We start from the raw sequence: 187837 nt of genomic DNA, 5'->3' as shown, positions 1-187837 counted from the left end.
CGAACCGCCGGATTATTGAGATTGAGGAGAATTTGACATTTGAGCAATTTTGGGAGCGTTACGCTCATAAACAATTATCTAACAAGAAGCGTACACAGGTCAAATGGAATAAAATGACTGAAGCTGAGCGTTTGAAGGCATTTTTATTCATACCAAAATATGAACACTTAGTAATGAAGCAGGGTATCCAGAAAAAGCATGCCGAAACCTATCTTAACGCTGAGCTTTGGAATAACTAAAACTTAACTATCACTTATGAAATACGTAATTTTTAAAAGAAAAGAATTGATAGTGCCAGTTATTACAAGTGAAATGGCTACGCATTCTGATTTGAAACTTGAAGGTTTTGAGCCTGTCTCAGCAGGTTTTATCTATATGCCAAAAGGTCTCATTATTATTGATAATAGAGGTAGTGAAAGTCTTGGATTAAAGCCAAATAAGGAGCTTGATGAGAAATATATTACAAAAATGGTTTTGGATTTGCCTGCAAGTACGTTTTTAGACTTCAATAACGAATATTCTAACACTGATGCAAAATGACTAAACGACAACAACAAGTAGCTGCCAGTATGGTCATATATAATCTTATCACGCAGTGGGAAGATTTAGAGACACAAAACGATGAGCAAGCAGAGGTAACCACTGAAGTTATTGCCAAAGTAGAAAAGATGGTGATTAATTACAGTATGATACCTGTAGGTAATTTGGGTGATATAATTGAACATGTTAAACAGAACTATTAATATGAGTGAAATCAAAATACTTGTTGCTTGTGAGTATTCGGGTGTAGTCAGGGATTCGTTTAATAAAGCTGGTTTCTTTGCGATGAGTTGTGATCTATTACCTACTGAATCCCCCGGAAATCACTATCAAGGCTCTGTTTTTGATATTCTTAATGATGGATGGGATATGCTAATTGGACACCCTCCATGTACATACTTGTCAAGTGCTGGGCTTCACTTTTGTAATATTGAAAATCATGGAAAAAAGGCAATAGAAAGGATTATAAAACGAAATCAGGCTATTGAATTTTTCCTAAAAATGTATGATGCACCCATTAAGCATATATGTTTGGAAAACCCTATAGGGTATATATCAGCTAATATTTTGAAACCTACGCAAATAATACATCCTTATTATTTTGGCGAAAAAGAAATGAAACGTACAGCTCTTTGGCTTAAAAATTTACCACCCCTTCAGTTTAGATTACAAGATGATCTGTTTGGTCTTAAAACGGCAAGTGATACCCCAGAACCTTATCAGATTACAATACGTAAGAAGACAGGTCAGGTTAAAAAAAGATATTGGACTGACTGTATTAGTGAAGGTAAGCTTAAGTCTGGCCATCAGAAAAGCAAAACATTTCAAAGTATTGCTGACAACATGGTTGTTCAATGGGGGGGGTATCTTTTGGATGCAAAAAATAGGACGGAAGCATTGTAGGTTAATTTCATTGTAAAAAAAAGAACCAAATAAATGAGAGAAGAATTTGAAAGGTTGGTTATGGTTAGATTACCTGGATTAGCTGCTGAGAGGAATAGACAATATGTAATGAACACATATGATGCCATGACCTCATTAAATCCGTATTTTTCAAAAGAGGATTTAGATAAGAAGTATAGTTACTGTATTTCTATTTGTACTATAGCAAACCAAACAGCAGCTCATTGTTTACAGGAAATTCAAGTTATAACCAGAATGTTTAATAAATTTCCATATTCTATTAAAGTTCCAAGAAATGGCATACAACAATAGAAATCACTTAAAAAAGGTTGATTTTATCCGGATGAAGTATCTGGAATGGAAGAACCGAAACGAGGATATTCCGGACACTTATTTTGTCCGGAAGATTCTTAAGGAATTGGGTCACAGTATGAGTTATTCAGCGTTTATGAAAGGTTATAAGCATAAGAATACGCATAAAGAAAAATCAGTTAAAAATCAGTTAAAATTATTCTAATTATGTGGAAGAAATTTAATGTTAAAGAAGTTGAAGAATGTGTTGATATTATTGCCTACAGCCCTTCTTTTATTGATGAAGAATATAATCCACGTGGTATCAGGATTGGATATTTACAGCTTGGAGTATTCCACTCAGCAAGATTTAAGGAATCTTATCGAGATAGTTTGATAGATTTTTTTGAAGATGAGCCTAATACTGATGCTCTTCCTGAGGAGTACATGGAAATCCCAAAACGTGAGTCTGAAAGCTTGTTATAGTGTCTGAATACGATAATCGCTAATTATAGTATCTGAATACGATAATCAGAATTTTAAATAAAAAAGCCCGGCAATGTATTTGCCGGGCTTTTTTTATGCTGCTGATTTGTCAAGAATGACCGTCTGAAAGACCATGTTCACAATTTTTATTCCGTCAGCGTCCTGCTCCCTCTGGCTAATCCTATCATATCGCCTATTATCCTGGTTAAGCTTGCCTTGTAGTTTCAAATAAACCTCCTGTACAGTATCAAGGTACTGCATTGATTCATTTCTGATCTGTTGTGGAGCTTGCAGGGACGTACTGCCTATGAATACAAATACAAGTCTTAATGTTACTTGTAATGTAAGTAACTGCACATTCGCCCCCTGGCTATCAGCTCTGATAATTTCTGTTTTGATAAGACAGGCAGGGAAAGCAATTTCCGGACGTGTAGAGGAAGAAAGCTGGCCTTTATCAAGGTCTATCCATCGTAAAGGTATTCCAGATAGATGCTGCAAAATATTTAAATAAGTCTCTTTCATTTTTCCTTTAATAAAGATTGAATACGTTGAACAATGATATTGTTTAATTTTTGCGTGTGACCCATAAATTGCCGCTTAGGCATATTGAAACGAGATTCTTTGAGTGTAAACCCTTGCCCAGAAACCGTTCCTTTTTTAAACCGTCCTTTCTTATTTCTATTCCGGATGAAGGTTTCACTACGGGGTGGTAGAATTACTTCCCCGCCTTCGTTATGAACTTTTGCATATGGAACTTTAGTAGAGCCTGCTGAAATAGTTACCTTTGAGGCACTTACCAAAGAGGGTCTGATAGAACCCATTAAAGCCCCTGTTCTTACCATTAAAGAACCCCTTTTTTCGTTTCGTTTAGCAGGTGTCCAGGCTTTGCCATCAAAGCTTTTTGTAACAAAGCTTTCTTTGAAATACTCAGTAGCCGTTTCGGATATAATTGCCGGAACATCCTTTAACATTTTGGAGTCTAACGACTGAAAAAAAATGTCAATTTTCTGGTAATTAGTCATTAATCATTTATATTTGAACATCATATATACTTATTGTTACACGTAATGTAAGCTTCAATGAGGGTAAGGGCTGATCAGGGAGCATGAAATACTGCTGTGTAACAATAAGTACCCCTCATTACTTAATCAAAAGCCCCCATCTGATTGCCAGGTTAGCAACTTCAAACCAGGTCTTCAGTTTAAAGACTCCCTTTTTTGACATTTCAGCGACAATAGCCACTGGCATATCTTCGAAGTATTTAATATACATGTATTGATTAAACATTTGCCCTTTTCGCTCAGCTTTAAACCATACTTCGTCTGGGTTGTTGAGAATGCGAGAAAGGTCAAGTAAAAATTCTTTTCTACTTTCTTTTCCCTCGGTGCTATGTGCAAGAAAGTCACGTTTGGCAATATTTAACTTCCGATTGTTATAGTCAGTGAAAGTTAAAATATTGTCTTTGGCTTTTTCATCAAAGAATGCAACTGCATCACCCTTGAATATGTCTCTTACAGGTTTATTAGTCACCTCCTTCATTTTGAAATCAGCAGGGCTTAACTCAGACAAAAGTTTATTGGCTTCAGTAATATTTGTAATGTACTGCTGATTGGCAGTAAAGACCTCTTGTGTTTCGGCTCTGTTTATTCCCCATCCGGACTTTTCAGCCTTTTTAAATTCATCCGAATTTGTAAAAGCTTCAGCGGTAGCAGAATTTTGACTTAAATCGTTTGATCCTTTTTCTGTCTTCAGACGTGGCACTACATAACATCTACAATTCCAGCCATTCGGCGGGTAAATTTTCCGCCAAATCGGGTCTTCAGCTCTAAGTAGCAAACCATCAAGTAATCTATGCTCCGGACGTACTTTGTTGTCATCTACAGTCTTGTACTCCCAAAAAGGGAATAGCTCTGTTTGCTGTTTTAGTCTGTAATATGTAGCAGATGTTTCACCTACTGACAGGGCTGTATTATACTCAGTCCTTAACCAATCTTTATTATGAATTTTAGTGATTAAAGAAGCTCTAATACTAAAATCCTGAAAGCTCTTAGAGTCTCTGAAGGCTTTGTTTAAAAGCTGAGATTCGGCAAGCGTTTTGACACCACCAAACCTGAACAGATTCATCTCATAGGCTGTGAGAGCAGCCGGGTCATCAGCTCCGTACTCAATGCCATATGAAAGATTTTCTTTTGATTTTTTCCAGCCTTTACTAAATGCTTCAGCTAAATTGTCTACTGTATAAGTAAATAGCTCCTGATCAAATAGCTTGTTACCCTCACCATCCCAATAGCGTTTGATCAAATCATTATCATCAATTGTTGATAACAACTTAATCTCTGATGTGTGGGCTTGTCCACAACAGGTCTCTTCCGTCATTGCCCCGTTTTTCGGGGCTTTGAGAAAAAAACTGAGAGCAGATAAAGAATTTTGTTGCTGATTAGATTTTTTTGATTCGACAATATTAAGACCAAATTTGTTATTGAGCCATTCAATATCAAAATCATAAAAACTCATTGCATCTTTCGTAAAAGTCCAAAGCTGAGTAATGTCTTCAGCTTTTTCAAATTCTAATGTTAGTCCATCCGGAATAATGCCATGTTTTGCAAGTGCAGGCAGGTTTATTAAGTTCCATTGCAACTCTGACAGTTTCATATCATCCTGTACAAGATACCACTGAAGGTCTTGTGATGCTTTTTCTTTGGCATTAGAACCGTTCTTTGTGTCTTGTCCTACGATTGCACCAGAAATAAGCATACTCATTTCATCATTGCATAATTGAATGAGATTTTGATAAACTTCACCCTTTGTAGTTACATTGTCTGCAAACTCAAATGACTCATCCTCATCAATTATAAACCAGGCTGCTGAACCCATATCCTGCATCATTTGTTCAGCTCTTTTAAGCATTCCATCATCAGACGTGTTAGTTTTCATTACACGGGGTGGAATACCGTATATTTCGCATAGCTCAGACCAGCAGGCCATTGCGAAACGCTTAAATAGAACATGAGAAACAGCCTTGTTGATTAGGCCGATTTCTTTACTGTTATATTCAAGAATCCAAGTTCCAAACTCGGTCATTTCCCTGTATTTTATACCGTCCTGATCATTCCAATCTTTCAAAAAAATGCCTTTCTGGGCAATAATATTAGTGCGTGGTAGGTCTTCAGCGGTCAGGTTTCCATCTTGGTCAAAAAGCAATTCAATAAGGCTATAACCCCGATAAATTGAATCTAATCCGGATTTGGTAAGGCTGCGAAAAAGTGGATGTTTGCTGAGCGTTTTAGTTGCTTCTTCATCAACTTCCCCGCCTTTATTTTTAAGTACAAAAGTCGCAGATAAAACTTGTTGTATTCGGTTATTTATTTGAGATGCTAGCCTGGCATCTTTCAATACTTCATCAAAAAGGATTTGAATTAAGAAGTTTTGCGGATATTCTGCGTTGTTATACGCTGCTTCAGCTCTTTTCCAGCTATTAATATCTTGACGGGTTTGGAAAACGCTTTTAGAGTTCCAGGGAAGCTTTCTGCCTTTACTGGAAAATTGAGGTTGATCAGATAAGTTTTTGACTGCACTAAGCAATGTTTTAAAAAAACCTTTATCTGGTTTTGAATATAAGTTTGAAGCCATTTAAATGCTGTTTAAACTGGTTAAAAGTGATTGAATTTTCTGCCTGACCCGCTCCGGAAAGGCTTTGGGTCTTGATTGTTCTGAGCAAGCGGCCAGCCTTGAACGATAGAGGATTTTTGAATACGTTCAAGTTCTTTGATTGCAAATTGATAGCGTTTTTCAGCTAATTCCAGATCGACGGATACATTACACACGGCAATAAAATGCCATTTTGATATGTCCTTTGTATACGTAATTAATTCCTGGTACTTGTCTCTGTCTGTTCCGGTAGTGGCAAATATTGATTGGGTATCATATGCAGTCAGATACCTGGCTAAAACTTGTAAACCCATGCTAATAGCCTGGTCAATTTTTGCGTTATCCCCCCGTGAGATTACGTATTGAGCTTCCTCATACACATGTGTCGAAAACTCCTCTCTTGTGATAAATGACATATAAATAAGTAGGTTAAAATTTGAAAGAAGTACGTTTGCCGAAAGCCGATTTGGTTTGTTTTTTGTAAGTCCTTTTGTTGAGGTATGATATTGCTCCCTGCAAAGCATCAGGAGCATCATCATGTGCATTACTGCCTTTCTCAAAAGCAAGTATTTGATCAACAAGAACGGTCTGGTCAGGGCTTTTGTCTTTCTTTGAAAGAAATACCAGGTGTTTTTCAAAAAAGCCGCTCATTCCTTCAATCCGGTCATATTTATCTGTTTTGCCTCTTTTGTCGGCTCTCACGGGAATAGTATAGCCCCTTATCAAGCCTTCCATATCAAAATCATTTACAAATTCATCCATTGCAAAAAGCCCTTCTATTAAATACCGAATGTTTAATAAATAAAGCTTCTTATCTTCATAAAGATCATATAGCCATTTTGCTACATCAGCACGGCTTTTTTGCCTTACATAAGTATGAAGTATATGAAATTCCCTTCCGATTTTTCCAACTAAAATCAGGGCTTTGAAGTCAGCATTTGCCTTGTATGATAGGTCACCATAAAAGCAAAGTGCCTCATATTTTTTTAATGGTAAAGGGTCGCAGAATAGAATATCTTCATGCTTAAATACCGCTCCGTCCTGTACGTGTACGTGCATGTATTCACGCATAAATGAACGATACGGAATATCTTCAAACTTTTCTTTCCAGTACTCTGAGCTGGTTTTTTCAGGCCATTCCGGCTGAAAGGTTTGAAGGCTTTTTACAGCACAAACTTTTAATATTTCGTATCTGGTAGATTTCTTTTTTGAACTTTTACGAATGACTTCTTCGAAATATTCATGAAGTCTGTTTGTAATACTGTTCTTATGAAAGTTGTTATTAGCAAAAATGAAACGCTCAGTACTGGTGTCATCTGAGTCAAATGTTCCCCAGATGTCTTCTACAACAGTATCAACTGCTTCACGCATGATTCTGTCATTGTTGATGCTTTTCTTTGAGTCCACATCATCGCAAACGATATAATCCGGTCTGTTTCCTTCTTCTCGAACACCCCTAGGATCCTGGTCAAAACCAAGTGACATAAATCTGACTCCGTCGGTGGTTAAGAAATCTCCTTCAGTCCAACTACCTGCCTGAAATTTGTCTCCATAATCGTTTTTTAGACGGTTGTTGTATTGCAATTGTGCCTGAAGTCCGGATAGCAGCTTTTTTGCTTTAGTCTCTGTCTTACCAATCAGAAGCATAAATTTCAAATCATTCTTAACCAGGTATAAGTACAAAGGAATACCCATACAGACGTGAACGGACTTTCCGGCTGATCTGTAGAGTTCAAGCAGCAGACGTAAACGCTTATGCTTAATTGCTATTTCTGCTAACTTAATGTGAAACCAGGCACACTTTTGTTTTGCGAAACTTGGAAAATAGAACTCAAACCATTCTGCATAAGAGTTCTCTTTAGCTTTAATACGCTTTAATTTACTATCAGCTGTTTCATGTATGTCTATACTTGTAGCCTGCTGAATCCTTACGCAAAACTTATCGAAGTCTTTGAGAACTTTTGCGTATTTGGTATTGTCTTGTTCTGCTATCATTCGATATTTATTCTATGTTGCAAAAATTTCTTCATCCAATCTGTCATCTTTGCTGCAAATTGGGGGTCATTCTCAGATACGAAATTTGCAAGGTCTTTAAGAACCCTAGAGACTACGATAGGGTCAGCTTTCTTATCACATTTGTCAAGTGCAGACATTAATTTGCTTATGCTGTCAGCATTTAGCGTTCCAGGTGTTCCGGAAGCAACTTTAAGCAACTCTTGCTGTAATAGCTGCTTGATCTTAATCGGTGAAGCGTGCAGATTGATACGTTTTTCGTTCCAGTCATACCTTGTACACCAAGACGAAACTGTTTTTTGTGTAACATTGAATAGTTCTGCTACTTGTTGCTGTGTAGCTTCAATGTTGTCCAAATAGTACTCTTCCGCTTGTTCTCTTACTTTGTCTTTTTTTACTCCCATATCTTCTTTTTTTTACCAAAATTGCCCGTTTTTAAAGCCGATTTAAAAAATCTGTATAACCCTTACATGCTTATTTTCAAGTAGTTGTGTAAGGTTTCATATTTGCATCAACAAAACGCAAATAATAAGAAATGGCAAAGAAGAAGTTTGTATTTAATGACGAAACAGTAACAAACTCTTACAATTTTAAGATAAAGACATCCGGAATTATCCTCAATAGATTCTCAGCTAATCCAGTAATGTTGGCAGATCATTGGAATAGCCTGGACAGCGTAATTGGTAAATGGGATAATATATCAGTTGAAGGGGTAATCCTAAGTGGTGAACCTTTATTTGACTCTGAAGACGCTTATGCTAAAACAATTGAAGGGAAGGTAGAAAGAGGATTTGTAATAGGCTGCTCTATGGGTATTAGCTTCAGCAGGGATGATATGGAACAACAGCCGGACGGGTCATGGCTATTGTTAAGGTGTGAACTTTTTGAAGTGAGTATTTGTGCTGTTCCTTCAAATGCAAATTCATTAAGACTTTACGATGCTTCTACTAAGAAGCTGTTAACGGGAGACGAAGTAAAGCTTCAGCTTTCTTTTTTAGACGAAAACAAACAAAACGAAAATACGGAAATAAAAATGGAAAAAATCACTTTGTCGGTTGCTTCTTTAATGACATTAGGGCTGAATGAACAACCTAAAACAGCCGCTGAGCTGGACACTCACATTGCTACTTTATTACAGAAGTTTACCACTGAGCAAGCGGAACATCAACAAACTAAACAGAAGCTTTCCAGTATTGCCGAAACGCAATCTAAAGCACTTATTAACGAAGCAAAGCTAGCCGGAAAGATCACTGAATCTGAAGTAGCAGAATGGGAAAAGATGGCTAAAGATAATTATTCACTTGCTTTCGCTGCTCTTTCAAAAATTCCAGCTAAAACACAATTATCAGGCGGTGTAACTATTCCTGGAAGCGATTCAGGAAATCCGAAAAATGTTGACGAGTTTGAAAAGTTGAGCGATAAGGCCAAGCTAGCCTTCAAAAAAGAACATCCTGACGAGTACAAGGCTCTTTTTAAATAGTACTCATAAAAAAAATCTTATCACCTTAAATTTAAAAAATACATGCCTGCAAATTATCCTGAAATGTGGCAAGCAAGAGTTGAGCGAAATATCAACGATGCCGCAAATGCACCCTGGTTAGATGGTATCCCTGAGCTTGACACAACCGTAATTGAGGTAGGTTCTGGAACTGCCACTGAAGCAAATATTATCCATATTTCTAATACGGATTTTTCGCCAGACGTACTGGTGAATAATACTACATATCCGCTGGCATTACAAGCTTATACGGATTCTGAGACAACAATTTCACTTGATAAATTCTCATCTTTGCCTACGACAATTACAGACGATCAGGCAATGGGAGCTTCATACAACAGAATTGACTCTGCGACAAATTCTCACACTGAAGCGATTTTGGTAAAGAAATTCATAAAAGCAGCTCACGCAATTGCACCTGCTGCAAATACTGCTGCTACACCTGTTATTTTAGTGACTGGCGTTGGAACTGAAGCTTCCGGGGAACGCTTAAAGGCTTCGTATGAAGCATTGGTAAATTTAAAGGCAGCATGTGACTCGGCTAATCCGAAAATGCCAGCTGAGGGAAGGCGATTGATTTTGTGTGATGATCATTGGAATGACCTGCTATTGGACAGGAAGAATTTTGGTGATCAACTGGTAAACTATACGGAAGGTAAGCCAGCACCTCGCATTCTTGGCTTTGAGATTTTCCGTTATGCTCAGAATCCATATTTTAATAGCAGTACAAAAACTAAACTTGCGTTTGGGGCTTCCCCTTCAGCTGGACAATACCAGGCATCGTTTGTTTTCGTAGTTAAAAATATTGGCAAGAAAACAGGGAAAACAAAACAGTATTATACGCCTTCTGAGTTGGATGCAAAAAATCAAGTGAATACGCTTGCTTACAGGCACTATTTTCTTGCAGTCAACATGCGTGTGCAACATTGTGCTGCAATTCTCAGCATCAACAAAGCATAATGTAAACCATAAAAAAGCATACTGAGACGAAGTCTAACCGGGAGTGTTTGATGCTTAATCACTCCCATTTTAATCAAATTTATCATGTCGGTCAAAGCAAAATTTCAATGTAATTCAATCGTAGAGATTGGTCATTTTAAAGATTCGCTTGCTGTTTCCTTTAGCGTAGTATATGGAACGGATGGTGAAAATGCAGACTATTCAAAATCTACTCCGGCGGGTCACCTTACACTAAATGTATGTAAGGGAACTAAAGGCGCCGAGTTCTTTAAAAGAGGTGATTACTACTATCTTAATTTTGAAAAAGCATCTCAGTAAAAACAATCATTTAACAGTGGAGCGATTGGCAACGCTCCACTTAAACAAACCCTTATGAAGCGTTTATTGTTATTTCTAATTGTATTTATATGTAATACCTCTAAAGCAGCCGATTTTGAAAAGTATTTCCCTCATTTGTTAAAAGCTGAAGGTATCTTATTTACAATTGTGCAATATGATCGTGGTGGCGCAACAAAGTTCGGAGTAACATTTCAAACTTACCGGATTGCCTGTAATAAATCAATTGCCCTTGTATGTGATAAAAACCGGGATGGCAAATTAACAAGTGTTGATCTTTCAATGACAACACAAAAAGACATTAAGCCGATATATAAATTTATGTATTGGAAGCAGGCTAAAGCTCATGAAATTAAAAATCAGGCAGTTGCTGAAGTAATTACAGACATTCTTGTGAATTGTGGACCAGGACGAGGGAATATACATTTAAAAGCAATTCAGGGATTAGTAGGAGCAAAAAGAGATGGTGTATTAGGCTCTGAAACAGTAAAAAAAATCAATCAGGCAAATAGCAAAAAGTTATATACAAAAATTTACAATTACAGAGCTTCTTATTACAAAAAAATTGGCGTAGGCAGTCAAAGAAAGTTCCTACGTGGCTGGATTAATCGAATCGTTAACCTCAAAAAAATTCATCTCCATGAAAAATATGTTTAAAGAATTTGCATTCATTTTTGCTTTGTTATTTGTGATAGGCTGTTTGTCAACTCCCGAGGTAAAGGAAAAGACTCAGGTTGTAAAAAAGCATCCTTCAGCTGTAAAAACTACTGATATTGCTCAGCATGTTAAAAAGGTACTGCAAATCAAAAAGCTACGTGAAGAAATTGAACAGGTAAATCAAAATTCGTTTGGTGTCTGTGATACATGTGTAACCGGATATAAGGCGGTATTGATTGAAAACAGGCTGCTTGCAAATCAGCTTTCTGAACAGAATCGGAAAATGAAAATTGCAATTGATTCTAATGAAGCTGAGATAAGGAAAATACAGAATCTCTACAGTAGGAATAAAAAGTTACGCTTAGAGTATGAAGCAAGATACTCATATGCCAGCCAATGAGACTACAAATTTTCGCTTTTACTACCTGTTTGCTATTGTTGATAAGCTTGTATTTCAACTACAAACAATTTAGTAACAGTTACAGACAACAGAAACGAATTGAAACGATAGCTTCCGTAAATGGTAATGCAATTCAGACCAGGTACAAGATAAAAGTCGATTCAGTAGAGCATGTCGTATATAAAGAAGTGTTAGTAAAAACTGACGCTGAAAAACAGATTGCAAGTCAGGGTTTTGCAGATACATTAGTCAATAAACTAAAGCTGAAAATTTCACAGCTGGAAGAATTGACAAGGGTTAGGGCGGTAGTTTCAGATACTGTCAAAGTAGCCATTCGGGATTCAGTTAACTATGTGTATGAAAACAAATGGTTAACTGCAAGGCTAAATACCAATACCAGAACACTTCAGTATTCTTACAATGTAGAGTTGATTGATGTGAAATATACAAAAGGCAATTGGCTGACCGGAAAACGAACCTTCCGGGATATTTCAATTGCTGACCCGAATGCACACATTTACTCAGTTCAGAGATTCAGCCTTGAACCTGAAAGGAAAAAACGGCTCGGAGTAGGTCTATTTGCCGGGTATCGTTATGATCCAGTACAAAAGTTCACTCCTACCATCGGTGTAGGCTTATCATATCAAATCATTCAATTTTAATCAATTTCAAATCTTATTTAAAACACGTTTAAAATGTCGGAAAGAAAAGAAGTATTGAATATTATTTTCAATCAATATCCTAAGGAATCAGGTTTTTTTGTAACCTCAGATAATCAGGCTTTCACAAAATCAAATGAAAATGATGCCAAAAATCACGCAAAAACTTTAGAAGACAAGGAGGTTCTTTGGGTTGAAAGAACCCCCAGCACAAAAGCTTCGAAACCTGTTAAAAAAGGTGGCAAGTCCGGTTTAGTGGATGTACCTGATCAGGAGCAAGAAAGCGAAAATGACACTGAAGGTAACAGCTAATTGATAAAGTCTCTGCAAACCTTATAGTTAAACAATTTTAAAAAATAAATTATGGAAATTTACAGCGTAGGTTGTGCAAAAGTAGAGATTGGAGACTTTAGTACGACTGATGGAACAACAACTAATTATTCACAGATCGCAGTATTGAAAGATACTGTTTATCTGAACGAGTCGGCACCGACAAAAAACAAGTTTTTTAAGGTTGGCAGCCCTTCTCCTGTAAAAATTGGTATCACGCCTGGTCAAGACATTATTACGTTTAGCGTAATAGACGTTTCAGTCGAAATGATGGCAAAATTGTTAGGCGGAACGGTGACGACTGTGAACGGTGTTAAAACCTTTAACAAGGCGAAAACTTTACCTACTGAAAAGATTTTTGCCCTAAGGGTTACTACCTTAGACAACCTGATATTCGAAGTGCCACGTGGTAGTTGGACGGTTGCGAAAAATTTCCAGATGGCCGATAACCAAATTATGCACTTGGCTTGTGAAGTAGAGGTAACAGATACGGGATTTGTAAGTGTTCCTGATTATAAATGGACTCAACCAGCAACGACATAATGAACGTAGAAGTAAAAGCTGCTAAGACGTTATTAAGAGAAGGGGTAGCTTTAAATATTAAGCCGCCCCTTTTTCTTTGGCTTTGGAAGCCAAAAATTTATCAACCTTCTTGTTCTCAACTTGTGTTAATGTCAAAATATCTGTCTGAAACTGGAATTTCTGACAATGAACTAGAAAATCCTACAATCGCAGAATCTACAGGACTTTTAGCAAAACACTTAGAAACATTTTGTAGAATGCTTGCTATCTGTATGTTTAGAAATTTCTACTTATCAAAAGCATTGCATAAAATAATCGCAAAATGGTTAATGAGAAATAGATCTGCTGAACAAGTTTTAGGGATGGTCGAAATGTTAATAGTGTTCGGTGGTTCATCGGATTTTATGAATATTACCAGATTCATGAGGAGTTTCAGGATTCTGGGTCAAGCAAAGAACAGGAGTTAATATCAGTAGGAATGAATAGCCTGTTCGGGGTTTTATATCATATTATGGAAAAAACGGGGATGTCCTGGAATGAGATTTTTTATAAAAGGAGTTGGGTAGCAATTACAATGTTGTTGGCAGATTCTCCACGTACAGTTAAAAAATCAAGTGTTAAAGTAAATGTAAGTGGCAAACAACTATTTGAAAGGTTGAAAAACAGATGAATGATTTAGACTTAGATATAAACTTTTTTATTAATTCTGCTGAAGTGAAAACTGCTACAGCACAAGTTAAGAATGAAATAAAAGGTGTATCCGATACCGCTGAGTTAGCGGGTAAGCGTATTTCTGACAATCTTTCAAATGCTTTTAATCCTCAGCAAACAGAAGGACTTGTAGAAGGTCTAAAACGAAAGCTGTCTGAAGCTCAAAAGATAGCTCAGACAGCTACAAATGAAACGACAATAGAGCTTGCAAATGCTAAAATTCAAGAATATGAAAAACAATTGGCCAGGTTAGCAGTAATCGGAAAACAGGGTTTTGATGATTTAGGTAATAAAATTGCCAATGAAGTTGAAAAGCCAATTGGTAAACTGCAAAAATTACAAAAGGTAGCAGAGCTGTATGCAAATATGTCTCTCACCTCCAATAATCCGGAAATTATATCAAAGTATAATTTAAAGCTTCAGCAGACACAAGCAGAAATTCAACGGGTAAATAATGTTGGAAAAGTAGGTTTTGATGCACTTGGAAATGCAATTGAAAAAAATCAAAATGTAGTTGGTAAGCTTTGGAGCGGGTTATATAAGGTAGCTAATATTTTGCCGGGTATTGGGGTTGCTGGACTACTTGCGTTTGGGTTAGAACCATTAATCAATTTTATATCAAAACTTGACATTCTCAAAGAAAAATTATCTGAAACTGAAAAGTTTAATAAAGCTCTTTCAGATTCTCTTTCTGAAGGTTCTGAATATTCACAGGCTGTTAAGAATGTCAGTTCACTACGTATTAATCTTGAATTGGCAAAGACAGGGCTATACGATAAAAAAGCCGTCGTAGAAGAATATAATAAAAGTATTGGTGCAGTAGCTGGACAGGTTAAAAATCTGGCTGAAGTAGAGAAAGGACTTGCAAATAATGCAGACGAATATATTAAAATGACTCTGTATAAAGCTGCTGCAAACAAAGCATTGGAGGAAGCGGCAACAAAAGCTCTACTGGCTGAAAAAGAGAATCTAAAAAAACCAGAAGAAACAGTAGGGATAGGCAATAAAATTCTCAATGCCTTGACGGCTGGGGATTACAAAAATCAGGAATTGTATAAAAAAGCCTATGAAGAAACTGCTAAGAAAAATAGGGAAAATGCAGTAGAGGCACTTGAAAAAGAAAGGAAAAATCTTGAACAAGTAGCAAAAAGCTTGCAAGACAAAGCAGCTGCTGAAGCGGCAAAAATGGGCGGTGTGCTTGGGAAAAATTTAACAAAAGAAACTAAAAATGATTCATATGTCAAAGCTGCTGAAAGTCTTCAACGTCAAGTTTATGAAATTGAACAAGAATACAGCCGCAAACGACTAAGTAAAGATGATGAACAGTTACAGGCTCTCAGAGATCGTTTCCAAAAAATTAGTACTGAGGTTGAAAAATTCAACAAAAATCCTCAGAACAAAATTAAAGTCGATGGCTCCGGATTGGATGCTACAAAAGAATCTGCCATATCTGATTTGAAATACCGTCAGGATACTGAAAAGCTAAAGATTAGCTTAGAACAGCAGAAAAATATTTACTCAAATTATGAAACTTTTAAAAAGGATTTTGGTGATCAGGCTGCAAATGAAAGATTCTCCAAAGAACTAAATATTAATAAGTCATATCTGCAAATTGTACAGCAGGAATATGAAAAGCTTTCAGGTAAGCAAGCTGAGACGCTAACCGGGGGTGAAAAAGAAAGACTTGAATATCTAACTAAAACGCTTCAGACTGCAACTAATGAAAAGCAGAAAGCAGATGATGATATATACAAAAATGCTATAGAGTCTGCAAAGACTTACGCAGATAGATTAATACAAATTGATAGAGAATATCAGCAGAAAAGGAAGTCTCTATCTGACAAAGGTGCTTTAACTTCTGAACGCTTAGAAGTTCTTAATGAAGAAAAGCAGAAAGCTATTGAATCGGCAAAAGACGAAGCTTTGCAAAAAACTGCCATTTATAAGAAACTTGCTATTGATACCGTAGAGTTAACCAGGATACAGGCGAAAGCTCAGATTGAAGTTATCAGAGAATTGCTAAAGCAAGGTTCTGGACTTCCAACTGAGTTAGCTAAAAAACTAGAAGCTGAATTATCCGGCTTAGAAGTTAAGTTAAAAGTTGGTGTTGAACAATCAAACTTAGATGAGCTTAAAAGCCGTTACAGAGACTTAATACTTGAGATCGGGCAAACTGATCAGTTTGGTCAAAGTATCGTTTCTGAGAGTGAGAGAAAACGGATTGTTAAAGCACTTCTTGAAATAAAAACAAGGATAAAAGAGATTGACACTAATGGTGATGGTAAAGTAACCTGGTCTGATAAGATTGCTAAAAATTTCGAGTATCTAAAAGGTACTACGGAAGAAATTGCTAAAGGTTTAGCCAGTGACCTGGGTAGTTTATCTGGTGCATTTTCAGGACTATCAAATGAAGTAGGACAATTTAATCAGGAGCTTGGTAAGTCATTATCTGATTTGTCTCGTTTGGTGGGTATTGGTGCTGCTGCTGCTCAGTCTATTGCAGGTTTTGCATCAGGAAATATAATAGGCGGAATAACAGGAGCATTAAGCGCAATTGGTGGAATCGTAGGTTTATTTGGAGAAGCTAATGCACAATATCAAAAGTTCTATCAGGGTATTTTAGAGGGTGAAAGGAAGTACCAGGAGGCATTGTATGCAAGGCAGGTACTGGAAGCTAAATCTAACACAACAAAATACAGGAGTGTAATTGCAGAATATAAAGTATTGTCAGAGCAGACGCAGGCATATCAGAAAGAGTATGATGAACTGTATAAAAAGATTCAAGGTGGTTTGTATATTTCACAAGTGCTGAAGGATAATTTTTTGTGGTTTGAAACTGGAACAAGAAATGTCTATGCTTCACTGTTTGGTAAAAACTTTGAAGACTTAAAGAAGCTCCTTTTAGAAGGTAAATTGATTGGCTGGGAAAAGGATACAGTTGAAAGGCTTGTAGAACTTGAACAAAAAGGATATGATGCACAAAAGCAACTTGAAGATTTACGGAAACAATTAGCTGAGCTATTCACAGGAACTACCAGCGATAATCTAACAGACAGTTTGTTAGAAATGTTTAAACAAGGCAAAACAGGAGTTCAAGACCTTGCCGACTTTTTTGAAAAAACAATGCAGGATGCAGCCTTATCCATATTCAAAAATAAGGTACTTGCTGAAGCAATGGACAAGTTCTATACTGAGTTCACGAAGGCAACAGCAGAAGGTAACTTGGATGCTTCGAAAATTGCAAATTTGAAGGTGTTATTCAATGCTCTTGTAAGTGGTGCAAATGATCAATTTGCTGCTTTACAACAGATCACAGGCTTAAACCTTGTTACGAGTCCTTCTACAAGTCCTACAGGTGGTTCAGGTTCTTCCGGATTGTCAGGACAAATACAAAGAAGTATTACTGAAGCGACTGGAAACGAGTTAGCGGGTTTGTTTAGAAGTCAGTACGATATAACAAAGAAAATATTCGGAGTTGGAACAGATAGTTTAGTGGTAATTCGTCAGCAGGCTACTTACCTGCTTGACATACAGCAAAATACTGCTAATACAGTAAATGAGGTTAAGAAAGTTGTCACTGAGTTACAATCAATAAATTCTAATACAAAGCAGTCTAACTCTGCATACAATAACGGTTGGTGATATGATTTTAGGAGGTATAGACTTAAGCACCTATGGAATAATTCCAATCCAAAATGGAAATGGTAACATAGCATTGCAAGGGTGTTTTGATATGCCTGCGAGGATTGGGAAGACTTATCATGAATGGCAAGATGAAAACGGAATTGAGCCATACGTCCGCTCGGACGAAATAAGGTTTGGGGGGCGTGATATTAAATTGACCGCCCTCATGGCTCATGAATTTGAAAACGATTTATTAAGGAGATTATATCAGTTTTATGATGCTATACAATTTAATTCACTGATTACGCTTGAAACGGATTATGGTAATTATGATGTCTATCTGAAAGATGAAATAAAAGCAGAATACTACAATCGTGGTTTGGCTAAAATAGAGATTTTATTTCGTCAGCCTTCAGTTTCAATTGTTGGAAATATTCCTGCTTCAGATGGTACACTATATGGCATAGATGGTATCAGTTTTCAAACGCTTGGATTAAATATTTTGGAAATTGACGGAAGGTATAATTTACCTGCTACAAAATCACAACAGTTTACAGCGTATAGCAGTGAAGGGTATCAGATTACAAAAAGAACTTTTAGAGAAATAACCCTAAAATGTTTGATTGTTGAAAGTGATTTAAATGCCTTTCAAACACGGATTAATTCACTTTCAAAACTATTTGCAAAAGAAGGATTACGAACCATCACATACAGACATGATGCTCTTAGGACATTTTTTGTAAAAGACGGTTTCCAGGTAACAGATGTTTATATAACACCATCTGAAGTATTTGGCTTATTAACAGTTAGGTGCGTTCAGGTCGGAAGTAACCTTGATTGGAATTTCCTTCAAAATCATGCTGGTGTCAATATTCTTACCAATACAGGTCAACCAATTACGATTGATCAGGAAAACGGATACAGAGATTATAATTATTTGTACACAAATGCAAACCAGTTACTAACAAATAGTAACGGAATGAAAATTAAAATTAACGAGCTTTAATATAATATGAAATTTTGGCAGGATTTAGAGAAAATCACTGGAATTGGATTGTCTGAAAAAATGCTTATCGGACGAAACAATGATGGTACTACCATGTACACCGATGCACAGGAGCTATATAGTTTAATTGCACAAACTAACTTTGCAGAAGTTAAGCCAGAATTAATAAATTCTGGTTTTCAGCTTGGTACTCCAAATAAACTAGCTGTTTATTATGCTAATCGTGGTGTTTATTATAATGGTGCAACTCAAATTACAATAGATGCTGATCTGGCAATATTCCTTTGGAACAAAAGTACTTGGACATACTTTACGCTTTTAGATGGGTATCTAAGGAAAAATGAGTTTACTGATGCCTTGCAGTCGGAAATAAACAGAAGTCCGATAACGACTAAAGAATTTGGTACAAAATTAAACGGAGGTGGAAGTTTTGATAATATTGTCTTTGGTCAATGGAGATTCAATGAAATAGGTGTATCGGATAAAACAGGAACGCTGAAAGAGGTTTACGTTTGGGTTGATTCGGCCGGGTCAATCCCATTGCTGCTTATTACGTCAAATGGCACTACTGCTACTTTTGTTCGAGGTTTAGGAAATTTCACTGTAACGGCCGGATTTAATACTATTACGCTGAATGAAGCAATTTTAGCAGGTCAAATTGTTGCAGTTGGCAATGGTACGACTTCCGTAAAGCTTGGATTTAAAACTTCAGGTTTAACAGGTAATAGATTTGTACAATGGACTGGTTCAGCTTTAGCATACGGTTCAGCAGGAAGTTATTATTGCATTGGTTTTTTAGTTGAGTCTACAAATGCAAAGCCACTTGACCCATATGCGACAAAGCAGTTTGTATCTGATTTGTATTCAACTAAAGATAATGTTACAGCGTCATTAATAACTAATAATAAACTTTATGAAGTAAGACAGCAAGTAACTGCAATTTTAACGGGTGAAGCTTTGGGGGGTGCAACAGTTACGGATACAAGTATTTCAGTTACGAGCGGAAGCACCGGGCATAATGCCTATCTTTTGTATTCTGCTAATACTATTAAATCGAATTTTAACACTTACTTTAATTTACAACAAATCCGGTTTGAATATATTATTAGAATACAAGGCACTTTACAGGGTCAGTTAGTTACATTTTCAAACGGAATTAGTACCAGTTCTAATTTTGAGCAAATATCAGGTGAATATTACAGACTCTATACTGATATTAATGTTTTAATTGCTTCTCCTGAGATCAAGCCTGCAATACAGCTAAGAAATACTACAGGTGCTTATAATTTACCAATTACCATAACGATCATTTCAAAGAGTTACAGAATTATTTCAAGTAGTGCGACATATCAAACGCAAACTACTTTTCAAGATAGTTTGTATGAATATTTTTCAACAATGTTACTGCCTTTTTTAAAGACAGCTGATTTGTCCGGTCTTGTATATTTGAAAGCTGATGCAGATGCAAGATTTGTTCAACCAGGTTTGAGTTTTGCAGATGCCTTGCAGTCTGAAATAAATAGAACCCCGGTTGTACAAAAAAACTTTGGTACAAAATTAAACGGAGGTGGAAGTTTTGATAGTATAACAGGGCAATGGAAGTTTAATGAATTAGGCGTTTCAGATAAAAATGGAACGCTTAAAGAGGTTTATTTTTGGGGTGATATAGCGGGTACAATTCCATTGTTGCTTATTACGTCAAATGGCACTACTGCTACTTTTGTTCGAGGTTTAGGAAATTTTACTGTAACAGCTGGATTTAATACTATTACGCTAAATGAAGCAATTTTAGCAGGGCAAATTGTTGCAGTTGGTGGTAGTGCTTCTTCTGTTAAAATGGCTTTTAAAGGAACTGGATTGACTGGAAACAGATTTGCACAAGCTAATCCTGCCATTTCCTACGGTGGAAGTAGTAGTTACTATGCACTTGGGTTCATGGTTGAATACTCAGGTGCAAAACCATTGGATATATACTCTACTTTGCAATACGTAGATAATAGATTCACTGCGATTACTTCTCAAAAGATTCAAAAAGTTGTGAGGCGGAATGGTACACCGGGAACTGACTGTGATTTTGCAGGTAACAGAGCTATTCAGGATTGTATTGAAAGTATTACAGATGCTTCACAATACAAGCAATATGAAATATTAGTGTATGAAGGAATCTATGAAGCGACTCAAACAACTGATTATAATTCAGCCGGAATAACTACAGGAATGGTTAGTTTTTTGCGTGGTAAAAGTTTTGTTTCCGTAAGAGGTGTTTCAAGAGATCGGGTAATTATCAGAGGTTCATTGCCCTCTAATCTTAGTTCTTCAGTTTATCAGTATTATCAAACTGCATATTGGCACGCAGATTTTGGAAACTTAGAAGAAGTAAGTATAGAAAATACTAATGGGAGGTATCCTTTACATATTGATGGAGGGCAAACAGGTTGTGCATTTTTTACATCTAATATTATCAATGTGCGATTGGTGCACAATGGAAATACTGGAAATGCGACTGCATGGAGTTCCTGGCATCCTCTTGGGTTAGGTACAAGCAATGGTCAAATTATCGTAGCTAAGAATGCTATTTTTATTTCAAAAAAATGGCCTCAATATGTTCACAACAACAGCAATTTTACTAAACCAAGTTCAGTAACTTATAATAGTTGCAGGTTTGAAACGCTTGACCCGGCTGGTGATAAAATTGCATCTAAAATTCAGTCGCTTGGTTCATCTAAGAAAGATTTAGTAGAATTTAATAACTGTAGATTTGAAGGGTGTTTTATTATGTCTCATGATGATATACCTTTTATACCTTCAGTTCTTGCAGACCAGTATGTTAATCATGCTGACTTCAGGATTTTAGGTTCTGGTAATTCACCATTGTTGTATGAACCGAACTTTAAAGGTTTGGCTTTGAGAATTACAAGCAAGTCAACAGGTACTACTTCAACTGTACGCTTTGATACAAATTCAACCGCATTTACAACTGTAATTAAAGATAATAAATATAATGGTGACTGGCTAAATGACTTTGGAGTTAATAACGTATCTGGATATGCCTATAAGGATGGTTATACAGGCGTATCGGGTTATGCAATAGGTCGATTGGATTGTGGAGATGATAAGGTAGGTATAGCATCTGATTTGTATATAAAGAGTCTTGGAAAGCGTCTTGGAGACTGTAGTGTTACGAATAAAACTTTAACGGTTATTATTGATGGAACAAGTTTCAATATTGTTTTTAATAAAAACTATGTTGGCTCAGGAACTGCCAATACTGTACCGTCAGATTATTCAAACCAACAAGTACTTGATGAAATTAATGCAGTCATTTCAAGTGTAGCTACAGCAGATATGTACGGAGTTGCAAATGATTATTATCCTGAGTTCAGCGATGTTCTTTCAAGAAATCGCACTTCTGAAGTGATTTTAAAAGGTATGGCAGTCGCATTAGATGGAGGTTTTGTAAGAAAAGCATTGTCTACAGATAATAAAATATTTGGTGTTGCAATTGATGATGCTAATGTAGGTTCATTAGTTCGTGTAATTGTAAAGGGCTATTTAAGAACGTTTGAAGGAAACAGATTTTCAACTTTACAAGAAACTTACTCAACAATTGTCAAAGGTGATCAATTAGGGATTTCAGCCACACCGGGGAAAATCTCAAAAACAGCTTCTATTAAACACTTCACCTGTTTTCAGGATGGCATAGTATCATTTAATATCTAGGAATATGATTATTTACCGTAATGGCTCATCTGTCTACAATTTTGAGATAGATGAGCAAACTTTGTTTACACAAACACTTATGGGTGAGGAAAAGGTAGTGGCTAACTTCATTTCCAGCACATCAATAAATCTTAAAATAGGAGATTATGTACTACTGAACTCGAAAAAATATAGTATCGTTGGTGAAACATTCAAACAGCAGATTTCAGCAACTACATATAAGTATGAATTGGAGTTTTTAGGAGAAGTTTATCAGTTATATAATAGTATTATAAAGCATTTAGGTCGTACAAAATTCAGCTATTTTGGTACGCCTTCAGAGCTGTTAGGTTTATTGGTTTCTTCAATGGGTTCTGGCTGGTATGTAGGAGCTGCACCAAACTTAGAACCCCAATTGTTTGAATTTAAAGACGTTTCTTGTAGAGTAGTACTAAGTGATATAGCCTCAAAATTCCAGTTAGAATACTATGTAGATAATCAAAATATTTATCTTGTTGAAAAGGTGGGTTCTGCAAAAGGCGTTTCGCTTGGATACGGAAGAAACCAGGGAGCATATGACATTACCAGACAATCTACAAGTTCATCTTATGCCACCGTTTGGTATGCTTTCGGTGGGTCAACGAATCTGACAGCAGGATATAGAGATGGACAAGACAGGCTTACGCTTAATAATCCAATTGAATACAATGTTTCAGAGTTTGGGAGGAAAGAAGGCGTTCTAGAATTTGATTACATTTATCCACGTCGAACAGCTACTATTACTTCAGTTACCAGTCCTACATCTATAATAGACAATACACTTGATTTTGATCTCAACGAGCAAAATATCACTGATGCTCATGCTAAAATCATCTTTAAGTCAGGTGAGTTAAACGGACAGGAGTTTTTTATTACAAAGTATAATGCCAGTACTAAAGAAATTACGTTTCAAGTCAACAAGGATGACACTGGTTACGAAACCCCAAATTCTACATTTGCCGTTGCTGTAGGAGACAGATACACCCTTGCAGGCATTACTATGCCAAGTAGTTACATTTCGGCCGCTGAAACGGAATTATACAATGCTGCAAATAAATACGCAAGTCAAAACAGCCGTCCTCAGTTTGCTATTTTGGTTAACGTTGATGAAAAATACATCAGAGAAGCAGGTTTTGCGTATCAGATTTATGCAGGGGATGTGATCAATATTAATGCTCCAAACTTGAATTATACAGGAGGCATAAGGATACAAAGTATTTCTTATCCGCTTGTTAATGCTAATAAAATTACTCTTTCACTTTCTAATACAGTCAACTATTCTGTTTCGGAAATGCTTGTTAAAGAGCAAAAAGAGCAAAAAAATGTAATTGTTAATTTAGGTAAAGGCTATAATGCTTTAAAGGCAAAATTAGGTTGGAAAACAACACAGGAGTTATTAAACTTAACATTTGACCCGGACGGTTATTTTAATACTGGAAACATCCGTCCTTTGAGCATAGAAACAAGTATGCTTGTTGTAGGTGTCAAATCACAGCAGTTTATTTTACAAATTATTATTGAGCCAAACTACAATGGAGATGCAAATGTAGTCAAGGTAAATTCGGGCATACTTGTTCATTATCTTATTGAAGAAACAATTAGAACCTGGCAAGTATCCGGACAAACTGTTACTATTCCGGATAATAACGCCCGCTATATTTACGCACGTTGTAATAAAGTTGATTACAATGATGCTCAGATAATATTCTCGACACAGCAAATAAAGACAAATGACAGTACTTTGTATTATCACTTTTTGGTCGGTGTTCTGCATTCAGTAATGGAGGGTGTTAGATGGATAAGCCTGACTTACGGAGCAACTTCGATAAATGGCAGGTTCATCAAAACGGGTCGTATTCAAAGCTTTGATGGAAGTACCTATTTTGATTTGGATTTGGCAGAAATTGGCGGAAAGATCACTTTTACCAATAACGACGGACAAAAGGAGCTTGTAAGCGATCTTGCAACTAAATCAACACGTCACTTTACTACTACTCCAATAACTCCGTATAAAATAGGCGATCTATGGACGGATGGAAGCTTTTTATATCGTTGTAAAACCGCACGTTCTTCAGGTTCATTTAGTTCATCAGATTGGGAAGATGCAACAAAATATGATAATACAAAGACGGTGATTGATGGCGGATTAGTTACGTCTGGAACTTTACAGGTAGCCGGGGATAACTCAAATATAAAGGCGGGAGTGACCGGGGCGGGTAGTTCCGATTCAGACGTGAGATTTTGGGCAGGTGAAACTTTTTTAAACCGTGCTTCAGCACCTTTTAAAGTATTGCAGAATGGTGCAATGTACGCCGTTGGAGCTGTCATACAAGGCTTTATTAATGCCACATCGGGTAATTTTGGAGTTCTGAGTATATTCAATAATAGCATCGTTAATAATTTCGTATCTGAAGCGATGATTATTTTGCGAAATGACCCGGCTGGTCAGTTTGCAGGATTTGGAACAAATGTTAAGCCTGCTACTTCATCAGACAAAGCATCTATTGTTATAGAGCAAAAAGGCTCTAATTTTGGTTGGAACATTGCAGCAGAGCTGAGAGCTGCTAATAGTTCATCCAGGAATGTAGCTCTTTGGTGTCCGGAAGGTGAAGCTATTTTGAGTAATGCAGTAATCAACGGTAGAAGGACGTATGAGACTACTTTGAATAATCAGAACCTTAATTTGGATGTATCGGACTGGGATATGGTTTGTATTAATCCGCAAGGCTCAGGAGACTCAGGCGTTACATTTACGGGGCTTGCTAATCCAGGAAAAGAGGTTGCTGTTATTAACTTGAATATGGGAAAGGCTATGTTTATCTATAACTCTATCAGGGGTTATTCGTCAGTTACAATTCCGGATGGTGGAGCTGTGACATGCAAGTTCACTGGTACTTATTGGTATGTATGTGGTCAGAATTTTTAAACTGTATTTAAACCGTGTTTTAACCGTTATGAAAAAGGATAAACAATTTGAACAGCTTGTGTTTGACTATTACGGACAGGATAAAAACTTTGATAAACTAAAGTATCACCTCCTTAGAATCCGACAAATGATGAGTAAGCATAGTTACTTTAAGAAGATGCCAGCTAAAGAACAATTTAATCAGTGTGGTACAATTGCTTGTATTGCTTACCATACTTCAAGAGCAGATTTAGCAGAAGTATCTATAAGAACGGACAAAGAGAAGCATTTTGAGTATGCAGTTGGAGAAGGATATATACCGCCTAGTATTGTAGATATTTCTAAAAAACATTCTGAAATGAGACTATTAAGTAAAAGCAGGGTTTAACTACCTTGCTTTTACTTTTGCGGGAAATTGACACATTTCGTTTCTATATTTGTGTACAAATCGTTTTGCGGTTTATAAATGATCCCTAAAACAAAATTTCTGTCACCTCAAAATGCTAAGCATTTGAAGTGACAGACTGGCTGTAATAATTACGGTATATTTTACTTCTTTTTAAAAAGCATAACCCAACGTCAGGTTAAATCTTCTTCCGTTTCCACGGGTATAATTTTCATTGGTTCCGTAAAATTGGGCAATTGTTGGGTAATATTCAGTATTTAACAGGTTTTCAATACCTAAATTTAATTTTAACTGCGAATTAATTTTATATCCTGCTGCCAGATTCCAGAGGTTGTAGGAACGGATTGGCGCTTCTCCAATCGCGTAGGTTCCATTTGCTCTTGGCTTAAAACGGTCACGATCACCAACATACATCCAGTTCAGATCAACACTCAGGTTTTTAATTCCGAAATACCGCAGATAAGCGGTAGCTTTCGGTGGTGTAATTCTGGTAGAATTCAGATAAACATCTGCACTCCCGTCAAAATTACCATCATTATCGGCATCTCCTTTTCCTTCAACAAAGGCATAATTTCCACCGATAATCAAATGTTTAATTGGCTGATAATCCAGCTGAATCTCATATCCCCATACTCTTTCAGGCAAACGCTGCGGAACATAAGTTCCGTTTACTTCCAGCAGATTTGATCCTAATTTCGAAGTACTCAGGTAATAGGCCGCGCTAAGTGTAAATTTCCCTAATTCACTGCTGAAACCACCTTCATAATTATTGACAATAATCGGTTCTGTTTCAAGTTTTGAAATGGTATTTTCTTTGGCAGCACGCAAAACTCTTCCTAAGTCAAACACTGAAAATGATTGTGAATAACTAATAAAAGGATTAAAGAAACGATGTTTGGAATATCTTACTCCTGCATTAAAAACCAGGGCGTTGTAATTAAGATCCCCCCCTTTTACCGCAATACTTCCGGCATTATTGGGTCCTGTTGCCAGGGTGTTATAATCCTTGATGTTAATATTAATATTCTCAAGCCTCATCCCGGCTTTTACCGTCAGGTGTTTGTACAAATTGGTTGATAACTGGAAATATGGAGCCAGGTTTCTCATGTCAATTTTCGGAACCCATACTCTTCCGTCTACCAGGTTCTGAGCCGTCACATCATTCAGCAAGTCAAAACCGTAAGTTACATCTCCCGTAAAGTTATTATTCACTACAAAAGGGCTGTTCAAATTGGCTCTTAATCCTTTTTTAGTCGAAACAATCTCAGATTGCCCACTTTCGTAAAAAGACAGCGAGTTAGAATATGTTGTCCAGAAATCCTGTAAATAAACGCTGGCAGTCAGACTAGTATTACCGATTATTCCTTTGTTGCTATATTGTAAATAGGCATTATGGTTATAACGGTTTCCTTCATCTACTCCCTTTCTTTCTCCGAGAATCCCGATGGCAGCCTGTTTTCCCCAGATACCATTTTTCAATACAAATGCCGAATGCTGATTCGAACTGAAATAGTTGTACATCAATTCAAGTCGCTGTTTTTCAGAAAGATTATACCCCAGTTTCGCAAAACCATTATAAGTTTTAGTTTCTCCCAAACCATAGTCCGGAGAAATCACCTGACCTTCAGAATCTCTGTAAACGCCTGTTTTTTCATACATCCCGCTTACCACATAATCCAGTTTACCACTGCGGCCAAATACCTGCTGTGAGAATCTGTAACCAATTGTACTGTCACCTTTAAAATTTCCTGTAAGGCCAGCCTGAGTATATCCTCCGAAAGTAGCCCCTGGTTTGGGTGTTTTAGTGATATAGTTAATCAAACCTCCGTCAGCTCCGTTTCCGTAAATAGCTGTTGCACCTTTAATTACTTCAACTCTTTCTATTACCGTAGGGTCAATTGTTCTGATATCTCTGCTTCCCGCTCTCAATGGAGTAGACTGCGGAATGCCATCAATTAAAACCAATACATTTCTTCCGCGTAATGTTTGTCCGAAATTTCCGGTCTGGTTGGTAGAAGCCCCCAAACCCGGAACAGCATACGCAATAATATTAGCAATATTCGGACTGATTGCCGACTGGGCTTCAATTTCTTTTGAACCGATTACTGTTACAGAAGAAGGCGTTTCTGCCAAAGATTCTGTTCTGCGACTTGCAGAAACAATTACCTCATTTAATTGCGAATTGCTCTCTTCAAGGATAAAATCAACGGTAACCGTTTCATTAGCTCTTACAATTACCGTCTTTTCCTGAAAAGAATAACCTACAAATGAGGCTTTGACAATCTGCTCTCCTGCCGGAATACCCGTAAATTTAAAACTACCGTTTCCATCAGCGGTAGTACCAATACTTCTGCCTTTCAACTGAACTACGGCATATGGTACCGTTTGATTATTTGCATCTTTTACAATGCCCTTAATACTTCCTTTATTTGTCTGTGCATTTAATTGTCCTGCCAATAATATACCCAAGGACATCATTAAACTTCGTAAAAGCTTAAAATTCATATTTTGTCTGAGATTGTATTTCCTGTATTAATACCAGGCTGTATCGATGATTGATTGAGAAGCCAAAAGTACTTTTTATTTAGACTTATTACAAATTACAAAAACATTATTTGTATCATTTCTAAATAATCTCTCAGAATCCCAAGTTTTTCTTCAGATAATCACATTAACAGACTTAAATAATTTTCCTCGAAATATTATATCTGCTTAGATACAGTTTCGGAGCAGAAACTGTGTATGGCACACATATTGCTAAAAAGGAGATTTTACATTGTATTAACACCAGACAATCAAAGACATAGCAGGTTCGTCAATAGTCACTTTATTTCTTCGGAACAGATCATTGCTTGCATAAATATTTTCTAATATTATATTTGTGTAAATAATTTTCACACCATTAAAGAATATCTTCTGCTTTTGGCAAACTTTTTGTTAAATATGTGTACAACCACACCAGTACGAGTATAAAAGCAAAAGTAGTTTAAAGGCATTTTGCATAAGAATTAGCCTATGAAAGTTTTAATTGCAGAGGATGAAACATTACTTCTGAAACTCCTGACTGATAAATTTCAGAAGGAAGATTTTGAGGTAATTGCTTGCCCGGATGGTTTCAGTGCTATTGAAATGTATGATAAAGAATTTCCGGATATTGTAATTACGGATTTACAAATGCCATTTTCCAATGGCTTTGAATTGATCTTTCATATCAGGAATACCCGGGAGTCCTCAACGCCCATAATCGTTTTATCCAATACAAATATTGAAAGTAAAATAATTACCTCACTTGAATTGGGAGCCAGTGATTTTATCGAGAAACCTTTCCGGTTAAATGAGTTGATTATGAGAGTGAGAAGACTAATCAACGTTAGCCTTGTCAGACACTAAACAGATTACATTGCCCTTTCTCTTGCTATAATAATTTAACATTACAAAACTATATTCCTATGAATCGGACGAATATTAAATAATTTTACCAGCTAAATGTTTGAAAAAAGTCAATTACCGCCAGAAAGATTTTTACTCGATAACAAAACATTAGATTTAATATATTACGTCTCTTTTATCGTTTTAGTTGTAAATGCCCTTATCATTTCTTACGTCCTCCTCAAAAAACTTTCTGATAAATTTCAAAGGATAAGAAGGGATGAAGTAAAAGAAAATGTTCAGGAGTTTCTGAGTGACTGGATTATTCGTTTTGAAGGAAGTAAAGAACCCAAAACATTAAACGCCTTACAGGAATTCCCCATCTGCAATTCCCTCAAAAAGAAGATTTATCAGGAAGTACTGTATGAAGAAATATTCCAGTTCAACCAGGTTCTTTTAGGATTTGAAAAACAAACGCTGAAAGATTTATACCTGCTTTTAAGTTTTGACAGATTATTGACCAAAAAACTTAAAAGCAGGAAATGGTATGTACTGGTAAGTTCTGTCAATCAATTAATTTCTATTGAAGATCATAACACTTCTGATATTTCAGGACTTATTAACCATCCGAATCAACAGGTCAGACTTTCTGCTCTCAAGGCTAAGATTGCTTTCAGTGAAAACCCTTTTCCTTTTTTAGCCAGACTGAAATATCCGCTCTCGGAGTGGGAAATTTTTGAGGTTATCAAAACCATTAAATTAAAAGACCTGAAGAACTTTGATGACATTCACCTTTTAATTAATCATGATGAACCCTCACTGCAAGTCCTTGGAATTAACCTTGCCAGAATCTTTCAGTTGCTCTACCTTAAAATTGATGTGAAAAAATTACTGGATCATGCTGACCTTAAAGTGAGAAGATCTATGATTGAGTTTATTACCGAATGTGGTAACGGAGATCATGTAGTTTATCTTAAAAAAATATTTGAAGAACAGTTGGAGCCTCAGCAAAAGGTTATTTTGAATTACATTCAGGAATATGGTTGTGATGAAGATATCCCTTTTCTTGAATATGTCATTAAAAATTACAATCCGGCACTTAAAATCTGGGCCATAAAAGTGTTATACCATATGAACCAGAACAGCAAAATACATTTTAATTATTTATTGTCGAGCGACAGTAAGGACAGAAGAAAAATCACCCAACATCTGATCGACAATCAATGGTAAGTTCTTTATTACATTCTTTGGTATATTTTCTGCAGTACGGCGTTTTGCCTTATTGCATTTTCACGTTGACGGGGTACGCTTTAATGACCATCCGATCAGTAAAAGTGTTGAAGAAACACAAAGAGGCCAACATCAATATAGATTATAAAACACTTAATCAAAGTCCTTTTCTCCCCTCTATTTCAATAATCGCCCCGGCTTATAACGAAGGGGTTACAATCGTTGAAAACATCCGCTCCTTACTTTCATTAGGATATAACAACCTGAAAATCATAGTAGTAAATGACGGAAGCAAAGATGACACACTTGAAAAAGCCATTAAATTCTATAACCTTGAAGTAGCGGAATATTATTTTAAGTACCGCTTGCCGTGTAACAATATCCGTGCGGTTTATAAATCCAGGAATAAGGCCTTTAAAAACCTGATTGTTGTTGACAAAGCCAATGGCGGAAAAGCCGATGCCCTTAATGCCGGACTTAATATCTCTTATTCTGATTATTTCGCCTGTGTGGATGTAGATTGCCTTATTGAACCGAATGCTTTTGAAAACATGATTCTTCCTGTACTGAATAATCCGAAAGAAGTAGTAGCAGTTGGCGGGATTGTATGGTTGAATAATGATTCGGTTATCAAACACGGCCATATGATTAAACTGCAGGTTCCCGGCAGCTTTTTGCCTACAGTTCAGCTGCTTGAATATTTTCGGGCATTTTTACTTGGACGCACAGCCTGGGGATCGATCAATGGTCTGATGCTGATTTCAGGAGCTTTCGGAATTTTCCATCGTGAATATGTTATTAAGGTCGGCGGTTATAATAAAAAAACGGTGGGAGAAGATATGGAACTGGTTATGCGTTTACATAAATACATGCTCAGTAATAAAATTCCTTATCAGGTTGCCTATGTACCACATCCTTTTTGCTGGACAGAAGCACCGGAATCCTTAAAAATTCTCTCAAGGCAGCGAAATCGCTGGGCGAGAGGTACTGCGGAATGTCTGCTATTACACAAAGACATGCTTTTTAACCCTAAATACGGGGTAATCGGTATGATAAGTTACCCTTACTGGCTGATTGCGGAATGGATGGGACCATTTATCGAAGGACTAGGGTTACTGTTTACCCTGATTATGATTGTAATGGGAATGATTAACTGGCACGTTTTCGCCATTATGTCCTTCTTTATATTTTCTATTTCAGTATTTTTCTCTATTTCGGCGATTCTGGTTCAGGAGATTTATATCGGAAAATACTCCAATCCAAAGGATTTGATGAAGATGTTTCTAACCGCTATTGCAGAACCTTTTATCTATCATCCCATGACGGTATATTGGGCGATAAAAGGAAACTATGACCTGTTTTTTAAGAAAACACATTCATGGGGAGAAATGACACGAACCGGATTTAATAAGTCTGTTGTTAAATAATATACAGGCATTATGCGGTTCCTTTCAATTTTATTTCAGGCATTGAATATTTTCAATTACATTTAATAGTCGATTTTCTGCAATAACATCCTTAAATTCTACCATTTCAATCAGAAAACCTGTTCATTGTGGAAAATTTAGCATGGTTTTTGAATAATTTATACCAGATTTAATCAAGAATATATTTATCCGTTAATTTCAGATTTCTCAGCCTGGTACGATTATTCTATAGTTTTGAATTTGAGTTTCTCTGCCTTTAAAAACGTTTCTATTCCGTTGAATGTTAAGAATAACTACTAATTTGACTGCTTTCAGGGCATTCGAATGGATATATTAAAAGGAATCATCTGATGAACCTAGAGAATAAACAATTTATTATCAGAAGAAATAATATTAAGGCGCTGATCAAAGATGAAAGTCTACCCTTTTTGATTTTTGCCCACGGTTTCGGCACAAGCCAAACCGCCTGGGATTATATTTTTCCTGATTTTACAGACAGATACAACATTATTCTTTTCGATCATATTGGCAGTGGGGAAAGCGATATGAGTCTCTACACTCCAACTAAATATAATTCTATTTTCCCTTTTGCAAATGACCTCATAGAAATTTGCTACTGTTATGGTATCAAAGATGCTATTTATGTCGGACACTCAGTCGGAGCAATGATCGGCTTACTGGCAAATCATATGGAAACGGGGCTATTCAAAAAATTTGTTTTTCTGGGAGCATCCCCTTGTTATACGAATAACGAAAATTACTTCGGAGGATTTACTAATCAGTCGCTCAATGAGTTATACGACATCATGACGCTTGAATTTCACTCCTGGGTAAGTGGTTTTTCCAGAGACATTATTGGTGAAAGGCCCAGAAAACGTTCTATTTTATTCAAGGAGACCTTAAATCAAATGCGTCCTGATATTGCTTTGAATTATGTAAAAATGATCTTCAAATCAGACTTAAGAGTGTATATCCCTACCTGTTTTGTCCAAACATTATTAATTCAATCTGAAAATGATGCAGCAGTACCGGATTCTGTAGCGCAGTATCTTCATGAAAATATGCCTGTAAATGAGCTTATCAGAATCCCTGTTCAGGGGCATACCCCTCATTTAACAGCACCGGAAACAATTATAGCTCTGATTAATCAGTTTTTAGACAGGTAATATCATGATATTGGACCAAAAATTATGGCTGGATAAAACAACGCAGTTCTACAGACAAACGACTGGTAAAACCTACTTTGACTTAAGGGAGCAGCTTGAAGATATTTTGCAGATCATTTTAAAAATTGATGTTGCCGAAAAAGCATATTTTGTAAGATGTTTTGAAGATTTCACCGCTGTAATTGTAAGCAGCTCTGACCTGAATATCCTCAATCGCCGTATTCCTATGGAATATCTTAATGATCTGAGGGAAATTAACTATAAAGTTATTGATGATGTCTGGGGAACGTTTAGTTTTGAGAAAAATCCGAAAAGGGTAATTTTACAATATTTTGATACTCATGAAATCAAAGGTTTTCTTGTAAAATGCTATGGCAATGAGGCCGTTCTCAATCAATCTTTTAAATATTACAGCCTACTTTGCAAATTCAGGATTGAGGAAGTGCTGCAAACGCATCAGAATGAACACGATTTAAATGAATTAAAAATCAGATTCGAAAGCATTCTGAGGGCAAGCCCGATGCCTATCATTTTTGTTGATGATCTGACAAAGGGAACCTTTATCAACGATAAGGGTTACGATTTGCTTGAAATTGACAGAAATGCCCCCATAACTCCCGAAATCATTTCCAGTTCTTTTGCCAGACTTATCAAACAGCTGAAAAACAAAGCCGAAGTTGAACAGCAGGCCAAAGATTATCTCATTTTCAACCAGGACAAAGCATGGCCCTGGCGACTCGGTTCTCCGCATAACAGAACTTATAATGTCATTACACAACATACCAACCTTAAGAGTTATAAGGGGAGGTTATGGATTTTCGAGGATATTTCAATTGAGGAAACCACGAAGGAACAATTACAGAATATCAACCAGCAATTGTTTCAGGTCGCTAAAAAAGAACGGCACGAAAATACACTGAAATCTGCTTTTTTGTCAAACATGAGCCATGAAATCAGGACTCCTTTGAATGGTGTAATCGGCGCTATCAGTATTCTTGAAGAAACACCGCTCACAAAAGAGCAGTATGAATTGGTCAATATCATCAAGAAAAGCGGGGAAGGACTGATTTCTCTGATCAACGACATTCTTGATTATTCTAAAATTGAAGCCGGAGAATTAAAACTTCAGAAGGAGTCATTCTCCATCATCGAACTGGTTGACGATTGTGTAGATATTTTCTATGTAAAAGGGCTTGAACGCAACATTGAAATCAGGGTAATATTTGACAAAAGAACCCCCGTTTTCATTTATGGTGATAAAAACAGAATCAAGCAGATTATTCTGAATCTTCTGTCAAATGCCGTCAAATTTTCAAGAGCCAACGGAATCATTACGATAGAAGTAGAAACCGCTGTGAATGAAAAAGGCGAAAATATTCTGGTTTGCAAGATTATTGATTGTGGGGATGGTATTCCGGAGGAGATGCAAAGCGTTATTTTTGAACGCTTTACACAAATTAATCAAAACCAGTTGGGAGGTACAGGGCTCGGCCTGGCGATCTGTAAAAGACTGACAGAAATGATGGGCGGACAAATCGGACTGGAAAGTGTATTCGACTTTGGTTCAACCTTCTTTTTTTCATTACCTCTTTCGTTTGAAGGCAATCCTCCTTTATATCTGGAAGAACTGCTGAGCAAATATTCTCAGGTAAAATCCTGTTTATGGGCCGTCGAATCTGAAGATGGCATTGAGCCTTTTGCCCGTTATGTGGAAAATTCGAATTTAAAGCTGATTGCATCCGCTGATCCGGAGGAACTGGTAAATGGAAATTTTCCCAAACCGAATATTATTTTAATTGATACTTATATCCTTCAGGACAAACTGGCCTCCGCAATCAGGTTGTTTAAAAACCACCCTGTTACCGGCAAGGTTCCGATTGTACTGGTTAGTTATCCAAATAATATTTACCTCAAAGAACTTGATAGCAGCAGCTATGATGAGCAGCTGATGAAACCGCTGAAATTAAAAAGTCTGGTTCAGATTCTTGATAAAATTATTCTGGGAACAGGAAACGTTCCCAAGCCTGAAACAGAGCAGCAAGACAGCACACAGACTTATTTTGGCAACCGGAATATTCTGGTTGTTGAAGACAATCTTTTCAACCAAAAAATCATAAAACACATCCTTGATTCTCAACTGGATCACTTTGACATGGTGGAATCAGGAGAAGAAGCAGTCTCTATGGTTTCTCAAAAACTTTATGACCTGATTTTTATGGATATCCAGTTACCGGGCATGGATGGAGTAGCTACCACAAAAATCATCAGAGAAATTTATGCTATGGTAGATCAGCCGACAATTATTGCCCTGACCGCTGATATTTTCATGAAAGAATCTTCTTCACTGGAAGAAGCCGGATTCGATGATTATATTCCAAAACCTTACCGGAAAAAGGAAATAATTACCAAACTCGAAGAATATTTAGTCAAAAAGTAGTCATTCATCGCAGAAAAGACCTTGTTTTTCATAGGCAAGTCTTCTGTTTTATTTAACATACCAAATATACCACTGTGAAATATCTCTGTTTATTTATAGTTTTCCTGTCCATTACCACTTTACATTTTAACGCAGATGCTCAGTCTGATCTTGATTCCGATGAGCTTTTTAAATTAGCCCGAACAGCTGCTTTTGACCAGAAAGATTATCCTAAAGCCATTAATTTGTGTAATGAGGCACTTGCGAAAAGTCCTGGTTATGAAGATATTCGTGTTTTTCTCGGCAGGATTTATACATGGAACGACCTGCCGGATAAAGCACGGGAGCAACTGGGTTTAGTACTGCAAAAAAATCCTAAAAGCAAAGATGCCCTGCTCGCTTCATTAGACCTTGAATTCTGGAATAATAACTCTGAAAAAGCCCTGGAATATTGTAATGCCGCACTGACATACTATCCTAATGATGAAGAGTTTCTGCTCAAAAAAGCCAGAATTCTGAATGATTTGAAAAGATATACCGAGACGTTTTCTGTATTAGGTAATTTACTCGACAGATATCCGCAAAATAGTGATGCCCGTTCATTAATGGACCGGGTGAAGGAAAATTCCAGTCAGAATAAAATTACCCTGAGTTATGACTATCTGTATTTTGATCAGAATTATAATTCAGCTTTACACAACTCTCCCTGGAACATTGCCAGTCTTTCATATTCTACACGTACAGGCATAGGTTCGGTAATCGGTCGTGTTTCATATGCGAATCGTTTCAGTTCAAATGGTTTACAGGCAGAAATAGATGCCTATCCGCGCATCAGTAATGTCTTTTACAGTTATCTGAATGTTGGCTATTCCGACGATTTACCCGTTTTTCCGAAATTCAGGGCAGGAATGTCTCTTTATGCCAACCTGCCTAAAAGTTTTGAAGGAGAAGTGGGTTTCAGGTATCTGAAATTCTCGAGTGAAACCTGGATTTATACTGCCTCTCTGGGAAAATACATAGGTAATTACTGGTTTAATCTCAGAACCTTCCTGGTTCCGGGCAATACCAACCTCTCTCAAAGTTATACACTCACTACCCGATATTATTACGGAGAAGCCGACGATTACATTTCAGTAGGAATTGGTACAGGTATTTCACCGGATGAAAGCCGTAGTGTACTGATAGAAAGACAATTGAAACTTAATTCCAAAAAAGTAAACCTGGGGCTCAGCAAGATTTTCAACAAAAGAAATGTTTTTATTATAACAGCTTCCTGGTTTAATGAAGAACAGCACAACAGCCCGAATGGCAATCAGTTTGACGTGGGTTTAAGTTATCAAAGAAGATTTTAACAGTGATTTCATGTACAAAAAAATCAGGTTTAAAAGAGTTCTCTTTCTGGCAATTATTCTAATTCCATTCTGGCTTTGGCTGGCATGGTTTCTTACCCCGAAACGCAAATTTGTTGCTGCTATTATCGACAAAACCGTTCTGACTTCCGACGGTCAGGAACACATTTCCCTTACCTGGGTTTTAAAACACCAGCGTTTTACAAAAACATTAAGCAAGCTTTATCAGATTGATGATTATTTTGGTTTTTTCCCTCTTGATGAACAGCAATATAAACTCAAAGGGCTTGAGCGTTTCAATGAATCTCAGCTTGAGCAACTAAGCCAGGATTCTGATCTTACTTTTTACACAGACACCTACGGCATTTACCGGGAAGAATGGTTTAGCGGAAAAAGCCAGACAGAGAGATCAGGCATTTTATATGGAGGAATGGCCAATCAGGACGTTTCTTTCCTGAAAAAGATGAAAAGCAAGCATAAACTGATTATGATGGAGTTTAATGACATCAACTCCCCTACCAGTCTGGCTGTCAGAAAAAATTACGAGACAGAATTCGGAATTCACTGGACAGGCTGGATCGGCCGATATTTCAGCTCACTCGATACGACAATCAATGAAGAACTTCCCCATTGGCTGGTAAGAAATTACCGGAAAAAACACCACGGAGAATGGCCTTTTACCAAGTCAGGAATCGCTTTTGTAAATGAAAAAGATGAAGTTGTAGTTCTTGAAAAAGACACACATCTCCGGACTGAAGTGCCTTTTATGTCTTCTACTAAATTTGGACAGGAATACTTTAAATTACCTCAATATACCAAGTTTCCATATTGGTTCGATATTCTGGAAAATAATCCGAAAGTCAACAGAATTGTATCGTATCACAACATTGACGCCAATATTCAGGGGAAAAAAATCCTGGCCCGATATCATATTCCGACTCAATTTCCGGGTATTGTGATGCACAAAGCGGCCGACTATGAATTTTATTATTTCTCGGGAGATTTCAGTGATAATCCTATCGGCCTGACTTCCGCCTATTTCAAAGGAATAGAATATGTTGCCCCCTATATGTTTACGGATGCTGATCTTTCAGACAGAAATGAGTTTTTCTGGGAGATTTACCAACCTATGACAACCAGAATCCTTGAAGATTACTATCAGAAAATCAACAAAAAGCCTAATGATTAAATTTCGTCAAAACTGAATCAGGGATTAATTTACTTCCACCTAACATTCTGTTATTTCTTTGCTTAAATTGCTCAAAAGCCCCTTTAAGCTGATTTTGCATAGGTTTTTCATCAACCAGTTCTAATCCCATACCATCCGAAATCCGGTATAAATCATTGTTATTCAAAAGATATCCCCCACGGATATAATCCACAAGCTCAGCTTTTGTCATCATAATCGGGTAAGAATGGATGTTTCTGAATTGCCGTGTAGTGTCAATTCCTGTGCCTAACCAATCAGCTACAGCCGGCCTTCCCACGCCATAATTTTTGTTCAGAAAAGCTAAAATTGATGGTGTTACATCAAAATGGGTTGAGATCGACTTAAATACTGCCGTTCTTTTCAAAAGCGGAGAATAGACAATCAAAGGCACATGATAACGGTCAATTTTGGTTGACATTGGTATTTCCGGCATCCGGTGGTCGCCGGTAATGAAGAAAATCGTATTGGCAAATTCCGGTCTTTTCCTGTAATTTTCTATAAAATAGCGGACAGCGTCATCCATATACAGCACCGAGGCAAGCATATTCTTATTCTGCCTTGACTGTACCTTTTCTTCTTCATTAAATTTGAGGAAATCCAGTCGTTTTTCGAATCGGTCCAGGTATTTTTCCTGTTCATTTATCAGAAAAGGATTATGCGTCGAAACAGTTAACACCACATCAAGTCTTGGCTGATTTAAAGGTTTTTCATTAACTGTAAAAAACCGCCTGAACAGCTCCTTGTCGCCATATCCCCAGCTAAATCCACTCGGACTGGTTGGCATTTTTACATATCCGGCTCCATAAGTGCCTTCATCATTCACACGATCTATTCCGCTCTTTTTCAAAAACATACTCATATTATCAAAACCAGCATCTCCTCCATAATAAAATGAAGTATAATATCCCTGTTTTCTGAGAATACTTACCAGTGATACATGATCCGGCATTTTAGGGCCTAATTCATTAAATCCGGCTTTGGCAAATGGCAATGAGCCTAATAATGAGGGCAATACCGCAAAGGTACGACCACCTTCACTCAGGAAATTCTCCCAGTACAGACTCTTTGCAGATAAGGAATCAATGTATGGGGTATAGCTGCCTAAATAAGCATTTTCTCCGCTAAAAGCCCTGCCTAATCCCTCAACAATCAGCACAACGATATTTGGTTTCTTCTCAGATTTACTCAAAAAAGGGCCTAATACATCAGGGGTGTTATCCTGATGCAAAAACGGGAATGCAGATTCAGCGAGATATGATACATTTTCGATATTCTTATCACTTCCCACAATAAGGTTCTCAAGACCTAAATAGTTATCTGCATAAATATCAATGCCGTCATCTTTGTCAAAAAAGTACTTATACGAAGCATTTGTGAAATATTCAGACTTATTGATCGTCAGGTTATTAGTATATTCATTCCCAAACTGAGCAGCTTTGATAAAGGTATTTATTCCGAAAAAAAACGCCGCAAAGGATAGTAACGGAATCATCAGGCTAAAAACCGGCTTAAAGGAAAGTTTTGCTGTCAGGAGACGAAAGGCAAAATAAACCAGCACCTCTATGACAATAATAGCAATAACCCCTCCTATTGGTACCCCTCCTGAGGCTCCTACAGTCTGCTGAATATCCTTCAGGGAATAGTTAAAAATATCAGAACTCAGCGGCACAAGCGAGGTGAAAAAATACTGCATCAGACTTAGCTGTAATAAGGTAAGAATGAGACAAATTATAAGGTAAATATTCTTTGCCAACCGAATGGAAAAAACAGAAAATATGCAATGCATTACAAAAAGCACACAGCTGCTCTGGAAGAAAAAATACAGGTCGTTCAGTAATGACAAACCTAAAACCTTAAAAAACGGTTTAGCCAATTCGTGCAGAAAAGCGCTATATGTCATCTCCACGATTCGGAGAAAGAAAATAATAAAACACCAGACTAATGAAAGGCCGCCAAACTGGCGAATTGATAAAGCAAAAGAATCAGGAAGTTTGAAGGAGGAATGCGAGTCTTTCATTAAAGGATCTCAGTAAATATGATTTTATCAGTTAAACAGCTGGTATTTAGAGAAATAATATTTGATATTAAAAACTCAGGAGTCCCATGCAAGCAATTTTTCCTGTTCAGCCCTCACTATGGCAATAGTTTGCTCTATTTTTAAAATGACTGGCGGAAGCTCTGTGATCAAATCACAGGAATTTTCGTGTACTCTCTTCTCTATACTTTTTAGTTCATAACACAAATCTGTCTGCCCTATAAACCCAAAAGCAGAACTGATTGAGTGCACTTTTTTTGTCAGTTTATGTCGATCTTCCAGAGCGATCAAAGATTTCAGTTCAGCGGCTTCATTTCTGCTCATTTCCAGAAAACTATTAAATACTTCCAGTAAATACTCATGGTCATTATCACAAATATCAAGCAGGAAATCTTTATCAAAACTCTGGTGAAATGAATAGTTATCTAATGGCATTGTGTCGCTTTTTTGAAATCTCCTGTGCTAAAATACTACAAAGAATCTAAGGAACGATGTACAAAAATCATTCCTTTCTACAAAAAATCACAGAAATCAGGGTTTTGAACGCAATTTAAGCTCTTTTAAACACTTACTCAGAGCTTTTGGGAAGGATATTCTCTTTTGAAAAGGAAATCGGTGATATATTTATTTCCTTGCCTTCATCAGCATTAAAAAGACATGTTTTCAGTTCTTTTTCAATCAGGGCCCATAACTGGGGCTTTGAGGAAATAAATTCCGCTCTGCTGTCTTTCCGATAAGCAATCGGGCATTCAGAAAGAGATTCGGTACCTGTTTTGTTCACAAAAATCCATTGGGATTTACTGACCCTAAATGCGCCTTTTATTCTTTCAAAATCTTTAAACCGGTCTATTACCGCCAATAATTTATTTTTACTGAAAATCTCATCCGGGGAAAAGACCCAGCCGCATCCTATATTTCCAAAGCCCTTACTTTCTTTTCTCAAAGGTTTTCCGGGAGGAGGAATGCCAAAATCAACTTCCTTTTCCTCCGGGGTTTCTGTATTTTGATGAGCATCAGGATAAAGCGCCCTTCTGTTTGGATAAGGCTCAACATCCAGCCAACTCAAATCAATATCTCCTTTCTCAACAGCTCCGATTATAATTTTCGGAGGAAAAAGCGATTTTGCCCATTCCAGAAACTTATGGGTAAGCTGTTCTCCGGCCAGATCAATCTTATTGGCAAGTAGTACATCTGCTAAAGTAATCTGATCCTGATAAGTATCATCATCAAAGTATTTTTCCTGAATAAGCTGTGCAGGATTTACCAGACAGATTGTTGCTCTGAGGTCTATTACTTTGGCTAAAAACTCATTTTGCAGGATGTCAATCAGCGCTTCCGGATGAGCTATTCCTGTTGGTTCTATCAGAATCCTGTGAGGTTTAATCTGACGAATAGCGTTTGTCAGCGTAACCTGCAAAGGCATATTAGCCGTACAGCAAATACAGCCTCCTGCCACATATTTCACTGCTAATTGCTCCTGATTAGTACCTTCAAAGGCAATATGATCTATAGAAACCTCCCCAAATTCATTCACAATAACCAGCCATCTTTCATCAGCAGGTTTATGTTTCAGAATATTAAGAATAGTGGTCGTTTTCCCTACACCAAGAAATCCGGTAATAATATTTGTGGGAATTTTATTTAATATCTTCTGTTGACTCATGTTTTGCTACCCTTAAGAATTTTTCTCTTTATCGTTTACAGGACATAAACGATGGCGTCAGACGCCAATTTCATTCTTCCTACTCCTCATTTTTACTGATACAACGCTGGATTTTTTCCTGAATTTCTGCCCAATTCTGGGCTTCATCAGCAATCAGTTCCAGTCTGCTGTCTCTCCGATAGGCAATATAATGTGTAGATGGGAGGCCATCTGCGAAATTATACAAGTACCAATCTGAGCTGATTCTGAAGATACCTTTTGCCCGATGTACCTTGTTTTCAAAAAACAACCGCATAATGAGCTTATTAAGTTCTCCTAAATCAAATATTTCTTCAGCCGAAAAAATCCAGCCGCAACTATAATTTCCTAAAGAATATCCGGGTTTCATAAGCGGTTTCCCGGGCTTTGGAAATCTCTTCAAAAAAGTTTTGGCAGGCATTTGCTCCTGCATAACATGGCTATCTGGAAATAAAGCAATTCTGCTTTCTCCCGGAATAATATTGAGCCACTCCGCTTTCAGAAAAGCATGTTCAATCCGGTCAACAATTATTTTGGGTGGATATAATTCATCCGTAAATTCCCAAAAGTGCTCCATTTCTTCTTCTGAAGCCAGATCTGTTTTATTCGCTACCAAAACATCCGCCAAGGTAATCTGATCGAGATAAGTACCATTGGTTTTATACTTTTCCTGAAATAGCTGCACAGGATTAACCATACAGATCGTGGCATGTACTTCCAGCTGATCTGCAAATGGTTTAGCCCTTAACATATCCAGAATACTTGCAGGATGGCCTAATCCGGTTGGTTCAATCAGAATTCTCTGAGGTTTTACCTGTTTCAGAATTGTTTGCAGTGTCGAAAACATATTCTGCTGAGCAGAACAGCAGATACAACCTCCTTCCACTTCCATTACACTTAGCTGGCCCGCTTCAACTGACAGCATCATGGCATGATCAATTGAAACCTCTCCAAATTCATTCACTAAAACAGCCCATTTTTCATTTTCAGGCTTGTTTTTCAACAAATTAATAACTGCCGTTGTTTTCCCGACTCCTAAAAATCCGGTAATCAGATTTACCGGAATCTTTTTGTATTCATTCATAAATAAAAGTTCTCTGCTTCAAAATAAAGGAATTTTTCCGGAAATCATGAAACATCAAATTTGCCATTGGCTGTTTAAAGCAAAACTTCCCGGATTTAAATTTCCGGGAAGTTGCAGGATACTAATATGTTTACCAGACCCTTAATTCTTCTTTATCTCAAAGGGAACAATTAATTTTATACTTAAATTCCTCCCCATGTTAAAAACGCCCTGTCTGCCCGTTACCGGATTTACGTCGAGGTATTTTAAGCGGCTTTGATGACTCTGATAGGCCACATCAAAAAGATTATTCGCTGCCAGGTAAACAGAAAAAATGGCTTTTTTCTGACGATTTGTAATGGTGGCACCCATCCCTACATTTACGAGTGTATAAGCAGGCGTAAATGTTTCGGTATTATAAGCCAGCAAAACCTGATCCTGCTTTTGGTTATGTTCAAGTTCAACAGAGAAATAAGCATTTCTTAACGTTTTTCCAATATTAGCTTTGGTAAGTTTTACATTAGTCAGCCATCTTGGCGAGGGCATAAAAGGCAGGTATTTTGCCGAATCATTTTTAGCTGAAAGGTTGACACCGTTTACCATCGAATAGCTTTGAGTGATACTAAACCATCTGAGCGATTCCGGATTAAAAGTAATTGTTCCTTCCAGACCCATTAAGCGGGCATTTCCTTGTCTGTAATGGAAAACCGGAACACCATTAATGATTGAATCTTTCCCCGAAACACCCTGAACTCTTTCTGAAAAAGTATAATTATCAATCTGATTTCTGAAAAGGTTCAGGTCAAAATACCATGATTTATTTTCAAAAGTAATACCAAGGTCATTCTGAAGGGATACTTCAGACAATTGGTTAATATTCCCGATCTCGTATCTGAAAGTGCCTGCATGTTCACCGTTTGAAGATATTTCAGGTACACTTGGTGCTCTGAATCCTCTGGCAATATTGGTTCTCACAGACCAGTGTTCACTGATTTTATAGACTGCTCCCAAACTTCCGGTCGTATTCTTAAAAGTATTTGAAAAACCTTTAAATCTTTCTTCCACCGCACCAACCGGATTGGTCTGAAATTTACCTTCAGCATCAATATACAGTTTATTGATAGATAAATCCCTGATGTCAAATCTCAATCCTCCGCTTAATGTGAGTTTGTTGATTTTCTTTTTTGTGAAAACAAAAACCCCGTTGTCAAATAAATTAAAGTCAGGATATAAGGTTTCATTTCCCTTATTTTCCATTTTCTGGTACATTCCGTTGGTTCCAATGGTTGTTTCGAAGCCATTTTTTTCTGCGAAATTGTATCTCAGATCATAGTAATAGGTTCTGAGGTAAAAATACAGATCCGGTTCATTGGGCTTAAACACATTCCCAAACTCTCTGCGGTTATTTATAGAATAGGCGAGGTTAAGACTTAAACTTCCTTTTCCGAGGTTGAAATAATTATTCAGAGAGATCTTATAATTAGATAAATCCTGAGAATTTGAAGGATTTATCGTGCTATTTTGCAATTCATCATCTGTTACCCTCACTTTAACCTGCTTACCTTCCAGCACGGTATTTTTCATAAAATATCCCTGCGCATCTCTTAAGCCATCGATAATGTTAATTTCCTGACCGAATTTGGAAAAATACAGCCTCGAATATCCCCATTTTTTATTCAGACCAACCATTCCGCTGAAATCAAGCTCTTTAAAATTAGAGCCGTAAACAAGTCCGTCGAAGGCATTTCTATAATTTCCGGCACTTTTATGACTTAATCTGCCAGACCAGATTAAGCCATTCTGATTTCCTGACAAATTTGCTGAAAATCCCTGTAAGCCATTGTTAGACTGATAATTGTACAGGATATTTCCGGCGATTTTACCTTCTTCTACCGGAGAGGGAGAAATGACAGAAATAACCCCTCCTAAGCCATCTGACCCATACATCAATGAGCCCGAACCCCGAATTATTTCATACCTGTCGATGGAATATTCATCAATGTGTAAACTATGCTCCTCCCCCCATTGGTTATCTTCTTGTCTTACACCATCATGTACCGTAATTACCCGGTTAAAGCCCAGACCCCGAATGATAGGTTTTGACAAAACTGATCCGGTAGAAATCTGGGAAATACCCGGCAGTTTAACAATCGCATCTACCATATTGGTTGAAGCAGTTTGCAGCCATTGAGACCTGGAAAGGGCAGCAATCGGGACAGGGCTTTCCTTAACCAATGTACGGATTCCCGCTCCGGTTACTACCACTTCTTCCAAAGAAGTAGCTGAATTCTCCATGATAAAATCCTTAGTGATATTTCCCGAAACCGGGACCTTTTCAGTAAGGGTTTTATGAGAAACATAACTGATCTGAAAGGTATAGGCCCCTTTCGGCAGATTCTTCAAGCGATAAAAACCTTTCACATCTGTACTTACTCCCAATCTCAACTCAGGAATATATACATTCGCTCCGACAACAGGCTCGTTATTGTCACTAAATGATATCTTCCCTGAAACAGCATTTTGAGCCCGGGAGACAAAGGAAGTAATTATGCTAAAGAATAAAATTATCGTATATTTGCAACATTGTTTCATTTGTTATATTTCTAATTATTTTTTTAGGTTTATCTAAATTTAAAACAAATGTAAAACTTAATTTAATATCAGACAAGTATAAAACAAAAAAAGCACAACCGGGGTTGTGCTTTTTTTACAAACAGAATGAAATTATATCGCTCTTTTACAGAGAATTATGATTTATTGACAAACCTTATAAGAAGCAGAATCATCTTTTTGCCAATTACTTGTTGGCTGAGAAAGGCTGTTTACGCAGATGGTTTGGATTTTATTGGCATAACAAAACAATTTCAATAATTTAGTATTCTTCCTTACATCCATGCTCCTCAGTTGATTTTTTGAACACCATACTTCTATTAATTTTATATTCTTACTCATGCCCAGAGCCTTCAATTGGTTATTGCTACAATCCAAACGTTCTAAGAATAAATTCTTACTCACATCCAAAGTTGTCAATCGATTCCTAGCATAATTCGTTTTTATCAATACATGGTCCCCCTCCTGAAGGGGAGGCAATGGAATCATATCATCTGTACCACAATACAAATGAATTAATGCCAGATTTTTACTCACATCGAGACTCCTTAATCCATTGTCGCTACAACCCAATTCTGTTAGTGCTATATTCTTACTCACATCCAAATTGTTCAGTGTATTATCACTACAGTATAAAACCTTTAATTTTATATTTTTATTCACATATAGACTACTCAAATAATTTCTATAACAATCCAAGGTTGTCAATGCCAAGTTCTTTGAGGTGGTACCCTTTGGGTTTACACTTTTTGCGTTTTAGTTAAGTATTTAAAAGTTCAAATTTCATCCAGTATTTCGATAATATTGTGTTTCAAAAGCAATTGGACTCGAATAATTTAAAGCCGAATGTAGCCTTGCGGTATTATAGTAACCCTCAATGTATTTAAATAAGACGGCATTTAATCTTTCCAGACACTCATAGCCCCCTTTAGGCATATCAAGTTCAGCCTTTAATCGGCTCCAAAATGACTCTGCCCAAGCATTATCATAGGGATTATCGGCCCCAGACATACTTTGTCTGAGTTGGAAGGTTTTAATGAGTTTCTTCATTTTCTCTGACAGATATTGGCCGCCACGATCAGAACGTATGATCATACCTGGACTAACCCGACGCTTTAGCAGGGCTCTTTCCAAGGGTTCTCTCACAAGAATTTCCTGCATGTTTTCAGCTAAACGCCAACTGACTATCCGCCTTGAGAACAAATCTAACCACACGCATAAGTAGGCCCACTTGCCCCCTTTTACAGGCATGTAGGTAATATCAGAAACCCAGACACTATTGGGTTTTGTTACCTGAGGATGAGCTTCTAAAAGATTGGGAGACACCCTTTTACCATGTCTGCTATTAGTAGTTCTTGGCACAAAGGTTCTTGGCTGAATGGCTCGCAAACCCTGTTTACGCATAATTGAAGCAACTTTTCTACGAGAGATTATTATCCCTTTTTCTTGTAAAGATGCCTTGATGCGTCTGCTACCATATCGCTTGTGATTTTGGATAAATTCCTTCTCTACTTCATGTTTTGGCCTATTATATTTTTTGTCTGCCCTATAGCTTTTGCCTCGTCGGTAACGATAATAAGCACTCCGGCTCACTTGGAATAGTGCGCATAAATATTTGACTTTTTCTGTCCGGCAAAGCGAGTATATTAACTCATAGACGTCCCTGAGTCGGACTGGCTCAAGAGACCTAATGCCTTTTTTAAGACGTCACGATCGGCTTTTAATCGCTGGTTTTCTGCTCGTAATTTAGCAACTTCTTCGGCCAACTTCAACGACTTATCATTGCTAGTTGATCCCATACTCATTTTCGCCTTTTTTGTGGCCATTCTCTTCCAACGATAAAGTAGATTCTCCCCGATTCCAAAGGATTCCGAGATATCTTTTGCGCTACGCCCACTGGCCAGCATTCTCATCAATTCCTGCTTAAAGTCAGCTTCGTAATGCCTGCGCACTTTTACTGTTTTTCCTGATTTCATTTTGCAAAGTTTATGCAAAAATATGTCCCGCTTTTGGGTACCACCTCACTTCTATGTTAAAGCCTTTTGTTTTTAATTGTCTAAAGCACGTTTCTATTCGCCATCTTATTCGATAAGTATTTGTAATTTCTTTGTAATTGGTTAAGGAAGAAATCAGGAACAAAACAGGTTCTGCAATGTCTTTTTTAGCGTTTTTAATGGCTACAAAGGTATATTCATTACCATTTAAGCGGAAAACTTTTCCTATTGCGGTTTTTCTTTTTAATGCTTTTTTCTCTAAACTGCTGTGAGATACCCCTATAGATTGTGTGATTCGTTTTTTATAGCAGGTTTTACTTAATCTGATAATAAAATCTATTTGGGCATCCTTTAAAAATTTAAGCCACTCATCGCCGACAAACTCTCTGTCTGCTAATAAAACTTTCCCGCTTAGGTTAAATATTTCACTGGCCTGCAGGATAAGGTTTTGCCTATCTTCTTGGGAGGAATGACCTCCATTTTTATCAAGTTGATTCCAATAAATAGGGATGGCTACATTTTTGTAAACTACACAAAGCGCAATATATGTATTTGCTTTTTGCCTCGTTGCCAAAGTGTAGCATCTAAAATTAAATACTTTACATTCTGAGAAAGTATTTGATAAATCCATTTCAAAATATATCTCATAAGCAAATCAGGCTTATTTACCCTAAAAAAACGAATTAATCTTTTATAGTGAGATGCCTGCTGTGTTCTTTGGTTTTGTAATAAATCAGGAAGATAATCTTTAATTACATTCAAATTGGTTGATCTACTTTTGAGTACAGCATTACAAACAAGAAACAGGTTTTGAATCGTACTTTTACCAAAATCTGAAAATGAAGGGGTAAATTTGTCTATTAAGGGGTGAGCCATGAAATAATCAGGTTGGTTTAAGCAACAAAGTTACGTTTCAACTCTTGATTTTCGCAAATTGTCCAGTAGTATGAGGCCAACCTATGTTCTCATTTTGGCTTAGTAATCAATACCAAATTTCAGTAAATAACTGTTCGTTTGGGCAAATTTACAAACTTTTTCAAGGTCTATAATCTCTTGTTTAATCCAATTTATTGTATTTTCGTCAATGAACCACTTTCGTATCCCTTTTTGTAATTCTGGATTTTTAGGATTTTCTATCTCGTTTTTTAGGTCTTCAATAAAATTAGTGTAAGCCTGTAAATCTCTAATGATTTCGTTAGGAAACAAATACTCTTTACTCATAGGTAATTGTCCTTTCTCTTCAATAAGATTTTCATCTCCAGCAAAGTTATACGTTCGGCTTCCATATTTTTCCTCAATAAATTTCTGAAAATATTCACACTCTACAAGAGCGTTTAACTTGTAAATTCCAGCGTTTGGTGCGTTTTCGATTGGCTTGTAATTAGTGTTATTTTTTTCGTAAATAACTTGAAAATAGCTTACGGACATAATCATGGGTAATGTTAAACAAATTGGCATATTTTAGAATGATAATTAGTTAATATGCTCATTATCAACTAATTGTTTTATAAAAATCTTTTTTAACGTTACTCTATTTTGATCGGTTTACTCTAACTCTATGGCTGGAAAGTTTGGTTGTAACTAAAGAAAAGTGCGAGTTTCACCACGACTTCCGTAGAATTTTTCGAGCTGAATAAATTATCATATAGCCGATTCTCGGAGAGGTTCTCATTACAACGGGGCGAAAATAGCTAAGATTTACTGCAAAAACAAAACGGATTGATTTTGCGGCAAACCCAAATTCTATTAACCATTACTTTATAACCAACCAACTATCCAACTTAAATCTTTATTCCAACCGTCAGGAAAATACTTCTTGCGTCCGAAGGAATAATACCCGGACCAGGGAAACCTAAAGCCCGTCTCGTAAAATATTTATTATTCGTAAGGTTATTAACAGTCAGCCCGAAAAGCATCTTTTTGAAACTATAATTTGCAGACCAGTCCATCAGGCCATAAGCCGGAATAGGCCCTACTAATCCATCTGCTGTAGGAGGAGAATTATACGCATCAGTAAATTGCTGACTGGTGTAAGCATATTGGAAAGTAGTAGAAAATGCCCGTTTTTGCCAGGTCAAACCTACCCTTGATATGTACTTTGGTGCATATTCAACCTGTTTATCCACAATTAAGGTGGTCAGCAATTTATCAAAAGCTGAAGTATAAGCTGCATCGGTATAGGCAAAACTACCAAACAAGGAAAGATTGCCATACAATGAGTCTTTTTTAGCCAGTTTGGTAAAATTAATCTCTGCAAATGATTCTACGCCCAGACTTCTCGAACGGCCGATATTGGTTCTGTAGCGAATTACATCCAGGCCATCATCAGAAGCAACCCTGATAATACCGATTCTGTTATTATAATCCAGGTAATAAGTACTGACATCAAAATTCAACCAGTCTTTATACTTTCCTCTGAAACCTAAATCTGCATTAAATCCGGTAACATCTTTCAGATTCGGATCTACTTTAAATTTTGGACTTCTCTGCAATATATCTGAATAGTTAACCGGGCTGTAGTTTTGTGAAATGTTGAAATAAATTTCCGATTCAGGAGCTACAGCGAAATTAATCCCTATCCCGAACAAAGGAAAACTTCTGATATTTTGCTGAACATAGGAAGAATCTCTGTTTGTTTTCGGATCATGGCTATATCCATTGGCGTTGGTATTGATATATTCATATCTGAATCCGGGAGTAATACTGGTTTTTTCATTCAGCCAGATTACGTTTTCCACAAATAATGCCGCATTATAAGAGGGGAAACGATAGTCAAATTCATCTACTTTTTCCGCATTCGGGAAACTGAAGTTTGCATCCGAACCATTGAATCCTGTTCCCTGAACACGGTGCGTATTTCCCTTGTAATACCTGGCTCCAACCAATACCGAGGCCTTTTTATTAAATAAGGCATATCTATGTAAAATTCTCGCCTCAGTTCCGAAGTTTTGATAGTTATCATAGGTCAGCTGACGGCGTGTCGTGGTATCCTGACGGTCTTTCAGCAAATCAACAATATTTCCTATTGAACCTCTTTCCGCAATCAATCCATAACTTCTGATATTCAGTTTGGTGCGATCTCCGATCTGATAATCCAATGTTACGGCAGGCAGGGTCCATTTGGCCTGAAACCAGTTACGGTTCCGGTAACTTGCCTGAGGGTTTTCCTCAAACTGAATATCCGTCAAACCTCCCGGCTGTTTCATCAGATAGCTCATCATCGTCAGTTCTGCCCCGATTTTCAACCTAGGTGAAATCTGATAACTTCCGGAAATATAACCTGTATTTACATTAAAATTGGTATTATTTCTCCAGCCATCTCCCTGTTTATGAGTATAAAAAGCATAATAGTTAAATTTTCCAACTTGTCCTCCGATCGAATTAAATGAATTAAACATGCCATAAGAACCTCCGGTTTGTCTGGATACCAATTCTATTTTTTTATCAGGATTTCCTCTTTTAAACTGAAAGTTCAGAAGCCCCCCGAATTGAGTACCGTATTGTAAAGAAGCCGCTCCACGAACAATTTCTATTCTGTCGATTGCTTCAGTCGGTGGCGTATAATAACTTTCCGGGTAACCAATCGGATCAGCAGAGATGTCATAACCGTTCTGACGTGTATTAAATGCAGTTGTTCTGTTTGGATTCAACCCTCGTGTGGCAATACCCAATTGTACTCCGGCCGCATCATTTTCAATAATATTAATGCCCGGTACCTTAGCATAAATCTGTCTGGAATTGTTCGTTGCCAAATTGGCATTCATGTTACCCAATACCAATACTTCGTTCTTTTTCCCGGCATAAATTGCCATATTTTCCACATCTCCCAAACGACGAAGTCCGTTCTGGTTATTTCTGGATCCGGAAACCTTTACTTCTTCCAGGTTTTTAGCGTCATCTTCCAATACAAGATTAAGCGTAATCTCCTTTCCTTTTAAAAAAGTTACGGTATGTTTCTCAGACTTATAACCCAAAGATGAAACGCTTACAGTAAACTTTCCGGCAGCATGAACAAAAGAATAGTGACCAGATGAATCAGCAGTTGTACCTCTCCCCGATTCATAAACTCTAAGGATAGCATGTGCTATCGGTTTTCCGCTTTTAGCAGTTACTTTACCGGAAAGAACGGTATTCTGTGCTGATACTTTTTCAGAAAAAGCCAGGAAAATAAAGAAAACCAAACTCAGAAAAGTCCTTTTACTATATCTATATTCTTTGCAGTGTGTAAATCGTTTCATCTATATTTAATATTCTGATAAATTCTAGTTCAATTTTGTAATCCAGGTTTTGGGCATAAATCCTTCATGCTCTTTAGTCAGATCCACATTGGGATCAATCAATAACTGGCTCCCTCTTCCATTGAGAGAGGCATAACATTCTGCTCTTATTTCAGTATCTCCCAGCCCGTTTTCCACATAATACTGATGCAGATAATGGGCAAATTGTAAAATCATATCTGGCTGAAAACTACATTGGCGTGCCTGAATTCTTGTTAAAAATTCTGAAGGTCTTACATAAAATTCTTCCCCAGATTTTTTCACCTTGACACGATACTCTAAACTCGCATTTTTTTCCATCAGCATAATATTCCAGGAAAACCTGAATCCCTGTTCATGCCAAAGTACATTCCCTTCATAAAAATGGCTTCTGAATGGCATAATCAGCTGAAAAAGGAAGAAAAATGTAAAAAGCCATTTCAGATTCACAGTGCTTGCCCTTACAGTATTAAAACCTGAAGTCTGCGGTTCAGGAAGAAAACGCAGTACTTTCTGATGAAAATCAGAAGGAAAAAAAATCAAGGCTGTAAAAATCATCATCCATGGAAACATTCCTATGTAAAATAAGTAATGCGTCAGTAAATGAAAAATGACAATTATCAGATAAATGTAAAATCTGGTTTTTCGGAAAGAAAGCAAAAAAGGAGCAGTCAGGTCAAAAAATAAAGCAAACCAACTCAAAACAAAGGCTACCCAGGTTTGGGTCAGCAATGATCCGATCAAGGGAAAATGTTCATTTGCGGCAAGCCAGATTCTGAGAGGCTGTGCCCTGAAAAGCCAGTCATATTTCAACTTTGCCACTCCTCCGAAAAAATAGACAGATCCGACCTGTAGCCTTAATGCCCAAAGCATCCAGTTTTCGGGAAGAGGAGATTTAATCGTAGAAAACGTAAGAAAATTAAAGATTTTCCCGGGAAAGGAGATCTCAGAAGATAAATGTGCTTTAATCCCGGCATCCAGTGAATACTTACGATTCATTGGTAAAAAACACATGATAAAGGCCAGCATACTTACCTGATAATAGTGATTGAGATATACACTTTTATCAAGTAATTCTACATAAGTAAACCCCAGGAAAAAACTCCAGATGGCGATTCTGTAAAACAAGCCGAGCGCAATTAACACCCCGCAGATAACCAACCCGTAGAAAACCCAGTAAATGTATGGAGCAGGTAAGGGATGAATCCAGTCAAAGCCAAAAAACGTAAAGAAAAACTGAGGTTTTACATAAAAATCTGTAATCCAGTCTCTTGAAATAAAACGGATTTCAGCCACAACCATCAATATTCCAAAAACAATTCTAAAAAATGCCAGAGAATATGCTGTTTTGTGACTGTCTGTTAATGAATCAGGAGTAGAAAACCAGCTTTTGATTTTTTCTGCAAAAATCCCCGGGCGGGTCTTATACTCCATGTTCCTGTCGCTAAAATCTGTCATCAGATTAGTCACCATCATTATCACTGAAAGTCAATAAAACTCCCAAATTATTCACCATATCAACTTCCAGTTTTACCTGCAATCTTTTTACTTCGTCATAAGCAGCACCTACCTGTGCAGGATTATTAACTACAGCCAGACGAAGCGGAACAGGAATTGCTTTAATCTTTGTATAAACAGTAGTGAATTGGTCTGAAAGAACTTTACTTAACAAATCACTTCCTGATTTTGCCTCAAGCTTATCTAATAAATCATAAATCCCAAGCCCTTTAGCTCCGGTAGCTGTTTTGCCCTGCAAAGCACTTTCGATACTGTTTAATTCGGCAATGGCCAAATCAGCAGAGATGTCACTCAGTCTTCCGTCAACCAGATTAGGTTGCGGTACATTATTGGTTCTGTGTCCGTAAGGCGCACCAATACGTTCATCACGGACAGTATAGGCAAGCTGAATAAGGTTATTAACCAACACACCCAATGAAGAGTTAATATCTCTTCCGTCAGCGCTGATAAATTTAGCTACATAATTCTCTCCGGATGGTTTCCAGGCATTTAATACCAAAGCCGATTTTTCTTTCAGGTTCGTAATTAAAGCCTTTAAATAAGCAATCCGTTTCGCACCGTTTGCACCGGTATAGCCGCCAATAATATTACTGTTTTTCTTGTTTTGGTCAAACAATAAGTATTCTAAAGCCTGAAAACCCTTTACGGTCGCTCCTTTACTTTCTACATAAGCGTTGTCGATCGTAGTACCTTCAGTAATAGCTTTCTCAATGTTGTCATAACTTACTGTCTGATAATCGATGCTGTTCACTAAAAATTTATCAGTGATCGGTCCCTGAATAAACACCGAAGAGGCTTTCCAGGCTTTTATGGCTTCGATCCAGGCAGATTGAGCCAGAATCAATTTCTGCTCATTCGACAAATCTGTGGAATAAGTCGTAATTGCTGTTTGTAAAAGTGCTGTTTTCTGATCAAAATTATCAAAAGAAGGAATAATCACATTATTCCCTAAATTGGTCAGCATTCCTTTTCTGTCAAAAGACTCAAAAGTATTTCCGGTATTTCCCCCTCCCGGGTTAACATTATCACTTGATTTAGAACAAGCGACTATTAATAGAACAGCCCCTAAAAATATTCCGATCAGCTTTTTCATAAAATTGTAAAATCCTGGATTGAATTAAAAAACAAATTTAGACAATTAACCTAACGTATAGGCTAACTGTCTAAATCATAGTAAAATTATATTTTCGGAAAATACTAAGATTAACGTCCTTCAGTACTTACCCAGTTCTTTTGGAAATCAAGCATTTCCTGATCAGTAAATCCATAAACAGCCTTGATTTCAGTAAGTGCCTGTTTTAAGCGCTCCTTATCTCCGCTTGTACTGATAAGTTTGAAAAGCTGAGGAGTTCCTCCGGCAGGGACATAAAGAATATCTAAGATTTTATCAATCTGAGCATCAGTAATTGTTTTATTAGAAATGCCTCTCAATCCTCTGAAGAAACCGGTAGCCTCATTGAAGCTGTGCAAAGCACCACCTCTTGCATTGTCATCTAATGTAGCGGCAGACAGAGAAGTATAAACACTGTTCAGATAGAAAATAGCAGTTGCGATATTTCCTTTTTCCCAGGTAAGTGTGATACTTTTAATCGCTGCATCTCTGTCGCTATTGTATTTGTCTCCGGCTTTGATGGCTGCCTGAGCTTTGATAAATGCTTTCTGCATATCTGTATATAAACCACCTGTTCCTTTAGTACGTGCTGCGGTATATTTTGCAGAAAAATCATCAGGAGTAGTTGTTTTTGAAGCAGTAGAGGTATTCGGGAAAGAAGCATCAGCACCCCAAAGACAAATTGCTTTATCAAGACTTGCCTGAGTTGGAGTAGATTTTATCAAGGTTATACTTCTGTCAAACAAAGCCCATGAGAACAATAACTTTTCAACAGATTCTTTGAATTCAACACCATTTTCATCAAATAAACGACCTCCGTAAATACCGCCATTTCCATTTTGTGCAGGTGTATTGTTAGGGTTTGGTGTTTTTGCATCTAAACTCGCTTTTTCATTTTTATCGAAAGCAGTGTATATCTGAGCTTTGAACGTAGCATTAGTGATACTTGCAAGGCTCGGGGAGTCTTTTTCGAACAAAGTTTTCAAATCAGCAGCACTTTGCTTGTTTCCAACATTTCTACCTGCTGCAAGATAAGTAATTACAGCATTAAAGTTTGTTCTGATTACTTTTTCGCTGGTGGTATTAGCTACATAAGTAGTAGCATCATAAGTAGTAGGTATCACTAAGGGAGCTACAGGTTCATCATTTTTAGAACATGACGACAAGGCAAGGAAAGCAACCCCAAGGGCTAGTAAATTCTTTTTCATTCTTTGTTATAATAAAATGCTTATTGAAGGAATTCTTGAAATTTGACTTATCTAAATCTGCTCAGATTTTGATGATGCAAAGTAATCTTCTATTTAGACCAAATCCAAACAATTTTGAAATTATTTATAATTAGTCTAAATATTTGATTCTTAATTAGATTTGCGATTGCTTTCTGAGGATGTTTCCGGGGCATTTTTCCGGTGCTCACAATTTTTTTTAAGGCATGATGCATAAAATGTCAGCGAATGGTGGTGTATATCTGCTTCCATCAATTCTCCGACCATTTTCTGAATATTCATTAATCTGGGATCACAAAACTCTGAAACCCTCTGACAATCCGTACAAACGAGGTGATCGTGCTGTCTCCTTTCGAATGCCTTTTCATATCTTGATGAAATTTTATTCCCAAACTGATGTTTAATCACGAGATCACAATCTACCAGCAGGTCAAGTGTATTATAAACGGTGGCTCTGCTTACTATAAAATTTTTGACCTTCATGGCCAGATATAGCTCTTCTGCCTCAAAATGATCTTCTCTTGAGTAAATTTCTTTTAAGATAGCATAACGCTCTTCTGTCCTGCGCAAGCCTTTTTTTGCCAGGTATTCATTTAGCGTTGCTTTGATTAAAGCAAAAGTATTAGGAGTCATAATTTTATAAAGAGTCTATAAATTTAAGGAGCCCGGCTCTCTCATCTTTGGTGTATTTCATAAAGGCCTGCTTTGATTGTTCGGCTTCTCCCCCATGCCATAGAATGGCCTCCTCCACATTTCTGGCTCTTCCGTCATGCAGCATAAATGTATGTTTACTAACAATCACCTGAAGGCCCAGCCCCCATAAAGGTGAAGTTCTCCACTCTTTACCATTGGCATCAAAATCAGGACGGTTATCAGCTAAACCATCTCCCATATCATGCAGAAGTAAATCGGTATAAGGGCGAATTACCTGCTTTGATACATACTTTGGGGAATCATAATTTCCTGTCTCCATTTTAGGTAAATGGCATCCGGAACAATTAGCCTTTTCAAATAACTGTTTTCCCGCAAGTATTTCTTTGTCTTTCCAGTTTCTGCGGGCAGGCACTGCCAGACTTCTGATATAAAAAACGACATTCTGAAGGATTGTCTCTTCTACTTCCGGATTTCCGCCATTCGGAAGACTTCCATATCTTCTGAATTGTTCTTCTGTAAGATTTTCTTTAGGAAATAGGTTTGACGTTATGCCCAGATCGCCGTTAAATGCAGCGGCGGTTTGCTGTTCAGAACCCGGTTGATTTGCTTTCCAACCTAATTTCCCGATTACTTTTTTCTGATTTTTTACATCCCAGACATAATTCGGTTTTCCTGAAATTCCGTCATTATTGGCATCATCAGGATCCGCATGGGCAAGTATTGTCTGCTCTGTTACTGCATCAAAAAGTCCCATGCCGATCATCGGCGGAGCTGTTCTCGGAGAAATGAGTGTGCCATTCATTGCTCCGTAATTAAGATTTTTGAAGGAATAAACAGGTTTTCTCAAGCTATAGGCTGTTCCATCCGGGTAAGTTCCTTTTATTTCTGAAAAACTTACTTCAACTTCTCCTTCAAATTCAGCCTGATTTATGGCCCTTTGGTTAAATTGTCCTCCGTAATTCGGATCATCTGCAGGCTCTCCGTGAGCACCCTGCCCCGGAACAGACAAACGGAATAAAAGAGCACTTGAGGGCTTGGTCTCTGTATCAAAGGGGTTACTTTTCCCATCCAGTGAATGACAATTTGCACAAGCGGTAGCATTGAACAACGGGCCTAAGCCGTCTCTCGCTGTCGTGGAAGAAGGTGCTGCAACCCAGGCATTTCTGTTAAAAGAATTACCTATAACAAATCTGTCAATCTCATCAGATGTGAGGCTGGGCAATGAGTTTCCGAAAGCATTAAATGTATCATCAAAAATAGTCCCCTCTTTTCCTCCGGAAAACTCTTCGTCGGTTTCTGCGACAGGTTCAACAACGGGATTTACAGGATCAGCATTATTTTTACAGGATAGTACTTCTACCATCACTAATGTCAATAATATTAAAAGAAGACTCTTTTTTTTCATAAAGATCAAATACCCTGTTTAATGTTAGGCACTTGTTTAGACTAAATAATTAAAATAAACCTTAAAATAGCGTAACCGGAGAGGGTCACGCTATTTATATCTTAATAAATCAAAAGACTATTATTTGTTGGTTTCAGGAACAACCAGGCTAATTCCAATGGCTTTTGCAACAACCGGCAACTGATCTGCCTGTGCACGAATGGCCTTAATAGCAGCCTGCACTTTATCCTTAGATTTAATAATAGCCTGGTCAAACGGAGCAGGGATTGCTTTGGAAGCCAGAATTGAAGCTTCAAATAAGGCAATCTGATCCGAATTCGCTTTCACATCTTTTGCTTTTACCAGATCATCCAAACCCGGACCATCAATTACGGTTCCGTCAGATTTTACATACCTGCCTATATATACATTATACACACCCAGATCATCATAAATTATATCATTGGTTGTATTATCTGAAAAACAGGAATGCTCATCTTCCTGATCCTGACTAGCCAGAGCAACAGCCATACGTTCTCCCGAAAGTTCTCCTTTTGAGAGTTTTCCCATTCCGGTAAACATATTCAGAATAGCTTTTGACTCATTTCCTTTTTTAGTAAAATCTGTCCAGTAAGTACCTTTATTGGGAACCCACTGTACAGCAACAGCCGTCAAATCTTCAATCAGTAAATCAGTTACAACCTGTAAATACTGAGCTCTTCTGGCCTGATTTTTTGCCGTTCCGCCTGTACCTGTTACATAATCAGTGTAAGGGCGTTTTCCAGGGCTGTCAGCATAAAAATCCTGACCCCATAATAAAAATTCTATCGCATGGTATCCAACTTTCACATCTGTTTCTCCGCCTTTTCCATTATCATCCTGCAGTACCTGTTTGGAAATTGTCGGAAATTGAACCGGGTCATTAATTAATCCTGCATTCGCATCTCCCTGAACATAGTCGATGGTGCTTTCATCCAATGGCCAGGAATTAATCAAACCTTCATATTCATTCGAATCGTCAATTGGTCCGCCATAAAACCGGTAAGCTTCTGTCTGAAGATAAGCAGGTCTTGAATCAATCCATGCTTTTTTACAAGCTTCAAGTCCGGCCGCAGTGGGGTTTTTCACAAAGGCATCAATCTGAGTCTTCAGATTAGTTACACCTTTGATCGCGTCCTGATATGATTCACTTACAATCAATGCATAATTCTGAACTACTGCTGAATCTGTAATAGGAGTTGGCTCATCTGCTTTTTTATCACAAGCAGTCATTGCAGCACAAATGGCAAGCGCAGAGAATAGTATTTTTTTCATTTCTGATAGAGTCTGTAAATGTTTACGGAAGTACAAGTACAGGTCAAAATTAGACTAAATCTAAATAACACACAACATTTATTTAGACTTATTTCAAATAAAGCTTTGAAATAACATTTTCTGTCTATAACTTTACCCCATCATTAAAAGTCAACTTTAGTAGCTTATTAACAATATTTAAATCAATGTTACATAATAGTCTTTCAGAACTTTATCAAAACTCAAAGGGTACTACCTGGCAATGTGACTTAACACACAGGATATTCCTTAAGTTTGGAGAGACATTAACAGCATTTAAAGTTCAGGATTTCTTTGCCTTTCGCAGAAAAGTAAATCGGGTCAATATCCATGAAATGATTTTTAATCTTTCGGATGATTACGATTATGAGTTGGTTGAAGATCCGCGTCATAATTTTTCTCACAAACTAACCCTTTGTGAAATTGTGCAGCTCAGAGATTTACTGGATGGAACTAAGTTTTCAATTGATATGAATTCTATGTTACATGAAGTTCTCGGTGAGGTTGAACTGGTTATTCAATAAGCTTTTTTCTATTTATATTACACTCTAAATCAATTACTTAATTTAAATCACCTCCCATTTTCCGGCCCTCCGGATATACAATCAGTCAAAATATCCGGATTTTGACAGGCTTTTTATTCCCCGGATTTTAGACTAATTCCAAATTTCTTCACTTTTTCGGAATACCCGAAACAATTTGTACTTTTTCGTAGTAGTATTGCATAAAAGAAATTGCTCATAAACTTTATCACAATATGAAAGATTTAGTACGCCTCCGCACATCTCTTAAAGAAGAGATTGAAATTGTTTTAAATGCTCAGGCAAAAATGGAAGCGGAAGCCTCTCAAAAATACCTGGCAATGGCTTCCTGGTTAGATCGCAGTGGTTATGAAAAAACGGCTGAATATCTGTATAAACAAGCTGAAGAAGAACGTGAACATTTTTTGAAAATATTCAAATATATTACTGAAGTTGGCGGAACAGCCCTCACTCCTACTATCGGTGATGTTCAGCAGGATTTTGTTTCTTTTAAAAATGTTTTCGAACTGGCTCTTCAAAATGAAATCGCTGTAACAAATGCTATTAATAAAATCGTAGCAAAATGCCGCGAAGTTAATGATTACGCAACGGAAGAATTTATGATGTGGTTCGTAAAAGAACAGAGAGAAGAAGAACGCAACGCCCGCCGTGCGCTGGAATTGTTTGAATTGATTGACGAATCTGCTGCTGGTAAATTTACTTTAGATAAGGAAATTGCCAAAATCGGTGAATAATAACATATTTTCTGTAAAACAAAGAGACAGCTCACAAGGCTGTCTCTTTGTTTTTTAGCCACCCTATCACAATCAGGTATTGAGCTGAAATATAAGTAAGCATTACCCAAAAGCTTGCCAGAGGAAAGGCCTGATAAAACTTCTGTATTGCCAGCAGACTATCAGAAATCATAAAAAGGATCGCTCCGGCAGCAACCCATTTGAAACTTGAAGATGATACATGCCCAAATCTGTTGATTGCTGAAAGTACCATAATCAGGATTGCTGAAGAATATACAATAACCGGAATAAACAATTCCCCCAAACGATCAAAAATAAGTCCTATCAGCACAACCTGATATGCCAGGAAAATAAGTGTAATCCATAAATTCCTCCGGATGAAAGTCCTTCTGTTAGGTGGAAGATCTTTACTGAATACAACAGCATACAAAACCTGTGTAACCAGAAAAGCACCTATTCCCATTTGAAAAAACACAGAATTAGTCTCGGTAAATAATAAAAGAAAATCTCCGGCCAGGGCAAAAAAAAGCGCTGCCTGAAAAAGCCTGGTCTGGGTTGTTTTAACCGGTGTCTGATACCAGAAATAAATCGACAAAATAATAAGTATTGAAGGTTTGGTAACCAGTCTGAAAGTCTGCCAGTAATCCGAAGACAAATTAATAAGCAATTCCAGCAACGCAGCAATACCAAAAATCCAGTTGAAGTATACAAAGTACCTCGGTTTCCTTAGAAACAGCCTTAGTGTTCGGATGATATGCTTCATAAGATGTGAATAATTACTTGCCCCCTTTTATTAAAAATTAACCCTTCGTTAACATCGGGGTACATTTACCTGATTACCTTTGAAATTCCGAAAACCTATTTCCTGATTTTGAATTCAGACTTTGTGAAATATTAAGATATTTCCTGCTTCTGGCGACATCTCTTGTTCAATTCCGTATAAAAATAATAGAAAAAATGAATTTCCATGCCAGAAAAGGACTTCATTTTTAACTCATTTAGGTCATAATATGCCCGATCAGGGTATATTATTCAGATAATTGCAGCATTTTCATATCGGAATCATCTTATATAAGCACCAAAACCTGACAACTTTAATTAAATCACCGGATATATTTGCACAACTTTACACCTAAAATCCAGATGTCTCTGCACTTAATACATCCGGATATTTTTAAGAATAATATAGTTATAAATACAGTACAAAAATTCCAATTTATCTAAAAATAGCCTTCGGAAAGGAAAACCTTTTCGGTTTAGGCTGATTGCAGCAAAATTTTATGAAAAAACTATTTTTCCTCCTCTCCTGTCTCTGCTCAGGATTTATTGCCTTTGCGCAACCCGCATCTTACTCAATGAAAAATGCACATGCGCACAATGATTACCTTCATGCTTTGCCCTTCTATGAGGCATATGCATTAGGTTACGGAATGATTGAAGCCGATGTTTTCCTTCAGGGAAACGACTTAGTGGTAGCCCATGAAAAATATTCCATCAAACCGGAAAGAACTCTTTCAAGGTTATACATCGAACCACTCATTAATCAGATCAACCTGAATGAAGGCAAGCCTTATAAAAACGGGCAGCGTTTACAATTACTGATAGATATTAAAGAAGATGGCCTGAATGCCTTAAAAAAACTGGAAGAGATTCTGAAACCTTACCGGAAATATTTCGACCTGCAAAACAACCCTGATGCCGTACAAATTATCATTAGCGGGGACATGCCTAAATATTCCGAGTTTAACCAGTTTGATTCCATATTCTTTTTTGACGGAAGGCCGGGACAAAACTATTCTCCGGAGAGTTTCAGGAGGGTAGCATTAATCAGTACAAGTATCTCAACTTTTACCAGATGGAATGGGAAAGGTCTGATAACAGCTCCTCAATACAGTAAAATCAAAGCTTTTGTTGACTCTGTTCATACAATCGGGAAAGAGATCCGCTTTTGGGGTGTCCCTAATTCAAGAACTGCTTATATGGCAATGATTAAATTCGGCGTTGATTATATAGGAACTGATCAGTTATCAGACCTTGCTTCACTTTTCAAAACGCTGGAAAATTATACCGGAAAACCTATTCAGCAACATATTCCATATCTTCCTGATTATCACACGGATGGCATTGCAAAGAAATCAAAAAATGTCATTTTTCTGATTGGGGATGGTATGGGACTGGCGCAAATCTACAGTGGTATTACTGCAAATGGCGGAAAACTCAACTGGACGAGCTTCAAAAATATAGGCTTTTCTAAAACTAATTCAGCCGATAGCTTTTGTACAGACTCTGCCGCCGGAGCTACAGCCTTCTCTACCGGTGAGAAAACCAACAACCGGTATATCGGTATGAATACCAGACAGGAAGCTATAGAGAATATTTCTGAGATTTTAGGCAAAAAGCAAATCAAAACCGGACTGGTAGTATCCGAAGAAATTACAGGAGCAACGCCTGCCTGTTTTTACGCTCATGAACCCGAAAGAGACTGGTATCAGCTGATTGCAGATGATCTTCCTAAAAGCCCGGTAAGTCTTACCATTGGTGCAGGGAAAGAAGCTTTTAAACCCGAAACATTAGCCCAATTAGCTAAAAAAGGGAGCGTTCTTAACAGTCTGGATGAACTGAAAAAAGCCAATCCTCTGGCAAATAATTATGTATTTGTACCCAAAGAAGAGGTCAGACCAAAACATGAAGGCAGAGGTTCTTATCTTTCAGATGCCTTCGATGCTGCCATAAATCAACTCGGAAAATCTCCAAACGGCTTTTTCCTGATGCTTGAAGGTTCGAAAATCGATTGGGGCGGGCATGCCAATAACCTTAATTATGTAGTAAATGAAATGCTGGACTTTGACAGAGTTATTGGAAAAGCATTGGAATTTGCTGATAAAAACGGCGAAACCACAGTTATTGTTACTGCCGACCATGAAACAGGGGGTTTATCTTTACTGGAAGGTGATTTTAAAACCGGAAAAGTTGAAGGTAATTTCAGTACAAATGACCATTCAGGCATTCCTGTTCCGGTAATTGCTTATGGGCCAAATGCTGATATTTTCAGAGGTTTTTATGAAAATAATACCATCTTTGAAAAACTGCTGAAATGCTTCAGAATCAGTCAGACCCGAAAATAGATCCGAAATTTTATTCCCCGGCCGGATGTCTTTAACGGATATCCGGCCGTTTTGTTTTTGGTGATTTTCCTGTAAAATACCTCATTTTTAACCACAACTCTCTCTCCTCTTTTAAAGATAAAGCTTGTTTTTCAGTCAAAAAAAATCTAATATTAACAAACAAGCCCTGTTCATTTACCTGATATGAGATCTGCCATCTTTTTACTTTTTATCTCTTCATTTATTTTAAGTTGTGACCAGCTTAGTCATAATAACAATGAAGCTATCGATAAAAAACGTAAACTTCCTCCTGATTATACTATTGTGCAGATAGAAGGCTGCGAGTACTTCAGAATAGAAAACACACATGGATATGCGAATTTAACACACAAAGGAAACTGTAAAAACCCAATCCATTGCTATAATGATACCACAAAAGCTAAACTCATCCACCAGTCAAAAAACTAAGCTTTTTCAAATTATTAAAGAATTTGCCCTGACAGCCCTCGGTGTTCTGTCAGCCAGTTTCGGATTAGAAGGTTTCCTTTTACCCAATGATTTCCTTGATGGTGGCGTAACGGGTATTTCACTTTTAATCAGTTTACTTACCGGAATAGAATTGCCTATTCTTATTGTAATCGTTAACCTGCCTTTTATCTGGCTTGCATTTACACAGGTTTCCAAAACATTCGCCCTCAAAACCCTGCTGGCCATTGGAATGCTTGCGATCTGTCTGACATTCGTTCATTTTCCTATTGTCACTTCCGACAAGCTGTTAATTGCAGTATTTGGTGGCTTTTTTCTGGGTGCAGGCATTGGATTATCCATCAGGGGAGGCTGCGTGCTTGATGGCACGGAGGTTCTGGCATTGTTTATCAGCCGTAAAACAGTTCTCACTGTAGGTGATGTGATCATTCTGATCAATATTATCATTTTTATGGCAGCGGCGGTTTTTATCAATGTCGAAACCGCGCTTTATGCTATGTTAACATACCTGGGAGCGTCCAAAACCATTGATTTCATTATTCACGGTCTCGAGGAATTTACAGGCGTTACCATTATTTCAGAAAAAAGTGAGGATATCCGGAAAATGATTATTGAAAAACTCGGCCGTGGTGTAACCATCTTTAATGGAAAAAGAGGTTTGAGAAAAAATGATATTCACGACGATCATCTTGATATCATTTATACAGTTGTTACGCGGCTCGAACTTCAAAAACTGACAGACGAAGTGGAAATCATTGATAGTTCTGCCTTTATTATCCAACAAAGTATCAACGATGTTAAAGGTGGAATGATTAAGAAATTACCTTTGCATTAATGTAGTTTGGAAATTCTGCCGTCAGGAAGTTAAACCGATTCAGCATTCATCTTTTACCATTAATCCTCAAATGACCTTAAGAGATTTATTTCATACAATTACCGTCAGTCCTGCCTATGCACTATGGTTTTTAATATCTGTTCCGTTATTGTGTTTTCTGGTAAGCATCTGGCAGGACAAAACTGTTCCTCCACAGCAATCTTCTTCCCGGTATTTTTATGCGGTTATTGTTTATTTAGTCTGTATTCCGGGAATCTTTGCCTTCATGCTGAACTTATATCTTTTCCTTTTTGAAAGACAAAGTATCTGGGAACTGAATCTGATTATTCAGTTTTTACCAATCCTTACAATGGTTTTAACCCTGATGTATATAAAAAGGCAAATGCCGTTTGAATTCATTCCCGGATTTGGTAAGATTTCCGGTTTTATGACACTTATTACTGCCATTATGGGAATTCTATGGTTTGTAGATCGTCTTCATATTTATGCCATCACTTATGTTCCTTTCCATTTTATTGCAATCGGTTTTGTCATTCTTTTATTAGTAATCCGGTTTGCCTGGAACAAATTGTTCTGAAACAGAAAAGCCTTCCCGAAAGAGAAGGCTTTTCTGTTTATAAAATTATCGTTCTGTTACTTAAGATCCGCAGGCTTCGCATCCTTCCGGATCATCTAATGAACAGCTCATATCTGACCAATTTTGCTCCACAACATTAGAATTAGCAAAACTTGCAGCAGCCTGCTGCATATTATTTGCAGCAACACTGTAGTTCATTTCATGTTCTTTCACCACATTGGTTTGCTCAATTGCTACTTCAGCTTGTTTTTCAACAGTAAACTTGATCGCATCTGCGGCAGCTTTCGTACGCAAATAATACATACCTGTTTTCAAGCCACGTTTCCATGCATGGAAGTGCATTGAGGTTAACTTACCAAAGTTTGGATCCTGAAGGTGGATGTTTAATGACTGAGACTGACAAATATAAGCACCGCGGTCAGCAGCCATATCAATGATAGTCTTTTGTTTGATTTCCCAAACAGTCTTGTACAATTCCTTCAGATTCTGTGGGATTTCAGGAATATCCTGTACCGAACCATTGGCAGCAATCAGCTTATTTTTAGTTGATTCATTCCATAAGTTCAATTTAACAAGATCACGAAGAAGATGTTTATTTACCACTGCAAATTCTCCGGACAATACGCGGCGAGCGTAAATGTTTGAAGTATATGGTTCAAAACACTCGTTATTCCCTAAAATCTGTGAAGTAGATGCAGTAGGCATTGGCGCAACAAGCAATGAGTTTCTTACACCATGCTCCATTACTTTACTGCGAAGTGCTTCCCAGTTCCAGCGATTTGAATCCGGCTTAACACCCCACATATCAAACTGGAAGATACCTTCTGAAATCGGTGAACCTTTCCAGGTTTGATACGGACCCTGTACTATTGCTAATTCCATAGAAGCTTCCATAGAAGCATAGTAAATAGTCTCAAAAATTTCCTTGTTCAATTGTTGAGCTTCTGCTGACTCGAAAGGCATTCTCAACAAAATAAACACATCCGCCAGACCCTGTACCCCTAAACCAATAGGACGGTGGCGCATATTTGAATTTCTTGCTTCTTCAACAGGATAATAGTTAACATCTATAATCTTGTTAAGGTTTTTGGTGGCAACCTTTGTTACTTCATACAATTTAGCATGATCGAATTCAAGATATCCACGCTCATTGGTCCTGATATATTTTGGTAAAGCCAATGAAGCAAGGTTACAAACAGCTACCTCATCTTTAGAGGTATATTCCATAATTTCAGTACAAAGGTTCGAAGATTTGATCGTACCTAAGTTTTTCTGATTGGATTTACGGTTTGCATGGTCTTTGAACAACATGTAAGGTGTACCTGTCTCTGTCTGTGATTCTAAAATTTCAAACCACAAATCCTGAGCTTTGATTGTCTTACGTGCTTTTCCTGCCAGTTCGTAACTTTCATACAACTTCTCAAAATCATCTCCGTAAGCATCTGCCAGACCAGGGCATTCGTGAGGGCAGAACAATGACCAGGTGTCATTGGCTTCTACACGTTTCATAAACAAATCCGACACCCAAAGGGCATAGAATAAATCACGGGCACGCATTTCTTCCTTGCCATGATTTTTTCTTAACTGAAGGAAGTCAAAAATATCAGCATGCCATGGTTCAAGATAGATTGCGAAAGAACCTTTACGCTTTCCTCCACCCTGATCCACATAACGTGCCGTATCATTGAATACCCGCAGCATCGGAACAATACCGTTGGAAGTACCATTTGTACCCTTGATATAAGAACCTGTTGCACGGACATTATGAATACTCAAACCTATTCCTCCCGCTGACTGTGATATTTTGGCAGTTTGTTTCAGTGTATCGTAAATACCTTCAATTGAATCATCCTGCATTGTTAACAGGAAGCAAGATGACATCTGAGGTTTCGGAGTTCCTGCGTTAAATAAGGTTGGTGTAGCATGAGTAAACCAACGCTCTGAAAGAAGATTGTAAGTTTCAATAGCCGACTCAATGTCATTGCCATGAATACCTACAGCTACGCGCATCAGCATGTGCTGAGGGCGTTCAGCGATCTTACCGTCTAATTTTAAAAGATAAGATTTTTCAAGGGTTTTAAACCCGAAATAATCATAACCGAAATCACGATCATAAATGATTGCGGCATCAAGTTCTGCTGCATGCTTCTTGATTATGTCATAAACTTCTTTAGACAATAATGCAGCATTTTCGTTTGTTTTAGGATCTACATAGTTGAACAGTCTCTTCATTGTTGCAGAGAAAGACTTTAAAGTATTCTTATGTAGATTGGAAATAGCAATTCTGGCCGCCAGTATAGCGTAGTCAGGATGCTTGGTGGTCATTGAAGCAGCAGTTTCTGCAGCTAAATTGTCGAGCTCGGTAGTTTTAACACCATCATACAATCCTGTAATAACCTTTTTAGCCACTTCTAATGGCTGCACAAAAAATGGGTCAAGACTGTAAGAGAGTTTTTCGATTCTGGCAGTAATCTTGTCGAACTTTACAGACTCACGCCTTCCGTCTCTTTTAATAACGTACATATGAGAAGTTGGGGTTTGAAGGTTAAGAAAAAATACGTGGTTTTTTCATAAATTTATTCGTGAGTGTTAATTCCGAATCCTTTTGGTTTATACATAAAAATTTAGACTGCTGAAAATTTGCTGGTTTTAAGGCATCAAAGTTTCAACAATACACACTGTTTTATTCAAAAATTTCAGATTGAAATTAACGTTGTGGTTAATACAAATTAAATTAAAAACTGAATGCGCAATATAGATAATTGTCAGACACTTTTGACATGTAAAGAATGCTTTTTTACCATATCTCAATAAATAAAGAAGGCTTTCTTTTACACCTCAAATTTTTCAAATAAACAAGTAAATTCTGGAAAAAATTTTACTTTGTTATTTACTGAATTGCCTGATAAAGTTACTGTTTTTTGAACCTTGATGCAAGCGAAAAAGTTTCAGGAAAATCTGGAAAAATTCACCCTACATTTGAAATACACAACATAACATTCATAAAATCAAGCAACTACAGCATATATCACTTAGAATAATGCTAATTAAAAAAGTTAAAAAAAATTTACAGAGATTTAACATAGATTATTGGCATATCCCTCTTAATAAAAGCCTTAAAGTTTTTTTTGAAAGAGCCAATAAAATTTGTAATTTTGCAATCCCTTTCAGGGAAATGTGCCGTTAAACGCTATTCACAGTTTTTCAGAGGTTTGCGTTCTCCTCCCAAATAACGAACACATTGTTTTTTTTAACTCGAGACGGCGGGGAATCGTCTCATTCAGAAAATATTGTAATGAAAAAAGACATTCATCCAGAGTACAAAGATGTGGTTTTCCACGATTTGTCAGCAGATTACAAATTCTTAACGCGTTCTTGCGTAAAAACAACTGAAACTACTGAATTTGAAGGAGCAACTTATCCTGTCTTCAAAATCGAGGTTTCATCTCAGTCACACCCTTTCTATACAGGTAAAAACGTATTACTTGATACTGCAGGACGTGTTGATAAATTCTACAAACGTTTCGGTGCAAAGAAATAATTTTCTGAACACTTTTGTCAGTCAGGTTTTAACAATGTTCCGATACCGGCCAGTTTTGAGTTAATCCCTGGAAAACTTACAAAACCGTTTTGTAAAGAATTTGAAAAATTTCTTCCTAAAAGCCTTTCGGAGTTAACCGAAAGGCTTTTTTGTTGTATTTTTACGGTAATATTTTACCTGCGGATATACTCCGGAATTTCTCAGAACTAAATCTTACTAAAAGAATATCACATTGAATAACTATATACTCTTTGACGAACCGCAAGCCAGAATCGCTCTTTTGCCCCTGACCTTTACACGTCCTGTAAGCGAAATACGTATTGGCATTCAGACTATTACAGAAAAATGGGAGGATTTTCTACAGACAAAAATCTCTTTCGCTACAGAAGACTATCTACAACAGAAATATCCTATAACTCTTTCAACAGATAATATTTTTATCAATGGTGCTATCTGCCCGACCCTGAATTTAGTAAAGGAGATTATCAACCTCCCTCCCGGCAGTTCTCTTTATTATCAGAATGATCTTTTGGCTTTCCGGGCTGCTGCCTATACACCGGAAGCTGATTTTGAAACAGTCATTCAGTTCGATGATGTCCCATTCCTTGTAAAAGAAGTAACTGACATTTTTCTGCACAATGGTTCGCAGATCAAGGAAGATTTTGCAAGAATTACTGCTAATCGTACATCTCAGCCTATTACAGATCGTTTTACTGCTTTTTACAATGAACCTCAAATTTTCGTTGAAGAGGGTGCTGATATAAAAAATGCTTCCCTCAATGCTGAAAACGGGCCAATTTATATCGGGAAAGGAGCCAAAATCATGGAAGGGGCTAAAATACAGGGACCATTTGCTATTTGCGAAAATTCAGTAGTAAATCTTGGTGGCAAAATGAGACCTAACACAACCATCGGGCCTTTCTGTAAAGTTGGCGGAGAAGTCAGTAATTCGGTCATTTTCGGAAATTCGAACAAGGGCCATGAGGGGTTTATGGGAAACAGTGTCATTGGAGAATGGTGTAATTGGGGAGCGGACACAAACAATTCAAATCTTAAGAATGATTATTCTAAAGTTGAACTTTGGAATTATGCTACCAACCGCTACGAAAAGACTGAATTACAATTTACCGGACTTATCATGGGAGATCATTCAAAATGCGGCATTAATACCATGTTTAATACAGGAACAATCGTCGGAGTAAATTGTAATATCATCGGAGCCGGATTTCAGCCGAAACATATTCCTTCTTTCTCCTGGGGTGGACCGGAGGAATTCAGGTCATATCATCCAAGAAAAGCTTTTCAGGTAGCAAGGGCTGTATTCGAACGAAGAGGTCAGGTTTTCGATGCTGTCGAAGAGGCAATTTTACTGAAAATTTTTGAAATGGCACAGCCTAAAAACTCATAATGCAAAGCAGCTAAGTGCATTTAAATTATAATTTCAGACAAAAAACCAGCTTTTTAAGGTATTCCCATTAAATCCACGCAAGCCTGCGTGGATTTTTGTTTAATTTTACCAAAAAATCCGAATCAGGAATGCTTTTCAAAGATATACAGGGACTTGATTCCATCAAAAATACACTCATCCAATCCGTTAAGAACAACCATGTTGCCCATGCGCAGTTATTTCATGGGAATGTGGGCAGTGCTAACCTGGCTTTGGCATGGGCCTACGCCACATATATCAATTGTGAAGATAAACAGGAGAATGATTCATGTGGAAAATGTGCCTCCTGTTCGAAAATGGGCAAACTGATTCATCCGGATTTTCATCATATCTTTCCGACAGCCACTACCAAAAAAGTTAAAGAAGCTGATTCTGAGTCTTATATGCCTTTGTGGCGTGATTTTCTGAAACAAAGTCCTTATAAAACCTTAGCTGACTGGCTGGAGTTTATTGGTGTTGAAGGTAACAAACAGGGAAATATTTCTGCGGAAGAAGCCCGGAAAGTGATTCAGAAAGTTTCACTAATGGCTTATGAAGCTGAATACAAAATCCTGATTATCTGGCAACCGGAACAATTAAATCAGAGTTCGGCCAATGCTTTACTGAAAATACTGGAAGAGCCACCATCCAAAACATTGTTTTTACTCGTATGTAATAATGCGAATAAGCTTCTTGCCACCATTTTGTCGAGAACTCAGCGAATTGCTATTCCTTCGTTTTCTGACGATGATATCGTACAATATCTGGTCGCTAAACTGGCGGTGGACGACAGAAGAGCCAAACAAATTGCGTACCTTTCGGAAGGTAACCTTTCCAAAGCCGTAGAGCTTTCAACGGCTCAGGAAAATGATCAGCATAGCTGGTTTGCCAATTGGATGAGAATGGCCTATAAACCGGATATCAGTTCTCTGGTAAAACTGGCAGATACTTTTGACACTTTTCCGAAAGAACAGCAAAAAGGATTAATTGAATACAGTCTGAGTGTTTTCAGAGATTTACTTTTATGGCAAAATGGAGCAAACAGCCTTGTCAGACTGGAAGGAGATGAACTCACCTTTGTTCAGAATTTTTCCAAAGCGGTAAAACAGGAAGCGATTGAAGCGGTTGTACAGGAATTAAATGATGCTCATTATCATTTGGAACGTAATGCCCGGGCTAAAATATTGCACCTTGATTTATCCCTTACCATTGCCCGATTATTTAAGAAATAACAGATAATTTTATCTGAACCATATATTTTGTAAGAGATTCAGGTATTTTAAGCCTGATATATTAATTAGATGAATACTATCAAATTAGGAACCCGCGGGTCAAAATTAGCCCTTTGGCAAGCATACTATATTAAAGATACCCTTGAAAAAGGCGGTTTATCTGTTGAAATTGTTATTATTGAAACAAAAGGAGATCTGATTCTTGACCGCTCCCTTTCGAAAATCGGCTCCAAGGGCGTATTTACTGAAGAGCTGGAGGAAAAGCTTCGTTCAGGTGAAATTGATATTGCGCAGCACTCTGCCAAGGATTTACAATCAGACCTGGCTGATGATCTGGAGCTTATTGCCTTTACAGAAAGAGAAAAAGTAAATGATGTTCTGGTAAGTCTGGATAAAAGCCTGTCTCTCGAAAGTGGTCAGCCTTTTGTAGTAGGAACTTCTTCTACCAGAAGAATTGCGATGTTAAAACATTTCTATCCGCATATTCAAACCGTAGATATGCGTGGAAACCTCCAGACCCGTATGCGCAAACTTGAGGAAGGCGTATGCGATGCCCTTTTACTAGCATATGCAGGTGTACACAGAATGGGATACCTGGAACATGTTACTGAACTGATTACTACTCAGAAGTTTATTCCGGCAGTTGGACAAGGTTCGGTTGCCATAGAATGTGCTGCTTCTCTGGATCCGGTTAAAAAGGCCAGAATACGTGAACTTTGTAACCATCAGGAAACAGAGCAACAATTATTAACAGAAAGAGCATACCTGCGTAAACTTCAGGGAGGATGCAGTATTCCGGTATTCGGATTGGCTGTACAGGAAAATAATCAATTATCAATCACTGGTGGTATTGTCAGTCTGGATGGCAGTAAAATTCTGAAAGAAACGCTTACAGGAGAAAATCCGGAAGCATTGGGACTTGAACTTGCCGGAAAAATTTTAAGTCTTGGCGGAGATAAAATTCTGGCAGAGATAAAATCTCAGTTAAATAATTAACGAAAAACACAACAATTAAAAATTTGAGATCTACCTCTGTTGTGGATTTCTGTATATAATGTTGTTTCCTTATTTTCATTCTTAAATTGAATTAAATGCGGAGATTTTTCACCTTACTGATCATTTTTTTCTGCATAAACACGCTGGATGCACAATCCGGAAAGAAGGATTATCTGCTGACCATAAAAACCAGATTTGGAGAAATGCATTCTGTTTTGAGTGATTTAACGCCAAAACACAAAGCTAATTTCATTAAACTGGTTGAAGATAAATTCTATAATGGATTACTTTTCCATAGAATTATCGAAGGTTTTATGATTCAGGCAGGAGACCCTGCTTCGAAATATGCCAAAAAAGGGGAGTTTTTAGGAAATGGTGATGCAGATTACAGAATTCCGGCAGAAATAAATCAGACACTCTTTCATAAAAGAGGTGTTATCGCAGCAGCAAGAGAGCAAAATCCTGAAAAAGAATCGTCCGGATATCATTTTTATATCGTCCAGGGAACTGTATGGGATGATAAGACTCTGGCAGAACAGATGGCGAGAACACCGCTCAGAAAGTTCAGCGACTCCCAGATTCAGACTTATAAGACTTTGGGAGGTTCCCCACATTTGGATGGTAATTATACGGTTTTCGGACAGGTAATTGATAACCTTTGGGTTGTTGATTCGGTTGCCAGACAAAAGAGAGACCTTAACAACCGTCCTCTTGAAGACATTGCGATGAAAATTTCATGTAAAAAAGTAAAGAAGAAAAAAATAACCCGGCTTTACGGGTATCAGTTTGATTAGTATCATTTCATAACATACTCTAAATTAACACTCCATTCGTTTACAGGAGAGCACAAAAATGAAAAAACGAATTCTCATTACCGGTTCAAATGGATTATTAGGTCAGAAACTGGTTGATTTATTATCTTCCAAAACTGATATTGAATTAATAGCCACAGCCAGGGGAGCCAATCGTCTGCCTTTTCAGGAAGGTTATTTGTACCGTGAAATGGACATCACCAATGCGGAACAAGTTGCTTCTGTGATTGATGAAATTGTCCCTCATGTTATTATACATACCGCTGCAATGACTAATGTGGATCAATGCGAATCCGAAAAAGAGTTATGTTGGGCAATGAATGTCAGTGCGGTGGAATATCTGGCAAAAGCTGCAGAAAAACATAACATTTTTCTATGTCATGTTTCAACAGACTTCATTTTTGATGGCGAAAATGGCCCGTATGATGAAACAGCTGAAGCAAAACCACTTTCTTATTATGGAGACAGTAAATTAGCAGCAGAAGAAATACTTTTGAAATCATCTATCCGCTGGGCTATTGCCAGAACAGTTCTGGTTTACGGAATTGTATCAGATATGAGCAGAACCAACATCATCCTCTGGGTTAAAAAATCACTGGAAGATGGAAAAAATATCAAAGTAGTAACCGATCAGTTCAGAACGCCCACTTTAGCAGAGGATCTGGCGATGGGCTGCTGGCTAATTGCTGACAAAGAAGCAGAAGGTATCTATAATATTTCAGGAAAAGATTTTCTTACGCCTTATGAAATGGCAATAATGACTGCTGATTTCTTTAAACTGGATAAATCGCTGATTACCCGGGCAGATTCAAGTACTTTCAGTCAGCCTGCAAAAAGACCTCCGAGAACCGGGTTTATTCTCGACAAAGCACGTGAAGTGTTAGGATATGACCCTGTAAGTTTTGAAGAAGGAATAGCTATTGTTGCCAAACAGGTCTCAGGACAATAAAATCAAATAAAAAGGAGCACTTAAAATGCTCCTTTTTACTTTTATCTGAGTAATAAAACTCTTTTTGTTTTTTCGAAAGCTCCGTTTCTGACTTTCAGAATAAACTCAGACAAACCTTCATATCTCAAATCTATAATCTTCCTTTCATTAAAATTATCCACTTTGTACTGATTTACAATCTGACCTCTCATGTTGTAAATTATTACGTCTGAATCAAGCAGGTCCTTACTGGTTTCAATCGTAATAAAGCCATTGGTACTCGGATTCGGATATACACTGAGTCCATCTAATTCCGGGTCTGCCTTGAATATTTTTTTCTCCGAAAACTTAGAATAACATGACAGCTGGTTATTAGGCTGTGGTACATTGGTATAAGCAATTCTTGCTCTTACTTCATACGTACCATCCTTGTTCGACTTAATATTCTGGGTTGTAAACGGAAGTAGTTGTCCCTGATATTTCCATTCATAATCATTTGCTGATGGGGATTGCTCCGCATCCAGTGTATAAGAACCTATCTGACGAATAACCGGCACAAAAGGAAGGTCTTTTACTGATATATCTATCGGCTGAGAAAACAGTGAGCGACAGCCATTTGAGTCTGTAACTTTGACATAGTATTTCCCGGATTTTTTGGCATAAAAATTATAGTTCTGCACATTAAGCGAATCTGTTTGTCCATTTTTGACCAATGGTCCCCACCAATCCGAAATCAGTTTACTCGATGAAGTCAGTTTTACACTGTCTCCGTCACAAAAAGTTGTAAAATCAGCAGCTGTGATGGACGAAGCAGGCGGCAATGGATTTACCCTGGTTACCACTGCTTCTGAAGCATGTGAAATACAGTTGAATTTGTTAACAGTTCTTACAAAAACAGAGGTTGCTGTACTGATAGTAATACTTGCACTTGTAGCATTGTTACTCCATTTATATCCTGCTTCAGGGCTTGATGTCAGTACCACATATTTGTCTGCACAAAAAGGATTAGGTCCTCTGAGTGTAATTGTGGGTATTTCAGGTAAAGGATTAACTGTGATTTTTACACTATCTGCTACTTTATCGGAAGAACAGTTAAAAGCATCAACCGTCTGAACAGAGTATGTTCCTCCGCCTTTCAGGATAATTGTTCTGGCTGAGCTGGATAATACATCCCTGTCACGAAACCAGCGGTAAGAATTAGTTGCTTCGTTTGGCGTAGTATTAGGTAAACTTGCCATCAGCATGGTGCTGTCTTCCTGACAAAATATAGTGGGTCTCAGATTCGTAATTACAGGTTTCTGAGGAAGCGGGTATACTTTCACATTCATTCCGGCAGAATATTCAGAAAAACATCCTCTGCCGTCAATTACTTTCACACTAAAAATCCCTGATTTCGTTACAGGAATACTTGGTAAATCAGAAATTTCTGTCTGACTGGTTTCTTCTCTCCACACATATTGCGTAACGGCAGCAGAAGTGACAGACTTCAGTGTTACCTTATTGCCATCACAAAAATTAACCGGGCCATCTGCCAATACCTGAGGCTGGTCAGGAGCCGGTAAAACGATAACCTGAATCTTATTGGAAGCCAGAGACGCACAGTTTTTATTATCTGTTACCTTCACTGAATAAATCCCAGCTTTATTAACAAAAACACTTTGATTTGCCGGAATATCAGTTGTAGCTAAAGAAGCCTCTCTGATCCAGATATACCCGACAGGAGCGTTGGTAGAAATCAGTTTAACATTTTTATCGGGACAAAAAGTAGTTGCTCCTTCAGCAGTGATAGTCGGGGTAGCAGGCAGTTCATTTACAGTCACCTGAACAGGGTCTGAAGCCTGAGCTGATTTACATCCGTTTCCATCTATCACTTTTACCGAAAAACTGCCTGAATTATCAACATATATCTCCCTTCCTGATTGTCCGTTGCTCCACTCATAATTACTTGAATTGGTAGATTGCAGTCCGACATTCCCTCCGCGGCAAAATTCAGTAGCTCCCAAAGGGGTAATACTGGGTTTAGGGGGTAAAGGATTGATATTTACCCTGACAATATTCGAAAATTCAGAAGAACAATTATTCCCATCTGTGAATTTCACACTATACTCTCCCGGGGAATTGACGAAAATATTCTGATCTCTGCTTCCTGTATTCCACAAATTCCCGTTTCCTCCGTAATTTGAACTCAAAGTGGTACTCTGTCCTTCACAAAGATTTACAACGGGCTGGGCTAAAATATTGGGTCTGTCAGGATTTTTAAAAACTGTAATCGTGAGGGTATTTGACATTTCAGAAATACATCCGTTGTTATCCCTGGCTCTTACCTGAAAATTGTAAATTCCAGGGCTTGCCGGCGTATTTATGCTGTTTGCAATCGGCTGGCCACCCTCATAATTCCAGAGATTAGTACCACCATTATATGAAGAAGATAAACTAATGCTCCCCCCTTCGCAATATGCGGTAACACCATTTGCGCTGATTAATGGTTTGGAAGGGGCAGGAGTACCTATTGCGGTAAGGTTGAATCCCGGAGATTCATTTACGCAACCAAAAGCACTTTGGGTTATTACGGTATAACGTCCGGAAACATTTGCAGAAATAAAATTATTACTTTGTCCGATATCCTGACCATTTAATCTCCAGCGATAATTAGGAGCATCAGAAGCAGTTAAAACAGCACTTGCTCCTCCGCAAACTATATCCCCTACATTGGAGCTGATAGAAAGCCCTCCGGCGGCACTCAGGTTGCCCGGAACCTCGATATTATTTAATTCATAGATATTTCCACTGCCATCTACGGCTCTGACAGAATAATAACCTCCTCCAACATTGATGCTGGCTCCTCCTGAGCCATTACTCCATGAATAAGAACCACCTGCCACTGAGGCGCTGAGTGTAACACGATTTGCACCGCAATCCGCAAAAGAAGAAAGAGATAATGAGGACCCTGTCTGAGGCTGGGAGCTACTGAAGAAAGAATTATCAAGCGAGTTATTCCAGGCATTGGCCAAATCTATCAAACCCTGTCCTGAAAGGTGAATACACTCTGCATCGGCCCTTGGCACCTGAATACCATCAGTTTCAGGCCCTGCAAAAATCTGATTCCCGATATTAATCGTTTCATTTTGCCCCGCAATTACTGCAGGGGAAACAATTTCATAGCCTGAACAACCTCCGACACGGGTTCTGGATACCCTGGCAACAGCCCAGGTTATGTTTTTCCCGAAATCCGAACGACTTTGATTAATTACAGCCTGTAATCTGTTACGGTAGGTATCTTTATCCATCGACCCTTCCGGTGCTCCGGGGTTTATTCTTCCCGGATTGGTATCCGCTTCTCCCTGCATCCATAACACAGACCGTAAGCCCAGATAAGAACAATAGTATCGTAAAGATTGTCGTAAATTTCCATAAGGCGTCCCGGGGGCATAATTAACGGGAGCAAAATCACTTGCTGTAGTTCCGCCGTTAATACTTTCCTGCCAGTTACGAATGGACGTTCCTGACCAGGCGACATTAATAAACATGATCGGAACATTCAGGCGGTTTGACAATAAATCCCCCAACCTTCCCCAACACCATGAGCCTGTTCCTCTGGGGGCAATATCTGAAAAGGCATCTAAATGAGTATAATTTGGAGAAGGATAATTCATATCCTGCCCGCTGTTTCCGAAATTTGAAAAATTAATGCAGTTTACACGGTCATCTGAAGCACCAACCTGTCCTACCTGTTTTAATTGATTGGGATCACTCCCGCTTCCTGCATTCGACTGCCCTGCAATTAAAAACACCTCCCCGACCCCGACTTTATCAACCTGTGAGGTACCTATTACATTTCCGTTATAAACACCACGAACTGAAAGTCTGTACCATCCTCCGCTTACCGTTACCGAGCCTGAAAAAACTCCCCCCTGAGGATTATTGGCAATAGTCTGCCAACCCGTATCAGAACCTCCCTGAACAGGTTCGAAACGTGCCTGAACAACATCTACCAGCTGATTGACATTCCCGGTAACATTTATGGAAGTCTGGTTACCATTGTTTCTTTGAAATACCACTCTGTCAGATGGTGCAATAATTCGAATTTGTGCAGAAGCAACCTGAGCCAGCAATAAAAGCAGCACCAATGTACTGTTCCTGACTACACGTTGCAAAAAGAACTTTTTCATAATTTCAATTAAAAATGTATCATAGATTTATTAGTAGTCGGATCAAAAATTCAGCCAGAATCATCCACATGAAAATACTTTTCTCAGATGAGTCTGACTGCAATTAAATGCACGGCAGATCACTCCGCTTTTCATAATAAAAACCGGATTTCATATTACAAGAGTTTTTGGATTTTATAAAGAAATTCTCCCCGCTGTGTCTGATATAACTGGATTATTAATCCGGGATTTCAAAAATAACGGAAACACCCCAAAGCAACAGACATTAAAGTCAAAAGACTTCAATCAAATTTATCAAATGGTAAAACCAATAACTTTTCGGATAAAAGTTTCCTAATTAGCGGGGGTAGGAAGCTCTGGTTGAGACGAATGAAGGGTCTTCCAGATCAAATCTTTCAGCTCAACAAGTCCTTGCTGCAAAACAGAAGAGATAAACACATAAGGCAAACCCTCAGGAAGACTGGCTTCCAGTTTAGGGCGATCCTCTTCCGAAAGTAAATCGGTTTTAGAAATAGCCAGAATGCGTTCCTTATCTAACAGGGACGGATTGTAAAGCTTTAATTCATTGAGAAGAATAGCATATTCATCTGCAATATTTTCAGCGGAGGCGGGTATTAAGAATAATAAAATCGAATTTCTTTCAATATGTCTCAAAAATCTGAGACCAAGGCCTTTCCCCTGGGAAGCGCCTTCAATAATTCCCGGAATATCAGCCATTACAAAAGACTTAAAGTCTCTGTAGGCCACTACCCCAAGATTTGGTACTAAAGTAGTAAAAGCATAATCAGCAATTTCAGGTTTTGCCGCTGAGATTACAGAAAGCAATGTTGATTTTCCTGCATTCGGGAATCCTACTAAACCTACATCAGCCAAAACTTTCAATTCAAGCACAACCCATAAGTCCTGTCCGGGTTCACCAGGCTGAGCATGTCTTGGCGTCTGGTTGGTCGGTGTCTTGAAATTTGTATTTCCAAGGCCGCCTCTTCCTCCGTTCAGTAAAATGATTTCCTGGCCTTCCTCCGTAATTTCAGCAAGAATCATGCCTGTTTCCGGATCTTTTGCAATCGTTCCTAAAGGCACATTTACGTAGATATCAGGCCCTTGCGCACCGGAACGTCTTCCACCTTCTCCTCCTTTACCATTTTCCGCAAAAATATGCTTCTGGTATTTGAGGTGTAAAAGTGTCCATTGCTGAGAATCTCCTTTGAGTATAATATGACCTCCGCGACCACCATCACCGCCGTCAGGTCCACCTTTGGGTACGTGCTTTTCTCTGCGAAAGTGAGAGGAGCCACTACCACCATGCCCTGAACGGACGTTAATCTTTACGTAGTCAATGAAATTGGAAGTCATAATTCTGTTAAATTCAAAATTCAGGCGTAATGTTACAAAAGAGCCGTTATGTAAAATTAACAAAACCCCTGTAAGAACATTACGCCGATAAAAAACTATTTTACCGCATCAATAGCAGCACAAATGCCATTAAATATGTTATCAATTTCTCCGATTCCATTTACAGAAGCTACTTTACCCTGCTTTTCGTAGTATGGTAATACGTGAATGGTTTTAGAGAAATACTCGTCGATTCTTTTCAAAAGTTTATCTTCATCATCATCTGCACGACCGCTTATTTTTTTACGTTCTGCAATACGATTTTTAATTTCTTCCTCCGTAACATCCAATTGTACAACACCGTTAATTTTTTCACCATTTTTGGTTAGAAAAACATCAAGTGCTTCCGCCTGCGCTACGGTACGTGGAAATCCGTCAAAAATAAAGCCATTTGCCTGAGGATTCTTTTTCACTTCTTCTTCCAGCATATCAATTGTTACCGAGTCCGGAACAAGAAGGCCGTCAGCCAGAATCTGCTTCACCCGCTTGCCAAGTTCAGTATCCTCTTTAATGTGCATCCGGAACAAATCACCAGTGGATATATGAACAAGATTGTACTTTTCAATTAGTTTTGCTGATTGTGTACCTTTACCCGCACCAGGAGGTCCAAACAAGACGAGATTTAACATTACTTTAACCGTTATGTTTAATGTGAAAAAGAGTTGTTTTTGTAATAAAGTGCAAATTTACGATAAGGTAGTCTAAATTTTAGTCTATTCTTTAATAATTTAGTAATCAACATTCAAAATAACTTCTTTTGAAATTCCGGAAACGCGACCTTCTTCCTGTAAATTCTGGTAAATAATCCCGAAAATTGCCCTTTAGAAGCCAATAAGGGTATAGAACACTGTATATTTACTATATATTTATGTAAAAATCCAACTAACTTATGAAAAACGAATCAAGACGAAATTTTGTAAAAAAAAGTGCTCTTGGCCTGTCAGTGGCTGCGGCAACCTCTACTGCGGCATCTGCGTTTAGTCCAAATGAGATTTTTGTGCACCATGTATACTTTTGGCTGAAGAACCCGGGAAGCCAGGCTGATAAAGCAAAACTGCTTGAGGGCCTGGAAAAACTTTCTAAAGTACCAACCATCAAAATGGTACATATCGGTAGTCCGGCAAGCACAAACCGTAGCGTAATTGAGCGCAGCTATGCGGTTTCATGGCTATTGTTTTTTAATAATATTGAGGATGAAGAAATCTATCAAACCCATCCGATTCACCTCAAATTTATTGAAGACTATTCTCATCTCTGGGAAAAAGTAATTGTTTATGACTCTGTGGGAAACAAGCGATAATTTACATCCTTGCTATTAGCTTATATCATAATGAGGGACGAAATAAGAAAAGGAACATCATTCCTGTTTTTATTTCTCCCTTTTTTCATTTCAGGGTATTTTCAGCAACTTTCTTTCAATAAATCTCATATTGAGACGTTGCTTTTTAGAGGCAATTATTAAATTTAGCACAGAAAATACTTGCTTCATTGCTTTAATCTAAAAACTCACCAAATGAGAAAACTACTCCTTGCCTTTTTCCTCTTTACAATACCTTGCTCGTTTTTGTCGGCTCAAAACCTTGTCAGTCAGGAAGATCAGGAACAAATCAAACAAGTGATTTCTGCTGAAACAAAGCTGTTTTATGCAAGAAAACTGAGTGACTGGAAAAACCTGTGGCGTCAGACACCCTCTTCTTACTGGGCACTTATTGAGAAAAATAACCGTTTTCAAAAGGAAGGATGGGACAATATCTCAAAATTTATGGAGAAGTATTACCAGGAAAACAAGGCTGCTTCTTTTACTTTTAAACGGGAAAACACCAATTTCCGAAAAGTGAATCCAACTTATCTCTGGGTAACGTTTGACCAAACCCGCATTGCTTCCGATGGGAAGAAAGATTTTTTTAAGGAACTCCGTATTTTAGAACTTATTAAGGGAGAATGGAAAATTGTCAATATGACCTCCATCTGGATGCCGGGAGGGGCCGGTATTGTCAAAGAAGAAGCCGGAACCGGACTCATTCCTAAACCTGAAGAAAAGCCTAAACCGATAAAAGCTCCTGAAAAATCCTTAAAAAAAGAGAAAACGGAAGAAAAGCCACAGACTAAAAAAGTAGCAAGCGGGAGATCTTTTGAGAAATTAATGGAAGAAAGTGAAGAACCTGAAAAGCCCGTTGAAGCAGAAAAGCCTAAACCTAAAGAAAAACCAGCCGCAATTACAGCAGGAAATAAAGTAAAAAAGGCACAAAAGTAGGTTGCTTCCAATATATAAAAATCGGGTCTTTTCATCCCTTCCGGAGATAAAAGACCCGATTTTCTTATTTATGCAAATAATTAATTTATTACAAAACCGGAGAAGCAAACATCTGAACATCATCTAATGTGATTTCTTCGCCACACATAATGACCAAACGCTCTACAACATTTCTTAATTCTCTGACATTTCCAGTCCAGGGAAGGGTTTTCAAATAATCCATTGCATCACCGAGCACCGTTTTAGTTGAGGCACCATATTCATCAGCAATATCATTCAGGAATTTTTCAACCAGTAAGGGAATATCATCCGGACGGGAACTCAAAGGTGGAACATGAATCGGAATGACATTCAATCTGTGGTACAAATCCTCCCGGAAACGTCCTTCAGAGATTTCAGACTTTAAATCTTTATTTGTTGCGGCAAAAACCCGGACATTTACTTTTATTTCTTTGTCTCCTCCTACTCTGGTGATTTTGCTTTCCTGCAAAGCTCTCAATACTTTCGCCTGCGCAGAAAGACTCATGTCACCAATTTCGTCCAAAAATAATGTACCTCCGTCAGCCTGTTCAAACTTACCGATTCTTTGCTTTATGGCAGAAGTAAAAGCACCTTTTTCATGACCAAACAACTCTGACTCAATAAGTTCGGAAGGAATTGCGGCGCAGTTCACTTCAACCAAAGGCATCTGTGCCCGGTTGCTTTTTTCATGAAGCCTCTTGGCAACCATTTCCTTTCCGGAACCATTAGGGCCGGTAATCATTACCCTTGCTTCTGTAGGGCCAACTCTGTCACAGGTATCTTTCACCCTTTTGATTGAGTCAGATTCCCCGACAATTTCATTGAGTTTATATACTTTTTTCTGGAGTACTTTAGTTACAGAAACAAGGGCTCTCTTTTCAATAGCATTTCTTACGGTAACCAGCAATCTGTTAAGATCAGGTGGTTTCTGGATAAAATCGAAAGCACCGCGTTTGGTAGCTTCAACTGCGTTTTCGACGTTCCCAAATGCTGAGATCATAATAAACTGAGCGGATTTACCCATTTCTCCTGCCTTTAAAAGCAGGTCCAGACCCTCTATTTTAGGCATTTTTATATCGCAAAGCACGACATCATAGTCATTTTGCTTTACCGATTCAAGCCCTTGTTCCCCGTCACTTGCCTCCTCCACCTGATACCCTTCATACTCAAGAATATCTCTCAAAGCACTCCGGATGGCTTTTTCATCATCAATTATTAAAATTCTTGCCATAGGCGAATATATATTAAGTGGGCCGGTATCCGGAAATCAATGCGTAATTATTTCAAAATCCTAAACTTCCGATTCTGATACAAATGTATGAACATTTAAACTTTCTTCAAGACCTGTCTAATCTTAATCTCTCAGCGCAGTTCTATCCCGCCTGCCTGAAAAGTAATTTATACAGTTATACCCAAAAGTACATTTTTTTTAAAGGAATTACACTAAATTCCAGTACATAATCTCCCGAAATCATTCAGCAGTTAAAATATTTCAAATTAGCAAAGCTCTGTTTTGACAGTTTTCAAAATTAATGTGCTTTATCTTAAATCCAATAAGAACTGAGTCAAAATGATTCATTTTAAATCTCTGATTCATTGCTTTTTCCTATTATTTTCAGCTATTTTCCGATTATTTCAATACAATTGTTTACCAATCTTTTTTTACCTAACCTCAGGGATTTAGAAATTCATTTCATAATTCGTCATCTTCCCGACAATTCATTTTGTGGTTTTCTTTCAATTTTACATCGAAATCAGAAACAAAAAATTAAATTCAGTCAATACATGAAAACTCAATCCCTCTTATTAGTCCTGTTTTTAACACTTCTTCTGCAAAATACATTTGCCCAGAATGATTCTTCTTTAAGAACAAAACATTTTAACCTTTCTAAAAAAGGTCTTGCCATTGAAGGTTATGACCCGGTTGCTTATTTTACGAAGCACAAGGCAGTTAAAGGAAAATCAGAATATTCCTTTCAGTATAAAGGAATTACCTATATGGCTTCCAGTGTAGAGAACCTTGCATTATTAAAAGATTCACCGGAAAAATATGAACCTCAATACGGAGGCTGGTGTGCCTATGCAATGGGTAGTAACGGTGAAAAAGTAGAGATTGATCCGGAAACATTTAAGATTGTAAATGGCAGACTATTCCTTTTTTACAACAAATTTTTCAACAATACTCTCAATGACTGGAATAAAAACGAGAAAGTTCTTAATACAAATGCCGATAAAAACTGGTCCAAAACATTCAAATAGAAAAATTATCCTTCTGATAAAATCATCAGGAATAAACATTTTCAGCTCATGAAAACACTCAAAATTACTGACTGGGTTTTAAGGCTTATTGCAGCCCTCATTCTTTTACAAACCTTATTTTTTAAATTCAGTGCTGCTCCGGAAAGTGTATATATTTTTACAACTGTCGGGATGGAACCCTGGGGAAGAATCGGTTCAGGAATAGCCGAATTGATTTGTTCGGTTCTCCTTTTACTTCCGGGAACAACCTGGCTGGGAGCATCAGGTGCAGTCGGAGTAATGGCTGGGGCTATTTTCTTTCACCTCACCAAACTGGGCATTGAAGTGATGGGCGATGGCGGCCAGCTGTTTTTTATGGCAGTTATCGTAATGCTCTGCTCTCTTGCCTTACTGTGGATGCACAGATCTGAAATTTCAAGGTTTCTGAAAATCCTTATTCCATAAACCTTTCAAAATAATACAAATGAAGTCAGTCTTAATCTCAATATCTGTTTATACATTTCTGGTATTTTTTTCACTGCAAAGTCATGCACAGAATGTATCAAAAAGCTATAATACCCTCGACTTATCTATTGCTGCAGGAAAAGGTTTTTCCCCGGCTCTTTCCTATGCAAGGTTGTGGAAAATCGGGAAATCAAATCATTTCAGAATCGGACTGGGGGCACGGCTGACCTCATTCTGGGCTTCTGATTTTGAAGCAAGAACGGCTCCGGCAAAACTTACATCCGGAAAGGAAAGCCTGGCGGCACTGTTTTCAGAGGATATTATCGCAAATATTGATACCTTTAAGCTTTCAAAGGTCCAGACTAATGCACTAAATGCGACCTTGTATCTGCAATATTCACTAAGTCAAAAATTTGAATTCGGAATGAACATTGACCTCCTGGGTTTTACCTTCGGAGGGCAGCAATCAGGATATTTTATCGCAAATTCATTGGGTAATTCTGTTAACGGACAGAAGTCAGCAGCTTCACCTTCTTCTTTCAATGCCTTGTTAATCAGTGACTCTGATTATGGAAGCCTTAATTCCGAGTTATACGGAAGATACTGGCTAAATGACAGATTCGGGATAAGAGCAGGACTTAGTTTTCAGTTTGTTGAATACAAAACCGATAAAAAAGTAACTGTTGCCAACACAGATAATGACCGCTGGAGAGGTAAAATTCTGATGCCAATGGTTGCCATATGTTATAAATTTTGATTAAATCCGAGCCATTTCTGTAATTTTCCCGTCCAACCATCACATTTCAGTGTTATGAAAAGAATCTTAAGTATTATATTTCTCGTAGGTTTGGCCAACACCTGTTTTGCTCAAACCTGGAAAGCTACTACTGCTACAGTAACTTTTAAGATCAAAATGCTGGGAAGTACTGTTGACGGGAGTTTTAAAGGATTTTCAGGCAAATTTCTATTCGATCCGAATAACCTTAAAAATTCAAGTCTTTCCGCAAGTGTTGATGTCAATACAGTTTTTACGGATAACAGTCTGAGAGACAGGCATCTCAAAGAAAAAGAATATTTGTTTAATGCAGGTAAATATCCGGTTCTGAAAATGACCTCCACCAATATTGAAAAGGATGGAAATAATTACATCGGTTATTTTGACCTGACAATGAAGGGAATTACCAAAAATATAAAGCTCCCGTTTTCTTTTAAACAGGATGGAGAAAAAGCTTCTTTTCAGGGTTCAGCTCTCATAAACAGAAAAGATTGGTCGGTTGGAGGAAGTACTTTAGGAATGAGTAGTGATGTAACTTTTACAATTGCTGTAAATGCTATTAAGGAATAAAAACTTTGATTAAATATTATGACAATACTACAAAAATCAAACATCGACATTTTTAATCAGCTCGCCTGTTTACTGGAATCGCTTTGTTCCGAAACTTATCAGCAGCGACTTGAAATACTCCACAATAATTCTGTCGGACAACATGTTCGTCATATTGTGGAATTTTATCAGTGTCTTCAGAAAGGTTATTTATCCGGTTTTGTAAATTATGACGAACGGGACAGAAATTATCTGATTGAATCTGACAAGGATTTTACACTTTCATTACTTGATGAGCTTTCCGACAATTTAATGAATCAGGATGAAAATCAATCGCTGACATTGGTTTCAAAATTAGGAGATGATGGCATTGTGGAATCGAAAAGTAGTTTTTACAGAGAGCTGATTTATCTTATTGAACACAGTATTCACCACCTGGCAATTATCAAAATAGCTGTAAATCAGGCTTTTCCTGAAATCTTCCTGCCTGAGAATTTTGGAGTGGCTCATTCCACTATACAATTCAGAAAAACTATGCAAAGTGTGTGATAGCCAGTCATTTCACAACATACTTTAACAAACTTATCTAACGAAGGAGATAGAGATTTAACCCTCTTTTCCTTCATTTTTTCTTTAATAATGTGCGTATTTACCTATCTTCCCTTAGAAGGAGATTCTTATATTGTAACCAATAACCGGGACGAATCTATGGCACGTCCAAAAGCTATTCCTCCTCAGAGCTATGTGCTAAACGGGAAAACCGTAACTTTTCCCAAAGATCCTCAGGCGGGCGGAACCTGGATTGCTTTTTCAGATGAGTACACGATTTGCCTGTTAAACGGAGCATTAAAAAAACATCAGCATAAACCTCCGTATAAACAAAGCAGAGGAAAAATCATTCCGGATTTCTTTAATTTCGAGGGGTTTTTATCTTTTTCTGAAACCTATGATTTTCAGGGAATTGAGAATTTCACGTTGATAGTGATCGACAATAAAGCCATGTCGATTGATAAATTAGTCTGGGATGGAGAACATGCTCTTCACAATACACTGGATCACAAAGAAAGTCATATGTTTTCATCCGTTACGTTGTATTCAGATGAAATAATTACTCAGAGGCAGCTATGGTTTCAGGAATTTTTGAACAGAAATCCACAATTCAGTCCTGAAGATGTAATGAATTTTCATCAGTTCGGTGGTACAGGAGATAAGAACAATGACCTGACAATCAATAGAAATGATGAATTAAAAACACAATGTATCATACAGATTGTGAGAAGAAATCAGGAAAGTACTTTTACTTATAAAGATCTTATCTGATGTTTTTCCGTAAAACCGGAGAGTGTACTCTATCTGATTTCTCTTATTTCCGGAAAAAATGGTCTTTTAATACTTCCCAGATTTCTTTTGCAGGGATAGGGTTTATTCCTCGTCTCTTTTGCTGAATTGAAATATTAGCTATTACTTTCCAGTGATATGCCAGATCCCGGTAAGCTTTCAGTAAACTATATCCGGGATCATAAATATGTCCGGGTTCAGAACTAACCCCATTCAGTTCCATAATCCGGATATTCTTTCCCTGATATAAATCTTCTACAGATTTCACTTTCATATCAAATCTCCCGTAATGAAAACCTTCAATCGGGTTTGAAACCTTGTTAAAAACTTCATGCAATCGCTCATTGATCAGAAAATTATTATCCAGAAACATCGTGCCTCTGCAATGATTCCCTATTGGTTCCAGCAGAACTTCCTGATTTACCGGAATTACCGATTTGATGTGCTCACGCATACGGGTTCTCATGGAATCAAGCTGAAACCTGGCTCTGGTACTTCGCTCCATCAGTTCTTCTATCGTTGAATTGCCATCCCCTTTTACCGATAGGAATTTCTTGCGGGTTACTGAGCTTACTTTCCCTTTACTTTCCTCAGGAAAACGATAATATAATACGCCCAATTCTATATCAAAATCAATAAATTCCTGAATAATCAGGTCTGCGTTCAAAGTTCTTACATAATTTTCAAGTGCCTCCCGGGTCATTATTTTCTCAACCTGAAATCCTCTTTCTCCGATATTGGGTTTACAGATTACCGGGAAGTCCAGACCTGCTTCCTTTATTCCTGAGAGGATCTTTTCAGGTTCTGTTCCCTGTCTGATAAAAATTGTAACCGGCAGAAACTCCTTTGGAATTTTATCAAGGATATCAATCTTACTTTCTCCGAAAAAACCACCATAATCAATACAAGGATCCGCATTGGTAAAAAAAGTCAGCGAACGTGTTCTGAAAGCCTGATACAGCCAGTAAGGCAATAAAGGCAGGTAGAAAAACCACCATGTCCAATATTCATAGTTAAGAATTTTAATGAGAAATAACGGTAATCTGATCGATTTCATAAAGGATAAATTGATTGGAAAATTGGGCTTTCTGCTAAAAAAACTCCAGATTTTTAAGAAGTTGAAAAAAGGCCATAACGATAAAAGCCAAACCTATCACTCTGTCAAAACTTCTGTAATTCAAATATTTAAAAACAAAATCTCTTTTTAAATCAGCATATAAAGCATAAGCCAGATTGAGTAAACAGGCTCCCATACTTGCTGCGAGTACAAATGACAATTCATGCGTCCAGTCTGTAATATGCAAATGCTCATAATTAGAATACCCCAGCAGCACCAGCACCCAGAAAGGCAGCAGCTGAGGATTCAACATAGACAAACTAAAACCTTTCAATACCGAAACAGCTTCATCCTTTTGGTTAAAATCCGTGCTTTTCCCGTTCTTTTTGACTAAAGCACTCAAACCCATTACCAAGAGTACCGGAACAATCAGCCATTGCAGATAGTTGAAAACAACTTCGTTTTTCTCAAAAAAATCTACACCTCTCAATGCCAGCCAGCCATAGATTATTTCAGGTAAAACCCCTCCGATTGTTATTAAAATCCCGGTTTTCAGATTTCGCTGTAATGTTGACTGGATTACGCACATATTTAATGGCCCGGGGTGAATTGATCCCAGAAAACTTATGATTGTTGTGACCAGAAAGACAGCGATTATTTTCAAAATATTAATTTTTAACGTATTTCTATTTCAAATTTATGAGATTTAAACTTGCTCGTTGGTCTTTTATCCGACTTTTTGACGAAAAACAGTAACTTGCAACATGCTATTTGAAGAAAATTATCAGGAGGAAGTCACTCAATTTGCAGATGTAATTTTGCCGGTTCCGGTACCCAGGCTATTTACTTACAGGGTGCCAAGGGAGTTTGCCGGAATTGTTACAGCTGGTGTCCGGGTGATTGTGCAGTTCGGAAAGACAAAGGTCGTTACAGCTGTTGTGGCAAAAGTTCATAATTCTCCTCCTAAAGAATATCAGGCAAAATATATACTGGAAATTCTGGATGACGTGCCTCTGGTCACCACTCAGCAAATTGATCTGTTTCATTGGATTGCAGAATATTATATGTGCTGTGCAGGAGAAGTAATGAATGTGGCTTTACCTTCCGGTTTAAAAATCACTAGCCAGTCTAAAGTTCAGCTAAATCCTGAATTTGAATATCCTGAATTATTGACCGAACGGGAAAAAGAGATCATTGAAGAACTGAAAAAACATTCATCCTTAAGTTATGACGAACTGGCAAGATTTGCTGAAGTAAAGAATGTATATCATCTGATCAAATCTTTAGTCGGTAAAAGAGCAATCATTGTCTTCGAAGAAGTTAAAGAAAAATATTCCCCTAAAATTGTCCGGAAAGTTCGCCTGAATTCATTTTATGAAGAAACAGGTAACCTTACAGCCCTGATTGGTGAATTGGAAAAAACGCCTAAGCAATTAGAGGTTTTATTACAATATCTCCGATATGTTCCTGCATTGAGAACACCGGAACTCAACCGGAAAGGACTTGAAAAAAGTACTCTTATGAAAGCCGGGATTTCTGAGGGTTCACTGGGAACTTTGGTAAAAAATGGCGTTTTTGAATATTTTGAGGTGATAATCAGTCGTTTTGCTGACCTGGAACCTACACAGGAAGCCGCCTCGATTCAGCTTTCTGGGCCTCAGCAAAAAGCTTTTGACGAGATTCTTCAGCAATTTCAGCAAAAAGATACTGTATTGTTTCATGGTATTACCGGAAGCGGTAAAACCGAAATATATATTAAACTCATTGAGCTGGCACTGGAAAGTGGCTCCCAGGTTTTGTATCTGCTTCCGGAAATCGCCCTGACTACTCAGATTGTAGTAAGGCTGCAAAAAATATTCGGGGATAAATTAGGAGTTTATCACTCCAAATTTTCTGATAACGAAAGAGTTGAAGTCTGGAAAAATATTATTTCAGGAAAATATCAGTTTATAATCGGTGTTCGCTCTTCTGTTTTTCTCCCGTTCAATAACCTGGGATTAATCATTGTAGACGAAGAACATGAGACTTCTTACAAACAATACGATCCTGCTCCACGCTATCATGCCAAAGATGTAGCATTGGTTATTGCACAAAAACAATCAGCAAAAGTATTGCTGGGTTCGGCAACTCCTTCTATTGAAAGTTATTTTCATGCTAATCAGGGAAGATTTGGCTTAGTAACTTTAAAAGAACGCTTCGGAAATGCACAGCTTCCTGAAATTGAATTGGTTGACATTAAATATGCCCGGAAACACAGGCTTATCAAAGGTGGTTTTTCCGGTTTACTACTTGAACAACTGAAACTTAATTTAGAAAAAAAGGAACAATCTATCCTTTTTCAGAACAGAAGAGGTTATTCTCCTTATCTGCAATGTGAAGACTGTGACTGGATCAGTACCTGTCACCAGTGTGATGTAAGTCTGACTTACCATTATAACGGGCAGGAACTCAGATGTCATTATTGCGGGCATAGGGAACCTCTTCCGCGTACCTGCGCAGCCTGTGGAAGCCATAAACTCAAAACCATGGGATATGGCACAGAGAAAATAGAAGAGGAATTACAGCAAATCTTTCCGGAGGCTAAAGTCGGCCGGATGGATCTGGACACAACCCGTTCAAAAACTGCTTTTCAAACGCTGATCGGAGAAGTAGAAAAAGGAGCCATTGATATTCTGGTTGGCACACAAATGGTTACAAAAGGACTGGATTTTGAAGGTGTTAGCCTGGTAGGTATTTTTGACGCAGATAAAATGATTCATTTTCCTGATTTCAGAGCTTCAGAACGTGCTTTTCAAATGATTACACAGGTTGCAGGGCGTGCAGGAAGAAGAGATACGAGAGGAAAAGTAATCATCCAGACCAATAACCCTAATCAGCCTATTCTGCACCAGATTATTCACAATGACTATGAAAATCTGTATCGGGAGGAAATCAGCGAAAGAGAGGCTTTTATGTATCCTCCGTTCAGCCGGCTTATCAAACTGACCGTCAAACATTTTGAGCAGGAAATTGCACACAATGCAGCTTCATTACTTGCATTAAAACTCAGAGAAAAACTGGGCGCTCCAAGGGTTTTAGGACCGGAAGCACCTTTGGTGGAAAGAGTGCGAAACCAGTTTATTTTCGAAGTAATGATTAAACTGGAGAAAACGATCGGACTCAAGGGCGTCAAAGCATTTTTATCAGAGCAGATACAGGATGTTTTACTAATGAAAGAGTTTAAAGGAGCAAGTATTATTCCGGACGTAGACTGCGGTTAGAGAACTTCTATTTTTTCCATTGCAGCGTATTCAGCATATGATTAATGTCTCTTTTCATATAATTAATGACCGGAGCAAGGGAGTCGTTATGCAATGCTGTTTTAAAATACAAAGCTCCACGCAGATAATGTGTTGTACTGTCAGTTGTATAGAATTGTAACTGACTTGGCACTTCCCCTTCAAGTTCCATCATGTCCACATATTTCCCGGAAGGGGTTTTTACAAGAAATTCCTGAATTGAGTATGCTTTAACACTGTGTTTAGCTGCCAGTTTATGAGCGTCAGCAATTAATTTTGCCAGCTTTTGCTTATCTCCGTTTAAAGGTTTGTAGGTAAGCTGAATCATCGCCTGATATGCAGGATAATATACATAAAGCCAATGCGGTTCAGCCCATTTTACAGTATCGGGTTTAATAACAGCATATCTTGAATATTCAAAAACAAAAGGATGGTTTTCCATCAAAGTCTGATATTCTGCTACAGGCAGATCAATCCGGTTATATCCTTTAGGTTTGGGAGCAAAGCCTGAATTATCCTGTTTTTTTCCACAAGACACACATAAAAAAATAAAACAACAAGTGGCCAGTGTTATTACTGACCACTTGCCTGAAATATTTTTTAACAAATCTGACTGATTAGTATTCATTTATTTCAATTTATTTCTTTCCTACCCTGAAAAGAAAAAAGATTTAGTCTTCAAAAATATTGGCAATTCCGCCCAATACAGAGCCGCCTTCTTTATGAGTATTTCCTCCGGCCGGAGACAATGTTCTGATCAGTTTAGACAATGGCATAGACTGAATCCAGACTCTCCCGGTTCCTCTCATGGTAGCCAGGAAAATACCTTCTCCTCCAAAAATCATAGATTTCAGATTTCCTGCTCTCTGAATATCATAACTCAATGTTGGTTCAAAAGCTACAATGCAGCCGGTGTCTATTCTCAAGGTTTCATTATTGAGCTGCTTTTCTACAATCGTTCCTCCTGCATGAACAAACGCCAGACCGTCTCCCTGTAATTTTTCAAGAATAAAACCTTCTCCACCGAAAAAGCCCGATCCTATTTTCTGGTTAAAAGTAATTGAAACCTTTGTTCCCAAAGCCGCGCATAAAAAGCTGTCTTTTTGAGCAATCAACGTATTCCCCGGCATTGAGGACAAATTAATAGGGATAATTGTACCCGGATGAGGAGCAGCAAATGCTACTTTTCTTTTACCATATCCACGGTTGGTAAAGTGGGTCATAAACAAAGACTCGCCTGTTAATAAACGGGAACCTGCCTGAAATATTTTGCCTAGCAATCCATTATCCGCCTGAGAGCCGTCCCCCATTTTTGTTTCGAACATAATCCCGTCTTCCATATAAACCATCGCTCCGGCTTCTGCAATAACAGTTTCATTCGGATCAAGTTCTATTTCGACGATCTGGATATCTTCTCCCAGAATGCGATAATCAATTTCGTGTGAAGTCATTTTCTCAGTTAAATTTAATTGTTGATATATTTTATGATTACTTGGTTCCTCAAAATTAAGAAGACAGGCAGCAAATTAAAGAAAAACTTAGTGAATGGACTTTTTTTATGAATATCGGCTCTTATTTACTATGAAACTTATCGAGGGCTCCCTGAATCACGGCAAAAGTTTGTTCTTTTAAGGAATCTATATCCTCCTGACTCATTCCGGTTGTGTCAATTGGTTTATGGACAATAGCCCGGAGCGTCATGGGATGAACTCTCATTTTGGAATCTTCCATAATTTTGTAATTATTCAGAAAAGTAATCGGAACAATCGGAACCTGTTGCTGAACAGCCATGGCAAATGCACCATCTTTAAAAGGTTTGTGCATTTTGGGGAATTTTTTTGATTTGATCCCTCCTTCCGGAAAAATAACAATACTTCTCCCGCTCTGAAGGGCTCTGATAGACCTTGAAAGAGATTTCACTCTGCTGCTTTTGTCATCTCTGTCCACCTGAATATGCAATCTGGCAAACATATAGCCGAAAAGAGGCACTTTCTTTATAACGCTTTTTCCTACAAAAGCATAATAATTCTTCAAAATCAAACCCATTGCGGCAATATCCATATAGGAAAAATGATTGGCGCAAAATACATATGCCTTATCTGTTGCCGGTTCTTCTTCATATTCTATCTGAACAGGAATGAATATAATCGGAAAATACAGTTTTCCCCATAATCTGTTCAAATAATGAGCCTTTGGTTTCCATTCTTCCCGTTGCAGAAACAACCAAAAAAAAGGAAACAATAATAAAAACAGAAAGACAAGCCAAAATGCCGCCCAGGCAGTATAGAGAGTAGTGAATAACTTACGCATGGTAACAAAGTTAATTACTTATCGGGAATTTGAAAAAACAATAAAATTCAACGAGAAAAAGAAATGTTTTTCGGACATAATGCCAAAATAAAAACGGCTTGCCGATTGAAACCGACAAGCCGTTAAGGAATTCTTTTATGGTTAAATATTTATCTTCAACAATCAGGAAACAGAATTTTCGGGACCAAAAATTAGAAATTCTGACTAAATACCCATCATATCCTTAAAGGCTACTGAGTTCCTTGTTGAGATTTCCAGCTCTATTCCATTATTTAAAATTACTTTCATACCGCCTTTGTAATAAGAGTCAATATCCATGATATACTCGGTATTAATAATCTGCTGGCGATTTGCTCTGAAAAATATAGTCGGATCAAGGCGTTCCTGAATTTTATTCAGAGAACGGTGAATCATTGGCTTATTCGTCCCGAAATGGAAACGGCAGTAATTACCTACGGATTCAATCATGTAAACCTCTGAAAGTCTTACGAAATAGCACTTCTCTCCATCTTTCAGAAAAATACGTTTTTCAGGAGTAATTTTTGAATCGGACATCAGGTTGCTCAACTTTTCCTGATGAATTTCTGAGCGAACTTTATCCAATGTTTTAGCCAGTCTTTCCGATTTTGTAGGTTTAAGTACATAATCCAGTGCTTCTGACTCAAACGCCTGAATGGCGTACTGGTTATAAGCTGTTACGAAAACCACCTTTGGCAGATACTCCAATTCTTCCAGCAAATCAAAGCCATTCTTTTCCGGCATTTCTATATCCAGAAAAATTAAATCAGGCTGAAGTCTGTGAATTTTTTCCAGGGCATCATCTACGTTTTCGGCTTCATCTATTACCTGAACATCCGGAAATTCCTGAAGTAGATACTTCAACTCTTGACGGGCTAATCGCTCATCGTCAATTAAGATGGTTTTAATTTTCTTACTCATGTCTTTTTAATAAATAACTTTAGATAATGGCGGTCACCGATTTGACTTTTCTATAGGCGCATTGATACCTAATGAAGTTAAATTTCTGTAAACTAAACCAAATATTTCGGATATCTTGGCTTATTTTATCCTAATTATAAGCAACTGCATTAAGATAATACAAATATAGAACAGTTATTAAAAAAACTAAATTTATCTAACACTATTTGGGTTAAGGATTGACCGTCCTTATCATAATTTGAAATAACACCTGTTTAATTTACTGAAACAATCCGCCCGGGAATCCCGGGGCTGTAAAATTCAGGATGGAAAGCCGGAATTTCAAATAATGACTTCCTTGCGGATAATGAATCAATTCTTTTAATAAATATAATTATTTTGTGTACATCCACAACAATCTTCTTGCCAAATTTTTACATTCAGACTCCGAATAACGCTTTTTAACTACAAATTTCATCTTTTGACCAAATTTGGCAGTCTTAAGCGGCCTATTCATATATAATCTCGTAAGAAAATCGGGAAACGGAAGAAGACAAGCTGCCAGACCTTGTGGCGGAAAGACTGTTAATTTACAGAGAGCGGAGGATTAGTTTTGACAGGTTTGAAGAGGAAGAGTTATCTGAGCAATAACAAAGTCATCCAGGTTATAAATTTCCAGAAGACCATTTACACCATAATTGAGAGAGATCCGTTTTTCAAGCGTTTTCAACCCTCCTCCATTGTAAAGCCCTTCATTACAACCAACCTGATACAACCCGGGATTTCTTACACCAAAAACAATATTATGTCTTTCTTTTCTGGCAAAAACAGTCACTTTTCCACCACTTTTCAACTTGCTGATACCATGCTTAATGGCATTCTCAGTGAGTAGGTGTAAAGACATGGGAAGAATATTGATTTCCCCGGGAATATTATCGATTTCAAAATCATACAGCAAACGCCTGTCAAATCTGATTTTTTCAAGTGCCAGGTATTCTTTTACAAGGGCTAACTCCTCTTGTAAGGAAATAACCTGTAAATCCTTGCAATCCAGCGACATCCGCAGTAATTGAGAAAGCCTGTCTGTAGCTTCCCTTGCCTGTATCGGGTCAAAAAGAGTAAGCGCCTTGATGCTGTTGAGAGAATTAAAGAGAAAATGAGGATTCAGCTGATTTTTTAAATTCTGGAGCTCTGACGTTTTCAAAAGCAGATCAGATTCTGCTCTGATATTTACATTTTCAATTTTTTGTTGAGTAAACTTAATGCCATGATAAAAAATGAACCAGGGAATTAAAAAGCGGTAACAATCTAAAAACTGGAAAATCAAATATTGCGTCAAAGGCATTCTTTCAGGTGCAATGGTAAGGTTTAACGCAAAGAGATAAGCATTTACAGAACATAGAACGAATGCAATACTGATACTTCCTGCCAGTGCAAACAGAATAATATGTTTTTTACTGAAGGTATCATCTGAGTTATTTCTTTTTAGCAGTTTACGATATAAATGTGTCCCTGTCAGACAGATCAATACATTTATCATCCCAACCAAAATGGCATGAGAAACAACTATGTTAAAACAAATTGCTGCAGATAGTATAAAAAATAAATAACATCCCCAACCCACTAATTGGAGAGCCCAATAGAGCTTGGTTTTTGACATGTATTCCGGTGCTAATAATTAATCAATATTATGCCAAAAATACCATCAAATTATTCTTTTAAAAGGTGTTTTGCCGCATTTTACCTAAGTGCTGAAATCATGAGCAATTCAGATGAAATTAAAGGCTTATAAATCCGTATTTTGCCCCTCCACCGGGAATTTTCACAAAAATTCATATTATTTTTTAGCCGAATTATACTATTTATTTCATCTCGCATCCATTTAAAAATTTTATATTTTCAATAAATATTGAAAATATAGCAACAAAATAAAAGCCACCGGAAGGCGACTCTTCATATATTATTCGCATATACCTGACAGATTTTTTGTTCAGTACAAGCAACTTATTTAAACATTTTAAGGAATCCTCCCCAAAACCAGCTCTCTTCTGCTTTGATAATGGCATTTAAAGACTGATCTGCGTTTCCGGCAAATTTCTTAAGATTATCCACCGTTTCAGCGAACTGTTTAACTTTTGGATCAGTAATATCCGCTTCAATGGTTGATATTTCTTCCAAAACTCTTAAAATAGGTTCTAATTCTCTCTTTTTACGTTCTTTTGCCACTTGCATGGCTACTTTCCAGATATCCTTTTCTGCCTCAAAATATTCCTTCCGCTCTCCTGTCTTCAATATTTTTCTGACAATTCCCCAATCCATCAGATCCCGCACATTCATATTCACATTGCCTCTGGATATTTGAAGGGCTTCCATGATTTCTTCCGTACTCATAGGTTCCGGTGATACCAGCAACAAGGCGTGTACCTGAGCCATCGTTCGGCTGACTCCCCAGCTCGAACCTAATGTCCCCCATGCCTGGACAAGGTGTTGTTTAGCTTCTTCAAGCGTCATATATTCAGATTTTTATATATTTCAGTACTTTGGGCAGTTGAGCTATTTGATACAAATATATATAAATTTCTTGAATTTTCAAAAATTACTGAAAATTCACTACGCAAATTAACAGAGGTATAAACACTCGTTTCTGAAGGTATAAAAACAAAGAATCCGTGTTTTACGAAACGAAAACACGGATTCTTTTATATGCTTTTCTGTTTTTATAAAACGGTACCTAACTGAACGGTGTTGGTTTTTAAACCTTTATCCGCCGGAACACTTAATGTTGCTACAAAAACATCATCTTTCTTTAACAAATCTTTTTCTTTCAGGAACTCTGTCATTGCTGTAACAGTTGCTTCTACATTACCTGAATGCTGGTCGAAATAAAACACTTTCGCTCCCCAAAGTAATCCCATTGTACTCATCATGCTTTTATTAGAAGTAAAGATGTACAGATTAGCTTTCGGACGGTGTGCTGATAAACGGAATGCAGTATAACCACTGTTTGTAATACACAAAATTGCTTTAGCTTTGGTATCACGGGCCAAACGACATGCTCCGGCAATCATTCTGTCATTCAAAGGGAATTTAGAATCACTGTTCGCTAATGAGTGGTTCTTAAAATAAATTGCTGCCTCATCTCCTTTGATGATTTCAATCTCATTCTGCTGCTCTTCTACAATCTCATGGATGTGCGCCATTGTTTCAACCGCTTTGATCGGATAAGCTCCTGAAGCAGATTCCCCGCTCAACATTGTAGCAGAAGCTCCCTGAAGTACAGCATTCGCAACATCTGAAGTCTCAGCACGGGTTGGAACCGGGTTGGTAATCATTGACTCAAGCATTTGAGTAGCAACAATCACAGGCTTTCCTGCTTTCGTACACTTCTCAATCATTACTTTTTGTAAATGAGGTACCACGGCACTATCCATTTCCACACCAAGGTCTCCACGGGCAACCATAATTGCGTCTGTTGCTTCAATGATAGCATCAAGGTTATCAATTGCCTCAGGCTTTTCAATTTTGGCAATTACTTTGGTGTTTTTACCATAAGCAGCAATTTTCTGCTTGATATCATGAATATCATCAGCTTTTCTTACAAAAGAAAGTGCTACCCAGTCTACACCATGATCAAGGCCGAAATACAAATCTTTTTCATCTTTTTCGGTAAGACAAGGCAATGAAACCTTGGTTCCCGGAAGATTGATTCCTTTTTTTGACTTCAGAATACCTCCGTAAATCACTTCGGTAATTACTTCTTTCTTCACTTTATCAACGGCAAGAACTTTTACTTCCAGGTTACCGTCATCCATCAGAATTCTTTCTCCAGGATTAACATCAAGATACATTGAAGTATAGGTGGTTCCGACTTTTTCTGATGTTCCCAACAGATTTTCATCCATTGCAAAAATCAATTGATTTCCTGGTTTTAATTCTACACCATTATTTTCAACTAACTGAGTACGGATTTTAGGGCCCTGAAGGTCTTGCAGGACAGTAAGATTAAGTCCTAATTCATCACTGAGTTCACGAATTGTATTCAGACGCGCAAGGTGGTCTTCGTGAGTACCGTGTGAGAAATTTAATCGGAAAACATTTACTCCTGCTTGAGCCAATTTTGTGAGCATTTCTTTCGAATCGGAAGCAGGTCCGACAGTGGCTACAATCTTAGTCTTTCTTTGATAGGACATCTTGGTTACAGTATTTTTCGTTACAACTATTACCACTACTTTTTGTAAATTAAGCACTCAAAAAGTAATGAAACTGATAGTTTTCGGTAATTCGTATGCAAGTTAAGATTTAGCGACGAAAAATTGGGTAAAGATTACTGTAAAGTCTTTAAAAAATTATAAAGATTTGGTACAAATGAGATTGTTTCCTGAAAAATTTGGAAAAAGCCAATACTTTCAGAATATTATTAATACGATAAGCAATACTATCTATCTAAAATTCCAACTTCGGGGGCATTTCCCATACCGAACCTGTTTTCAAAATTTTATTATCTTTATAGTATGGAAAAAGATCAACACGAATTTATGCAAAAAGCCATTGAATTGTCTCTAAAGGGCAGTTCTGAAGGTAAAGGCGGCCCTTTTGGGGCTGTCATCGTAAAAGACGGAAAAATTGTAGGTCAGGGACATAATAACGTTCTTAACAGTAACGATCCGACAGCTCATGCAGAGATTGTTGCAATCAGAGATGCCTGCAAGAACCTTGGTACCTTCCAACTGTCTGACTGTGAACTATATACCTCATGCGAACCTTGTCCGATGTGCCTTGGTGCTATCTACTGGGCCCGTCCGAAAAAGGTTTATTATGCCAATACCCGTGAAGATGCCGCTGAGATCGGTTTTGACGATGCCTTTATTTATGACGAAATCCCTTTACCTATTTCGGAACGTAAAATCCAAATGATTCCTCTGGGCAGAGAGGAGGCACAAAAAGCTTTTAAATTCTGGGTGGAAAAACAGGACAAAACGCTTTATTAACCCTCCAGCTAATTGCAGGAACCTGCCTTCTTATTTACAATTTTACAGAGTAATTACCCAAAACTTTATTATCTGACTCTTTTATGAAAAAACGAGTATTTGCAGCTCATTTCCTGATCTGCTTTTTCACATTCTTCAGTTCTTTTGCCCAGAATCTCTTCGAAGCTCAGGATTTTACCGCTGAAAATTTATTTACCAACAACATCGAAGGACCAAATTTTGATAAATCCGGTAAACTTTATGTGGTGAATTATCAGAAAGACGGCACTATTGCCCATGTTAAACCTGATGGCAGTTGTGAGCTGTTTTTAACTCTTCCCCAGGGTAGTACGGCCAATGCAATTCAATTCGATAGCAAAGGAGCCATGTATCTTGCGGATTTCTCAGGACATAATGTTTTGAGAGTGGACATGAAAACCAAAGAAATAACAAAATATTGCCATAATGATGAGTTTAATCAGCCAAATGATATCTGTATTACAAAGAAGGATGTGATTTTCGCTTCGGATCCAAACTGGAAAAACAGTACCGGTAAAATCTGGAGGGTAGATAAAGGAGGAAAAGCAACTTTGCTGACAGACCAAATGGGAACAACCAATGGTATCTGTCTGAGCACTGATGAAAAAACACTTTATGTAAATGAATCCATTCAAAGAAAAGTATGGGCTTTCGATGTAGACGCCAAAGGAAATATCTCAAATAAACGCCTTTTTACTGAATTTCCTGATTTTGGTATGGATGGCATGAAATGTGATAAATCCGGCAATTTATACATCGCACGCTGGGGAAAAGGTGCAATCGCCATTTTTTCTCCTGCCGGAAAACAACTTCGTGAAGTAATGTTAAAGGGTAAAAGTTCCAGCAATCTGGTTTTCAGTCCTGATCAGAAAACTATTTTTGTAACATTACAGGACAGAAAAGGAATGGAAAAATTCAGAATCAAATAAGTTTGACAACGGAATAGCTACTTAAAATAATAGCCCGGACTGAAAATGTTTCAATCCGGGCTATTATTTTAATATTGTATTTATTCCAATCCTTCGAATAAGGCTTTTAATTCTGTGGCTTCCTGTGGCTTTAATCTTCCTGCTAAAACCAGACGCAACTGACGGCGGCGAAGTGCTCCGTCAAATAAGGCTTTCTCTTCTTCAGTTTCCGGAACAGCTTTAGGAACATCAATCGGTCTTCCGGTCTGGTCTACCGCTACAAATGTAAAAAATGCTTTATTGGTTGTAACTCTTTGCTGTGCAGGAATATCTTCTGCCCAAACATCAATCACTACTTCCATAGAAGAATTAAATGCTCTGGTTACTTTAGCTCTCAAAGTAACCACACTCCCCAGAGGAATAGATTCTTTGAAGGATACATTATCGACTGAAGCAGTTACTACAATTCTGTTTGAATGTTTCTGAGCGCAGATTGCACCCACTACATCCATCAATCTCATTAAATTCCCTCCCATTAAATTTCCAAGCGTATTGGTATCATTCGGGAAAATCATTTCTGTCATAGTCGTAAGCGACTCCGACACAACTTTTGTCTTATTCATTATTTTTTTAATTCGTTGATTCTGTCCAGATTAACCGTTTTGAAGTGCTCAAAGGCTTTTAACGTAATTGCCAAAGCTACAACGGCTTCGCATACAGCAACTACCATTACGAACAATGCGAACATTTGTCCTTGCAGGTTGGGGTCGTTTTTACTGAAAGCAACCAGATTAAGGTTTACAGCATTCAGCATTAACTCTATTCCCATTAAAACCACAATGATGTTACGCTTGACAATGACTATTGCCAAACCTATGCTGAAAAGAAGTGCACTTAACAATAAGTAGTATGATAAGTAATTATTTTCCATTTCTTCTAAAATAACAGTCCGGTAATATCAGATTTTCAGGAAATATGCACCATTTTAATCATCTGATTTCCGGCTGGAAGCTAAATATGCCGAGCCAATCAATGCTACCATCAATAAAATTCCGGTAATTTCAAAAGGAAGAACAAATTCTGTCATAAGCTGAACGCCTACTCCCTTTACAGAACTCAAAGATTGTTCATTGTCTCCAAAGTTTTGCCGGTGAATTCCGGCAAAATCAGCACCGCTAAATGTATAGAAAAGCAGGGTGAACAACCCCATCGCTACTAAAATCCCCCAAAACCTGTTTCTGCTTTCTGTTAAAATATCATTTTTATCATCGGTTTTACGATCCCCTTTGTTGGTAAGCATTACGCCAAAAATCAACAGGACTAAAATACCCCCGACATAAATCAGGATCTGGGTAACAGCTACAAAATCTGCTCCGGCCATTACATAAAGAGCCGAAATCCCCAGAAAAGTAACCAATAAACTAAATGCAGAATACAATACATTTCTACTCCACAAAACCACAATGGCTGAAATGGCTATCAAAAGAAAGAAAAACAAAAAAATGAAATTGATCAATTGAATCTGGTTTTTAGTTTATGTATCCGAAAGTTAATTTTCGTTATCAGTTTCTGGCTTTTTGAATTTTGGCTTAAAAACCGGTTTAGGACGGGAAGTTACCTCCTCCGACTTAATTTCCGCTGGAGTTTCCACAGCCTCCTCCGCTGCCGACTCAGTTTCAGGCTTTTTGAATTTTGGCTTGAAAACCGGTTTAGGGCGGGCAGTTACCTCCTCCGACTTAATTCCCTCTGGAGTTTCCACAGCCTCCTCCGCTGCTGACTCGGTTTCAGGCTTTTTGAATTTTGGCTTAAAAACCGGTTTAGGGCGAGTAACTACTTCTTCCGACTTAATTTCCTCAGGAATTTCCAAAGCTTCCTCTGCTGCTGACTCAGTTTCTGGCTTTTTGAATTTTGGCCTGAAGGCAGGTTTTGTATTGGTATTTATTGTTTCAGCTTTAATTTCATCTGAGGAATCAGCTGCTTTTTCTTCTGAAGCATCTCCTCCGGTCTGTTTAAACTTTGGTTTAAAAGCTGGTCTGGCAGGAGCTTTTGCCGGCTCTTCAGATGTTGAAGGAGTTGTATCTTCACTCTCTGGTTTTTCTTCAACTGGTTGAACTTTAGGCTTAAACGATGGTTTAAATGCAGGTTTGGCAACAACAACCTTTTCTTCTTCTTTCTCAGCAGGAACAGCAGGCTTCGTCTTCAATCCTTTCATGGCCTCTTTTTCTGCCACAAATTGCTCATATAAATCTTTTTTCTCCTGAGCCTGTTCCTCTGTTAAGTTACCGAACTTAAAAAGGTGATCTTTGACATCCAACACCGAGAAATCGTATTCGCTGGTCATTGTCAAACATTCTGTAGGACAAACTGTTGTACAAAGCCCGCAAAAACAACATTTCGACATATCTATGTCAAATTTAGCGGCATACAAACGGATCGGTGACCCATCAGAAGCATAACCGGCGACTCCGGTTGCTTTAATCGGCTCAATTTCAATGCAATCTACCGGACAGATTTTTGCACATTTATCACAGACGATACAATCATCCATTTCATTATGCAATTGATATCTTCCATGATCAGGCACAGGAATTCTATCCCTCGGATATTCCAGCGTAACAATCCCGGTATCCTGATTGAAATAAGAAGGATCATCCACAAAGATTGGCTTTCTGCTCTGTCTGGCATCTTTCAGGTGTCTGAAAGACAATGACAAACCTTTCAGCGAAGATTTTACGGCTTCCTTAATATTTCCGAAATATGTATTATTTGCTCCTTTTTTCGACAAGGCCTTAATTCAGATTTTTTACAAAAGTAAGTTTCAAAATCAGAACGGACAACTATAAAACCAAATGAATGGATATTGTATCTGTACACAACAAATTTCTTCTGCTCAGATACAACTGATTATTGTAACCATTACATTAAATCCATAAATTCTATATTTTAAGCAGTCTTATTTTTCAAAAGTAAATCGCTGTAAACCAGAACTATGATATGAAAGTCAAAGGACTGGTTTACAACGTATTTCTATTTTAGTAAATTTCCGGAAAAAGTTCAGGGTTTACTTCGTGCATGATTGCATAAGCCGCATCAAAAACATTCTCAACATTAGGTTTTGAGAAATAATCTCCGTCAGAGCTATATGCAGGACGATGTGGCTGCGCTGCAATACATACAGGTTTTGAATCCAGCCAGCGATATGCATTCTGATTATCAAGTACTTCCTGCATCATATATGCTGAAGCACCACCAGGCATATCTTCATCTGCAAAAATAACCCGATTGGTTTTCCTGATTGATTCAACAATTTTATGTGAAATATCGAAAGGCAATAAGGTCTGAATATCAATAACTTCTACAGAAATACCTATATTCTCCAACTGAACGGCAGCTTCCATTACAATTCTGCACATAGAGCCGTAAGTAACTATTGTTACATCAGTTCCTTCTTTAATTACTTCCGGAACACCTAACGGAACTCTTGTATCATACAGGTTATCAGGTAATCTTTCTTTCAAACGATAACCGTTCAAACATTCGATAACAATGGCAGGGTCATCAGAATTCAATAAGGTATTGTACATTCCGGCAGCCTGCGTCATATTACGGGGTACGCATAAATGTATTCCTCTCAAACCATTCAGTAATACAGCCATTGGAGATCCAGAATGCCAGATACCTTCCAAGCGGTGTCCTCTGGTACGAATAACGAGTGGAGCTTTTTGTCCGCCTACTGTTCTGTAGTGCAAACATGCCAGATCATCAGCAAGTGTTGCAAACGGATAAAAAATATAATCTAAGTACTGTATTTCAATAATCGGACGCAGGCCACGCATCGCAGCACCTATTCCCTGACCAACGATGGTCATCTCCCTGATTCCGGTATCTGTGACTCTCTCTTCTCCGAATTTATCCTGCAAGCCTGACAGAGTCTGGTTTACGTCACCTATTTTCCCTACATCTTCTCCGAGAATAAAAATACGCGGATCATTAGATAAAAGATGATCAAAATTCCGGTTCAGAATCTCTCTGCCATCCAACGAAGCAGAATCTTCGGTATAGATAGGTTCTACGGCCTCCACTTTCAAAGGCGATTCATCCGACACACTATACTGATGAGTAGTAAAACGCTTAAAATTTGAATCTACAGCTTCTTTGACCCATACCTGCAAGGCTTTCTTTGAAGGCACACTGTCAAAACGCATGGCATGAAGCACTCTGCGCACAGCTCTTACCGAGTCTGAATGAATCGGATAGTATGCTTTACTCAGGCTTTCATAAATTTTAGCAATTTCTTCACCATTTGAACTCTCCTCAATAGCCTGCTGAATTAAAGACAGCGCATTTTGGTACTGAGGCTTAATAGAATCAGTATAGGCAGTCCAGGCTTCTTTCTGACAACTTCGGGCAGTTTTTGCTGATTCTTCATCAATTGCTTTCAGTTCTTCTTCAGTGGCAAAATCATTTTCCAGAATCCATTCTCTGAATTTCAGATTGCAATCAAGATCAATCTCAAACTGTAATCTTTCCGGAGATTTATAACGTTCATGCGAGCCTGAGGCAGAATGTCCCTGTTGCTGAGTAACTTCCTCCACATGGATTAAGGAAGGAATATGAAATTCTCTGGCTAAATGAGCCGCTTTCTGATACGTTTCAATCAAACCCGCATAATCCCAGGCTTTTACTGTAAAAATCTCCAATCCTGCTCCGTCTTCATTAGTCTGATAACCTGCCAAAGCTTTTGAGATAGAAGATTTTGTAGTCTGATATTGAGAAGGAACGGAAATACCGTATCCATCATCCCAAACAGACATTACCAAAGGAATTTGCAACACCCCCGCAGCATTAATACATTCAAGGAACATTCCTTCTGAAGTAGAAGCATCTCCGATAGTGGCAAAGCATACCTCGTTACCGTTTCTGGTAAAATTCTGAGAAATATCCTTTAATTCGGGAATGGAACGATATAGTTTAGAAGCATAGGCGATCCCTACAGCTCTTGGCATTTGTCCGGCCGTAGAAGAAACTCCGGCGACCGAATTATACATTTTGGTTTGATCAAGCCATTTCCCATTTTCGTCCAGCCATCTGGTAGCATGATGATTGTTCATCGTTCTGCCCCCGGTATGAGGTTCGAAAGTAATATCAGGATGACCATATAACTGAGAAAAATACTCTCTCCAGGTCATATCTCCAACCGCTGCGACAATAGTCTGATCACGGTAATATCCCGAAATGAAATCCCCGGGCTGCATGGCATTGGCAAGAGCAAGCTGACAAAGCTCTTTGCCATCCCCATATATTCCAAATTTGGCGCGACCTGAAAAAACCTCTTTTCTTACCAGCAAACTGCATTGCCGGCTAAGAGCAACTAGCCGGTAGTCTTTCAATACGTCCTCACGACTGAAGTGTTGTACAGTCATGGATGAGTTTTCGGTAAGTATTTCGTTTTCCAACACGTTTGCAATAGAAGTTAGGAATATTTTAGTGCATTAATTTAGAATATCCGGTTTCAGGATTGTACATTAGCAAACATGTTTTACTAAAAAGCCTGAAGGAAAATAAATATTCTATTCGTAAAAATAATATAAAATCGTCATCATACAAAAAAGTGCCTGTTCCAAAAGATTGTTAATGATTTGTTAAAGCTTGGCAAAGATTTTGCATACATGACTCATAATCTTACTTTTGTTTTGTCGTTATTGAGAAAGGAAATGTAAGAATTTACTTATATCAGTATTCGAAAAATATAATTTTTTCTTCTTAGGTATCAATAAAATCTATTAATCTTTAAAAAAATGAAAAAATTCTTTCTCTTCTTCGCTGTTTTATTCGCAACATCAACATTGAGTAATGCTCAGGGTGTAATTAAATTCAAGGCTGAATCTCATGATTTCGGTAAAATTGACGAAGGTACACAAGCAACTTACACATTCGAATTTACGAATACAGGTACTGCTCCTGTAGTAATTGCCAATGCACAACCATCATGTGGATGTACAACTCCGGATTGGACTAAAGAACCAGTTCTTCCTGGTAAAACCGGAAAAGTGACTGCTTCGTATAACTCAACAGGTCGTCCTGGCGTATTCAATAAAACTATTACAGTAATCAGTAACGCTGAAACTCCTCAGATTGCATTGACAATTAAGGGTGAAGTGACACCAAAAGGTGCTGAAGCTCCTGCTGCTGCCCCGGCTGCCGCTCCTACAGTATCAAAAACTCCGGCTGCTGCTCCGGCTCCGGCTGCTGCTAAAAAGGCTAAAAAATCATAATCTGATTTCAGATTGTTTTATTTCCCGAAATGGGCAGGTGCATATTCAGCATCTGCCCATTTTGCTTTTCAGGCTATTTCCTATAGTTTTTCTTACTTCTCTCCCATCTTAACATTGCTCCCGGATTCCCTGTTTTGGAAAAAATTTTAATTTTTTTATTTTTTTTTACTTTTTTAAATCCAAACCTTTTTTGTTCCCGTATATCTGTTCAAATGTCAGTAATCACCACGAAATCGGGTACGACTAAAGAGTGAATGATTATTTTGACAATGTATCGTATCCGTAATTTCCAATGTAGTTTAAACGATTTTAAACTTTACAATCCCAATGAAAAAAGTTTCAAAAACATTAGGCTTGGTATTCGGATTGATAATCTTGAATGCAGGTATATCTCAAGCTCAGAATACAGTTACAGTAGGATCTGAACCTATGTATCCTATGAAGAATATCGTAGAGAATGCTGTTAATTCAAAAGCCCATACAACATTAGTGGCGGCAGTAAAAGCGGCAGGTTTGGTAGAAACGCTACAATCTAAAGGTCCTTTTACGGTTTTTGCACCGGTTAATGATGCTTTTGAAAACCTTCCCGCAGGAACTGTTGATAATTTATTAAAACCTGAAAACAAAGCAACCCTTACTAAAATACTTACGTATCATGTAGTAGCAGGTAAGCATGATTTTGATAGCATCGAAAAGGCCATCAAAGCAGGAAAAGGTAAAGCAGTTTTCAAAACCGTAAGTGGCGGAATGCTTACAGCTATGATGAATGGAACTCATAACATCATGCTGAAAGATGAAAACGGAGGAACCGCAAACATCAGTACTTATGATGTTTATCAGTCAAACGGAGTCATTCACGTTATTGATGCGGTTGTATTACCAAAAATGTAGAAATCAGCTCGAACAATCCTGTAAATTATCTTAAAAGCAGAGATAAAAAAGGATTCGTTCTTTAAAGAAAAATAGAGGTGTGGTTTAATCAAATGGGTTACCTACAAAGGGCTTTCGCTTGAAAGCCTTTTGTTTTAAAAACTTCAACGCTCTGTTTTTCAACTTTTTTCAGAATTAAAGAAAAAAAAATATCCGATATTCTGTCATAAAAGTCAAATCCTTCTATATTTGCTAAAATACCACGGTAAAGGATTACATCTGATCTCAGAACCGTGTAGTTTCGCACTCGAAAATTTAGTGTGTATTCCTCTAAAACAAGTCCGTCTTTTGATTTGTTATAACCTTTTACATACTAAATCATTCAAAATAAAAATATGGCGGGAAAACGTAGAACTATCATTTCGGAAGAAAACCTGGTGGCTTTGCTTCAAAGTAAAGATCAGCGAGGATTCTCTGTACTATATGATAACTACTCGTCGGCTCTTTACGGCGTTATATTAAAAATTGTACATTCTGAAGAAATAGCTGCAGACGTAATGCAAGATTCTTTTGTTAAAATCTGGCGAAACGTTGAAAACTACAACCGTTCCAAAGGAACTCTTTTCACCTGGATTCTGAACATAGCCCGTAATACAGCCATTGATAAAATCCGCTCTCAGGACTTCCAGAATTCCCAGCAAAACCAAGACCTCTCCAATTACGTAAATACTATAGACAGTCAAAACAGCACTTCTTTTGACGTAGACGCTATTGGTCTGCGAAAAATCGTTGAAAAGTTACGCCCGGAACATCAGCAGATTGTTGACTTGCTGTATTTTCAGGGATACACTCAGGCTGAAGTAGCTGAGGAGCTTAACATTCCTTTGGGAACTGTTAAAACCCGTATCAAAAGTGCAATTTCTCATTTAAGAGAATATTTCATAGTAATTGTACTTTTAATATTTTACGAAATTGTCAGTCTGTATTTATGAGGTCGTATTGCTAAACTATTGGAAAAAGATCCGATGGGGTACGAGATGAAAGAGTTTTACAGTAATTGATTCTTTTGTCAGGTTTAATAAATTGCCAGGTAGACATTTAACCGCAAATAAAATAATAAGAAACAGAATTGGATATTAAAGCATACATATCGTCAGGAATTTTGGAAAGCTATGTGTTAAAGCTTACAACTGTGGAAGAAACCGCAGAGGTAGAGAAAAACATAGCTCAACATCCGGAAATTCGGGCAGAGATTTTTCTGATTGAAGAGGCTCTGGAATCGTATGCGTTGGAGTTTGCTCATGAACCTCCTGCAGAATTAAAAATCAGGATAATGAATGCACTTGCAAAAGAGCAACTTTCAGTAACCAGTGAACAAAAAGGATCTGGGTCGTTTGTAACAGATAGTATCAGTCAGGTAAGTGACGATGAATTAAATACCGAGGATAAAGTTTTAGAGTTCAGGCCTCAGCCAAGTGCAACCCGTACATGGGTAGCAGCTGCCTCATGGGCATTATTGATCCTGAGTGTCGGAGCCAATATCATATTCTTTAATCGTTGGAAAGGTTCAGAAGAGAAGTTAGCCATTGCTGAATCTCAAAATCTTAAAATCGTTCAGAATGAAGAGATTTTGAAGGCAAATTATGAACAGGAACTAAATATTTTACAAAGTCCTGGCGTAAAAGTAATTGCACTCTCTGGTCAGCCAGTGGCCCCGAATTCCAAAGCATTGGTATATTGGGATACTAATTCGGAAAGTGTGTATGTTTCATCTATGAAATTACCGGAAGCTCCAAGCGGCAAGCAATATCAGCTCTGGGCTATTGTAGATGGGAAACCGGTTGATGCTGGTTTAATCAGCGGAAATACTCAAATGCTTAAAATGAAGTCTTTTGGCAAAGCTGTAGCTTTTGCTATCTCTCTGGAAGAAACCGGAGGAAGTACTACAGAAGTTGGTCCTAAAGGTCAGATTTATGTAATGGGTAATGTTTAGAAAATTGTCATATTCTTAAATCTTACATAAAAAGAGAAGAGCCTTCGGGGAACCCAAACGCTCTTCTCTTTTTATGTAAACTGTATTTCTTTTTATTTAATCTCTGTTCAGTAATTTCTCTGTATCCGGTTTTGCTTTTTTCCCAAGAGAGTTAATCCAGGCTGCAATTTTTAATACATCGCCTTTCGGAACATGTGTCATTGATGCCATTTCTGTAGCAAAATCAGGCCAGTTTTCAGGCTTGGGATTATACACTAATTCCAGAATCTGCTCATTGGTATATTTACGCTTGGCTACTTCCGCAAACGCAGGACCAACAACTTTGCTATCAGCAGCATGACAACTTGTACAGGCATGTTTTTTCAAAAGAGCCATTACCTGCTTTGTATCAACAGGAGCATTTGGAGACGCTTTAACTTCTGTAACTTTTACCGCTTTTTTAACATCCTTTGCAGAATTTGAATTGGCCGATTTTGCAGGAAGCTTCGCTAATTCCCCCGAAGGGATATCATTAAGTGTATAAAACCCGAAATCATGCAGCAAAGGCTGTCCTTCTTCATTAACAATGCCTGAAGCCGTTACCTGATGGATATATCCTTTTCTAAGGTTATCCACTACAAGACGAACCTTCAGACGATCTTCAGAAACAATTACACCTTTCAAAGGGCAGTTTTCCTGATTAATGATCGGGCTTCCGTAATTATGATGATATTTGTAGGTAAAACTCTTTAATTCATAGCTGCTTAGATTTTCAGCAGCCTGCTTACTGATTGGTTGCGTAAATTCGATTTCAAAACCATCAGGTTTAGCCAGAATAGTCTTCATTTCAAACGGCAGACGACCATTCCAGACAAGTCTCTGCAAACCATAGAGATCTTTACCTGTTGAGCCCCAACCTCTTGAAGTCATTCCGACAAACATAGATCCGTCATTTCCCCATCTTGCTCTGATTGTCCCGGACTGGAATCCATCGCGGAAAGGAAAGCAGGCTCCCTGGTATTTTCCGTTAACTTTTTCAAGAACCATACGCATTGCCTTAGACTGCCCCTGATCAAGTACAAAATATTGTCCTTCAAAAGGTCCGAATTTGCCATCTGTTACATCTTCAAGCATATCCGCTGTGGAAATACCCATTAAAGCATGTGGAAACCATACCGCAGGAAGTTTTAGCTGCTTAACTTTCTTGGCTGCTTCATACATTGGCTCCCCGTTATCGGGTAAATCTTCTCTGGTAAGTTTCAAAGGAGAATCCGGTTCTTTTGTCCAATACAATCCTCCCGCATTTCCTGCAAAATCACCTTTTTCGAGATGCGTAATTCTTCCTGAGCCAACCCAGTCTCCCTGATTTTCGCCAAAAAGAATATCTCCGGCAGCGTTAATATTAAATCCGGCAGGTGAACGCAATCCGGTTGCTATCGGCTCAAGTGATCCGTCTTTTCTTACTTTCACAAGCCAGCCTCTCCATTTTGCCAGTTTTCCCTCACCATAACCAACCCAGGCCACATTAAAAGTAAGATACATATCACCGTTTTTATCGAAAACAGGGCCATAAGAATACTCATGATAATTTCCTGAAAGCGGCCATGTAGCGACACATTCATAAAGATCTGCCTTCCCGTCTGCATCGGTATCTGTCAGTTTGGTTAGCTCTCCTCTTTGAGTACAATATAAAGAACCGTCTTTATAAGCTAATCCTAATGCTTCATGAAGACCGCTTGCAAAAAGGGTATAATGAGGTACCGTTCCTCCTATCTGATAGGGGTTTTCTATCATCCACACCTCTCCTCTTCTTGTACAAACAGCTACTCTGCCATCAGGAATAGGTGCTACTCCACCTACTTCCAGCTTAATATCAGAAGGGATCGAAAGCGTTTTTATTTCATAATAATCCTCTTCAGTCATTGCTTTAGGCTTATTCTGAGCCATCAATAACTGTCCGGCCAACAGGCAGGCAGCAGCGGTTAATGTAAATATTTTTGTTTTGACTTGATGTATCATGTTCTTTGTTCAATTAAAAAATCAAATGATATGTGATTTCCTTTCCTTCAACTAATGTCACTAATTGCTTTCTGCCATTGTTATCCCGAATAAATGGCTTGTTTGTTTCAGAAGGGAATGTCTGCACATAAATCTGGCCATCTACATTAAATCGGTTTCCACCGGCATCCTCAATTTTTGAGCCTTCTGCCAATAGCGCATATAGTTTACCTGTTGATTCACCTTCCACACTCAATTGACGTTTTATTCCTTCTCCGCTATCCAAAGGAGTTTCCTGGTCTTTCACATTTACTCCTTTGTAAGCATACATGAATACAGGATAAGAGGCCACATTACCATTGGATGCGGTCTTCTTCTCCAGGCGATATCCTTTATATTGCAAATCCGCCGAAGAGTCAGGAAAAACACCATTATTATCCATTGCATAAACCAATGGAAACTTATTGTTCATAGTCACAGCAGCTCCCATAGCCTGTCCAATTTGTGGCTCACCCCGCTCATACCACATTTCTGTAGCATCCAGAAACGCTCCGCGCCATATTTGTAAGAATCCTCCCTGGTTTAAATTATAGGAGAAATTCAGTCCATTTGGCATACCCACATTAATTGCATGAGTAATTTTCTTTTTCCCGAACATTACAAAAGAACGCTGGAGCATTGTTTCATCAGAAACTTTCACTTCAACCAAAGGGGTTGGCTCAGGTTCAGGTAAGGAAGTACGTTCTGTTATGTTTTGTTTCCAGCTGCCAACTCTCTCAATAAACAAACCCAAACCTTTAGGTCCCCATGAAAAATCTTTGGCATAAATCAAAGTATATGTATGTTCGCCAGCACTCAGGTTTTTACTTCCTTTCACACTTTCACTATACCAGTGTGAGCCTTTTGTGATCGTATCTCCGTCAACTATCAACGCACCTGTTCCGGTCCAGTTGGTTGTAAACAAATAATTATCGGCCTCAGAAGCAGTAATTTTTCCCTGAAATCTGATAAGAAAGTCAGATTTTGCCTCAGCAAGTTTCATGGTCGGCTTATCAGATTTTCCAGATTTTACCGGTTTTAATTTATCAGTCTTCAAATCGGCCAGTTTTCCTTCAAAATAGTCGAATGTTACCGGGCTGAATGTTGCCAATGGTTTATCAAAAACTTCATATCTGATATTTTTGAAAGCGACCTGTCCGTGATCTCCCTGAATAAGGATCGGGCCTTTTGTACCCTCTTCCGGAAAAATCGCTCCACGGGTTACTCCCAGCAATTCTATATTTTCATGGATTGTTACGCCGTTTAATACCACTTTATTGAATCGGGCATTCGTGATTTTCTTCCCCGAGGCATCAAAAGTCGGTGCTTTAAAATCAATATCGATATGGTTCCAAAGGCCGGGTGCTTTACAGGCATTCTGCAAAGGAGCATGTCCTTCATAACCTTCTTTTCCCTTGCCTCGGGTTTCATCCCAACGGTGGTAAATTGCTCCGCAGTCTCCGTCTCCCGGAACTTTTTTCAACCATGAGTCAAAAATCTGCACCTCATATCTGCCTTGTAAATAGATACCGGAATTGGATCCCTTCGGTATAATAAAATCAAGTGATAATCTGATATCTCCGTGTTCAAGATTAAACCTTAAATCATCAGTTCTCTGATATTTTGCTCCTTTTAAAGTACAAAGCAAAACACCTTTTCCGGCTTTAGGTGTAATAACCGAACTATTCGGGTTTCCGGAGGCATCTCCTTCAATGCTCCAGTTTGCACTGGGGTTCTTGAAAGCGCTTAAATCATTCAGCGGAATCTCGGTCTGTGCCATAACCGATACGGGGAATAACAAAATCAGTAGCTTTTTAAACATTTTCAGATTTGATTTTATTTCGATCAATTCAATTGGGGAATTATTTATGGAAAATTTTATTTACTTTTCAGTGGGCCAAAGTTAGTAAAAACTGTTCTAATGTGTTATACATACATTTAAACATTTTCTCTGTTACTTATTCCAAATACCGGAAAATACACTAAAACAAGCACAATTCACTCATTTACAATAAATTACAAAATATTATCATTTTGTAATTTAAAGAAAATATATAACAATACTAAGCAGGACTGTCCTGCTTTAGTACTATTTGATGGTTCAGCTATACTTAATTTTACTTTTTTTTCTATCTTTATCAATTGTAGATTTCTCTGATTTAAAATCATTCGGGGACATCAACATCTATTTTAAAAAATTACTACCTTAACTACTTAAATCAGACTTCATCTTCATGAAAAAAACAATTTGTTTACTCTGTTCTTTTATCTCTTTACAGGTAAGTGCGCAAAAAATCATTCAACGGGATCCGGCTATCGAACAAATGGTAAGCCAGGTTTCGGCAGATAGTTTAAAAGCGCATATTCTTAAATTGGTAAGTTTCGGAACCAGGCATACTTTAAGTACTACAACAGACCCTAAAAAAGGAATCGGATCAGCCCGAAACTGGGTATTAAGCCGCTTTCAGGAGTTTGCTAAAGAATCTGAAGGCAGAATGACCGCTAAAATAGACAGCTGGATTTTAAAACCTGACGGAAAAAGGGTAGATAAAGAACAGGATATGGGCAATGTGATGGGGATTTTGAAAGGTACTGATCCGAATGATGATCGGATTTTCCTCGTCAGCGGCCATATCGACAGCAGAGTTACCAATGTCATGAATCGTGAATCAGATGCTCCTGGCGCAAATGACGATGGTTCCGGGACAGCTACAGTAATTGAACTGGCCAGGGTAATGTCTAAAGCCAAATTCCCGGCGACAATCATTTTTCTGGTAGTCAGTGGTGAAGAGCAAGGTTTATTGGGGGCCAATTATCTGGCAGACAAAGCTGCAAATGAAAAATGGAATATTGAGGCAATTTTAAACAATGATATTGTCGGATCTAATAACAGTAATGAAACCCGTATCATTGAGAATACAAAAGTGCGGATTTTCAGCGAAGGATTACCGGCCTTTGAAATTGAAAGCAAAGCTTCCGGCATCAGAAATATGGGACAGGAAAATGATGGTAAGGCCCGTCAGCTTGCCAGATATACCAAAGAAGTAGGAGAAAGATATGTTGATAACCTCGAAGTAGTGATGGTTTACCGAAACGACAGATTTTTAAGAGGAGGAGATCATACACCTTTTGTAAACAAAGGTTTTGCCGCGGTGAGGGTTACAGAAATGAATGAAAATTTCGAACACCAGCACCAAGATCTTCGTACTGAAAACGGGATAAAATACGGAGATTATCCGGAATATATGGATTTTGAGTATTTGCGTAAGAATACCGCCATGAATCTATCAACTCTTGCCAATCTGGCAAAAGCTCCTTCAACTCCTCAGAATGTTACGATTGACGTGAAAATGCTGACCAACTCTACAACATTATTCTGGCAGGCACCCAAATCAGGAAAAGCTAAGGGATATTATGTATTAATTCGTGAGACATATCAGCCTTTCTGGCAAAAAAAGATATTTACCAGTAAGAACGGAATTGTTATTCCTTATTCAAAAGACCATTATTTCTTTGCCGTTCAGGCAGTAAGTGAAGACGGGAATGAGAGTTTACCAATTCTTCCCAAAGTAGGAATGTAATCAAACAATAAACCCCGGTTTTGACCGGGGTTTATTGTTTGATTACATTTCAGGAAAATTATTCCTGTTTTTCCCATATTTCATGGACTCTGCTTCCCGTAGAACTTACACCTGTATGCTCCCACTCCTTACCGTTCAGTGTATAACTGAAGGATAAATTTTTGCCTACGCGGTTATTGTCTTTTGAGAAAAAGTCAAGTGTTTCCACATATTTGCCATCTTTCAATGCATAAGTTCCACCACCTGTTCCGCTGAATATTTTTGTATCAGTATCTATCGCTGCCCATTGGAAATGACTCCCTGAAAGGATTTTTATTGTTTTTCTGGATCCTTTCATCATTTTTACCATTTTGCCGTCTGCCCCTTCTCTGCTAATAATCCGCCATGCAGATGTAAGGACAGTGGCACCTTTGGGTTCTTTAACCTTATCCCAGCTGCCTTGTAAAGGTCCCGATGGAACTACCAGTTTCTCTCCGCTCAATGTATAATCATTCGCAATGGTCAGTCCTACTTTCGTCGAATCTTCTGTATTAAAATCACGGGTAAAACTCATGATTTCTGTGCCGTTTGCAGAAGAAAGCTGGTAAGGCCCTCCACCTGATTTAAGGTATTTTTTACCGGAAATACTGTAACTGGCAAACATCAGATATTTTTCAGTACAAATCAATGTAGTAATATTTCCTGAAGCATCTTTCTTTTCCCAGGCACCTTTTAAGATGGAAGAAGAAGAATCAGGCTGAATAAAACCAGGCATGTCCGACATCAGGGAAATAAGCAATAAACATGCAGAAAAAAAGGTCAAAGTTCGTTTCATTTGAAAGAGTAATTAGATTGGGTTAGTCGTATAACGACTTAAAAGTCATTTAGATTGTACAGCAGAGCAAACGAAAATCTGAAAATGGTATTCAGTATAATTTAGCTTACCAAAGTCATGCCAGAAATCCGGTAATTCATTAAAATAAAACTGATAAAAGATGGCCAAAGAAAAAACCTTCGCAAGTGGTATTTTTCCATCACGAAGGTTCTTTATAATCTGATATGGTTTACGTTTACCGGCTTACCAGCAATCGTTTTGTTACTTCATACACTGAGGACGAATCTGTAAATTTAATAATGTATTCTCCTATGCCCAGATTCGTAAAGTTAAAGACATAACGTTGGTTAAAATCGGCAATTGTCTGGTTAAAAACCTTTTTACCATCCATTGTATATACTGTTACAGTTACGCTCTTCCAGTCATTTCTGGTTTCGAGTGTTGTCAGACCGGTAGTAGGGTTGGGAAAAATAGCCAGCCCCTGGTCATCATATTTCAAGACATTGGCCAGAGAGAAGTTGAATATACTCGATGGAGTAGAGACACATACCTTCTCTCCGTAAGAAGAAGGATATTTTATTTTGGTAGTCAGTCTGTAAGAACCATCTGCGTTTACCCTTAAATCCTTTGTGGTTGTAATCTTTGTCTGTGTATTAGTAAGGTTATCCCATACATATTCAGATATGTCGGTCAAGGTATAAGCTTCTAAAGTATAAGGGCTTGCTCTCAAAATAACCGGTTGTTCAGGATTTGGTTTCACTGATACAAATATACCATTAGAAGGTTTTGAATTACATCCGTTTTTATCGGTAACATATGCCTGGTATAAACCCGTTTTATCAACGGTCAGAACATTCTGTTTATTTGTCAGACCAACCCAGTTCGGTGCAAGGGCATTATTTACGATTGACAGATCTACCCTGCCGCCGCCGCAAAAAACGGTATCACCGTAAGATATAATATTCGGACTTGGCGGGAGTGGATTTGCTAAAGTAGTAACATTATTGGATTGTCTGGAAATACAGCCGAATGTATCTACTGTTCTTACGGAAAATATCCCTGTTTTAGCCACTTTTATATTCTGAGTAACCTCCCCTGTACTCCATTTATAGGAAACCGCATTAAGATTCGTAGATTTCAATGTCACGAAAGAATCCTCACAAAACGTAGTAGTTCCATCATTGGAAACTACAGGTGTTGGCGGTAATGAACGTGCAAAAGTAGTAATGGAAGAAGATGAAGGTGATTTACAGCCATTTTTGTCAATTACTTTTGCTGAAAATGTTCCGGTTGAAAATACATTTATACTTTGAGTAGATTCTCCGTTACTCCATAAATATCGGAGGGATGCATCTCCGGAAGAATTTAATCTGACCCCGATATCTTCGCAGAAAGTAGTTGCGCCGTCATTTGTAATACTTGGCGCGGGAGGGAGTGGATTAGACCTTACTGCTACAAAATTAGAGAAATCAGACTTACAGCCATAAATATTAACAATCTGAACATAAAAATCCTGATTTTCATTTACCGTAATACTCTGAGCGGTACTTCCGTTGCTCCAGTTGTATGATAACCCATTCTGTGCTGTTAAAGTAGCACTCTCTCCTTCACAAAAAGGAACAATACCACTTGGAGAAATGGTAGCTTTTCCCGGATTATCAGCATTAACTACCAAAGGAGCCATTTGCAAAATCCGGCCTTTTGAATCTCTCAGACGAATATAATAAGTTCCGCTTTTAACAGTTAGCACTTTGCTATTGGTAAAAGACGAAAAACTACTGGAATTTGACCAATCATAAGACTGATAGCCGTCTGGTAAGGTAACTGTCGCCTCACTATTGGCAGAATTACAGACAATTGTATTATTTGCACTGATTACTTCCGGTAAATGGGGAATAGAACGATCAAAGAAATCACTGTTCAATGCTCCGTTCCAGGCGTTTGCCAGATCAATCAATCCTTGTCCGCTAAAGTGATTACATTCTGACCTTCCCGGGTTCTGGATGCCATCTGTAACAGGACCAAAGAAAACATTCGGGGTAGAAGTAATGACCTGAAACTGACCATTCAATACACTTGGAGAGGAAGGAATATATCCACAGTCCACACCAAGGGCAGAAGCAGATTCCTGTGCCACAACCCAGGAGATATTTTTCCCAAAATCATCACGGCTTTTTTGAATTACCGTCTGAAGGCGGGATCTATAGAGAAAATCCGGGGTTCCGTCAGTATTATCTGTTTCTCCCTGCATCCAGAGTACGGCTCTTGCACCAAGCTGGGTTGCATAATATTTCAATACATCTCTTAAATTACTGTAAGGCATTCCGTAGAAATAGACACCTCCGATATATGGATTACTTGTTATCCCAAATTCTGCACTTTCCTGCCATTTAGCTACCGAAGTTCCATTAAAACCGGTATTGAAAAACATTACAGGAACATTTAATCTGGATACGAGTAAATCTCCCAGTTTCCCCCAGCACCATGAGCTTCTTCCCCGAGGGGCAATTTTCACTCCTGCATCAAGCTTTGAAAACGGACTTAATTTTATGTAGTCATTTCCGCCAAACATCGGGTCATTTCCACCATTAAAACAGTTCACCCGGTCAGAAGCGGCACTAACTTCTCCTCTGTTTTCAATACCCTCGGCATTTGATTGTCCTGAAATAATAAAGACCTCTCCTACGCCTACCCTGTCCAGCCTTGATACATCTCCGACAATGTTATTTTGCCAGCTTGCTCTTACTTCCATAGTATACCAGCCTTCCAGAACAGAAACAACGCCACTGAAATTTCCGGCAGTAGGATTCTGTTGCACAGTAACCCAATCCTGAAATGTACCTTGTCCGTCTGAAACCGGAATAAATCGAGCTTCTACTTTATCTATTCTCTGATCATAACTTCCCGCAACAGTTATCGTTGAGCGGTGATTTGTTCCACGCTGATAAACAGCCCGGTTGAGCGGTAAAGTGATTCTGATTTGCGAGTAAGAGGCATTCACAAAAACCAGTAGGCTCAGCAATAAAAAATAGGTCCTTTTAATTACTTCCATTGTATTTTAATTCCTTCAATTTTTATATTCCCGAATCAGACTAAATCAGGGATTTGAACGAAAAATTATTAATTGACAGGTGTGGTTAGAATTTTAATGATAAAATTGAAGTGAAGAATCGGTATGGCGGACTTTTTCTATCTTCCAATCACAATGATTTTACTAATATTTAAAACGTTTGATTCTATTTTTAAAATATAATTTCCTTCAGCAAGAGTTCTCAAATCTATTTGTCGTCTATCATTGAAATCAAGCGGAGTACTTTCGTACACTTTGGTTCCGCTTATGGTATAAACGGTAAATTTAGCTCCCGTTAAGTTATACCTGCTTTCAACCGTAAACAATCCACCCGAAGGGTTTGGATAAATGGTCAGCCCTTTATCTTCAGGCAAAGCAAATGGCAGACTGATTGGAGCCGATACGCACACCTTATCACCATAAGATAAAGTTTTGTATATTTTCTTCACCGAAACGCTATAATTTCCCGGATCAATTACTCTGATCTGAGTTTCAGGATTTGGCAGAATATTGCCATCCATTTTCCATTCATAATTCACGCCAGGTGTAACAGATTTCGCTTCAATGGTATAAGCTCCTATTTTTTGAATAGATGGTGTTTTGGGAAGTGGTTTGATCGAAACCAATAATTGATTTGATGCTTTTGAGTTACAATTGTTCTGATCTGTAACAATTGCAGCGATGCTAATATTTTTTATCGCAGAAGTGGTATCATTATCCGATATAGTAATCGAGTTGGTATGCTGTCTTGCCAATGTCAACCAGGTCGGAGTATTGTTATTAACTCCTTCAAGATTAAGATCAACGCTTTTCCCCTGACAAATTACTGTATCACCAAGTGCTTTTACGATCGGCGCTGATGGCAGCGTATTTACTTTCGTCTGAACACTATTAGAGGCTTTAGATAAACAGCCGTTTGTTCCTTTCAACTGAACGAAATAACTCCCCGACTTATTAGTGCTAATATTTCGGGTTGTTTCTCCGGTAGACCAGAGATAACCTTCTCCGCTGGAAGAAACCAATGTTACATTTGAATCCTCGCAGAAAGTTGTTGCGCCGACATTGGAAACGGTAGGTTGCCCCGGGCGCGGTTTTACATTGGTTGTTACAGGTAATGAAAAAGCCGACTGACACCCATTGGCATCTACAATTCTTACTTTATATTCCCCTGCTTTATCAACAGCAAGATCTTTAACGCGGTCTCCTGTATTCCATTCATACAAACTTGCATTGCTTGATGAAAGGGTAATATTTGTACCATCACAAAAAGTGGTTTCACCATTTATGGAGATGGTTGGCATTTCTGGTGGAGCACTGGCTTTTACGGTAAATCTCGGAATCTGAACAATTCTTCCATTGCTATTCGTCACCCTTGCGATGTACTCTCCCGAACTTACAGTAGCGGTTCTTTCCGTGCTGATTAATCCTGTACTTGTACTTGACCATTCATAGTTGGTATATCCGGCCGGCAAAGTAAGCAGCAATCTGTCAGAAGAGAAACATGTCTGAGATATAGTTGGAATCGTATCAGGCAGGATTCTTTCAGAAGTAGCAAACCAGGGTTGTGCTAATTTATCATTCCAGCGTTTGGCCAGTTCAGGATAATAATCTTTTGAAAAGTGTACGCATTGCATAACACTTCCGGTTTTACGGGGAATTTCAATATCATCAGTTTCCGGACCCGGAAATACATTTTTTAATCCTGCCTGATCATTCAGCACATCATTCTGTGCTTCAATCACATCCGGCCAGACACCTGAATCAATACATTTTCCCAGGTCAGGGACATAGTTACTATAATATGAAGTTCTTGCTATTACCCAGGGAATATCTTTTCCGAAGTCTTCCCTGCTTTTCTTAATCAAACCAATCAGCTGTTTCTTATAATCGTCCTTCAGGGTTTTCTTTCTGGTATCATTTTCTCCCTGAAGCCATAAAATCGCCCTAAGCCCCATATTGGTAGTATAATAGCGGGATATGGCTTTGAGGTTTGAATAAGGGGTTCCGTTTCTGTATTTAAGTCCGGAATAATCACTTGTTGCATCAATTCCATTGGCACTGTCGTACCAGTTCTGAATAGATGTACCTGCCCAGGCTACGTTAAAAAACATAACCGGAACATTCAGGCGGTTTGTCAGCACATCCCCCAGATTTGCCCAATAAAAAGGAATTAAACCCCTAGGCCCGATCATCACATCCTTACTTAACTGAGAAAAATTTACCAGAGAATAAGTTATGTTATCTGTTCCGATAAAGAATCTGTTTCCGTTCGAATTTGGCCCGCCATCCGGATTTGTTGAGGGTTCTACATTACTAAAATCAGCACAGTTTACACGGTCATCTGCTGCCCCTGCTTCTTCTCCCGTCCGATAAGTACCTCCGGCATTTGACTGTCCTGCAATAATAAATACTTCACCTACTCCTACTCTGTTACTGATTGCAGCAGCTGAATTATTGGCTTTAACACTATCAATATCTACAACTTTTCCAGCTAAAGTTCCTCTGATGATTAACCGGTACCATCCACCTTTTACAGTAACAGCACCTCTGAAAAGTCCTCCCAGTGGATTTGCTTTAATTACCTGCCAGTCTGTATCTGTTCCCTGTCCCTGTTTTACCGGGACAAAACGAGCTTCCACTTTATCGATCGGCTTTCCATAACTTCCCGCAATTGTTATAATCGCCTGGTTATTTGCATCTCTTTGAAAAATTTGTCTACTCACCGGATAAGTAATTGTTATCTGAGCATACAGAGAACAAGATAAACTAATCATTAAAATCAGAAGAAGTAACTTCTTTAACATAATTGCAATTGTAATACGTGAGAGTTGGAGTAGTTTGTCAGGTACAAATAAGACGTCAGACACGTTAACTGACACTTTTACAAAATATTCTATCCTTCAACTACTTAAATAAACAGGTCTCTTGAAATAATCCTACAAAAATAAACAAAGCACCCCATAAAATAGGGTGCTTTGTTTATTTTTTACATGAAAGTTAGTAAACGTACATAAAGTTATGCAGCGACTACACTAAACTTCAATTTATGCTTAACTTCTTTGTGAAGATCAAGTGTAGCGACATACTCGCCAACTGTCTTAACATCTGTATCGAAAGAGATTTTCTTTCTGTCTACATCGAAGCCTTTTTCTTTCAAAGAATCAGAAATCTGGATACTTGTAACGCGACCGAAGATTTTTCCGCTATCACCTACTTTTGCAGGGATTTCCAAAGTCAAATCACCGATGCTGTCAGCAAGAGTCTGAGCATCTAATTTAATTTTCTCAGCTTTATGAGCTGCCTGTTTGATATTTTCGGCAAGGATCTTCTTGTTCGAAGGTGTTGCCATTACTGCGAAACCTTGAGGAATGAGATAGTTACGGCCATATCCTGGCTTAACAACTACCAAATCATTCTTATAACCAAGACCTGCAATGTCAGTCTTTAATATGAGTTCCATTTTTGTTCTTAAGATTTTATAGTTCTCTGTCTTAAGTCATGAAGACAAACTTCCTGACTGTCAAAGATCAACTTTCAACTATTTCAAACCGTCAGCTACGTACGGCATCAACGCCAAATGTCTGGCACGCTTAATAGACTGAGCTACTTTACGTTGAAACTTCAAAGAAGTTCCAGTGATACGGCGTGGAAGGATTTTTCCTTGTTCGTTAACTAACTTCAAAAGGAAGTCAGGATTTTTATAATCGATATATTTGATGCCCGATTTCTGGAAACGGCAATATTTTTTACGATTAACGTTTTTATCAACTGGTTCGTTTACGAGTGTCATGATTAAGCCTCCTTAGTTTCTTGTTTTTTTCCTACTAAACCTTTTCTTTTCTTCTCATTGTAAAGTACAGCATGCTTATCGAGGGCAGTCGTCAGGAAACGAATAACTTTCTCGTCACGCTTATACTCAAGTTCGAGTTTCGCAATCACAGAAGGCTCCGCTTTAAATTCAAAAATCTGATAGTAACCTGTGTGTTTGTTCTGAATCGGGTAAGCCAATTTGCGCATTCCCCATGCATCTTCATGAACAATTTCAGCAGCGTTATCTGTCAACACTTTTTTGAATTTCTCAACGGCGTCCTTTGTCTGTTGCTCAGACAAAACGGGAGTTAAAATGAACACCGTTTCATAGTTCTTTAATTCCATAAAAATTGTTGTGTTTTTGATTTTTTTACTTTCCTCCCCGAAGGGAGATTCTATACAGGGGTGCAAAGGTAGATATTTTACTTTACTTTTCAAAACACATCAGCTAAACTTTTTGAAAATCAAGCGTTTGCATCACTCCTGAATCTGAGTTTCTTCTCTTTCCTCATTTTCTCAACCTTGGAAATGCCTGTTTTTCCTCTGAAAACCCCTTAACCACAAAGAACCAGCCGTTTTATTACGACTGGTTCTTTGTAATCAGCAACGGCACAAATTATTATCTTACATCAAATACTCCGTCACCAATTAAATATCCCTCAGAATATAATTCAATCGTATGTCTTCCTTCTTTATAGGCACTTCCTTTGCTATAAATGAATTCCACCGTCTGATGAGAATCATCATAAAGGATCTTTTGTCTGGCTGTAAATGTCTGTTCCTTACCTTTAAAAGTAAATGTTCCGGAACCTGTATTCATATCGGAAACTGTCAATCCCGAAGGATCAATTATTTTCATGAAAATCACTTTTGCCTCCTTGGTGGTAAGAGAATTTTCCTGCAAATAGAAAGTCACACGGATTTTATCTACTTTTTTAGACCTGTAACTGCCTCCTTCACTTTCTTTGCCTTTAGAAGAAATTGCATAAACATTGATGTTTTCAGCCTTCAGGGCGGCAGCCTGTGACACTTTTTCTGCCAGTTCTCTATTCCTTGACTCTATTTCTCTCGACCTTTCCACTAACTCCTTATTTCTGTTGGCGGAATCGCTGAGGGCTTTCTGGGCAAATCCGATTCCTTCCAGCAGATTTTTAGCTTCCTTACTCAGAGAGTCATTTTTAGCTGCCAGAATACCATTTTCTTTTCTAAGCCGAATCAATTCTTTGTCTTTCTGCCCGAGCAAGGCCACATATTTCCTGATTTTACGATCATATTTTTTCATCGTAAAATTCTCGGAACTGGCTAAAGAAGCTTTATCTGCTTCCAATTGCTCTTTCGCTTTTACAAGTTCTGCTACATTTCCTCCCAATCTGTTTATCTCAATGATTTTGGCATCAAGCTGCTTGGAAATCGAATCCAGTTTTGCGGTAGCACGATTTAAATCATCCTTTTGAGTGGACGAAAGGCTCTCGATTTTCTGGTTTCTCTGATATTCACGAAAATACATGAAGCCCAAAACAAATGTCAGAGCTGAAAGTACAGCAATAGCAATTTTCAGTTTCCGTTCACTTTTTCTGTTAGGATTGTATTCCTCCATAATTATTAAACCGGGTTGGGGGTGTGGTAATAATTTTCTCCGGTATTCTCACATTCTAAAGATACACAAAATTGTACTTAATGAATATCAATTTTAGAACGAAGAGAAATTCAAAAACTTGTCAGTTTTTCACCTGATTTGAAAGGTAAGCATAAATTTTACTTCTTTTCAAAAAACAAAACTGAAAGTTTTCATCGAAAAAAACAAAAACAAAAAGTGCCTTCCAGTAAATTTGTCAGGTACTAAATAAGATTCTGATAGAAAAAACATCATTCTTTCCCTCGGGCTTATCAACAAATAAATTTAACGCAAAATGAGTATAGCACAAAATTTAGCGCATATAAATACGCAATTATCAGGTTCAGATGCCCGTTTAATTGCCGTTACGAAAACCAAACCTATCGGAGACCTTCAGGAAGCATATGAGGCAGGTGCCAGGATTTTCGGTGAAAACAAAGTACAGGAGATGGTAGCTAAATGGGAAATCCTGCCAAAAGATATAGAATGGCATTTAATTGGCCATTTACAAAGTAATAAAGTGAAATATATGGCTTCATTTGTAAGCATGATCCATTCCGTGGACTCTCTCAGGCTTTTGGAGGAAATTAATAAACAGGCCCTGAAACACAACCGGATCATTGATTGCCTGCTTCAGATCTTCATTGCTCAGGAAGAAACGAAATTTGGACTTTCCGAAGATGAGGCACTTGAATTAGCTCTATCAGCGGAGTTTGCCGAATTAAAAAATATCCGGATAACCGGAGTAATGGGAATGGCTTCAAACACAGAAGACGAGACGCAAATAAGAAAGGAATTTAAAGGTTTGAAAATCTTTTCCGACAAGCTGAAACTACAGACTTCGTCAATTGACAATATTGATCTGAAAGAAATCTCTATGGGAATGTCTGGAGATTATCTGATTGCGATTGAAGAAGGTGCTACCCTGGTAAGAGTCGGTTCTGCCATTTTTGGCAGCAGAAATTACCAGTAGTTGTCTAAAATATCAAATAGAAACGGGAATGAATGCTTAAAATGCTTCATTCCCGTTTGCATTAATATCCTTCAAATGGGATATCCCTTTTCCAAAATCAGACAATTATTCAACTTTATTTGATTTTCTGAATTTTAAGGTCATTTATCCCTTCATAAACCTTACAATCGCAATTTCAATAGCCAGAAATACTAAGGCCGCAATCAGGAAATACTTCCATAATGCAACGCCAAAGTTCTGTTCTTTGAAATTTCTAATAAAATTATCATCGTCAATTTTATCAAATACCTGGACGTTTTTCTGATTGGAGAAGATTTTTTTCAATTCATTTTCTCCATAAAAATCCATCATTGATTCTTTACTATCATGGTTAAATGCCAAAAGTTTTTCAACTTTTCCATTTAATAATAATTCATAATAACCGGACTCTACTTCCTGATTATCATTTAACTGATTCGCTTTAGGAAGCTCTATTGTGAGTTGTTTTCCTACCAGATTTTGTACAGGAATAAGCTCTAACTTTCCTCTTCTGAGTTTATAAACAGCATTTTTAAGTGCATCTTTCACTTCAACCGAAAAACTGTTTTCTTTAAACGAATAAGCTGTTGGCTCCTGGCGAACACTAAGAGCAGCTATTTTATACATTATCGGAACAAACAACGCATTTCGTGCAAAATCTCCGAATTGAGGATCCAGAGGAGAAGCAAGCCAATAAACTTTAGCCGTATTAATCTTTGTCTGAGTTAGAAAAGGCTGATTGTTCCTAAAACTCAACAACTTTTCACCAATCGTCTGCCAGGTAAGAACACCGCCCTGTTCCGGCATCTGAATCATTTCTTTTTTGGTAGAATTATCGAAAATATCCATAAAAAAAGATGAACTCTTGACTGGTTCAGCCAAAGGACTGAAATCAGACTCAGTAATATTCCTCGACTGAATATTTCTGATATTTAAACCTGCCGCAAAGGCATTGTAACTTGACAAATCCGGATTTTGCGATGGAATTACAAGCAAACTGCCTCCTGAACCCACAAACTCCTGTAAAGCAGATTTCATAGAACCCTCAATACTCTGAACTCCTTCAAGTACAATCAGATTCGCAGATTTTAAGAGTCCGACATCCACATTCAGGGCTGAAAAGCTTTTGAATGAAAAAATACTGTCGTTGGCAAAAACAGTCTGTATGTACTTTGAACCTGAAGATTGTCCGAATAAATGTAATATTTCGATAGATGGAGCAGCATTCAGCACAAAGTAATAATCATTATCGAAGGTAATCGGGGTGTCGTCAAATGAAATTCTCCCTTTCTTAAATCCTTTGTCTTTTACATTAAATGAAAAGCGGGCCTGTCCGGAAGATTTTGCCGGAATTGAAGTAATTTCAGAAGAAACCTGTATTTCGTCAATGAATAATTTTACCTGCAAATTCTCAACAGGCTGTTCTCCGGTATTGAACAATTTCACCGTGAGCACATTACTCTGCATTTCTCTGACAAACGGCGTGTTGAGCCATACAGAATCTACAAAGACATTTTGGGTGGATTTTGCCTGAACCGGAACAAGGTATAATCTGCTTGAAGAATCTATTTTAATTTTATTCAAATCTCCGGCGGTACTTCTCTGAAAGTCAGAAAACCAGAAATACTGATTTCCTCCCTGTGAATTGTGTTTGCCAGCCAGACTCATCTGACGCTTTAGCACATTTTCAAATGTTCTGGGAGTATGTGTATAGCCGATGCTGGTGGTCCGCTCCTTTATCTGCTGAACATTTCCAACACGATGTTCGTCTGCAGAAAAATCATTGGTAAGTAACTGCAAACGTGCGCCCTGTGGAAAAGCAGTCAGCAATTCTTCAGTTTTAGCAACAGCTTTATCAAGGTAACTCTTCTTATCCAATTCATTTTGCATCGATAGCGAATTGTCCAGATAGATACTTGAAAGTCCTCCGGCATTCACATTACGTCCGTTTTTAGAAGGAAGAAATGGTTGGGAGAATGCCAAAACCAATGATAAAATAAAGGCCATTCTGGCAGCCATGATAAGAAGCTGCTTCAAACGCCGGAAAGATGAAGTAGTGGTTTTGACCGCCTTTAAAAAAGCGACATTTGTAAAAAAGACCTTCCTGGTTCTGCGAAAGTTAAACAGGTGGATGATCAGAGGAATAGCAACTGCCAAACCTGCCCATAGAAAAGTCGGATATAAAAAATGCATATATTTCAGTCTTTGGTAGAGACGATAAACAAGTTCCGAAACCCGCCGGATATTCGACTTAATCAGCTAAATCAAAGGAATATCAAACAGTTACAGTGTCCTTTCTACGAATTTTAGTGGTTATAAATTGCATAAAGGAATAGTAAATCTACAAAAAAGCGCTCAATGGTTGAAATCATTATCAGCAAATGATTTTCTCAATGCGGAATAAATCAGAAAATCCGGAGAGATTTATGGATGTATCCGTCCAAAACGGGAGTTTCTGCCGGGTAAATAAAAAAGGCAGAACCCTTAAGTCCTGCCTGCGAAATGTATCTGAATGTTTTTCTTCTCTCCGGATTAAACGGGTGAAAATTGCTTTTTATCTGGTAATTTCCAGAATGTCAAATTCTAATTTTCCGGCAGGAGCCTGAATTTCAGCAATATCTCCCACTTTTTTACCTAAAAGACCTTTCCCGAATGGTGAAGCAAAAGAAATTTTACCCGCTTTCAAATCAGCTTCTTCTTCGGAAACGATGGTATAGGTAACTTCCATGCCATTTTTCTTATTCTTAATCTTAACTTTTGACAAGATCGAAACTTTAGAGGTATCAATAGTTGATTCATCCAAAACTCTCGCATTGGCAACAACATCTTCCAGTTTAGATATTTTCAACTCAAGCAGGCCCTGCGCATCTTTAGCAGCGTCATACTCAGCATTTTCACTAAGATCACCTTTATCACGAGCCTCCGCAATCTGACGAGCCATATCAGCACGTCCCTGAATTTTCAAATAATGTAATTCCGTTTTTAATTTATCAAATGCCTCCTGAGTATAATATTGTATCTTAGCCATCGCGTTATTTCTTTATTAAATTATTCAATATTAAGTCCATACCAAAAAAATTTGTCATACTGAACTTAGGAATAACCGGCACAATCCGGTTTCTTCACTAGCGTCAGAATGACAATCTCTGCGACTTCATTCAAACAAAAAAGAACGGCTTCCGACCGTTCTACAAGATAATTGACTTAGCTTTGCAGGAACAATGGAATTAGCTTTGATTTTGTTGAGTTATTATCGCTCGTTTCATATTTTTTTGAAATGAAGAATACAAAGTTAATAAAGTTTTCCTCTTTGTCAAAGAGAATTTTACAATTGTGCTTAACAAAGATTTTATTGAACTATACTACAAACCAAGACATCTTCATTCCTAAAATCTCAGGGCTGGCAACAGTTTTTTACAATCTTTGTAAGCTTCAAATCAGCTGGTTTTTGATTGAATATTGATAAAAAAATAAAATTATGCGTATTATTTTCATGGGGACTCCGGAATTTGCCGTTGAGAGTCTGAAAGTATTGGTAGAGAATCATTGTAACATTGTAGCCGTAATAACTGCTCCTGATAAACCTGTCGGGAGAGGCCAGAAAACAGGCACTTCTGCGGTAAAAAACTATGCCCTTTCAGTAAACATCCCGGTTCTGCAACCTGAAAAACTAAAATCTCCGGAGTTTTTGGAAGAACTTAAATCTTATCAGGCCGATTTACAGATTGTTGTGGCTTTCAGAATGCTTCCGGAAGTAGTCTGGAATATGCCGGCTTTAGGAACTTTTAATTTACATGCTTCCCTCCTTCCGCAGTATCGTGGTGCCGCACCAATCAATTGGGCAATCATCAACGGTGAAAAAGAAACAGGAATTACCACTTTTTTCCTAAAACATGAAATTGATACAGGTTCAATTATTTTTCAGGAAAAAGAGCCTATTTCCACCACTGACAATGTGAGTGATTTGTATGAAAGATTAATGAAAAAAGGGGCAGACCTGGTTCTCAAAACGGTACATGCAATAGAAGAAGGAAATTATCCGCAAATTGCTCAGCAGGAAGACGTGGAAATAAAACATGCTCCTAAAATTTTTAAAGAAACCTGCGAAATCAACTGGCAGCTTCCCTCAGAACAGATTTATAATTTCATCAGAGGACTTGCTCCTTATCCCGCTGCATGGACTACTCTGGCCGGGAAAAACTGTAAGGTCTTTAAAACGGCAATTATCCGAGACTTTTCTCCGGAAAAACCGGGAAATATATTTTCGGATAACAAAAAATACCTTTACTTCAGAACCGGAGACGGATTTCTGTCGATCGAAGAATTACAGCTAGAAGGTAAAAAGAGAATGCTTATTGATGAATTTCTGAGAGGTTTTACACTTTCTGATCTTTAAAAAGGGTGGATTTTCATTACAACCTGAAAATCCACCATTCAGTTATTTTAAATCATCAGTTACTGGCTAATGAAAATACTGAGATAATTCTGGGTAATATTGGTTGTTAACTGCTTTTGAAAGCTGATAGCCGGGTATGATGCGGAAAGTGTCTGCAAGATTTTTTCTGCAACCGGGCTTTCATTTTTTTCAAACCTGATCTGATTACTGCTAATCTGATAACCACTGCTTTTGTTAACTCTTGACGGCAATAATCTTACACGGGTATTATAATCCTTCCTGAGTGCATCGGCTATCTGCTGGGCAATGGGTTCAGCTGTATTCTGCTTGTCTTCCAAATAAAAAACATCAACCTTAATCCTCGAATCAGCTAAGAGCAACTCTTCCTGCTTCTGGGCCTCCTGAACTTTATAAATCGCCTCACTGGCCTGGCTTTTGATATTTTTACTTCCTCCGGCCGATTTGATGATATTCAACAATCCCAATTTAAAATCAGCATCTTTGTTATCCACCATCTCACTAACCACAACACGGGCAGCATTTTGCTTAAGCGTATCATTCTTATCTTCAATTGCTTTTAAAACGAGTTCATAGATTTTAAACTTAAACTCCCGGTCTCTGTTAAAATCCACTGTATCTTTTTTAAAATCGAATCTTTTATTCTCCGATTCCAAAGCCTTCACACTTTTGTCTGTAAAGTAACTTTGAACAGATGAAAACAACGCAAAAATACTGGTTATTACGGCAAGCCATTTTGTAAAATTTGAATTACTTTCCATAAGCTTAGTGTTTAGAATTTTGTCGGAAAAACTCAGTATTTCATACCTGAGCCATATTCAGAAATAACATTTAACTTACTATTTTACAGACAATTACATTTAATTCATCGGAAGTTAGTATATCCTTCCAACAATCTATCTGCCCCTCGTCAAATATTTATCCAACGGTCATTCCCCTTTTCCTGAACGGAATATTTCATTGAAAAAACCAGCATTTCGGGTTAATTTGCATATTAATAAGATTCATACCCGCAAGGATATTTTATACGCATCAATGATACCTGTCAAACTCACAATCAAAGGATTATATTCATACAAAGAAGCTCAGGAGATTGACTTCACACAACTTACGGAAGCTTCCATTTTCGGAATATTCGGAAGTGTAGGGAGCGGGAAATCCTCCATTCTAGAGGCTATTACTTTTGCTTTGTATGGAGATACCGAACGTATGAATAAATCCGGTGACGACAGAAATTATAACATGATGAATCTCCGGTCGGATGAGTTATACATAGATTTTATCTGTTCTGCCGGAAAAGATGATAATAAATACAGATTTACCGTAAAAGGCAGGAGAAACAGTAAAAACTTCAATGATGTAAAAACCCTCGAACGGAAATCGTACCAATGGATGCCGGAATTAAATGACTGGTCGCCCATTCTCGTTGATGATGCCGCTGAAAAGATTATCGGACTGACCTATGAAAATTTTAAGAGAACGATTATCATTCCTCAAGGCAGATTTCAGGAATTTATAGAGTTGCCCTTATCTAAAAGAACTCAGATGATGAATGATATTTTCCAGCTGGAAAAATATGATCTTGCTCCGAAAGCAAAAATTCTGAAGGAAATCAATGAAAAACAACTTGAAAATTTAGCAGGAAAACTAAGCCAGATTGGTCAGAATGCGGCGGAAGAATTAGAAATAGCTGAAAGTTCGTTAAAAAACACTCAAACGCTCATCCAACTGAATAATACCGACTTATTGTCAAAATCGGATGATGAAAAGAAATTTGAGGAGATCGGGAAGCTTTTCGAATCACTTCAACTCACACAGAATCAGGCTGATGAATTAAAAAAACAAACTCCTGATTTTGACCGGAAAGCTGAAAGATTAAAGCAATTTCAATATAGCCAATTCGTTTTCAGGCCACTTTTTGACGAAAAACAAAGAAAACTGGCCGATTTGCAAAGAGATTCTGAAAGCCTCAGACTAAAAATTTCCCAGGAAAATCAAATCAGGATAAGTATAGAGGAAAAAACACTAAACCTCGAAAAAATAACCCCTCAATTTGAGAATCGTGATGCCATTAAACAAGAAGTGGAAGAGCTTGATAAAATCTTAAAAATTAAAGAATGTCAGCAAATACATACCGATGCTGAAAATAATCTTAAAAGAGGCCGGGTGGCAGAAGATCAGCAGAAAGAGAAAATCGCTCAGCTGAAGAATCTGAAAAAGGAATCTGAACAACGATTAAACCATCTGAAAGCCAGTCAGATTGACCTGGAAAGAGTTTCAGAAGTTTCAAATTGGTTTGTTATAAAAAACAATCTTCTCAAAGATAAAGAGGCTTTAATGAAAGATGCCAACTCTATAGTTGCTGAAATTGAGAAACTAAAAAAGGAAAAAGAACTTATTTACACCAATACTTTCACGGAATTAAACCCGGAAGTTACTGAACAGTTTTCTTCAACAGAATATCCTGAAAAAATCCCTGAAATCCGGCAAGGTCTTTTAAGCAAAGCTGAGCTTCTTGATAAGGAAATTGTACATTTTAGCACACAGCAAGCTCTTCAGAGATATGCAGAAACATTGCAACCGGGTGAGCCTTGCCCCCTATGTGGAGCAGCACATCATCCTCACGTTTTAAATGCATCAGAAGATTTTGAATCAGCTATTTTACAAATTCAAAATCAGCAGAAAGTGTACAGAAATCAGGTGGAAGCCCTGGATAAAATGAAGAATTTTATCTTAGAAATTGAGGCTAAAATTGCTCTTTTTGAAAGCAGAAAAATAGAAATCAAAGCCAAATGGGCAGAAAACAACCGCCTTATTACCCTAAATGAAGTAAAATTTTCATGGAATGAGTTTTCCAGAGAAGACAATGAAAGTGTAAAAAAGGCTTTCGAAGATGCTAAAAAACAAGGGCTGACCATAAAAGAGCTGGATTCTGATATTTCTCAAAAAAATATTGAAATCGAAAATGCACAAAAACACCTTGATGAGAAAATAACACCGGCATTGTTAAAACTTAACAATGACATTATAGCAAAAATAACTGAGATTGAGTTTTATAAAAGTCAGGTAAAAATTCTGTCTCTTACGGATTTTGAGGGAAAAGATAAAAAATCTATTCTGGAGGAATCGCAAAAACAACAGGCTTTTTACAATCAGATTATCCATGAATTTGAACAGTTAACCAAACAGATTCTCGAACATCGTGATAAGCAAAATGTACTTTTCGGTGAAATTTCGTCATTGCAGAAAAATCTAAAACAACATGATATAACACTTGCTGAAATTCTTCATAAAATTGAAGAGCAACTTTTAAATTCATCAGTTCAGACAGAGTCGGAAATACTTCAGATATTAGAATGGAATATAAATCCGGAAGCTGAGCAGGCGATGATTGATGATTTCAGAAAGACTTTGCATACCGCATTAAGCCGGTTAAAAGAATTGGAAGAAAATACCAAAGGATTACGATATGATGCAGAAATTCATGAGAAACTCAGGGTTGATATAGAGAGCCTGGGGCAAAAATTAAACGATTTAAGGAAAGAAGAAGGCAGTCTGAATGCACAGGCAGAAAAACTAAGAAAAGACCTTTCTGAGCAGGCGCAATTATTGAAAGAAAGAGAAAAGCTTGACATTCGGGGAAAAGACATTGATACATTATCCAAATTGTTCAAAAGCTCCGGATTTGTCAGTTATGTTTCTTCTATGCACCTTCAAAACCTGTGTAACCAGGCGAATGTGAGATTTCATAAAATGACGAGGCATCAGCTACAGCTGGAAATTTATGAATCCTCTCCTTCACAATATGATTTTCTGGTTCGTGATCTCCTTAATGAGGGGAAAACGAGAGGTATCAAAACCCTTTCAGGTGGACAGAAATTTCAGGTAGCTCTTAGCCTGGCATTGGCACTGGCTGATAATATCCATATGCAAACTCATTCCAAACACAATTTTTTCTTTTTAGATGAAGGATTCGGGTCATTGGATAAAGAATCCCTTTATGAAGTGTTTGAGACATTAAAATCATTGAGAAAGGAAAACAGAATAGTAGGTGTAATCTCCCATGTTGAAGACCTCCAGCAAGAAATAGATCGCTTTTTAAGAATCAGAAATGATGAAGAGCGGGGAAGTATTGTGGAGATGAATTGAGGTAAAGTTATATGCTGCTTATCCATTCAGTTAATGTTGTATCTATAATATCGGGCTTTCTGAATTAGTTAAGGATATCTCCGAAGAAAGTAATTTAAAATTTCGCAAACTACAACATTAGGCTGTTTTTAAATGTTTCTCAAAAGACTTTGTTACTTTTGCAGAAGATTAATTTATCTGAAAAATTCATGAATATTCTTATTTGCCAAAACTCCGTTTTGCCTGCTTTAAAATACGGAGGTACTGAGCGACTGATCTGGTGGTTAGGGAAGCAGCTTTCCCAAATGGGGCATAAAGTTAGTTTTTTGGCAGCAAAAGGTTCAACCTGTCCTTTCGCAGAAGTATTGGAATTTCAGGAAAATGTATCGATTGATGAACAAATTCCGGATTATATAGACGTGGTTCATCTGAACAATGAACCCGATCAGCCTCTCAAAAAGCCATATATTGTTACTATTCATGGAAATCGTAATAATTTTGAGGAATTTGATCTGAATTCAGTATTTGTTTCAAAAAATCACGCAAACAGATACCAGTCTGAGGCATTTGTATATAACGGAATTGACCTTGATGAGTACAGGATATCTGATTTTAACAAGAAACGTACTCACACTCACTTTCTTGCCAAAGCGGCCTGGCGTCTTAAAAATGTAAAAGGGGCTATTGAGCTTGCCAAAAGAAGCCATAATAAACTGGTTGTTCTGGGAGGAACCCGTTTGAATTTTAAGATGGGTTTCCGCTTTACCCCTGACCTTCATGTTCGTTTTTATGGCATGGTAGGCGGAGATCAAAAATTAAATCTTCTTTCCACTTCAAAAGCCTTGATTTTTCCGGTGTTATGGCACGAGCCTTTTGGATTAGCTATTATCGAAAGTCTTGTGACCGGGTCAGCCGTATTTGGTACACCTTACGGTTCTTTACCTGAACTGGTTCCGGAAGAAGTAGGTTTTTTGTCCAATTCTAAAGCTGAGCTGGTAAATCAATTAATGGATTTAGATAGATTTAAGCCTGAAATCTGTCGTGAATATGCCTCAGATAATTTTTCTATAAATCAAACAGCCATGGCATACCTTAGCTGTTATGAGAAGGTCCTGAATGGTAGAACGATCAATAGCAAGCCCCCGAAAGCTTTGGAAATTTCTCCCGGATTCTTAGGTCTTCACGAATAATTAACACTTTTTCACCGGTGCAGGAATAACAATGATTTAAAATCCTGATAAAATCACTCCCTTATATTATGACTAAAGCAACAATCAGCGGTTTTACAATGGTTAGAAATGCCACAAAGTATTATTTCCCGATTAAGGAATGTATTTTGTCGGCTTTACCTATTGTGGATGAATTTGTCATTGCTCTCGGGGAAGGTGACTTAAATGATAAAACAAGAGAAGAAATCCTTTCAATCGGAAGTGATAAAATCAAAATTATCGAAAGAGGACTATGGGATGAGCAGTTATACAAAGATGGCGGAATATTCAGACATGAAACTAACATCGCCAAAGAGCATTGCACCGGAGACTGGTGTTTGTATTTACAGGCAGATGAACTTATTCATGAAAAAGACTATCAGCTTATTCAGGATGCTGCGGATAAATACCTGGACAGAAAAGACGTAGATGGCTTTTTGTTCAACTATTATCATTTCTGGGGAGATTACGATCATTACATGGACTTCTACGGATGGTACCCTAATGAAATCCGGATTGTCAGAAACATTCCCGAAATTTCTTCCTATCTGGATGCTCAGTCTTTCAGAAGAACAGATAATACAAAGCTCAGGGTAATCGATTTACCGGCTTTTATTTATCATTACGGCTGGGTCAGACCCCCTAAAGTTATGGTGGATAAAAAAGGAGAACAGGATTCCATTCACAGAGGCGATGGCGATAACTCCCTGAAAAACAGCAATTATTCAGAATACGGACCAATGAAGATGATCCCATTATTCAAAGGAACGCATCCTTCGGTAATGAAAACAAAAATACAGGAGATTTTCTGGAAAGATCAACTGGACTTTACTTCTGATTCATTTAAAGACAGACAGGTTCATAAGCATGAAAAGACCAAGTATCTTATACTTACCTTCATAAAAAGAAATTTCTTCAAAAACCGGAAATTTCCTTTAGGCTGGAAAAACTGGAATATTATTTCAGAATAACGCTTTTACAAAAATTTCACAGGACTCTAATAACCCCATAATAGCTTAAATGTCGAACGATTTGCCTTTAGTAGTTTTTGATTGTGAACGTATGCGCTACGCCAATACAGGTTTGTATCACTATTGCCTGCAATTGGGGAATGCGATCAGAAATATACCTTCCGATCAATATGAAGTAGGTCTTTATGGTCCTGAGCAAGAGTTAATAAATCAAAAGCCTCCTGTTATCAAATGGCATTCTTTAAATAAATTCTGGTTCTGGAATATGCCCTCCCGGGCCAGAATATGGCATACTACTTATCAGAGTTCAAATTACGTTCCTTCCACTTCAAGGGTAAAAAAAATACTTACAATTCATGACCTGAACTTTCTCCATGAAATTGAAGATAACCCTGTGGCTGTTCAGAATCATATCAGAAAGCTTCAAAAAAACATCGATTGCTTTGATGCTTATATCTGTATTTCAGAATTTGCCAAAAATGACCTTCTAACTCACATTGATATCGGCAATAAACCTGTGCAGGTTATTTATAACGGTTGTAACAGACTGAATCATAATCCTGCTCCGGCAGTGATACAGCCGGAGAAACCGTTTATTTTCTCTCTGGGTTTTGTCAATGCAAAAAAGAATTTCCATGTTTTAATTCCTCTTTTACAAGGCAATGATTTTGAACTGGTGATCGCAGGAAAACATGATTCAGGCGATTATGTTCAGAAAATTATGGAAACTGCCACAAATTATGGTGTGGAGAAAAGAGTAAAACTGGTTGGCCCGATTTCAGAAAACGACAAAGCCTGGTATTTCAGAAATTGTTCTTTATTTGCGTTTCCTTCATTGGCAGAAGGTTTTGGATTACCGGTAGTAGAAGCTATGCAATTTGGCAAACCTCTTTTGTTATCGAAAAAGACTTCACTACCTGAAGTTGGCGGAGAAGTAGCCTGTTATTTTGAAGATGAAAGTCCTGAGGCTATGCAATTTGCTATGAAACTTGCATTATCCACAGCAAAAGAAAGGGAAAAAGATATAAAAACCAGAGCCGGTTTCTTTGACTGGCACGAAACAGCCTTGCAGCATCATCGGCTCTATCAATCAATGCTCTGAGAACCTACATAAACTTGTTTAGCAGGATCATGTTAATCCTGCATACTGCTAAGTTTTCTATAGGTTCCTCCTTCTACAGACAGAAGCGCATCATGCGTTCCTCTTTCTACGATTTTCCCCTGATGAATCACCAGAATCTCATCTGCATGCTGAATTGTACTCAAACGATGGGCAATTACCAAGGTAGTTCTGCTTTTCATCAGATTGGTCAGTGCTTCCTGCACCAGTTTCTCTGATTCAGTATCCAATGCAGAAGTGGCCTCATCAAGAATAAGAATCGGAGGATTTTTCACTACTGCCCGGGCTATGCTCAGTCGCTGACGCTGCCCGCCTGAAAGTTTTCCGCCACGATCTCCGATTAAGGTCTGATATCCTTCCGGCATCTGAGAAACAAATTGGTGAGCATTCGCAATTTTTGCTGCTTCAACCACCTGACTTTCCGTTACCTCTGAGCCAAATGCGATATTGTTAAAAACCGTATCATTAAACAGGATTGATTCCTGAGTAACAATTCCGATTTGTTTACTGAGTGAGCCTAACAAAATATGACGGATATCAACACCATCAATTAAAATCTGTCCTTCCTGAGGATCATAAAAACGTGGAACCAAATCGGCAATTGTAGATTTACCTCCACCGGAAGTACCAACCAATGCAACTGTTTTTCCTCTGGGAATGGTAAAGGAAATGTCATTCAGAACCTTCTTGCCATTTTCATAATAAAAGCTCACGTTCTTAAACGCTATTTCTTTAGAGAAAACTTCTAATTCCACAGCATCCGGAGCATTCTGAATAGCAGATTTTGTGTCAATTAATTCCAGGATTCTTTCAGCCGAGGCCCTCCCCCGCTGAATCCCGCTGAAAGCATCCGCGATGGCTTTTGCAGGTCGCATTACCTGTGAAAACAAGGCAATATAAGCAATAAAAGCTGAAGCTGTCAGGCTGGTATCATGGGCAATTACCAATGATCCTCCGTATAATAAAATTCCGGAAACAACTATTACACCCAACGTTTCAGAAACCGGAGAGGTCATTTCCTGGCGATAAACCATTTTTAAAAGCGAAGCTTTATATCCGTAATTTTCCTGTCTGAATCTGTCTGATACTACTTTCTCAGCATTAAATCCTTTAACGATCCTCATTCCGCCAAACACTTCATCAAGTGTGGAAATCATACCACTTTGTTTTTCCTGCACTTCTTTTGCCGCTTTCCTCAACTTTCTCGTAATCAATGAAATAGCACCTCCTGACAAAGGAAGGATCAACAGTGAAAAAAGTGTAAGTTTTACTGAAATGCCAAAAAGAAATATAAAAAACATGACCAATGAAAAAATCTCTTTTAAGGAAGCTGTAAAAGCTCGTCCTATCGAATTTTCAATTTCCTGTACATCTGTGGTAAGACGGGCCATAAGATTTCCTTTTCGCTCATTATTAAAAAAGCCGAAATGTAATCCGATTGTTTTTTCAAAAACTGCCTGACGTAATGAAGCAATGGTTTGCGCTTCAACTGTCTTTAAGATTCTTTGGGATAGGTATTTGAAGATATTTGATGACAATACCGAAATAATAATGGCACCACAGGCATATTGCAAAGCTCCCAAACGGCCGTATAATTGCAGCATCTGGTAAAAGTAGTAATTAAAAATGCCTGTGAAATAGTTACTGTCCAGCGAAAATTCCGGTTTTATTGAGTATTTCGAGAGATCTGATCCCTGAACCTGGTCAAATAATACATTTAACAGAGGGATCAATAAACTAAAATTTAAAACGCCGAAAAAGCTGGCTAGTAAGGAAAATAAAAAATAGGGGAAAGCAAATTTTTTAATTGACTCAGCGTATTGAAGTATGCGAAAATATGTTTTCAAATGTTTAAATATTTGTTTTATCAGATCAGTTAAAACCCGTTTCTTTCTCTAAAGTCAATTCTCTTCAGAAATATTTTTCACAAAATAACTAAAAATAAAGAACTTGCGGTAGTAATTGAATATTGAATGATAGCATGCATGAATAAATGGCTGATACTTTTCAACGTTAACCAGTACCTATTAATTCCATTTGCATATTTAACATTTTGAAAATCAGACATTCTATCATCAAAAACAAAAATATGACACGAATAATTATTAGTAGAACCGACAGTATTGGTGATGTTGTACTCACATTGCCCCTGGCGGGTTTACTGAAAAAACTATATCCTAGCTCAGAAATCTTTTTTCTGGGCAGCAATTATACCCGTGCCATAGTAGAAACCTCTCAGCATATTACCGGCTTTATCAGTTGGGATTCATTGAAGGAACTTTCGGAACCGGGAGCTATCAGTTTTCTGGAAAAACTCAACCTTGATACAATTATCCACGCTTTCCCTAATCGTAAGATTGCTAAAATAGCTTTCAAGGCAAAAATTCCTTTACGAATCGGGACTTCACACAGATGGTTCCACTGGATTTACTGTAATAAACTGCCCAATTTTTCCCGGAAAAACTCAAATCTGCATGAAGCTCAGTTAAATCTTAAACTTGCGGAACCTCTTGGAGCGGCATCCGATTATCCCTTGACAGAAATCATTGATTTATACGGGCTTAATAACATTACTTCTCTACCGGAAATCTGGAAAGATCAGATTGATACGGACAGGATTAACGTTATTCTGCATCCAAAATCTAAAGGGAGTGCCAGAGAATGGGGACTTGAGCGTTTCGGAGAACTGATAAAAATTCTGCCTGAAGAAAAATTCAAAATTTTCGTCAGTGGAACTGCGCAGGAAGGAGAACTATTAAAAGACTGGATACAACAATTTCCATCTGTTCATAACCTTACCGGAAAGTTAAGTCTTTCAGAATTTATTGCCTTTATTGCCTCTTCTGATGCCCTGGTAGCTGCCAGTACAGGTCCTGTTCATATTGCTGCAGCACTCGGAAAAAGAGCAATCGGTATTTATCCGCCAATGAGGCCTATTCACCCCGGACGTTGGAAGCCATTGGGAAAGAATGCTCTATTTCTGGCATTGGACAAAAATTGTGAAGATTGTAAAAAGACACAAAATTGCGAATGTATGAGAATGATTCAGGCAAATCAGGTGAAAAAACTACTTAATATTTAACCTGAATCCCATGATAGTATTCCTGTTCCTGATAATCTTTCCGGAGCGGGAAACCCACCCAGTCTTCCGGTAAAAGGATTCTCCTCAAATCAGGATGCCCTGTAAACTCAATACCTAATAAATCAAAAGCCTCCCTTTCATGCCAGTCGGCAGTACGCCAGATGTGACTTACAGTTGGTACTTTTGGTAAATCATCTCCTTCAACATTCCTCGGAAATTCCACCCGAATCATGATTTTGTCTTCAAAAGGAATAGAATAGAGGTTATAAATTACTTCCATTGTTCCTTTCACAGAACCATTATCCAGAGCAGTAATACAGGAAAGTAAGTCGAAGTAACAACCCTCATTCGCATGAAGAAGAGAGCAAACTTCCTCAACCTGATTCACAGGTACGGTAAGACACTGATGATCTTCATGAAGAATGACTTCTTCACCGAAGCGGGTTTGCAAAAGTATTTTTATTTCTGAAATTTTCATTGTATTGAAATAATAGCTTGTAACCACATAGGCATATAGGACACATAGATATCAGACTGTTTTGTAACCACATAGACATATAGGGCATATAGATATCAGGCCTTTTTGTAACCACATAGACGCATAGGGCACATAGATGTTAAACCTTTTTGTAACCACATAGACGCATAGGGCACATAGATATAACCACGCACAATAGGAATCAGGTCATCAGAATTTTACCCCTGAGAGGCCAATTCTTCTTCCATTTCCATAATAGCTTTGGGAGCAACCAGGCTTTCCGTTCTGATTTTTTCCTGTAATTTCAGAAAGCCTCCGATCAAAGCTTCCGGTCTTGGAGGACAACCCGGTACATAAACGTCCACCGGAATAATTCTATCCACACCTTTTACTACGTGGTAGCCATGTTCCCAGTAAGGTCCTCCGCAATTAGAGCAGCTTCCCATTGAAATAACATATCTAGGTTCAGGCATCTGCTCATAAAGACGGCGGATACGGTCTGCCATTTTAAAAGTAACGGTTCCGGCAACAATCATAACGTCTGACTGGCGGGGAGAAGGCCTGGGCATGATTCCGAATCTATCCAAATCATATCCTGAAGCAAAAGTCTGCATCATTTCAATGGCACAGCAGGCCAAGCCAAAACCCATAGGCCACAGCGAACTAAGTCTTGCCCAGTTAATTAAATCATCAACCTTGGTTATGACGATTCCACCCTCATTAAATTTTTGATCCAATAAACCTTTCATCCGCCTATTGCTTTCCTTTCAGAAAAGCCTCAAAATATGGTAAAACTGGTTACTATCCCATTAAAATTACATGGTAAAGTTACCTAATAATCGTGAGATAACCCGAAACAACAGGTACCTTTAAATTTGGCTTTATTACATAAAAATAAGTAGTAGCAGGTAAACGTTCTCCATTTATAATACCCGTAAAAGGTGTTCTGTAACCAACCGAATAGAAAATAGAATCTCCCCAACGGTTATAAATAGTTACCTCGCAATTACGATATTCATCTGCATCCAGGCCTTCTATCAACCAGGCATCGTTAATTCCGTCGCTATTCGGAGTAAAGGTATTTACGACAACCAGTTTGGTATTAACAAAAACCGTTACAGTTTCTTCTGCAAAACATCCGCTTGCAGGATTGGTTACTTTTAATTTAAATACGGTATTTTCAACAGGTGCTACAAAAGGTTCCGCTGCGTTTTTATTACTGATAGGGCTAGCTCTGTCATAGGTCCATTCATAAATCATTCCGGGTGGAGTAATACTTTTCAGTTGTACTGTATCTCCTCTGAAAATATTCAGATTATTCCCTAATAAAACCCTTGGATACGAAGAAACATGAGCATCCTGTGTTTTGGTAGAAACACATCCGTTCGGAGCGGTGTATGTATATGTTACAGGGAAAGTTCCATTTCCTGAAATAGCCGGATCAAATATACTGCCCGACATACCCACACCGCTAAAGGTTCCGCCGGTGGCCGGTTGCACATTACAAAGAATAATAAGGTCTCTTTTATTTACAGATCCTCCGCAAAAAGCAGGAATCGGATCAAATTGAATCACCGTAAGTTGATTCACTGTCACATTTACCGGATCAGAAAACCGTACATTATTATTGGCATCTGTAATTTCTAAAGTATAAACACCTGAACCCGATCCGCTGATAGTATATTCTGTCTCATTTGGGCCATTGATTATGGTAAACCCATTCCTTTTCCAGCGATAATCTTTTGCACCGGGGTAGGTGTTAGGTGCCGCTAATACAATTTTATCATCAGCACAGATCGTTGTCTTACCGGATGGATGTTTATTAATAATCTGAAAATCTGCCAGAGTTCCGGAAGGTTTTGAAACAGCCGGAAGCGGATTTTCAATATCCGGGAAAGAATATTCAGGAAAGATGGTTAAATCTGAAATCGCCCTTACGGGAAGACTGCTAACCAGAAGAAGAAACAATCCTTTCGGTAATAATTTTAGAAACATAAGTTTAAATTTTGAGTAATAAGTAATAGAATGAATGAGATTTATCTTGAAAAAATTACCTCAAAATAATAATAATTTCCCGTTAAAAACGAAAAAATCTCAGTCACCTTGCTTATTTCTACAAAATAACCGTAGAAATGTTTTCACAAATATACCTAAATTCACAGAATTTATATTCGTACTACATGCTCTCTAACTTTTTTAATACTAAAATAGAATTTCTCAAAGGGGTTGGTACTCAGCGTTCCGGGTTATTAAATACTGAACTTCAGATCTTTACTTTCGGAGATCTGATTCAACATTATCCTTTTCGTTATGAAGACCGCACCAAATTCCACAGAATTGCGGAACTCTACGAAGGCATGGAGGCTGCGCAGATCAAGGGAAGATTACGTTATTTTGAAACTATCGGAGAGGGTTTCAAAGAAAGGCTCGTTGCTCAGTTTTCAGACGGAACCGGAAGTATTGAACTGGTGTGGTTTCAGGGTGTAAAATGGCTGGAGAAAAATCTTAGAATAGGTACAGAATATATCATTTACGGAAAACCCACAGCATTTCAGGGTAAATTCCAGATATCTCATCCTGAAATGGACATACTTTCTGCCGAAAATGAAAAAGGCGGATATTATCAACCGGTTTACAATCTTACTGAAAAACTTCGCAAACGCTATATCGATTCCAAAACAATTGCGAACATGCAGCGTAACCTGCTTGAGCAGGCTTACGGACAAATCCGGGAAACTCTTCCTGACGCTCTTATGCAGAAGTTTAAACTTATCTCCAAAAGAGATGCTGTTTACAATATTCATTTGCCTCAATCAGAAGGATGGCTGCATCAGGCCAGAAGAAGGCTGAAATTTGAGGAGCTTTTTTACAATCAGCTGAGGCTTATCAAGCAAAAGTTATTACGAAGAACAGAATATGACGGCCAGGTTTTCAAAAGTGCCTCCCTCCTGACAGAGTTTTACAACAACCACCTGCCTTTTGAACTGACTGATGCTCAGAAAAAAGTGATTAAAGAGATTTTTGCCGACATGAAAACCGGAAAACAAATGAACCGGCTCTTACAGGGAGACGTTGGTTCCGGGAAAACAATTGTGGCATTTATCTGCATGTTATTAGCGATCGATAATGGTGCACAGGCCTGCATTATGGCTCCTACCGAAATTCTGGCAGATCAGCATTTTCAGGGATTAAAGCCTTTTGCCGACTCGTTAGGTATTCCGATTGCTAAATTAACCGGCTCTTCCAGAAAAAAAGCCAGAACAGAAATTCACGAAAATCTGCTTAATGGCTCACTGAAAATAATTGTCGGAACACACGCCTTACTGGAAGATGTAGTTCAGTTTCAAAACCTTGGTTTGTGTGTAATTGATGAACAGCATCGTTTTGGTGTGGCGCAGCGAGCCAAACTTTGGGAGAAGAATAAACATATTCATCCCCATATTCTGGTAATGACGGCCACTCCTATTCCCCGAACATTAGCCATGACCATTTTCGGAGACCTCGATGTATCAGTAATCGATCAGCTTCCCGCAGGTCGTAAGCCAATAAAAACTGTCCACCGATACGATTCACACCGATTGACTGTTTTCGGATTTTTAAGAGAAGAAATCAACAAAGGCAGACAGGTTTATATCGTTTATCCGCTTATTGAGGAATCTGAGAAAATGGACTACAAAGATTTGATGGACGGCTATGAAAGTGTAGCAAGAGCCTTTCCTGAGTTTCAGGTCAGTATCGTTCATGGTAAAATGAAAGCGGCCGACAAGGATTTTGAAATGGCCAGGTTTGTCAGAGGAGAAACACAGATTATGGTAGCAACCACTGTTATTGAAGTAGGCGTTAATGTTCCTAATGCTTCAGTAATGGTAATTGAAAGTGCCGAAAAATTTGGTTTGTCTCAATTGCACCAGTTAAGAGGCCGGGTGGGACGGGGAGCCGAGCAGAGTTTTTGCATCCTGATGACGGACGTAAAGCTTTCCAGAGACAGCCGTACCCGTCTTGAAACAATGGTCAGAACCACCGATGGTTTTGAAATTGCAGATGTAGACCTCCAGCTTCGCGGTCCCGGCGACCTTTCCGGTACGCAGCAAAGTGGTATTATTGACCTTTTAATTGCCGATTTAGCCAAAGATGGCGAAATCCTGAGAGTAGCCCGTGAAACTGTTACAGAAATATTAACTGAAGATCCGGAACTGGAGAATCCTGCCAATCTGGTTATCAGAGAACAGGTAACCACGCTGGGGGCTAACGAAACCAACTGGTCAAAAATCAGCTGACAGAGGCTTTAAATACCCTTAAATTCCTGCTTTTTTCAAATATTTAACCTCCCCCGAAATAAATAAGAAGCCTCCAAATACCTACTGACATAGGGCTGTCACTATGCTGTATTTACTTTGTAACATCAAACTAAACAACAATAACTATGTTACAGACAGCACTTAAAAACACTGAATCAACATTGGGTTCATTATTGAAAGATTATTCTTCTTACAACTTATGGGCTAATAAAAAACTGGTTGAGTGGTTGAAATCAAAACCCTCATATCTGATGGAAAATGAAATTCCTTCCAGTTTTTCAAGCATTAAATTAACACTTTTACATATTTCAAAAACAGAGAGCTGGTGGCTTGGAAATTTGAAAAAATTACAGCCTGAATTAGATTTCCGACAAACTTACCAGGACTCCGTAGAAGAGGCTTTTGAAAGATTTATTAAACAATCCGAGGAATTAGACTACTTTATCCAGTCTCTTGATGAAAATGAATTAGCTGAAAACTGTGATTTTTCAATTCCTTTTGTGGGCGATTTCTCACGCCCAAGAACAGAACTTATTCAACATTGCATGAATCATAGTACCTATCACCGTGGACAGGTCGTAACAATCGGGCGCAATCTGGATTTAACTGATGCACCTATGACGGATTACATGTTTTACCTCCTTATGGCAAAATTCTAACCGCTTACCTCTAAACCTGATTCAATCCATCAATTATCCGACGGGTTGAATATAGAAATGTCCCGATGTGAAAACAGATTCACCATCCGGGACATTTCATTTTCATGCCGGTTTTATAACATTCTGACTTTACAATCCTGCATCATCCGCAGCACCCTGAGCCAAACCCGTCCAATCCCAATGTTCTCTTCCTTTAGCCAATCCTGAAATGAGACGTTGCTGAACAATATTGGCAAAAGGCATCGGCGTTTTTCCCAGTAAGGCCGTATCAAGTACCAGGTTCAGGTCTTTCAATCCCAAAGGCAATCTGAATCCTACATTTTCATCATATTTATTGACAGCAATAGCCTTTCCGTAATTCTGATAAATCGGGCAGGCAAATAAAGTTTGTCCAAACATTTCAGAAATATCCTGCCTGCTTACGCCATTTTTTTCTGCCATAGTATAAGCTTCAGACATTGCTTCTATTGCGGCAGAAATCATGAAATTTCCGGCAAGTTTAACAACATTAGCTGCCCCCGGATCCTCTCCAAAATCAAAAATACCTTTGGCTGCACCGGCCAGGATCAAAGGTTTTGCGTCTTCTTTTGCCTGATTTGGTCCTGAAATAGCAATATTCCCAATTCTTGCAGCCATCGCTTCCGGTCTTCCGAAAATCGGAGCAGCCACATAATCTACGCCAAATTGCTGATGCTGTATCGATAGCTTTCTGGATGTTTCAGGAGAAATAGTACTCATTGAAATGTGTAAACCTTCAGCTCCTAAAGACTCAATTGCTGCATCAGTACATATTCCGAGCAAAGCTTTGTCATCAGCCAAAACAGTAATCAGAACATCTTTCCCCTGAGTTGCTTCCTGAGGAGTGGAAGCCAGTTTAGCACCTGCCTCCGCAAGCGGTTTTGCTTTTTCCGGGGTTCTGTTATAAACTGTAACATCGTACCCGGCTTTGATAAGGTTTAAAGCAATCGGAAATCCGAGATTTCCGATACCAATAAATGCAATTTTTGTCATAACTATCGATTTGAATAAAGCCGGATTGTTTTATTTATCCGATCTGGAAACACCGCATACTGATAGAACCTATGTTTTCTTCATAGGTAAATTTTATTTCTTCATCCGGCTCAGTCAGCCCCAATGTATAAAGCATCGGGATATAGTGATCGGGTGTAGGAATTGCCATAGCTGCAGCTTTTCCCTGCTTTTCATAATTAATCAAGCTCCGGAAATCCTTGTTAATTATCATTTCTTTTGACCAATCGTCAAATTCTATCGTCCAGTCATAGGGAGTGCCGTCTTTTCTTCCAAAAAACATACGCAGGTTATGTACAATATTTCCACTTCCTATAATTAAAACACCTTTATCCCTTAAAGATTTAAGTCTTTCCGCCAGATTAAAATGGTATTCCATCGGGCGGTAATAATCGATACTCAATTCAAAAACAGGAATGTCTGCATCAGGATAAATATGTTTTAAAATTGTCCAGGCACCGTGGTCCAAACCCCAATCCGTATCTTCCTTTGCTTCAGGCAGTAATTCTTCCACGACTCTGGCAAATTCCGGGGAACCGCTGGCAGGATATTTTACCTGAAACAGTTCTTCAGGAAAACCTCCGAAATCGTAAATAATTTTGGGTTTTGGAGAAATATTTACAAAAGTTCCTCTTGAAAGCCAGTGCGCCGAAACTACTAAAATAGCATTGGGTTTATATTTTTCACGTAAAGACTTACCAAGATTCTGAAGGCTGTGGGTAAATGGATTATCCAGAATAGCATTCATCGGATTTCCATGGCCAATAAACAGGACAGGCATTTTTTCAGTCCTGTTATAAGCCTCAGCAACTGATTTCAAGTGAGTTAGATTCATGAATTTATTGATAGAAGGGACAGAAATCCCGGATAATACTAAAAATTCTCTGCGATCCATTTCATTCTGTTATATGATAATAATGATCCGTTTTCCACTGACTGGTCAGTGTATATTGAAAACAATTTATTATTCATATTAATTCAGGCTGGGATCTACAGGGTAATTTGATAAAACCTTAAAATCTCCTCCCATTTCCCTCAGAATACTTCTCCAGAAATTTTCAGCCGGAGTATTAAAGATAAACTCTGCCGAATTTTTTGATACAATCCATGAATCCTGTTTTAATTCTCCTGCAAGTTGCCCAGAATCCCATCCGGAGTAACCAATGAAGCAGCGAATATCCTGAGCTGTCAGTACTCCGTTATTCAGTAATTTCTTAACATCCTCAAATTTACCTCCCCAATAAAGTCCTTCCAGAATTTCAGTTCCGCCTTCTATAACATCCGGTCGATTGTGGATAAAATGCAAAGTATTAGGCTGAACCGGGCCACCTGCAAAAAGGGGAATATCCGGATAAATATTCTCTTCAAGAACATCATCCAGATGTAAGCTCATTTTGTGGTTAAGTACTAATCCAAAGGATCCCTGTTCATTATGGTCACAAATCAAAACGACACTTCTCTCGAAATTCGGATCCTTAAGAAACGGTTCCGAAATCAATAAACAGCCTTTTACGATTATCTGATTTTTCATTTGAAATTATTCAATATTATAAATATATATACGCAAAATAATGGGTGGAATTATCTTTCACTGATAGTTTTTATATCTCAGACCTTTTTTGGCCCTCATCGTTTAGTTTATCAATGCAGTTTAACATTCCATCTATTTATGCAATATTTGCCTGAACCTAAATTACTTTATTATTAAAAATAACATGTTAGAGACAAATCTCCAAAAAGTATATCTTCTCCTCGGAGCCAATCTTGGAAACAGGGAAGAAACCCTTCAAAAAGCAATAAGTCTTCTAAACGAACAGATCGGACCAGTTTCAAAACAATCTCATTTATACGAAACTGCTCCCTGGGGCAAAACCGATCAGCCCGGCTTCCTTAATTTAGCCCTTGAACTGACATCTGAAAAAACGGCTCAGGAATTACTTTCCCTTACCCAATCTATTGAAAGTCAGCTGGGAAGAGTAAGGCATGAAAAATGGGGTGCACGTTTAATAGACATAGATATTCTGTATTTTGGAGAATTAATCTCAAATTTCGACAATCTTACCCTGCCTCATCCGTTTATTCAGGAGCGTAGATTTGTACTTGTTCCGCTGGAAGAAATCGCTCCTGAATTCATCCATCCGGTTTTCAAAAAAACGACCAGAGAATTACTGATTTCCTGTCCGGATTCCTCGGAAGTAACAAAAGTTTTACATTAAATAAATCTTATTAAACTGCCCATGAAAAAAATCCTCATTTTAGGTTTCTTCGTCTATTCCGGCACTTTAGCTCAAAACCCGAAGGAAGTCCCTCTCGATTCGAAAATTGAGAATGTTACAGTATTTCTCAATGGAGCACAGGTAACCAGAACAGCTAAAACCTCATTGGAAAGTGGGAAAACTGTTCTTGTGTTTAAAGGAATTTCCCAGCAAATTGATAAAAACAGCATTCAGGTTAAAGGTTCCGGAAAGTTTACTGTCAATTCAATTGTTCATCAGTTAAACAACAAAAGAGAACAAACCCGTCAGGACGAGATTGCCAGGCTCGGGAACCAGAAAGAAACGTTTGAGGATAAAATCAAATCACTCAGGAATAGCCTTATCGTCTATAAAAGAGAGGAAGAAATGCTGGTAAAAAATCAAAGTGTTGCAGGAACGTCGACTGGTTTAAAGATAACAGATTTTAAGGAAGCCATAGAATTTCAGCGTGTTCGCATGCAGGAAGTAATGAACAAACAGCTTGAAATTGAACGGGAAATCGCTAAAGTTGAAAAAGATATCAGGAAAGTCAATCAACAGCTTACGGTAATAACTATTGCCAAAGACCAGACAACTTCAGACATTCTTGTTACGATTTCGAGTAAAGAAACCATACCCAATACTGCTTTTTCATTAAGTTATTTTGTAAAAGATGCCTTATGGAAACCTACCTATGATGTTCGGGTTGATCAGATTTCCGAACCGCTCAACTTAGTCTACAAAGCAAATGTTTATCAGTTTTCAGGGGAAGACTGGAAAGAGGTAAAACTCCGATTATCTACTGCTAATCCTAACCAAAACGGAACACCTCCTGTTTTAGAAAACTGGTACTGGGGAAAAATTAATAACTACAGCAGTTATTTCAAAGATAAAGGATCAGCTCCGGAAATCATTACCGAGGTAAGCGGACAGGTAACAGATGGAAAAGGACAAAGTATTCCGGGTGTATCTGTGCAGTTAAAAGGTTCATCTTTAGGTACTGTTTCTGATGCAGATGGTTTTTATCACCTCAATATTCCACCCAACTCTACCCTCAGAATGCTTACATTTTCATCGGTAGGATATTCAAGCCATGATGAATATATCAGAAATAATAAAGTTGACGTGAGTTTAACGGAAAGCACCAATCAATTACAGGAAGTAGTCGTGGCTGGTTATGGTGCTGAGAGAAAGTTTTCTAGTGCAGCTACCGGTATTTCAATTAAAAAAGGAGGCTCAATGCCCATTCAGATTGAGGAAAAAGAAGCTCCTACGAGTCAGTCTTTTGACATATTGATGCCCTATACCATTCCATCTGACGGGAAAGTTTATACCGTTGATATTAAGGAAGAAAACATTCCTGCCGTTTATGAATATTATGCCGTCCCTAAAATCGACCGTGATGCTTTTTTGACGGCTCATGTATTAAACTGGGAAAAATACAAATTGCTGGAAGGGGATATCAACCTGTATTTTGAAGGAACATTTCTGGGAAAATCTACCCTTAGCTTACCAAATAGTGATACCCTGGATTTTGCCTTAGGGAGAGATAAAAATGTTCTGATTTCAAGGGTTAAACAAAAAGAGTTTACCAAAAAGCAATTTATCGGTAATTCTAAAACCGATCAGCTTGCTTATGAAATCGTAGTGAGAAATACCAAAAACAAAGCCATAAATCTGACGCTTGACGATCAGTTTCCTTTAACAAACAGTAAAGAAATTGACGTGTATAATAAAGAAGCCAAAGAAGCAGAAATAAATAATGAAACCGGAAAAATTACCTGGAAGATTTCATTAGACCCCGCAAAGGAGAAGAAAGTCAATTTCAGTTATTCAGTAAAATATCCAAAATCCGGCTTTATTGAAAGAGCAGACTAATTTGAAAGGCTTCTAATCCATGCTCTCTGGCACACAGAGCATAAATTTAAATAGGTAAGGCAGGTGAGCCGTGAGCCTCGGACCACGGTGAAGGCCATTCAGATACAAGAAAATATGCTTACTTTGCTTTCAAAAACATGTGCGATTCAAACAAGGCAAATGTTATTAAATAACTTTTCAATATGAACTTTCCGCTATTTACCAAAAGAAGCTGTCTTCTGTTACTAATGATTTCATTATCGGCAATAAGCTGTAATAAACATCATAAATCCGAGGCTACTTGTCGCTCAGAGGAAAAACAATGGCAGAATAAGCTGAAAGAAGAGCTTCCTCTGCTCGGGCATAGAAATTGGATCCTGGTAGTAGACAAAGCCTTTCCATTACAGACAGCTCAGGGAATAGAAGTCATCAATACCAATGAGAACTTAAAAGAGGTACTCAGATTTGTATTAAGTAATATCACCGAATCAAGCCATGTAAAACCTAACATTTATACAGATAAGGAACTTGATTTCTTACATGAATCCCAGGTAAAAGGAGTGGATCGTTATAAGCAGGATTTAAAAGAAATTATTAAAGGGCATCCGGTACAGAATATATTACACGATTCAGTATTTGTTAATATCGACCGCGCTTCAAAATTATTTAAGATTCTGGTATTAAAAACAAATGAAACGATACCGTATTCATCCGTCTTCCTGCAGTTGGATTGCAAATACTGGCAGCCTGATCAGGAAGCAGATTTGAGAAAACTCATTAAAAATAATAAGCAATAATGTCTGGTGATATCTTTCATTCATTTAAGATCGGATATTGAAAACGCAGACCAATCTGAAAGGCTTAAAATCAAAAAGGCTTCCAAAGCAGATCCGGAAGCCTTTTTAAAATGTATATTTTCTTACAAATTCTCTGAAACTTTGTTTTTATCCATTGTATCCATCGTTCCGAAAACATAATCCCAGATCGGAGAAGATACCCCAAATACAGCATTTCCATCCTTATAATGATGAACAGCGTGGTTAATCCACAATTGCTTCATAAAGTTCTTTGGAGGCGCATAAGCATGAATTGAATAATGTACCAGCAAATATCCGGCATATCCCCAGATAAATCCCGGGAAGAATGCATAAGCACCCTCACCCATTAAAACAAAGAATATAGCAAACAAGGTTGAAGCAACAATTATTGCCAAAATCGGAGGCATTGCCAAACGGGTTTTGTCTTTAGGATATTCATGATGTACACCATGAGTAGTATATTGAAACTTAGCCCTTGCCTCAGTGGTAGGTTCGATATGATACACACTTCTGTGTACCCAATATTCTACAAATGTAAAAGTAATTAAACCGCTCGCAAACAAGATCCCGATGGTCATATTTGAGAAATCAGTATGTGTAAATGCATACCAGCCTAAAGCCGCACCAGTCACAAAAAACATCGTTACAGGTATAGAAATATGTGTACGCGATAGTTTTTCTAATATTGGATTTTCAAACAATTGCTTGGTTCCGGTATTTTTAGGTCTCACCTTTTTTTGATTCGCTTCCATAAAATTTTTGGATTTATCTTATAAAAAACGCATATAATGCTTTATTCCGTTGTATTTTGAGTACAAAGATACTCACTTAAAAATTATGAGTTATCAGATATTGAATGATTTTTATCATTTTTTCTATAACTTAATATTCATCAGTGGCAGAATCTCGTGGAAAAGCCATGATATTGCTATAAAATTGAGGGATGATCGTCGTCCGTTTTAGGAAACTTTGCCCGTATTATTAATCTTAGCGATTGGTCATAAGTTATATAATTCCAAAGCCAGTTAATAAAAATCAAGAGTCTGTTCTTCACCCCGACAATAGACATCAGGTGTACAAACATCCAGGTCAGCCAGGCAAAAAAGCCCTGGAATTTCCAGAAAGGCAAGTCCACTACTGCCAGATTTCGCCCTACTGTTGCCATAGAACCCAAATCTTTGTACTCAAACATTTTCAGACTTTCTCCTCTTTTCAGCTTTTTAAGATTTTCTGAAAGTAATTTCCCCTGCTGAATCGCTGCCTGTGCTAGTTGCGGATGTCCGTTAGGATATTTCTCTTCCGCCATTAATGCCACATCTCCCAACGCAAATATATTCTGATAACCTTCCACCTGATTATAACGATTCACTTTCAGGCGTCCTCCTCTGGCAACTACCTCCGGATTCAGTCCTTCTATAAAATTCGCTTTTACTCCTGCCGCCCAAACCAGATTGTCCGTACGGATAGTTTCTCCGGTAGCAAGTTTTACAAACTTCCCGTCAAAATCCACTACACGGGTATTAAGTCTGACATTTACCCCCAGTTTTTTCAAATATTCTTCAGATTTCACCTGAGAAGGTTTTGACATTGGCCCCAGCAACTCAGCTCCGGACTCAATCAATGTCACCTGCATCAGATCAAAGTTTAATTCCGGATATTCTTTTGGCAAAATCGCTTTTTTCATTTCCGCAAGTGTTCCGGAAATCTCCACACCTGTCGGTCCTCCTCCTACTACCACTACATTTATTAATCCGACACTTTCCTCAGCACTTTCCACTACCAAAGCCCTTTCAAGATTTTCCAGCAGACGGTTTCTCAAGCCAAGTGCTTCATTCACCGACTTCATAGGCAGAGAGCGCTCCTGAATATTTTTCATGCCAAAGAAATTGGTATCAGCACCAATAGAAAGTACCAGATAATCATAGCCGATCAATCCGAGTCTGGTTTCAATCTGATTGGTCTCAGGTAATAATTTTGTTACCTCTGTGATTCTTATGTGGACATTTCTCTTATTCTGAAAAATCTTTCTGAGTGGGAAGGCGATTGAAGAAGGTTCAAGACCTGCAGTGGCAACCTGATAAAATAATGGCTGAAATTGATGAAAATTGTTTTTATCAAGAATAACTACCTGAAAATCATCATTTGCGGCAAGTTTCTGGGCTAATGCCAAACCACCAAAACCAGCTCCTACAATAACTACTCTTTTTGAGGGTGAACCATTCTGGTTAGTTTCCGGGATATTAGGATGCATAAAATTCTAAAGTTCGTGATAAATCAGTTTAATAAAATTTCATTTGAAGAACCATTCTTTGACGAACAGGAGGAAGAAATAGTCTCCTTTTCTCCGTAATTTTCAACAAATAATTTGGTTTTAACTTCCGTAAAACAGGAAATCCCGGAAACCCCTTCTTACTACAATTCCATCACCTGAGGAAATTTCCAGCTTTTCGCCGTAATCTGTTCATAGTATTTTTCGTACATAGGCAGAATATTTTCAATATCAAATTCTTTGGCTCTGTTCAACGCATTGGTCTTAAATTCAGCCAATATTACTTCATCTGAAAGAATATACAAGGCATTTTTGGCCATATCTTCAACATCTCCGACATTACTTACAAAGCCTGTTACACCATTTACATTCACTTCAGGAATTCCTCCCGCATTGGAAGAAATTACCGGAACTTCACAAGCCATTGCTTCAAGAGCCGCCAGACCAAAGCTTTCTTTTTCTGAAGTAAGCAAAAACAAATCCGCCAACGAAAGTACTTCTTCTATTACATCCAGTTTCCCAAGAAATCTTACATCATTCTGGATTCCTAATTCACGACACAACATTTCAATGGAAGTTCTCTCTGGCCCATCGCCTACCAGCAATAACTTGCTAGGAATCTGCTGATTAACCAGATGAAATACTTTTACAAGATCTTCTATCCTTTTTACCTTGCGGAAATTGGAAGTATGCATCAGCAACTTTTCTCCGTTCGGACAAATGGCTATTTTGAAATGATCTTTGGGTTGTTTCTTGAACCTTTCCAAATCAATAAAGTTTGGAATTACTTCAATCTTGCTTAAAATTTCAAACTCATCATAAGTATCATTTCTCAGACTTTCTGATACTGCTGTAACACCATCTGATTCATTGATGGAAAAAGTAACAACAGGTTCAAAAGAAGGATCTTTTCCGACAAGTGTGATATCAGTACCATGAAGCGTTGTGATAAACGGCGTATGAACACCCTTGGTTTTAAGGATTTGTTTGGCCAGATATGCTGCTGAAGCATGAGGAATCGCATAGTGAACATGAAGTAAATCTAACTTTTCATTGATTACCACATTCACAATCTTGCTGGCAAGTGCCGATTCGTAAGGTAAATACTGAAATAAAGGATAACTGGAAATACTAACTTCGTGATAGTAAATATTTTCGTTGAAAAAATCTAACCTTGGAGGCTGGGTATAAGTAATAAAGTGAACCTGATGACCAACTTTCGCGAGCGCTTTTCCTAATTCTGTGGCGACTACTCCACTGCCACCATACGTAGGATAGCAGACTATTCCGATTTTCATTTGTTTATATTTTCAGTAATTTTCAAAGTTCTGCGTGAAACAACTTTCCAATTAATGCGTTTTCTATTGGTTTTCAGGATTACAATTTATACCTGTTTCATTAAATCACGCATTATTCCCTTAAAATTGTATCGGCCTGTACCCGGGAACTGTTTTAGTGTATTTTTACTTATTTTTATGATAACACCGGACTAAATTTAATAGTTTTGCCAAGTTTCATTATTATGCAATTTACAATTTTCGACGGTATTTTTCTCTAACTTTAATTCTAACACTCAAATAAGGGAAATTGCTCCACAGTATTCCGAAAAATATTTTCATTTGTGTTTTATCCAAAAAAAATGGCACGTAAAGTAACAATCCGGCAAGCGACTCTGGGATTTCTGAGACTCATCAGAACGCAAAACCTGCTGATTATAATCTTTACACAATATTTTACCAGAACATTCCTGATCGGCTCTCCTTCAAAATGGATAGAATACCTCCGTGAAAAAGATCTGGCATTAATCTGTTTATCCACTGTGCTCATTGCTGCAGCCGGTTACATCATCAATGATTATTATGATATTAAAATTGACCTGATTAATAAACCTGACAGAGTTGTGATCGGGCGGCTCATCAAAAGACGATGGGCAATGGTGATTAATCAATCCTTTAATGTGTTGGGGATTCTGATAGGATTGCTGGTAAGCCGGAAAGTGTTTGCAGTAAATCTATTTGCTGTTTTCTGTCTGTGGATCTATTCAAATCAGTTAAAAAGAACTGCATTCTGGGGAAATCTGACAGTTGCTATTATGACCGGACTTTCACTGCTGGTTCTCGCAGCATTCTACAGCGGACATCAGAAGGAGGTCTGGATTTATGCCATTTTCTCTTTCTGCATTACTTTAATCCGTGAGATTATTAAAGATATGGAAGATGTAAAAGGAGATGCAGCCCATGGTTGCAAAACCCTTCCGATTTTATGGGGAATTGCCCGGACCAAATGGCTGCTTTATATTTTTATTGCTTCGTTCCTGACAATCCTCTTTGCTTTTACCACACAATTACCCAATTCTCAGATCGGATATATTTTCCTGATTGGCTTACTCCCGATTGGCTATCTGACTTATAAACTCGTACTTGCTGATACTAAAAAAGATTTTGCCTTCCTTAGTAATTTCTGCAAAGTCATTATGCTTTTAGGAGTTCTGAGTATGGGATTTGCTAATTAGTTTTCTCAAAAGTCATATAAGTTGTCCAGACACCGCCTGGTAATGTCTGAGCAATTCCGAGCAAAAGCTGCATTTTCCCGTTATTTTGTACAAATACAAAACGATCTGAGTTTTTCAGAAGACTGTAATATAAGCTTTCACACTGCATTTCTTCAGCAGTTCCGGCTTTTTTGGTGGTTGAAATTTCACTCATTTTAATCGTTCCGACCTGTTTTTCAGTATCGAAAGTCTGAACCTTATAAGAGCCGGCATATTCATTGACTACCGACTGGCCTCTGAAAATGAGCCCTTCATCAGGTTTAGGAGCAGATTCCGCTGTGAAATTAATGGTAACAGCCCGGGGAATTGAACCTCCCAGACAAGGAGACCCGGCGATATCGCCCATTTTCACATTTGTCAGCTTCCAGTTTCCCTGCAAGGCAACAGCATCAGAAGGAGGCGTTACACAGCCATCATCTTTCCTGCAACCTGAAAGATTCAGCATAAGAAAACATAGGAAAAAAAAGCTCAGTAAATTTTTCATAGTTCAGTTTCCTTTTTGTTGATAAAGACCAAAAATTGTCTGAAAAGGTTGGAATGTTCTCCTTAAATTTGAAGGATTTTTGACGGGGATAAAAACGTCGTATCAAATTTATGAAAAACCTTGCCATTTTTGCTTCAGGTTCGGGTTCAAATGCCGAACGAATTGCAGAATATTTCCTTGACTCAGAAGATGTTAACATCAAACTCATTCTGTGTAACAATCCTCAGGCCGGCGTTATCCAAAGGGCTGAAAGATTGAATATCCCGTTAGTTTTATTTGACAGAGCTCAGTTTAAATCAGATTATGTTGTAAATACTTTGAAAGAAAATGGGATTGACTGGGTAATTCTTGCCGGATTTCTTTGGTTAATTCCCCAAAACCTGGTTGAAGCATTTCCAAATAAAATCATCAATATTCACCCTGCTCTGCTCCCGAAATTCGGAGGAAAGGGAATGTACGGCCATTTCGTACACGAAGCGGTTGTTGCCAATAAAGAAACTGAATCAGGCATTACGATTCATTATGTAAATGAACATTATGATGAGGGCGGAATTATTTTCCAGGCTTCATATCCTGTATTACCTACTGATACCCATGAGGATGTTGCCAAAAAAGGTCAGGTTCTCGAACATAAACATTTTCCTGAAGTAATAGATAAGCTGATCCATTCTTAAAAACATCACTGAGGCAGATTGAAAAAGAAATGAATCTGCCTCAGATGATTCACTTTATTTGCTAAAACCCTTTCATACAGCAGGTTATTCGCATAATTTAATTTGCTTCTCATACAAAAAATCAACAATTTCCTGTAAATTACTTTATCTTTTTCCGGTTTAATTCATCAAAAAGAAACTAAAAATGAAGTATTCTACTGAAATTGACATCAATCTCCCTATCGACAGGGTAATTGAACTTTTTGACGATCCTGATAACCTCAAAAAATGGCAGCCCGGGTTGCAAAGTTTTGAAGCCATTAGCGGGACTCCAGGACAGCCGGGAGCTAAATCAAGACTCAGATTTAAAATGGGAAACAGAGAAGTGGAAATGATAGAAACAGTGACAGTCAGGAACTTACCGGATGAGTTTAGCGGAACATATGAAGCGAAAGGGGTTTTCAATATTATTAAAAATTCCTTTATTCCCCTTTCTTCCAATCAAACCAAATGGGTATCAGAACAAGAATTTCAGTTTTCAGGAATTATGAAATTTATTGCATTTTTTATGCCCGGAGCCTTTAAAAAACAGACCTTCCAATACCTTCAGCAGTTTAAGGAATTTGCTGAAAAACAAGGGTAAAATCTTAAAATATCAGTCCATTTAAAAAATCAAGACCATGAAAATTCCGGAAGGACATCAATCGGTAATGCCTTATTTAATGGTAAATGGGGCTGTTCAGTTTCTGAGTTTTCTGGAAAATGTTTTCCAGGCGGAGAAAATTTATTGGATGCCCCGCGAAGATGGCAGCCTGATGCACGCTGAAGTAAATATACACGGGAGCACAATTATGTTCTCTGAAAGTCAGGATCCGGGAGATAACCTTTCCAATAAATTTTTCATTTATGTGGAAAATGCAGACGAAACTTATCAGAAAGCATTAGATTCCGGTGCAAAAGCCATTTCAGATTTAGCCAACAAAGAATACGGAAGAAGTGGTGGTGTCATTGATCCCTTCGGAATTACCTGGTGGATTACCTCAACCAAAGAGTAATGACTTATTCGGTAAGTTTTACGAGAATTTTATCAATTCTGGCACCATCCATGTCTATAATTTCAAATTCAAACCTTTGCCAGATCAGTCTTTCGCCGGTTTTCGGAATATATCCCAAATGTTCAAGAATCATTCCTGCAATAGTATTAAACTCCTGATCTTCAACAATTTCAATGAGATCAAAAAAGCGAAGAAAATCATGATATGAATACTGGGCATCAATCAGCCAGGTTCCATCCTCTCTCTGAACAATCTGAGGTTCTGTAAAATAGTCAGTCGAAACATCTCCAACCAACGCATCTACAAGATCATCAAGGGTCACTATTCCCTGAATTACACCATATTCATCGGCTACCACGCCATAATGTACTTTGGTTTCTTTAAACCTTTCCAGCGCCTTATAGGCAGAACTGTTTTCCGGAATAAAATGGATTGGCTGTAAACATCCGGCAAGATCAATTTCTCTTCCGGCCAAGCTTTCCTTGAATAAATCTGTCAGAAAAACCACTCCTTTCGGGCTTTCAAGAGAGCCGCTGCAAACCAGATAAACAGAATGCACTTCATTACTGATTTTCTGTTTTATCACTTCTGAAGAATCATGATCATCCAGCCAGACCAGGTCTCCGCGATAAGTCATTAGAGAACTCACTTTTCTATCGCCCAGGTAAAAAACCCGTTTTACAATATCATGCTCTATTTCCTGAATTTCTCCGCCTTCTGTTCCCTCCTGCATGATAGCCTTGATTTCTTCTTCTGTAATTTTACTATCTGCTGAAGGTTTTATATTCAGAATCCGGAGTAATAGCTCGGTGGTAGTGGTAAGTAACCAGACAAACGGAGCAGCCAGTCTGGAAATGACAATCATCGGCATGGCAACCGCTTTAGCAATGGCCTCCGGATGATTTAATCCAATTCTTTTAGGTACTAATTCTCCTAAAATCAAGGATAAAAATGTAATCATCATTAATACAAGACTTACTGAAACAGGATGGCTGTAAGGGCCGATATATGGTAAGGGCTGAAGGTATGTATCGAGCTGAATAATAAGACTTTCACCTCCAAATACCCCTAAAAGAATTCCGATAAGTGTAATTCCGATTTGAACGGTTGACAGGAATTTATTGGGAGAATTCATCAGATCCAAAGCCCTGCGGGCAGCAATACTTCCTTTTTTGGCAGCACTTTCAAGTTTTACTTTCCGTGAGGACACCACGGCGATTTCAGACATTGAGAAAATACCGTTTAATATTGTCAGTGCTAATATGATTAAAATCTCCACAATCAGTGAGTAGGTTTTGAAAATCCGGTAACTGCTCAATCAGTCCCGGAAAATATTGAAACAATGCTATTTCTGAGAACTTAAAGTTAAGGCTTTTGTATCAATATTCAGGAAAAAAGTCGGGAAGCAACTCCCGACTCTCCTGCAATTATTCATTTTTCTTTCTCTCTGCTTCCAGAGCCAATACATTTTTATTAGCAATTTTAACATCCGAAGGGATATTCTCAAGCACTTTTACCTGCACATATTGTTCATCTTCTCTCAGAATTTCAACCCTGTATTTCCGGAAAGCAATTTTCTCAGGAGTAGGTCCTGAAGCACAAAAAATGAATTTATTATCTCCGTCATCAAAAATAGCGGTCTTAGGTAAAGTATTTTCACTGGTTTTGGTACCAACCCCAACAATTTTAACTTTCACATTCATATCGGCTAAAATCGGCTCTTTGGTATTGGGCCTTTTAAAATTAACATGAAGTGTTATTGCTTTATTCTGCGCATCAATCGCCCTGGAAATATATGCAATTTTCCCCTGCGCATTTGCGATAGCACGGTTTACAAAAGAGATTTCTACCGGTAAGCCTTCTTCTACGAAATCCGCATCTTTTTCATAAACAAATACATCTGCCTGTAATTTATCCGGGTTAATAATTTCTGCCAGAATGGTTTCGGGTTTTACCAGAGAACCTATATTCTCATTAAACTTGTACACAAAGCCATCGATAGGTGAAGTGATGACTAAAGAAGAGGTCATTTTCATATCCCTTTTTTTGGCTAAACCACCCGTACTGATCCCGATCAGGTCTAATTTGTTCTGCAAAGCTTTCTCTTTGGCAATCGCAGCCTTCAATTTAGAATCAACAGACTGATATTCAGCTAGCACACCGATATTGCTTTTTCTCAGCTCATCCTGACGTTTGTATTCTATTTCCAAAAATTCTGCCTCACTTTGTGCGGCGGCAAATTCATTCTGCAATTCAAGTAACTGAAAACTTGAAATTTTCAGAATCGGCTGCCCTTTATGCACACTCATGCCCTCGCGAACAAAAATCTGCTCCACTTTCCCTTCAATATGACTACTTACCTCCGCCTTGCTATCGGGCAGCAAAGTAATCACACCATTGGAAAAAATAATTGGTTTCAGGCTTCTTGTCTCAAAACTGACAAGATCGACATTAACAGATTCAAGCTGTTTCTGATTCAGTACCAAAGAATCCAGACTGGTCTGGCTTTTCACTTTTGTTGAAACAGTGCTGCTTTTTTCTTCCGAACTGCAGCCTGCCGCCACAATGATCGTGACACAGAAAGAGCTAAAAATCAGGTATTTTAATGAATGTTTCATATTTCTTAATATTTCAGGTTTCTGACTTAACCCCTGCTTTCTTTAAAACAGGCTTTATTATTCAAAAACGATGATGACTATTCTCCTTTCAAATATTGTAATGTGATAACTGACTGGTTAAAATTTCTGAGCGCATCAAGGTAGCCCAGTCTGATTTTAAAAGCCTGCTGCAAGTTGAGCAGGTAATTATAATACCCTATGCTCCCCAGACGATACCCGTCTTTTGCGGCGTTAATAATTTCGCTGGCTTGTAATAAACCGATGGTTTCATAATATTCCAGTGCTTCCTGGTATTGTCTGTATTCTGAAACCGCTTTATCGTATGTTCCCTGTAGTTCATAATTATTGAGGGCGATCTGTTTCTGGGCAATTTCCACATCCTTTTTCGCCCCATTGATTCTGGAGTTAAAAACCCATCCCCAGACTGGTAAAGTAACACCCAACTGGAATCTGTATCCTACCGGACTATTTTTATCTCCCTGATTCAGATAACCTACAATTACATTCGGAAGTCTTCGCTTTTTCTCCAGACTCAGCAATTCCATATTCAATTGCTGGTTTTCCCGGTAAAATCCTGTCAAAGGGTTCTGAACGAAATTGGTATCCGTTGAAATGACCGCATGAATAAATTTCAGTTTGTCAAAATCTCCCGAAACCCTCAGGGTTGTATCATTGGGCATGCCAATCAGTAGCCCCAGTTGAATACGATTACTTCTTACTTTGGCTCTTATCTGATCCAGTAAATACTGTACTTCCCTGTATTGGGATTCGGCATTTAATTTCTCAATTCTCGAAATCTGTCCAACCTGCACCCGGACGTCTGTAATCTTCACAAAATCTGCCAAAAGAGAATCCTGACGCTGATAATTCCGGATTACTTCTCTGAGGTATCTAAGCTCATTGTAAACCGTTTTTACATTATAGCGTAAAATATTACTGGTAATCTGTTTTTCAGTTTCCGTAAGTCTGATTTGACTTTCCTGAGCCTTTTTCTGCTGATTATACACTTGCGGCATAGCGAATTTCTGCATAATCCCTGGTCTGAAAGCATCAGAAGTGGGAGCCTGAAATAATAATTCCGGGCTGTCAAAATTCCTCGTTGCCGGTAATAAAACCCTTTGTTTCTCTATTCTTAAATCTGCAATTTTAGTTTGCGGGTTTAATTTGATAGCCATCTCAATGGCTGTATTTAAGGGGATAACCCTTGCAGTTTGCCCTATTCCATATTTACTGGTAAAAAGGCACAAACTTAAAATCACTGTTTTTAAAATTTTCCTGCTCATTATTTTCATACCGTTTCTTCAATAATTTCTGGTTGAACTTTTTTACCGGCAAACATTGCGTACAACACAGGCAGCACAATGAGAGTCAATATGGTAGCCGTAAGCAACCCTCCGATTACTACCGTTGCCAAAGGCTTCTGAACTTCCGCACCAACACTCGTTGAAAGCGCCATAGGCATAAAGCCCAAAGCAGCCACAAAAGAAGTCATTATTACAGGGCGAAGACGTTCTTCCAGGCCTTTCAATACCCGTTCTCCCGGATCTTCAATTCCCTGTTTGCCCAGTTCATTAAAATGCCCTACCAATAAAATCCCGTTCAGAACGGCTACCCCGAATAAAGCGATAAAACCGACTCCGGCAGAAATACTAAAATTCATGTCACGCAGAAGAAGAGAAAAAACACCTCCTACAGCAGACAAAGGCACTACAGCATAAATCAGTAAACTATCCCTGAAATTTCTGAAAGTCAGATACAGCAATCCAAAAATGATAATTAAGGCAATCGGTACTACAATTGAGAGTCTGGCTTTCGCACGGCTAAAATTTTCAAATTCTCCGCCATAATTAATTTCGTAGCCTTTCGGAAGAGAAATCTGTGCATCAACCGCTTTGATTACATCATTTACGACAGATTCCAAATCCCGTTCTCTGACGTTAAAACCAAGATTTACCACTCTTTTTAAATTTTCATGGTTGATTTCGGAAGGGCCAATATCCTCGGAAATATCTGCAATTTCGTGTAAAGGAATAGGGTTATTATCTTTATCGTTAATCAGCAGATTTTCAATATTTTCCACATTTGCACGATCCTCTCCCACCAGCCGCAAAGTGACGTCAAACCTTTTGTCTTTTTCATAAACCACTCCGGCCGTAGCGCCTCCGTAAGCCATTTGAATCGCTCTGTTCACCTGCTGAACTTTGATACCATACAAAGCCATACGTTGTCTGTCATAGCTGATATTCAACTGCGGAAGTCCGAATACCTTGCTACCCTTTACATCTACTGCTCCCGGAATTTTCCGTACAAGCTGAATAATCTGCTTACTTCTTGAAACGAGGGTATCGAGATCAGATCCGTAAAGCTGAACCACTACGTCTGTTCTCGCTCCGCTGATCATATCATTTACGCGGCTTTCAATTGGTTGGGAAATAGCATAAATAGGTCCCGGAAACTGTTTCATGTAATCATTAACCAAAATGGAAAGCTCTTCCTGATTTTTGGCCTTTTTCCAAAGTTTTTTGTCCCGGAATGACACATAAATTTCCTGAGATTCCAGAGGAAGCGGATCTACTTTTACTTCGGAAGTTCCAAGCTTGGAAACCGCACGGTCTATTTCGTCCGGAAAAGTTTTCAATAATCCTTCCTGAAAAATCCGGCTCTGTCTGATCGACTCAGTCAAAGGAGTTCCTATCGGTAAATCCATATCAATTACCATATCTCCTTCCTGAATTTTTGGCATAAATTCCCCTCCGATTTTTTTAAAACCGAGGATTCCTGCACATAGAACCAGGATGGCAAAAACGATAACGCCTATTTTAAACTTAAGTCCAAGGCGGACAACAGGCTTCAGTCCTCTCAGGAAAAACTGAATTATTTTTTCAGAAAAACCATGATCGTGAAGAGATTTCGGCGGTCGAAGAATCAGTGCGCTCATCATAGGCACATAAGTAACAGCCAGGAGCAATGCTCCGATAATGGCAAAACTTACCGTTTTGGCCATTGGGGAGAATAACTTTCCTTCCACTCCCTGCAAAGTAAGGATAGGCACATATACAATCAGGATAATTAATCCCCCGAAGACTACCGATTTTTTAACCTCAGAAGAAGCATTGATAATGACATCCTGTCTTTCAGCATAATTCAATGTTTTGCCGGTAAACTCTTTTCTTTTCGCCATAGCCAGTGCTAAAAATAACACGGCTGATTCTACTACAATAATGGCGGGGTCAACCAATAAGCCAAAATCTATAGCTCCGAGACTCATTACATTTCCAACCACATTAAACAATTTCATCCAGATGAAGGCAAAAAGCATCGACAAAGGAATCACAGAAGCTGCGAGTAAACTTGCTCTCCAGTTCCCCAGAAAAACCAGAATTACAATCATCACAATCAACGCTCCTTCCACAAGGTTTTTGGCTACGGTAGCAATGGCACTGTTTACCAGTTCAGATCTGTCCAGAAAAGGCTCAATAACCAAATCAGGCGGTAATTCCTTCTGAATTTCCACAAATCTTGCTTTAAGAGCCGTTATTACTTCATTCCCGTTTGCTCCTTTCATCATCAGAATAGAACCTCCGACTACTTCACCTGAGCCGTTCATTGTGAGGGCTCCAAAACGCAAAGCATGCCCGAATTCTACCTCAGCCACATCTTTTACCAAAACAGGTGCAGAACCATTCTTTTTAATAACGGTATTTGCTATGTCATCAAGTCCTTTCGCCAAACCGATTCCACGGATTGTATAGGCCTTATTATCTTTTTCTATATATGCCCCTCCGGTATTTCCATTTCCCTGGCTCAAAGCCTCATAAATCTCATCAACTGTTACTCCCAGGGCTTTCATCCTTTCAGTTCTCAGTTTTGCCTGATACTCTTTGGCATATCCTCCGTAGCCACTCACATCTGCTACTCCCGGAAGTCCCAATAATTTCTTTCTGACAACCCATTCCTGAATAGTACGGATTTCGGTTAAAGTATATTTGCTGTTATTCAGGTCTTTAGGGCGGATTACATACTGATAAATCTCGCCAAGACCTGTGGATACCGGCCCTAAAGTGGGTGTCCCGGCACCTTCAGGTATATCTGCCTGTACCTGCTGAAGGCGTTCAAAAACCTGCTGCCTTGCCCAGTAAATATCAGTTTCATCAGTAAAAATCAGTTTAACAACCGACGAACCAAATTTGGAAGAAGACCTTGTTTCCACTAAACCCGGAATGTTTGCCATGACCATTTCAATCGGGGTGGTCAGGAACATTTCGATCTCAAGAGAAGATAAATTCGGAGAGTTTGTAATTACGTCCACCTGATTATTGGTTACATCAGGTACGGCGTCAATAGGAAGGGTTTTCAGGGAATACCCTCCGGTAATCATTAAAATAAGCATCATAATCCCCACAGTCCAGGGGCTTCTGACGCAGGCTGCAATCAGTTTGTCAATCATGGATTTGCCACAACACTGCTTCAAAAAATGGGGAAACCCATTTTTAAACGCGCTGTCGAATTAGTTTAATAAAGAATAAATCAAAAAAGTCTGGAAAAAGCCAAAAGAGTATGATCCCATTCATGCTGAAGCAAAATGGAAATCAAAAGCCGGACCTTGAAGTATTTAAACCTGTGGAGGGGGAGTAAAGAGAGAAATGACGGTATTATAATGCGATTCTTTGTAAAGACTATTTAAAACGCTCTCAGCATTGCCCCAAATGACCTTAGACAACATAAAGTTCTCTTCATTCATTTCGAAATCATCTTCGCTGGAAGTTTCACGGGTGGTATTTTGCTGACTGCCTGATTCATCACTGAATGGGCTGGACAAATCAAGAGAAATATAACTTTTAGCATTCTTTTGAGGAGCCATCCTTATGGACAAATCACTAAAGATTCTTGTTTTTTTACTATTTCCATTTTTGCCGGAACTATCTTGCGGGATTGTTAGCATAGCGAAACAAACACCCAGCCAAAACATCAAACTATATGGAGTTTTTCTTTTCAAAATCTAATAAACCAATCGAAATTTAGTAATATTTAAAGACCCTTCCCTAAAACTAAAATGTTATCTTTCTACAAAAATAATGTTTAATTTGAGATTAGGGCAATTATCACCTATGTTATTTCAGATTTTACCAGAAGTTAATTCTTTAAAAAAGACAATTATCGCTATTATTAACGGTGAAAGAAAAGGATGGGATTATTTTACTTCCTCATAATCGATATACTCTCCGCCCCGAAAATCATCAGTTGATTTTGGATTTTTATTGCGGGGAGGAACATAGTCAACATCAATCTGCCCTTCTCTTTTTTGAGAGCTCTGAGCGTTACGTTGTTGTTCATAAAATTGTTGCTGGCTTTTATTCATCTGAGATACCACAAAGCCTTTCACCAGCCATTTTATCAAACGGGGAAACAGGAAGAACACTAAAAAAACAATACCTAAGAATTTGATTATCATTTTATTGCTAATTTAAAACGTCGTCAAAACGAAAATATCTACTGAATTAATAATGGCAAAATTACGGAATAGTTTCTTTCATTGGACAAGAATTTTATGAATGGTTTATTTTTAAGGTAATTGATCTTTTTTCATTTTTGAAAGAAATATCCTGAAAAGTTATTCTTTAAACGCTTTTTGTATCGGTTCATTTCTTTAAATTTACAGCATAAGAATATTCTTAACTACTTGCAAGCATGAAAGATACGCTAAAAAAGCCTGTTTCATTTATCTCATTTGTACTTGGTTTTTTACTTTTAGGCGTCCTTTTAGCCATTGCATTTATTCATTTGCTGGGAAATCCTTTCAAACCAAGTAAGGAAGATATTGCCATTGCAGAAGATGCCATTGACTCTACTCTGGAAATTCCTCCGGTTGTGGCAGCTCCTCTCCCTGAAACTTTCAAAAAAGAAGCAAAGACTGAAATAAAAGAAGAAAAAACAAAAGAACCTTCTTCCCGGAGAACTGTAAACAAGGAATCAACTTCGAAAAGTTCCGGCAATATTCTGGTTATTACCGGTTCTTTCGGGGATGCAGCCAATGCGCAGAATGAAGTGAGGTATTTAAAGAAAAGCGGATTTATGACAGCTTTTTCATTTCCGTCCAGCAATAAATCTCTGATCAGCGTCAGCGCCGGATCATTTAGTGAATCAGAAGCCCGAATCGTTTCCGAAAAACTCAGGAAACTAGGGAAACAGGTAATTGTCAGAAGTAAATAATACCCTTAATTCGTTTCAACTTCCTCTTCCCAGCCTGTTTCCTTCAGAGCTGGATCATCTTCTTTTTTCAGTAAATCTGTATTTTCACTCAAGCCAACCAAATCTTTTGCGTCCAGAATTGCGGAATCTGAGACTACTTCTACGGGAGTCAGGTATGAAAAGGTCTTTTCATTATAAGCAGGGTTACTTTGAGCATTATAACAGGAAATCAATGACCAACGGGCGTAGTCAGATAAATTGGGAGCTGAGCGATGTAATAAATTGGCATGAAAAAACAGAGCATCTCCTGCATTTAATTCCACATAGACCAAATCCATTGTTTTCAAGGCATTTTCCACAAAAATCATATCCGCACCTACCTGTTCTCCTGAAAAACCGTGATTTACCCGGCCTAATTTATGAGAACCTTTTATGACCTGTAAACATCCGTTTTCCTGATTGGCAATGGTTAATGCCAGCATAACCGAAAGCATCTGATCGGGAAACATAAACTGGTTTTTATACCAGTAGCCATAATCCTGATGCCATTCCCAGGCTCCTCCTACTTTCGGTTCTTTTTGCATTAATTTTGAATGAAAATGACAAACAGGCGAGTCTGAATCCAGTAACTGAGCTGCCCCTCCGATCATTCGCTCAGAACGTGTTGCCAGTCCATAAACATCATCTCCGGGTGTAAACCATAAAGAAAGTTTGGTTTTGAAACCTGATTTGTCATTAAGATCAAGGGCATTCTTTCGCATTTGCTCATCATCAATCGCAACTTCATAGAGTTTCCCGATTTCCTGTGCTGAGAAAAAATTCCTGACAATAACATATCCATCGCGATGATATGCCTTCACCTGCTCGTCTGAAAGAACTTGTTTCATAGTATTTTGTTGTTTGAGATAATGACAACAAATGTAGAATATTCTTTTTTTCAGCTCCACACTTATTTAAGCAAAATATGATACTTTTATATCAATAAAAACCTGTAAAATAAAAATATATCGCAAAATTTCATCAAATTCATTTGCCTCAACCCATGCTCTCTAGCACACAGAGCATTAAATAGGGTATAAAGCGGGCTGTGTGTCACAGCCCGCGGTGAAAGCGACGCAAAACCAACGGTCAAAGAAGTAAATCGCACAAAAAAAGCCAATCATAACTGATTGGCTTTTTTTGTAATCTTAGGGAAAAAAACTACTTCCATACAAGTCTGAAAGGTATTTATCTTGACAAATACAGGTTTCTTTCACCATATACTTTTCGGAAAAATTCATCCTTCAGGCTGTCAATAAAGTAAATTGCTTCACCGGTTGACTTCATTTCAGGACCTAATTCCATATTTACATTCGGGAATTTGTTGAAAGAGAATACCGGGATTTTAATAGCCCAGCCATTTTTCTTTGGCTGGAAGTTAAAATCTTTCACTTTTTTGTCTCCCAACATTACCTTGGTAGCATAATTCACATAAGGTTCCTGGTATGCCTTACAGATAAACGGAACCGTTCTTGAGGCACGAGGGTTGGCTTCGATGATATAAACCACTTCGTCCTTTACGGCAAACTGAATGTTTATTAGCCCTTTGGTACGTAATGCAATGGCAATCTTTTTTGTATGGTCTTCAATTTGTCTGATGACATTTTCCGACAAATCAAAAGTAGGAAGTACTGAGTGAGAATCTCCTGAGTGAATACCTGCCGGTTCAATGTGCTCCATAATACCGATGATATACACATCTTCTCCGTCACAGATAGCATCCGCTTCAGCTTCGATTGCATTTTCAAGGAAATGATCCAGAAGAATCTTATTTCCGGGAATATCTCTCAAAATATCAACCACATGTTGTTCTAATTCTTCTTCGTTGATTACGATTTTCATAGATTGTCCTCCCAATACATAAGAAGGACGAACCAACAGAGGATAGCCTAGCTGACGACCTAATTCTACCGCATTATCAGCGTCTTCACAAACCCCGAATTTAGGATAAGGAATTTCATTTTCTTTCAGCAATGTAGAGAAAGCACCTCTGTCTTCTGCCAGATCAAGTGCCTCGAAAGAAGTTCCGATAATCTTAATTCCGTATTTTGACAGCTTTTCAGCCAATTTCAATGCAGTCTGACCACCAAGCTGTACGATTACCCCTTCAGGCTTCTCATGCTGGATGATATCATAAACATGTTCCCAGAAAACAGGTTCGAAGTATAGTTTATCAGCAATATCAAAATCTGTTGAAACTGTCTCAGGGTTTGAGTTAATCATAATCGCCTCATAACCCGCTTCTTTAGCAGCCAGAATTCCGTGTACACAGGAATAGTCAAACTCAATACCTTGTCCGATTCGGTTTGGCCCTGAACCCAGGACAATTACTTTTTTCTTGCCTGTTGCTACCGACTCATTATCCAAGGTAGAAGATCCCTGTGAGAATGTTGAGTAGAAATATGGCGTTTTCGCTTCAAATTCAGCGGCACAGGTATCTACACATTTATAAACACGTTTAATACCAAGGCTATTTCTTTTATCGTAAACTTCAGACTCAAGACATTTCAGGGTATAAGCAATCTGGCGATCTGCAAATCCTTTATGCTTTGCTTCTTCCAGTAATTCTTTGGGAATTGAAGCCAGGCTGTATTTCTCCATCTCGTTTTCAACACGCACCAAATCTTCTACCTGGTAAAGGAACCATTTGTCGATTTTCGTAGCATGCTGAATGGTTTTGAAAGAAATACCCATTTTAAATGCGTCATAGATATGGAATAAACGATTCCATGACGGATTGGCAAGCGACTTCATAATGGCATCCTGATCCTTCAATCCTTTTCCATCAGCTCCCATTCCATTGCGCTTGATTTCAAGTGACTGACAGGCTTTTTGAAGTGCTTCCTGGAAGTTTCTCCCGATTCCCATGGCTTCTCCTACAGATTTCATCTGTAAGCCTAAAGACTTGTCAGAACCTTTGAATTTATCAAAGTTCCAACGTGGTATTTTCACGATTACATAATCCAATGCCGGTTCAAAATATGCCGATGTTGATCCTGTAATCGCATTTGTCAATTCGTCTAAGTTATAACCGATTGCCATTTTCGCTGCGATTTTGGCAATTGGGTAACCTGTTGCTTTTGAAGCAAGTGCAGAAGAACGTGATACACGCGGGTTAATTTCAATAGCGATGATCTCGTCATTCTCAGGATTTAATGAGAACTGAACATTACATCCACCTGCAAACTGACCAATTCCGTTCATCATTTTAATCGCCATGTCACGCATTTTCTGATAAATTGTATCAGGCAAAGTCATGGCCGGAGCAACTGTGATCGAGTCTCCTGTATGGATTCCCATCGGATCAAAGTTCTCAATCGAACAAATGATGATTACGTTACCAAGGTTGTCACGAAGTAATTCCAACTCATATTCTTTCCAACCCATGATCGACTGCTCTACCAATACTTCATGAATCGGTGAAGCATGCAAACCAGCAGTAAGTGCTTTGTCGAAATCTTCAGGTTTGTTAACAAAACCTCCTCCGGTTCCTCCCAATGTAAATGAAGGGCGGATTACGAGCGGGAATCCTGTTTCCTGAGCAATTTCTTTTCCTTCCAAAAATGAACGGGCTGTACGACCTTTACATACACCAACGCCCAATTCAATCATTTTTAATCTGAATTTCTCACGATCTTCGGTAGTTTCAATCGCTTTGATATCTACTCCGATGATTTTTACATCATATTTCTCCCAAATTCCTGCAGCATCACAATCGATTGCTAAATTTAATGCTGTCTGACCTCCCATGGTTGGTAAAACAGCATCAATTTTATGTTTCTCAAGAATTTCAATGATTGATTTCTTTTCAAGCGGCCTTAAATAAACATGATCAGCATTGAGAGGATCAGTCATAATCGTGGCCGGGTTTGAGTTAATCAAAATAACTTCAACACCTTCTTCACGAAGCGAACGAGCTGCCTGCGAACCGGAATAATCGAACTCGCAAGCCTGACCGATGATAATTGGACCTGAACCGATAATTAGAACGGACTTGATGGATGGGTTTTTTGGCACGGCTGTACTTTTTAGTTTTTTTTGTTATAAACTTTATAAGTTTTAAACTGATCTTTTAAGCGTTAAATGAAGTTTTACACAAATTTTGTGGACTTAAATCTCTAAAGTTTATCTGGTATGTTAGCCATAAAATCTTGGGGTAAGTCCAAAAATTGCACAAAGTTAGCAGATTGTGTTGAAATTGGAAGGAACAATTTTAGATTATTAAAAAGATACAGGAATATCTTCGGATATTAACAATGGGTTTTTCAAACTGAAAAAGATATATTTAATCGTTATTTCTCATTTTTTATACCAAACCCTTTTTAAAAACTATAAAATCAAGGCGCTATGGCATAAAAAAACCGTTTGTATTTCAACGAAGGTTAAAATACAAACGGTTCTTGTTCCGGACAAAAAATTAATACGCTGCAGTAAAACGCTTTCCGGCAAATTGTCTGTTTTCAGCTTCATCTATTACCGCAATTGCCAGATCTTCTACTGAAAGTACGCATCTTCCATTTTCATCAAATACCGGATTGTCTAATCCTGTACGATATTTTCCGGTTCTTCCGGTAGTTATTCCCTGGTGCATTTCGATAGCAGGACTAAAGAATGTCCAGTCTATTGCAGTTTCAGTTTTCAGGATATTCAGATAATCACGAGCCGCAGAAGCCCCCGGCTTATATTCTGCCGGAAATTCCGGTGTATCAATTAATTGCAGGCCTGGTGCTATTTCCAGACTTCCAGCACCGCCAATTACCAATAGCCTTTTTGCGCCCGATTGTTTTACCGCTTCCTGAATAGCTTTTGATCCGGCAATAAAGTCATCGTAAATATTAGGATTAGTCCAGCCAGGGTTGTAGGCACTTATTACGATATCATGGCCCGACAATATCTCTGCCAGTTCAGCTACGTTTGTTACATCTGCTTTCTTTGTGGTAAGATTAGCATCAGTTTTTGAGATTTTCTCAGGATTTCTCGCAATAGCAGTCACCTGATGTTTACGATCCAATGACTCGTTCAGAAGTGCTGTACCAACAAATCCGGAAGCTCCGATAATTGCAATTTTCATGTTCTTTATAATTTGATTGTTAATGTATATACTAAATGATTGTTCTTTTCAAAAACTTATCGACATACTGTAGTATTTTTTATTACAGTTATGTATAAAAAAATTACATCTCAAATTTTCCACAAAACTCTTCCAGCGTGATCGTATCAAGGTCTCTTAAAATAGCCTGATCTGCTTTCTGATATAAATCTTCAAGATGGTCGTTAATTTGTCTGCCAACCGGGCATTTCGGATTGGGTCTGTTTTTTGTCTGCCCTAAAACAGAGGCTTGTCTGACAGCTTCATATACATCAGACATACGGATATCCTTAGCAGGTTTGTTAAGATAACTTCCTCCGTTTTTCCCTTCTTTGCTGGCAACCAATCCATATTTCCGGAGATTCATAATTTCCTTGCGAATCAAAACCGGGTTTATGTTAACGCTTCCTGCGATGAATTCAGATGACAAAACCTCTCCTTTCGCACTTGCTAATAGTGTTAGAATGTGAGTGGATATGGCAAACCTTCCGTTATTCATACTGTAATATTTTTAATTACAGTACAAAGGTAAACAAGAAATTTAAGATAGCAAACTTCTTAGTCATTAAAATTTCATTTGTCCTTATTTTGCTCATTATCAATAGTAATAGTCAATTTATTTGTCTCTCCCTCTATTCTGATTATTTGTCCTTGCTTGAAACCGAGTTCATTCAGCCATTTTCCTTCAAGTCTGATTTCAGGAATGGTTATTTCACCAAATGCTCGTGTCTGGTATTTTGTACGAATTTTGAGGTTTCTGTATCTGGGCATTTGTCATATAGCTTTTATTTTTTGACTTATCCGTTCCGCAATTCAAATTTCAGTTAATTTATTGACAAGCTTGTCATATTAAAAGTTGACACACTGAAATTTTAGAATTATAATTGCCCAAATAGGTCGGAAAATAATCGGAGATTGGAGTCAATCTGACCTTGCGAGAGCGTGCCATAAAGATCGCCAGGCGATTGAAAAGTTGGAGAATGGGAAGGTCAACCCAACGCTTTACACATTGCATGAAATTGCGACAGCATTGGAGGTTTCTTTGTCTAAATTGGTAGATTTGGGTAAATAAACAAAAGTCTCTTCTACTTCGTTTAAAACCTTAGAGAAGTGCTTATTATATAAAGCCATGACCCTGTAACATTATCATCAATAGCTTTTAATTATTTTTCCTGTAATTAAATATCTGATTAAGATTTTGTCATAGTCACCGCTTCTGACCGGCAATGGAACTCGTCTTTACTATTAAGTACCTGAATGGAAAAGACTTTTTTTCTGGTTTCTTCGTCAGTTGTTTCCCAAAGCGTATCCACTAAAAAGTCAATTGCTTCTGAACAATACATTCCGTCAATCCAATATGCTTTAACTTGAATGATATAAGATGTTGAATGATCGCCCGGGAAGGCCTCTTTTATACAAATGTCAATTAAAGACCTGTCTTTTTCAGCACATTTGTCTTTAAAAGGTTGTAGTAATTGTATTAGTTCTGCTCTATCCATGTTATTATTCCACTAGCGTCTAAAAGTAAAATCATTAGTTTTTTGACATCTTGATCAAGCATATGTCCGCAGGGCTTATAACGCGCATTTTCATCCCAAGCATTAAAAAGCAACGAATTAGCCTTTGCTAAATCTTTATTAGTTGCCTTATCATTATCAAATTTCACTTTCAAACCACTAAAAATCAATAGAATAAAAAGATTATGGGTCTTTAAGGTTTTTCTGATTTCACCAATTCCTTTTATTGAATTCGCATTTGAATCTGTCTCATCGAATAAATTTGGAATCCCTAATCTTTCACAAATTTTTGCTTTTAATGCCAGTTCAACGCTATAACCTGCTAAATAAAAAGCTCCGTCACACATACCATTCATGTAAAGAATTTTGGCTTCCTGCAAACGTTGTTTTGCTATTTTTTTTATTTCTGTTGGATTTTTCATGGTGTAGATTTGATACTAATCTTTAAATATAAGCTACTCACATATATTTTCAAAATCACTTTATTTTGTGGCAAAACCAAGATTGAGCATATTTTCCCCTGCAATATGGCTATTGAAAAGCTCAAACAAGCTTAAGGCTATTCTTTTCTACAGCTATTTTTCAGAAAAAATACTTAAATCAATAATAAAATTTAATCTTAAGGTTTATTAGAATCTACCAAAGGACGGTTTTCACGGTTAGCTATTTCCCAGGCTGTATAAAAGACCAATCTTGCTCTTTTCTGAAGAAGGTTAAAATCGATTTTTTCCACATCATCAGTGCTTTGATGATAATCTTCATGGACTCCATCAAAATAGAAGATAATGGGAATACCTTTTCTGGCAAAATTGTAATGGTCTGAACGATAATAGAATTGATTCGGCTCGTTTTCCACATTATAGCTGTAGTCAAGGTTAAGATGTGTATAAGTCTGATTGGCTGTCTCACTGATACTGTGTAACTGAGAGGAAAGTTTATCTGAGCCAATGAGATAAACATAATCAGTAGCTTTTTTATGATGCGGGTCAAATCGCCCGATCATGTCGATGTTCAGATCACAAACCGTATTTACCAGTGGAAAAACAGGCTGTTCTGTATAATATTCAGATCCTAAAAGCCCCTGTTCTTCTCCGGAAACCGTCAGAAACAAAATACTTCTTCTTGGTCCTTTTCCTTCTTCTTTAGCTTTGGAAAATGCTTTGGCAATGGCCATCACAGCCACCGTTCCCGAACCATCGTCATCAGCTCCATTAAAAACTATACCTTGTTTGGTCTGACCAATGTGGTCATAATGAGAAGAGATTATAAGAATTTCATCTTTTTTATCGGTGCCTTCGATAAAGCCTAAAACATTATGAGAAGTAATTATATTTTTAGGATTCCTGATTTTAGTAATGTCGTAAAGAACCTGATAATTAAGTCCATAAGGACTTCTGCAATAAAACTGCTGTAAATAACTATTTCCCGAATCCGTTTTAACGACTGGCAAAAGCTTATTTTCTTTGAAATAACCGGCGATATAATGAGCGGCGATTCTCTGCCCTTCCGATCCGGTAAGTCTTCCTTTAAGGCTGTCGGAGGCAATAAATTCGAGATTTTTCCTTAAATCTTCTACTGAAATGGTATTGGCAAATTCTTGTGGAGAATACTGTGCTTTAAGAATGGAAGCAGTGAAGAAAATTAAAAAAAAGGAAAGGAAAATTCTCATTTAAAATATGGTAAATGGCAATGGCGGTTTAACAATAAAAATAAAAGGAACAGAAAAACTATTCTGTTCCTTTCACAAAAGTATTAAGGTTTATTTGAATCTACAACCAGACGTTTGTCTCGGTTAGCAATGTCCCAGGCCATATAAAACACCAGACGGCCAACTTTTTCTGCTTTGTCAAATTGTATCTTTTCCACATCATCAGTCGGAGCATGGTAATCATCATGTACACCGTTAAAGAAAAATGCCACCGGAATTTTATTTTTGGCAAAATTATAATGGTCTGAACGATAGTAAAAACGGTTCGGATCATTCGGGTCATTGAAACGGTAATCAAGTTCAAGGTTTACCGTTTTCTTATTTTGTTCTTCCTGAATTGCATGTAATTCAGAAGAAAGTTTATCCGAGCCGATTACATAAATATAATCCGGTTTGCCCTCATGGTCTTTATCAACACGGCCAACCATATCAATATTCAAATCACACACCGTTTTATCCAATGGCAAAATCGGGTGATTTACATAGTATTCTGATCCTAGCAAACCTTTTTCTTCTCCGGTAACAGTCATAAACAATATGCTTCTGCGAGGCAATTTGCCAGCTTTTGCGGCCAAACCGAACGCTTCAGCTATTTCCATGACAGTCACTGTACCAGATCCGTCATCATTGGCGCCGTTGTTAATTTGTCCGTCAGCACTAACCCCGATGTGGTCGTAGTGAGCAGTTACCACAATTACTTCATCTTTTTTATCGGTTCCTTCCAGATAGCCAAGCACATTAGATGTTTCAACCGGAACTTCTGTACGTTCAATTTTCAAAGCAATTGAAGGGTTTGGCAAACCAAAATCTGCCGCTTTTTTCCCCGACAAAAACGCATCTTTCGTTTCCTGTACATCATTAGTCGTTGCATCATATATTTCCGCAGCCATTGCCGAAGAAATAGTCAGCACCGGAAAATCAGCAGCAGAAGGTTCTGCCTGATCCCGGAAAATCATACGGGCACTTCCGAAACGCTGCATCATCACCTGACGTTGCTTCACCATTTTCAGAAATTCTTCATCTGTATTTTTTGTGACCATCAACATGCCTTTTGCTCCTTTGGCCTGTGCAATCTTCAGTTTCTCTCTCCATGAATCGGCTTTACCGAATTTAGAGGCTTCAGCTGTTCCGGATACAGGGAAATTACCATCCTGACCTTTTGGCTCGCCTTCAAAAATGATGACATACTTATCTTTTACATTCAGATTTACATAATCATTCCATTTATCGGTTTCGATACCATAACCTGCAAAAACAAGATCTACATTTTTCTCATTTTGAATCGGCGCCAATGAATTAGCCATAAAATCTTTAAGGTATTCATATTTTTTTCCACCGTTTTTAAGATAAACGTCTGTCCATGTACGTTTTACAAGATCAACAGGCTGAAAGTATGAATTATCTTTCCCGATAGGTTTCAAACCACATTTCTTAAAATGATCTGCGATATACTGAGCGGCAACTTTCTGTTCAGGAGAACCGGTGTCTCTGCCTTTCAGGCTATCAGAGGCAATAAAAGTCAAATGTTTTTTTAAGTCTTCTGCCTGAATAGTTTTGGCAAATTTATCAGGGACTTTCTGGGCATTTACCTGAACGAAGGTGCTTAGCGCCAATGCTGAAAATAGGATTTTTCTCATTAATTCTTTTTGGTAAATAAAGGCTTGTTGAAGATTATTCTAAGGGTATTACCAGCATAATTCCCTTTCATTAATAAGCGAAATTAATTAATATCTTCAGATTTTCAGGAGACCGATGCGCTGAAATGATTTTTTTTCAGAACGATTCAATGAATTTCAGCGTTAAAATAAGTGTACATTTTCAATAAAAACACACACAACTATCTGATTATCAACAAACAAACCAACAAGACAGGTTTCGCTTTTTATATTTTGCCAAGAAAAAATTTAAGATAACCAGACTGCTTGTCTGAAATCTGATTTTCAGTCTGTGATTTTTCGGAAAGCTTTCATTAGTAAAACAGCTATTTGATAATAATTTGGTTAAAACCTATTAATTTTGAAGTCTCATTGCAAACTAAAGATTAGTCGCCGGAAACATCTTCCGGTAATTTTGTAGCACTTTTCAACAAAACATAACAAATTCAATGAAAATAGACCTCCGTTATCAGGAAAAGTTTGAAACCCGTCACAACAATTCAAATGAGGCTGACATAAAAGAGATGCTTGATTTGATTGGTGCAGATTCAATCGAAACCCTGATTGCACAAACTGTTCCTTCTGCGATTCGTTTACCACAGGAATTACGTTTACCTGCTCCAAAGTCAGAATACCAGTTTTTGAAAGATTTCAAGAAACTGGCGCAGCAGAATGTTATTCACAAATCGCATATCGGAATGGGCTATTATGATACCATTGTTCCTCCGGTAATATTAAGAAACGTTCTTGAAAACCCAGCCTGGTACACTGCTTATACTCCATATCAGGCAGAAATTGCTCAGGGTCGTCTTGAAATGTTACTGAATTATCAGACAATGGTAATCGAATTAACAGGCATGGAGATTGCAAATGCGTCCTTGCTTGATGAGGGAACTGCTGCTGCTGAGGCGATGACAATGCTTTATAACTTAAGAAAAGCCAGTAAGAAAAACGCTGAGACTTTCTTTGTATCTGAGTTCTGTCATCCGCAAACTATTGATATTCTGATCACCAGAGCAACGCCGCTTGGCATAAATATTTTAGTAGGTGATCACCGCAAAATTGATTTGACCAATGAAGATATTTTTGGAGCAATCCTTCAATATCCGGCTTCTGAAGGTGAAGTTTTTGACTATACTGAATTAATTGCTGCTGCGCATGAATTAAACGTCAACGTGGTAGTAGCAGCTGATTTAATGGCATTATCACTCTTAACTCCTCCGGGAGAAATGGGTGCTGATGTTGTAATCGGGTGCTCTCAGCGTTTTGGTGTTCCAATGGGTTTCGGGGGACCTCATGCTGCTTTCTTTGCTACAAAAGACGAGTTTAAACGTCATATTCCGGGTAGAATTATTGGTGTTTCAGTTGATTCTGAAGGTAATCGTGCTTTGAGAATGGCCTTGCAAACCAGAGAACAACATATCCGTCGTGAAAAAGCTACTTCCAATATTTGTACAGCACAGGTTCTTTTATCTGTAATGGCTGCTGCTTATGGCGTGTACCACGGACCTGAAGGAATCAAAGCTATTGCAAAACGTATTTATGGTTTAACACAACTTACTGCCAAAGCACTTGAATCACTTGGTTTTACAGTTGAAAATAGTCAGTATTTTGATACTTTAAAAGTAAATACCGGAAATCACACCGAAGCAATTCGTGCTGAAGCAATTGCTTCAAAAATCAATTTCAGATATTTCAAAGATTCAGCGTTGCATCTTGGTATTTCTCTGGATGAGACTTGCTTCTTTGAAGATGTGGTAAATATCGTTTCTGTTTTTGAGAAAATTTCAGGAAAATCAGCAGATCTGGCCAAAATAGAAACTACTATTGACTGGGCTATTTCTGAAAACCTTACCCGTAAATCTGATTTCATGACACATCAGGTTTTCAATAACTATCATTCAGAGCATGAAATGTTACGTTATCTGAAATCCCTTGAAAATAAAGATTTATCTATGGTTCATTCGATGATTTCATTGGGTTCCTGTACAATGAAACTGAATGCAACTACGGAAATGATTCCCGTTACCTGGTCTGAGTTTGGAAGCATTCACCCTTTCGCTCCTGCCGGACAGACACTTGGTTATAAAGAACTGGTTACGAATCTGAATGACTGGCTTTGTGAAATTACCGGTTTTGCTAAAATGTCTTTGCAGCCTAATTCCGGTGCTCAGGGAGAATATGCCGGTCTGATGGTAATCAGAGCTTATCATGAAAGCAGAGGTGATTCACATAGAAATATTGCTTTAATTCCATCTTCTGCACACGGTACCAATCCGGCTTCCGCAGTAATGGCCGGAATGAAAGTAGTTGTGACAAAATGTGATGACAATGGCAATATTGACGTAGCTGACCTTAAAGCAAAAGCAGAACAATATTCTGAAAATCTTGCCTGTTTAATGGTTACATATCCATCAACACATGGTGTATTTGAAGAATCTATTAAAGAAATCTGTGCGCTGATTCATGAGCATGGCGGGCAGGTTTATATGGATGGTGCCAACATGAATGCTCAGGTGGGTCTTACTTCTCCTGCTACAATCGGTGCTGATGTCTGTCACCTGAACCTTCACAAAACGTTCTGTATTCCTCACGGTGGTGGTGGCCCTGGAATGGGTCCTATCGGTGTGGCGCCGCAATTGGTTCCATTCCTTCCCGGACATGCAGTGGTTGAAGGCGTAGGTGGAGAATTTGCTATCAATGCTGTCTCAGCAGCTCCTTACGGATCAGCAAGTATTCTTACTATTTCTTATGCTTACATCGCTATGATGGGAGGAGAAGGACTTCGTAAGGCAACCCAGACTGCTATTCTGAATGCAAACTATATCAAGGCTCGTCTTGAAAATGATTATCCTGTATTATACACAGGTTCTCAGGGACGTTGTGCGCATGAAATGATTCTCGACTGCCGTCCATTCAAACTTTCGGCCGGAGTCGAAGCTGAAGATATTGCAAAACGTTTAATGGATTATGGATTCCATGCTCCTACCCTTTCTTTTCCGGTAGCTGGTACTTTGATGGTTGAACCAACTGAATCTGAATCTAAAGCAGAACTGGATCGTTTCTGTGATGCGATGCTGGCCATCCGTCAGGAAATTCGTGAAATCGAAGAAGGAAATGCAGACAAAGCCAGCAATGTTTTAAAACATGCTCCTCATACACAGGCAGTTGTTTTGACTGAAAACTGGAACAGACCTTACAGCAGAGAAAAAGCAGTATTTCCACTGGCTTATGTAAAAGCCAATAAATTCTGGCCGGCTGTGTCAAGAGTAGATTCAGCTTACGGAGATCGTAATCTGATATGTGCCTGTATTCCGGTAGAAGAATATGCGCACCAGGAAGCATAAGAATCTGCTTTGTAAATAAACCAGAAAAGGCCGGAAAAATCAATTTCCGGCCTTTTCATTGGGTTATCTTTATCTCATAATCGTCACGACTCCTTTGAAATGGAAAGAAACATCTTCAGGATTCGGCAAAATATGATAAATATATTCTCCGGTTGGCAGCTCAGCTCCACTGCTGCTTCTCCCGTCAAAAGGAGTATAAAATCCTTTTGAATAAAAAACAACTGTCCCCCATCGATTATAAACCCAGATCTCAGCATTGGGGTAGGAATTTATCCCAAACAACGTCCAGCTTTTATTAATTGCCAGATCCGAGCTTGTATTAAAGGCTGTAGGAATGTCCAGTTTTTTATAAACAAAAACCTTGATTTTCTTTTTGTTCTCACATCCCTGACTGCTTTTAACAGTTAACTCATAGTCTATCGTAGAAAACGGACTTGCTACCGGATTAGCTATTGATGGATTACTCAAAGCTATTGTCGGATTCCAGGAGAAACTGGCTGCATTTGCGTTTATTCCGGCATTCAGTACTACACTTCCACCTTCCGGCATATTTACCTGATCCGGTAAGAGTATCGAAGGGGGATTCTCTACTACAGCCCAGCGTCTTGCTGTTCCATTCTGGCAAGCCAATGAACTGTTTACTGTATAGGTAATCATATGAATACCTATACCTGCCTTTTTAGGATCAAATGTATTCCCGACAACTCCGGCACCACTCAACTGACCACCGGCCGGACTTGCGTTTAATGTAACAACCGGGTTATTTGTGTCGCATACCCCGGCAATGCTATCCAGTGTTACATTAACTTTATTGACAAAACTAAGGTTATAAGGTGCTGATGTATTGATGCAGTTTAGTATATCAGTAACTTTCAACACATAATTTCCATCCGTATTTGTGGAAACCTGGTTATTATTTGATAAAAAATTGCCGTTTTTAGACCATTCATAATGCTGATAACCAGTTGGAGCATTCAGCGTAACATTTTGCCCGACACAAAGTATATTTCCCGGAATACTGGGCGTTATGGTTGCTTTCGGGTCAGAAACATTAATATTTGTATAGTCCTTTATAACAGGACACTGACCGGAACCTCCGACCTGATATGTTATAGTATGTGTCCCCACTCCTGCAACCTTAGGGTCAAATTTACCATTGCTTACTCCTGATCCTGAAAACATACCGCCAGCGGGAGTCCCGCTTAAAGTAATTGCTGCCGTATTAATATCACAAATAGTAGGAACAGGTGTTATCGTAATGCTAACCTGGGGGTAATACTTTACTTCAAATTCCGGCGAATAAGTAAAGCAATTATTGGCATCCCGGGTTCTTACCTGGTATTTTCCTTCATCTTTCACAGAAAGACTGCCTGGTGAAGAATTGGGAATAGTAGCATTATTCCGAAGCCAAGTATATGCAATTCCAGGATCTGTATTAGCCTGAAGTACAACCACTTCACCTTTGCAAAGCTGTTTAAAATATCCGGCCGGGGAATCAATACTTGCCGGGGGTTGGCTAAGCTGGTTGACTGTATAGATCGGAGTATTCAATATAACCCCTGCCAAGGTCTTTATTGTTACTGAATAGTTTCCGGCATCATTGACAGTATTCGAAGGATCATGATCGTCCAGCCTTGCAATAGCACTCCCGTTTCTGAAATAACTGTATGTAGCACCGACGTAAGTCGGAGAAACTGTAAGCGTGACCGTTCCGTTAGGACAGACTCCTTTGTCATTATCGGCTTTAATGGTTTGGGAATAACCTTTGACATGAACCAGGGCCGGGATAATCAGCCAAAGTAAACGATATAAAAGTTTATTCCATTTCATCATTATTCCGGATATTTTCAAAGCAGGGTTGTAAAAACAATCTGATAACATTCTGACTGGGAAACAGAAATGCATTTATTTTCAACAAAAATACTATTTAATAAACATATTTCTATCCAGGCATGATTGACACATGCTCTCAAAACTATTATGCGGTCAGAATTCAAACTTTTGTATTAAAAATTAACTGAACGAGAATCTTCCAGTCATTATTTCCTTAACGATTTTCATCCATCAAACTATATTCTTAAAACAGCATCTTCTCATGGAAATCCGACAGATTTTCACCTGTAATCAACTCAAAATAATGAGGAGAATTAAAATCATTATTTTTTATTCCATTTAAATTTATTTTTATTTGTGAAAAGATTTAGCAATTTCAGTTACTGAAATACCCAAAAACTTCCAAATAAGCCAAAATCAGCTTATTCATTAACACGCCCCTTAATCCGGTAGCACTGCAATAGCTCGTATTTCTACCTGTAATTATCCATTTTATTGCTGTTTTTCTGTTTAAACTAATCTGAAAAAGAATTAGCTCTTAAATCTTTTGCGCTAATTACTATTCAGGTTATGAAAACATTCTTTGTATAATCAATTTATACCCCATTTGTTAATACCTAACTTCTACCAAATGTATTATTATTATGAAAATCAGAAAATGTATTATTATTACCGATTATGAAACGAAACTGAATTCTTCTATTCAGGATTATATCAAAAAAATTCCGTTTCTGGAGATTATCAAAATCTGTTCAGATTATATAGAAGCTATGCAGATTCTCGGGGAAGAAAAAATCAGCCTTATTTTTCTTGAAATTAACAACGCTGATAATCCGGGTTTCATCTTACTGAAGACATTTCCAAATCTGCCTCCAGCCATTGCAATTGCACATTCAGAGGAGTTTGCTGTTCAATGCTATGAATTGGGAAATGTATGTGATTATCTTGTTAAACCCTTCTTATTTGAAAGATTCTTACTTGCAGTAAACAGATCTCTGACTCTTCGGATTGCCGGGTCGGCAGGTATTCAGGAAGAGGATTTCATTTTTCTTAAAGCCGGCAGAAAAACTCAGAAATTTATTCCATCCTCTATTGATTTTGTAGAAGCATATGGCATTTATTCAAAAATATGGTCCAATGGACAAATGTCCTTAGTTAATCAATCGATTCTGTACTTATCAGAAGCCCTGAATAATGATATTCATATCAGAGTTCATAAATCTTATATCGTAAATATCTCCAGAATCACTAGTTTTAATCATCAGTTTATTTGGCTGGGTCAGACTAAAATCCCGATAGGTGTGTCTTTCAGAACCAGAATCAAAGGTATTTTACCACATTTTAATAAATCCGACATGAGGCTTGAGGATGATATTGAGAATCTGATTCCCTAAAATGATCTGTTCTGACCTTAATTAATGAGAAAACCCCGGATCAGTGATCCGGGGTTTTGCATATATTGGGTTTAGGTTAGCTTCGCTCGCATGCTCTTTCCAACCCACTCCACTTTTGTAATTTTATCTTGGCAAAAAGTCAGAAGAAGTTTTGGATAAACTCTCTGCTTATTGGTCTATTTTGTCAAACTCTTAGTTTTTCTGATTGCAATCGGTAAACATTTCGGTTCACCACATTCACAAACTATCATCTGAATTAAGACAGTCTTGTCTTCGTAGCAATCATTGCCTGTAAATACCCTGATTGTGAATTTCTTGGTTTCATTCACAATATCTTTTTTCACAATTCCATCTATTGGAATAGCTGTGGCTGTTGCGAAAGTTGCTGTTCCGGTATAGGTATCTCCTTCTACGATATCATACTTATTGTTAGCATCAAATCCTGACAGGATGATTTTACCATTATTCAGAGGATTACCATTATTACAATAAGAATTAAGCGTATTTACTGAATATTTCGGTTTAGGATTTACCGTTAACAGAGCAGTTGCCACTGCTGTACAATTTCCTGAAAGTACTGTTACCGTATAAGTTCCGGCATCTCCGAGCATTACATTGTTTAATACCGGTGAAGCACTTGTTGAAGTAAACCCTTGTGGCCCCATCCAGCTGTAAGAGTCTCCACCAGAAGCCTGCAACGTTGCAGCTGAACCTTCGCAGGCGATTGTGCCTGTTGCTATCGGAGTAAGTTTATTCTCAGTAATTGTAATTGTTGCAGTAGCCTGACAATCTTTATCACTCATTACTGCTACCGAATAGGTTCCTGCTTCATTAGGCGTAATACTTTGTGTAGAAGCTGTGAAATTATCAGGTCCTGTCCAGGCGTATGATTTTACAACTACTCCTGAAACATCTGCTGTCAGTAATGTTGAATTTCCTGTACAGAAAGTTTTATTTCCCGTGATATTCACAACAGGTTTAGGATTCACTGTCAGGGTAGCCGTTGCTACTGCTGAACAATTTCCTTTGCCATAAACAGTTACTGTGTAAGTTCCGGCATTTGAAACCTGTACGTTATTTAACACAGGACTGGAACTGGTTGAGGTAAAGCCATTTGGACCTGACCAGCTGTAAGTATCTCCACCTGTTGCCTGAAGAGTAGCAGTAGCTCCTTCGCAAACCGTACCGCCTGTAGCAGTTGCTTCTATTGTATTTTGTGTAACATTCACAGAAGCAATAGTTTCACAACCTTTATCGCTGGTAACTTTCACAGCATATGACCCGGCCTGAGTGGCAGTAATTATCTGGGTGCTTGCAGTAAATCCATTCGGACCTGTCCAGACGTAAGACTGAGGTGTTGCATCAAGCACATTGGCTGTCAATTGAGTAGAGGTTCCGCCACAGAATGCTGTTCCACCTACAATTGTCACCAATGGTTTCTTATCCACAGTTACTGTATATTTTCCATAAGAAATACAGCCGTTTATATCTTTTATAGTCACTATGTATTCACCTTCTGCGGTCACTTCAATGCTTGATGTTTCTGCTCCATTATTCCATTTGTAGGTAACTCCGCCACTTGCTGTAAGTGTTGCTTTACCTCCTGCACAGAATGATGTTGAAGTAGTAACTGTAATCGCCGGATTTACTGTTACAGAAGCTGTTGCCTGAGCCGTACAGCCAGCCTTGGTTGTTACGGTTACAGTATAAGTACCTGTCATATCCGGCTTGGCGTTCGGAATACTTGGAGAAGCCTCACTTGATGTAAATCCTCCAGCTCCGGTCCAGACGTAAGATTGAATACCACTTTCACTACTTGCAGAACTCGTCAATTTTATAGTTCCACCTTCACAAACAGTAGCACCATCTGCTGTCAGGCTTAGATTTTCTCCTTTTACCTGAACACTACCCGTTGCTGAACAACTGTTGTTAATTACTGTTACATAATAAGTACCTACATTATTAACTGTAACTGAAGCCGTTGTTTGCGTAAATCCGTTAGGACCTGTCCAGGCATACGTTCCACCTCCGCTGGCAGTAAGTGTTACAGTATTTTTGTCACAAAGAATAGTATTACCATTTATCGTTACTGTTGGATTATCTTTAATAGTTACAGTAAATGTTTTCTTATACTTACATCCCTGCGGATCACGAACGTCAACCATATAATCTCCCTGCTTATTTGCCGTAACACTGGAAGTCGTAGCGGTAAAGCCATCAGGGCCTGTCCATGAATAAGTAGTTCCTGCTGCATTGAAATTAGTGGTCAATTGCTGACTACCACCTTTGCAAATCTCAACGGCAGCCAGATCCGGTGATGGAATCGTTACCGTTACTGAAACCGTAGCTGTAGCTGCGCATTTTTTTGCATTCGTCACAACTACTGTATATACTCCAGCATTTACTGTTGAGGCATTTGCTATTTCAGGAGAAGCCTGTGTTGATGAATATCCATTTGGTCCTGTCCATACAAAACCAGTTGCATTAGTCGCAGCAATTAACTTAATGGTTCCTCCATCACAAACTGAAACCGGGCTAACAGAGATAGTAGGTATTGGATTAACTATAATGCTAGTTGTTGCCGTTGCGTTACAACTGTATTGATTTTTCACAATCACGGTATATGTTCCTTCATTTGCCTCAATCGCATTGCTGATTGTTGGATTCTGCAATGTTGAAGTAAATGATCCCGGTCCTGACCAGCTATACTGATCCGATGGATTGCCTGTAGCTGTTAGCTGAATACTTCCGCCTTCGCAAACTTCACCTCCAGTTGTTATTGGAGTTTGTGGTAGTGGATTTACCGTTACAGTAGCTTTGGCTGAAGATTCACTTGTACAACCACTTACGATACATGTCACTGTATAATCTGCTGTCACTGTTGGGTTTACAGTAATCGAACTCGTTGTTCCGCCATTTGACCAGGCATAGGTTCCTCCTGTACAGCCATAAGCGGTAAGTGTTGCAGAGCTTCCGATACAAATAGATTTACTACCAGCTATTGTTGGTACCGGAGGGATTGAGTTAACAGTTACCGTTGCTTTAGTCGAACTTGCACTCGTACAACCACTTACTGTACAAGTCACTGTATAATCTGTCGTTACGGTCGGACTAACGGTAATCGAACTCGTTGTACCGCCATTCGACCAGGCATAAGTTCCTCCGGTGCAACCACTTGCTGTTAAAGTTGCTGAACCGCCTGAACAAATCGCTGTTCCTCCTGTCACTGTTGGTACTGGTGGTATTGGGTTTACTGTTACAGTCGCTTTCGCTGAACTTGCACTCGTACAACCACTTACTGTACAAGTTACTGTATAATCTGTTGTTACGGTCGGACTAACGGTAATCGAACTTGTTGTGCCGCCATTTGACCAGGTATAAGTTCCCGTACAACCACTCGCTGTTAGAGTAGCTGACTCACCTGAGCAAATTGTCTTACCCCCTGTTACTGTCGGTATCGGTGGTATTGGATTCACTGTAATTGTTCCGCTTCCTGAACTTGCACTTGTACAACCACTGATCTTACAGGTTACTGTATAAGTCGTTGTTG

At 38.1% G+C, this 187837-nt stretch carries 161 protein-coding genes and 1 pseudogene; 77 read left to right on the top strand and 85 right to left on the bottom strand.

Annotated elements, in window-relative coordinates:
* The 7 genes from BM179_RS25410 to BM179_RS19570 all read left to right on the top strand — a co-directional run.
* On the top strand, window positions 1-239 hold a 239-nt coding region (locus BM179_RS25410; RefSeq protein ID WP_218159260.1), incomplete at its 5' end, for an LvrA C-terminal domain-related protein.
* Between the two features lie 16 nt (window positions 240-255).
* The gene (locus BM179_RS19595; RefSeq protein ID WP_092018862.1) at window positions 256-540 is read left to right on the top strand and encodes a hypothetical protein; all 285 of its coding nucleotides are present in this window, start codon (window positions 256-258) and stop codon (window positions 538-540) included.
* Complete coding sequence (locus BM179_RS19590; RefSeq protein WP_092018861.1) at window positions 537-743, top strand: hypothetical protein; 207 nt, start codon at window positions 537-539, stop codon at window positions 741-743. The genes BM179_RS19595 and BM179_RS19590 overlap by 4 nt, the downstream gene beginning before the upstream one ends.
* Window position 744: 1 nt before the next feature.
* A complete protein-coding gene (locus tag BM179_RS19585; RefSeq protein WP_092018860.1) occupies window positions 745-1443 on the top strand; it encodes a hypothetical protein in 699 nt (232 codons plus the stop codon).
* 33 nt (window positions 1444-1476) lie between these two features.
* On the top strand, window positions 1477-1755 hold the full coding sequence (locus tag BM179_RS19580; protein ID WP_092018859.1) for a hypothetical protein: 279 nt from the start codon (window positions 1477-1479) through the stop codon (window positions 1753-1755).
* On the top strand, window positions 1739-1960 hold the full coding sequence (locus BM179_RS25615; RefSeq protein ID WP_092018858.1) for a hypothetical protein: 222 nt from the start codon (window positions 1739-1741) through the stop codon (window positions 1958-1960). The genes BM179_RS19580 and BM179_RS25615 overlap by 17 nt, the downstream gene beginning before the upstream one ends.
* Window positions 1961-1962: 2 nt before the next feature.
* Window positions 1963-2220 (top strand): hypothetical protein, encoded by a 258-nt coding sequence (locus BM179_RS19570; protein ID WP_092018857.1) that lies wholly within the window; start codon window positions 1963-1965, stop codon window positions 2218-2220.
* 93 nt (window positions 2221-2313) lie between these two features.
* Here the strand turns inward: BM179_RS19570 and BM179_RS19565 are convergent, their stop codons facing one another.
* The 6 genes from BM179_RS19565 to BM179_RS19540 form a co-directional block, all read right to left on the bottom strand.
* Window positions 2314-2742, bottom strand: a complete 429-nt coding sequence (locus BM179_RS19565) for a hypothetical protein (protein ID WP_092018856.1) — start codon at window positions 2740-2742, stop codon at window positions 2314-2316.
* Window positions 2739-3242 (bottom strand): phage virion morphogenesis family protein, encoded by a 504-nt coding sequence (locus BM179_RS19560; RefSeq protein ID WP_092018855.1) that lies wholly within the window; start codon window positions 3240-3242, stop codon window positions 2739-2741. Before BM179_RS19560 ends, BM179_RS19565 begins: the two co-directional genes overlap by 4 nt.
* Window positions 3243-3360: 118 nt before the next feature.
* Complete coding sequence (locus tag BM179_RS19555; RefSeq protein ID WP_092018854.1) at window positions 3361-5850, bottom strand: phage portal protein family protein; 2490 nt, start codon at window positions 5848-5850, stop codon at window positions 3361-3363.
* 20 nt (window positions 5851-5870) lie between these two features.
* A complete protein-coding gene (locus BM179_RS19550) occupies window positions 5871-6284 on the bottom strand; it encodes a hypothetical protein (RefSeq protein ID WP_092018853.1) in 414 nt (137 codons plus the stop codon).
* Window positions 6285-6297: 13 nt separating this feature from the next.
* Entirely contained in the window at window positions 6298-7863 is a 1566-nt protein-coding gene (gene terL / locus BM179_RS19545; protein ID WP_092018852.1) for a phage terminase large subunit, read from the bottom strand.
* The gene (locus BM179_RS19540; protein ID WP_092018851.1) at window positions 7860-8285 is read right to left on the bottom strand and encodes a terminase gpP N-terminus-related DNA-binding protein; all 426 of its coding nucleotides are present in this window, start codon (window positions 8283-8285) and stop codon (window positions 7860-7862) included. The genes terL and BM179_RS19540 overlap by 4 nt, the downstream gene beginning before the upstream one ends.
* A 131-nt stretch (window positions 8286-8416) precedes the next feature.
* Here BM179_RS19540 and BM179_RS19535 point away from each other — a divergent pair, with 131 nt between their 5' ends.
* The 14 genes from BM179_RS19535 to BM179_RS19470 all read left to right on the top strand — a co-directional run bounded on the left by BM179_RS19535 (window position 8417) and on the right by BM179_RS19470 (window position 25615).
* The gene (locus BM179_RS19535) at window positions 8417-9361 is read left to right on the top strand and encodes an HK97 family phage prohead protease (protein ID WP_092018850.1); all 945 of its coding nucleotides are present in this window, start codon (window positions 8417-8419) and stop codon (window positions 9359-9361) included.
* A gap of 42 nt (window positions 9362-9403) precedes the next feature.
* On the top strand, window positions 9404-10339 hold the full coding sequence (locus tag BM179_RS19530; protein ID WP_092018849.1) for a phage major capsid protein: 936 nt from the start codon (window positions 9404-9406) through the stop codon (window positions 10337-10339).
* An 84-nt stretch (window positions 10340-10423) separates the two neighbouring features.
* Entirely contained in the window at window positions 10424-10657 is a 234-nt protein-coding gene (locus BM179_RS19525; protein ID WP_092018848.1) for a hypothetical protein, read from the top strand.
* Between the two features lie 54 nt (window positions 10658-10711).
* On the top strand, window positions 10712-11332 hold the full coding sequence (locus tag BM179_RS19520) for a glycosyl hydrolase 108 family protein (protein WP_092018847.1): 621 nt from the start codon (window positions 10712-10714) through the stop codon (window positions 11330-11332).
* Window positions 11316-11732, top strand: coding sequence for a hypothetical protein (locus tag BM179_RS19515; RefSeq protein ID WP_092018846.1), 417 nt, complete (start codon window positions 11316-11318; stop codon window positions 11730-11732). The genes BM179_RS19520 and BM179_RS19515 overlap by 17 nt, the downstream gene beginning before the upstream one ends.
* On the top strand, window positions 11729-12394 hold the full coding sequence (locus BM179_RS19510) for a DUF6808 domain-containing protein (RefSeq protein ID WP_143095273.1): 666 nt from the start codon (window positions 11729-11731) through the stop codon (window positions 12392-12394). The genes BM179_RS19515 and BM179_RS19510 overlap by 4 nt, the downstream gene beginning before the upstream one ends.
* Before the next feature lie 33 nt (window positions 12395-12427).
* Window positions 12428-12703: a hypothetical protein gene (locus BM179_RS19505; RefSeq protein WP_092018844.1), complete on the top strand. Its 276-nt coding sequence runs from the start codon at window positions 12428-12430 to the stop codon at window positions 12701-12703.
* A 51-nt stretch (window positions 12704-12754) separates the two neighbouring features.
* Window positions 12755-13264 (top strand): hypothetical protein, encoded by a 510-nt coding sequence (locus tag BM179_RS19500; protein ID WP_092018843.1) that lies wholly within the window; start codon window positions 12755-12757, stop codon window positions 13262-13264.
* The gene (locus BM179_RS19495; protein WP_092018842.1) at window positions 13264-13710 is read left to right on the top strand and encodes a hypothetical protein; all 447 of its coding nucleotides are present in this window, start codon (window positions 13264-13266) and stop codon (window positions 13708-13710) included. Before BM179_RS19500 ends, BM179_RS19495 begins: the two co-directional genes overlap by 1 nt.
* A 199-nt stretch (window positions 13711-13909) precedes the next feature.
* Complete coding sequence (locus tag BM179_RS19490) at window positions 13910-17596, top strand: hypothetical protein (protein ID WP_092018841.1); 3687 nt, start codon at window positions 13910-13912, stop codon at window positions 17594-17596.
* A 1-nt stretch (window position 17597) separates the two neighbouring features.
* Window positions 17598-18584, top strand: coding sequence for a phage tail domain-containing protein (locus BM179_RS19485; protein ID WP_092018840.1), 987 nt, complete (start codon window positions 17598-17600; stop codon window positions 18582-18584).
* A 6-nt stretch (window positions 18585-18590) separates the two neighbouring features.
* Window positions 18591-22304, top strand: a complete 3714-nt coding sequence (locus BM179_RS19480) for a hypothetical protein (RefSeq protein WP_092018839.1) — start codon at window positions 18591-18593, stop codon at window positions 22302-22304.
* 4 nt (window positions 22305-22308) lie between these two features.
* Entirely contained in the window at window positions 22309-25248 is a 2940-nt protein-coding gene (locus BM179_RS19475) for a phage tail protein (protein WP_092018838.1), read from the top strand.
* Window positions 25249-25276: 28 nt separating this feature from the next.
* Entirely contained in the window at window positions 25277-25615 is a 339-nt protein-coding gene (locus BM179_RS19470) for a hypothetical protein (protein ID WP_092018837.1), read from the top strand.
* A 171-nt stretch (window positions 25616-25786) separates the two neighbouring features.
* On the opposite strand, the gene BM179_RS19465 is transcribed toward BM179_RS19470, so the two are convergent.
* Complete coding sequence (locus tag BM179_RS19465; RefSeq protein WP_092018836.1) at window positions 25787-28138, bottom strand: TonB-dependent receptor; 2352 nt, start codon at window positions 28136-28138, stop codon at window positions 25787-25789.
* 510 nt (window positions 28139-28648) lie between these two features.
* Between BM179_RS19465 and BM179_RS19460 the strand changes: the two genes are divergently transcribed.
* The 7 genes from BM179_RS19460 to BM179_RS19430 all read left to right on the top strand — a co-directional run bounded on the left by BM179_RS19460 (window position 28649) and on the right by BM179_RS19430 (window position 37779).
* On the top strand, window positions 28649-29023 hold the full coding sequence (locus tag BM179_RS19460) for a response regulator transcription factor (RefSeq protein ID WP_092018835.1): 375 nt from the start codon (window positions 28649-28651) through the stop codon (window positions 29021-29023).
* 96 nt (window positions 29024-29119) lie between these two features.
* Window positions 29120-30232, top strand: a complete 1113-nt coding sequence (locus tag BM179_RS19455) for a hypothetical protein (protein ID WP_092018834.1) — start codon at window positions 29120-29122, stop codon at window positions 30230-30232.
* The gene (locus tag BM179_RS19450) at window positions 30226-31659 is read left to right on the top strand and encodes a glycosyltransferase family 2 protein (RefSeq protein ID WP_092018833.1); all 1434 of its coding nucleotides are present in this window, start codon (window positions 30226-30228) and stop codon (window positions 31657-31659) included. Before BM179_RS19455 ends, BM179_RS19450 begins: the two co-directional genes overlap by 7 nt.
* 350 nt (window positions 31660-32009) lie before the next feature.
* Window positions 32010-32825 carry an alpha/beta fold hydrolase gene (locus BM179_RS19445; RefSeq protein ID WP_092018832.1) on the top strand — a complete coding sequence of 272 codons (816 nt, stop codon included), beginning with the start codon at window positions 32010-32012 and terminating at the stop codon, window positions 32823-32825.
* 4 nt (window positions 32826-32829) lie between these two features.
* A complete protein-coding gene (locus tag BM179_RS19440; protein WP_092018831.1) occupies window positions 32830-35262 on the top strand; it encodes a hybrid sensor histidine kinase/response regulator in 2433 nt (810 codons plus the stop codon).
* A 74-nt stretch (window positions 35263-35336) separates the two neighbouring features.
* Window positions 35337-36593, top strand: coding sequence for a YaiO family outer membrane beta-barrel protein (locus BM179_RS19435; protein ID WP_092018830.1), 1257 nt, complete (start codon window positions 35337-35339; stop codon window positions 36591-36593).
* Between the two features lie 10 nt (window positions 36594-36603).
* Complete coding sequence (locus BM179_RS19430) at window positions 36604-37779, top strand: hypothetical protein (RefSeq protein WP_092018829.1); 1176 nt, start codon at window positions 36604-36606, stop codon at window positions 37777-37779.
* Here the strand turns inward: BM179_RS19430 and BM179_RS19425 are convergent.
* Window positions 37769-39493, bottom strand: coding sequence for an LTA synthase family protein (locus tag BM179_RS19425; RefSeq protein WP_177219458.1), 1725 nt, complete (start codon window positions 39491-39493; stop codon window positions 37769-37771). The two genes, BM179_RS19430 and BM179_RS19425, sit on opposite strands and share 11 nt — an antisense overlap.
* 64 nt (window positions 39494-39557) lie before the next feature.
* Here BM179_RS19425 and BM179_RS25405 point away from each other — a divergent pair, with 64 nt between their 5' ends.
* Window positions 39558-39833 carry a hypothetical protein gene (locus BM179_RS25405; RefSeq protein WP_177219457.1) on the top strand — a complete coding sequence of 92 codons (276 nt, stop codon included), beginning with the start codon at window positions 39558-39560 and terminating at the stop codon, window positions 39831-39833.
* A 59-nt stretch (window positions 39834-39892) separates the two neighbouring features.
* Here BM179_RS25405 and BM179_RS19420 read toward each other — a convergent pair whose 3' ends face one another.
* From BM179_RS19420 to BM179_RS19345, 17 genes are all read right to left on the bottom strand, one after another.
* Window positions 39893-40270, bottom strand: coding sequence for a hypothetical protein (locus BM179_RS19420; RefSeq protein ID WP_092018827.1), 378 nt, complete (start codon window positions 40268-40270; stop codon window positions 39893-39895).
* Between the two features lie 133 nt (window positions 40271-40403).
* Window positions 40404-41498, bottom strand: a complete 1095-nt coding sequence (locus tag BM179_RS19415; protein ID WP_092018826.1) for a CobW family GTP-binding protein — start codon at window positions 41496-41498, stop codon at window positions 40404-40406.
* Between the two features lie 79 nt (window positions 41499-41577).
* Entirely contained in the window at window positions 41578-42600 is a 1023-nt protein-coding gene (locus BM179_RS19410; RefSeq protein WP_092018825.1) for a CobW family GTP-binding protein, read from the bottom strand.
* 141 nt (window positions 42601-42741) lie between these two features.
* On the bottom strand, window positions 42742-45171 hold the full coding sequence (locus tag BM179_RS19405; protein WP_092018824.1) for a TonB-dependent receptor: 2430 nt from the start codon (window positions 45169-45171) through the stop codon (window positions 42742-42744).
* A 162-nt stretch (window positions 45172-45333) separates the two neighbouring features.
* A complete protein-coding gene (locus tag BM179_RS19400; protein WP_218159259.1) occupies window positions 45334-45903 on the bottom strand; it encodes a leucine-rich repeat domain-containing protein in 570 nt (189 codons plus the stop codon).
* A 69-nt stretch (window positions 45904-45972) separates the two neighbouring features.
* Entirely contained in the window at window positions 45973-46836 is an 864-nt protein-coding gene (locus BM179_RS19395; RefSeq protein ID WP_229632989.1) for an IS3 family transposase, read from the bottom strand.
* A complete protein-coding gene (locus BM179_RS19390) occupies window positions 46836-47165 on the bottom strand; it encodes a transposase (RefSeq protein WP_092018821.1) in 330 nt (109 codons plus the stop codon). The genes BM179_RS19395 and BM179_RS19390 overlap by 1 nt, the downstream gene beginning before the upstream one ends.
* A 10-nt stretch (window positions 47166-47175) precedes the next feature.
* Window positions 47176-47757: a transposase gene (locus tag BM179_RS19385; protein ID WP_218159258.1), complete on the bottom strand. Its 582-nt coding sequence runs from the start codon at window positions 47755-47757 to the stop codon at window positions 47176-47178.
* On the bottom strand, window positions 47712-48059 hold the full coding sequence (locus BM179_RS25610; RefSeq protein WP_218159257.1) for a hypothetical protein: 348 nt from the start codon (window positions 48057-48059) through the stop codon (window positions 47712-47714). The genes BM179_RS19385 and BM179_RS25610 overlap by 46 nt, the downstream gene beginning before the upstream one ends.
* A gap of 99 nt (window positions 48060-48158) precedes the next feature.
* A complete protein-coding gene (locus BM179_RS19380) occupies window positions 48159-48611 on the bottom strand; it encodes a hypothetical protein (protein WP_092018819.1) in 453 nt (150 codons plus the stop codon).
* Between the two features lie 353 nt (window positions 48612-48964).
* Window positions 48965-51421: a TonB-dependent receptor gene (locus BM179_RS19375; protein WP_092018818.1), complete on the bottom strand. Its 2457-nt coding sequence runs from the start codon at window positions 51419-51421 to the stop codon at window positions 48965-48967.
* Between the two features lie 24 nt (window positions 51422-51445).
* Window positions 51446-52873 carry an HTTM domain-containing protein gene (locus BM179_RS19370; RefSeq protein WP_218159256.1) on the bottom strand — a complete coding sequence of 476 codons (1428 nt, stop codon included), beginning with the start codon at window positions 52871-52873 and terminating at the stop codon, window positions 51446-51448.
* Window positions 52874-52901: 28 nt separating this feature from the next.
* Window positions 52902-54050: an imelysin family protein gene (locus tag BM179_RS19365; protein WP_092018816.1), complete on the bottom strand. Its 1149-nt coding sequence runs from the start codon at window positions 54048-54050 to the stop codon at window positions 52902-52904.
* A gap of 110 nt (window positions 54051-54160) precedes the next feature.
* Window positions 54161-55276 carry a hypothetical protein gene (locus BM179_RS19360; protein ID WP_092018815.1) on the bottom strand — a complete coding sequence of 372 codons (1116 nt, stop codon included), beginning with the start codon at window positions 55274-55276 and terminating at the stop codon, window positions 54161-54163.
* 150 nt (window positions 55277-55426) lie between these two features.
* Complete coding sequence (locus BM179_RS19355; RefSeq protein WP_092018814.1) at window positions 55427-55927, bottom strand: Fur family transcriptional regulator; 501 nt, start codon at window positions 55925-55927, stop codon at window positions 55427-55429.
* 4 nt (window positions 55928-55931) lie between these two features.
* Complete coding sequence (locus tag BM179_RS19350; RefSeq protein WP_092018813.1) at window positions 55932-57353, bottom strand: di-heme oxidoreductase family protein; 1422 nt, start codon at window positions 57351-57353, stop codon at window positions 55932-55934.
* Between the two features lie 120 nt (window positions 57354-57473).
* Window positions 57474-58646 carry an imelysin family protein gene (locus tag BM179_RS19345; RefSeq protein ID WP_218159255.1) on the bottom strand — a complete coding sequence of 391 codons (1173 nt, stop codon included), beginning with the start codon at window positions 58644-58646 and terminating at the stop codon, window positions 57474-57476.
* Between the two features lie 185 nt (window positions 58647-58831).
* Between BM179_RS19345 and BM179_RS19340 the strand changes: the two genes are divergently transcribed.
* Window positions 58832-59188: a hypothetical protein gene (locus tag BM179_RS19340; RefSeq protein WP_092018812.1), complete on the top strand. Its 357-nt coding sequence runs from the start codon at window positions 58832-58834 to the stop codon at window positions 59186-59188.
* Window positions 59189-59421: 233 nt separating this feature from the next.
* The gene (locus tag BM179_RS19335) at window positions 59422-59940 is read left to right on the top strand and encodes a ferritin (RefSeq protein WP_092018811.1); all 519 of its coding nucleotides are present in this window, start codon (window positions 59422-59424) and stop codon (window positions 59938-59940) included.
* Window positions 59941-59971: 31 nt separating this feature from the next.
* Here the strand turns inward: BM179_RS19335 and BM179_RS19330 are convergent, their stop codons facing one another.
* Window positions 59972-60703, bottom strand: coding sequence for a lysoplasmalogenase (locus BM179_RS19330; protein ID WP_092018810.1), 732 nt, complete (start codon window positions 60701-60703; stop codon window positions 59972-59974).
* Window positions 60704-61220: 517 nt separating this feature from the next.
* Here BM179_RS19330 and BM179_RS19325 point away from each other — a divergent pair.
* From BM179_RS19325 to BM179_RS19315, 4 genes are all read left to right on the top strand, one after another.
* Window positions 61221-63065 (top strand): alkaline phosphatase, encoded by a 1845-nt coding sequence (locus BM179_RS19325; protein ID WP_092018809.1) that lies wholly within the window; start codon window positions 61221-61223, stop codon window positions 63063-63065.
* A 183-nt stretch (window positions 63066-63248) separates the two neighbouring features.
* Complete coding sequence (locus tag BM179_RS25095) at window positions 63249-63512, top strand: hypothetical protein (RefSeq protein WP_143095271.1); 264 nt, start codon at window positions 63249-63251, stop codon at window positions 63510-63512.
* The gene (locus BM179_RS19320; RefSeq protein WP_092018808.1) at window positions 63469-64365 is read left to right on the top strand and encodes a YitT family protein; all 897 of its coding nucleotides are present in this window, start codon (window positions 63469-63471) and stop codon (window positions 64363-64365) included. Before BM179_RS25095 ends, BM179_RS19320 begins: the two co-directional genes overlap by 44 nt.
* A gap of 70 nt (window positions 64366-64435) precedes the next feature.
* On the top strand, window positions 64436-64942 hold the full coding sequence (locus tag BM179_RS19315; protein ID WP_092018807.1) for a hypothetical protein: 507 nt from the start codon (window positions 64436-64438) through the stop codon (window positions 64940-64942).
* A 60-nt stretch (window positions 64943-65002) separates the two neighbouring features.
* On the opposite strand, the gene BM179_RS19310 is transcribed toward BM179_RS19315, so the two are convergent.
* Window positions 65003-67465 carry a ribonucleoside-diphosphate reductase subunit alpha gene (locus BM179_RS19310; RefSeq protein ID WP_092018806.1) on the bottom strand — a complete coding sequence of 821 codons (2463 nt, stop codon included), beginning with the start codon at window positions 67463-67465 and terminating at the stop codon, window positions 65003-65005.
* 772 nt (window positions 67466-68237) lie between these two features.
* Between BM179_RS19310 and BM179_RS19305 the strand changes: the two genes are divergently transcribed.
* The 6 genes from BM179_RS19305 (at window position 68238) to BM179_RS19280 (ending at window position 73898) form a co-directional block, all read left to right on the top strand.
* Entirely contained in the window at window positions 68238-68483 is a 246-nt protein-coding gene (locus tag BM179_RS19305) for a type B 50S ribosomal protein L31 (protein WP_092018872.1), read from the top strand.
* A 232-nt stretch (window positions 68484-68715) separates the two neighbouring features.
* Window positions 68716-69891: a GlmU family protein gene (locus tag BM179_RS19300; protein WP_092018805.1), complete on the top strand. Its 1176-nt coding sequence runs from the start codon at window positions 68716-68718 to the stop codon at window positions 69889-69891.
* Between the two features lie 128 nt (window positions 69892-70019).
* On the top strand, window positions 70020-71141 hold the full coding sequence (locus tag BM179_RS19295; protein WP_092018804.1) for a DNA polymerase III subunit: 1122 nt from the start codon (window positions 70020-70022) through the stop codon (window positions 71139-71141).
* 69 nt (window positions 71142-71210) lie between these two features.
* The gene (gene hemC, locus BM179_RS19290; protein ID WP_092018803.1) at window positions 71211-72137 is read left to right on the top strand and encodes a hydroxymethylbilane synthase; all 927 of its coding nucleotides are present in this window, start codon (window positions 71211-71213) and stop codon (window positions 72135-72137) included.
* 95 nt (window positions 72138-72232) lie between these two features.
* A complete protein-coding gene (locus tag BM179_RS19285; protein WP_092018802.1) occupies window positions 72233-72931 on the top strand; it encodes a peptidylprolyl isomerase in 699 nt (232 codons plus the stop codon).
* Between the two features lie 58 nt (window positions 72932-72989).
* A complete protein-coding gene (locus tag BM179_RS19280) occupies window positions 72990-73898 on the top strand; it encodes an SDR family oxidoreductase (RefSeq protein WP_092018801.1) in 909 nt (302 codons plus the stop codon).
* Window positions 73899-73939: 41 nt separating this feature from the next.
* Here the strand turns inward: BM179_RS19280 and BM179_RS19275 are convergent, their stop codons facing one another.
* The 3 genes from BM179_RS19275 to BM179_RS19265 all read right to left on the bottom strand — a co-directional run bounded on the left by BM179_RS19275 (window position 73940) and on the right by BM179_RS19265 (window position 80067).
* Window positions 73940-78046 (bottom strand): sialate O-acetylesterase, encoded by a 4107-nt coding sequence (locus BM179_RS19275; protein ID WP_092018800.1) that lies wholly within the window; start codon window positions 78044-78046, stop codon window positions 73940-73942.
* 333 nt (window positions 78047-78379) lie between these two features.
* On the bottom strand, window positions 78380-79402 hold the full coding sequence (gene obgE, locus BM179_RS19270) for a GTPase ObgE (protein ID WP_092018871.1): 1023 nt from the start codon (window positions 79400-79402) through the stop codon (window positions 78380-78382).
* A gap of 92 nt (window positions 79403-79494) precedes the next feature.
* Window positions 79495-80067 carry an adenylate kinase gene (locus BM179_RS19265; RefSeq protein WP_092018799.1) on the bottom strand — a complete coding sequence of 191 codons (573 nt, stop codon included), beginning with the start codon at window positions 80065-80067 and terminating at the stop codon, window positions 79495-79497.
* A 260-nt stretch (window positions 80068-80327) separates the two neighbouring features.
* On the opposite strand from BM179_RS19265, the gene BM179_RS19260 reads away from it, so the two are divergent.
* Window positions 80328-80738 carry a Dabb family protein gene (locus BM179_RS19260; RefSeq protein WP_092018798.1) on the top strand — a complete coding sequence of 137 codons (411 nt, stop codon included), beginning with the start codon at window positions 80328-80330 and terminating at the stop codon, window positions 80736-80738.
* A gap of 213 nt (window positions 80739-80951) precedes the next feature.
* The gene (locus tag BM179_RS19255) at window positions 80952-81692 is read left to right on the top strand and encodes an energy transducer TonB (protein WP_143095270.1); all 741 of its coding nucleotides are present in this window, start codon (window positions 80952-80954) and stop codon (window positions 81690-81692) included.
* A gap of 88 nt (window positions 81693-81780) precedes the next feature.
* Here BM179_RS19255 and BM179_RS19250 read toward each other — a convergent pair whose 3' ends face one another.
* Complete coding sequence (locus tag BM179_RS19250; protein WP_092018796.1) at window positions 81781-82944, bottom strand: sigma-54-dependent transcriptional regulator; 1164 nt, start codon at window positions 82942-82944, stop codon at window positions 81781-81783.
* Window positions 82945-83498: 554 nt separating this feature from the next.
* Here BM179_RS19250 and BM179_RS19245 point away from each other — a divergent pair.
* The 6 genes from BM179_RS19245 to BM179_RS19220 all read left to right on the top strand — a co-directional run bounded on the left by BM179_RS19245 (window position 83499) and on the right by BM179_RS19220 (window position 87060).
* Complete coding sequence (locus BM179_RS19245; protein WP_092018870.1) at window positions 83499-83972, top strand: YHS domain-containing (seleno)protein; 474 nt, start codon at window positions 83499-83501, stop codon at window positions 83970-83972.
* 48 nt (window positions 83973-84020) lie between these two features.
* Window positions 84021-84416 (top strand): DoxX family protein, encoded by a 396-nt coding sequence (locus BM179_RS19240; protein ID WP_092018795.1) that lies wholly within the window; start codon window positions 84021-84023, stop codon window positions 84414-84416.
* Window positions 84417-84435: 19 nt separating this feature from the next.
* Window positions 84436-85173: a hypothetical protein gene (locus tag BM179_RS19235; protein ID WP_092018794.1), complete on the top strand. Its 738-nt coding sequence runs from the start codon at window positions 84436-84438 to the stop codon at window positions 85171-85173.
* 54 nt (window positions 85174-85227) lie between these two features.
* Window positions 85228-85761, top strand: a complete 534-nt coding sequence (locus tag BM179_RS19230) for a YceI family protein (RefSeq protein ID WP_092018793.1) — start codon at window positions 85228-85230, stop codon at window positions 85759-85761.
* An 18-nt stretch (window positions 85762-85779) separates the two neighbouring features.
* Window positions 85780-86289 carry a hypothetical protein gene (locus tag BM179_RS19225; RefSeq protein ID WP_092018792.1) on the top strand — a complete coding sequence of 170 codons (510 nt, stop codon included), beginning with the start codon at window positions 85780-85782 and terminating at the stop codon, window positions 86287-86289.
* Between the two features lie 90 nt (window positions 86290-86379).
* Entirely contained in the window at window positions 86380-87060 is a 681-nt protein-coding gene (locus tag BM179_RS19220; protein WP_092018791.1) for an NRDE family protein, read from the top strand.
* 43 nt (window positions 87061-87103) lie between these two features.
* Here BM179_RS19220 and BM179_RS19215 read toward each other — a convergent pair whose 3' ends face one another.
* A complete protein-coding gene (locus BM179_RS19215; RefSeq protein ID WP_229632987.1) occupies window positions 87104-88135 on the bottom strand; it encodes an ATP-grasp domain-containing protein in 1032 nt (343 codons plus the stop codon).
* Between the two features lie 34 nt (window positions 88136-88169).
* On the bottom strand, window positions 88170-88799 hold the full coding sequence (locus tag BM179_RS19210) for a LysE family translocator (RefSeq protein ID WP_262503434.1): 630 nt from the start codon (window positions 88797-88799) through the stop codon (window positions 88170-88172).
* A 100-nt stretch (window positions 88800-88899) separates the two neighbouring features.
* Here BM179_RS19210 and priA point away from each other — a divergent pair, with 100 nt between their 5' ends.
* Window positions 88900-91395 (top strand): replication restart helicase PriA, encoded by a 2496-nt coding sequence (gene priA / locus BM179_RS19205; protein ID WP_092018789.1) that lies wholly within the window; start codon window positions 88900-88902, stop codon window positions 91393-91395.
* Between the two features lie 7 nt (window positions 91396-91402).
* On the opposite strand, the gene gldD is transcribed toward priA, so the two are convergent.
* From gldD to pyk, 7 genes are all read right to left on the bottom strand, one after another.
* Complete coding sequence (gene gldD, locus BM179_RS19200) at window positions 91403-92041, bottom strand: gliding motility lipoprotein GldD (protein WP_092018788.1); 639 nt, start codon at window positions 92039-92041, stop codon at window positions 91403-91405.
* A gap of 43 nt (window positions 92042-92084) precedes the next feature.
* Window positions 92085-92864, bottom strand: a complete 780-nt coding sequence (locus BM179_RS19195; RefSeq protein WP_092018787.1) for a TIGR00266 family protein — start codon at window positions 92862-92864, stop codon at window positions 92085-92087.
* Window positions 92865-92985: 121 nt separating this feature from the next.
* Entirely contained in the window at window positions 92986-93723 is a 738-nt protein-coding gene (locus BM179_RS19190; RefSeq protein WP_092018786.1) for a lysophospholipid acyltransferase family protein, read from the bottom strand.
* A 204-nt stretch (window positions 93724-93927) separates the two neighbouring features.
* On the bottom strand, window positions 93928-94662 hold the full coding sequence (locus tag BM179_RS19185; protein WP_092018785.1) for a LytR/AlgR family response regulator transcription factor: 735 nt from the start codon (window positions 94660-94662) through the stop codon (window positions 93928-93930).
* A gap of 586 nt (window positions 94663-95248) precedes the next feature.
* Window positions 95249-96301, bottom strand: a complete 1053-nt coding sequence (locus BM179_RS19180; RefSeq protein WP_092018784.1) for a sensor histidine kinase — start codon at window positions 96299-96301, stop codon at window positions 95249-95251.
* Window positions 96302-96645: 344 nt separating this feature from the next.
* On the bottom strand, window positions 96646-97152 hold the full coding sequence (locus tag BM179_RS19175) for a GbsR/MarR family transcriptional regulator (RefSeq protein WP_092018783.1): 507 nt from the start codon (window positions 97150-97152) through the stop codon (window positions 96646-96648).
* Between the two features lie 206 nt (window positions 97153-97358).
* Window positions 97359-98831, bottom strand: a complete 1473-nt coding sequence (pyk, locus tag BM179_RS19170; protein WP_092018782.1) for a pyruvate kinase — start codon at window positions 98829-98831, stop codon at window positions 97359-97361.
* Window positions 98832-99152: 321 nt separating this feature from the next.
* Here pyk and BM179_RS19165 point away from each other — a divergent pair, with 321 nt between their 5' ends.
* Both BM179_RS19165 and BM179_RS19160 read left to right on the top strand, forming a co-directional pair.
* Window positions 99153-99629, top strand: coding sequence for a nucleoside deaminase (locus tag BM179_RS19165; protein ID WP_092018781.1), 477 nt, complete (start codon window positions 99153-99155; stop codon window positions 99627-99629).
* Between the two features lie 83 nt (window positions 99630-99712).
* Window positions 99713-100576 carry an SMP-30/gluconolactonase/LRE family protein gene (locus tag BM179_RS19160; RefSeq protein ID WP_092018780.1) on the top strand — a complete coding sequence of 288 codons (864 nt, stop codon included), beginning with the start codon at window positions 99713-99715 and terminating at the stop codon, window positions 100574-100576.
* Window positions 100577-100656: 80 nt separating this feature from the next.
* Here BM179_RS19160 and BM179_RS19155 read toward each other — a convergent pair whose 3' ends face one another.
* The 5 genes from BM179_RS19155 to BM179_RS19135 form a co-directional block, all read right to left on the bottom strand.
* Window positions 100657-101178, bottom strand: a complete 522-nt coding sequence (locus BM179_RS19155; RefSeq protein WP_092018779.1) for an acyl-CoA thioesterase — start codon at window positions 101176-101178, stop codon at window positions 100657-100659.
* Window positions 101178-101486 (bottom strand): NADH-quinone oxidoreductase subunit NuoK, encoded by a 309-nt coding sequence (nuoK, locus tag BM179_RS19150; protein WP_092018778.1) that lies wholly within the window; start codon window positions 101484-101486, stop codon window positions 101178-101180. The genes BM179_RS19155 and nuoK overlap by 1 nt, the downstream gene beginning before the upstream one ends.
* A gap of 54 nt (window positions 101487-101540) precedes the next feature.
* A complete protein-coding gene (locus tag BM179_RS19145; protein ID WP_218159254.1) occupies window positions 101541-102071 on the bottom strand; it encodes an NADH-quinone oxidoreductase subunit J family protein in 531 nt (176 codons plus the stop codon).
* Between the two features lie 33 nt (window positions 102072-102104).
* Window positions 102105-103340, bottom strand: a complete 1236-nt coding sequence (locus BM179_RS19140; protein WP_092018776.1) for a 4Fe-4S binding protein — start codon at window positions 103338-103340, stop codon at window positions 102105-102107.
* A gap of 247 nt (window positions 103341-103587) precedes the next feature.
* Window positions 103588-105978 carry an alpha-ketoacid dehydrogenase subunit alpha/beta gene (locus tag BM179_RS19135; RefSeq protein WP_092018775.1) on the bottom strand — a complete coding sequence of 797 codons (2391 nt, stop codon included), beginning with the start codon at window positions 105976-105978 and terminating at the stop codon, window positions 103588-103590.
* Window positions 105979-106353: 375 nt separating this feature from the next.
* Between BM179_RS19135 and BM179_RS19130 the strand changes: the two genes are divergently transcribed.
* The 4 genes from BM179_RS19130 (at window position 106354) to BM179_RS19110 (ending at window position 109693) form a co-directional block, all read left to right on the top strand.
* Window positions 106354-106830, top strand: coding sequence for a DUF1573 domain-containing protein (locus BM179_RS19130; RefSeq protein WP_092018774.1), 477 nt, complete (start codon window positions 106354-106356; stop codon window positions 106828-106830).
* A 327-nt stretch (window positions 106831-107157) separates the two neighbouring features.
* A complete protein-coding gene (locus BM179_RS19125) occupies window positions 107158-107721 on the top strand; it encodes a fasciclin domain-containing protein (RefSeq protein ID WP_092018773.1) in 564 nt (187 codons plus the stop codon).
* A gap of 374 nt (window positions 107722-108095) precedes the next feature.
* Window positions 108096-108692, top strand: a complete 597-nt coding sequence (locus BM179_RS19115; RefSeq protein ID WP_177219455.1) for an RNA polymerase sigma factor — start codon at window positions 108096-108098, stop codon at window positions 108690-108692.
* A gap of 200 nt (window positions 108693-108892) precedes the next feature.
* Window positions 108893-109693: an anti-sigma factor gene (locus tag BM179_RS19110; RefSeq protein WP_143095269.1), complete on the top strand. Its 801-nt coding sequence runs from the start codon at window positions 108893-108895 to the stop codon at window positions 109691-109693.
* A 96-nt stretch (window positions 109694-109789) separates the two neighbouring features.
* Here the strand turns inward: BM179_RS19110 and BM179_RS19105 are convergent, their stop codons facing one another.
* Window positions 109790-111691 (bottom strand): hypothetical protein, encoded by a 1902-nt coding sequence (locus BM179_RS19105; protein ID WP_374754588.1) that lies wholly within the window; start codon window positions 111689-111691, stop codon window positions 109790-109792.
* Between the two features lie 13 nt (window positions 111692-111704).
* The gene (locus BM179_RS19100) at window positions 111705-113489 is read right to left on the bottom strand and encodes a 3-keto-disaccharide hydrolase (protein WP_218159253.1); all 1785 of its coding nucleotides are present in this window, start codon (window positions 113487-113489) and stop codon (window positions 111705-111707) included.
* 454 nt (window positions 113490-113943) lie between these two features.
* On the opposite strand from BM179_RS19100, the gene BM179_RS19095 reads away from it, so the two are divergent.
* Window positions 113944-115290, top strand: coding sequence for a M20/M25/M40 family metallo-hydrolase (locus BM179_RS19095; RefSeq protein WP_092018769.1), 1347 nt, complete (start codon window positions 113944-113946; stop codon window positions 115288-115290).
* Between the two features lie 58 nt (window positions 115291-115348).
* Here the strand turns inward: BM179_RS19095 and BM179_RS19090 are convergent, their stop codons facing one another.
* From BM179_RS19090 to BM179_RS19060, 7 genes are all read right to left on the bottom strand, one after another.
* Entirely contained in the window at window positions 115349-116104 is a 756-nt protein-coding gene (locus tag BM179_RS19090) for a hypothetical protein (RefSeq protein WP_143095268.1), read from the bottom strand.
* 235 nt (window positions 116105-116339) lie between these two features.
* Window positions 116340-119156 (bottom strand): T9SS type A sorting domain-containing protein, encoded by a 2817-nt coding sequence (locus tag BM179_RS19085; RefSeq protein ID WP_092018767.1) that lies wholly within the window; start codon window positions 119154-119156, stop codon window positions 116340-116342.
* Between the two features lie 137 nt (window positions 119157-119293).
* On the bottom strand, window positions 119294-121897 hold the full coding sequence (locus tag BM179_RS19080) for a sialate O-acetylesterase (protein ID WP_177219454.1): 2604 nt from the start codon (window positions 121895-121897) through the stop codon (window positions 119294-119296).
* 293 nt (window positions 121898-122190) lie between these two features.
* The gene (gene rplI, locus BM179_RS19075; RefSeq protein WP_092018765.1) at window positions 122191-122634 is read right to left on the bottom strand and encodes a 50S ribosomal protein L9; all 444 of its coding nucleotides are present in this window, start codon (window positions 122632-122634) and stop codon (window positions 122191-122193) included.
* Window positions 122635-122712: 78 nt separating this feature from the next.
* A complete protein-coding gene (rpsR, locus tag BM179_RS19070; protein WP_092018764.1) occupies window positions 122713-122964 on the bottom strand; it encodes a 30S ribosomal protein S18 in 252 nt (83 codons plus the stop codon).
* 2 nt (window positions 122965-122966) lie between these two features.
* The gene (rpsF, locus tag BM179_RS19065) at window positions 122967-123329 is read right to left on the bottom strand and encodes a 30S ribosomal protein S6 (protein WP_092018866.1); all 363 of its coding nucleotides are present in this window, start codon (window positions 123327-123329) and stop codon (window positions 122967-122969) included.
* Between the two features lie 274 nt (window positions 123330-123603).
* The gene (locus BM179_RS19060; protein WP_092018763.1) at window positions 123604-124581 is read right to left on the bottom strand and encodes a DUF8428 domain-containing protein; all 978 of its coding nucleotides are present in this window, start codon (window positions 124579-124581) and stop codon (window positions 123604-123606) included.
* A 313-nt stretch (window positions 124582-124894) separates the two neighbouring features.
* Here BM179_RS19060 and BM179_RS19055 point away from each other — a divergent pair, with 313 nt between their 5' ends.
* A complete protein-coding gene (locus BM179_RS19055) occupies window positions 124895-125572 on the top strand; it encodes a YggS family pyridoxal phosphate-dependent enzyme (RefSeq protein ID WP_092018762.1) in 678 nt (225 codons plus the stop codon).
* Window positions 125573-125716: 144 nt separating this feature from the next.
* Here the strand turns inward: BM179_RS19055 and BM179_RS19050 are convergent, their stop codons facing one another.
* Both BM179_RS19050 and greA read right to left on the bottom strand, forming a co-directional pair.
* Window positions 125717-127783, bottom strand: coding sequence for a BatA domain-containing protein (locus BM179_RS19050; RefSeq protein ID WP_092018761.1), 2067 nt, complete (start codon window positions 127781-127783; stop codon window positions 125717-125719).
* Window positions 127784-128144: 361 nt separating this feature from the next.
* Entirely contained in the window at window positions 128145-128618 is a 474-nt protein-coding gene (gene greA, locus BM179_RS19045; protein WP_092018760.1) for a transcription elongation factor GreA, read from the bottom strand.
* A gap of 450 nt (window positions 128619-129068) precedes the next feature.
* On the opposite strand from greA, the gene fmt reads away from it, so the two are divergent.
* Entirely contained in the window at window positions 129069-129986 is a 918-nt protein-coding gene (gene fmt, locus BM179_RS19040) for a methionyl-tRNA formyltransferase (RefSeq protein ID WP_229632986.1), read from the top strand.
* Window positions 129987-130045: 59 nt separating this feature from the next.
* Here fmt and BM179_RS19035 read toward each other — a convergent pair whose 3' ends face one another.
* Entirely contained in the window at window positions 130046-130765 is a 720-nt protein-coding gene (locus BM179_RS19035; RefSeq protein ID WP_092018759.1) for a hypothetical protein, read from the bottom strand.
* Window positions 130766-131039: 274 nt separating this feature from the next.
* Between BM179_RS19035 and BM179_RS19030 the strand changes: the two genes are divergently transcribed.
* From BM179_RS19030 to BM179_RS19015, 4 genes are all read left to right on the top strand, one after another.
* On the top strand, window positions 131040-134153 hold the full coding sequence (locus tag BM179_RS19030; RefSeq protein WP_092018758.1) for an AAA family ATPase: 3114 nt from the start codon (window positions 131040-131042) through the stop codon (window positions 134151-134153).
* Window positions 134154-134341: 188 nt separating this feature from the next.
* A complete protein-coding gene (locus tag BM179_RS19025; RefSeq protein WP_092018757.1) occupies window positions 134342-135322 on the top strand; it encodes a glycosyltransferase in 981 nt (326 codons plus the stop codon).
* Between the two features lie 68 nt (window positions 135323-135390).
* A complete protein-coding gene (locus BM179_RS19020; RefSeq protein WP_092018756.1) occupies window positions 135391-136311 on the top strand; it encodes a glycosyltransferase family protein in 921 nt (306 codons plus the stop codon).
* Window positions 136312-136360: 49 nt separating this feature from the next.
* Window positions 136361-137413, top strand: coding sequence for a glycosyltransferase family 4 protein (locus BM179_RS19015; RefSeq protein WP_092018755.1), 1053 nt, complete (start codon window positions 136361-136363; stop codon window positions 137411-137413).
* Window positions 137414-137445: 32 nt separating this feature from the next.
* Here BM179_RS19015 and BM179_RS19010 read toward each other — a convergent pair whose 3' ends face one another.
* Window positions 137446-139278, bottom strand: a complete 1833-nt coding sequence (locus BM179_RS19010; RefSeq protein ID WP_092018754.1) for an ABC transporter ATP-binding protein — start codon at window positions 139276-139278, stop codon at window positions 137446-137448.
* Window positions 139279-139520: 242 nt separating this feature from the next.
* Between BM179_RS19010 and BM179_RS19005 the strand changes: the two genes are divergently transcribed.
* Window positions 139521-140513: a glycosyltransferase family 9 protein gene (locus BM179_RS19005; protein ID WP_092018753.1), complete on the top strand. Its 993-nt coding sequence runs from the start codon at window positions 139521-139523 to the stop codon at window positions 140511-140513.
* Here BM179_RS19005 and BM179_RS19000 read toward each other — a convergent pair.
* The 3 genes from BM179_RS19000 to BM179_RS18990 all read right to left on the bottom strand — a co-directional run bounded on the left by BM179_RS19000 (window position 140503) and on the right by BM179_RS18990 (window position 142986).
* Window positions 140503-140991: an NADH-quinone oxidoreductase subunit C gene (locus tag BM179_RS19000; RefSeq protein WP_092018752.1), complete on the bottom strand. Its 489-nt coding sequence runs from the start codon at window positions 140989-140991 to the stop codon at window positions 140503-140505. The two genes, BM179_RS19005 and BM179_RS19000, sit on opposite strands and share 11 nt — an antisense overlap.
* A 218-nt stretch (window positions 140992-141209) precedes the next feature.
* A complete protein-coding gene (gene nuoB / locus BM179_RS18995) occupies window positions 141210-141740 on the bottom strand; it encodes an NADH-quinone oxidoreductase subunit NuoB (RefSeq protein ID WP_092018751.1) in 531 nt (176 codons plus the stop codon).
* A 79-nt stretch (window positions 141741-141819) separates the two neighbouring features.
* Window positions 141820-142986: a T9SS type B sorting domain-containing protein gene (locus tag BM179_RS18990; RefSeq protein ID WP_092018750.1), complete on the bottom strand. Its 1167-nt coding sequence runs from the start codon at window positions 142984-142986 to the stop codon at window positions 141820-141822.
* Window positions 142987-143171: 185 nt separating this feature from the next.
* Here BM179_RS18990 and recG point away from each other — a divergent pair, with 185 nt between their 5' ends.
* Both recG and BM179_RS18980 read left to right on the top strand, forming a co-directional pair.
* Entirely contained in the window at window positions 143172-145268 is a 2097-nt protein-coding gene (gene recG / locus BM179_RS18985) for an ATP-dependent DNA helicase RecG (RefSeq protein WP_092018749.1), read from the top strand.
* A gap of 146 nt (window positions 145269-145414) precedes the next feature.
* Window positions 145415-145948, top strand: coding sequence for a DinB family protein (locus tag BM179_RS18980; RefSeq protein ID WP_092018748.1), 534 nt, complete (start codon window positions 145415-145417; stop codon window positions 145946-145948).
* A gap of 129 nt (window positions 145949-146077) precedes the next feature.
* Here BM179_RS18980 and BM179_RS18975 read toward each other — a convergent pair whose 3' ends face one another.
* From BM179_RS18975 to BM179_RS18965, 3 genes are all read right to left on the bottom strand, one after another.
* Window positions 146078-146965: an NAD(P)-dependent oxidoreductase gene (locus BM179_RS18975; RefSeq protein WP_262503436.1), complete on the bottom strand. Its 888-nt coding sequence runs from the start codon at window positions 146963-146965 to the stop codon at window positions 146078-146080.
* Between the two features lie 28 nt (window positions 146966-146993).
* A complete protein-coding gene (ygiD, locus tag BM179_RS18970; RefSeq protein WP_092018864.1) occupies window positions 146994-147812 on the bottom strand; it encodes a 4,5-DOPA-extradiol-dioxygenase in 819 nt (272 codons plus the stop codon).
* Window positions 147813-147950: 138 nt separating this feature from the next.
* A complete protein-coding gene (locus BM179_RS18965; RefSeq protein ID WP_092018746.1) occupies window positions 147951-148508 on the bottom strand; it encodes a YqgE/AlgH family protein in 558 nt (185 codons plus the stop codon).
* A gap of 184 nt (window positions 148509-148692) precedes the next feature.
* Here BM179_RS18965 and folK point away from each other — a divergent pair, with 184 nt between their 5' ends.
* From folK to BM179_RS18950, 3 genes are all read left to right on the top strand, one after another.
* Window positions 148693-149193 (top strand): 2-amino-4-hydroxy-6-hydroxymethyldihydropteridine diphosphokinase, encoded by a 501-nt coding sequence (gene folK / locus BM179_RS18960; RefSeq protein ID WP_092018745.1) that lies wholly within the window; start codon window positions 148693-148695, stop codon window positions 149191-149193.
* 21 nt (window positions 149194-149214) lie between these two features.
* A complete protein-coding gene (locus BM179_RS18955) occupies window positions 149215-151089 on the top strand; it encodes a mucoidy inhibitor MuiA family protein (RefSeq protein ID WP_092018744.1) in 1875 nt (624 codons plus the stop codon).
* Window positions 151090-151271: 182 nt separating this feature from the next.
* A complete protein-coding gene (locus BM179_RS18950; RefSeq protein ID WP_092018743.1) occupies window positions 151272-151865 on the top strand; it encodes an RbsD/FucU domain-containing protein in 594 nt (197 codons plus the stop codon).
* Window positions 151866-151987: 122 nt separating this feature from the next.
* Here BM179_RS18950 and BM179_RS18945 read toward each other — a convergent pair whose 3' ends face one another.
* From BM179_RS18945 to bshA, 3 genes are all read right to left on the bottom strand, one after another.
* The gene (locus tag BM179_RS18945; protein ID WP_092018742.1) at window positions 151988-152638 is read right to left on the bottom strand and encodes a sterol desaturase family protein; all 651 of its coding nucleotides are present in this window, start codon (window positions 152636-152638) and stop codon (window positions 151988-151990) included.
* Between the two features lie 176 nt (window positions 152639-152814).
* Window positions 152815-154137, bottom strand: a complete 1323-nt coding sequence (locus tag BM179_RS18940; protein WP_092018741.1) for an NAD(P)/FAD-dependent oxidoreductase — start codon at window positions 154135-154137, stop codon at window positions 152815-152817.
* A 161-nt stretch (window positions 154138-154298) separates the two neighbouring features.
* Window positions 154299-155453: an N-acetyl-alpha-D-glucosaminyl L-malate synthase BshA gene (bshA, locus tag BM179_RS18935; RefSeq protein WP_092018740.1), complete on the bottom strand. Its 1155-nt coding sequence runs from the start codon at window positions 155451-155453 to the stop codon at window positions 154299-154301.
* A 341-nt stretch (window positions 155454-155794) separates the two neighbouring features.
* Here bshA and BM179_RS18930 point away from each other — a divergent pair, with 341 nt between their 5' ends.
* Complete coding sequence (locus BM179_RS18930) at window positions 155795-156667, top strand: geranylgeranylglycerol-phosphate geranylgeranyltransferase (protein WP_092018739.1); 873 nt, start codon at window positions 155795-155797, stop codon at window positions 156665-156667.
* Here the strand turns inward: BM179_RS18930 and BM179_RS18925 are convergent.
* Window positions 156660-157190, bottom strand: a complete 531-nt coding sequence (locus tag BM179_RS18925) for an META domain-containing protein (RefSeq protein ID WP_092018738.1) — start codon at window positions 157188-157190, stop codon at window positions 156660-156662. The two genes, BM179_RS18930 and BM179_RS18925, sit on opposite strands and share 8 nt — an antisense overlap.
* Before the next feature lie 110 nt (window positions 157191-157300).
* Here BM179_RS18925 and purN point away from each other — a divergent pair, with 110 nt between their 5' ends.
* From purN to BM179_RS18910, 3 genes are all read left to right on the top strand, one after another.
* Window positions 157301-157864, top strand: coding sequence for a phosphoribosylglycinamide formyltransferase (gene purN, locus BM179_RS18920; RefSeq protein WP_092018737.1), 564 nt, complete (start codon window positions 157301-157303; stop codon window positions 157862-157864).
* 184 nt (window positions 157865-158048) lie between these two features.
* Window positions 158049-158486 (top strand): SRPBCC family protein, encoded by a 438-nt coding sequence (locus BM179_RS18915; RefSeq protein ID WP_092018736.1) that lies wholly within the window; start codon window positions 158049-158051, stop codon window positions 158484-158486.
* Window positions 158487-158523: 37 nt separating this feature from the next.
* Window positions 158524-158898, top strand: a complete 375-nt coding sequence (locus BM179_RS18910; protein WP_092018735.1) for a VOC family protein — start codon at window positions 158524-158526, stop codon at window positions 158896-158898.
* Between the two features lie 4 nt (window positions 158899-158902).
* Here the strand turns inward: BM179_RS18910 and BM179_RS18905 are convergent, their stop codons facing one another.
* From BM179_RS18905 to BM179_RS18880, 6 genes are all read right to left on the bottom strand, one after another.
* A complete protein-coding gene (locus BM179_RS18905) occupies window positions 158903-160177 on the bottom strand; it encodes a hemolysin family protein (protein ID WP_092018863.1) in 1275 nt (424 codons plus the stop codon).
* A gap of 148 nt (window positions 160178-160325) precedes the next feature.
* Complete coding sequence (locus tag BM179_RS18900) at window positions 160326-161516, bottom strand: efflux RND transporter periplasmic adaptor subunit (RefSeq protein ID WP_092018734.1); 1191 nt, start codon at window positions 161514-161516, stop codon at window positions 160326-160328.
* Between the two features lie 77 nt (window positions 161517-161593).
* Window positions 161594-162799: a TolC family protein gene (locus BM179_RS18895; RefSeq protein WP_177219452.1), complete on the bottom strand. Its 1206-nt coding sequence runs from the start codon at window positions 162797-162799 to the stop codon at window positions 161594-161596.
* 5 nt (window positions 162800-162804) lie between these two features.
* Window positions 162805-165963, bottom strand: a complete 3159-nt coding sequence (locus tag BM179_RS18890) for an efflux RND transporter permease subunit (RefSeq protein ID WP_092018732.1) — start codon at window positions 165961-165963, stop codon at window positions 162805-162807.
* Window positions 165964-166128: 165 nt separating this feature from the next.
* A complete protein-coding gene (locus BM179_RS18885; RefSeq protein WP_143095267.1) occupies window positions 166129-166512 on the bottom strand; it encodes a hypothetical protein in 384 nt (127 codons plus the stop codon).
* A 195-nt stretch (window positions 166513-166707) separates the two neighbouring features.
* Window positions 166708-166968 carry a DUF4834 family protein gene (locus BM179_RS18880; RefSeq protein ID WP_092018730.1) on the bottom strand — a complete coding sequence of 87 codons (261 nt, stop codon included), beginning with the start codon at window positions 166966-166968 and terminating at the stop codon, window positions 166708-166710.
* 236 nt (window positions 166969-167204) lie between these two features.
* Here BM179_RS18880 and BM179_RS18875 point away from each other — a divergent pair, with 236 nt between their 5' ends.
* Complete coding sequence (locus BM179_RS18875) at window positions 167205-167726, top strand: SPOR domain-containing protein (RefSeq protein ID WP_092018729.1); 522 nt, start codon at window positions 167205-167207, stop codon at window positions 167724-167726.
* Window positions 167727-167731: 5 nt separating this feature from the next.
* Here the strand turns inward: BM179_RS18875 and BM179_RS18870 are convergent, their stop codons facing one another.
* The 5 genes from BM179_RS18870 to BM179_RS18850 all read right to left on the bottom strand — a co-directional run bounded on the left by BM179_RS18870 (window position 167732) and on the right by BM179_RS18850 (window position 173604).
* Window positions 167732-168592, bottom strand: a complete 861-nt coding sequence (locus BM179_RS18870) for a phytanoyl-CoA dioxygenase family protein (protein WP_092018728.1) — start codon at window positions 168590-168592, stop codon at window positions 167732-167734.
* Window positions 168593-168932: 340 nt separating this feature from the next.
* On the bottom strand, window positions 168933-171761 hold the full coding sequence (gene carB / locus BM179_RS18865) for a carbamoyl-phosphate synthase large subunit (RefSeq protein ID WP_092018727.1): 2829 nt from the start codon (window positions 171759-171761) through the stop codon (window positions 168933-168935).
* Window positions 171762-172161: 400 nt separating this feature from the next.
* On the bottom strand, window positions 172162-172815 hold the full coding sequence (locus tag BM179_RS18860; protein WP_092018726.1) for an NAD(P)-dependent oxidoreductase: 654 nt from the start codon (window positions 172813-172815) through the stop codon (window positions 172162-172164).
* Window positions 172816-172918: 103 nt separating this feature from the next.
* Complete coding sequence (locus tag BM179_RS18855; RefSeq protein WP_092018725.1) at window positions 172919-173332, bottom strand: Rrf2 family transcriptional regulator; 414 nt, start codon at window positions 173330-173332, stop codon at window positions 172919-172921.
* Window positions 173333-173406: 74 nt separating this feature from the next.
* On the bottom strand, window positions 173407-173604 hold the full coding sequence (locus tag BM179_RS18850; protein WP_092018724.1) for a SymE family type I addiction module toxin: 198 nt from the start codon (window positions 173602-173604) through the stop codon (window positions 173407-173409).
* Between the two features lie 106 nt (window positions 173605-173710).
* On the opposite strand from BM179_RS18850, the gene BM179_RS25745 reads away from it, so the two are divergent.
* Window positions 173711-173905, top strand: coding sequence for a helix-turn-helix transcriptional regulator (locus tag BM179_RS25745; RefSeq protein ID WP_092018723.1), 195 nt, complete (start codon window positions 173711-173713; stop codon window positions 173903-173905).
* Between the two features lie 118 nt (window positions 173906-174023).
* Here BM179_RS25745 and BM179_RS18840 read toward each other — a convergent pair whose 3' ends face one another.
* From BM179_RS18840 to BM179_RS18825, 4 genes and pseudogenes are all read right to left on the bottom strand, one after another.
* Window positions 174024-174332, bottom strand: a complete 309-nt coding sequence (locus tag BM179_RS18840; RefSeq protein ID WP_092018722.1) for a hypothetical protein — start codon at window positions 174330-174332, stop codon at window positions 174024-174026.
* Complete coding sequence (locus BM179_RS18835) at window positions 174314-174772, bottom strand: HEPN domain-containing protein (RefSeq protein ID WP_092018721.1); 459 nt, start codon at window positions 174770-174772, stop codon at window positions 174314-174316. The genes BM179_RS18840 and BM179_RS18835 overlap by 19 nt, the downstream gene beginning before the upstream one ends.
* A gap of 197 nt (window positions 174773-174969) precedes the next feature.
* Window positions 174970-175677: pseudogene (locus tag BM179_RS18830) on the bottom strand (M28 family peptidase); the annotation flags it as partial.
* 425 nt (window positions 175678-176102) lie between these two features.
* Entirely contained in the window at window positions 176103-177695 is a 1593-nt protein-coding gene (locus tag BM179_RS18825) for a M28 family peptidase (RefSeq protein WP_092018719.1), read from the bottom strand.
* Window positions 177696-178162: 467 nt separating this feature from the next.
* On the opposite strand from BM179_RS18825, the gene gcvP reads away from it, so the two are divergent.
* Window positions 178163-181060 carry an aminomethyl-transferring glycine dehydrogenase gene (gcvP, locus tag BM179_RS18820; protein ID WP_092018718.1) on the top strand — a complete coding sequence of 966 codons (2898 nt, stop codon included), beginning with the start codon at window positions 178163-178165 and terminating at the stop codon, window positions 181058-181060.
* A 69-nt stretch (window positions 181061-181129) separates the two neighbouring features.
* Here the strand turns inward: gcvP and BM179_RS18815 are convergent, their stop codons facing one another.
* Window positions 181130-182893, bottom strand: a complete 1764-nt coding sequence (locus BM179_RS18815; protein WP_177219451.1) for a T9SS type B sorting domain-containing protein — start codon at window positions 182891-182893, stop codon at window positions 181130-181132.
* Between the two features lie 644 nt (window positions 182894-183537).
* Between BM179_RS18815 and BM179_RS18810 the strand changes: the two genes are divergently transcribed.
* A complete protein-coding gene (locus tag BM179_RS18810; protein ID WP_092018716.1) occupies window positions 183538-184287 on the top strand; it encodes a LytR/AlgR family response regulator transcription factor in 750 nt (249 codons plus the stop codon).
* 176 nt (window positions 184288-184463) lie between these two features.
* On the opposite strand, the gene BM179_RS25400 is transcribed toward BM179_RS18810, so the two are convergent.
* On the bottom strand, window positions 184464-187837 hold a 3374-nt coding region (locus BM179_RS25400; RefSeq protein ID WP_510186702.1), incomplete at its 5' end, for an immunoglobulin domain-containing protein.

Source organism: Pseudarcicella hirudinis, from assembly GCF_900115665.1.
Lineage (GTDB): Bacteria > Bacteroidota > Bacteroidia > Cytophagales > Spirosomataceae > Pseudarcicella > Pseudarcicella hirudinis.
The sequence above is the reverse complement of the archived record's forward strand: the minus strand, read 5'-3'. Positions and strand labels throughout refer to the sequence as shown.

Bases quoted from the DNA above. Each gene is read 5' to 3' on its own strand.
- BM179_RS19165 (WP_092018781.1), top strand. From the start codon at position 99,153: ATGGAAAAAGATCAACACGAATTTATGCAAAAAGCCATTGAATTGTCT.
- BM179_RS18815 (WP_177219451.1), bottom strand. From the start codon at position 182,893: ATGATGAAATGGAATAAACTTTTATATCGTTTACTTTGGCTGATTATC.
- BM179_RS18900 (WP_092018734.1), bottom strand. From the start codon at position 161,516: ATGAAACATTCATTAAAATACCTGATTTTTAGCTCTTTCTGTGTCACG.
- BM179_RS19585 (WP_092018860.1), top strand. From the start codon at position 745: ATGAGTGAAATCAAAATACTTGTTGCTTGTGAGTATTCGGGTGTAGTC.
- BM179_RS18860 (WP_092018726.1), bottom strand. From the start codon at position 172,815: ATGAAAATTGCAATTATCGGAGCTTCCGGATTTGTTGGTACAGCACTT.
- BM179_RS19560 (WP_092018855.1), bottom strand. From the start codon at position 3,242: ATGACTAATTACCAGAAAATTGACATTTTTTTTCAGTCGTTAGACTCC.
- BM179_RS19420 (WP_092018827.1), bottom strand. From the start codon at position 40,270: ATGCCATTAGATAACTATTCATTTCACCAGAGTTTTGATAAAGATTTC.
- BM179_RS18870 (WP_092018728.1), bottom strand. From the start codon at position 168,592: ATGAAACAAGTTCTTTCAGACGAGCAGGTGAAGGCATATCATCGCGAT.
- BM179_RS19135 (WP_092018775.1), bottom strand. From the start codon at position 105,978: ATGACTGTACAACACTTCAGTCGTGAGGACGTATTGAAAGACTACCGG.
- BM179_RS18965 (WP_092018746.1), bottom strand. From the start codon at position 148,508: ATGAAAAATCAGATAATCGTAAAAGGCTGTTTATTGATTTCGGAACCG.
- BM179_RS18955 (WP_092018744.1), top strand. From the start codon at position 149,215: ATGAAAAAAATCCTCATTTTAGGTTTCTTCGTCTATTCCGGCACTTTA.
- BM179_RS18940 (WP_092018741.1), bottom strand. From the start codon at position 154,137: ATGCATCCTAATATCCCGGAAACTAACCAGAATGGTTCACCCTCAAAA.
- rplI (WP_092018765.1), bottom strand. From the start codon at position 122,634: ATGGAACTCATATTAAAGACTGACATTGCAGGTCTTGGTTATAAGAAT.
- BM179_RS19285 (WP_092018802.1), top strand. From the start codon at position 72,233: ATGCGGAGATTTTTCACCTTACTGATCATTTTTTTCTGCATAAACACG.
- BM179_RS19425 (WP_177219458.1), bottom strand. From the start codon at position 39,493: ATGCAGTATTTTTTCACCTCGCTTGTGCCGCTGAGTTCTGATATTTTT.
- BM179_RS18990 (WP_092018750.1), bottom strand. From the start codon at position 142,986: ATGTTTCTAAAATTATTACCGAAAGGATTGTTTCTTCTTCTGGTTAGC.
- BM179_RS19510 (WP_143095273.1), top strand. From the start codon at position 11,729: ATGAGACTACAAATTTTCGCTTTTACTACCTGTTTGCTATTGTTGATA.
- BM179_RS19295 (WP_092018804.1), top strand. From the start codon at position 70,020: ATGCTTTTCAAAGATATACAGGGACTTGATTCCATCAAAAATACACTC.
- BM179_RS18980 (WP_092018748.1), top strand. From the start codon at position 145,415: ATGTTACAGACAGCACTTAAAAACACTGAATCAACATTGGGTTCATTA.
- BM179_RS19095 (WP_092018769.1), top strand. From the start codon at position 113,944: ATGAAAAAAACAATTTGTTTACTCTGTTCTTTTATCTCTTTACAGGTA.
- BM179_RS18810 (WP_092018716.1), top strand. From the start codon at position 183,538: ATGAAAATCAGAAAATGTATTATTATTACCGATTATGAAACGAAACTG.
- BM179_RS19245 (WP_092018870.1), top strand. From the start codon at position 83,499: ATGAAAACTCAATCCCTCTTATTAGTCCTGTTTTTAACACTTCTTCTG.
- BM179_RS19475 (WP_092018838.1), top strand. From the start codon at position 22,309: ATGATTATTTACCGTAATGGCTCATCTGTCTACAATTTTGAGATAGAT.
- BM179_RS19525 (WP_092018848.1), top strand. From the start codon at position 10,424: ATGTCGGTCAAAGCAAAATTTCAATGTAATTCAATCGTAGAGATTGGT.
- BM179_RS18880 (WP_092018730.1), bottom strand. From the start codon at position 166,968: ATGATAATCAAATTCTTAGGTATTGTTTTTTTAGTGTTCTTCCTGTTT.
- ygiD (WP_092018864.1), bottom strand. From the start codon at position 147,812: ATGAATCTAACTCACTTGAAATCAGTTGCTGAGGCTTATAACAGGACT.
- BM179_RS19495 (WP_092018842.1), top strand. From the start codon at position 13,264: ATGAACGTAGAAGTAAAAGCTGCTAAGACGTTATTAAGAGAAGGGGTA.
- pyk (WP_092018782.1), bottom strand. From the start codon at position 98,831: ATGTCCTATCAAAGAAAGACTAAGATTGTAGCCACTGTCGGACCTGCT.
- folK (WP_092018745.1), top strand. From the start codon at position 148,693: ATGTTAGAGACAAATCTCCAAAAAGTATATCTTCTCCTCGGAGCCAAT.
- BM179_RS19355 (WP_092018814.1), bottom strand. From the start codon at position 55,927: ATGACTCCTAATACTTTTGCTTTAATCAAAGCAACGCTAAATGAATAC.
- BM179_RS19230 (WP_092018793.1), top strand. From the start codon at position 85,228: ATGAAAAGAATCTTAAGTATTATATTTCTCGTAGGTTTGGCCAACACC.
- terL (WP_092018852.1), bottom strand. From the start codon at position 7,863: ATGATAGCAGAACAAGACAATACCAAATACGCAAAAGTTCTCAAAGAC.
- BM179_RS19515 (WP_092018846.1), top strand. From the start codon at position 11,316: ATGAAAAATATGTTTAAAGAATTTGCATTCATTTTTGCTTTGTTATTT.
- BM179_RS19215 (WP_229632987.1), bottom strand. From the start codon at position 88,135: ATGAAATCGATCAGATTACCGTTATTTCTCATTAAAATTCTTAACTAT.
- BM179_RS19100 (WP_218159253.1), bottom strand. From the start codon at position 113,489: ATGGCACAGACCGAGATTCCGCTGAATGATTTAAGCGCTTTCAAGAAC.
- BM179_RS19470 (WP_092018837.1), top strand. From the start codon at position 25,277: ATGAAAAAGGATAAACAATTTGAACAGCTTGTGTTTGACTATTACGGA.
- BM179_RS19050 (WP_092018761.1), bottom strand. From the start codon at position 127,783: ATGCATTTTTTATATCCGACTTTTCTATGGGCAGGTTTGGCAGTTGCT.
- BM179_RS19315 (WP_092018807.1), top strand. From the start codon at position 64,436: ATGACCTTAAGAGATTTATTTCATACAATTACCGTCAGTCCTGCCTAT.
- BM179_RS19180 (WP_092018784.1), bottom strand. From the start codon at position 96,301: ATGTCAAAAACCAAGCTCTATTGGGCTCTCCAATTAGTGGGTTGGGGA.
- BM179_RS18950 (WP_092018743.1), top strand. From the start codon at position 151,272: ATGAACTTTCCGCTATTTACCAAAAGAAGCTGTCTTCTGTTACTAATG.
- BM179_RS25095 (WP_143095271.1), top strand. From the start codon at position 63,249: ATGAGATCTGCCATCTTTTTACTTTTTATCTCTTCATTTATTTTAAGT.
- BM179_RS19555 (WP_092018854.1), bottom strand. From the start codon at position 5,850: ATGGCTTCAAACTTATATTCAAAACCAGATAAAGGTTTTTTTAAAACA.
- priA (WP_092018789.1), top strand. From the start codon at position 88,900: ATGCTATTTGAAGAAAATTATCAGGAGGAAGTCACTCAATTTGCAGAT.
- BM179_RS19520 (WP_092018847.1), top strand. From the start codon at position 10,712: ATGAAGCGTTTATTGTTATTTCTAATTGTATTTATATGTAATACCTCT.
- BM179_RS18850 (WP_092018724.1), bottom strand. From the start codon at position 173,604: ATGCCCAGATACAGAAACCTCAAAATTCGTACAAAATACCAGACACGA.
- BM179_RS19175 (WP_092018783.1), bottom strand. From the start codon at position 97,152: ATGACGCTTGAAGAAGCTAAACAACACCTTGTCCAGGCATGGGGGACA.
- BM179_RS19365 (WP_092018816.1), bottom strand. From the start codon at position 54,050: ATGAAAAAGCTGATCGGAATATTTTTAGGGGCTGTTCTATTAATAGTC.
- BM179_RS19405 (WP_092018824.1), bottom strand. From the start codon at position 45,171: ATGAAACAATGTTGCAAATATACGATAATTTTATTCTTTAGCATAATT.
- BM179_RS19125 (WP_092018773.1), top strand. From the start codon at position 107,158: ATGAAAAAAGTTTCAAAAACATTAGGCTTGGTATTCGGATTGATAATC.
- BM179_RS19155 (WP_092018779.1), bottom strand. From the start codon at position 101,178: ATGAATAAGACAAAAGTTGTGTCGGAGTCGCTTACGACTATGACAGAA.
- BM179_RS19090 (WP_143095268.1), bottom strand. From the start codon at position 116,104: ATGAAACGAACTTTGACCTTTTTTTCTGCATGTTTATTGCTTATTTCC.
- BM179_RS19240 (WP_092018795.1), top strand. From the start codon at position 84,021: ATGAAAACACTCAAAATTACTGACTGGGTTTTAAGGCTTATTGCAGCC.
- rpsR (WP_092018764.1), bottom strand. From the start codon at position 122,964: ATGACACTCGTAAACGAACCAGTTGATAAAAACGTTAATCGTAAAAAA.
- BM179_RS18825 (WP_092018719.1), bottom strand. From the start codon at position 177,695: ATGAGAAAAATCCTATTTTCAGCATTGGCGCTAAGCACCTTCGTTCAG.
- BM179_RS19020 (WP_092018756.1), top strand. From the start codon at position 135,391: ATGACTAAAGCAACAATCAGCGGTTTTACAATGGTTAGAAATGCCACA.
- BM179_RS19570 (WP_092018857.1), top strand. From the start codon at position 1,963: ATGTGGAAGAAATTTAATGTTAAAGAAGTTGAAGAATGTGTTGATATT.
- BM179_RS18945 (WP_092018742.1), bottom strand. From the start codon at position 152,638: ATGGAAGCGAATCAAAAAAAGGTGAGACCTAAAAATACCGGAACCAAG.
- BM179_RS18840 (WP_092018722.1), bottom strand. From the start codon at position 174,332: ATGGATAGAGCAGAACTAATACAATTACTACAACCTTTTAAAGACAAA.
- BM179_RS19490 (WP_092018841.1), top strand. From the start codon at position 13,910: ATGAATGATTTAGACTTAGATATAAACTTTTTTATTAATTCTGCTGAA.
- BM179_RS19235 (WP_092018794.1), top strand. From the start codon at position 84,436: ATGAAGTCAGTCTTAATCTCAATATCTGTTTATACATTTCTGGTATTT.
- BM179_RS19335 (WP_092018811.1), top strand. From the start codon at position 59,422: ATGAAAGATTTAGTACGCCTCCGCACATCTCTTAAAGAAGAGATTGAA.
- BM179_RS18915 (WP_092018736.1), top strand. From the start codon at position 158,049: ATGAAGTATTCTACTGAAATTGACATCAATCTCCCTATCGACAGGGTA.
- BM179_RS19370 (WP_218159256.1), bottom strand. From the start codon at position 52,873: ATGGAGTATAAGACCCGCCCGGGGATTTTTGCAGAAAAAATCAAAAGC.
- BM179_RS19590 (WP_092018861.1), top strand. From the start codon at position 537: ATGACTAAACGACAACAACAAGTAGCTGCCAGTATGGTCATATATAAT.
- BM179_RS19580 (WP_092018859.1), top strand. From the start codon at position 1,477: ATGAGAGAAGAATTTGAAAGGTTGGTTATGGTTAGATTACCTGGATTA.
- BM179_RS19260 (WP_092018798.1), top strand. From the start codon at position 80,328: ATGAAAAACGAATCAAGACGAAATTTTGTAAAAAAAAGTGCTCTTGGC.
- BM179_RS19025 (WP_092018757.1), top strand. From the start codon at position 134,342: ATGAATATTCTTATTTGCCAAAACTCCGTTTTGCCTGCTTTAAAATAC.
- BM179_RS19340 (WP_092018812.1), top strand. From the start codon at position 58,832: ATGTTACATAATAGTCTTTCAGAACTTTATCAAAACTCAAAGGGTACT.
- BM179_RS19055 (WP_092018762.1), top strand. From the start codon at position 124,895: ATGAGTATAGCACAAAATTTAGCGCATATAAATACGCAATTATCAGGT.
- purN (WP_092018737.1), top strand. From the start codon at position 157,301: ATGAAAAACCTTGCCATTTTTGCTTCAGGTTCGGGTTCAAATGCCGAA.
- BM179_RS19060 (WP_092018763.1), bottom strand. From the start codon at position 124,581: ATGGAGGAATACAATCCTAACAGAAAAAGTGAACGGAAACTGAAAATT.
- BM179_RS19440 (WP_092018831.1), top strand. From the start codon at position 32,830: ATGATATTGGACCAAAAATTATGGCTGGATAAAACAACGCAGTTCTAC.
- BM179_RS19305 (WP_092018872.1), top strand. From the start codon at position 68,238: ATGAAAAAAGACATTCATCCAGAGTACAAAGATGTGGTTTTCCACGAT.
- BM179_RS19130 (WP_092018774.1), top strand. From the start codon at position 106,354: ATGAAAAAATTCTTTCTCTTCTTCGCTGTTTTATTCGCAACATCAACA.
- BM179_RS19460 (WP_092018835.1), top strand. From the start codon at position 28,649: ATGAAAGTTTTAATTGCAGAGGATGAAACATTACTTCTGAAACTCCTG.
- BM179_RS19390 (WP_092018821.1), bottom strand. From the start codon at position 47,165: ATGAAATCAGGAAAAACAGTAAAAGTGCGCAGGCATTACGAAGCTGAC.
- BM179_RS19105 (WP_374754588.1), bottom strand. From the start codon at position 111,691: ATGATACATCAAGTCAAAACAAAAATATTTACATTAACCGCTGCTGCC.
- BM179_RS19085 (WP_092018767.1), bottom strand. From the start codon at position 119,156: ATGGAAGTAATTAAAAGGACCTATTTTTTATTGCTGAGCCTACTGGTT.
- BM179_RS19375 (WP_092018818.1), bottom strand. From the start codon at position 51,421: ATGAAACGATTTACACACTGCAAAGAATATAGATATAGTAAAAGGACT.
- BM179_RS19480 (WP_092018839.1), top strand. From the start codon at position 18,591: ATGAAATTTTGGCAGGATTTAGAGAAAATCACTGGAATTGGATTGTCT.
- BM179_RS19275 (WP_092018800.1), bottom strand. From the start codon at position 78,046: ATGAAAAAGTTCTTTTTGCAACGTGTAGTCAGGAACAGTACATTGGTG.
- greA (WP_092018760.1), bottom strand. From the start codon at position 128,618: ATGGCTAAGATACAATATTATACTCAGGAGGCATTTGATAAATTAAAA.
- gcvP (WP_092018718.1), top strand. From the start codon at position 178,163: ATGAAAATAGACCTCCGTTATCAGGAAAAGTTTGAAACCCGTCACAAC.
- BM179_RS19430 (WP_092018829.1), top strand. From the start codon at position 36,604: ATGTACAAAAAAATCAGGTTTAAAAGAGTTCTCTTTCTGGCAATTATT.
- gldD (WP_092018788.1), bottom strand. From the start codon at position 92,041: ATGAATACTAATCAGTCAGATTTGTTAAAAAATATTTCAGGCAAGTGG.
- BM179_RS19030 (WP_092018758.1), top strand. From the start codon at position 131,040: ATGATACCTGTCAAACTCACAATCAAAGGATTATATTCATACAAAGAA.
- BM179_RS25615 (WP_092018858.1), top strand. From the start codon at position 1,739: ATGGCATACAACAATAGAAATCACTTAAAAAAGGTTGATTTTATCCGG.
- BM179_RS19505 (WP_092018844.1), top strand. From the start codon at position 12,428: ATGTCGGAAAGAAAAGAAGTATTGAATATTATTTTCAATCAATATCCT.
- BM179_RS18925 (WP_092018738.1), bottom strand. From the start codon at position 157,190: ATGAAAAATTTACTGAGCTTTTTTTTCCTATGTTTTCTTATGCTGAAT.
- BM179_RS19255 (WP_143095270.1), top strand. From the start codon at position 80,952: ATGAGAAAACTACTCCTTGCCTTTTTCCTCTTTACAATACCTTGCTCG.
- recG (WP_092018749.1), top strand. From the start codon at position 143,172: ATGCTCTCTAACTTTTTTAATACTAAAATAGAATTTCTCAAAGGGGTT.
- BM179_RS19415 (WP_092018826.1), bottom strand. From the start codon at position 41,498: ATGAGTCAACAGAAGATATTAAATAAAATTCCCACAAATATTATTACC.
- BM179_RS25405 (WP_177219457.1), top strand. From the start codon at position 39,558: ATGGAAAAAACAGAAAATATGCAATGCATTACAAAAAGCACACAGCTG.
- BM179_RS19535 (WP_092018850.1), top strand. From the start codon at position 8,417: ATGGCAAAGAAGAAGTTTGTATTTAATGACGAAACAGTAACAAACTCT.
- BM179_RS19345 (WP_218159255.1), bottom strand. From the start codon at position 58,646: ATGAAAAAAATACTATTCTCTGCGCTTGCCATTTGTGCTGCAATGACT.
- BM179_RS18855 (WP_092018725.1), bottom strand. From the start codon at position 173,332: ATGAATAACGGAAGGTTTGCCATATCCACTCACATTCTAACACTATTA.
- BM179_RS18875 (WP_092018729.1), top strand. From the start codon at position 167,205: ATGAAAGATACGCTAAAAAAGCCTGTTTCATTTATCTCATTTGTACTT.
- BM179_RS19410 (WP_092018825.1), bottom strand. From the start codon at position 42,600: ATGAATGAATACAAAAAGATTCCGGTAAATCTGATTACCGGATTTTTA.
- BM179_RS25610 (WP_218159257.1), bottom strand. From the start codon at position 48,059: ATGGCTCACCCCTTAATAGACAAATTTACCCCTTCATTTTCAGATTTT.
- BM179_RS19360 (WP_092018815.1), bottom strand. From the start codon at position 55,276: ATGAAAAAGAATTTACTAGCCCTTGGGGTTGCTTTCCTTGCCTTGTCG.
- BM179_RS18910 (WP_092018735.1), top strand. From the start codon at position 158,524: ATGAAAATTCCGGAAGGACATCAATCGGTAATGCCTTATTTAATGGTA.
- BM179_RS19280 (WP_092018801.1), top strand. From the start codon at position 72,990: ATGAAAAAACGAATTCTCATTACCGGTTCAAATGGATTATTAGGTCAG.
- BM179_RS19550 (WP_092018853.1), bottom strand. From the start codon at position 6,284: ATGTCATTTATCACAAGAGAGGAGTTTTCGACACATGTGTATGAGGAA.
- BM179_RS19195 (WP_092018787.1), bottom strand. From the start codon at position 92,864: ATGACTTCACACGAAATTGATTATCGCATTCTGGGAGAAGATATCCAG.
- BM179_RS19190 (WP_092018786.1), bottom strand. From the start codon at position 93,723: ATGCGTAAGTTATTCACTACTCTCTATACTGCCTGGGCGGCATTTTGG.
- BM179_RS19500 (WP_092018843.1), top strand. From the start codon at position 12,755: ATGGAAATTTACAGCGTAGGTTGTGCAAAAGTAGAGATTGGAGACTTT.
- BM179_RS18835 (WP_092018721.1), bottom strand. From the start codon at position 174,772: ATGAAAAATCCAACAGAAATAAAAAAAATAGCAAAACAACGTTTGCAG.
- BM179_RS19250 (WP_092018796.1), bottom strand. From the start codon at position 82,944: ATGGCAAGAATTTTAATAATTGATGATGAAAAAGCCATCCGGAGTGCT.
- BM179_RS19320 (WP_092018808.1), top strand. From the start codon at position 63,469: ATGATACCACAAAAGCTAAACTCATCCACCAGTCAAAAAACTAAGCTT.
- nuoB (WP_092018751.1), bottom strand. From the start codon at position 141,740: ATGAAAGGTTTATTGGATCAAAAATTTAATGAGGGTGGAATCGTCATA.
- BM179_RS19185 (WP_092018785.1), bottom strand. From the start codon at position 94,662: ATGAGTAAGAAAATTAAAACCATCTTAATTGACGATGAGCGATTAGCC.
- BM179_RS19455 (WP_092018834.1), top strand. From the start codon at position 29,120: ATGTTTGAAAAAAGTCAATTACCGCCAGAAAGATTTTTACTCGATAAC.
- BM179_RS19265 (WP_092018799.1), bottom strand. From the start codon at position 80,067: ATGTTAAATCTCGTCTTGTTTGGACCTCCTGGTGCGGGTAAAGGTACA.
- BM179_RS18890 (WP_092018732.1), bottom strand. From the start codon at position 165,963: ATGATTGACAAACTGATTGCAGCCTGCGTCAGAAGCCCCTGGACTGTG.
- fmt (WP_229632986.1), top strand. From the start codon at position 129,069: ATGCGTATTATTTTCATGGGGACTCCGGAATTTGCCGTTGAGAGTCTG.
- BM179_RS18895 (WP_177219452.1), bottom strand. From the start codon at position 162,799: ATGAGCAGGAAAATTTTAAAAACAGTGATTTTAAGTTTGTGCCTTTTT.
- BM179_RS19220 (WP_092018791.1), top strand. From the start codon at position 86,380: ATGTGCGTATTTACCTATCTTCCCTTAGAAGGAGATTCTTATATTGTA.
- BM179_RS19005 (WP_092018753.1), top strand. From the start codon at position 139,521: ATGACACGAATAATTATTAGTAGAACCGACAGTATTGGTGATGTTGTA.
- BM179_RS19380 (WP_092018819.1), bottom strand. From the start codon at position 48,611: ATGTCCGTAAGCTATTTTCAAGTTATTTACGAAAAAAATAACACTAAT.
- BM179_RS19330 (WP_092018810.1), bottom strand. From the start codon at position 60,703: ATGAAGCATATCATCCGAACACTAAGGCTGTTTCTAAGGAAACCGAGG.
- hemC (WP_092018803.1), top strand. From the start codon at position 71,211: ATGAATACTATCAAATTAGGAACCCGCGGGTCAAAATTAGCCCTTTGG.
- nuoK (WP_092018778.1), bottom strand. From the start codon at position 101,486: ATGGAAAATAATTACTTATCATACTACTTATTGTTAAGTGCACTTCTT.
- BM179_RS19160 (WP_092018780.1), top strand. From the start codon at position 99,713: ATGAAAAAACGAGTATTTGCAGCTCATTTCCTGATCTGCTTTTTCACA.
- BM179_RS19565 (WP_092018856.1), bottom strand. From the start codon at position 2,742: ATGAAAGAGACTTATTTAAATATTTTGCAGCATCTATCTGGAATACCT.
- BM179_RS19465 (WP_092018836.1), bottom strand. From the start codon at position 28,138: ATGAATTTTAAGCTTTTACGAAGTTTAATGATGTCCTTGGGTATATTA.
- BM179_RS19035 (WP_092018759.1), bottom strand. From the start codon at position 130,765: ATGGAAAGTAATTCAAATTTTACAAAATGGCTTGCCGTAATAACCAGT.
- BM179_RS19225 (WP_092018792.1), top strand. From the start codon at position 85,780: ATGACAATACTACAAAAATCAAACATCGACATTTTTAATCAGCTCGCC.
- rpsF (WP_092018866.1), bottom strand. From the start codon at position 123,329: ATGGAATTAAAGAACTATGAAACGGTGTTCATTTTAACTCCCGTTTTG.
- BM179_RS19445 (WP_092018832.1), top strand. From the start codon at position 32,010: ATGAACCTAGAGAATAAACAATTTATTATCAGAAGAAATAATATTAAG.
- BM179_RS19115 (WP_177219455.1), top strand. From the start codon at position 108,096: ATGGCGGGAAAACGTAGAACTATCATTTCGGAAGAAAACCTGGTGGCT.
- BM179_RS19310 (WP_092018806.1), bottom strand. From the start codon at position 67,465: ATGTACGTTATTAAAAGAGACGGAAGGCGTGAGTCTGTAAAGTTCGAC.
- BM179_RS19530 (WP_092018849.1), top strand. From the start codon at position 9,404: ATGCCTGCAAATTATCCTGAAATGTGGCAAGCAAGAGTTGAGCGAAAT.
- bshA (WP_092018740.1), bottom strand. From the start codon at position 155,453: ATGAAAATCGGAATAGTCTGCTATCCTACGTATGGTGGCAGTGGAGTA.
- BM179_RS19485 (WP_092018840.1), top strand. From the start codon at position 17,598: ATGATTTTAGGAGGTATAGACTTAAGCACCTATGGAATAATTCCAATC.
- BM179_RS19450 (WP_092018833.1), top strand. From the start codon at position 30,226: ATGGTAAGTTCTTTATTACATTCTTTGGTATATTTTCTGCAGTACGGC.
- BM179_RS19350 (WP_092018813.1), bottom strand. From the start codon at position 57,353: ATGAAAAAAAAGAGTCTTCTTTTAATATTATTGACATTAGTGATGGTA.
- BM179_RS19000 (WP_092018752.1), bottom strand. From the start codon at position 140,991: ATGAAAATTTCAGAAATAAAAATACTTTTGCAAACCCGCTTCGGTGAA.
- BM179_RS19540 (WP_092018851.1), bottom strand. From the start codon at position 8,285: ATGGGAGTAAAAAAAGACAAAGTAAGAGAACAAGCGGAAGAGTACTAT.
- BM179_RS19325 (WP_092018809.1), top strand. From the start codon at position 61,221: ATGAAAAAACTATTTTTCCTCCTCTCCTGTCTCTGCTCAGGATTTATT.
- BM179_RS19595 (WP_092018862.1), top strand. From the start codon at position 256: ATGAAATACGTAATTTTTAAAAGAAAAGAATTGATAGTGCCAGTTATT.
- BM179_RS18930 (WP_092018739.1), top strand. From the start codon at position 155,795: ATGGCACGTAAAGTAACAATCCGGCAAGCGACTCTGGGATTTCTGAGA.
- BM179_RS19015 (WP_092018755.1), top strand. From the start codon at position 136,361: ATGTCGAACGATTTGCCTTTAGTAGTTTTTGATTGTGAACGTATGCGC.